The organism is Pseudomonas sp. LLC-1 (assembly GCF_002992185.1).
Lineage (GTDB): Bacteria > Pseudomonadota > Gammaproteobacteria > Pseudomonadales > Pseudomonadaceae > Aquipseudomonas > Aquipseudomonas monteilii.
On the sequence record NZ_LUVY01000015.1, the window covers coordinates 1 to 225,331 of the forward strand.

Annotated in this window: 217 protein-coding genes and 2 pseudogenes (1 of these 219 cut by a window edge); 117 read left to right on the plus strand and 102 right to left on the minus strand. The window is 61.7% G+C overall.

The features are described 5' to 3' along the window. Nucleotides 1–265: 265 nt before the first annotated feature. The gene (locus A0O30_RS15080; RefSeq protein ID WP_105947045.1) at nt 266–1,486 is read right to left on the minus strand and encodes a CaiB/BaiF CoA-transferase family protein; all 1,221 of its coding nucleotides are present in this window, start codon (nt 1,484–1,486) and stop codon (nt 266–268) included. A 14-nt stretch (nt 1,487–1,500) separates the two neighbouring features. Beyond that, complete coding sequence (locus A0O30_RS15085) at nt 1,501–2,682, minus strand: acyl-CoA dehydrogenase (RefSeq protein ID WP_016712875.1); 1,182 nt, start codon at nt 2,680–2,682, stop codon at nt 1,501–1,503. A gap of 161 nt (nt 2,683–2,843) precedes the next feature. Here A0O30_RS15085 and A0O30_RS15090 point away from each other — a divergent pair, with 161 nt between their 5' ends. The 10 genes from A0O30_RS15090 (at nt 2,844) to A0O30_RS15135 (ending at nt 12,674) form a co-directional block, all read left to right on the plus strand. Continuing rightward, the gene (locus tag A0O30_RS15090) at nt 2,844–3,743 is read left to right on the plus strand and encodes a LysR family transcriptional regulator (RefSeq protein ID WP_026020486.1); all 900 of its coding nucleotides are present in this window, start codon (nt 2,844–2,846) and stop codon (nt 3,741–3,743) included. Nucleotides 3,744–4,177: 434 nt separating this feature from the next. Then, nucleotides 4,178–5,299, plus strand: a complete 1,122-nt coding sequence (locus A0O30_RS15095; protein ID WP_028699520.1) for a Re/Si-specific NAD(P)(+) transhydrogenase subunit alpha — start codon at nt 4,178–4,180, stop codon at nt 5,297–5,299. An 11-nt stretch (nt 5,300–5,310) separates the two neighbouring features. Further along, complete coding sequence (locus A0O30_RS15100; RefSeq protein ID WP_016484308.1) at nt 5,311–5,625, plus strand: NAD(P) transhydrogenase subunit alpha; 315 nt, start codon at nt 5,311–5,313, stop codon at nt 5,623–5,625. Between the two features lie 2 nt (nt 5,626–5,627). Next, on the plus strand, nt 5,628–7,064 hold the full coding sequence (locus A0O30_RS15105; RefSeq protein WP_105947046.1) for an NAD(P)(+) transhydrogenase (Re/Si-specific) subunit beta: 1,437 nt from the start codon (nt 5,628–5,630) through the stop codon (nt 7,062–7,064). Nucleotides 7,065–7,249: 185 nt separating this feature from the next. Further along, complete coding sequence (locus A0O30_RS15110; RefSeq protein ID WP_016712872.1) at nt 7,250–8,743, plus strand: acetyl-CoA hydrolase/transferase family protein; 1,494 nt, start codon at nt 7,250–7,252, stop codon at nt 8,741–8,743. Between the two features lie 403 nt (nt 8,744–9,146). Then, nucleotides 9,147–9,362, plus strand: a complete 216-nt coding sequence (locus A0O30_RS15115) for a DUF1127 domain-containing protein (RefSeq protein ID WP_003256968.1) — start codon at nt 9,147–9,149, stop codon at nt 9,360–9,362. Between the two features lie 304 nt (nt 9,363–9,666). Further along, entirely contained in the window at nt 9,667–9,984 is a 318-nt protein-coding gene (locus A0O30_RS15120) for a DUF2388 domain-containing protein (RefSeq protein WP_016712871.1), read from the plus strand. An 87-nt stretch (nt 9,985–10,071) separates the two neighbouring features. Beyond that, nucleotides 10,072–10,365: a DUF2388 domain-containing protein gene (locus A0O30_RS15125; protein ID WP_016712870.1), complete on the plus strand. Its 294-nt coding sequence runs from the start codon at nt 10,072–10,074 to the stop codon at nt 10,363–10,365. A gap of 36 nt (nt 10,366–10,401) precedes the next feature. Next, nucleotides 10,402–10,722: a DUF2388 domain-containing protein gene (locus A0O30_RS15130; RefSeq protein WP_012316830.1), complete on the plus strand. Its 321-nt coding sequence runs from the start codon at nt 10,402–10,404 to the stop codon at nt 10,720–10,722. Next, complete coding sequence (locus A0O30_RS15135; protein WP_105947047.1) at nt 10,719–12,674, plus strand: DUF4105 domain-containing protein; 1,956 nt, start codon at nt 10,719–10,721, stop codon at nt 12,672–12,674. Before A0O30_RS15130 ends, A0O30_RS15135 begins: the two co-directional genes overlap by 4 nt. A gap of 6 nt (nt 12,675–12,680) precedes the next feature. On the opposite strand, the gene A0O30_RS15140 is transcribed toward A0O30_RS15135, so the two are convergent. After that, nucleotides 12,681–13,082 carry a GFA family protein gene (locus A0O30_RS15140; RefSeq protein ID WP_105947048.1) on the minus strand — a complete coding sequence of 134 codons (402 nt, stop codon included), beginning with the start codon at nt 13,080–13,082 and terminating at the stop codon, nt 12,681–12,683. A 267-nt stretch (nt 13,083–13,349) separates the two neighbouring features. Here A0O30_RS15140 and A0O30_RS15145 point away from each other — a divergent pair, with 267 nt between their 5' ends. From A0O30_RS15145 to A0O30_RS15190, 9 genes are all read left to right on the plus strand, one after another. Next, nucleotides 13,350–14,657 carry a CitMHS family transporter gene (locus A0O30_RS15145; protein ID WP_016712867.1) on the plus strand — a complete coding sequence of 436 codons (1,308 nt, stop codon included), beginning with the start codon at nt 13,350–13,352 and terminating at the stop codon, nt 14,655–14,657. A 71-nt stretch (nt 14,658–14,728) separates the two neighbouring features. Next, nucleotides 14,729–15,499: a TerC family protein gene (locus tag A0O30_RS15150; protein WP_105947049.1), complete on the plus strand. Its 771-nt coding sequence runs from the start codon at nt 14,729–14,731 to the stop codon at nt 15,497–15,499. Between the two features lie 198 nt (nt 15,500–15,697). Beyond that, nucleotides 15,698–17,356, plus strand: coding sequence for a Na/Pi cotransporter family protein (locus A0O30_RS15155; RefSeq protein WP_060499806.1), 1,659 nt, complete (start codon nt 15,698–15,700; stop codon nt 17,354–17,356). Between the two features lie 28 nt (nt 17,357–17,384). Continuing rightward, nucleotides 17,385–18,791 carry a pitrilysin family protein gene (locus A0O30_RS15160; RefSeq protein WP_105947050.1) on the plus strand — a complete coding sequence of 469 codons (1,407 nt, stop codon included), beginning with the start codon at nt 17,385–17,387 and terminating at the stop codon, nt 18,789–18,791. A 145-nt stretch (nt 18,792–18,936) separates the two neighbouring features. Next, nucleotides 18,937–19,959, plus strand: a complete 1,023-nt coding sequence (locus A0O30_RS15170) for a DUF5924 family protein (protein ID WP_105947052.1) — start codon at nt 18,937–18,939, stop codon at nt 19,957–19,959. A 114-nt stretch (nt 19,960–20,073) separates the two neighbouring features. Next, nucleotides 20,074–21,207 (plus strand): ABC transporter permease, encoded by a 1,134-nt coding sequence (locus A0O30_RS15175; RefSeq protein WP_105947053.1) that lies wholly within the window; start codon nt 20,074–20,076, stop codon nt 21,205–21,207. Continuing rightward, entirely contained in the window at nt 21,204–21,995 is a 792-nt protein-coding gene (locus A0O30_RS15180; RefSeq protein WP_105947054.1) for an ABC transporter ATP-binding protein, read from the plus strand. The genes A0O30_RS15175 and A0O30_RS15180 overlap by 4 nt, the downstream gene beginning before the upstream one ends. A 3-nt stretch (nt 21,996–21,998) precedes the next feature. Beyond that, nucleotides 21,999–22,937 carry an MlaD family protein gene (locus A0O30_RS15185; RefSeq protein ID WP_016712860.1) on the plus strand — a complete coding sequence of 313 codons (939 nt, stop codon included), beginning with the start codon at nt 21,999–22,001 and terminating at the stop codon, nt 22,935–22,937. After that, complete coding sequence (locus A0O30_RS15190) at nt 22,934–23,569, plus strand: ABC-type transport auxiliary lipoprotein family protein (protein ID WP_105947055.1); 636 nt, start codon at nt 22,934–22,936, stop codon at nt 23,567–23,569. Before A0O30_RS15185 ends, A0O30_RS15190 begins: the two co-directional genes overlap by 4 nt. On the opposite strand, the gene A0O30_RS15195 is transcribed toward A0O30_RS15190, so the two are convergent. From A0O30_RS15195 to A0O30_RS15215, 5 genes are all read right to left on the minus strand, one after another. Further along, complete coding sequence (locus tag A0O30_RS15195) at nt 23,551–24,780, minus strand: nucleoside recognition domain-containing protein (protein WP_105947056.1); 1,230 nt, start codon at nt 24,778–24,780, stop codon at nt 23,551–23,553. The two genes, A0O30_RS15190 and A0O30_RS15195, sit on opposite strands and share 19 nt — an antisense overlap. 121 nt (nt 24,781–24,901) lie before the next feature. Then, on the minus strand, nt 24,902–26,230 hold the full coding sequence (gene gltP / locus A0O30_RS15200; RefSeq protein WP_016712857.1) for a glutamate/aspartate:proton symporter GltP: 1,329 nt from the start codon (nt 26,228–26,230) through the stop codon (nt 24,902–24,904). A gap of 745 nt (nt 26,231–26,975) precedes the next feature. Further along, nucleotides 26,976–27,446, minus strand: a complete 471-nt coding sequence (locus A0O30_RS15205) for an inhibitor of vertebrate lysozyme family protein (RefSeq protein WP_105947057.1) — start codon at nt 27,444–27,446, stop codon at nt 26,976–26,978. Nucleotides 27,447–27,448: 2 nt separating this feature from the next. After that, complete coding sequence (locus tag A0O30_RS15210; protein ID WP_003252966.1) at nt 27,449–27,610, minus strand: DUF1328 domain-containing protein; 162 nt, start codon at nt 27,608–27,610, stop codon at nt 27,449–27,451. A 42-nt stretch (nt 27,611–27,652) separates the two neighbouring features. Continuing rightward, entirely contained in the window at nt 27,653–27,943 is a 291-nt protein-coding gene (locus A0O30_RS15215) for a hypothetical protein (protein ID WP_105947058.1), read from the minus strand. Nucleotides 27,944–28,363: 420 nt separating this feature from the next. On the opposite strand from A0O30_RS15215, the gene algB reads away from it, so the two are divergent. Both algB and A0O30_RS15225 read left to right on the plus strand, forming a co-directional pair. Then, nucleotides 28,364–29,710, plus strand: coding sequence for a sigma-54-dependent response regulator transcription factor AlgB (gene algB, locus A0O30_RS15220; protein WP_060499817.1), 1,347 nt, complete (start codon nt 28,364–28,366; stop codon nt 29,708–29,710). After that, nucleotides 29,707–31,488, plus strand: coding sequence for a KinB sensor domain-containing domain (locus A0O30_RS15225; protein WP_105947059.1), 1,782 nt, complete (start codon nt 29,707–29,709; stop codon nt 31,486–31,488). The genes algB and A0O30_RS15225 overlap by 4 nt, the downstream gene beginning before the upstream one ends. Before the next feature lie 39 nt (nt 31,489–31,527). Here the strand turns inward: A0O30_RS15225 and A0O30_RS15230 are convergent, their stop codons facing one another. The 7 genes and pseudogenes from A0O30_RS15230 to A0O30_RS15260 all read right to left on the minus strand — a co-directional run bounded on the left by A0O30_RS15230 (nt 31,528) and on the right by A0O30_RS15260 (nt 38,639). After that, entirely contained in the window at nt 31,528–33,132 is a 1,605-nt protein-coding gene (locus A0O30_RS15230) for an EAL domain-containing protein (RefSeq protein WP_105947060.1), read from the minus strand. Between the two features lie 78 nt (nt 33,133–33,210). Beyond that, the gene (locus A0O30_RS15235; protein ID WP_105947061.1) at nt 33,211–33,999 is read right to left on the minus strand and encodes an N-acetylmuramoyl-L-alanine amidase; all 789 of its coding nucleotides are present in this window, start codon (nt 33,997–33,999) and stop codon (nt 33,211–33,213) included. An 81-nt stretch (nt 34,000–34,080) separates the two neighbouring features. Beyond that, a complete protein-coding gene (locus A0O30_RS15240) occupies nt 34,081–36,009 on the minus strand; it encodes a GGDEF domain-containing protein (RefSeq protein ID WP_105947062.1) in 1,929 nt (642 codons plus the stop codon). Between the two features lie 27 nt (nt 36,010–36,036). Beyond that, nucleotides 36,037–36,869 (minus strand): annotated as a pseudogene (locus A0O30_RS15245) (endonuclease/exonuclease/phosphatase family protein). A 34-nt stretch (nt 36,870–36,903) separates the two neighbouring features. Next, nucleotides 36,904–37,536: a thiol:disulfide interchange protein DsbA gene (gene dsbA, locus A0O30_RS15250; RefSeq protein ID WP_105947064.1), complete on the minus strand. Its 633-nt coding sequence runs from the start codon at nt 37,534–37,536 to the stop codon at nt 36,904–36,906. A 151-nt stretch (nt 37,537–37,687) separates the two neighbouring features. Further along, complete coding sequence (locus tag A0O30_RS15255) at nt 37,688–38,305, minus strand: cytochrome c (RefSeq protein WP_016712846.1); 618 nt, start codon at nt 38,303–38,305, stop codon at nt 37,688–37,690. A 31-nt stretch (nt 38,306–38,336) separates the two neighbouring features. Continuing rightward, nucleotides 38,337–38,639, minus strand: a complete 303-nt coding sequence (locus A0O30_RS15260; RefSeq protein WP_016712845.1) for a cytochrome c5 family protein — start codon at nt 38,637–38,639, stop codon at nt 38,337–38,339. Nucleotides 38,640–38,840: 201 nt separating this feature from the next. Between A0O30_RS15260 and yihA the strand changes: the two genes are divergently transcribed. Next, nucleotides 38,841–39,473, plus strand: a complete 633-nt coding sequence (gene yihA / locus A0O30_RS15265) for a ribosome biogenesis GTP-binding protein YihA/YsxC (RefSeq protein WP_105947065.1) — start codon at nt 38,841–38,843, stop codon at nt 39,471–39,473. A gap of 399 nt (nt 39,474–39,872) precedes the next feature. On the opposite strand, the gene polA is transcribed toward yihA, so the two are convergent. Further along, complete coding sequence (gene polA / locus A0O30_RS15270) at nt 39,873–42,620, minus strand: DNA polymerase I (RefSeq protein ID WP_105947066.1); 2,748 nt, start codon at nt 42,618–42,620, stop codon at nt 39,873–39,875. Nucleotides 42,621–42,695: 75 nt separating this feature from the next. On the opposite strand from polA, the gene A0O30_RS15275 reads away from it, so the two are divergent. Further along, the gene (locus A0O30_RS15275) at nt 42,696–42,983 is read left to right on the plus strand and encodes a DUF2782 domain-containing protein (RefSeq protein WP_010951520.1); all 288 of its coding nucleotides are present in this window, start codon (nt 42,696–42,698) and stop codon (nt 42,981–42,983) included. Nucleotides 42,984–43,052: 69 nt separating this feature from the next. After that, a complete protein-coding gene (locus A0O30_RS15280) occupies nt 43,053–44,003 on the plus strand; it encodes a homoserine kinase (RefSeq protein ID WP_016712843.1) in 951 nt (316 codons plus the stop codon). 50 nt (nt 44,004–44,053) lie between these two features. On the opposite strand, the gene A0O30_RS15285 is transcribed toward A0O30_RS15280, so the two are convergent. Then, nucleotides 44,054–45,010 (minus strand): zinc ABC transporter substrate-binding protein, encoded by a 957-nt coding sequence (locus A0O30_RS15285; RefSeq protein WP_105947067.1) that lies wholly within the window; start codon nt 45,008–45,010, stop codon nt 44,054–44,056. 18 nt (nt 45,011–45,028) lie between these two features. Here A0O30_RS15285 and zur point away from each other — a divergent pair, with 18 nt between their 5' ends. The 4 genes from zur (at nt 45,029) to A0O30_RS15305 (ending at nt 47,894) form a co-directional block, all read left to right on the plus strand. Further along, a complete protein-coding gene (gene zur / locus A0O30_RS15290) occupies nt 45,029–45,514 on the plus strand; it encodes a zinc uptake transcriptional repressor Zur (RefSeq protein ID WP_105947068.1) in 486 nt (161 codons plus the stop codon). Further along, nucleotides 45,511–46,284, plus strand: a complete 774-nt coding sequence (znuC, locus tag A0O30_RS15295; protein WP_016712841.1) for a zinc ABC transporter ATP-binding protein ZnuC — start codon at nt 45,511–45,513, stop codon at nt 46,282–46,284. Before zur ends, znuC begins: the two co-directional genes overlap by 4 nt. Continuing rightward, on the plus strand, nt 46,277–47,059 hold the full coding sequence (gene znuB, locus A0O30_RS15300) for a zinc ABC transporter permease subunit ZnuB (RefSeq protein ID WP_019099207.1): 783 nt from the start codon (nt 46,277–46,279) through the stop codon (nt 47,057–47,059). The genes znuC and znuB overlap by 8 nt, the downstream gene beginning before the upstream one ends. 127 nt (nt 47,060–47,186) lie before the next feature. Continuing rightward, on the plus strand, nt 47,187–47,894 hold the full coding sequence (locus tag A0O30_RS15305) for a PA5502 family lipoprotein (RefSeq protein WP_105947069.1): 708 nt from the start codon (nt 47,187–47,189) through the stop codon (nt 47,892–47,894). A 114-nt stretch (nt 47,895–48,008) separates the two neighbouring features. Here the strand turns inward: A0O30_RS15305 and katE are convergent, their stop codons facing one another. Then, nucleotides 48,009–50,144, minus strand: a complete 2,136-nt coding sequence (gene katE, locus A0O30_RS15310) for a catalase HPII (RefSeq protein ID WP_105947070.1) — start codon at nt 50,142–50,144, stop codon at nt 48,009–48,011. A 226-nt stretch (nt 50,145–50,370) separates the two neighbouring features. Here katE and A0O30_RS15315 point away from each other — a divergent pair, with 226 nt between their 5' ends. From A0O30_RS15315 to A0O30_RS15325, 3 genes are all read left to right on the plus strand, one after another. Continuing rightward, entirely contained in the window at nt 50,371–51,378 is a 1,008-nt protein-coding gene (locus A0O30_RS15315; protein ID WP_016712837.1) for a methionine ABC transporter ATP-binding protein, read from the plus strand. Beyond that, entirely contained in the window at nt 51,378–52,049 is a 672-nt protein-coding gene (locus A0O30_RS15320) for a methionine ABC transporter permease (protein WP_010951513.1), read from the plus strand. Before A0O30_RS15315 ends, A0O30_RS15320 begins: the two co-directional genes overlap by 1 nt. Nucleotides 52,050–52,113: 64 nt before the next feature. Beyond that, nucleotides 52,114–52,884, plus strand: coding sequence for a MetQ/NlpA family ABC transporter substrate-binding protein (locus A0O30_RS15325; RefSeq protein ID WP_105947071.1), 771 nt, complete (start codon nt 52,114–52,116; stop codon nt 52,882–52,884). Nucleotides 52,885–53,013: 129 nt separating this feature from the next. On the opposite strand, the gene A0O30_RS15330 is transcribed toward A0O30_RS15325, so the two are convergent. From A0O30_RS15330 to A0O30_RS15350, 5 genes are read right to left on the minus strand one after another with little or no spacing between them, the layout of a single operon-like run. Then, on the minus strand, nt 53,014–53,646 hold the full coding sequence (locus tag A0O30_RS15330) for an SCO family protein (RefSeq protein WP_060499831.1): 633 nt from the start codon (nt 53,644–53,646) through the stop codon (nt 53,014–53,016). Further along, the gene (cyoE, locus tag A0O30_RS15335) at nt 53,643–54,536 is read right to left on the minus strand and encodes a heme o synthase (protein WP_105947072.1); all 894 of its coding nucleotides are present in this window, start codon (nt 54,534–54,536) and stop codon (nt 53,643–53,645) included. Before cyoE ends, A0O30_RS15330 begins: the two co-directional genes overlap by 4 nt. Continuing rightward, on the minus strand, nt 54,521–55,600 hold the full coding sequence (locus tag A0O30_RS15340; protein WP_105947073.1) for a heme A synthase: 1,080 nt from the start codon (nt 55,598–55,600) through the stop codon (nt 54,521–54,523). Before A0O30_RS15340 ends, cyoE begins: the two co-directional genes overlap by 16 nt. Nucleotides 55,601–55,609: 9 nt before the next feature. Next, a complete protein-coding gene (locus A0O30_RS15345; protein WP_105947074.1) occupies nt 55,610–56,191 on the minus strand; it encodes a hypothetical protein in 582 nt (193 codons plus the stop codon). Continuing rightward, a complete protein-coding gene (locus A0O30_RS15350) occupies nt 56,160–56,897 on the minus strand; it encodes an SURF1 family protein (protein ID WP_105947075.1) in 738 nt (245 codons plus the stop codon). Before A0O30_RS15350 ends, A0O30_RS15345 begins: the two co-directional genes overlap by 32 nt. A 52-nt stretch (nt 56,898–56,949) precedes the next feature. Between A0O30_RS15350 and A0O30_RS15355 the strand changes: the two genes are divergently transcribed. Continuing rightward, nucleotides 56,950–57,153: a twin transmembrane helix small protein gene (locus tag A0O30_RS15355; RefSeq protein WP_003253030.1), complete on the plus strand. Its 204-nt coding sequence runs from the start codon at nt 56,950–56,952 to the stop codon at nt 57,151–57,153. Between the two features lie 48 nt (nt 57,154–57,201). Here A0O30_RS15355 and A0O30_RS15360 read toward each other — a convergent pair whose 3' ends face one another. Genes A0O30_RS15360 through coxB form a run of 4 tightly spaced genes read right to left on the minus strand, consistent with a single transcriptional unit; the run spans nt 57,202 to nt 61,443 of the window. Beyond that, a complete protein-coding gene (locus A0O30_RS15360; protein WP_105947076.1) occupies nt 57,202–58,089 on the minus strand; it encodes a cytochrome c oxidase subunit 3 in 888 nt (295 codons plus the stop codon). A gap of 16 nt (nt 58,090–58,105) precedes the next feature. Next, nucleotides 58,106–58,672 (minus strand): cytochrome c oxidase assembly protein, encoded by a 567-nt coding sequence (locus tag A0O30_RS15365; protein WP_016712829.1) that lies wholly within the window; start codon nt 58,670–58,672, stop codon nt 58,106–58,108. 10 nt (nt 58,673–58,682) lie between these two features. Then, nucleotides 58,683–60,272 carry a cytochrome c oxidase subunit I gene (gene ctaD, locus A0O30_RS15370; RefSeq protein WP_104833654.1) on the minus strand — a complete coding sequence of 530 codons (1,590 nt, stop codon included), beginning with the start codon at nt 60,270–60,272 and terminating at the stop codon, nt 58,683–58,685. A 43-nt stretch (nt 60,273–60,315) separates the two neighbouring features. Then, a complete protein-coding gene (coxB, locus tag A0O30_RS15375; protein WP_105947077.1) occupies nt 60,316–61,443 on the minus strand; it encodes a cytochrome c oxidase subunit II in 1,128 nt (375 codons plus the stop codon). 369 nt (nt 61,444–61,812) lie between these two features. Between coxB and A0O30_RS15380 the strand changes: the two genes are divergently transcribed. Further along, entirely contained in the window at nt 61,813–62,454 is a 642-nt protein-coding gene (locus tag A0O30_RS15380) for a hypothetical protein (RefSeq protein WP_105947078.1), read from the plus strand. A 69-nt stretch (nt 62,455–62,523) separates the two neighbouring features. Here the strand turns inward: A0O30_RS15380 and A0O30_RS15385 are convergent, their stop codons facing one another. The 6 genes from A0O30_RS15385 to prlC all read right to left on the minus strand — a co-directional run bounded on the left by A0O30_RS15385 (nt 62,524) and on the right by prlC (nt 70,803). Further along, on the minus strand, nt 62,524–64,056 hold the full coding sequence (locus A0O30_RS15385; protein WP_105947079.1) for a SulP family inorganic anion transporter: 1,533 nt from the start codon (nt 64,054–64,056) through the stop codon (nt 62,524–62,526). 190 nt (nt 64,057–64,246) lie between these two features. Next, entirely contained in the window at nt 64,247–64,966 is a 720-nt protein-coding gene (locus A0O30_RS15390; protein WP_105947080.1) for a carbonic anhydrase, read from the minus strand. Nucleotides 64,967–65,239: 273 nt separating this feature from the next. Continuing rightward, nucleotides 65,240–66,298, minus strand: a complete 1,059-nt coding sequence (locus A0O30_RS15395) for a PA0069 family radical SAM protein (RefSeq protein ID WP_105947081.1) — start codon at nt 66,296–66,298, stop codon at nt 65,240–65,242. 70 nt (nt 66,299–66,368) lie between these two features. Beyond that, the gene (locus A0O30_RS15400) at nt 66,369–68,363 is read right to left on the minus strand and encodes a M3 family metallopeptidase (protein ID WP_105947082.1); all 1,995 of its coding nucleotides are present in this window, start codon (nt 68,361–68,363) and stop codon (nt 66,369–66,371) included. 110 nt (nt 68,364–68,473) lie between these two features. Then, nucleotides 68,474–68,755, minus strand: coding sequence for a YheV family putative zinc ribbon protein (locus A0O30_RS15405; RefSeq protein WP_016712822.1), 282 nt, complete (start codon nt 68,753–68,755; stop codon nt 68,474–68,476). Further along, entirely contained in the window at nt 68,752–70,803 is a 2,052-nt protein-coding gene (gene prlC, locus A0O30_RS15410) for an oligopeptidase A (protein WP_256589684.1), read from the minus strand. Before prlC ends, A0O30_RS15405 begins: the two co-directional genes overlap by 4 nt. 102 nt (nt 70,804–70,905) lie before the next feature. On the opposite strand from prlC, the gene A0O30_RS15415 reads away from it, so the two are divergent. Both A0O30_RS15415 and A0O30_RS15420 read left to right on the plus strand, forming a co-directional pair. After that, nucleotides 70,906–71,454, plus strand: a complete 549-nt coding sequence (locus A0O30_RS15415; RefSeq protein WP_016712820.1) for a gamma carbonic anhydrase family protein — start codon at nt 70,906–70,908, stop codon at nt 71,452–71,454. A gap of 20 nt (nt 71,455–71,474) precedes the next feature. Then, nucleotides 71,475–72,125, plus strand: coding sequence for an HAD family hydrolase (locus A0O30_RS15420; RefSeq protein WP_105947257.1), 651 nt, complete (start codon nt 71,475–71,477; stop codon nt 72,123–72,125). A 124-nt stretch (nt 72,126–72,249) separates the two neighbouring features. Here A0O30_RS15420 and A0O30_RS15425 read toward each other — a convergent pair whose 3' ends face one another. Then, the gene (locus A0O30_RS15425) at nt 72,250–73,323 is read right to left on the minus strand and encodes an aminopeptidase (protein WP_105947084.1); all 1,074 of its coding nucleotides are present in this window, start codon (nt 73,321–73,323) and stop codon (nt 72,250–72,252) included. An 85-nt stretch (nt 73,324–73,408) separates the two neighbouring features. Between A0O30_RS15425 and A0O30_RS15430 the strand changes: the two genes are divergently transcribed. Continuing rightward, on the plus strand, nt 73,409–73,822 hold the full coding sequence (locus A0O30_RS15430; RefSeq protein ID WP_104833660.1) for a hypothetical protein: 414 nt from the start codon (nt 73,409–73,411) through the stop codon (nt 73,820–73,822). Between the two features lie 55 nt (nt 73,823–73,877). After that, nucleotides 73,878–74,291, plus strand: a complete 414-nt coding sequence (locus A0O30_RS15435) for a hypothetical protein (RefSeq protein WP_105947085.1) — start codon at nt 73,878–73,880, stop codon at nt 74,289–74,291. A 35-nt stretch (nt 74,292–74,326) separates the two neighbouring features. Here the strand turns inward: A0O30_RS15435 and A0O30_RS15440 are convergent, their stop codons facing one another. Both A0O30_RS15440 and A0O30_RS15445 read right to left on the minus strand, forming a co-directional pair. Continuing rightward, nucleotides 74,327–74,560: a DUF1161 domain-containing protein gene (locus A0O30_RS15440; RefSeq protein WP_016484243.1), complete on the minus strand. Its 234-nt coding sequence runs from the start codon at nt 74,558–74,560 to the stop codon at nt 74,327–74,329. Between the two features lie 73 nt (nt 74,561–74,633). After that, nucleotides 74,634–75,059 carry an OsmC family protein gene (locus tag A0O30_RS15445; RefSeq protein ID WP_105947086.1) on the minus strand — a complete coding sequence of 142 codons (426 nt, stop codon included), beginning with the start codon at nt 75,057–75,059 and terminating at the stop codon, nt 74,634–74,636. A 154-nt stretch (nt 75,060–75,213) separates the two neighbouring features. Here A0O30_RS15445 and A0O30_RS15450 point away from each other — a divergent pair, with 154 nt between their 5' ends. Beyond that, the gene (locus A0O30_RS15450) at nt 75,214–76,218 is read left to right on the plus strand and encodes an LLM class flavin-dependent oxidoreductase (protein ID WP_019098082.1); all 1,005 of its coding nucleotides are present in this window, start codon (nt 75,214–75,216) and stop codon (nt 76,216–76,218) included. A gap of 99 nt (nt 76,219–76,317) precedes the next feature. Here the strand turns inward: A0O30_RS15450 and A0O30_RS15460 are convergent, their stop codons facing one another. Together A0O30_RS15460 and A0O30_RS15465 are read right to left on the minus strand one after the other, a co-directional pair. After that, nucleotides 76,318–76,539 carry a DUF1161 domain-containing protein gene (locus tag A0O30_RS15460; protein WP_019098081.1) on the minus strand — a complete coding sequence of 74 codons (222 nt, stop codon included), beginning with the start codon at nt 76,537–76,539 and terminating at the stop codon, nt 76,318–76,320. A 101-nt stretch (nt 76,540–76,640) separates the two neighbouring features. After that, entirely contained in the window at nt 76,641–76,856 is a 216-nt protein-coding gene (locus A0O30_RS15465) for a dodecin (protein ID WP_003253076.1), read from the minus strand. 151 nt (nt 76,857–77,007) lie between these two features. Here A0O30_RS15465 and A0O30_RS15470 point away from each other — a divergent pair, with 151 nt between their 5' ends. Next, nucleotides 77,008–77,331 (plus strand): YqjD family protein, encoded by a 324-nt coding sequence (locus tag A0O30_RS15470; protein WP_016712811.1) that lies wholly within the window; start codon nt 77,008–77,010, stop codon nt 77,329–77,331. Here A0O30_RS15470 and A0O30_RS15475 read toward each other — a convergent pair. Then, entirely contained in the window at nt 77,328–78,224 is an 897-nt protein-coding gene (locus tag A0O30_RS15475) for a LysR family transcriptional regulator (protein ID WP_105947087.1), read from the minus strand. The genes A0O30_RS15470 and A0O30_RS15475 overlap by 4 nt on opposite strands. Nucleotides 78,225–78,334: 110 nt before the next feature. Here A0O30_RS15475 and trpB point away from each other — a divergent pair, with 110 nt between their 5' ends. Further along, on the plus strand, nt 78,335–79,552 hold the full coding sequence (gene trpB / locus A0O30_RS15480; RefSeq protein ID WP_105947088.1) for a tryptophan synthase subunit beta: 1,218 nt from the start codon (nt 78,335–78,337) through the stop codon (nt 79,550–79,552). Beyond that, a complete protein-coding gene (gene trpA / locus A0O30_RS15485) occupies nt 79,549–80,358 on the plus strand; it encodes a tryptophan synthase subunit alpha (RefSeq protein ID WP_105947089.1) in 810 nt (269 codons plus the stop codon). Before trpB ends, trpA begins: the two co-directional genes overlap by 4 nt. A 120-nt stretch (nt 80,359–80,478) precedes the next feature. Here the strand turns inward: trpA and A0O30_RS15490 are convergent, their stop codons facing one another. After that, nucleotides 80,479–80,811 (minus strand): DOPA 4,5-dioxygenase family protein, encoded by a 333-nt coding sequence (locus tag A0O30_RS15490; RefSeq protein ID WP_019098078.1) that lies wholly within the window; start codon nt 80,809–80,811, stop codon nt 80,479–80,481. Nucleotides 80,812–80,834: 23 nt separating this feature from the next. Next, the gene (locus A0O30_RS15495; protein ID WP_105947090.1) at nt 80,835–81,734 is read right to left on the minus strand and encodes a LysR family transcriptional regulator; all 900 of its coding nucleotides are present in this window, start codon (nt 81,732–81,734) and stop codon (nt 80,835–80,837) included. A 108-nt stretch (nt 81,735–81,842) separates the two neighbouring features. Here A0O30_RS15495 and betC point away from each other — a divergent pair, with 108 nt between their 5' ends. The 3 genes from betC (at nt 81,843) to A0O30_RS15510 (ending at nt 85,980) form a co-directional block, all read left to right on the plus strand. Further along, nucleotides 81,843–83,360 carry a choline-sulfatase gene (gene betC / locus A0O30_RS15500; RefSeq protein ID WP_105947091.1) on the plus strand — a complete coding sequence of 506 codons (1,518 nt, stop codon included), beginning with the start codon at nt 81,843–81,845 and terminating at the stop codon, nt 83,358–83,360. Nucleotides 83,361–83,374: 14 nt separating this feature from the next. Next, nucleotides 83,375–84,298 carry a choline ABC transporter substrate-binding protein gene (gene choX / locus A0O30_RS15505; protein WP_105947092.1) on the plus strand — a complete coding sequence of 308 codons (924 nt, stop codon included), beginning with the start codon at nt 83,375–83,377 and terminating at the stop codon, nt 84,296–84,298. A gap of 116 nt (nt 84,299–84,414) precedes the next feature. Further along, nucleotides 84,415–85,980 (plus strand): SulP family inorganic anion transporter, encoded by a 1,566-nt coding sequence (locus A0O30_RS15510; protein WP_105947093.1) that lies wholly within the window; start codon nt 84,415–84,417, stop codon nt 85,978–85,980. A 129-nt stretch (nt 85,981–86,109) separates the two neighbouring features. On the opposite strand, the gene aroE is transcribed toward A0O30_RS15510, so the two are convergent. Together aroE and hemF are read right to left on the minus strand one after the other, a co-directional pair. Continuing rightward, a complete protein-coding gene (gene aroE / locus A0O30_RS15515) occupies nt 86,110–86,934 on the minus strand; it encodes a shikimate dehydrogenase (RefSeq protein ID WP_003253098.1) in 825 nt (274 codons plus the stop codon). A 25-nt stretch (nt 86,935–86,959) separates the two neighbouring features. Continuing rightward, nucleotides 86,960–87,871 (minus strand): oxygen-dependent coproporphyrinogen oxidase, encoded by a 912-nt coding sequence (gene hemF / locus A0O30_RS15520; RefSeq protein WP_105947094.1) that lies wholly within the window; start codon nt 87,869–87,871, stop codon nt 86,960–86,962. 135 nt (nt 87,872–88,006) lie between these two features. Between hemF and A0O30_RS15525 the strand changes: the two genes are divergently transcribed. Beyond that, nucleotides 88,007–88,984, plus strand: coding sequence for an NADPH:quinone reductase (locus tag A0O30_RS15525; RefSeq protein WP_105947095.1), 978 nt, complete (start codon nt 88,007–88,009; stop codon nt 88,982–88,984). A 133-nt stretch (nt 88,985–89,117) separates the two neighbouring features. Here the strand turns inward: A0O30_RS15525 and A0O30_RS15530 are convergent, their stop codons facing one another. The 3 genes from A0O30_RS15530 to dprA all read right to left on the minus strand — a co-directional run bounded on the left by A0O30_RS15530 (nt 89,118) and on the right by dprA (nt 91,571). After that, entirely contained in the window at nt 89,118–89,426 is a 309-nt protein-coding gene (locus tag A0O30_RS15530; protein ID WP_105947096.1) for a hypothetical protein, read from the minus strand. Between the two features lie 447 nt (nt 89,427–89,873). Further along, on the minus strand, nt 89,874–90,431 hold the full coding sequence (locus tag A0O30_RS15540) for an L-threonylcarbamoyladenylate synthase (RefSeq protein WP_060499858.1): 558 nt from the start codon (nt 90,429–90,431) through the stop codon (nt 89,874–89,876). A 42-nt stretch (nt 90,432–90,473) separates the two neighbouring features. Then, nucleotides 90,474–91,571 carry a DNA-processing protein DprA gene (gene dprA, locus A0O30_RS15545; protein ID WP_105947097.1) on the minus strand — a complete coding sequence of 366 codons (1,098 nt, stop codon included), beginning with the start codon at nt 91,569–91,571 and terminating at the stop codon, nt 90,474–90,476. Between the two features lie 206 nt (nt 91,572–91,777). On the opposite strand from dprA, the gene def reads away from it, so the two are divergent. From def to A0O30_RS15570, 5 genes are read left to right on the plus strand one after another with little or no spacing between them, the layout of a single operon-like run. After that, nucleotides 91,778–92,284, plus strand: a complete 507-nt coding sequence (gene def, locus A0O30_RS15550; protein ID WP_016712797.1) for a peptide deformylase — start codon at nt 91,778–91,780, stop codon at nt 92,282–92,284. A 60-nt stretch (nt 92,285–92,344) separates the two neighbouring features. Further along, entirely contained in the window at nt 92,345–93,277 is a 933-nt protein-coding gene (fmt, locus tag A0O30_RS15555; RefSeq protein WP_105947098.1) for a methionyl-tRNA formyltransferase, read from the plus strand. Further along, nucleotides 93,274–94,584 carry a 16S rRNA (cytosine(967)-C(5))-methyltransferase RsmB gene (gene rsmB, locus A0O30_RS15560; protein ID WP_105947099.1) on the plus strand — a complete coding sequence of 437 codons (1,311 nt, stop codon included), beginning with the start codon at nt 93,274–93,276 and terminating at the stop codon, nt 94,582–94,584. Before fmt ends, rsmB begins: the two co-directional genes overlap by 4 nt. 23 nt (nt 94,585–94,607) lie before the next feature. Then, nucleotides 94,608–95,981 (plus strand): Trk system potassium transporter TrkA, encoded by a 1,374-nt coding sequence (gene trkA, locus A0O30_RS15565; protein WP_016712794.1) that lies wholly within the window; start codon nt 94,608–94,610, stop codon nt 95,979–95,981. An 11-nt stretch (nt 95,982–95,992) separates the two neighbouring features. Beyond that, a complete protein-coding gene (locus tag A0O30_RS15570; protein WP_105947100.1) occupies nt 95,993–96,307 on the plus strand; it encodes a tetratricopeptide repeat protein in 315 nt (104 codons plus the stop codon). A gap of 96 nt (nt 96,308–96,403) precedes the next feature. Here A0O30_RS15570 and A0O30_RS15575 read toward each other — a convergent pair whose 3' ends face one another. Both A0O30_RS15575 and A0O30_RS15580 read right to left on the minus strand, forming a co-directional pair. Next, nucleotides 96,404–97,291, minus strand: coding sequence for a lysophospholipid acyltransferase (locus tag A0O30_RS15575; RefSeq protein WP_016712792.1), 888 nt, complete (start codon nt 97,289–97,291; stop codon nt 96,404–96,406). Between the two features lie 41 nt (nt 97,292–97,332). Continuing rightward, on the minus strand, nt 97,333–97,884 hold the full coding sequence (locus A0O30_RS15580; protein ID WP_105947101.1) for a DNA-3-methyladenine glycosylase I: 552 nt from the start codon (nt 97,882–97,884) through the stop codon (nt 97,333–97,335). An 83-nt stretch (nt 97,885–97,967) separates the two neighbouring features. On the opposite strand from A0O30_RS15580, the gene glyQ reads away from it, so the two are divergent. Genes glyQ through A0O30_RS15600 form a run of 4 tightly spaced genes read left to right on the plus strand, consistent with a single transcriptional unit; the run spans nt 97,968 to nt 102,326 of the window. Beyond that, entirely contained in the window at nt 97,968–98,915 is a 948-nt protein-coding gene (gene glyQ, locus A0O30_RS15585; protein WP_003253126.1) for a glycine--tRNA ligase subunit alpha, read from the plus strand. Next, complete coding sequence (gene glyS, locus A0O30_RS15590) at nt 98,912–100,963, plus strand: glycine--tRNA ligase subunit beta (RefSeq protein ID WP_016712790.1); 2,052 nt, start codon at nt 98,912–98,914, stop codon at nt 100,961–100,963. The genes glyQ and glyS overlap by 4 nt, the downstream gene beginning before the upstream one ends. A 3-nt stretch (nt 100,964–100,966) precedes the next feature. Further along, the gene (gene gmhB, locus A0O30_RS15595) at nt 100,967–101,494 is read left to right on the plus strand and encodes a D-glycero-beta-D-manno-heptose 1,7-bisphosphate 7-phosphatase (protein WP_105947102.1); all 528 of its coding nucleotides are present in this window, start codon (nt 100,967–100,969) and stop codon (nt 101,492–101,494) included. A gap of 46 nt (nt 101,495–101,540) precedes the next feature. Continuing rightward, complete coding sequence (locus A0O30_RS15600; RefSeq protein ID WP_016712788.1) at nt 101,541–102,326, plus strand: 1-acyl-sn-glycerol-3-phosphate acyltransferase; 786 nt, start codon at nt 101,541–101,543, stop codon at nt 102,324–102,326. A 177-nt stretch (nt 102,327–102,503) separates the two neighbouring features. Here A0O30_RS15600 and A0O30_RS15605 read toward each other — a convergent pair whose 3' ends face one another. Further along, entirely contained in the window at nt 102,504–104,123 is a 1,620-nt protein-coding gene (locus A0O30_RS15605; RefSeq protein ID WP_028699544.1) for an MFS transporter, read from the minus strand. Nucleotides 104,124–104,219: 96 nt separating this feature from the next. Further along, nucleotides 104,220–105,866, minus strand: coding sequence for a GMC family oxidoreductase (locus A0O30_RS15610; protein ID WP_105947103.1), 1,647 nt, complete (start codon nt 105,864–105,866; stop codon nt 104,220–104,222). A 169-nt stretch (nt 105,867–106,035) separates the two neighbouring features. On the opposite strand from A0O30_RS15610, the gene A0O30_RS15615 reads away from it, so the two are divergent. Continuing rightward, entirely contained in the window at nt 106,036–106,923 is an 888-nt protein-coding gene (locus tag A0O30_RS15615; protein ID WP_105947104.1) for a LysR family transcriptional regulator, read from the plus strand. Between the two features lie 65 nt (nt 106,924–106,988). Here A0O30_RS15615 and A0O30_RS15620 read toward each other — a convergent pair whose 3' ends face one another. The 5 genes from A0O30_RS15620 to A0O30_RS15640 all read right to left on the minus strand — a co-directional run bounded on the left by A0O30_RS15620 (nt 106,989) and on the right by A0O30_RS15640 (nt 112,098). Next, on the minus strand, nt 106,989–107,906 hold the full coding sequence (locus A0O30_RS15620) for an AEC family transporter (protein WP_105947105.1): 918 nt from the start codon (nt 107,904–107,906) through the stop codon (nt 106,989–106,991). Continuing rightward, nucleotides 107,900–108,913 carry a TauD/TfdA family dioxygenase gene (locus A0O30_RS15625; protein WP_105947106.1) on the minus strand — a complete coding sequence of 338 codons (1,014 nt, stop codon included), beginning with the start codon at nt 108,911–108,913 and terminating at the stop codon, nt 107,900–107,902. The genes A0O30_RS15620 and A0O30_RS15625 overlap by 7 nt, the downstream gene beginning before the upstream one ends. Nucleotides 108,914–109,087: 174 nt before the next feature. Beyond that, nucleotides 109,088–109,906, minus strand: coding sequence for a sulfite exporter TauE/SafE family protein (locus tag A0O30_RS15630; protein WP_105947107.1), 819 nt, complete (start codon nt 109,904–109,906; stop codon nt 109,088–109,090). Further along, entirely contained in the window at nt 109,903–111,174 is a 1,272-nt protein-coding gene (locus A0O30_RS15635) for an FAD/NAD(P)-binding oxidoreductase (RefSeq protein ID WP_105947108.1), read from the minus strand. The genes A0O30_RS15630 and A0O30_RS15635 overlap by 4 nt, the downstream gene beginning before the upstream one ends. Before the next feature lie 39 nt (nt 111,175–111,213). After that, the gene (locus tag A0O30_RS15640) at nt 111,214–112,098 is read right to left on the minus strand and encodes an MBL fold metallo-hydrolase (RefSeq protein ID WP_105947109.1); all 885 of its coding nucleotides are present in this window, start codon (nt 112,096–112,098) and stop codon (nt 111,214–111,216) included. Between the two features lie 220 nt (nt 112,099–112,318). Here A0O30_RS15640 and A0O30_RS15645 point away from each other — a divergent pair, with 220 nt between their 5' ends. Further along, nucleotides 112,319–113,611 carry a sigma-54-dependent Fis family transcriptional regulator gene (locus A0O30_RS15645; protein ID WP_105947110.1) on the plus strand — a complete coding sequence of 431 codons (1,293 nt, stop codon included), beginning with the start codon at nt 112,319–112,321 and terminating at the stop codon, nt 113,609–113,611. A gap of 129 nt (nt 113,612–113,740) precedes the next feature. Beyond that, a complete protein-coding gene (locus A0O30_RS15650; protein WP_105947111.1) occupies nt 113,741–114,148 on the plus strand; it encodes an RcnB family protein in 408 nt (135 codons plus the stop codon). A gap of 61 nt (nt 114,149–114,209) precedes the next feature. Here A0O30_RS15650 and gyrB read toward each other — a convergent pair whose 3' ends face one another. The 4 genes from gyrB to dnaA are packed head-to-tail and all read right to left on the minus strand — an operon-like array spanning nt 114,210 to nt 120,427. After that, on the minus strand, nt 114,210–116,630 hold the full coding sequence (gene gyrB / locus A0O30_RS15655) for a DNA topoisomerase (ATP-hydrolyzing) subunit B (RefSeq protein ID WP_105947112.1): 2,421 nt from the start codon (nt 116,628–116,630) through the stop codon (nt 114,210–114,212). 4 nt (nt 116,631–116,634) lie between these two features. Then, complete coding sequence (gene recF / locus A0O30_RS15660; protein ID WP_105947113.1) at nt 116,635–117,738, minus strand: DNA replication/repair protein RecF; 1,104 nt, start codon at nt 117,736–117,738, stop codon at nt 116,635–116,637. 15 nt (nt 117,739–117,753) lie between these two features. After that, the gene (gene dnaN, locus A0O30_RS15665; protein ID WP_016712777.1) at nt 117,754–118,857 is read right to left on the minus strand and encodes a DNA polymerase III subunit beta; all 1,104 of its coding nucleotides are present in this window, start codon (nt 118,855–118,857) and stop codon (nt 117,754–117,756) included. Nucleotides 118,858–118,897: 40 nt separating this feature from the next. Further along, nucleotides 118,898–120,427 (minus strand): chromosomal replication initiator protein DnaA, encoded by a 1,530-nt coding sequence (gene dnaA / locus A0O30_RS15670; RefSeq protein WP_105947114.1) that lies wholly within the window; start codon nt 120,425–120,427, stop codon nt 118,898–118,900. Between the two features lie 595 nt (nt 120,428–121,022). Here dnaA and rpmH point away from each other — a divergent pair. The 24 genes from rpmH to hcnC all read left to right on the plus strand — a co-directional run bounded on the left by rpmH (nt 121,023) and on the right by hcnC (nt 144,380). Then, the gene (rpmH, locus tag A0O30_RS15675) at nt 121,023–121,157 is read left to right on the plus strand and encodes a 50S ribosomal protein L34 (protein ID WP_003253163.1); all 135 of its coding nucleotides are present in this window, start codon (nt 121,023–121,025) and stop codon (nt 121,155–121,157) included. A 13-nt stretch (nt 121,158–121,170) separates the two neighbouring features. Continuing rightward, the gene (gene rnpA, locus A0O30_RS15680) at nt 121,171–121,575 is read left to right on the plus strand and encodes a ribonuclease P protein component (RefSeq protein WP_105947115.1); all 405 of its coding nucleotides are present in this window, start codon (nt 121,171–121,173) and stop codon (nt 121,573–121,575) included. Then, complete coding sequence (gene yidD / locus A0O30_RS15685) at nt 121,568–121,813, plus strand: membrane protein insertion efficiency factor YidD (protein ID WP_082426416.1); 246 nt, start codon at nt 121,568–121,570, stop codon at nt 121,811–121,813. The genes rnpA and yidD overlap by 8 nt, the downstream gene beginning before the upstream one ends. A 2-nt stretch (nt 121,814–121,815) precedes the next feature. Further along, nucleotides 121,816–123,498: a membrane protein insertase YidC gene (yidC, locus tag A0O30_RS15690; RefSeq protein ID WP_105947116.1), complete on the plus strand. Its 1,683-nt coding sequence runs from the start codon at nt 121,816–121,818 to the stop codon at nt 123,496–123,498. Nucleotides 123,499–123,586: 88 nt separating this feature from the next. Further along, nucleotides 123,587–124,957, plus strand: a complete 1,371-nt coding sequence (gene mnmE / locus A0O30_RS15695) for a tRNA uridine-5-carboxymethylaminomethyl(34) synthesis GTPase MnmE (protein WP_016712773.1) — start codon at nt 123,587–123,589, stop codon at nt 124,955–124,957. A gap of 546 nt (nt 124,958–125,503) precedes the next feature. Beyond that, nucleotides 125,504–127,396, plus strand: a complete 1,893-nt coding sequence (mnmG, locus tag A0O30_RS15700) for a tRNA uridine-5-carboxymethylaminomethyl(34) synthesis enzyme MnmG (RefSeq protein ID WP_105947117.1) — start codon at nt 125,504–125,506, stop codon at nt 127,394–127,396. Next, complete coding sequence (rsmG, locus tag A0O30_RS15705) at nt 127,393–128,043, plus strand: 16S rRNA (guanine(527)-N(7))-methyltransferase RsmG (RefSeq protein WP_105947118.1); 651 nt, start codon at nt 127,393–127,395, stop codon at nt 128,041–128,043. The genes mnmG and rsmG overlap by 4 nt, the downstream gene beginning before the upstream one ends. 18 nt (nt 128,044–128,061) lie before the next feature. Then, on the plus strand, nt 128,062–128,853 hold the full coding sequence (locus tag A0O30_RS15710; RefSeq protein ID WP_012274913.1) for a ParA family protein: 792 nt from the start codon (nt 128,062–128,064) through the stop codon (nt 128,851–128,853). A gap of 9 nt (nt 128,854–128,862) precedes the next feature. After that, nucleotides 128,863–129,735, plus strand: coding sequence for a ParB/RepB/Spo0J family partition protein (locus A0O30_RS15715; protein ID WP_060499721.1), 873 nt, complete (start codon nt 128,863–128,865; stop codon nt 129,733–129,735). Between the two features lie 149 nt (nt 129,736–129,884). Then, complete coding sequence (locus A0O30_RS15720) at nt 129,885–130,292, plus strand: F0F1 ATP synthase subunit I (RefSeq protein ID WP_011536507.1); 408 nt, start codon at nt 129,885–129,887, stop codon at nt 130,290–130,292. Between the two features lie 16 nt (nt 130,293–130,308). Then, complete coding sequence (gene atpB, locus A0O30_RS15725) at nt 130,309–131,178, plus strand: F0F1 ATP synthase subunit A (protein ID WP_003260030.1); 870 nt, start codon at nt 130,309–130,311, stop codon at nt 131,176–131,178. 142 nt (nt 131,179–131,320) lie between these two features. Next, nucleotides 131,321–131,578, plus strand: a complete 258-nt coding sequence (gene atpE, locus A0O30_RS15730) for a F0F1 ATP synthase subunit C (RefSeq protein ID WP_003097235.1) — start codon at nt 131,321–131,323, stop codon at nt 131,576–131,578. A gap of 56 nt (nt 131,579–131,634) precedes the next feature. Further along, nucleotides 131,635–132,105, plus strand: coding sequence for a F0F1 ATP synthase subunit B (locus A0O30_RS15735; RefSeq protein WP_003253189.1), 471 nt, complete (start codon nt 131,635–131,637; stop codon nt 132,103–132,105). A gap of 12 nt (nt 132,106–132,117) precedes the next feature. Then, the gene (locus tag A0O30_RS15740) at nt 132,118–132,654 is read left to right on the plus strand and encodes a F0F1 ATP synthase subunit delta (protein WP_003253191.1); all 537 of its coding nucleotides are present in this window, start codon (nt 132,118–132,120) and stop codon (nt 132,652–132,654) included. Nucleotides 132,655–132,675: 21 nt separating this feature from the next. Then, nucleotides 132,676–134,220: a F0F1 ATP synthase subunit alpha gene (gene atpA / locus A0O30_RS15745; RefSeq protein WP_016712768.1), complete on the plus strand. Its 1,545-nt coding sequence runs from the start codon at nt 132,676–132,678 to the stop codon at nt 134,218–134,220. 48 nt (nt 134,221–134,268) lie between these two features. Next, nucleotides 134,269–135,129, plus strand: a complete 861-nt coding sequence (gene atpG, locus A0O30_RS15750; RefSeq protein ID WP_003253195.1) for a F0F1 ATP synthase subunit gamma — start codon at nt 134,269–134,271, stop codon at nt 135,127–135,129. Between the two features lie 27 nt (nt 135,130–135,156). Beyond that, nucleotides 135,157–136,533, plus strand: coding sequence for a F0F1 ATP synthase subunit beta (gene atpD, locus A0O30_RS15755; protein ID WP_027614801.1), 1,377 nt, complete (start codon nt 135,157–135,159; stop codon nt 136,531–136,533). A 43-nt stretch (nt 136,534–136,576) separates the two neighbouring features. Then, the gene (locus A0O30_RS15760; RefSeq protein WP_010955886.1) at nt 136,577–136,996 is read left to right on the plus strand and encodes a F0F1 ATP synthase subunit epsilon; all 420 of its coding nucleotides are present in this window, start codon (nt 136,577–136,579) and stop codon (nt 136,994–136,996) included. Between the two features lie 122 nt (nt 136,997–137,118). Next, nucleotides 137,119–138,486, plus strand: a complete 1,368-nt coding sequence (gene glmU, locus A0O30_RS15765; RefSeq protein ID WP_028700024.1) for a bifunctional UDP-N-acetylglucosamine diphosphorylase/glucosamine-1-phosphate N-acetyltransferase GlmU — start codon at nt 137,119–137,121, stop codon at nt 138,484–138,486. Nucleotides 138,487–138,676: 190 nt separating this feature from the next. Beyond that, nucleotides 138,677–139,453, plus strand: a complete 777-nt coding sequence (locus A0O30_RS15770) for a DeoR/GlpR family DNA-binding transcription regulator (protein ID WP_016712766.1) — start codon at nt 138,677–138,679, stop codon at nt 139,451–139,453. Nucleotides 139,454–139,456: 3 nt separating this feature from the next. Beyond that, nucleotides 139,457–141,292 (plus strand): glutamine--fructose-6-phosphate transaminase (isomerizing), encoded by a 1,836-nt coding sequence (gene glmS, locus A0O30_RS15775; protein ID WP_105947119.1) that lies wholly within the window; start codon nt 139,457–139,459, stop codon nt 141,290–141,292. A gap of 160 nt (nt 141,293–141,452) precedes the next feature. Beyond that, nucleotides 141,453–141,767, plus strand: a complete 315-nt coding sequence (gene hcnA, locus A0O30_RS15780) for a cyanide-forming glycine dehydrogenase subunit HcnA (protein WP_105947120.1) — start codon at nt 141,453–141,455, stop codon at nt 141,765–141,767. Further along, nucleotides 141,764–143,176 carry a cyanide-forming glycine dehydrogenase subunit HcnB gene (gene hcnB / locus A0O30_RS15785; RefSeq protein ID WP_105947121.1) on the plus strand — a complete coding sequence of 471 codons (1,413 nt, stop codon included), beginning with the start codon at nt 141,764–141,766 and terminating at the stop codon, nt 143,174–143,176. Before hcnA ends, hcnB begins: the two co-directional genes overlap by 4 nt. After that, the gene (hcnC, locus tag A0O30_RS15790) at nt 143,160–144,380 is read left to right on the plus strand and encodes a cyanide-forming glycine dehydrogenase subunit HcnC (RefSeq protein WP_105947122.1); all 1,221 of its coding nucleotides are present in this window, start codon (nt 143,160–143,162) and stop codon (nt 144,378–144,380) included. Before hcnB ends, hcnC begins: the two co-directional genes overlap by 17 nt. A gap of 86 nt (nt 144,381–144,466) precedes the next feature. Here the strand turns inward: hcnC and lpdA are convergent, their stop codons facing one another. Continuing rightward, nucleotides 144,467–145,867, minus strand: a complete 1,401-nt coding sequence (lpdA, locus tag A0O30_RS15795; protein ID WP_105947123.1) for a dihydrolipoyl dehydrogenase — start codon at nt 145,865–145,867, stop codon at nt 144,467–144,469. Nucleotides 145,868–146,074: 207 nt separating this feature from the next. On the opposite strand from lpdA, the gene cfaB reads away from it, so the two are divergent. Next, complete coding sequence (cfaB, locus tag A0O30_RS15800) at nt 146,075–147,259, plus strand: C17 cyclopropane fatty acid synthase CfaB (protein ID WP_105947124.1); 1,185 nt, start codon at nt 146,075–146,077, stop codon at nt 147,257–147,259. Between the two features lie 36 nt (nt 147,260–147,295). Here cfaB and cls read toward each other — a convergent pair whose 3' ends face one another. Next, a complete protein-coding gene (cls, locus tag A0O30_RS15805; RefSeq protein ID WP_105947125.1) occupies nt 147,296–148,735 on the minus strand; it encodes a cardiolipin synthase in 1,440 nt (479 codons plus the stop codon). A gap of 132 nt (nt 148,736–148,867) precedes the next feature. Here cls and A0O30_RS15810 point away from each other — a divergent pair, with 132 nt between their 5' ends. Beyond that, nucleotides 148,868–149,395, plus strand: a complete 528-nt coding sequence (locus tag A0O30_RS15810; protein WP_016712761.1) for a DUF3617 domain-containing protein — start codon at nt 148,868–148,870, stop codon at nt 149,393–149,395. Here A0O30_RS15810 and folE2 read toward each other — a convergent pair. Both folE2 and A0O30_RS15820 read right to left on the minus strand, forming a co-directional pair. Then, complete coding sequence (gene folE2, locus A0O30_RS15815; RefSeq protein WP_105947126.1) at nt 149,379–150,284, minus strand: GTP cyclohydrolase FolE2; 906 nt, start codon at nt 150,282–150,284, stop codon at nt 149,379–149,381. The two genes, A0O30_RS15810 and folE2, sit on opposite strands and share 17 nt — an antisense overlap. Nucleotides 150,285–150,309: 25 nt before the next feature. Then, on the minus strand, nt 150,310–150,690 hold the full coding sequence (locus A0O30_RS15820) for a glutamine synthetase (protein ID WP_105947127.1): 381 nt from the start codon (nt 150,688–150,690) through the stop codon (nt 150,310–150,312). A 114-nt stretch (nt 150,691–150,804) separates the two neighbouring features. Between A0O30_RS15820 and zigA the strand changes: the two genes are divergently transcribed. Genes zigA through A0O30_RS15835 form a run of 3 tightly spaced genes read left to right on the plus strand, consistent with a single transcriptional unit; the run spans nt 150,805 to nt 153,648 of the window. Beyond that, a complete protein-coding gene (zigA, locus tag A0O30_RS15825; protein WP_105947128.1) occupies nt 150,805–152,013 on the plus strand; it encodes a zinc metallochaperone GTPase ZigA in 1,209 nt (402 codons plus the stop codon). Next, the gene (locus tag A0O30_RS15830) at nt 152,010–152,636 is read left to right on the plus strand and encodes a DUF1826 domain-containing protein (protein WP_105947129.1); all 627 of its coding nucleotides are present in this window, start codon (nt 152,010–152,012) and stop codon (nt 152,634–152,636) included. Before zigA ends, A0O30_RS15830 begins: the two co-directional genes overlap by 4 nt. 40 nt (nt 152,637–152,676) lie before the next feature. Further along, entirely contained in the window at nt 152,677–153,648 is a 972-nt protein-coding gene (locus tag A0O30_RS15835; RefSeq protein ID WP_105947130.1) for a GTP-binding protein, read from the plus strand. Here A0O30_RS15835 and A0O30_RS15840 read toward each other — a convergent pair whose 3' ends face one another. Next, on the minus strand, nt 153,649–154,041 hold the full coding sequence (locus A0O30_RS15840) for a DUF3301 domain-containing protein (RefSeq protein WP_016712755.1): 393 nt from the start codon (nt 154,039–154,041) through the stop codon (nt 153,649–153,651). It lies immediately after the preceding gene. A gap of 120 nt (nt 154,042–154,161) precedes the next feature. On the opposite strand from A0O30_RS15840, the gene pdxY reads away from it, so the two are divergent. Further along, nucleotides 154,162–155,034 carry a pyridoxal kinase PdxY gene (gene pdxY, locus A0O30_RS15845; RefSeq protein ID WP_016712754.1) on the plus strand — a complete coding sequence of 291 codons (873 nt, stop codon included), beginning with the start codon at nt 154,162–154,164 and terminating at the stop codon, nt 155,032–155,034. Here pdxY and A0O30_RS15850 read toward each other — a convergent pair. Next, a complete protein-coding gene (locus A0O30_RS15850; RefSeq protein WP_016712753.1) occupies nt 155,031–155,516 on the minus strand; it encodes an acyl-CoA thioesterase in 486 nt (161 codons plus the stop codon). The two genes, pdxY and A0O30_RS15850, sit on opposite strands and share 4 nt — an antisense overlap. Before the next feature lie 342 nt (nt 155,517–155,858). Here A0O30_RS15850 and A0O30_RS15855 point away from each other — a divergent pair, with 342 nt between their 5' ends. Then, nucleotides 155,859–157,619, plus strand: coding sequence for a cation:proton antiporter (locus tag A0O30_RS15855; protein WP_016712752.1), 1,761 nt, complete (start codon nt 155,859–155,861; stop codon nt 157,617–157,619). Nucleotides 157,620–157,774: 155 nt separating this feature from the next. Here the strand turns inward: A0O30_RS15855 and A0O30_RS15860 are convergent, their stop codons facing one another. From A0O30_RS15860 to zwf, 4 genes are all read right to left on the minus strand, one after another. Further along, nucleotides 157,775–158,182, minus strand: a complete 408-nt coding sequence (locus A0O30_RS15860; RefSeq protein ID WP_019099164.1) for an SMI1/KNR4 family protein — start codon at nt 158,180–158,182, stop codon at nt 157,775–157,777. Nucleotides 158,183–158,297: 115 nt separating this feature from the next. After that, nucleotides 158,298–159,155: a Tim44 domain-containing protein gene (locus A0O30_RS15865; protein WP_105947131.1), complete on the minus strand. Its 858-nt coding sequence runs from the start codon at nt 159,153–159,155 to the stop codon at nt 158,298–158,300. Nucleotides 159,156–159,265: 110 nt separating this feature from the next. Then, on the minus strand, nt 159,266–161,452 hold the full coding sequence (uvrD, locus tag A0O30_RS15870) for a DNA helicase II (protein ID WP_105947132.1): 2,187 nt from the start codon (nt 161,450–161,452) through the stop codon (nt 159,266–159,268). A gap of 96 nt (nt 161,453–161,548) precedes the next feature. Continuing rightward, complete coding sequence (gene zwf / locus A0O30_RS15875; RefSeq protein ID WP_060499704.1) at nt 161,549–162,991, minus strand: glucose-6-phosphate dehydrogenase; 1,443 nt, start codon at nt 162,989–162,991, stop codon at nt 161,549–161,551. 103 nt (nt 162,992–163,094) lie between these two features. Between zwf and hexR the strand changes: the two genes are divergently transcribed. Together hexR and A0O30_RS15885 are read left to right on the plus strand one after the other, a co-directional pair. Beyond that, the gene (gene hexR, locus A0O30_RS15880) at nt 163,095–163,961 is read left to right on the plus strand and encodes a transcriptional regulator HexR (protein ID WP_003253273.1); all 867 of its coding nucleotides are present in this window, start codon (nt 163,095–163,097) and stop codon (nt 163,959–163,961) included. A gap of 132 nt (nt 163,962–164,093) precedes the next feature. After that, nucleotides 164,094–164,312: a PA3496 family putative envelope integrity protein gene (locus A0O30_RS15885; RefSeq protein WP_082426415.1), complete on the plus strand. Its 219-nt coding sequence runs from the start codon at nt 164,094–164,096 to the stop codon at nt 164,310–164,312. Here A0O30_RS15885 and A0O30_RS15890 read toward each other — a convergent pair. After that, nucleotides 164,254–165,216 (minus strand): LysR family transcriptional regulator, encoded by a 963-nt coding sequence (locus A0O30_RS15890; RefSeq protein ID WP_060499703.1) that lies wholly within the window; start codon nt 165,214–165,216, stop codon nt 164,254–164,256. The two genes, A0O30_RS15885 and A0O30_RS15890, sit on opposite strands and share 59 nt — an antisense overlap. A 189-nt stretch (nt 165,217–165,405) precedes the next feature. On the opposite strand from A0O30_RS15890, the gene A0O30_RS15895 reads away from it, so the two are divergent. Both A0O30_RS15895 and oadA read left to right on the plus strand, forming a co-directional pair. After that, complete coding sequence (locus tag A0O30_RS15895) at nt 165,406–166,821, plus strand: acetyl-CoA carboxylase biotin carboxylase subunit (RefSeq protein ID WP_105947133.1); 1,416 nt, start codon at nt 165,406–165,408, stop codon at nt 166,819–166,821. An 11-nt stretch (nt 166,822–166,832) separates the two neighbouring features. After that, on the plus strand, nt 166,833–168,641 hold the full coding sequence (oadA, locus tag A0O30_RS15900; RefSeq protein ID WP_105947134.1) for a sodium-extruding oxaloacetate decarboxylase subunit alpha: 1,809 nt from the start codon (nt 166,833–166,835) through the stop codon (nt 168,639–168,641). 184 nt (nt 168,642–168,825) lie between these two features. On the opposite strand, the gene A0O30_RS15905 is transcribed toward oadA, so the two are convergent. Genes A0O30_RS15905 through A0O30_RS15915 form a run of 3 tightly spaced genes read right to left on the minus strand, consistent with a single transcriptional unit; the run spans nt 168,826 to nt 170,593 of the window. Further along, nucleotides 168,826–169,497, minus strand: a complete 672-nt coding sequence (locus A0O30_RS15905) for a GNAT family N-acetyltransferase (protein WP_105947135.1) — start codon at nt 169,495–169,497, stop codon at nt 168,826–168,828. A gap of 7 nt (nt 169,498–169,504) precedes the next feature. Then, nucleotides 169,505–169,951, minus strand: a complete 447-nt coding sequence (locus tag A0O30_RS15910) for a GNAT family N-acetyltransferase (protein ID WP_105947136.1) — start codon at nt 169,949–169,951, stop codon at nt 169,505–169,507. Between the two features lie 12 nt (nt 169,952–169,963). Then, nucleotides 169,964–170,593, minus strand: coding sequence for an FMN-binding negative transcriptional regulator (locus A0O30_RS15915; protein ID WP_105947137.1), 630 nt, complete (start codon nt 170,591–170,593; stop codon nt 169,964–169,966). A gap of 91 nt (nt 170,594–170,684) precedes the next feature. Here A0O30_RS15915 and A0O30_RS15920 point away from each other — a divergent pair, with 91 nt between their 5' ends. After that, on the plus strand, nt 170,685–172,214 hold the full coding sequence (locus A0O30_RS15920; protein WP_105947138.1) for a PLP-dependent aminotransferase family protein: 1,530 nt from the start codon (nt 170,685–170,687) through the stop codon (nt 172,212–172,214). Nucleotides 172,215–172,246: 32 nt separating this feature from the next. Here A0O30_RS15920 and A0O30_RS15925 read toward each other — a convergent pair whose 3' ends face one another. From A0O30_RS15925 to aspA, 4 genes are all read right to left on the minus strand, one after another. Continuing rightward, nucleotides 172,247–173,350, minus strand: coding sequence for a polyamine ABC transporter substrate-binding protein (locus tag A0O30_RS15925; protein WP_105947139.1), 1,104 nt, complete (start codon nt 173,348–173,350; stop codon nt 172,247–172,249). Then, nucleotides 173,350–174,393 (minus strand): histone deacetylase family protein, encoded by a 1,044-nt coding sequence (locus tag A0O30_RS15930; RefSeq protein ID WP_104833731.1) that lies wholly within the window; start codon nt 174,391–174,393, stop codon nt 173,350–173,352. Before A0O30_RS15930 ends, A0O30_RS15925 begins: the two co-directional genes overlap by 1 nt. Nucleotides 174,394–174,509: 116 nt before the next feature. Beyond that, nucleotides 174,510–175,502, minus strand: coding sequence for an AraC family transcriptional regulator (locus A0O30_RS15935; RefSeq protein WP_105947140.1), 993 nt, complete (start codon nt 175,500–175,502; stop codon nt 174,510–174,512). A gap of 180 nt (nt 175,503–175,682) precedes the next feature. Beyond that, on the minus strand, nt 175,683–177,107 hold the full coding sequence (aspA, locus tag A0O30_RS15940) for an aspartate ammonia-lyase (RefSeq protein WP_025754235.1): 1,425 nt from the start codon (nt 177,105–177,107) through the stop codon (nt 175,683–175,685). 182 nt (nt 177,108–177,289) lie between these two features. Here aspA and A0O30_RS15945 point away from each other — a divergent pair, with 182 nt between their 5' ends. The 5 genes from A0O30_RS15945 to A0O30_RS15965 all read left to right on the plus strand — a co-directional run bounded on the left by A0O30_RS15945 (nt 177,290) and on the right by A0O30_RS15965 (nt 180,905). After that, nucleotides 177,290–178,222, plus strand: coding sequence for a LysR substrate-binding domain-containing protein (locus A0O30_RS15945; RefSeq protein WP_161751324.1), 933 nt, complete (start codon nt 177,290–177,292; stop codon nt 178,220–178,222). Nucleotides 178,223–178,393: 171 nt separating this feature from the next. Next, the gene (gene purE, locus A0O30_RS15950; RefSeq protein ID WP_009684500.1) at nt 178,394–178,885 is read left to right on the plus strand and encodes a 5-(carboxyamino)imidazole ribonucleotide mutase; all 492 of its coding nucleotides are present in this window, start codon (nt 178,394–178,396) and stop codon (nt 178,883–178,885) included. A 10-nt stretch (nt 178,886–178,895) separates the two neighbouring features. Then, entirely contained in the window at nt 178,896–179,978 is a 1,083-nt protein-coding gene (locus tag A0O30_RS15955; RefSeq protein ID WP_105947141.1) for a 5-(carboxyamino)imidazole ribonucleotide synthase, read from the plus strand. A gap of 99 nt (nt 179,979–180,077) precedes the next feature. Then, nucleotides 180,078–180,323, plus strand: coding sequence for a GlsB/YeaQ/YmgE family stress response membrane protein (locus A0O30_RS15960; protein ID WP_010955824.1), 246 nt, complete (start codon nt 180,078–180,080; stop codon nt 180,321–180,323). 48 nt (nt 180,324–180,371) lie between these two features. Next, nucleotides 180,372–180,905 carry a DUF3299 domain-containing protein gene (locus A0O30_RS15965; RefSeq protein ID WP_161751323.1) on the plus strand — a complete coding sequence of 178 codons (534 nt, stop codon included), beginning with the start codon at nt 180,372–180,374 and terminating at the stop codon, nt 180,903–180,905. A 124-nt stretch (nt 180,906–181,029) separates the two neighbouring features. Here the strand turns inward: A0O30_RS15965 and A0O30_RS15970 are convergent, their stop codons facing one another. Both A0O30_RS15970 and A0O30_RS15975 read right to left on the minus strand, forming a co-directional pair. Next, the gene (locus A0O30_RS15970; protein ID WP_105947142.1) at nt 181,030–181,926 is read right to left on the minus strand and encodes a D-hexose-6-phosphate mutarotase; all 897 of its coding nucleotides are present in this window, start codon (nt 181,924–181,926) and stop codon (nt 181,030–181,032) included. A gap of 71 nt (nt 181,927–181,997) precedes the next feature. Beyond that, nucleotides 181,998–182,396 carry an acyl-CoA thioesterase gene (locus A0O30_RS15975; RefSeq protein ID WP_016712731.1) on the minus strand — a complete coding sequence of 133 codons (399 nt, stop codon included), beginning with the start codon at nt 182,394–182,396 and terminating at the stop codon, nt 181,998–182,000. A gap of 362 nt (nt 182,397–182,758) precedes the next feature. Between A0O30_RS15975 and A0O30_RS15980 the strand changes: the two genes are divergently transcribed. From A0O30_RS15980 to A0O30_RS16015, 8 genes are all read left to right on the plus strand, one after another. Further along, on the plus strand, nt 182,759–184,048 hold the full coding sequence (locus tag A0O30_RS15980; RefSeq protein WP_105947143.1) for an MFS transporter: 1,290 nt from the start codon (nt 182,759–182,761) through the stop codon (nt 184,046–184,048). 153 nt (nt 184,049–184,201) lie between these two features. Then, on the plus strand, nt 184,202–185,200 hold the full coding sequence (locus tag A0O30_RS15985; protein WP_060499691.1) for a phosphate ABC transporter substrate-binding protein PstS: 999 nt from the start codon (nt 184,202–184,204) through the stop codon (nt 185,198–185,200). A 139-nt stretch (nt 185,201–185,339) separates the two neighbouring features. Continuing rightward, nucleotides 185,340–187,628, plus strand: coding sequence for an ABC transporter permease subunit (locus A0O30_RS15990; RefSeq protein ID WP_105947144.1), 2,289 nt, complete (start codon nt 185,340–185,342; stop codon nt 187,626–187,628). A 71-nt stretch (nt 187,629–187,699) separates the two neighbouring features. Next, nucleotides 187,700–189,316 carry a phosphate ABC transporter permease PstA gene (pstA, locus tag A0O30_RS15995; RefSeq protein WP_177410286.1) on the plus strand — a complete coding sequence of 539 codons (1,617 nt, stop codon included), beginning with the start codon at nt 187,700–187,702 and terminating at the stop codon, nt 189,314–189,316. A gap of 72 nt (nt 189,317–189,388) precedes the next feature. After that, nucleotides 189,389–190,222 (plus strand): phosphate ABC transporter ATP-binding protein PstB, encoded by an 834-nt coding sequence (gene pstB / locus A0O30_RS16000; protein WP_012274853.1) that lies wholly within the window; start codon nt 189,389–189,391, stop codon nt 190,220–190,222. A gap of 63 nt (nt 190,223–190,285) precedes the next feature. Beyond that, nucleotides 190,286–191,056, plus strand: coding sequence for a phosphate signaling complex protein PhoU (phoU, locus tag A0O30_RS16005; RefSeq protein ID WP_016712726.1), 771 nt, complete (start codon nt 190,286–190,288; stop codon nt 191,054–191,056). Nucleotides 191,057–191,219: 163 nt separating this feature from the next. After that, complete coding sequence (locus A0O30_RS16010; RefSeq protein WP_060499689.1) at nt 191,220–192,116, plus strand: response regulator; 897 nt, start codon at nt 191,220–191,222, stop codon at nt 192,114–192,116. 114 nt (nt 192,117–192,230) lie between these two features. After that, a complete protein-coding gene (locus A0O30_RS16015) occupies nt 192,231–193,127 on the plus strand; it encodes a peptidoglycan DD-metalloendopeptidase family protein (protein WP_105947146.1) in 897 nt (298 codons plus the stop codon). 12 nt (nt 193,128–193,139) lie between these two features. Here A0O30_RS16015 and A0O30_RS16020 read toward each other — a convergent pair whose 3' ends face one another. The 3 genes from A0O30_RS16020 to phoB all read right to left on the minus strand — a co-directional run bounded on the left by A0O30_RS16020 (nt 193,140) and on the right by phoB (nt 196,699). Continuing rightward, nucleotides 193,140–194,480 carry a hemolysin family protein gene (locus A0O30_RS16020; protein WP_016712723.1) on the minus strand — a complete coding sequence of 447 codons (1,341 nt, stop codon included), beginning with the start codon at nt 194,478–194,480 and terminating at the stop codon, nt 193,140–193,142. A 173-nt stretch (nt 194,481–194,653) separates the two neighbouring features. Next, complete coding sequence (gene phoR, locus A0O30_RS16025; RefSeq protein WP_105947147.1) at nt 194,654–195,961, minus strand: phosphate regulon sensor histidine kinase PhoR; 1,308 nt, start codon at nt 195,959–195,961, stop codon at nt 194,654–194,656. Nucleotides 195,962–196,009: 48 nt separating this feature from the next. Continuing rightward, nucleotides 196,010–196,699: a phosphate regulon transcriptional regulator PhoB gene (gene phoB / locus A0O30_RS16030; protein ID WP_003253341.1), complete on the minus strand. Its 690-nt coding sequence runs from the start codon at nt 196,697–196,699 to the stop codon at nt 196,010–196,012. A 173-nt stretch (nt 196,700–196,872) separates the two neighbouring features. Between phoB and A0O30_RS16035 the strand changes: the two genes are divergently transcribed. Next, nucleotides 196,873–197,241 carry a hypothetical protein gene (locus tag A0O30_RS16035; protein WP_060493970.1) on the plus strand — a complete coding sequence of 123 codons (369 nt, stop codon included), beginning with the start codon at nt 196,873–196,875 and terminating at the stop codon, nt 197,239–197,241. A gap of 120 nt (nt 197,242–197,361) precedes the next feature. Here the strand turns inward: A0O30_RS16035 and ubiA are convergent, their stop codons facing one another. Both ubiA and A0O30_RS16045 read right to left on the minus strand, forming a co-directional pair. Continuing rightward, nucleotides 197,362–198,252, minus strand: coding sequence for a 4-hydroxybenzoate octaprenyltransferase (ubiA, locus tag A0O30_RS16040; protein WP_105947148.1), 891 nt, complete (start codon nt 198,250–198,252; stop codon nt 197,362–197,364). After that, nucleotides 198,252–198,809, minus strand: a complete 558-nt coding sequence (locus A0O30_RS16045; protein ID WP_105947149.1) for a chorismate lyase — start codon at nt 198,807–198,809, stop codon at nt 198,252–198,254. Before A0O30_RS16045 ends, ubiA begins: the two co-directional genes overlap by 1 nt. 129 nt (nt 198,810–198,938) lie before the next feature. Here A0O30_RS16045 and A0O30_RS16050 point away from each other — a divergent pair, with 129 nt between their 5' ends. The 4 genes from A0O30_RS16050 (at nt 198,939) to A0O30_RS16065 (ending at nt 201,281) form a co-directional block, all read left to right on the plus strand. After that, nucleotides 198,939–199,106, plus strand: coding sequence for a rubredoxin (locus tag A0O30_RS16050; protein WP_003253349.1), 168 nt, complete (start codon nt 198,939–198,941; stop codon nt 199,104–199,106). A 16-nt stretch (nt 199,107–199,122) separates the two neighbouring features. Next, nucleotides 199,123–200,271, plus strand: coding sequence for an NAD(P)/FAD-dependent oxidoreductase (locus A0O30_RS16055; protein ID WP_105947150.1), 1,149 nt, complete (start codon nt 199,123–199,125; stop codon nt 200,269–200,271). A 187-nt stretch (nt 200,272–200,458) separates the two neighbouring features. Continuing rightward, entirely contained in the window at nt 200,459–200,758 is a 300-nt protein-coding gene (locus A0O30_RS16060) for an HU family DNA-binding protein (protein ID WP_016712717.1), read from the plus strand. Nucleotides 200,759–200,906: 148 nt separating this feature from the next. After that, nucleotides 200,907–201,281, plus strand: a complete 375-nt coding sequence (locus A0O30_RS16065; protein ID WP_105947151.1) for a helicase — start codon at nt 200,907–200,909, stop codon at nt 201,279–201,281. Between the two features lie 124 nt (nt 201,282–201,405). Here A0O30_RS16065 and A0O30_RS16070 read toward each other — a convergent pair whose 3' ends face one another. From A0O30_RS16070 to exbB, 6 genes are all read right to left on the minus strand, one after another. Next, nucleotides 201,406–202,809: an aminoacyl-tRNA deacylase and HDOD domain-containing protein gene (locus A0O30_RS16070; protein WP_105947152.1), complete on the minus strand. Its 1,404-nt coding sequence runs from the start codon at nt 202,807–202,809 to the stop codon at nt 201,406–201,408. Between the two features lie 78 nt (nt 202,810–202,887). After that, the gene (gene recG / locus A0O30_RS16075) at nt 202,888–204,966 is read right to left on the minus strand and encodes an ATP-dependent DNA helicase RecG (protein ID WP_027609975.1); all 2,079 of its coding nucleotides are present in this window, start codon (nt 204,964–204,966) and stop codon (nt 202,888–202,890) included. 3 nt (nt 204,967–204,969) lie between these two features. Continuing rightward, nucleotides 204,970–205,896, minus strand: a complete 927-nt coding sequence (locus A0O30_RS16080; RefSeq protein ID WP_016712714.1) for a hydrogen peroxide-inducible genes activator — start codon at nt 205,894–205,896, stop codon at nt 204,970–204,972. Between the two features lie 94 nt (nt 205,897–205,990). Beyond that, nucleotides 205,991–206,722: an energy transducer TonB gene (locus A0O30_RS16085; RefSeq protein WP_105947153.1), complete on the minus strand. Its 732-nt coding sequence runs from the start codon at nt 206,720–206,722 to the stop codon at nt 205,991–205,993. Further along, nucleotides 206,719–207,147 carry a TonB system transport protein ExbD gene (exbD, locus tag A0O30_RS16090; protein ID WP_003253367.1) on the minus strand — a complete coding sequence of 143 codons (429 nt, stop codon included), beginning with the start codon at nt 207,145–207,147 and terminating at the stop codon, nt 206,719–206,721. Before exbD ends, A0O30_RS16085 begins: the two co-directional genes overlap by 4 nt. 3 nt (nt 207,148–207,150) lie before the next feature. Beyond that, nucleotides 207,151–208,149, minus strand: coding sequence for a tonB-system energizer ExbB (gene exbB, locus A0O30_RS16095; protein WP_105947154.1), 999 nt, complete (start codon nt 208,147–208,149; stop codon nt 207,151–207,153). Nucleotides 208,150–208,338: 189 nt separating this feature from the next. On the opposite strand from exbB, the gene A0O30_RS16100 reads away from it, so the two are divergent. After that, complete coding sequence (locus A0O30_RS16100) at nt 208,339–209,202, plus strand: SDR family oxidoreductase (protein WP_105947155.1); 864 nt, start codon at nt 208,339–208,341, stop codon at nt 209,200–209,202. 146 nt (nt 209,203–209,348) lie between these two features. On the opposite strand, the gene A0O30_RS16105 is transcribed toward A0O30_RS16100, so the two are convergent. The 5 genes from A0O30_RS16105 to A0O30_RS16125 form a co-directional block, all read right to left on the minus strand. Next, nucleotides 209,349–210,080, minus strand: a complete 732-nt coding sequence (locus tag A0O30_RS16105; RefSeq protein WP_105947156.1) for a hypothetical protein — start codon at nt 210,078–210,080, stop codon at nt 209,349–209,351. Between the two features lie 60 nt (nt 210,081–210,140). Next, the gene (locus tag A0O30_RS16110) at nt 210,141–210,521 is read right to left on the minus strand and encodes a RidA family protein (RefSeq protein WP_003253379.1); all 381 of its coding nucleotides are present in this window, start codon (nt 210,519–210,521) and stop codon (nt 210,141–210,143) included. Between the two features lie 23 nt (nt 210,522–210,544). Next, nucleotides 210,545–212,653 (minus strand): bifunctional GTP diphosphokinase/guanosine-3',5'-bis pyrophosphate 3'-pyrophosphohydrolase, encoded by a 2,109-nt coding sequence (gene spoT, locus A0O30_RS16115; protein ID WP_016712710.1) that lies wholly within the window; start codon nt 212,651–212,653, stop codon nt 210,545–210,547. Between the two features lie 59 nt (nt 212,654–212,712). After that, entirely contained in the window at nt 212,713–212,976 is a 264-nt protein-coding gene (gene rpoZ, locus A0O30_RS16120; RefSeq protein WP_003253383.1) for a DNA-directed RNA polymerase subunit omega, read from the minus strand. A gap of 250 nt (nt 212,977–213,226) precedes the next feature. Next, a complete protein-coding gene (locus A0O30_RS16125) occupies nt 213,227–214,099 on the minus strand; it encodes a LysR family transcriptional regulator (protein WP_105947258.1) in 873 nt (290 codons plus the stop codon). A gap of 204 nt (nt 214,100–214,303) precedes the next feature. Between A0O30_RS16125 and A0O30_RS16130 the strand changes: the two genes are divergently transcribed. From A0O30_RS16130 to A0O30_RS16140, 3 genes are all read left to right on the plus strand, one after another. Next, entirely contained in the window at nt 214,304–215,686 is a 1,383-nt protein-coding gene (locus tag A0O30_RS16130; RefSeq protein WP_003253387.1) for a glutamine synthetase family protein, read from the plus strand. 4 nt (nt 215,687–215,690) lie between these two features. Next, nucleotides 215,691–216,458 (plus strand): gamma-glutamyl-gamma-aminobutyrate hydrolase family protein, encoded by a 768-nt coding sequence (locus A0O30_RS16135; protein WP_105947157.1) that lies wholly within the window; start codon nt 215,691–215,693, stop codon nt 216,456–216,458. 119 nt (nt 216,459–216,577) lie between these two features. After that, complete coding sequence (locus A0O30_RS16140; RefSeq protein ID WP_105947158.1) at nt 216,578–218,119, plus strand: APC family permease; 1,542 nt, start codon at nt 216,578–216,580, stop codon at nt 218,117–218,119. A 125-nt stretch (nt 218,120–218,244) separates the two neighbouring features. On the opposite strand, the gene gmk is transcribed toward A0O30_RS16140, so the two are convergent. Continuing rightward, complete coding sequence (gene gmk / locus A0O30_RS16145) at nt 218,245–218,865, minus strand: guanylate kinase (protein WP_105947159.1); 621 nt, start codon at nt 218,863–218,865, stop codon at nt 218,245–218,247. A 13-nt stretch (nt 218,866–218,878) separates the two neighbouring features. After that, the gene (locus A0O30_RS16150) at nt 218,879–219,742 is read right to left on the minus strand and encodes a YicC/YloC family endoribonuclease (RefSeq protein WP_028699257.1); all 864 of its coding nucleotides are present in this window, start codon (nt 219,740–219,742) and stop codon (nt 218,879–218,881) included. 228 nt (nt 219,743–219,970) lie between these two features. Between A0O30_RS16150 and rph the strand changes: the two genes are divergently transcribed. Beyond that, nucleotides 219,971–220,693: a ribonuclease PH gene (gene rph / locus A0O30_RS16155; protein ID WP_051096411.1), complete on the plus strand. Its 723-nt coding sequence runs from the start codon at nt 219,971–219,973 to the stop codon at nt 220,691–220,693. Between the two features lie 61 nt (nt 220,694–220,754). Here rph and A0O30_RS16160 read toward each other — a convergent pair whose 3' ends face one another. After that, the gene (locus tag A0O30_RS16160) at nt 220,755–221,534 is read right to left on the minus strand and encodes an exodeoxyribonuclease III (protein ID WP_003253401.1); all 780 of its coding nucleotides are present in this window, start codon (nt 221,532–221,534) and stop codon (nt 220,755–220,757) included. Nucleotides 221,535–221,614: 80 nt separating this feature from the next. On the opposite strand from A0O30_RS16160, the gene pyrE reads away from it, so the two are divergent. Further along, nucleotides 221,615–222,256: an orotate phosphoribosyltransferase gene (gene pyrE, locus A0O30_RS16165; RefSeq protein WP_016712702.1), complete on the plus strand. Its 642-nt coding sequence runs from the start codon at nt 221,615–221,617 to the stop codon at nt 222,254–222,256. Nucleotides 222,257–222,361: 105 nt separating this feature from the next. Here pyrE and argB read toward each other — a convergent pair whose 3' ends face one another. The 4 genes and pseudogenes from argB to coaBC form a co-directional block, all read right to left on the minus strand. Next, on the minus strand, nt 222,362–223,267 hold the full coding sequence (gene argB / locus A0O30_RS16170; RefSeq protein WP_060499668.1) for an acetylglutamate kinase: 906 nt from the start codon (nt 223,265–223,267) through the stop codon (nt 222,362–222,364). A gap of 30 nt (nt 223,268–223,297) precedes the next feature. Next, nucleotides 223,298–224,665: pseudogene (locus A0O30_RS16175) on the minus strand (phosphomannomutase/phosphoglucomutase); the annotation flags it as partial. Between the two features lie 144 nt (nt 224,666–224,809). Beyond that, a complete protein-coding gene (dut, locus tag A0O30_RS16180; RefSeq protein WP_060499666.1) occupies nt 224,810–225,265 on the minus strand; it encodes a dUTP diphosphatase in 456 nt (151 codons plus the stop codon). A gap of 5 nt (nt 225,266–225,270) precedes the next feature. Next, nucleotides 225,271–225,331 carry the end of a bifunctional phosphopantothenoylcysteine decarboxylase/phosphopantothenate--cysteine ligase CoaBC gene (coaBC, locus tag A0O30_RS16185; RefSeq protein WP_016712699.1) on the minus strand. The gene runs 1,151 nt beyond the window's last position, so 61 of the gene's 1,212 nt are visible here — the last part of the coding sequence; its start codon lies off the right edge, out of view; its stop codon occupies nt 225,271–225,273.

The following is a 225,331-nucleotide window of genomic DNA, read 5'->3' on the forward strand; positions in this document are numbered from 1 at the left end:
GGCGAATCATACAGCGTTTAAAACCGCTGTCAACCACCATTTCAACCGCTTGCGATCATTCGATCGTAGCCCTTTCAACTTCACCTTAACTAGTTAACTCGTTGAATCTCAAGGAGTTTTTCGTTCCGATGTCGCTGGAAGTGGGGCGCATTATAAGGGGATTCGAAAGCGCGTCAACCCTTAATTTCAAGAAACCTTAACATCGCTGAAAAGCAAAGCGGGGAGGCCTGACGGCCTCCCCGCTTTTAAGCAACACCGGACAGCTCTACAGCACGCCCACATCACGCAAGCGCTGCACCTCTCCCGCTTGCAGCCCCAACACTTCCCCCAGCACCAGCTCAGTGTGCTCACCCAACAGGGGTGGCGCCCGGCGATACTCCACTGGCGTCTCCGACAACCGTATCGGGCTCGCCACCTGCGGAACGCTACCCGCCAGCGGATGGGGAATGCTCACCGCCAAACCCCGCGCCAGCACCTGAGGGTCCTGAAACATCTGCGCCAGGTCATTGATCGGCCCACATGGCACGCCCGCAGCTTCCAACTGGCTCACCCACTCGGCCGTGGTCTTGAACACTGTGGCCTGGCGGATCAAAGGAATCAGCTCCGCCCGGTTGGCTACCCGCAGCTTATTAGTGGCGAAACGCGGATCATCCGCCCACTGTGGCTGCCCGGCCACTTCGGCGAACTTGCGGAACTGACTGTCGTTGCCCACGGTAAGAATGAAGTCACCATCCGCCGTCGGGAAATCCTGGTAGGGCACTATATTGGGATGCGCATTACCTAGCCGGCGAGGCGGGGCACCCGTGGTCAGGTAGTTCATGGCCTGGTTCGCCAGGCAGGCCACCTGTACATCGAGCAGCGCCATGTCGACATGTTGCCCCACCCCGGTCTGATCCCGGTGGGCGAGGGCAGCGAGCATCGCCACCGTGGAATACAGCCCGGTAAGGATGTCGGTAAGCGCCACACCCACCTTGACCGGCCCTGCACCTTCCTCGCCCTCCGGGCGGCCGGTCAGGCTCATCAGCCCGCCCAGCCCCTGGATCATGAAATCGTAACCCGCACGCTTGGCATAGGGCCCGGTCTGGCCAAACCCCGTGATGGAGCAATAGATAAGCTGTGGATTGACCGCCTTCAGGCTCTGGTAGTCCAACCCATAAGCAGCCAGACCGCCCACCTTGAAGTTCTCGATGACGATATCGGACTTGGCTGCCAGCTCACGCACCAGGCGCTGCCCCTCAGGCTGGGTGAAGTCGATGGTCACCGAGCGCTTGTTGCGGTTGGCCGACAGGTAATAAGCCGCCTCGCTGGTATTGTCACCCGCAGCATCCTTCAGGAAGGGCGGGCCCCACGCGCGCGTATCGTCACCACTGCCCGGGCGCTCGACCTTGATCACGTCAGCGCCCAGGTCAGCGAGAATCTGGCCAGACCATGGGCCGGCCAACACGCGCGAAAGGTCCAGCACCCGCAGATGTGATAGCGCGCCCATGGGCTGGCTCCTTATTAATAGAAAGCCTGGATACCGGTTTGCGCACGCCCCAGGATCAATGCATGCACGTCGTGCGTGCCTTCGTAGGTGTTGACCACCTCCAGGTTGACCAGATGACGGGCCACGCCGAACTCGTCGGAGATGCCATTACCACCCAGCATGTCACGCGCCATGCGGGCAATATCCAGCGCCTTGCCGCAGGAGTTGCGCTTCATGATCGAAGTGATCTCCACCGCAGCCGTCCCTTCGTCCTTCATGCGCCCCAAGCGCAGGCAGCCCTGCAGTGCCAAGGTGATTTCGGTCTGCATGTCAGCCAGCTTCTTCTGGATCAGCTGATTGGCAGCCAGCGGGCGACCGAATTGCTGGCGATCCAGCGTGTACTGACGCGCAGTGTGCCAGCAGGCTTCCGCAGCACCCAGCGCCCCCCAGGAGATGCCATAACGGGCTGAGTTCAGGCAGGTGAACGGACCTTTGAGGCCGCGCACATCCGGGAAGATGTTCTCTTCTGGCACGAACACATTGTCCATGACGATTTCACCGGTGATCGAGGCGCGCAGGCCAACCTTGCCATGGATAGCCGGCGCACTCAGGCCTTCCCAGCCCTTTTCCAGCACAAAGCCGCGGATATCACCGGCATCGTCCTTGGCCCAGACCACGAACACATCAGCGATCGGGCTGTTGGTGATCCACATCTTGCTGCCGGTCAGCCGGTAGCCGCCATCGACCTTCCTGGCGCGGGTAATCATCGACCCTGGGTCAGAGCCGTGGTTAGGCTCAGTCAGGCCGAAACAACCGATCCACTCACCACTGGCCAGCTTGGGCAGGTATTTCTGCTTTTGTGCTTCGGTACCGAACTCATTGATCGGGACCATGACCAGCGATGACTGCACACTCATCATCGAGCGGTAGCCCGAGTCGATACGCTCCACTTCACGCGCAATCAGGCCATAGCACACGTAGTTCAGGCCGCTGCCACCGTACTGCTCAGGGATGGTTGCCCCCAGCAGGCCGACTTCACCCATCTCGCGGAAGATCGCCGGGTCAGTCTGCTCGTGGCGGAACGCTTCAAGTACACGAGGGGCCAGCTTGTCCTGGGCGAACTGATAAGCGCTGTCACGCACCATGCGCTCTTCTTCAGTGAGCTGCTGATCCAGCAGCAGCGGGTCGATCCAGTTGAAGCTTGCTTTACCGGCCATGAGCGAAATCCTCGAAATAGGGGGCAGTTTCTTGTGCCTTTGAGCCTAGGCCTGATCGGCCGCCGGGACAAACGAGGATTGCGCACCAATTAGTGATAATTTGTCACTTCGTAAATCGGCAAAACGCCATATTGACAGCCTTACAAGTGAGGTTGACGTACATGCGCCGCAAGATCCCCAGTACCGCTGCCCTGGTTTGCTTCGAGGCGGCAGCACGCAACGAGAGCTTTACCAAGGCCGCCCAGGAACTGGCCCTGACCCAGGGCGCCGTTTGTCGCCAAATTGGCGGCCTGGAGGCCTTTCTCAATGTGGAATTGTTCCGCCGCTCGCGCCGCGGCGTGAAGCTGACCGAAGCCGGCCTTTCCTATAGCCGTCAGGTTGCCGCCCAACTGGACGCCGTGGAGCGCGATACCTTGTCGGTGATGGGCCAGCAGGGGGCCAGCGTGATCGAACTGGCAGTGGTGCCTACCTTCGGCACTCAATGGCTGCTTCCGCGCCTCAAGGACTTCCAGCAACGCCACCCGGAGGTCACGGTCAACCTCACCAACCGAACCCGGCCATTCCTGTTCGCCGACACTTCGTTCGATGCCGCGATCTATTTCGGTGATGCCGATTGGTCCGGCACCCAGTCTCACCGGCTGATGGGGGAAAACCCGGTCCCCGTCTGCAGCCCGGCATTGCTGGCCGGGCAGGGCATGCTTGAAGCACAGCGCATCGCCCAACTACCCCTGTTGCAGCAAAGCACGCGCCCCTATGCCTGGCGGCAATGGTTCGGCAGCTTGGGGATGAATGTGGAGCGCGACATGACAGGCCCGCGTTATGAACTATTCTCGATGCTCGCCCAGGCGGCCATACATGAAATGGGGATCGCGCTGATTCCGCCGTTCCTGATCCAGCGCGAACTGGAGGAGGGCAGGCTGGTGGTCGCTAACAGGCATGCCCTCGATAGCGACAAGGCCTACTATCTAATGATTCCGGAGCGCAAGGTGGAATCGGCATCACTACGCGCCTTCCGTGACTGGCTGGTAAGCCAGGCCCACGCCTACACCGCAAGAAAATGAGCAATGCGACAAATTGACTCTGTAGTCAATTATTTTAAACACCTACAGATATATGGATTTGTCGCATATCCATAAACTGTTATGCAAGCCAGAAAATACCCTTTAACCCTGCTAAGCACGCGGCCTTGCGGGTTATTTTGCGACACTTACCGTGCCGTAAGCGAAATGACCGAAAAATTTTTGTTTTTTTCTCCTAATCTGCCAATAGCCCATGTTTGACGGGCTACAGCCTTATTGCTGCGACAAGCGGTCACAGGGTGACTTGTAGTTTTAACTTCGTTTCGCTCCAGAACCGGTTGAAGGCCCCTTGGTTCGTCTGCAAAATGCTTCGCCCGCCCGGAAACTGGCGGATCGGCGCTCCACAGCCGCCCCAGCGCACCATCCGAAGTGTGCTGGCTTTTACAAAGACAAAAGGTCACCGCAGGAGAAAAGTCGTGCACATTGGTGTTCCTCTCGAGACGCAGACCGGTGAGACAAGGGTCGCTGCGACCCCGGAAACCATCAAGAAACTGATTGGCCAGGGCCATCAGGTCACCGTCCAACGGGGGGCAGGGCTTAACGCCGCCATTCCGGACAGTGCCTATGAGGCCGTGGGTGCTTCCATGGGGAATGCCGCCGACGCCTACGGCGCCCAATTGGTACTCAAAGTGGTCGCCCCCAACGACCAGGAACTGGCCCTGATCAACAGTGGCAGCCTTCTGGTGGGCATGCTCAACCCCTTCAACAGCGAACTCATCGGCAAAATGGCCGAACGCGGCATTACCGCCTTCGCCCTGGAAGCCGCACCGCGTACATCGCGGGCGCAAAGCCTGGACGTGCTGTCGTCGCAAGCCAACATCGCCGGTTACAAGGCTGTGTTGCTGGCGGCCCATCACTACCCGCGCTTCATGCCCATGCTGATGACCGCTGCCGGTACCGTTAAGGCCGCGCGCGTGTTGATTCTGGGTGCGGGCGTTGCCGGCCTGCAGGCCATTGCCACGGCCAAGCGCCTGGGCGCAGTGATCGAAGCGTCCGACGTACGCCCGGCGGTGAAAGAGCAGATCGAGTCGCTGGGCGCCAAGTTCATCGACGTGCCCTACGAGACCGATGAGGAGCGCGAATGCGCCGAAGGGGTGGGTGGTTACGCCCGCCCGATGCCGGCCAGCTGGATGCAACGCCAGGCCCAGGCTGTACATGAGCGCGCGAAGCAGGCGGATATCGTCATCACCACCGCACTGATCCCCGGCCGCAAGGCACCAACCTTGCTCAGCGCCGAAACCGTCGCGCAAATGAAGCCTGGCTCGGTGGTCATCGACCTCGCTGCAGCCCAGGGTGGCAACTGTCCGCTGACGGTTGCTGACCAGGTGGTGCAGGAAAATGGCGTGACCATCGTCGGCCCGACCAACCTGCCAGCGCAGGTGGGTGCCGATGCCTCGGCGCTGTATGCACGCAACCTGCTGGACTTCATGAAGCTGCTGTTCGACAAGGACGGCGCACTGGTCATCAACCTCGAAGACGACATCGTCGCGGCCTGCCTCATGTGCCGCGATGGCCAGGTCGTCCGCAAGAACGGCTAAGGAGCACGACAATGGAAGACATGCTGATTTCCCATGGCATCTACAACCTGATCATCTTCGTGCTGGCCATCTATGTGGGCTACCACGTGGTCTGGAACGTCACCCCGGCACTGCACACCCCATTGATGGCGGTCACCAACGCCATCTCGGCAATCGTTATCGTCGGCGCCATGCTGGCCGCGGCCCTGACCGTTACCCCGGCTGGCAAACTGATGGGCACCCTGGCCGTGGCCCTGGCCGCGGTCAATGTGTTCGGTGGCTTCCTGGTCACCCGCCGCATGCTTGAGATGTTCAAGAAGAAAGCCAAGAACGAGGGGCAGAAGTAAGCATGAGCATGAATCTGGTAACACTTCTGTACCTGGTTGCGTCGATCTGCTTCATCCAGGCGCTCAAAGGCCTGTCGCACCCGACCACTTCGCGGCGCGGCAACCTGTTCGGCATGATCGGCATGGGGATCGCCATCCTCACAACCGTCGGCCTTATCTATAAGCTGGGGGCAGAGCTTGCCACTGCCGGCATCGGCTATGTGATCGTCGGCCTGCTGGTTGGTGGTACCGCCGGTTCGATCATGGCCAAGCGCGTCGAAATGACCAAGATGCCAGAGCTGGTCGCCTTCATGCACAGCATGATCGGTCTGGCGGCGGTGTTCATTGCCATCGCCGCCGTGCTGGAGCCGCAGTCGATGGGCATCGTTGCCGCCATCAGCGACCCGATCCCTACCGGCAACCGCCTGGAGCTGTTCCTGGGTGCTGCAATCGGTGCCATTACCTTCTCCGGCTCGGTAATCGCCTTTGGCAAGCTGTCGGGCAAGTACAAGTTCCGCCTGTTCCAGGGCGCACCGGTACAGTTCGCCGGCCAGCATAAGCTGAACCTGATCCTCGGCCTGACCACCATTGCCCTGGGCCTGCTGTTCACCTTCACCGGCCACTACAGTGCCTTCACCCTGATGCTGGTTCTGGCCTTCATCATGGGTGTGCTGATCATTATTCCGATCGGTGGCGCCGACATGCCGGTGGTGGTGTCGATGCTCAACAGCTACTCGGGCTGGGCTGCGGCCGGCATCGGTTTCTCGCTGAACAACTCGATGCTGATCATTGCCGGCTCCCTGGTCGGTTCGTCCGGTGCCATCCTCTCGTACATCATGTGCAAGGCGATGAACCGTTCGTTCTTCAACGTCATCCTTGGCGGCTTCGGCGGAGACACCGATACGGGTGCGGCGCAAGGCTCCAAAGAGCAGCGCCCGGTGAAGTCCGGCTCGGCCGACGACGCCACTTTCCTGCTCAGCAACGCCGACAGCGTAATCATCGTGCCGGGTTACGGCCTGGCGGTGGCCCGTGCCCAGCATGCGCTGAAGGAGCTGACCGAAAAACTGACCCACAACGGCGTAACCGTTAAGTACGCGATCCACCCAGTGGCAGGTCGCATGCCCGGGCACATGAACGTATTGCTGGCCGAGGCCGAAGTACCTTACGACCAGGTGTTCGAAATGGAAGACATCAACGCCGAGTTCGGTCAGGCCGACGTGGTGTTGGTGCTGGGTGCCAACGACGTGGTCAACCCGGCGGCGAAGAACGATCCGAAATCGCCCATTGCCGGCATGCCGATCCTCGAAGCCTTCAAGGCCAAGACCATCATCGTCAACAAACGCTCCATGGCCAGCGGCTATGCAGGTCTGGACAACGAACTGTTCTACCTGGACAAAACCATGATGGTGTTCGGTGATGCCAAGAAAGTGATCGAAGACATGGTCAAGGCTGTGGACTGACATCCACTGCTGAAAACCAGCTGATATAAAGGAAGCCCCGGTCAGAATCTGCCGGGGCTTTTCTTTTATTGATCCGGATCAACGGCTCTACTTCAGGGCTCTCATACGACCATGGTCGTGGGACGGCATTGGGCGAAATCTCTAGACTGCGCTGCAGTAGTTTCAGTAGCCCGAGATAACAATCCATGTACCGTGATCGTATCCGCTTGTCCTCCCTGCACAGCAAGGTAATGAGTGCGGCTGATGCCGCTGGTCTGATCGAGGACGGCATGACCGTCGGCATGAGCGGTTTCACCCGCGCCGGCGAAGCCAAAGCCGTACCGCATGCACTGGCCGAACGTGCCAAGCAGTCGCCACTGAAAATCAGCCTGATGACCGGCGCCAGCCTGGGCAACGACCTGGACAAGCAACTGACCGAGGCCGGCGTGCTGGCTCGCCGCATGCCATTCCAGGTCGATAGCACCCTGCGCAAGGCCATCAACGACGGCCAGGTGATGTTCATCGACCAGCACCTGTCGGAAACCGTCGAGCAACTGCGCAACCAGCAGCTGAAACTGCCGGACATCGCCGTCATCGAAGCCGTGGCCATTACCGAGCAAGGCCACATCGTGCCAACCACATCGGTAGGCAACTCGGCCAGCTTCGCGATCTTCGCCAAGCAGGTGATTGTCGAGATCAACCTCTCGCACAACCCCAACCTGGAAGGCCTGCACGACATCTATATCCCGACCTACCGCCCGACCCGCACGCCAATCCCGCTGGTCAAGGTCGACGACCGTATCGGCAGCACCGCCATCCCGATCGACCCGGCCAAGATCGTCGGCATCGTCATCAGCGACCAGCCGGACTCCCCATCCACCGTGCTGCCGCCGGATGACGAAACCCAGGGCATTGCCGACCACCTGATCAACTTCCTCAAGAAAGAAGTTGAAGCTGGCCGCATGACCAACAAGCTCGGCCCGCTGCAGGCCGGTATCGGCAGCATTGCCAACGCCGTAATGTGCGGCCTGATCGAATCGCCGTTCGAAGACCTGACCATGTACTCCGAAGTACTGCAGGACTCCACTTTCGACCTGATCGATGCCGGCAAACTGAGCTTCGCTTCGGGCAGCTCGATCACCTTGTCCACTCGCCGTAATGCCGACGTATTCGGCAACCTGGAGCGCTACAAGGACAAGCTGGTGCTGCGCCCGCAGGAAATCTCCAACCACCCGGAAGTGGTGCGTCGCCTGGGCATCATCGGTATCAACACCGCACTGGAGTTCGATATCTACGGCAACGTCAACTCCACCCACGTGTGCGGCACCAAAATGATGAACGGGATTGGTGGTTCGGGTGACTTCGCCCGTAACGCCCACCTGGCTGTGTTCGTCACCAAGTCGATTGCCAAAGGCGGCGCGATTTCCAGCGTGGTGCCGATGGTCAGCCATGTCGACCACACCGAGCACGACGTGGACATCCTGGTCACCGAGCAAGGCCTGGCCGACCTGCGTGGCTTGGCGCCACGCGAGCGGGCACGGGCGATCATCGACAACTGTGTGCACCCAGACTACCGCGCTGCGCTGAACGATTACTTCGATCGTGCCTGCCAGCGTGGCGGCCATACCCCGCACATTTTGCGTGAAGCACTGAGCTGGCACGAAAACCTGGAAGAAACCGGGCGCATGCTGGCTAGCTGATCAATTCGTGATCCGGAACAGCGTGTGCTGTTCCGGTCACGCTCCCTGTAGGAGCGGCTTTAGCCGCGAATACCGGCACAGCCGGTGTCATCCTCCGTGTCGCCTGATTCGCGGGCAAGCCCGCTCCCGCAAGACCCTCACAATCATCATTAAAAACTGTTCTACTGTACTGGTATTTCTGCCAGTCCCTTCCTCGCGAAATCCTCACATCAGCCAAAAATGCACCAATATCGTGCAGACCAGTACAGTTGCGCTTGTTTCGGGTGCAACAGTAGGGTTACACAGTTAACTGAGCCATCGTCTTTCAACTGAACTGTATCTACTGTTATGGACGACAGAGGAGGATCATTGGCATCAGTTAAATCACTACCTAATCCCGCCATAAGCGGAAGGATGAAGCATCATGGAACGTACCCTCAGTTCCGGTCTGGTTTTTGAAAGCAACGCCCAGCAATCCAACGCCTCGCTGCCGCTGCGCGCACTGTCCACCCTGCTGCTGTGGCAGCGCCGTATGGCTAGCCGCCGTCAACTGGCTCGCCTGGACGCCCGTCTGCTGGCCGACGCTGGTATCAGCGAGTCGCAGCGTTACGAAGAGCTGAGCAAGCCTTTCTGGCGCTAAGCACCGGCTTGCCGGCTTCGGCCGGCACCGCGAATTCCCGAAACCCGCTGCAGGTAACTGCAGCGGGTTTTTTGCATCCAGGCCGCATGCTAGAGCCTCTCTCAAACGAACAAGTACAGTTTTTATAATCCAAAAACATATAGGTACAGTTTGTTGGCGCGCTTTTCATTAACATCCAGAAACACCGGCGCGTGATACGCTTGGCTTCACAGTCTGGTAGAACCCACTGTTAAAAGTACCGTGACGAGCTGTGCGAGCGTCCGATTAAGCAGAACCCCCGACCCTAGTCCAGGAGTCCACGATCATGTCCCGTAAATACCTGATTGGCGCCGCCCTGATGCTGAGCCTGGCCGGCACCGCAAACGCCACCAGCTTCGTTGTCACCACCGACGCCGTCGTTGGCGCGGTAGCCGCGTCCACCGATGCCACTTCCGATATCTCCTCCTCGTTCAAAGACGACAAGATCGTCAAGGCCGCCCGCGACGATGCCGCTGCCTTTGTTGGCAGCCAGGGCGACATCCGCGGTGCCAAACTGGAAAGCGCCTTCTTGCACATCCGCTCGCAAGCACCCGCGTTGCAGGCCAGCGATGCGCAACTGGCCCAGGCCATCCTGGCACTCTGACGCCAGCTGAGCCCTCTGGCTGTGCTGGTCACTACCAGCACAGCCATCCAGCCTTTGCGCCCCACCTTTCCAGCTGTTGTAGAGCCCATGCGTTATCTGTTGCCGCTGCTGTTTTCCGTTGCAGGCATGGCCAGCGCCCATGCCATGGATACCACCACGCAAAGCCTGGTCATTACCGGCTATGTCACCAGCCAGGTCACCACTGCACCCTTCGATCGCAAACTGGTCCGCCAGGCGCGCGACGATGCGGCGGCCTTCGTGGCCAGCGACGGCCAGATCCGCGGTGTGCGGCTGGAAGCTGCGCTGGAATCATTACGCCACAATTGTGCACGGCACGCCGTCGGCGACCTGGAACTGGCGCAGGCAATTCTCGTCCAATGACTACATCTGACTCCCTGTATTTTTCGGAGATGCTCCATGCGTAAACCGCTGATTGCCGCTACCCTCGGCATGCTGCTGCTGGCCGACCTGGCCCAGGCACAGACCCTGGTGGCCACCAGCAATATCATCGTGCGTGCCTTTGGCCGCTCGATCGACTTCACCTCGGACACCACCACCTCGATTCGCGACTCCAAAGTGGTGCGCGAAGCCCATGACGACGCTGCCAGCTTCGTCGCCAGCAACGGTGACATTCGCGGCGCCCAGCTTGAGGCGGCCTTCAACACCCTGCGCGAGCGCGTGCCAGAAGCGCGTGGCGCCAGCGACCAGGTACTGGCCGAAGCCATCCTCGCACTGTGAAACGCGTGCGTGCCTGGCTGCTCGGCTGCGCCCTGACGCTGCCCGGCACGCCCGTATTGGCCGACCTGCAGCTTCAGCTGCAGGCAACCGGCATGGACCCGCAGCAAACCCAAGCCACCCAGGCCCTGCTCGATGAGGCCTTGGGCAAGCTGCCCCCCCGATTCAAGCAGCAGCTGGACCGCCGCGTGCGGGTCAGCTGGAGCGACAGCATGCCGGCGGATGCCTACGGCCAGGCATCGCTGGTGTCCACCCTTGAGCTCAATCGACGCCTGCTGCCCGGTCTCACCGACGGCAGCGCTGCTACCGAACGCACCAACCGCCCCCATGGCACGGTGCGCGAAGAATTGCTGGCCACCGTGCTGCACGAGCTTACCCATATCTACGACCGTGCCCGCCTGTGGCCCGCTGCCGAGCATTCGCTGATTGCCCGCTGCAAGCGCCAGCAAGGCACGCTGGGCAAAATCGGCCTGCCCGAAGCGTGCCGGGGCCAGGCCGAACGCCGCTTCACCCTCAGCGACGACCCGCGTTTGCTCGACCTGGCGGGTTGGCAACAGTACGTAGGCCGTCGTGGCGAGCGCGAGCAGCACAATGGTCAGTTCGTGCGCAGCCCCGACAGTTATGAACTGAGCAGCCCCAAGGAGTACATCGCGGTCAACATGGAGTACTTCCTCCTCGACCCGAGCTACGGTTGCCGCCGCCCGGCGCTGAACCAGTACCTGCGCGAACACTTCGGCTGGGCACCGCAACAGGACACCTGCGCCAAGGGCCTGCCGTTCATCAATGCCGGCAGCGACTTTGCCCGCCAGCCGCTGGGTGAAATCGACCCTGAGCGGGTCTATGAAGTGGACTACCTGCTGGCCGAAGCCAACCAGAACCTGGTCAGCCGCTGGGGCCACAGCATGCTGCGCCTGGTGATCTGCAAGCCGGGCCGCCCACGCGGGCCGGACTGCCGCCTGGACCTCGACCAGAGCCTGGTGCTGTCGTACCGCGCCTTCGTCAACGATGTGCAGCTGTCCAGCTGGGACGGCCTGGTCGGCAACTACCCCTCGCGGCTATTCGTGTTGCCGCTGGGCCAGGTAATCGACGAATACACCAAGACCGAGCTGCGCAGCCTGGCTTCCGTGCCCTTGAGGCTTAACCGCGACGAAATCGAGAACCTCGTACGCCAGGCCGCCGAAATGCACTGGAGCTATGACGGCAACTACTGGTTCCTGTCCAACAACTGTGCCGTGGAGTCGTTGAAATTGCTGCGCAGCGGTACCGCCAACCCACGCCTCAACGACCTCGACAGCATCATGCCCAACGGCTTGCTGGCGGTGCTCAAGGGCAGGGGGCTGGCAGACACCAGCGTGCTGGATGACCCGCGTGAGGCGCTGCGCCTGGGCTACCGGTTCGATTCCTATCGCGACCGCTACCAGGCCATGTTCGAGGTGCTGCGCAAACAGCTGCCGATCAAGCAGGCCCTGGTCGAAGACTGGCTGGCACTGGATGCCGAGCAGCGCCGCCCATGGTTTGCCAAGGCCGACCTGCGCACCAGCGCCGCGTTACTGCTGCTCGAACAGGCCAGCTTGCGCCGGCAACTGCTGCTGGCCCAGGACGAGGTCAAGCAGCGCTACCTGAATGCCGCTGCCTTGAAAGATGGCAGCGTCAGCAAGGCCGATGCGACCCTCAAGCAGATGCTCGCCAACAGCGGCTTTCTCAGCCGCCCGGCAGAACTGCTCAATGCCAAGGGCTACGGGCTGCCGCAGCCCGAGGAGCGCAAGCACCTTGAGCAGGTGAGCAGCGAACGCCAGGCACAGTTGTTGCGTTTGAGCACCAGCCTGGACAAAGAGGTGAGGGCGCTGCTGGAGCCGTCGCGGGCCAAGGAAATTGCGGCTGTCGAGGCCAACGTGAAGCAGATTGGCGAACATTTGCGGGCACTGCACAAGGCAGCGGGAGGCCTGCAGTTGTAATGTTGCCTACAGTTTCTCCTCTGCCTCCGAAGGCAAATCCTCATCCAGGTGCAACCAAGGCAACCGGCTACCCACCCAGATATGCCGGTTGGCCCTGACCCGCTCCGGGTGATCCAGCGTCGCCACCGTCACATCGACCGTTTCCGGGCTATGGGTAGTCATCAGCGCCACATGCGCTCCGCACTGCCCACAGAAGTACCGGCTGCAACTGGCCGGCGCCACATAGCAGTTCGGCTCACCCGCCAACCACTGAAACCCGGAGCGGGGCAGGGTGAGCCAGGTCACTACCAACCCTCCGCTTACCCGCCGGCAAATCGAACAATGGCAGTGGGCGATGTCTGTCAGGTCACCCACCAGCCGGTAACGCAAGGCGCCACAATGGCAGCCCCCTTCGGTTACATCCTGCATCACCTACCTCTCGTCGCCTTTGCTTCGGCGAAAGCTGGCTGAAAGCTTGCGCTCATAGGATAGCCCCCACTACCGGCACAAGACCGGTCAGCCAGGGCACCCGGTAATTACCGAGCCCGGCCCAATCAACAACAACAATGGTGATTCTGATGTATTCCTGTGCCCGCCTTTCTGTAGTTCCCCTCCGCATGCTCCCTGCGCAGCGCCCGACGCGCTGATCCGCCCGAATCGACATTCCTTTCGCCGCGCCACGCCTGGAGTATTGCCATGCTGACCTTCCTCGGCTTTGCCATGGTCATCACCTTCATGTACCTGATCATGACCAAGCGCCTGTCGGCCTTGATCGCGCTGATCCTGGTACCGATCCTGTTCGCCCTGTTCGGCGGTTTCTCCGCCAAGATCGGCCCCATGATGCTCGAAGGCATCAGCAAGCTCGCGCCAACCGGTGTGATGCTGATGTTCGCCATCCTCTATTTCGCCTTGATGATCGACTCCGGCCTGTTCGACCCGGCCGTGCGCAAGATCCTCAAACTGGTCAAGGGCGACCCGCTTAAAGTCTCTGTCGGTACCGCCGTGCTGGCCCTGGTGGTCTCGCTCGACGGCGACGGCGCTACCACCTACATGATCTGCTGCGCTGCGATGCTGCCGATGTACAGCCGCCTGGGCATGAGCCCGCGGATCATGGCCGGCCTGATCATCCTGGCCGGTGGGGTGATGAACATGACCCCGTGGGGTGGCCCGACCGCCCGCGCAGCCAGTGCCCTGCACGTAGACCCGTCGGACATTTTCGTACCGATGATCCCGGCCATGCTGTTCGGCGTGCTGGCAATTCTGGCCATCGCCTACATGTACGGCAAACGTGAACGTGCCCGCCTGGGTGAACTGCACCTGCCGACTGACGACATCGACCACAGCGAAATCACCGTTTCGCAGTACCCTGACGCGCGCCGGCCCAAATTGCTGTACTTCAACGGTGCCCTGACTGCTGCCCTGATGGTCGCACTGATTGCCGGTGTGCTGCCGCTGCCGGTGCTGTTCATGATTGCCTTCAGCATCGCCATGATCGTCAACTACCCGTGCCTGCAGCAGCAAAAGGACCGCATCGCCGCCCACGCTGGCAGCGTGCTGGCCGTGACCGGGCTGATCTTCGCCGCCGGTATCTTTACTGGCATCCTGTCGGGTACCGGCATGGTAGATGCCATGTCCAAGAGCCTGCTGGCCGTCATCCCGGAAGCACTGGGCCCTTACCTGGCGGTGATCACCGCGATCGTGAGCATGCCGTTCACCTTCTTCATGTCCAACGATGCCTTCTACTACGGCGTGCTGCCGGTACTGGCCGAAGCCGCCAGCCACTACGGCATCACCCCGGTGGAAATGGCCCGTGCATCGATCGTCGGGCAACCGGTACACCTGCTTAGCCCCTTGGTGCCGTCGACCTACCTGCTGGTGGCCCTGGCCGGCATCGAGTTTGGCGATCATCAGCGCTTCACGCTCAAGTGGGCAGTGCTGGTATGCCTGTGCATAATGTTCGCCGCGCTGCTGATGGGCATTTTCCCGCTGTTCAGTAGTCTTTAATAAACACGTATTAGTCTGACGCGACGCGCCTCAACAGGGGCGCGTCGCCTTTATCGTTTGAAGGAAAACACATGGAATGGCTGACCAGCCCGGAAATCTGGGTTGCCTTTTTCACCCTTACCGCGCTTGAGATCGTCCTCGGTATCGACAACATCATCATGATCTCGATCCTGGTCAGCCGCATGCCCAAGCACATGCAGCCGCGCACCCGGATCTTCGGCCTGGCCTTGGCCATGGTCACCCGTATCATGCTGCTGCTATCGATTACCTGGGTCATGCGCCTTACCGCCGACCTGTTCGTGGTATTCGGCCAAGGCATCTCCGGACGTGACCTGATCCTGTTCTTCGGTGGCCTGTTCCTGCTGTGGAAAAGCTCGCAAGAGATCTACCACGGCCTGGAAGGCGAGGACGAAAACGCCGAAGAGCCGAAAGGTGCGGGCGGCAAGTTCTTCTACACCATCATCCAGATCGCCATCATCGACATCGTGTTCTCGCTGGACTCGGTAATTACTGCGGTGGGTATGGTTTCCCACGTACCGGTGATGATTGCCGCCATCGTCGTTGCCGTGCTGGTGATGATGTTGTGCGCCGGCGCCATCAGCGATTTCATCGACAAGCACCCGTCGCTGAAGATGCTCGCGCTGTCGTTCCTGATCGTGGTCGGTACCGTGCTGATCGCCGAAGCGTTCGACGTGCATGTGCCGAAGGGCTACGTCTACTTCGCCATGGCCTTCTCGCTGGCGGTGGAAGCCATCAACATCCGCATGCGCACCGCCGCGGCTCGCAAGGAAGGCAAAGAGCATGACCCGGTGAAACTGCGCAAGGACATTCCGGGTCAATAAGACCAGGAAGCGCAAAACACAAAGGGCCCTTCGCAGGGCCCTTTTTCATGTCTGATCGGTTTCAAACACATGACAGCCATGCGAAGCTGGCGACAGCTGCGCAAAACAACTAAAGCTTTGAGTGAGCACCGAAAATTCTTCAAACGCTCACGTTTCTTTTCTTGGCCCGCTGGGCCAGTGCAACAGGGGGCTTTCGCCATGCTGACCCTGCTCAACCTGCTCTCGGCCGTGACGCTTCTGGTCTGGGGCACCCACATCGTACGTACCGGCATTCTCCGCGTGTTCGGCTCGAACCTGCGGCGCATCATCAGCCAGAACATGGACAAGCGCCCGCTGGCGTTCATTGCCGGCATACTGGTCACGGCCATGGTGCAGAGCAGTAACGCCACGGCCATGCTGGTCACGTCCTTCGTCGGCCAGGGCCTGATGGCCATGACCCCGGCCCTGGCGATCATGCTGGGTGCCGATGTGGGTACCGCGCTGATGGCCCGGGTACTCACTTTCGACCTGTCCTGGCTATCACCCTTGCTGATATTCCTGGGCGTGATCTTCTTCCTCTCGCGCAAGCAGACCCGGGCTGGCCAGCTGGGCCGTGTCGGTATCGGGCTTGGCCTGATCATTCTGGCATTGGAGCTGATCGTGCAGGCAGCTGCGCCGATCACTCACGCCCAAGGCGTGAAAGTGCTGTTTGCTTCGCTGACCGGCGACATCATGCTCGACGCCCTGGTCGGCGCCATGTTCGCCATGATTTCCTATTCCAGCCTCGCCGCCGTGCTGCTTACCGCAACACTGGCCGGTGCCGAGGTCATCAGCCTGCCAGTGGCCATCGGCCTGGTGGTCGGTGCCAACATCGGTAGCGGGTTGCTGGCCTTTATCAGCACCAGCATGCAGAACGCTGCCGGGCGCCGCGTGGCGTTGGGCAGCTTGCTCTACAAGCTGATCGGCCTGCTGCTGATCATCCCTGTGCTGCACCCCTTGGTGGAGTGGATGGACTCGCTCAGCTTCAGCCCGCAAGAGCTGGTCATCGGCTTCCATCTGCTCTACAACACCTTGCGCTGCCTGCTCATGCTGCCCACGGTCAAACTCATGGGCCGGCTGTGCAACAGCCTGCTGCCCGAGCGGGAAAACGGCAACGGCCAGATCCGCCCGCGCCACCTCGACGCCTCGGCGCTGGAAACACCCAGCCTGGCGCTTGCCAACGCTGCCCGCGAAACCCTGCGCCTGGGCGATATCGTCGACAGCCTGCTTGAAGCCATGCTGGGTGCCCTGCGCGGCACCCAGACCGCCCTGCCACAGCAGGTTCGCGCCCTGGGTGAAGATGCCGAGGCCCTTTATAGCGCCATCAAGCTCTACCTTGCGCAGATGTCGCGCGAAGACCTCAGCGAGCAGGACAACCGCCGCTGGGCCGAGATCATCGAGCTGGCCATCAACCTCAAGCTCGCCTGCGACCTCATCGAGCGCATGTTGCGCAAGGTCCAGCAGCAGAAAACCAGCCAGCGCCGGGAGTTTTCCCAGGTGGGGCTGGAAGAACTGACCGGGCTGCAAGAGCAATTGTTAGCCAACCTGCGCCTTGGCCTGTCGGTATTCCTTAGCGCCGACCCGGAAAGCGCCCGCTTGCTACTCAAGGAAAAACGCCGTTTTCGCGCCCAGGAACGGCGCCTGGCGCATGCCCACGTCAGCCGCTTGCAGCGTAAGGTGGTGCAAAGCATCGAAACCAGTTCGCTACACTTGGAGCTGATCGCCGACATGAAGCGGTTGAACTCTTTGTTCTGCAGCAGTGCCTATGTGGTACTGGGCGGCTCCGACACCGGCGGGCTGATGCTCGACAGCGTGCCGGACGAAGCCCGCCTGCCGTGAATGCCTACCTGAGGACCGAAGCTCGCCCATGCGTTGCCTGATGTTCGTTTGCCTGCTGATCTGCAGCCTGCCCTCATTGGCCCTCGACCGCTCGCGGGTTGAGGGCTACCTGCTGCCCAACGGCCTGCAGGTCATTCTGAAAAACGGCTACGAACGCGACCATGTGGCGATTCGCCTGGTGGTCGGGGTGGGCCTGGACGACTTCGATTGCGAACAGAAAGAGCTGCCGCATCTGCTTGAGCACCTGCTGTTCAGCGGCATCGACGAAACCGGCGAGGGCGGCCTGGAAGAGCGCCTGCAATCGCTCGGCGGCGAGTGGAATGCCTACACCAGCAGCGCCGACACCACGTTTGTCATCGAAGCCCCCGCACGCAACCAGCGCAAAGTGCTCGACCTGCTGCTGGCGATAATCCGCGACACCCGTATCGATGCCAAAGGCCTGGCCACTGCCAAGCGCATCATCGAGCGCGAAGATGGCGGCCACTATGGGCACCTGCAGCGCTGGCTCGACCGCCAGGATATCGGCCACCCTGCCAGTGACCAGCTGGCGACCGAGCTGGGCCTGAAATGCCCCGAGCGGTCCAATATCGACGACATGACCCTGGAGCAGGTACAAGCCTTGCGTGACCGCTGGTACGCCGCCAACAACATGACCCTGATCATGGTCGGCGGCCTCGATCGCTTGCTGCCAGCCTACCTGGAACGCACCTTTGGCGAACTGCCAGCCACCGAGCCGGAAGAGCGCCGCAACCTGGAAAGCATCACCCATCAGGCCGAGCAGCGCCGCGACCTGACCCGGGGCTGGCTGGGCGATAGCGTCAAGCTGCATTGGCTGTTCATCGAGCCGGTGCTGGACAACGACCATCAGGCCACGCTCGACCTGCTGTCGCGTTACCTGGACTGGGCGCTGTACGACCAGCTACGCCTGCGCAACGGGCTGTCCTACGGGCCATCGGTGCAGCGTGAAAGCTTTGGCGATACCGGCCTGCTCAGCCTCAATGCCGACCTGGAACGCGACGACATCGACAAGGCGGTGAAGGTGATGCAGGCGTTGTTCGAGCACCTGCGCAAGGAAGGCCTCGACCCGGACACCTTCGCCCGCGTCAAGGACGCCAGCGTTGCCAAGGAAAGCTGGAGCACCCAGGGCAACAGCGCCCTGGCCGACTACTACTGGGGGGCACTGAACGACTACACCGACGGGCGCTTTGCCAACCCGGTGCGCAAGTTGCGGCAGGTTAGCCTGGAGCAGGCCAATGAGGCGCTGAAGGCGTTGCTGAAGGAAGAGGGTTACCTGCGTATCGAGAAGCCATTGCTCGGCTATGACGAGCTGTACGGGCTGGCCGCTCTGGTGGTGGGGCTGATATTGGCGGCCGGGTTGCTGCGCTGGCGGCGGCATGGCCCGCAACGGCCGAGTGGTGCTACACGACAGCGGTAGATCAGCGGTATCCTTTTGCCAGTACCGGCCTCTTCGCGGGCACGCCCGCTCCCACAGTGACCGCGTTATCGCTGAACCCTGTGGGAGCGGGCATGCCCGCGAAAGGGCCGGCACAGCCACCTCATCCTTTTTGTTGTAGCCCCTAATGCCCCAAATACCCCGCATAGTCCTGCGCATCATCGAACTGCTCAAACGCTACCCCGGCATCATCGCGCTCTGTGGTTTCCTCTCTGGTATCGGCAGTTTCATCCTGGTCGACCGCCAGGCCGGCCTGGCCAGCTGGGTAGCTGTGCTCATGCTGGTCAGCTGGGTCTGGCTGATGCTGGAGAACACCCTGACCGGCCTCTTCGCCCGCACCTTCAATCGCGAAATCCCGCAGCCGCTGCTGCGCTACGCGACGCAGATGATCCACCAGGAAACGCTGTTCTTCGTGCTGCCGTTCTTCTTCATCACCACCACCTGGAACAGCGGCCAGCTGGTGTTTACCGGTTTGCTCGGCGCCGCAGGCCTGATTTCGATCACCGACCCGCTTTATTACAAGTGGCTGGCGCCTCGGCGCTGGCTGTTCCTGGCGCTGCATACCCTGACATTGTTTGCCGCCCTGCTGACCGCGCTGCCGATCATCCTGCACCTGACCACCGCGCAAAGCTTCAAGCTGGCGCTGATCGCCGCCATGGCCCTGTCGTTCCCCAGCCTGGCCAGCAGCTTCCCGATCAACACCTGGCGGCGCGGCGTCGCCCTGGTGCTGGTTACCCTGTCGGTGGGTGCCGGGGGCTGGCTGCTGCGTTCCTGGGTGCCGCCGGCCACCCTGTGGATGACCGAGGTGGCGGTGAGCACCGAAGTGCTGAATCGCCAACCCGGCGATTCGCTGGACGAAATTGCCGCCAGCCGCATTCGCAGCAGCGGCCTGTATGCCTACACCGCCATCAACGCACCGCGCGGCCTGAACGAGCGGATTTACCACGTGTGGCAAAAAGACGGCAAAGAGGTCGACCGCATTGCCCTGGACATCCACGGCGGGCGCAAGGAGGGCTACCGGGCCTGGACCCACAAGCAGAACTTCCCGCCAAACCCGGTGGGCAAATGGCAGGTGCGGGTGCTGACCGAGGATGGCCAGGTAATTGGCGTGCTGCGCTTCAAGGTGGTCGATGACGCACCGGCACAGTGATTGAAAGGGGGCCGCTTTGCGGCCTCCAAACCCAACAGACAGCACATAATCACCAAACAGCCCATGCCTGCTGCGCTATGATCAGCCCCTAAGCCTTAGCGCCGAGTCAGTAGCATGGAGCCAATGACCACCCCCAGTGCCACCCTGGACACCAGCAGCCAGCCGGCCTGCCTGCGCATAACCGGTGACTGGACCCTGACGCACTACGCCAGCCTCAAGCGCGAGAGCGAACGCCTGCGAGCGCAGTCCACCACCGACACCGTCGCCGACCTCAGCCAGTTGGGCCGCCTGGACACTGCGGGCGCCTCGTTGCTGGCCGAACTGCTGGGTTCCGAGCGCCTGTCCCACTGCACCCAAGACCTGCCCGAAGCCAGCCGTGCGCTGCTCAAGAACGTTTACTGTTCGGTGCAGGACTACTGCATCCCGGTCAAGGAACCCGAGCGCAACGTGCTGATGTTGCTGCTGGAACGCATCGGCCGCGCCGTCGGCACGCTGTGGCAGGACAGCATGCAATTGCTAGGCTTTGTCGGCGTGATCCTCGAAACCTTGCTGCGTCGTGCCCTGCAACCACACCGCTGGCGCATTACCCCGGTTGTGGCCCACATCGAGCAGACCGGCCTGGACGCGGCCCCTATCGTCGCCTTGCTGACCTTCCTGGTGGGTGCGGTGGTGGCCTTTCTCGGCGCCACGGTGCTGGCCGACTTCGGTGCAACGGTCTTCACGGTCGACCTGGTGGCATTCTCGTTCCTGCGCGAATTCGCTGTGCTGCTCACCGCCATCCTCATGGCCGGCCGCACCGCCAGCGCGTTCACCGCGCAGATCGGCTCGATGAAGGCCAACGAGGAAATCGACGCCATCCGCACCCTGGGCCTGAACCCGATGGAACTGCTGGTGGTTCCACGGGTACTTGCACTGCTGATCTCACTGCCACTGCTCACCTTCGTCGCGATGATTTGCGGCATTGTCGGTGGCGCAGTGGTATGCGCCCTGACGCTGGATATCTCACCGGCCATGTTCCTGTCACTGCTGCAAAGCGACATCGGCGTGCAGCACTTCCTGGTGGGCCTGGCCAAGGCGCCGTTCTTCGCCTTCCTTATCGCCGCCATCGGCTGCCTGGAAGGCTTCAAGGTCAGTGGCAGCGCCGAGTCGGTAGGCGCGCATACAACATCGGCAGTGGTGCAGTCGATTTTCGTGGTCATCGTGCTGGACGCGGTGGCTGCCCTGTTCTTCATGGAGATGGGCTGGTGAGTGGCCAGGAAACCGTTATCGAGGCGCGCGGCATCTGCAACCGCTTCGGCCGCCAGGTGGTGCATGAAAACCTCGACCTGGACCTGTACCGCGGCGAAATCCTCGCCGTGGTAGGTGGTTCGGGCAGCGGCAAGTCGGTGCTGCTGCGCAGCATCATTGGCCTGCGCCGGCCCAACGAAGGGCAGATCAAGGTGTTTGGCCAGGACCTCGCGGGCCTGCGTGAAGAGCAGCGTTCCCTGGTCGAGCGGCGCTTTGGCGTGTTGTTCCAGAAGGGCGCGCTGTTCTCTTCGCTGACCGTTACCGAGAACGTGGCCTTGCCGCTGATCGAGCACGCCGGGCTGTCCCGCGCCGACGCCGAACACCTGGCCGGCGTGAAGCTGGCCCTGGCCGGGCTGCCGATATCCGCCGCCGACAAGTACCCGTCTTCGTTGTCGGGGGGCATGATCAAACGTGCCGCGCTGGCCCGGGCCCTGGCACTGGACCCTGACATCCTGTTCCTCGATGAACCCACCGCAGGCCTGGACCCGATCGGCGCTGCCGCGTTCGACCAGCTGATCCTTACCCTGCGCGATGCCCTTGGCCTGTCGGTGTTTCTCATCACCCACGACCTCGACACCCTGTACACCATCACCGACCGCATCGCGGTGCTGTCACAAAAGAAGGTTTTGGTGGCCGGCCCGCTGGCTGAAGTCGAGCAGACCAACGACGCCTGGATTCAAGAATACTTTCATGGCCCCCGCGGGCGTGCAGCCGAGCAGGCCGCCACCCGTGCCGGGCAGGAGCGCTGAGCAATGGAAACCCGAGCCCATCACGTACTAATCGGCCTGGTCACCGTCCTGGTGGTAGCCGGCGCCATGTTGTTTGGCCTGTGGCTGACCAAGTCCAGTGTCGACGACGCGTTCAAGGACTACGAAGTGGTGTTCAACGAGGCCGTTTCCGGCCTGTCCCGTGGCAGCCCGGTGCAGTACAACGGCATCAAGGTGGGCGATGTGTCCACCTTGCGCCTGGACCCGAAAGACCCGCGACGGGTACTGGCCCGCGTTCGCCTGAGCGGCGATACCCCGGTGAAGGAAGACACCCAGGCCAAGCTGACCCTGGCCGGCGTGACCGGCAACGCGTTCATCCAGCTCAGCGGCGGCACGCCACAGAGCCCCGAGCTGAAGGGCAAGGACGGCAAGCTGCCGGTCATCATCGCCTCGCCGTCACCCATCTCGCGCCTGCTCAATGACAGCAGCGACCTGGTCACCAACATCAACATGCTGTTGCACAATGCCAACCAGATGTTCTCCGAAGACAATATCGGCCACCTCAGCAGCACCTTGGCCAACCTCGACAAGACCACCGGCGCCTTCGCCGGCCAACACGGCAGCATCGCCGAGGCCATCGAGCAACTGGTGCAGGTAGGCAAGCAGGCCAGCGCCACCCTGGCCGAAACCCAAACGCTGATGCGCAATGCCAACGGCCTGCTGGGCAGCGAAGGCAAACAGGCGATCGGCAGCGCCGAGCAGGCCATGCAGTCGCTGGCCGAAAGCACTGCCACCATCAACAATCTGCTGAAAAACAACAGCGAGGCCATCGGCGACGGCGCCCAGGGCCTGAATCAGCTCACACCTGCCATTCGCGAACTGCGCGAAACCCTTAACGCACTTAAAGGTATTTCCCGGCAACTGGAGGCCGACCCCAGCGGCTACCTGCTCGGCCGCGACAACAACAAGGAGTTCCAGCCATGAAACCGTCGCTGCGCCTGCTGGCCCTGGCGGCCGCCCTGAGCCTGGCCAGTGCCTGCTCGATCCTGCCCAAGAGCGAACCCGTCGACCTCTATCGCTTGCCGGTTAACCAGCCCAGCCGCATGGCAGCGCCGCTGGACTGGTCATTGCGGCTGAACAAGCCGCTGGCCAGTGAAGTGCTGGCCGGCCCGCGCATTGCCGTGATTCCACAGGGCGATGTGGTCAGCAGCTACAAAGGTGCGCGCTGGAGCGATGCGGCCCCGGTGCTGCTGCGCAACCGCCTGCTCGATGGTTTCCAGCGTGATGGCCAGGTACAGCGCCTGAGCGCCGACGACAGCAACCTGCAGGCCGACTACGAGCTGGCAGGCGAGCTGCAGGCATTCCAGAGTGAGTACCGCCCGGGCGGCGCGGTGGAGGTGGTGATTCGCTATGACGCTCGGCTGGTTCAGGGCCGCAACCAGCGCATCCTCGCCAGCAAGCGTTTCGAGATCCGCCAGCCGCTGGCCGACAAGCAGGTGTCAGCGGTGGTCGCCGGTTTCGGCCAGGCCAGCGACCAGCTGGTGGGGCAAGTTGTGACCTGGACCGTCGACCAGGCCAGCCAGGCACAACGCAAGGTTCAGGCGAAGAACCAGTAGCAGACGAAGATCGCAGCGACCACGCCTGAGAACTCGGCCAGCAGTGCGCAACCGACCGCGTGGCGCACGCGCTGGATACCCACCGCGCCAAAGTACACGGCCAGCACGTAGAAGGTCGTTTCAGTACTGCCCTGGATGGTCGCCGCTACCAGGGCCGGGAAGCTGTCTACACCCTGCGTCTGCATGGTCTCGATCAGCATGGCCCGCGCCGCGCTGCCAGAGAACGGCTTGACCAGTGCTGTGGGCAGGCCCTCGACGAAGCGGGTGTCCAGGCCCAGCCAGTTCACCGCATGGCGGATACCGTCCAGGGCCAGCTCCAGGGCGCCTGAAGCACGCAGTACACCCACCGCCACCAGCATCGCCACCAGGTAGGGCAGCAGGTTCTTGGCCACATCGAAGCCTTCCTTGGCCCCTTCGACAAAGGCTTCATACACCTTCACCCGCTTCAGGGCGCCAATCACCAGGAACAGCATGATCACGCCAAACAGTGTGAGGTTGCCCAGGATCGACGACAGGCTGGCCAGCGCGGCGGCCGACAGGGTGCCGAGAAACGCCATGAAGCCTCCCAGCAGCAACGCGCCGGGAATGAAGTAGGCGAGCACCACCGGGTCCCACAGACGCAGGCGCTGCATCACCGCCACCGACAGCAGGCCGACCAGGGTCGAGACACTGGTGGCCAGCAGGATGGGCAGGAACACCATGGTCGGGTCTGGCGCGCCTTGCTGGGCCCGGTACATGAAGATGGTCACCGGCAGCAGCGTCAGCGACGAGGCGTTGAGCACCAGAAACAGGATCTGCGCGTTGCTGGCTGTGGTGCTGCTGGGGTTGAGCTCCTGCAGCGAGCGCATGGCCTTCAGGCCAATCGGGGTGGCGGCGTTGTCCAGCCCCAGGCCGTTGGCCGCGAAGTTCATGGTGATCAGGCCCAGGGCAGGGTGGCCGGGCGGCACTTCCGGCATCAGGCGAGCGAACAGCGGGCCCAGCACCTTGGCCAGCCATTCGACGATACCGGCCTTTTCGGCGATCTTGAGAAAGCCCAGCCACAGGGTCAGTGTGCCGAACAGCAGCACCATCACCTCGACCGACAGCTTGGCCATGGCGAAGATGCTTTCGACCATTGCCGCGAAGATCCCGGCATTACCACCCACCAGCCATTGGGCCAGGGCGGACACTGCCGCCACCAGGAAAAAGCCAAGCCAAAGGCCGTTGAGCATCCGCGTATTCCCCCTGAAAAATGCCCGAATGATAGCGGAAGTTGCTTGTACCGGGGCCTGCGATCCAGACAGACAACAAAAAGCCCCGACAAGTCGGGGCTTTTTGTCACAGCTATCAGGCTTAGCGCTTGGCGGCCTCGCCAACCACTGCGGCTTCCTGCTTGTCGGCCATCAGCGAGGCGTAGTACTTCTCGCCCTTGGCGGCGTCGTACATGCCTTCCCAACGCGCGATGACCAGTGCTGCCAGGGCGTTGCCTACAACGTTCAGCGCGGTACGGGCCATGTCCATGATGCGGTCGACACCGGCGATGAAGGCCAGGCCTTCCAGCGGGATACCCACGCTGCCCAGGGTGGCCAGCAGCACCACGAACGATACGCCCGGCACACCAGCGATGCCTTTGGAGGTGACCATCAGGGTCAGCACCAGCAGCAGCTGCTGGCTCCACGACAGGTCGATACCGTAGAGCTGGGCGATGAAGATGGCCGCGATGCTCTGGTACAGGGTCGAACCGTCGAGGTTGAAGGAGTAACCGGTCGGTACCACGAACGAACAGATCGACTTCGGCGCGCCGTACTTCTCCATCTTCTCGATCACGCGCGGCAGCACGGTTTCGGAGCTGGAGGTGGAGTAGGCCAGAATCAGCTCATCTTTCATGATGCGCATGATCTTGATCACCGAGAAGCCGAACACGCGGGCAACCAGGCCCAGCACCATGAAGGCGAAGAAGGCGATGGCGAAGTACACCAGCAGTACCAGCTTGGCCAGCGGCAGCAGCGAGCTGAAGCCGAAGTTGGCCACGGTCACGGCGATCAGGGCGAACACGCCGATCGGGGCGTAGTTCATGATCATGTGGGTGACCTTGAACATGGTTTCCGATACGGCCTGGAAGGTGCGTACCAACGGGTCGCGCAGCTCGGCCTGCAGGCTCGACAGGCCCAGGCCGAACATGACCGAGAAGAAGATGATCGGCAGCATTTCGCCACGCATCAGCGCTGCGAAGATGTTCGACGGGATCAGGTTCAGCAAGGTCTCGATGAACGCGTGCTCATGCTGTACCTCGGCCGCAGTGGCCTGGTACTTGGAGATGTCCACGGTACCCAGGGTGCTCATGTCGATGCCGGCGCCCGGGTGGAACAGGTTGGCCAACACCAGGCCCACGACGATGGCGATGGTGGTCACCACTTCGAAGTAGATGATGGTCTTCAGGCCGATGCTGCCCAGTTTCTTCGCATCGCCAACCCCGGCGATACCCACGATCAACGACGAAATCACGATCGGGACGACGATCATCTTGATCAGGCGAATGAAGATGTCACCGGCGGGCTGGAGGACGTTGCTGATCCACCATGCCTTTTCTGCACTGAAATGATTCAGTAGCGCGCCGATTGCAACGCCCAGGACCAGACCGATGACGATCTGCCAGGCGAGGCTCAGTTTTGCCTTCTTCATGTCTTTACCCTTTGTTCTAGTGGTCATGGCACCCGACGAAAACACGCGTAACAGAGCCATCGGCAAGGCCTCTGGCTTCAAGCGCACCCGTCTGGCGACTTCATGTAAGGACACCGCAGGCGAGCGACAGGGCGCTCTGACCAGCGAAAAAGGCGGCAACTATTGCGATGGGAAAGGGGGAAATCTAATGCCGGAAGCGCATGCCCCATGCCGATCATGCATAATGTTTCATGCTAAAACAGGGGGTTCGCAAGTGCTTGATTTATAACGTTCGGAATCCCGAACAAGACCAAACCGCCATATTTCGGCAGATTTGACGGTACACAAAGGGCATGAAAGATGGCTTGTTCGACAATCCGAATGGCCGAAATGCCACTTGAAGAAGGACCTGCAAGGCCGAAAAAAATTTGATGTACGGTCGAGACAAAATGTGTCTCAGGGATGAAATCGCGCAAGGAAGAGGGCGATTCCTACATGGCTCCTCGGAAGTCAGGTCTGGTCAGGTATCCCTGTGACACCGCCGACCTGATACTTCCGATTCCGCCTTTCCTGACCCGGCCCATCGCTGGAGGCACTCCCTGTACCCCTAGGCCACTCCGATCCTGCAACAATCAGAACAGCCCGGCCCCTTGGTCATGTGCTGCCCCTCCTCGGGGCGGCGCATCATAGAAGGCTGAAATATAGAAAGGTTCAGCTTCTATTACGTGACAGTCGGTGACCTTTCATCCGTACCGGCAATAAATGCTCAGTACCAGTTCGGGTCACGCTTTAGCTGCTCCTGCAGCATTGCCTTCATGCCGTCGTCAGGGTCGCCCAGCCAGCGATATTGCGCATGGCGTGTAGGCGACTTGTCGCTCGGCAAGCCTTCGGGTACCTCCACGAGCATCCCGTAGGCATCCTCCTTGTCCCAGCTGAACGCAACGATCAGCCGCTTGTATGTGCAGTTGTCCTGCGCCTCGCACAACGGGCCGACCAGGTACTTGTCGCCATCTTCGGTAGTGGCGGACATCTGCTGCTGGGCACTGCCGGTCAGATTGACCACCCAATCGGGCAGGCGTTCCTCGCCTTTGATCGTGTCCTGCCAGGTTTCCCGGTATTCCGGGTCCGAGCCGAGCAACTGGTCGACCCGGACCTGGCCGTCATTGGCCGCCATCGCCGCCGCACTGCCACCCAGCAACAGGGCGGCAACCAGGGCTGTACAAAGCTTCCTGCCCATCTTCAACCTCGTCCACGTCCAAAGAAGAAGGAGGCTACGAACAACACCAGGAAGACAATGAACAGGATCTTCGCGATACCCGTCGCAGCGCCCGCGATACCACCGAAGCCCAGTACGGCAGCGACAATGGCGATGATGAGGAAAGTGATAGCCCAGCTCAGCATGGTGGTTCTCCTTTCTTTTTCAGAATCGGTGCGGCCGGCAGGTCAGAAGACCCAACGGTCCTGGGGTACGACATTTTCCAGGGTGGCCGGTGAGGCAGAGGCCTGGCCGGCAGGCAATGGGTCAGCTGCCTTGACCAGGGTATTGGCACGGGTTGCCTGAATCTGCGTCAACAGCGCAGTCTGCGCTGCCACTTGCTCAGCCAAGCGCGCGGTCTGCCAGCTGTAATAGAAGAGGCCAGCGGCCAAGGTCAGCAGCAGCGCCATGCCGACAGACAACATCTGGCGCAGGGGCAGTGCGGCGTTCTGCGAGCGGTTGACGGATTGGCGGTTCATGCCGGCTCCTCCTGCTGTAATTGTTGTTCAAACCTGAACAGGTAATTGCAGCCTGCATGCCAGCCTTTTGATTTTAAAAAATACCTTTAAAATCAATGACTTAGTATTTACATAATCGTTCGACAGGAACGTATCCTGCACGATGCCGCCTGTGTGGTCGTGCGAATTGCACGATCGGCCCTGGAAGTCAGCATCACGGGCGGAGCAAAGCGGGAGGCCGTTTTTTGTAGGCAAAAGCACAAACCTCCGCAACCAATGTGCCATCCCGTGCCTCTAAGCAAATCATCGGGTTAACGCAGCTTCCAGGCGCCAATTGGCCATTGGCTAGCATGCAGAGGACAGAATCCTTCAGAATCGACCATGCAACTTGCCCGATTTTTCCCACACTAAACGAAGATCTATCCCTAAGGAGCGCAGGAAATGGAATCAGCCCAGGACAACCAAGGCCGCATTCTGCTGGTGGATGACGAGTCCGCGATCCTGCGCACCTTCCGCTACTGCCTGGAAGACGAAGGCTACAGCGTGGCCACAGCCAACAGTGCCGCCCAGGCCGAAACGCTGTTGCAGCGCCAGGTGTTCGACCTTTGCTTCCTGGATTTGCGCCTGGGCGAGGACAACGGCCTGGACGTACTGGCGCAGATGCGCATCCAGGCACCCTGGATGCGCGTGGTGATCGTGACCGCGCACTCGGCAATCGATACAGCGGTGGATGCCATCCAGGCCGGCGCCGCCGACTACCTGGTCAAGCCATGCAGCCCCGATCAGCTGCGCCTGGCCACCGCCAAGCAACTGGAAGTGCGCCAGCTTTCAGCACGCCTGGAGGCCCTGGAAGGCGAAATGCGCAAACCCAAGGACGGCCTGGACTCGCACAGCCCGGCCATGATGGCGGTGCTGGAAACTGCCCGCCAGGTCGCCACCACCGACGCCAACATCCTCATTCTTGGCGAGTCCGGTACGGGTAAAGGCGAGTTGGCCCGGGCCATCCATGGCTGGAGCAAACGTGCCCGCAAAGCCTGCGTGACCATCAACTGCCCGTCGCTGAACGCCGAGCTGATGGAAAGCGAACTGTTCGGCCACACCCGCGGCGCCTTTACCGGTGCCAGCGAAAGCACGTTGGGGCGGGTCAGCCAGGCTGATGGGGGTACGTTGTTCCTCGACGAGATCGGCGACTTCCCGCTGACCCTGCAACCCAAGTTGCTGCGGTTCATTCAGGACAAGGAATACGAGCGCGTGGGCGACCCCGTGACACGGCGTGCAGATGTACGCATCCTGGCCGCCACCAACCTCAACCTTGAAGAGATGGTGCGCGAAAGCCGCTTCCGCGAAGACCTGCTATACCGCCTGAACGTCATTACCCTGCACCTGCCGCCCCTGCGCGAGCGCAGTGAAGACATCCTGACCCTGGCCGACCGCTTCCTTGCCCGCTTCGTCAAGGAATACTCCCGCCCCGCCCGGGGCTTCAGCGACGAAGCGCGCACCGCCCTGCTCAACTACCGCTGGCCCGGCAACATTCGCGAACTGCGTAACGTGGTAGAGCGGGCCAGTATCATCTGCCCGCAGGAGCGCGTGGAAATCAGCCACCTCGGGATGGGCGAACAGCCGGCTGGCAACGCCCCGCGCGTGGGTGCCGCGCTGAGCCTGGACGAGCTGGAGCGCGCCCACATCGGCGCGGTGCTGGCTGCCAGCGACACCCTCGACCAGGCCGCCAAAACCTTGGGCATCGACGCCTCCACCCTGTACCGCAAGCGCAAGCAGTACAACCTATGAAGTGGCCGCCCATGAAGCTGCGCACGCGGCTTTTCCTGAGTATCTCGGCACTGGTCACGGTGGCCTTGCTCGGGCTGCTGCTGGGCCTGGTCAGCGTGCTGCAGATGGCAACCGTGCAACAGCAGCTGGTGCGTGACACCACCCACGCCCTGGAAGTGGGGCTGAAGTTGCGGCAGAACCTTGGCGAACAGTTGACCCTGATCCTTGATGAAGGCACAGCCCCGGAAAACCTGCGGCTGCTGCAAGAAAACTTCCAGGCCTTGCTGAACCAGGGCCTGGAGCAAGGCGGAGAGCGCACCGGCTTCAGCAAGGCCGGCAGTAACTATCAGGCGTTCCTGCAAGCCTACCGTGACAGCCCCGCGCCCGCGCGTAGCATGGGTGTCGACCAACCCTTGGGGGCCGCCTTCAACCAGGTGCGTACCGACCTGATCGATTCCCACAAGCAGGCGCTGGACCTCATCACCCGCAGCGAGGAATACAGCCGTGACCGCGCCCTGCTGGTCAGCGGCGTGCTTGGCCTGATGGGCCTGGTAGTGCTGGTGCTGGGCTTCATTACTGCACACAACATCGCCCGACGCTTTGGCCAACCGATCGAAGCCTTGGCCAAAGCAGCCGACCAGCTGGGCAAGGGCAACTTTGACGTCACCCTGCCAGTCACCCAGGCCACCGAGCTGAACCAGCTGACCCGCCGCTTTGGCCTCATGGCCGATGCCTTGCGCAAGCACCAGGCCACCAACGTCGACGAATTGCTGGCCGGGCAGCAGCGCCTGCAGGCCGTGCTCGACAGCATCGACGATGGCCTGTTGATCATCGACCGCCAGGGTCGCCTGGAACACCTCAACCCGGTAGCGCAGCGCCAGCTCGGCTGGAATGATAGCCGCGTGGGCAGCAGCCTTGCCGAAGCCCTGCGGCGGCCGGAGCTGGAGCAGCAGCTGCGTCAGGTGCTGCGCGGTGGCAATCTGGACCGCCCGCCGGAAGACCTGACCATGGAGGTGGATGAAGAAACGCGCCTGCTGACTTACAGCCTGACCCCGGTGAGCCACCCGCAAGGGCCGATCCTTGGCGCGGTGATGGTGCTGCACGATGTGACCGAACAACGGGCCTTCGAACGCGTGCGCAGTGAGTTCGTGCTACGCGCGTCCCACGAACTGCGCACCCCGGTAACCGGCATGCACATGGCCTTCGGGCTGTTGCGCGAGCGGGTCAAGTTTCCGCCTGAGGCACGCGAAAATGACTTGCTGGAAACCATCGGCGAAGAAATGCAGCGGCTTACCCAGCTGATCAACGACCTGCTCAACTTCTCTCGTTACCAGAGCGGGCTGCAGAAACTCGACCTGGCACCCTGTGCCGTCGACGAATTGCTGGAGCGCGCACAACTGCGTTTTGCCGAACAAGCGGCAAACAAGCAGGTTGAACTGGTCAAGGCACTTGAACCACCGCTCCCGCGTATTCAGGCCGACGTTGCGCAACTTGATCGGGTGCTGGACAACCTGCTGCACAACGCCATCCGCCATACAGCCAACGGCGGGCGTATCCGCCTGCATGCGCGGCGGCATGCGGAGCGGGTGATCATCAGCGTCGAGGACACAGGCGAAGGGATTGCCTATGGGCAGCAGGGGCGCATTTTCGAGCCGTTTGTGCAGGTAGGGCGCAAGAAGGGCGGTGCAGGGCTAGGATTGGCGCTGTGCAAGGAAATCGTGCAGCTGCATGGCGGGCGCATGGGCGTGTTTTCCCGGCCGGGGCAGGGGACACAGTTCTACATGGCGCTGCCAGTTTGAGTATCGCCTGTACAGGCCTCATCGCCGGGGCAGGATCACTCAGTGCTCCACCCGCCGCGGCAGCTGCCCCCGGGTTACCAGCTCGGCAAACTGCCGGGCGTTTAGCGGTCGGGCAAACAGCCAGCCCTGGCCGTAATTGACCCCTTCACTGTTCAGCAATACCGCTTGGTCCTCGCATTCGATGCCTTCGGCAATCACCCGCAGGTGCAGGTCATGCGCCATGCGGATGATGTGCGGGGCAACGCCGCTGCTGGCGGCATCGTGGCCCAGCGCATCAATGAAGGCCTTGTCGATCTTCAGGCAGTCCACCGGCAGGGTTTGCAGATAGGCCAGGCTGCAATAGCCGGTACCGAAGTCGTCGATCAGCACCTGATGCCCCACGGCGCGTAGCGCCTGCAGGTTGTCACGAGCCACCACCACGTCGATCAAACCGCGCTCGGTCACCTCGAACGCAATCTGGCTAGCGGCCACCCGGTGCAGGGCCAGCAGGCGTGCCGCCACCCGGCCAATACGCGGCACCATCACATCGCAGGCGGCCAGGTTCACCGATATGTACAGTTTGGGGTGCGAGCGCAGCAGCTGCCCCAGCTGTTCAAGGACGCGCTGCAGGACAAAGTCCGTGATCTGGCGTATCTGCCCGGTGTTTTCCGCCAACGGGATAAACAGGTCCGGGCTGGTCAGCGTGCCATCCGGGCGGCGCCAGCGCACCAGGGCCTCGGCGCCTACACAGCGCCGTGTGTCGAGCTCGAAGATCGGCTGGTAGAGCACCTGCAGCTCTCCACGGCGCAAGGCATTCTGCAACTCCGAGCTCATCGACCGCCGTTGCAGGATCAACTGCAGCACCAGCCAGCCGATGCAGCAGGCAGCCAACACGCTGCCAGGGAACAGCAGCCAGAGCATGCCATTCATTCTCAACGGAAGGCTGGCCCGTGGGGCAATCAGCACCAGTTGGTAATCCGGCGACTTGGTGGGCATGCGGTAGATCAGCCGGTCACTGAGTTCGAGCAACGACTTGTGGCTGGTCGACCAGGCCGAGGGCGGCGGCCACACCTGTGGCGGGCCGAGCACGGGTATGGCCCGGGCACCGTTGTCCAGCACCACCACCAGGCTGCCGCCCGGTGGCAGGTCGACCACGTCGGTCAGGTGCCCACGCGAGGTGGAGACCACGAACTTGCCCCGGCCCAGCATCAACGCAGCCAGGTTCTCGTTCGGCTCGGTCGTGGTGTTCAACCAGTAGCTGTAGGTCGGCCCCTGGATGTCGGGTGCCCGCAAAGGCTCGAATGCCCGCTCATCGCCACGGTTGGAGCAGGCGACGTCACCATCCACATAGGCCGCTTCATAAATGAACCGCGAACTCAGGCCAACCTGCTGCAACGCCGCCAACATCGCCGGGCTGCAGCCACGCAAGGGCTGGGCCTGCAGCAGGTCGACCCCTTCGCGCAACTGGCCGAATACCTGCTCGAGGCGGTCGAGAAAACGCTCGCCCTGGGCGTTCATCTGTTCGCTCTCGCTTTGCTTCATCTGCTGCAGGGCAATGCCGATGCTGGCAGTAAGCAAAAGTGCTGCGCTGGCCAATGCTGCCAAGGTGGCCAGCATCCAGGGACGGTAAAAAAATTGGCGCAGCGTAGAAATGAGAGCTGACATCGAAGGCATCCAGTTGATTACCAAGGTATAGCAACTGGATCAAAAATCATCCTCGCCGTTTAGCGCCTCGCTGCAGGCTCAACGCATCCGGTTGAGCACCTGCAGCATCGCCGCCGTCTGCGCATCGGGCATACCGTCGAAACGCTGCGGACGGAAGCGCATCTGGAACGCAGCAATCACGTGGCGGGTGGCGACATCCAGCACCCCGGTCTGCTCGACTTGATAGCCAAACCGCGCCAGTTCCTGCTGGTACCAGCCAACGCTTGGCGGGTTGACGCTGAAGTAGGCCTGTTGGCGTGCCACGGCATTGGCATCGGGCCAGATACCCAGCCCGGCATCGGCCAGGCGCTTCCACGGGAACAGCGGGCCCGGGTCCAGCTTGCGTGATGGTGCGATATCACTGTGGCCAATGATGTGCCGAGGCTCGATGTTGTTACGTTTGACGATGTCCTTGAGCAGCGCGATCAGCGACTGGACCTGCGCTTCGCTATAAGGGTGCCAGACCCGGCCATTCGGCGTGTCGGTGAAGCCCGGGTTGACGATCTCGATCCCGATGGACGACGAGTTCAGCCAGGTGCGCCCCTGCCACTGGCTGTCGCCGGCATGCCAGGCACGACGGTTTTCATCCACCAGTTGATACACCGTGGCCGGGCCGTCGCCGATCAGGTAGTGGCTGCTGACCTCACCCTGGGTAAGCAACGCCAGGGAACGCTCCAGGGATGCATTGGTGTAATGCAGTACAACGAACTGGATGCGGTTGTCCTGGTTGGCCGAGGGGTGGCTGCGGTCGATGCGCAACCCCGTCGAACATCCGGCAACAGACAACAGCAAAAAGGAAATCAGTGTTTTTTTAAGCGTGGAAAGCACGTCAGTGGCCTCAGCGAATCAGCGCTACAGTATAACGTGCTCCCCATGGCCGCGCTTACCGTGGGTCAGTGTCAGCAAACGCTAGCTCTGCTCGACGCGGTTACGTCCCAGCTCCTTGGCCCGGTACAGCGCCGCATCGGCGCGTTTGAGCACCTGGTCGCCACGCTCGCCAGAGCGAAACGCCCCCAGGCCGATAGAGGTGGTGATCACCACCCGCTCACCCTTGAAGTGGAACGGGCAGGCCTCCACGGTGGCGCGCAGTACTTCCGCCACTTGGGCCGCTGCCGCGGGTGACGTCTGCGGCAGCAACAGGACAAACTCCTCGCCCCCGAAACGGGCAATGAAGTCACGACCACGCAGGCGTTTGCGTAGCTGGTCAGCAACAATCTTGAGTACCTTGTCCCCGGCCAGGTGCCCATAGCTATCGTTTATGCGCTTGAAGTGGTCCAGGTCGAGAATCGCCATGGCCAGATGGCCGCCGGCCTCTTGCCATTCGAGTATTTCGCGCTCTACCCGCTCGCTCCAGGCCGCACGATTGGGCAAGCCGGTGAGCGGGTCGAGCAGGGCTTTCTGCCGTTGCTCTTCCAAGTGCTCACGGTAGCCGAGCGCTTCATGCTCCATGTTCGCCACCCGCTCCGACAAGCCTTGCAGGCGGCCTGCCAGCTCCTGCTCGCGGCGATCACGCTCAAGCTTGTGCTCGTCCATGGTGACCAACAGGCCTTCCAGCCGGTTTTCCAGGATGTGCTTGAGGCTGTCCACATCGGCGGCGCCTTGCACGCTGCTTTGCAAGCCGTCGACGTGCTCGCGCAGCTGGGTATCCAGTTCACGGGCAGCGCTGCTGTTGTCGGCATGGCCGGCGCTGGCCTCCTGCAGGTGGCTCTGGAAGCCTTCCAGGCGTTCGTTGAGCTGTTGCAGGTAGGTTTCGAATTCGTGCTGGCCGCTGTCGGTTATTGCCAGCATCAGCACAGCCAGGTCATCCAGCACCGGGATCAGCTCGTACCAGTTCAGGCCACGGGCAACCCGTTCGCGCATTTCCAGCGCCTGGGCCTTGTGCCGCTCGGGCAGGCTGAGGTCGTCAAGCAGCCCGATCAGGGTCTGCTCGATGTGCGCGGCAACCTGGCTGTAGGGGGGTTCGACGGCATAGGGCAGGGCATAAGGGCCGTCTTCGCCGAACGTCTCTTCGAGCGTGGGTACCGATTGTGCTGCTGCCACGGGTTCGCTGGCGGTCGCGTCGGGCTCCGGCACGTTTTCCTGCAGCGGTTGCTGGGCGGCGGGTGTTTCAGCCGTTTCGATCAGCGCTGGGCCCTGTAGCTCCGGCTCGGGTTCGGCCACTACGCTCGCTTCGGCGACAGGAGCCGGCAATGGTTGCAGCGCATCCACATCGTCGGGTAGCGGGGCTTCGAGAGGGTGCTGCGCAACCTGAGGCGGCGCTTCGGCAGCAGGCACTGCCACCGGCTCAGGTACTGGCTCGCCTTGCGGGTCATCCTCGCGGCTACCGAACAAGCGCTGCAAGAAACCAGGCCGGGCTTCATCCTCCGGCTTACCAAGCGCCGACAGGGCACGGCCCTGCAAGCCACTCAACTCGCCCAGCAGCGGCGGCAGATCGCGGGACTGGGCAACGCCACCATCGAGCTTCTTCGCCAGTTTTTTCAGCGGACGCGAGATATCGCTGGGCAGCGACAGGCCTTGCAATTGGCCAACCAGCGCGGCGAGCGCATCACTGACCTGGTTCATGCGGGTTTCACGGCGCTGTTCGGAGTCCAGCACCGCCTTTTCAAGGCGCGGGATCAAACCGGCGAGGCCGGCGTCCATGTTGTCACTGCGGATGACTTCGCGCATTTCCTTCATGCACGCGTCCACCACCTTGTCACTGCCTTCTGCAGCCAGGCTGCTGCGCACCAGGCCACGACGAAGCAGGTCGAGACGGGCGTCCCACCGGCGTTCGAGCTTTTCTTGCTGCTCGATGCTTTTAAGGTATTTTTCTTTCCAGCGCTCAGCGTCTTCAGTCATGCCCGGGTCCGCAAACGGTGATGGCAATTAGCTCAAGACCGGCAGCGTATCCACAGTCAATGCATCAGGCAATCGAATCTCGACTGCAACGGGAAGGTGGTCGGAAATTGGCCGCGCCAGCACCTCGACACGCTCCAGCGTGAGGCTTGGGCTGAGCAGGATATGGTCCAGGCAACGCTGTGGTCGCCAGCTGGGGAAGGTGGCCTCGACTTGCGGGGCAATCAGGCCCAGGTCGCGCAGCGGCGAGTGCTCCAGCAGGTCGGTGGCATGGGTGTTCATGTCGCCCATCAGCACCTGATGACGATAACCACCAATCAGCTCGCGGATATAACCCAGTTGCAGGGCACGCGTCTTGGCGCCGAGCGCCAGGTGCATCATCACCACGATCAGCGCATCTTCGCCTTCGCCAAAGCGTACAAGAATCGCCCCGCGGCCGGCCGGGCCGGGCAACGGGTGGTCTTCGAGCACCTGCGGCTTCAGGCGGCTGAGCACGCCATTGCTGTGCTGGGCGAAACGCCCAAGGTTGCGGTTGAGTTGCTGGTACCAGTAGGGGAAGGCCCCCAATTGAGCCAGGTGCTCGACCTGGTTGATGTAACCCGAGCGCAGGCTGCCACCGTCGGCTTCCTGCAAGGCCACCAGGTCGAAGTCGCCCAGCAGTTCGCCGATTTTCTGCAGGTTGCCGGCCCGACCGTTGTGCGGCAGCAAGTGCTGCCAGCTGCGGGTCAGGTAATGCCGGTAGCGTTCGGTGCTGATACCAACCTGGATGTTGAAGCTGAGCAGCCGCAGGCGACCATCCTCGGGCAGGCCAGAGGCCTGCAGGTGATGCTCGTTGACCTGCGGCTGGTGCAGGCCAATGCCACGCGTGGCTCGGAAGCGGGGCATGGGTTACGCCGCTTACTTAGCGGCGCGCTCCTTGGCGATCAGTTGGTCGGCAACGTTCAGAACGCCTTCCGGCCCGCCAGCGGTGCCCAGGTCGAAGCGGTACTTGCCGTTGACCACCATGCTCGGTACGCCGGTGATTTCGTACTTTTTCGCCAGCTCTTTGGCCTGGTTGACCTGCCCCTTGATGGCGAACGAGTTGAAGGTGGCGAGGAACTTGTCCTTGTCCACGCCTTGGGTGGCGAGGAAGTCGGCCATGTCGTTAGGGTCGGTCAGGCGCTTGCGCTGGTTCTGGATGGCATCGAACACCGCCGCGTGAACCTTGTGCTCGACGCCCATGGCTTCCAGGGTGAGGAACATCTGGCCGTGTGCGTCCCATGGGCCGCCGAACATGGCCGGTACGCGCTTGAAATTGACGTCCTTGGGCAGTTTTTCGACCCATGGATTGATGACCGGTTCGAAGTGGTAGCAATGTGGGCAGCCGTACCAGAACAGCTCGACCACTTCGACTTTGCCAGGCACGGAAACCGGAACAGGGTTGCTCAGCTCGATGTATTCCTTGCCGGCGACAGGCTCGGCGGCCTGGACGGCAGTCATACCGAACACGCTGGCGGCGACCAGCGCAGCGCTGAGAATCAGTTTACGCATGCTTTACTCCTGAGCAGTCATGGGTCGCCACGACGCGACCTGCACTAGGACAGGCCGGGAAGGGCTCGAGTTCTGTAGTGTAACGGCTGCGGACTGAAAAAAGGGCGGCCCGGCCGCCCTTTCATCATTGGCCTACAACATTAACTGAAAGTTAATGCAGGCCCTGGATGTAGCTGGCCAACGCTTCGATGTCGTGGTTGCTCAGCTTGCCGGCGATGGTGCGCATGGTCATCGCATCGCCATCGTTGGTGCGGTTGCCTTCGCGGAAGTCCGTGAGCTGCTTGGTCACGTACTGCGAATGCTGCCCACCCAGGTGCGGGAAGCCAGCCAGGGCGATGCCCGCGCCATTCGGCGAGTGGCAGCCTGTGCAGGCCGGCATGCCTTTTTCCAGGTCGCCGCCGTTGAACAGCGCACGGCCACGCTCGACCAGCTTGGGATCGGCAGCCCCCACGCTGCCTTTCTGGCTGGCGAAGTAGGCGGCAATGTCAGCCAGGTCCTGGTCGCTGAACGCGGCCAGCATGCCGGTCATTTCCAGCACGGTGCGCTTGCCCGACTTGATGTCGTGCAGTTGTTTTTCCAGGTAACGCTGGCCCTGGCCGGCCAATTTGGGGAAGTTCGGTGCCAGGCTGTTGCCGTCAGGGTTGTGGCAGGCGCCACAAACGGCCGTCTTGGCCTGGCCGGCGGCGGCATCGCCTTTGATAGGTTGCGCAGCAGTGGCCGCACCTGCGACACCCAGGGTCAACAGCAGACTCACGACTAGTTTGTTCATCAGCTAATCCAACACGGCTAAGGGTGAAATGTTATGTATCGGGACTGCCGCTCATCCAAAGGATGACCAAACGGTAGTCCTCGGCACTGCAGTCCATGCACAATCCACGCGGCGGCATAGCCTTGAAACCCTGGGTCACGTGCTTCACCAGTACCTCCATGCCTTGCGCCAGCCTTGGCTCCCATGCTGCCCGGTCACCCCGTCTGGGTGCCTGTGGCAACTGCCCGGTGTGACAGGCCGCACACGTGCGGTTGTACAACACCTCGGGATCCTGTGTAGCCTGTGCGCTGAAAACCGGCAGGAACATACCGACAGCAAGCAGCCATTTCGCCATGCGGAACGACCTTCAGGGTTGGGGGCCGCGCTGCGTTCTGTTGCGCGAGCTATTGTTCGACACCCCATGCTCCTTCCCCTTCGCTGGGAGAATGAGCACACAAAAACTGGGGCATTATATACTTCCGCCATCCAAACGGAAACGACACCGCTTGCCAGGCTCGGGCCTTCAGAGTCAGGCAACACCCACATCGGATATCCCATGCAAGTCAAGAACCCCATCCTCGGCCTCTGCCAGAAAGCCAAATTCGCCCTCAGCGCAGCCAAGGTCGAACAATGCCCGGACGACCAGGGTTACGAGGTGGCTTTCGCCGGCCGCTCCAACGCCGGCAAATCCAGCGCCCTCAACACCCTGACTCATGCCAGCCTGGCGCGTACCTCGAAAACCCCCGGGCGCACCCAGCTGTTGAATTTCTTCAGTCTGGACGATGAACGGCGTTTGGTCGACCTGCCGGGCTACGGTTATGCAAAAGTGCCGATTCCGCTCAAGCAGCACTGGCAGAAACACCTGGAAGCCTACCTGGGCAGCCGTGAGTGCCTGCGTGGCGTGATCCTGATGATGGACGTGCGCCACCCGATGACCGACTTCGACAAAATGATGCTCGACTGGGCCAAGGCCAGCAGCATGCCGATGCACATCCTGCTGACCAAGGCTGACAAGCTGACCCACGGCGCGGGCAAGAACACCCTGCTGAAAGTGCAGTCGGAAATCCGCAAGGGCTGGGGTGATGGCGTGACCATCCAGCTGTTCTCGGCGCCCAAGCGCCTGGGCGTGGAAGACGCCTACCGGGTGCTGGCGGACTGGATGGAGCTGGAAGACAAGCCAGCTGTTTGAGGGCCCTATCGCCGGCAAGCCAGCTCCCACAGGTTCAACACAGGCCTCAAGGGCAGTGATACCCCTGTGGGAGCTGGCTTGCCGGCGATGAGGCCGTATCTGTCGACCCAAATTCCGGGCAAAAAAAACCCCGGACTTCGTATGGGGAGGGGGAAGTTCGGGGTCCAAGTCCGGACCGCTAGGGCGGGGTCCAGATATCTGCCAACACTTAACACAACATAGGAGCATCGAAGGGCTTCACCAGCCATTCAGTTACTCTGAGTTCCGGTTCACCGGTTTAGTTCCAAAGCCCTGAAAACTATTTGCGATAGTTTCATGAAACTTCAGCACCAATGGCACTGAGCGGTGCCAGGATCCGCGTCACTACGTCGCAGATCCTACACAGCTTTCCCCGCTCAATCAGTGAGCTTCGTCCCAATTCGCGCCAATTCCTGCTTCCACCAGCAGCGGCACATCCAGTTCCGCCGCCTTGCTCATGTGCTGGCGAATTTCATCTTTCACCTGCTGAACCAGGTCCTCACGCACCTCAAGTACCAGTTCGTCGTGTACCTGCAGGATCACCCGGGCATCCAGCCCGCTCTCGCTCAGCCAGTTGTCCACATTGACCATGGCCCGCTTGATGATGTCGGCCGCAGTGCCCTGCATCGGCGCGTTGATCGCCGTGCGCTCGGCGCCTTTGCGCAGGGCCGGGTTCTTGGCGTTGATGTCCGGCAGGTACAGCCTGCGGCCGAACAGGGTTTCGACAAAGCCTTGCTCGGCAGCCTGGGCGCGGGTGCGCTCCATGTAGGCCAGTACGCCCGGGTAGCGGGCGAAGTAACGGTCGATGTAGTCCTGCGATTGCTTGCGGTCGACACCGATCTGCTTGGCCAGGCCAAAGGCGCTCATGCCATAGATCAGGCCGAAGTTGATGGCCTTGGCCTTGCGGCGTTGGTCGGTTGTGACGTCTTCCAGGGCCACGCCGAACACTTCCGCCGCCGTGGCGCGGTGCACGTCCAGGTCATTGCGGAAGGCATGCAACAAGCCTTCGTCCTTGGCCAGGTGGGCCATGATGCGCAGCTCGATCTGCGAGTAGTCCGCCGCCAGCAGCTTGTAGCCCGGGCTGGCAATGAACGCCTGGCGGATGCGGCGGCCTTCGGCGGTGCGGATCGGGATGTTCTGCAGGTTCGGGTCGCTCGACGACAGCCGGCCAGTGGCTGCCACTGCCTGCTGGTAGGAGGTGTGGATACGCCCGGTGCGCGGGTTGATCTGGCCCGGCAGCTTGTCGGTGTAGGTACTCTTGAGCTTGCTCAGGCTGCGGTATTGCATCAGTACTTCGGGCAGTGGGTAGCCTTGCTCGGCCAGCTCGTCGAGCACGGCTTCGGCGGTGGATGGCTGGCCCTTGGCCGTCTTGCTCAGCACCGGCATGCCCAGCTTGTCGTAGAGGATCGAGCCCAGCTGCTTGGGCGAGCCGAGGTTGAATTCCTCACCGGCCAGCTCATAGGCGCGCTGTTCCAGCTCGGCCATTTTCACACCCAGCTCACCACTTTGTACCTGCAGCAGTGCGGCATCGACCAACGCACCCTGGCGCTCGATCTTGGCCAGCACCGGCACCAGCGGCATTTCGATGTCCATCAGCACCGGCTGCACACTCGGCGTCTGCGCCAGACGTGCTTGCAGGGCGTGATGCAGGCGCAGGGTGATGTCGGCATCTTCGGCGGCATACGGGCCGGCCTTGTCCAGGTGGATCTGGTTGAAGGTGAGCTGCTTGGCACCTTTGCCGGCGATGTCCTCGAAGGCGATGGTGGTGTGATCGAGGTACTTCTGCGCCAGGCTGTCCATGTCGTGGCGGGTAGCCGTGGAGTTCAGCACGTACGACTCAAGCATGGTGTCGAACGCCACGCCGCGCATGTCGATGGCAGGCGAGCCGTTGGCCAGGATGTTGATGTCGTACTTGGCGTTCTGTCCGACCTTGGCCTTGGCCGGGTCTTCCAGCAGCGGCTTCAGGGCCAGCAGCACGGCCTCGCGGTCCAGCTGGGCCGGCGCGCCTTCATAGTCGTGGGTCAAGGGCACATAGGCTGCTTCATGCGGTTCGACGGCGAACGACAGGCCGACGATCTGCGCCTGCTGGGCGTCCAGGCCGGTGGTCTCGGTGTCGAAGGCGAACAGCGGCGCCTGGCGCAGCTTCTCCAGCCAGGCATCGAAACGGGCCTGGTCGAGGATGGTTTCGTACTTGGGTTCGGCCTTGGCGGCTGGCACCTCGACCGGTGCCACGTCATCACCGGCCTTGGCCGCGTCACGCTGCACCTCGGCGACCCAGCTCTTGAACTCCATCTCGGTGTACAGCGCCAGCAGCGCTTCACGGTCCGGCTCGCCGCACACCAGTGCATCCACTTCGACATCCAGCGGCACGTCGACCTTGATGGTGGCCAGCTCATAGGACAGAAACGCCGCATCGCGGTGCTCTTCCAGCTTGGCCGGCAAGGTCTTGGCGCCCCGAATGGCCAGCGCCGGCACCTTGTCCAGGTTGGCGTACAAGTCGCTGAGGCCACCACCGATGCCGGTCAGCAGGCCCACGGCGGTCTTTTCGCCCACGCCCGGCACGCCGGGAATGTTGTCGACCTTGTCGCCCATCAGGGCCAGGAAATCGATGATATGTTCCGGGCCGACGCCAAATTTCTCGTGCACGCCAGCCACGTCCAGCACGCTTCCGGTCATGGTGTTGACCAAGGTAATGTGCCCGTCCACCAGCTGTGCCATGTCCTTGTCACCGGTCGAGATGATTACCGGGCGCCCTTGGGCGGCGCTGCTGCGGGCCAGGGTGCCGATGACGTCGTCAGCCTCGACACCCTCGACGCACAGCAACGGGTAGCCCAGCGCCTTCACGCTGGCATGCAGCGGCTCGACCTGCACGCGCAGGTCGTCCGGCATGCTGGGGCGGTTGGCCTTGTACTCGGCGAACATGGCATCGCGGAAAGTGCCGCCTTTTGCGTCGAACACCACCGCGAACAGGCTGTCGGGGTATTGCCTGCGCAGGCTCTTGAGCATGTTCAGCACACCCTTCACCGCACCGGTCGGCATGCCCTTGGACGTGGTCAGCGGCGGCAGCGCGTGGAAGGCGCGGTACAGGTAGGAGGAACCGTCCACCAGGACGAGGGGCGCTTGGCTCATGAGCAGAATCAACCTTTTCGACGGGTCCGGCGCTAGAATAGCCAGAATCATTGACGACAAAGGGACTAGGTTATCATGCGTACACTCAATCGCCTGTTACTGCTCGGCCTGTTGGCAACCATGCCTGTCGTTACCCTGGCGGCGGACGACGCCCCCTCGGCCGATCCCGAGGTGACCATTCGCACGGAAGGCGACAAAACCATCCAGGAATACCGGCAGAACGGCTTCCTGTATGCGATCAAGATCACGCCGAAAAACGGCAAGCCTTATTTTCTGGTGCGCGCTGATGGCACTGATGCCAATTTCATTCGATCCGACCAGCCGGACATGCTGATTCCGTCCTGGAAGATCTTCGAGTGGTAATCTGACGCGCACCGTTCACATCAACCCGGCACTTCCCGGCGGAAGTGCCCGTATGGGCAATTTTTCATCATGTCAGTCTTCACCCCCGTGACCCGGCCTGAGCTGGAAACCTTTCTGGCGCCGTACGAGCTGGGCCGTCTGCTCGACTTCCAGGGCATTGCCGCCGGCACCGAGAACAGCAATTTCTTCGTCAGCCTCGAACAGGGGGAGTTCGTCCTGACGCTGATCGAGCGTGGGCCGAGCGAAGACATGCCGTTCTTCATCGAACTGCTCGACACCCTGCACGCTGCCGACATGCCGGTGCCGTATGCCATTCGTGACCGCGATGGCAATGGCCTGCGCGAACTGTGTGGCAAGCCTGCGCTGTTGCAGCCACGGTTGTCGGGCAAGCACATCAAGGCGCCGAACAACCAGCACTGCGCCCAGGTAGGCGAACTGCTGGCGCATATTCACCTGGCCACCCGCGAGCACATCATCGAGCGCCGTACCGACCGTGGCCTGGACTGGATGCTGGCCTCAGGTGCCGAGCTGCTGCCGCGCCTGACTGCCGGGCAAGCCGCCCTGCTGCAGCCGGCGCTGGACGAAATTACCGCGCACAAGGCGCAGATCCTGGCCTTGCCACGGGCCAACCTGCATGCCGACCTGTTCCGCGACAACGTGATGTTCGAAGGCACCCACCTGACCGGTGTGATCGACTTCTACAACGCCTGCTCGGGGCCGATGCTGTATGACATCGCCATCACCGTGAACGACTGGTGCCTGGATGAACACGGCGCGATCGATGTGCCACGCGCCCAGGCGCTGCTGGCGGCCTATGCGGCGCTGCGGCCGTTCACGGCGGCCGAGGCCGAGCTGTGGCCGGAAATGTTGCGGGTAGGGTGCGTGCGCTTCTGGCTGTCGCGCCTGATTGCGGCGGAATCGTTTGCCGGGATGGATGTGATGATCCATGACCCTAGCGAGTTTGAAGTGCGTCTGGCGCAACGCCAGCAGGTGGCTTTGCACCTGCCGTTCGCTCTCTAGTTCCTCTTCGGCCTCTTCGCGGGCATGCCCGCGAAGAGGCCGGAACAGGTTTATAGCTGTTCCAGGCAGCCAGCCAGGTCACCACCCAGCTTCTCCAGCAAGCGCTCATAGCCCTTGCCATCAACCGGGTCGGTTCCGCCCAAGGCATCCAGCTCAGCCAGGCGCACCGGCAACCCGGCGGTCAGGGTCTCGGCCAGTCGCGGTCGCAGCGGCGGCTCGCTGAACACACAAGTCTTACCCACTTCCTGCAGGCGCTTGCGCATGGCAGCAACATGTTGCGCGCCCGGCTGCACCTCGGAGGCCACGCTGAACACGCCCGTGTGTTTCAGGCCGTACTCGGCCTCGAAGTAGTCGAACGCTTCGTGGAACACGAAGTACGGTTTGTCGGCGATACCCGCCACACGGGCCTTGATTCGCCCATCCAGCGCATCCAGGCGCTCATCGAACGCCTTGAGGTTGCTCTGGTAGCGGGCAGCGTTGGCCGGGTCTACCTGAGCCAGGTCCGCAGCCATTTTCGCCGCGATTACCCGCGCATTGACCGACGACAGCCACAAATGTGCATCGAGACTACCCGGGCGGTGATCGTGGTCATGGTCGTCGTGATCCTCTTCCTCATGGGAGTGGCTGTCCTCGCCAAAATGACGCAACTTCATGCCCGTCAGCGACTGCACCGCCACCGTGGGCTTGCTGCGGCTGCCCAGCACCCGCGGCAGGAAGTTCTCCATGTCCGGGCCGATCCAGTACAGCAGGTCGGCATCGCCTACCCGCCGCACGTCGGAAGGGCGCAGCGCGTAGTGGTGGGGTGAAGCGCCTGGCGGCAACAGAACGTCCGGGCTGCCAACGCCATCCTGCACGGCGGCGGCAATCTGCTGCAGGGGCTTGATACTGGTGAGCACGCGCACATCGGCCTGGGCGGAAAATGCGATGAAAGCGACAAACAGAGCTAGGAATCGGGACACGGTGGATACTCGAGTCGTCAGAAACAGGTAACATAATAACGTCTCCATCCAGAACCGTCGCTGCCCATGTCCATCACGCCGCTGGCCAACCGTCCCCACGATCACTCCCATTGCGTACACAGCGCACTGGCTGAAGCCGACGCCTTGTGCACCCGCCAGGGCCTGCGCCTGACCGCGCTGCGCCGCCGTGTGCTGGAACTGGTGTGGCAAAGCCACAAGCCGCTGGGCGCCTACGACATCCTCGCCGTGCTCAGCGAGCAGGACGGCCGCCGCGCCGCTCCGCCTACGGTGTACCGCGCGCTGGACTTCCTGCTGGAAAACGGCCTGGTGCACCGCATCGCCTCGCTCAACGCCTTCATCGGCTGCAGCCACCCCGAGCACGTGCACCAGGGCCAGTTCCTGATCTGCCGCGAATGCCATGTGGCCATCGAGCTGGAGCAAAGCAGCATCAGCGAGGCCATTATCAACAGCGCCAAGGGTGTGGGCTTCACGGTCGAGACCCAGACCGTGGAAGTGGTCGGCCTGTGCGGCAATTGCCGGAGCGCGGCATGAGCGATGCGCTGATCCGCCTGGAACAGGTGGGCGTTACCTTTGGCGGCGAGGCGGTGCTCGACAGCATCGACCTGTCGGTCGCACCAGGGCAGATCGTCACCCTGATCGGCCCCAACGGGGCAGGCAAAACCACCCTGGTGCGCGCCGTGCTCGGGCTGCTAAAGCCGCACCGCGGCAAGGTATGGCGCAAGCCGAAACTGCGCATTGGCTACATGCCGCAGAAGATCCAGGTCGATGCCACACTGCCGCTGTCGGTGCTGCGCTTCCTGCGCCTGGTGCCCGGCGTAGACCGCGCGGCAGCCTTGTCGGCGTTGCAGGAAGTGGGCGCCGAGCAGGTCATCGACAGCCCGATCCAGACCATTTCCGGCGGCGAGATGCAGCGCGTGCTGCTGGCCCGTGCTTTGCTGCGCGAACCCCAACTGCTGGTGCTCGACGAGCCGGTGCAGGGCGTGGACGTGGTCGGCCAGACCGAGCTGTACAACCTCATCACCCGCCTGCGCGACCGCCACGGCTGCGGCGTGCTGATGGTGTCCCACGACCTGCACCTGGTGATGAGCGCCACCGACCAGGTGGTGTGCCTGAACCGCCACGTGTGCTGCTCGGGCCACCCGGAGCAAGTCAGCAACGACCCGGCCTTCGTCGAACTGTTCGGCCAGAACGCACCGAGCCTGGCCGTTTACCACCACCATCACGACCACAGCCACGACCTGCACGGCTCGGTCGTCGCCCCCGGCACCCATGTTCACGGAGAGCACTGCAAGCATGGCTGATTTTCTTCTTTACGCCTTGCTTGCGGGATTGTCCCTGGCAGTAGTTGCGGGCCCACTCGGTTCTTTCGTGGTGTGGCGGCGCATGGCGTATTTCGGCGATACCCTGTCCCACGCCGCGCTGCTGGGCGTGGCAATGGGTTTCGTGCTGGACGTGAGCCCGGCCCTGGCGGTAACCGTCGGCTGCCTGTTGCTGGCGATCCTGCTGGTTACCCTGCAGCAACGCCAACCGCTGGCCTCCGACACCCTGCTCGGCATCCTCGCCCCCAGCACCCTGTCGCTGGGCCTGGTGGTACTGAGCTTCATGCACGATGTACGCATCGACCTGATGGCCTACCTGTTCGGCGACTTGCTGGCCATCAGCACCACCGACCTGGCCTGGATTCTCGGCGGCAGTGCGCTGGTCCTGCTGCTGCTCGCCGTGCTGTGGCGGCCGCTGCTGGCCGTCACCGTGCACGAGGAACTGGCCATGGTCGAAGGCCTGCCCGTTGCCGGCCTGCGCATGGCATTGATGCTGCTGATCGCAGTAGTGATTGCCGTCGCGATGAAGATCGTCGGTGTATTGCTGATCACTTCGCTGCTGATCATCCCTGCCGCTGCGGCGCAACGTCACGCCCGCTCCCCCGAACAGATGGCCCTGGGCGCCAGTCTGCTCGGCGTTACCGCCGTCTGTGGCGGCCTGGCCATGTCCTGGTTCAAGGACACACCCGCCGGCCCATCGATCGTGGTCTGCGCGGCGGTGCTATTCTTGCTGAGCCTGGCCCTGCCAAAACGCTGAAATACAGGGCGTGTGATGGCACGCCTTGCAACCTTTTGCCGGGTAAAGGGTCTGTAAGACCTGTTTTCGAGCGTGCGCACCTGGGTGTAGACTTGCTCGCTTTTTGCGCAAATAGAGAGTCGCAGGAATGAAGCCGTTCGCCTCCCGTTATCTGCTTGTTGCCGCGTTTTCCCTGTTCCTGGCTGCCTGCTCCAGCGCGCCGGTCGAACAGGCCGCCGTACCTGCCCAAGCCGATGCCTGGCAGCAGTTGCAACAAAACATCGCCAGCAACGAGCTGGCCACCGCCGAAGACCAGCTGGCAGCCCTGCAGGCCCAGTCGCCTGACGACGCGCGCCTGGAGCAATACCAGCGTCAGTTGGCCGAAGCGTATCTGCAACGCAGTCAGATCGTCCTGCAAAAGGGCGATGTGAACGCAGCAGCTACTGCCTTGGCCCGTGCCCGTGCACTGATGCCGCAAGCCCCGGCGGTGACCGGTGGCGATCCCCTGTCCCAGGCACGCAAGGCCGAGCTGGAGAAGGCAGAGGCTGCCTTGAAAGCTGCTGAAGCCAAGCCCAAGGCACGCATCATCGACCCGACAGCGCCAAGCACGGTGGTGGCCTTGAAGACCACCGATAGCCGGGCCATGCGCCGCCAACTCGATGACATTGCCGCCGATGTGGTGAGCTATGACTGCGAAGTGGTGTTCCAGGTGCCGCGTACTGATGATGCGCCGTGGCTGAAGACCTTGCTGGAGAAACGCGTGCGCAAGATCGACAGTGGGTTTGAGCTGAAGCAGAAGCATGAGATTCAGCGTTCGCTGCCGGCGCAGGTGGTATTGGTGCCACACCTGCAATAAAACTTTAAGGCCCTATCGCCGGCAAGCCAGCTCCCACAAGTACTGCACAAAGCTCAAGGCCTGCGCAGTACCTGTGGGAGCTGGCTTGCCGGCGATGGGCTGCAAAGCAGCCCCTTAGGCCGGCACAGCCTCCGCAGCCGCCTCCCGCTCCCACACCCGATGCCCCTCAACCGCTTTGACAAAGGCATCCACGGCTTTCTGGTCATCCGCCAGCAGCAAGCCCTTGTCTTCCTTAAGTCCCAGGCCGGTCGCCAGTTCCTTGGTCAACACCATAGCCTTCAGGTGCTTGTAGCCTTCCAGCAAGAAGTGTTTGGCCAGCCCGCTAGCCACCAAGGCATCCGTCGGAGCCTTACCTGATGGCACGACAATCCCGTCGAACATGATCGAAGGCATCCCTTCCATCGACGCGTCCACCGAAAGCTGCTTGCCATCCGCGGCTTTCACTGGCGCCGACGTTGGCCCCAGCAGCATCAGCCGTGCACTCACAGCCTCCAGTGCCTTGACCAGCCTGTCGACGCTCGCAGCATCCACACCGTCCGCTACCAGCACAGCAACCTTGCGCCCCTTGATGCCCACTTCGCCTGCATGGCTCATCTGGCTCAACGCCTTTGACTGCGCAGGTTTGCTGCCTTTCACCCTGACCGTGCCGCGCTTGGGTGCCGGCAAACCAAGGTTGCCCGCCACCGCGGCCGCCAGTTTCAAATCGATGTTCGCCATAATCTCATTCACCACGCGCACACGAATGGCTTCACGCTCCACCTTGCCCAGCTCGAAGCTGTAGGCCTTGATGATGTGCTGCTGCTCGGTCGGGCTCATGCTCTGGAAGAACAGCCGCGCCTGCGAGAAATGGTCGCCAAACGACGCGCTGCGCTGGCGGATCTTGTGCGCATCAATGCGCTCCTGGTAACTCTCGAATCCGCCATCTTGCGCAGCTGGCGGTGTTTCTCTTGGCCAACCGCCGTCGATGGAGTTGGGTTCGTACGAAGCCCGACCCTTGTCGATGGTCATGCGGTGCATGGCATCGCGCTGGCTACTGTGGTTGGGCGCCACCGGACGGTTGATCGGGATTTCATGGAAGTTCGGCCCGCCCAGGCGGCTGATCTGCGTATCGGTGTAGGAGAACAACCGGCCCTGCAGCAGCGGGTCGTTGGTAAAGTCGATGCCCGGCACGATATGCCCCGGGCAGAACGCCACCTGTTCGGTTTCGGCGAAAAAGTTGTCCGGATTGCGGTTGAGCACCATCTTGCCCAGCAGCGTTACCGGCACCAGCTCCTCCGGGATGAGCTTGGTCGGGTCGAGCAGGTCGAAATCGTACTTGTGCTCATCGGCCTCGGGCACGATCTGCACGCCCAGTTCCCATTCGGGGTAATCACCCGACTCGATGGCCTCCCACAGGTCGCGGCGGTGATAGTCAGCATCCTTGCCCGCCAGTTTCTGCGCCTCGTCCCACAACACCGAATGCACACCCTCGCGCGGCTTCCAGTGGAATTTGACGAAGCTGGCCACGCCTTCGGCGTTGATCAGGCGGAAAGTGTGCACGCCAAACCCTTCCATCATCCGCAGGCTGCGCGGGATGGCGCGGTCGGACATGGCCCAGATCACCATGTGCGCCGACTCGGGCACCAAGGATACGAAGTCCCAGAAGGTGTCGTGGGCCGAGCCACCGGTGGGCATTTCGTTGTGCGGCTCAGGCTTCACGGCATGCACGAAGTCGGGGAACTTGATGGCGTCCTGGATGAAGAACACCGGCATGTTGTTGCCAACCAGGTCGAAATTACCCTCATCGGTATAGAACTTGACGGCAAAGCCGCGCACATCGCGCACCGTATCACCCGAACCACGCGGCCCTTGCACGGTGGAAAAGCGTACGAACACCGGGGTGATCTTGTCGGGATCTTGCAGGAAACCGGCTTTGGTCAGATCCGCATGGTTGCCATAACTCTGAAAGTAGCCGTGCGCTCCGGTACCACGGGCATGCACGATGCGCTCCGGGATGCGCTCATGATCAAAGTGGGTGATCTTCTCGCGCATGATGAAGTCTTCGAGCAGCGACGGCCCGCGTGCGCCAGCCTTGAGGCTGTTCTGGTTGTCGGCAATCTTCACCCCCTGGTTGGTGCGCAGGGCCTGGCCGGTAGCGTCGCTGCGGAAGGTTTCCAGGCTCTGCAACTTGGCATTGGTATTGGCCCGGTCCGGGGTCTGGGTGCCAGCGGCTTCACTCTGCTTGGGCGCGTCCGTTTTCTTGCTGGGCATGGTCGGCTCTCCTCATCAGTCTTCAGGCGTGCCCGTTGCGGGCTTGTTCAACTAGTGACTGGGAGGCTTTGCCGAGCGTTCAATCAGGATTACCGGTTGTCGCGATATGCCCGATGGATTGGTGCATTACGAAATAAATGCTAAGAACAGCTATGGGAAAAGGCTAAAATGCGCGACCCCAGCTAACCGCTGACCCAAATTCCATGCGCCCCACAAGGTTCGCTACGTGATCGAGTTCCAACAGGTACATAAAACCTACCGCGTTGCCGGTAGGGAAATCCCCGCACTGAATCCGACCAGCCTGACCATCGAAGATGGCCAGGTGTTCGGCCTGATCGGCCATTCCGGCGCTGGCAAAAGCACCATGCTGCGCCTGATCAACCGCCTGGAAGAGCCTTCCGGCGGCAAGATCATCGTCGACGGTGAAGACGTCACCGCGTTCAACGCCAGCCAGTTGCGCGGCTTCCGCCAGCAGGTCGGGATGATCTTCCAGCACTTCAACCTGCTGGCCTCCAAGACCGTCGCCGACAACGTCGCCCTGCCACTGACCCTGGCCGGCGAGCTGTCGCGCAGCGAAATCGACAAGCGCGTGACCGAGCTGCTGGCCCGTGTCGGCCTGCAAGACCACGCCAAAAAGTACCCGGCGCAATTGTCTGGCGGCCAGAAGCAGCGCGTCGGCATCGCCCGCGCCCTGTCCACCAACCCGAAGATCCTGCTGTGCGACGAGGCCACCAGTGCCCTCGACCCGCAAACCACGGCCTCGGTCCTGCAATTGCTGGCCGAGATCAACCGTGAGCTGAAGCTGACCATCGTGCTGATCACCCATGAAATGGACGTGATCCGCCGTGTCTGCGACCGCGTTGCAGTGATGGACGCCGGCCAGATCGTCGAGCAAGGCTCGGTGGCTGATGTGTTCCTGCACCCGCAGCACCCCACCACCAAGCGCTTTGTCCAGGAAGACGAGCAAGTCGACGAAGGCGAACAGCGCGACGACTTCGCCCACGTGCCAGGCCGCATCGTGCGCCTGACCTTCCAGGGCGACGCCACCTACGCGCCGCTGCTGGGCACCGTGGCCCGCGAAACCGGTGTGGACTACAGCATCCTCGCCGGGCGTATCGACCGCATCAAGGATGTCCCCTATGGCCAGCTCACCCTCGCCCTGATCGGCGGAGACATGGAAGCGGCGTTCGCCCGCTTCAAGGCAGCTGACGTACATATGGAGGTACTGCGTTGATGGACGCCCTGAATTTCTTTGCCAACGTTGACTGGGCCGAAATCTGGCTGGCCACCGTCGACACCATGATCATGCTGTTCGGCTCGCTGTTCTTCACGGTACTGCTGGGCCTGCCACTGGGGGTGCTGCTGTTCCTCTGCGGGCCTAAGCAGATGTTCGAGCAAAAGGGCGTGTATGCGCTGCTGTCGCTGGTGGTGAACATCCTGCGCTCGCTGCCGTTCATCATCCTGCTGATCGTGATGATCCCGTTCACCGTGCTGATCACCGGCACCTCGCTGGGCGTAGCCGGCGCCATCCCGCCGCTGGTGGTGGGTGCCACGCCGTTCTTTGCCCGCCTGGTGGAAACCGCCCTGCGTGAAGTGGACCGCGGCATCATCGAGGCTACCCAATCGATGGGCGCCACCACCCGCCAGATCATCACCAGCGCGCTGCTGCCGGAAGCCCGCCCGGGCATCTTCGCGGCCATTACCGTCACCGCCATTACCCTGGTGTCGTACACCGCCATGGCCGGTGTGGTCGGTGCCGGCGGCCTGGGCGACCTGGCTATCCGCTTCGGCTACCAGCGCTTCCAGACCGATGTAATGGTAGTGACCGTGGTGCTGCTGCTGGTACTGGTTCAAGTGTTGCAGAGCGTGGGCGACAAACTGGTCGTGCATTTTTCCCGTAAGTAACCCCAATGGGGTCGGCCCGGCCGACCCGTTCGGGGGCCGTCGCGGCCCTCACAAGGAGTGATTGATGAAGAAGCTGCTTGCTGTTGCTGCCGCTGTCGCGGCCTTCTCGGCCCACGCCGATACTCTGACCGTTGCCGCCACCCCGGTGCCGCACGCCGAGATCCTCAACTTTGTCAAACCACAACTGGCGAAAGAGGGCGTGGATCTGAAGGTGAAGGAGTTCACCGACTACATCCAGCCGAACGTGCAGGTGGCCGAAAAGCGACTGGACGCCAACTTCTTCCAGCACCAGCCGTACCTGGATGAGTTCAACAAGGCCAAGGGCACCCAACTGGTGAGCGTAGCCGGCGTGCACATCGAGCCGCTGGGCGTGTACTCGACCAAGATCAAGAAGCTGGACGAGCTGTCTTCCGGCGCCACCGTGGTCATCCCCAACGACGCCACCAACGGCGGCCGCGCCCTGTTGCTGCTGGACAAGGCCGGTGTGATCAAGCTGAAGGACAACAAGAACATCCTGTCCACCGTGAAGGATGTGGCCGAGAACCCGAAAGGCATCAAGTTCCGTGAGCTGGAAGCGGCCACCATCCCGCGCGTGCTGACCCAGGTCGATGCCGCCCTGATCAACACCAACTACGCGCTGGAAGCCAAGCTGAACCCGGAGAAGGACGCGCTGGCCATCGAAGGCAGCGACTCGCCTTACGTGAACATCCTGGTTGCCCGCCCGGACAACAAGGACTCGGAAGACATGAAGAAGCTGGCAGCTGCGCTGCACTCGCCTGAGGTGAAGCAGTTCATCATCGAAAAATACAAGGGCGCTGTGGTTCCGGCGTTCTGATCCGAAATCCCCGGGGCCGCTTTGCGGCCCATTCGCGACGCAAGGCCGCTCCCACAAAATACGGCGTACGCCGATCCATGTGGGAGCGGCCTTGTGTCGCGATAGGCCTGCGCAGCAGGCCCAGCACTCTCAATCCCGCTTCACAAGCCCGGGCAACTGCGCCACCAGCTTCTGGTTGTTGAACGGCGCACGAATGAACCCGCGCTGACGCCCATCCGGCCCCACAACCGCCAGGTTACCGCTGTGATCCACGGTATACCCCGGCTTGCTGGTATCCGCCGGAATGAACGGAATGCTCAAGGCATTGGCCAGCTTCTGGGTATCCTCGATCGACCCCGCCACCCCGACAAAGTCCTTGTCGAAATAGCCCAGGTACTGCTTCAGCTGGTTCGGCGTGTCGCGGTTCGGGTCCACGCTCACCAACACTACCTGCAGCCGGTCAACGGCTTCCTTGGGCAACTCGCTCTTCACCTGGCGCAACTGGGCCAGGGTGGTCGGGCAAATGTCCGGGCAGTAGGTGTAGCCGAAGAACAGCAGCGACCATTTGCCTTTCAGGTCATCCAGCTGCACTGGCTGGCCATCCTGGTTGGTCATGGTCACGTCGGCCACGGTGCGGCTTTGCGGCAGCAGGATGATGCCGGCGTCGATCAGTTCGGTGGGATTGGGCTGGTCGCGGCCATTGAGCACCTTGTTGACAGTCAGGCCCATGATCAGCGCGACCAGGGCAACGAGGATGAAGACGGTTTTCTGGGTTCGGGTCATAGGTTCAGCAACAGGTAGTGGTCGAGGAGCAACGCAATGAACAGCGCGAACAGGTAGCCGATAGAGTACTTGAAGGTGCCGATCGCCGCGTGCGGCCGGCTGCCACGGTACAACACCCAGGCCCATTGCAGGAAGCGCAGGCCCAGCGCCAGGGCACAGGCCAGGTACAGCGGGCCGCTCATGTGGATGGCATAGGGCAGCAGGCTCACCGCCAGCAATACCAACGTGTACAGCAGGATATGCAGCTTGGTGTAGCGCTCACCGTGGGTCACCGGCAGCATCGGGATATCGGCCTTGGCGTATTCCTCTTTGCGGTGGATGGCCAGCGCCCAGAAATGCGGCGGGGTCCAGGCGAAGATGATCAGCACCAGCAGCAAGGGTTCGGCGCTGACATGGCCGCTTACGGCCACCCAGCCGAGCAGCGGCGGGGCGGCGCCGGCCAAGCCACCGATAACGATGTTCTGTGGCGTGGCACGCTTGAGAAAGCCGGTGTAGAGCACCGCATAGCCGAGCAAGGACGCCAGGGTGAGCCAAGCGGTGAGGGCGTTGGTAAACACCAGCAGCAACGTCATGCCCAACAGCGCCAGGGCCAGGGCGAACAACAGCGCCGGCAGTGGCTCGACCCGGCCCTGGGCCAGCGGCCGCTTGTGGGTGCGGGCCATCAGCGCATCGATGCGCCGGTCCACCACATGGTTGACCACCGCTGCGCCGCCTGCACACAAGCCGATGCCCAGGTTGCCGAACAGCAGCACGCTCCAGCTCACACCCGCGCGGGTGGCCAGGAACATGCCAGCCAGCGAGGTAATCAGCATCAGCACCACCACCTTGGGCTTGGTCAGCTCCAGGTAATCGCGCCAGCTGGCCCGCCGTACGCTTAGAAGCGTCGCCACGAATCATTCCTCATGTGATGGGAAGTGCCCACGCCGGCCACCGGCCGCAGGCGCCAACCATGGCCGACACCCACACGCACCTTGTCGACCACGCGAATACGGTAATTCACCAGCACCATGCTCAACAGCAGCATCGCCCCACCCGCGTTGTGCGCCACGGCGACCGCCAGCGGCAGGTGGAACAACACATTGCTGATGCCCAGGCCCACTTGCAGGGCTAGCACCAGCAGCACCAGCCGCGCCAGGCCGGTTAGGCCACAGCGGTGCAGCTTCCAGCTGAACATCAGCAATACGCAGGTCACCAGCAGGGCGCCCAGGCGATGGCTGATATGAATGGCTGTGCGCGCATCACTGTCCAGTTGCCCACCCAGGTAATTGGGGCCGACATGCTGGGTCAGGTGGAAGCCATTGCTAAAGTCCGCCGCCGGCCACCACTGGCCGTGGCAAGTGGGCAGGTCGATGCAGGCGACGGCCGCATAGTTGGCACTGACCCAACCGCCCAGGGCGATCTGGCCGATCACTACCAACAGGGCCAACGCCGCGATGCGACGCAAGCTCAACGGCAACTTGGGTAATGGCGCAAAAGCCCGGGATAGACGCAGGGATAGCAGGAACAGCAGGCTCAACGTAGTGAACCCGCCGAGCAAGTGCGCGGTGACCACCTGTGGCCACAGCTTCAGGGTAACCGTCCACATGCCGAAGGCCGCCTGGGCCAGTACCACACCCAGCAACAGCACAGGCAAGCGATAAGGCTGGCCGTCGCGGGCATGCCGGCGCACCGCCTGGAAGGCCAGCAGGGCAATGACCATGGCCAACGTGCCGGCGAAGTAGCGATGGACCATCTCGGCCCAGCCCTTGGCCTCTTCCACGGGGTGATCGGGGAAGTGCAACTCGGCATGGGCCAACTGGGCCTCGCTCTTGGGCACGCTGATGAAGCCGTAGCAGCCCGGCCAGTCCGGGCAGCCCAGGCCGGCGTGGGTCAGCCGGGTATAGGCGCCGAGCAGGACGACCAGCAGTGCCAGCAGGGTGGCGAATACAGCCAAGCGGAATCCGGGTCTGGCCATGGCAGGCTCCTAGCCGATGTTGGACAGCTTGAGCAAGTGGCGCAGGTCGTCCAGCACATGCTTGCCGTTGACCTTGCCGTCGTAGCGCAGCACCAGGTTGCCGTGGGGGTCGACGATCCAGAGTTGCGGGCCAGGCTCGCCAACCTTCTGCAGGTAGTGTTGGGCGTCCAGCGGGTAGCGTTGCAGTTGCGGGTACTCGCGGCCCAGCAGCGCCTGGTAGTCGGCGCTCAGCGGTTGGGCAGCAGCCAAGGCATGACTGGCGCGGCCGGCATCGCGGCCCAGGCCAACCTGGATCTGCCGGGCCAGGTACACCAGGCGCTGGCAGTCTTCGGCGCAGGCCTCGGGCGCGCTGACCAGCAGTTGCCAGCGCTCGTCTTCACCCGCCACGCCGATATCGGCACGGCTTTCACCATTGCCGATCATGGCGCCGTGGTAGCTGCGGCCTTCCGGCACCCAGAACTTGAGCTTGTACATGCTGGTGGCCAGGATCATCGGACCGAGCACCACCAGCAAGATCAACAGCAGCTGCAAACGCCCGCGGGCTCTGGGTTTGCTACGTTCAGGCACGTCCAGTGGAGTGGCGGTGGCCATGGCGTTTCTCCTTGTTGTGGTGCCAGCCGAAGTAGAGGTAAAGCAGAACCAGCGCAGTCGCCAGGGCAAACCACTGCACGGCGTACCCCAGGTGTTTTTCCGGGCCCATGGCAACCACCGGCCAGTCCAGCCGGTAGGTTGCCGGGCCGGGCTCCAGGCGCAACTCATGGGCATAGCCTTCGCGGCCTAGCTGTGGCCATAGCTGTGCGGCATCAACGGCGGTAAGCAGATGGGGCCATTGGCCGCCTTCAGGGTCGGGATGCAGCTGAAACGTGCTGCCGGGTGATACGTAGACTGAAGCGTCCAGTGCCAAGGCGTTGGAGGGGGTATCGAAATGCACCGGCACGCGACGGTCTGGCCATGGCAGCCAGCCGCGATTGACCAACAGCCACAGGCCGCTGGGCTGGTCATGGAAGGGTTGAAGAAGTTCGACACCGGCCTGGCCGTCGCGCATGCGGTTGTCCAGCAGTAGGCTGTGTTCGGCGTCGAAGCGGCCATAGAGGTGCACGCGGCGGAAGGCGTTGTCTTCGTTCGATGCAAGCTGAGCCGTGGCGATTGGCGCGTCGACCCGCCGCTCGGCATAAGTGGCCAGCAGCACGCGCTTTTCCTCGGCGCGGCCCAGTTGCCAGCAGCCAAGCGCTATCAGGCCCGGCAGCAGCGCAAGCACCACCAGGGTCGGTACCCAACCTGGGCGAAACGGCCTCACGGGCGCCTCGCTATACTTATCCACATCACCGCATCCCCCCCGGAGTAGCGCCATGCTAAAGGCCGCGATTGTCCTGATGCTGTTGGCCACGATTGCCAGCCTGTTCAGCGGCCTGGTGTTTCTGGTCAAGGACGATGAAAACTCGACCCGCCTGCTCAAGGCACTGACCGTGCGGGTGACCCTGGCGGCCCTGACCATTGGTTTGGTCGCCTGGGGCTTGATCAGCGGTCAGCTGGTTTCACATGCTCCCTTCTGAATCTCTGAGTGCCTGGCCTCATCCCTGTAGGAGCGAGCTTGCTCGCTCCTACAGCACATAGACAAAGATGAACAACCCCACCCACACCACATCGACGAAGTGCCAGTACCAACTGGCCGCCTCGAAGCCGAAGTGTTTCTCCGGGTTGAAATGCCCGCGCAAAATCCGCACGAACATCACGATCAGGATGATCGTGCCCAACGTCACGTGGGCGCCGTGGAAGCCGGTCAGCATGAAGAACGTCGCCCCGTAGATCCCCGAACCCAGCGTCAGCCCCAGCTTGGTATAGGCCTCGTGGTACTCGTAGGCCTGCAACGTAATGAAGCTGATACCCAGAAGAATGGTCAGCGCCATCCAGAACTTCAGTGGCCCACGGTGATCACGGCGCAACGCATGGTGCGCAAGGGTGATGGTCACACTGGAACTGACCAGCAGGATGGTGTTGATCAGCGGCAGGTGCCACGGGTCGATCACTTCCTTGGGCGGCGGGAACAGTTTCGGGTCGGGTGTGTGCAGCAGCGGCCAGGTGAACTCGAAAGTTGGCCACAGCATGTGCGCAACCCCTTTGGCCCCTTCGCCCCCCAGCCACGGCCCGGCCAGCACACGCACGTAGAACAGCGCACCGAAAAAGGCCAGGAAGAACATCACCTCGGAGAAGATGAACCAGCTCATGCCCCAGCGGAACGAGCGGTCCAGCTGCGGGCTGTACAGTCCCGCACGGCTCTCCTTCACCACAGCGCCGAACCAGCCGAACAGCATGTAGGCCAGGAACAATGCACCCACGAAGAAAATCAGCGGCCCGTGCGACTCCGGGTGGCCGGCCTTCATGTCATTGAACCAGGTGCCCAGGCCGAACACCGTGATGAACATGCCGATGGTGGCGATGATCGGCCACTTGCTCTGCGCCGGGACGTAGTAGTGCTCATGACTTGCCATTGCTGTTCTCCTTCCCTTAACGGGCGCCCTGGACGTCCTGGGCCGCAACATGCGCGACCGGCGGGTGGCGAGCGGTGATGTCGAACAAGGTGTAGGCCAGTGTCAGGTGCTTCACGCTGGCCGGCAGGTCGCGGTCGACGATGAAGCGCACCGGCATCTCGATGCGTTCGCCGGGCTGCAGCACCTGCTGGGTAAAGCAGAAGCACTCGGTCTTGTGGAAATACGCCGCGGCCTCGGCCGGGGTAATGCTGGGTATCGCCTGCGCACTCATCGGCCGGTCGGTCGGGTTGTGGGCAATGAAGATCATCTGGTTCACCGCCCCCGGGTTGACCTCCAACTGGTCAGCCGTTGAGTAGAAGTCCCAGACCATGTCGCTGGCATTGGTCGACATGAACTGCACCCGCACCGAACGCGACGGGTCGCTGACCTGGCTGCCTTCGTATTGCCCGCCAGTCTTGCCGTTGATGCCAAACGCCTTGCACATCACGTCGTAGATCGGCACCAGGGCAAAGCCGAAGGCAAACATCACCACCGTCAGCATCAACAGGCGCGTTACCAGGCGTTTCAGCGACAGGCCGTTCATGGCGGGCTTCCTATTTCACTTCCGGTGGCGTCTGGAAGGTGTGGTAGGGCGCAGGCGAGGGGATCGACCACTCCAGGCCCTCGGCGCCATCCCAAGGCTTGGCCGGTGCCGGCGCGCCGCCACGGATGCACTTGATGACGATGAACAGGAAGAAGATTTGCGTGGCGCCGAACATGAAGGCACCGATAGACGACACCATGTTGAAGTCGGCGAACTGCAGGTTGTAGTCGGGGATGCGTCGTGGCATGCCGGCCAGCCCCACGAAGTGCATGGGGAAGAAGGCCATGTTCATGCCGATGAACGACAGCCAGAAGTGCAGCTTGCCGAGGGTTTCGTCATACATGTGGCCCGTCCATTTCGGCAGCCAGTAGTAGGCCGAGGCGAAGATGCCGAAGATCGCCCCGGGCACCAGCACATAGTGGAAGTGTGCGACCACGAAGTAGGTGTCGTGGTACTGGAAGTCCGCCGGGGCGATGGCCAGCATCAAGCCGGAGAAGCCGCCGATGGTGAACAGGATGACGAAGGCGATGGCAAACAGCATCGGCGTCTCGAAGGTGAGCGAGCCTTCCCACATGGTGCTGACCCAGTTGAACACCTTCACCCCGGTGGGCACGGCGATCAGCATGGTGGCGTACATGAAGAACAGTTCGCCCACCACCGGGATGCCGACCACGAACATGTGGTGGGCCCAGACGATGAACGACAGGAAGGCAATCGCGCCGGTGGCGTACACCATTGAGGTGTAGCCGAACAGCGGCTTGCGCGAGAACGCCGGGATGATCGAGCTGACCGCACCAAAGGCCGGCAGGATCATGATGTACACCTCGGGGTGGCCGAAGAACCAGAACACATGCTGGAACAGCACCGGGTCACCGCCACCGGCGGCGCTGAAGAAGCTGGTACCGAAGTGGATGTCCATCAGCATCATGGTCACCACGCCGGCCAGCACCGGCATCACCGCAATCAGCAGGAACGCAGTAATCAGCCAGGTCCAGACAAACAATGGCATCTTCATCAGGGTCATGCCCGGCGCACGCAGGTTGAGGATGGTGGCGATCACGTTGATCGCGCCCATGATCGAGCTGATGCCCATCAGGTGGATGGCAAAGATGAAGAAGGTGACGCTGGCCGGTGCATAGGTGGTGGACAGCGGGGCGTAGAAGGTCCAGCCAAAATTCGGCCCGCCGCCAGGGCTGAACAGGGTCGACACCAGCAACAGAAACGCCGCCGGCAACAACCAGAAGCTGAAGTTGTTCATGCGCGGCAGGGCCATGTCGGGCGCACCGATCATCAACGGGATCATCCAGTTGGCCAGGCCGACGAAGGCCGGCATCACCGCACCGAACACCATGATCAGGCCATGCATGGTGGTCATCTGGTTGAAGAACGCCGGCTCCACGATTTGCAGCCCGGGCTGGAACAGCTCGGCGCGAATCACCATGGCGAACGAGCCACCAAGCAGGAACATGAGGAAGGCAAACCACAGGTACATCGTGCCGATGTCTTTGTGGTTGGTGGTCAGCACCCAGCGCATCAGGCCCTTGGCCGGGCCGTGCGCATGGTCATGGCCGTGGGCGTGGTCGTCGATCACTGTGCTCATGTCCTGTCTCCTGCAACCCATTGATTGCCGCGAGTAGCCCGGTTCATTGCGCTTCTGCCTGCTTCAGCGCCAGCACGTCCTTCGGCGTGACCATGTCGCCCTTGTTGTTGCCCCAGGCGTTGCGCTCGTAGGTGACCACGGCGGCAATATCCACTTCCGAGAGCTGCTTGCCGAATGCAGCCATGGCGGTACCGGGTTTGCCGTGGAAGACGATGCTCAGGTGGCCTTCCTTTGGCCCGGTAGCGATCTTCGAACCCTTGAGCGCCGGGAACATCGGCGGCAGCCCCTGGCCTTCGGCCTGGTGACAGGCCACGCAGGTGGTGTGGTAGACCTTGTCGCCACGCTCCACCAGCTCTTCCAGGGTCCATTCCTTGCTGGTCAGCTCCTTGAGCTTGGCAGCTTCGGCTTTGCGCTCACCCAACCAGGTGTCGTAGTCGGCCTTGGACTTCACCTCGACCACCACCGGCATGAAGCCATGGTCCTTGCCGCACAACTCGGTGCACTGGCCGCGGTAGATGCCGGGCTTCTCGATACGGGTCCAGGCTTCGTTGACGAAACCGGGGATGGCGTCGCGCTTGACCGCGAAGGCCGGTACCCACCAGGAGTGGATGACGTCAGCGGCGGTTACCAGGAAACGCACCTTGGCGCCCACAGGCAACACCAGTGGCTGGTCGACTTCGAGCAGGTAATGCTCGTCCTTGGGGGCCTTGTTGTGAATCTGATCGGCGGGGGTGGCCAGGTTGCTGAAAAACTCCACGTCCTGGCCCAGGTATTTGTAGTGCCACTTCCACTGGTAGCCGGTGACCTGGATGTCGATGTCCGACTCGCTGGCGTCGTAGATGTCGATCAGGGTCTTGGTGGCCGGGATGGCCATGGCCACGAGAATCAGGAAGGGCACCACGGTCCAGAGGATTTCCACCCAGGTATGCTCGTGGAAATGCGCGGCCTGCTGGCCGGTGGAACGGCGGTGGATGACCATCGACCAGAACATCGCGCCGAACACCACGATGCCGATGATCACGCAGATCCAGAAGATGGTCATGTGCAGGTCGAAGACGGCGTTGGAGACTTCCGTCGCCCCCGGGTGCATGTTCACGGTCCAGGCGGCGTTGGCCTGACCAAAAACCGACCACAACAGGAGGCCCATCCAGACATGTGGATGTCGCATCATTGCGGGTTCCCCTTCTAATTCTTGTTGTCCCGGAGGCGTGGCCTGCGGCAAGAGGGAACGGCGGTCAAGACTGCCTGGCTTCGACGACCGAGCCCCTGCTAAAAGCAGTCGGGCCTCATCAACGAATCACGTTCACCGGGAGTATAGACAGCGACCAATGGCACGCAATGAAGCCTGTGAAATGAACTTCACGAAATGGCCAAATTGCCTGAAAACCGCACGCTTGAGGGGGTATGGCGCAATAATGGCACCTTGATATGCCTGAGAGCGCACACGTTTGCGAGATTTATAACAAATAGGTCTTAGGTATTCTGTATACCGAGCTAATTTAGTGTCTTCCGTTTGAAACGTAATGTCCCTGGAGTTGTCATGAACATCGCTGCTGTACGCGAGCAGGTAAGCCAAGCCCATCAACATGAAGGCCAGACCGGCCAATTGAAACAGCGTCTCGAGCTGCAACTGCCCCACCTGCACCCCTCGATCCAACTGCCTGAGCAGGACGCCCAGGGTACTTTGGCGCGCTTCGTCAGCGCCTACATCGACCAGGTTCCGGAACTGCTGGAGGCCGCACATGCGGTTGCCCGCGAGGCCGGGATCGAGTCGCAGATCAAACCTGTATTGAAAATTGCCGAGGCTTACTTCCTGCAACCGCCCGAGGTCATGGAAGGGCATGTGGGTCTGGACTGCCTGCTGGATGAGGCCTACCTGGCGCATCGCTTGGTGGAGGAAGTGAATGACTTGTACATCCGACACTTCCAGCAGCCGCTGATCCCGGTCGATACCACCGTCGCCAACCTGATTGCCCACCAGTTGATTGGCGAGGAATTTGCCAATCAGCTGGATGAAGTGGTGCATCACTCGGTTGACGAAATGCTCAATGACGAAAGCTTTGCGGTGGAGTCTGTTGAGGCTTATCGCGAGAAACTGAGCAGCCCGGCAACTGGCGAGGCCTGGAAGCGCTGGCCGTGCCTGTCGCGGCAGCTGGGTGTCGAGCTGGGTCAACCGGCCTGATTTTCCTGTTCCGGCCTCTTCGCGGGCACGCCCGCGAAAGGGCCAGATCAGGCAACAAATCCCTCGGCGCTATGCCCCAACCCCCGCCGTAGTCCGCAGCCGCCCCTCGATCCGCCGCTTCAACCGCCGCTGCTCGATCAACAACCGCGACCCATTCGCCGCATTGCTGCGGCCCCAGTCTTCAAGCAGCTCAAGGCACGAGTGGTCGATGTAGCTCAGGTTACCCAACGGCACATGCAGCGTGGTCCCCGCCGGCACAGTATCCAGCATCTGAGTCAGCGCCGGCACCTTGAGGAACGTCGCCGCACCGCTAAGCCGCAGCTCCATGTGCCCAGCCTTCTCCAGGCTCACCAGGTTGATCTTCAGCCGCGACGCCTTGAACGCCAGCTTCAGCAAGGTCAGGGCAAAGCCAAGCAGCACGCCGGTCAGCAGGTCGGTAAAGATGATCGCCAGCGCTGTCGCCGCGTAGGTAAACATCGGCATGCGGCCATAACGGCCCAACCCGCGAAACGCCTTGAAGTCCACAAGCTTCACCCCGGTAAACACCAGCACACCCGCCAGGCTCGCCACCGGAATCTGCTGCAGCACGCTGCTCAGCGCCACTACGAACGCCAGCAGCCAAAGGCCATGGAAGATCGCCGAAGCCCGGGTTTGCGCACCCGCCTGAACGTTCGCCGAACTGCGCACGATCACTCCAGTCATCGGCAAAGCACCCAACACACCGCAGAGCATGTTGCCGATCCCCTGGGCCGACAACTCACGGTCGAAGTCCGAGCGCTGGCCGCTGTGCATGCGGTCCACCGCCGCAGCCGACAGCAGGGTTTCAGCACTGGCAATGAAGGCCAGGGCGAAGGCAGCGACCAGCAGGGTAGGGTCGGCCAGCTGCATCAGGTCATCCGGGCGGATCCAGTCGATGGCCTCAGACAAGTCTGCCGGCACTTGAACTCGGTTGACCGGCAAGGCCAGCCACATGCTGATGCCAGTCATCGCCGCAACACCCAGCAGGGCACCCGGGACGAACCGCAGCCGCTGCGGCCGCAAGCGCTCCCAGCCCCACATGATGGCGATGGTACCCAAGCCCAGCGCGCCGGCCATCCAGCCGGTACCGGCGCTTTCCTGTGGCAGGGCTGCGGCCACGGTTGCCGGGAACTCCAGCAGGTTCTGCATACCGGAAGGCTGGGGCGCGGTGTCGAACATGACATGCACTTGCGACAGTACGATCAGCACGCCAATCCCCGCCAGCATGCCGTACACCACCGCTGGCGCAGTGACGCGGAACCAGCACCCCAGGCGCAGGCGCCCGGCCAGCAATTGCAGCACCCCGGCCAACAGCAAAATCGGCCCAAGCATGGCCATGCCATGTTGGCGCACCAGCTCGAACACCAGCACTGCCAGGCCGGCAGCCGGGCCGCTGACTTGCAGCGGCGAACCGGCGAGGAAACCCACGACAATCCCGCCGATAATGCCGGTAATCAGGCCTTTGGCCGGCGGCATGCCCGAGGCGATCGCAATGCCCATGCACAACGGCAAGGCCACCAGAAAGACCACCACCGACGCCAACAACTCACGCGGCAGGGCCGCTTTCAACTGTGTAATGTTCACCGTGTTTCTCCATTCTCAGTCACACGGCCATTCCCCTGGCCGTGGGCACGTTTGCCCCTGACAAACGCGCAGGCGCGGGCCGCCAGCGGGCGTGCCGGCAAGGCAGTCAGGGAATTCAAGGCAGCAGAAGGCCGCGCCACACCCTGAAGGGTGCAGCCGGCTATCAAGGTTCTAGCGGTGGATGGGGCGCTTAGTAGCGGCCTCTCGGAGTGGCGCTCGGAACAGGCTCGCCAGCGGCCAGGGGCAGGAAGCTGTCGCTGGCGGCGTCGTAGGCTTCAATCTTGCTGGTCTCGATGTCGTAGACCCAGCCATGGATGTACAGCTGGCCAGCTGCCAGGCGCGAGGCCACCGAGGGGTGAGTGCGCAGGTGGTGCAGCTGGGCAATGACGTTTTCCTTGGTCAGCACCTGCATGCTTTCGTGTTCGCTGCCGCACGAGCAGTTGTTCTCGACCACGGTGCGGGCCACCTCGGCATGGCGCAACCAGGCGCCAACCGTCGGCATCTTGTCCAGCGAGTGCGGGTTGAGTACCGCGCGCATGGCACCGCAGTCGGAGTGGCCGCAGATGATGATGTGGTGCACTTTCAGTGCAAGAACCGCGTATTCGATGGCGCTGGAAACACCACCGTTCATCTGGCCATAAGGCGGCACCACGTTACCCACGTTACGGGTCACGAACAGGTCGCCTGGCGAGCTTTGGGTGATCAGCTCGGGGACGATGCGCGAGTCGGCGCAGGTGATGAACATGGCGCGTGGCGTTTGCGCGGTGGCGAGCTTCTTGAACAGCTCTTGCTGCTCGGGGAAGACGTCATGGTGAAAGCGCAGGAAGCCGTCGACGATGTGCTTCAGGGCAGCATCGGCGCTTTCCGCGGGGACCTGCGGTACGACCTTGGATGGGTCCTTGACGGGCATGATTCATCCTCTTGACGGTGTGTAGGTAAATCCATTTTACCGGTGAAAGATTCTGGCTATGCAGGGATTTAGATGACACGCACGGGCCATTGATCACAGTCGGTGTGGACTGATTTCCTACGCTAGCGGGGAAAACTTAACTGAAACTTAATTCGAAGGCTCTAGAACGGGTGTTCCAGACAAGAAAGGCGGGATCTGGATAATAGCAAAAAAGCATCAGTTGCCAAGATGGATTAGCAAAATTATTGGGTGTTATTAGCTGAGTTGCAGGCATCAGAACAACGCCATCTGGCCCCCGGGTGGGCAGAATGCCGAGCAATCCAGCGCCTGCGCTTCCCGCCCCTCAAAGTTCAGCCGCTTCATGGCCTTGGCAAAACGCTGGGCCAACAGCTCGGCAAACACCCCTTCACCGCGCATGCGCGCGCCAAACCGGCTGTCGTACAGCTCGCCGCCCCGGCTCTGGCGAATCAGGCTCAGTACATGCGCCGCCCGTTGCGGGTAATGGTCCTGCAGCCACTGCTCGAACAGTGGCGCCACTTCCAGCGGCAGGCGCAGCATCATGTAGGCCGCGCTCTGTGCGCCGGCTTCCCTGGCAGCCTCCAACAGGCGTTCCAGTTCACTGTCGTTGATCATCGGAATCATCGGCGAACACAACACACCCACCGGCACGCCCGCTTCGCGCAATACCCGGATGGCCCTCAACCGTGCGCCGGGAGAGGCCGCGCGTGGCTCCAGCACCCGCTTGAGATCATCGTCCAGCGTGGTCAGGCTGATCATTACCCGCGCCAGGCGCTGGCGGGCCATCTCGGCCAGCAGGTCGAGATCACGCAACACCAGCGACCCCTTGGTGACAATGGTCACCGGATGGCGAAAACGCAGCAAAACCTCAAGCAGGCGCCGGGTGAGCATGTGCTCCCGCTCGATCGGTTGGTAAGGGTCGGTGTTGGAGCCCAGGTTGATCGGCGCGCACACGTAGCCCGGCTTGCTCAATTGTTGCGTCAGCACCTCGGCAGCGTTGGTCTTGGCAATCAGCTTGGTCTCGAAATCCAGACCGGGGGAAAGGTCCCAATAGGCGTGCGAGGGGCGGGCATAGCAGTAGATGCAACCATGCTCGCAGCCACGGTAAGGGTTGATGGAGCGGTCGAAGGGCAGGTCGGGCGAGGTGTTGCGGCTGATTACCGACTTGGCGGTTTCTATCCGCACTTCAGTGCCCTGCGTCTGTGGCACTTCCTGGTACCAGCCATCATCCACTGCCACCGAATGGCTCGGGGCAAAGCGGTTATGTGGGTTGTGCGCCGTGCCACGGCCCTTTTGCGGTGCTGGAGGAATCATGGCTAACCTCTATACTGTACCGATATACAGTATAGTGCGCGCCAGAATCTTTCCAGCACCTCTGGTCTGGCTACTTCAGGCCATGCCAGCTCAGGTACGCTGCCTGTTCAGATTGCCGACCAAGGAACACCTCAATGCCTTCGCGCAATGGGCGCGATGCGCCTGGGGCTAACAGCGCGTCCTGAAGGGCCTGGCCCGTGGCCCGGTTCAGCAGGCCCTCGGCCTCGAAGCGGGTGAACACGTCAAAAGCATGCACATCCGACCACAGGTAGGCGTAGTAACCAGCATCGTAACCATTCACCAGGTGGTCGAAGGCATGCGCCGGGTGCTCGAAATCAGCGAGCGGCCAGTAGCCACAACGCTCACGGGCCTCATTCAGGCGCTGCTCAAAGGACCTGCCATCGTTCGGTGTGGCATGCAGGTCCATGTCGAACAGCGCCAGGCTCAGATGACGCGCGATTTCCTCCACGCCCTGCTGGCGCAGCGCCTCCAGGCTCTCATCGGCTTGCCTCCGGGTCAGCGGGCTGCCATCGCTTGTATGAGCCGAAATCGACACCAGGTAATCCGCATCCCAGACCCAACGCTCGAACAGCTTGCCAAACAGCTCCACACCATCGGTGCCCAGTTCGGTCACGTTGGACATCACGTGGTTCGTCGTACGCACCAGTAAATGGTGCAGGGCATGGCCGAACTCATGGAACAACTTGCGCAGAGACAAGTGGTCGAGCAATGGCCGGCTACCTGGTGGTGCTTGCGGCACATCGCAGAAAACCACCACCGACGCGGCCTGGTAGATACCCTCGGCATCGACCCGACGGTTGCGTATGTATGTGGTGAACACTGAGTCTGGCTGCTTCCCGGCATGCTGCACGGCGTCCAGATACAGAAACCCGATGAAGGCGTTGTCCTGCCACACCTCGAACGGCTGCACGCTATCATCCCAGGTAGCGAGCGGCTTAGGCTCAAGCACAACACCGAACAGCGTCTGCGCCAGCTGCTGTAACGCGCTGACGACCGCATCCAGCGGGAAGTATTCGCGCAGCGCTTCGGTGGAAGACCCACCGCGCGAAGACGCCTGCAGGTAGTCGAAGTCCCAGGGTTTTGGGTTGTCCAGGCCTTGATCGGCAGCCTGGCGCTGCACTTGCGCACGCCAGCGCAACATGGCCGGTCGCACATGACCGGCCAGATCGTGGAGAAAGCTGCGCACCTGAGCTACCGAGCCCGCACTCTTCACATGCAGGCTTTGCTCCAGATGGCTGGGAAAACCAAGCAGGAGGGCCTTCTCCTGGCGCAGTTGTGCAAGCTCCTGCAAAGACGAGCGGTTATCCAGTTGCGGATCATTGCTGGTGCCTCGGGTGTGAAATGCCCGGTACACACGTTCACGGAGCTGGCGGTTGGCCGCATGCTTGAGCACCTCATCGGTAGCCACTGTGTCACAGGCAATAATCCAACCCTGCTCACCTGCCTCTTGTGCCGCAGCAGCCCATTTGTCGCGCACCTGCTGTGAAATGCCGCTGAGCTCGGTTTCGTCGGTAATGCTAAGCCCAGAGCGGTTGATGTTGCTGCGGAACGCGTCGCGTGCACTGCCGATCTGCCCTTGGAGGTCTGCCAGGCGCACCTTGCCAGCGGCATCGAGCAACGCCCCGCTGGAGGCAAATTTGTCCAGATGCCAACGCAAGGTGGCGCGTTTCTGGGCATCCAGCTGCTTGCCGATGTCACTGCTGGCCAAGCGCTCGTAAAGGGCATGCAGATGACTGTTGACGAATTTCTGTTCGAAGCGCTCCGTTGCTTTACCGTAAAAGCCGATGATGGCGTTGGCCCAGTCGACCTCCCGGCCAACCAATGGCGAGGCGGCATACAACACTGCCAATAGCTGGCTGTCCAGGCCATCCACGGCCAGCACCATGTCATCCCAGGTGGGCATGGCCTGCTGATCACGGATGATGCGCTCGATCCCTTGCTCATGCGCCAGTAGCACATGGTCGAAAGCCGCACGCATGTTTTCAAGGGTGATGGAAGGGTAATCGACGGGGATGTGGCTAGCTTGCAGCAGGGGGTTGTCCATGGCGCGTCACTTTGCTCGTGGAAAGGAGCAAGAGAGCGTGCATGGCCAGCGTATGCCAGAAGGCCTGACTATCTACCACCCGGGCCTTGCACCCGGGTGGCACCACAGCATTACTCAGCCGGTTTCTTCAGCTTCGGATTCGGGAAGAACTGCACCGTCTGTACCTTGGCCGGCGCAGCCTTCGGCGCCAGGTGATTAACCCGGGTGCCAAGCTCCTTGGGCACCGAAAGCCCCTGCTCGTTGAGGGTATCGGTGAAGCCACAGGCAACACACTCGCGGTGCGGGGTGTCGTCTTCGCTCCACATCATCAGCTTGTCAGGCTCGCTGCACGCCGGGCATACCGCCCCGGCAATGAAGCGTTTCTTGGTCTTGTTCACAGCAACCTCGCTCATGCTGCAGCGCTCTCGGTGAGGCCACTGTGGCGCAGCAACGCATCGATGGAAGGCTCACGCCCACGGAAGTCGACAAACAGCTCCATTGGCTCGCGCGAACCACCACGGGCCAGGATCGCCTCACGGAACGCGCGGCCAGTCTCGGCATTCAGCACGCCTTCTTCCTCGAAACGCGAGAAGGCGTCGGCCGACAGCACTTCAGCCCACTTGTAGCTGTAGTAGCCGGCTGCGTAACCGCCCGCGAAAATGTGCGCAAAGCTGTTAGGGAAGCGGTTGTACGCCGGTGGGCGCATCACCGACACCTCGTCGCGCACGCCTTCGAGCACCTGCAGCACGCTGCGGCCATCGCCGTGGGTGGCATGCAGTTCGAAGTCGAACAGCGAGAACTCCAGCTGGCGCACCATCATCATGCCCGACTGGAAGTTCTTAGCCGCCAGCATCTTGTCCAGCAGGTCCTGGGGCAGGGGGGCGCCGGTTTCGTAGTGGGCGGAGATCAGCGCCAGGCCTTCGGGCTCCCAGCACCAGTTTTCCATGAACTGGCTCGGCAGCTCGACCGCGTCCCAGGCCACGCCGTTGATGCCGGAGACACCGGCATGCTCGATGCGGGTCAGCATGTGGTGCAGGCCATGGCCAAACTCATGGAACAGGGTGGTGACTTCATCGTGGGTCAGCAGCGCCGGCTTGCCGGGTGCGGCCGGGGTGAAGTTGCAAACCAGGTTGGCCACCGGGCTCTGCAGCTCGCCAGCGGCAGTGCGGCGACGGTCACGGGCGCCGTCCATCCAGGCGCCGCCGCGCTTGTTGGCGCGGGCGTACAGGTCGAAGAAGAAGCGACCGACATGCTGGCCGTTTTCCTTGATTTCGAACAGACGCACGTCCGGGTGCCAGCTGTCGAAGCCCTTGAGCTCAGCGATTTCGATGCCGTACAGGCGCTGCACGATGCTGAACAGGCCGTTCAGCACCTTGTCGATCGGGAAGTAAGCACGCAGGGCTTCCTGCGACACGCTGTAGCGTTGCTCGCGCAGCTTCTCGCCAAAGTAGCCGGCGTCCCAGCTGGCCAGCTCAGGGCAGCCTTGTTCGGCGGCGTAGGCCTTCAGCTGCTCCAGGTCCTGAGCGGCAAACGGTTTGGAACGCTTGGCCAGGTCACGCAGGAAGTTCAGCACCTGGTCGCTGGACTCGGCCATCTTGGTGGCCAGGCTCAGCTCGGCGTAGTTCTTGTAGCCCAGCAGCTCGGCCAGCTCCTGGCGCAAGCCGAGGATTTCCTGCATCACCGGGCCGTTGTCGAACTGGCCGGCGTTCGGGCCCTGGTCCGAGGCGCGGGTGCAGTAGGCGGCGTACAGCTCTTCGCGCAGGGCGCGGTCGCTGGCGTAGGTCATTACAGCGTAGTAGCTGGGGAACTCCAGGGTGATCAGCCAGCCGTCGAGGCCCTTGGCCTGGGCCGCGGCGGCCATCTGCGCCTTGGCCGAGTCGGTCAGGCCAGCCAGCGCGGCTTCGTCGGTGACATGCTTGGTCCAGGCCTGGGTAGCATCGAGCAGCTGGTTGGAGAAGTGGCTACCCAGCTCGCTGAGCTTGCTCTGCACTTCGGCGTAACGCTGCTGCTTGTCTGCCGGCAGGTCGATACCCGACAGGCGGAAGTCACGCAGGGCGTGCTCGAGGATAGTCTTTTGCGCCACGTCGAAACCGGCGGCTTCGGGGCTGTTGATCAAAGCCTGGTAGGCGTCGAACAGCGCACGGTTCTGACCCAGTTCGGTAGAGTAGGCGCTCAACGCCGGCAGGCACGACTCATAGGCCTCGCGCAGTTCAGCGCTGTTGCACACCGCATTCAGGTGGCTGACCGGGCTCCAGGCAGCACCCAGGCGGTCGTTCAGTTCATCCATGGCCAGCACCAGGCCAGCCCAGGAGGGGTGCTTGCCCTGCTTGTCGAGGATCTCGGCAATGGCTTTACGGTTGTCGGCCAGGATCGCTTCGATCGCCGGCAACACGTGTTCGGCACGGATTTGCGAGAAGGGCGGCAGATCGTGGGATTGCAGAAGCGGGTTGTTCGCAGTCACGGTTTGGATACCTTGGCAGAAGAAACACTGCCCCATCTTAATTACAATCGACGCCGACCGCAGCAGGCAGCCTGCCTATCAGCACAGATGAGAGACGCTATCATGGCCATCCGAAGCTTCCAGCAACACACTCCGAAAGTGGGATCACGGGCCTTTATCGACCGTTCGGCGGTAGTGCTGGGCGATGTGGAGATTGGCGAAGACAGCTCGGTCTGGCCGTTGACCGTGGTGCGCGGCGACATGCACCGCATCCGCATCGGCGCACGCACCAGCGTGCAGGATGGCAGCGTGCTGCACATCACCCATGCCGGACCTTTCAATCCGGACGGCTTCCCGCTGATCATCGGCGACGAAGTAACCATCGGCCACAAAGTGATGCTGCACGGCTGCACCCTGGGCAACCGCATCCTGGTCGGCATGGGCAGCACCATCATGGACGGCGCCATCGTCGAGGACGAAGTGATCATCGGCGCCGGCAGCCTGGTGCCGCCCGGCAAACGCCTGGTCAGTGGCTACCTGTACATGGGCAGCCCGGTGAAACAGGCCCGGCTGCTGAACGACAACGAGCGCGCCTTCTTCTCCTACAGCGCCGGCAACTACGTGAAGCTCAAGGACCAGCACCTGGCCGAAGGCTACGACCAACCGGAATGATCCCGATTACCGAGACGAACATGTACCAGCAAAACATCCTTTTCGACCTCGACGGCACCCTGACTGACCCACGCCTGGGCATCACCCGCTCGATCCAGTACGCCCTGGCCAAGCTGGGTATCGATGAACCGGACCTGGCCCGCCTGGAGCACTTCATTGGCCCACCCTTGCTGCAAGCCTTCATGCAGTTCTACGGCTTCGACGAAGCCAAGGCCTGGGAGGCGGTGAACTTCTACCGGGAGCGCTTCCGCGTCACCGGCCTGTACGAGAACCTGGTGTTCCAGGGTGTGCCGGAGTTGCTTGAAGCCCTGAACGGGCAAGGCCGCACGCTGTACATCGCCACCTCCAAACCCTGGGAGTTCGCCCGTGAAATCGCCCGGCACTTCGCCTTCGACCACCACTTCAAGGTGATCTACGGCAGCGAGCTGGACGGCACCCGCACCAACAAGGTCGAGCTGATTCGCCACCTGCTGGACGAAGAAGGGCTGGACCCGGCACAGACGCTGATGATCGGCGACCGCAAGCATGACCTGATTGGCGCGCGCAGCAATGGCGTGCAGGCCGTGGCAGTAGGGTATGGGTTTGGTAGCCAGGAGGAGTTGATGGCGGAAGAACCGGCCTACCACTTTGCTACCTTGGCCGAGATGCATCAGGCATTTATCAAGGCTTGATGGCCATTGGGGCTGCTTTGCAGCCCATCGCGACACAAGGCCGCTCCCACATTGATCGGCGTACGCGGGACCTTTGTGGGAGCGGCCTTGTGTCGCGAAAGGGCCGCAAAGCGGCCCCAATATCTCACGACCTAACCATCAACCTCTGTAACGCCGCCTTCCTGTCAGCAATCGGCAACCGCCCCAGTTGCTCGACCCGCTCATAAAACCGCCCCCAATCCCCGCCCACCTCGCGGAACAGCGCCTCAAACGCCGGCACCCATTGGTCATAAAGCCCGAACGGCAGCAACTTGGCATTGTTCAGCGGCCCATACACCCAGGCGTCATAGCGCTTGTCCCCGCCCCACTGGCCATCACGCACCTGCCGGTACTCGCGCCTCAAGCGCTCGAACTCGGCCCGCTTGGCCTGCCGCTTGTGCGCTTCATCCAATGGGCCTGCATAGATCGCCTGCAGCCGCTCACGGCTGGCCAGCACCAGCCGGATGAACTGCTCACGCTGCTGTCCCTGATCCCCGCCAATGGCGGCAAGCCCACGCGCCACGCGCCATTGCCGCGTGCCTTCCTGCTCGACGAAGGAGGCAAACGACTCGTTGAACTCGGTGTCGTTCTGCACATAAAAGCGCTGGTGAGCCAGCTCATGGAAGATCAGCGTGGCCAAGCGCTCGTCGCCCCAGCCCACCATCGAAGAGAGAATCGGGTCATCGAACCACCCCAGCGTCGAATACGCCTCCACACCGCCAACGTACACATCCAGCCCGTCTTGCCGCATCAGCGCCGCCGCCCCACGGGCCGCGCCTTGCTGGTAGTAGCCGCGATACGCCACGCACCCCGCAATCGGGAAGCAGTGCGTAACAGGCTGCAACGACAACTCGGGCGTGGCGAAGACGTTCCACACCACATAAGGCCGGCCAATGTCGGCGTAAACCCGGTAGCTGCGGTTATCCGGCAGCTTCAGCTGCTGGCTGGCGAAGACCCGCGCCTGTTCAGCGTGTGCCAGGTGCGATCGTAATTGCGGGGGTGTCGCCGGGTCGGCTATCACCTGCGCGACAGGCTGTCGCGCACGCAGCAATTGCCACTGGCCCTCAGCCAACTGCCCATAATAGGCAACGCTGCTGCAACCGTTCAGCAGGAGCGCGGCCAGCAGGGGAACCAAACGGATGAAAACGCGGTCGAGTGCCCCAGGGCCTGAGCGCTGCATAAGAAAAAGTCGAAGCATCCGGGACTGTCTGACTCGCTCAAGGCCGATTCGCTCCAAGACTATCTCGCCAAGGGGGAGTTTCGCCATGCGTGCATTGTTGGTCGCCGGTTCACTGTTGCTGCTTTGTGCCTGTTCAACGTTGCCAGACCCGGACCCGAACCAGGCCTGGATCGACCTCACCCCCTACGACAACACGTCGCTGCACGCCGTGCAGGTCGACGAACGAGAGTGGGTCGACAGCCGCTATTTTGAGGTACCACCAGGCAGCCATGAGCTGACCGTGCGCTACCAGTTTCCGGTTACCCCCAGCAATATCGGCCCCGTCGATGAGCCGCTGTGGCGCGATTGCCAGGTCAAGCTGACCTTCAAGGACTTCAGCGCCGGGCAGCGCTACCAGCTGCAAGCCGGCAGCATTGGCTTCCGCCCCTGGATCAAGCTCTACGATCAGCAGCAAAAACTGCTCGGCCAAGGCCTGCCTGCAGGCTGCCAACGCACCTGAACCCCGCAAACGGCGCTATGCTTGTACCTTGTACATCGCAAGTGGGAGTCTTGCCATGCGCCAGCCCATGATGCTGATCGCCCTCAGTGCACTGGGGGCTTGCGCCAGCCCCTTGCCACCCGTCGACCCCAAGCAGGCCTGGGTCGACCTCTACACCATGACCCCCGGCCGGGTGATCATGGCCGACCGCCTTGACGGAAAACGCCTGGAGGATGGCCGTTACTTCCAGGTAACGCCCGGCAAGCACGAACTGGTTGTGCGCTTCGATTATGAAATCTACTCCGGCGGCATCATGAGCGAGCCCCGGGACCGCACCTGCTACCTGACCGTGCGCTTTGACAACTTCAAGGCCGGTGAGCGCTATCGCCTGGAGGCTCGGGCTCCGGTGATGGAGCCGCAGGTGCTGCTGTACGATGCCAGCCGCAAGGTGCTGGTGAACGAGCCTAGCGAAGTGTTCTGTATTCCGTGAAAGCCGGGGCTGCCAGGCAGCCCCGGGTCTCAAAGCTACTGGTCATTCTTCTGGTAGATGATCTTCTTCGTCCCGCCATCGCAGGTCCCGACCACCATATTCTGGTCCTTGACCTCGCTGTTGGGCACGATCTCCAAGGTGTAGGAGGGCACGCCCTGCGCCTGGATCTTGGCCTCGATCTCGGCTTTCAGCTCCTCGCACGGTTTCACTGCCGCCAACGTGGAGGTGGCAACCAGGGAAGCCAACACGGCGATTGCTACGCGAATCATGGAACGGCTCCTGAAGAGGCAGCGTGCTGCCGACGCTGTTTAGACTACAGCAAACCGCCACCGTTGCGCCGCTTCAGCCAACCAGCGCGGCATCCAGGCTGATCTTCGCGTTCAGCACCTTGGACACGGGGCACCCTTCCTTGGCCTTGTTGGCTATCTCCAGAAACTGCGCTTCGCTTGCACCAGCCACCTTCGCCCTGAGCACCAGATGCACGGCGGTAATGGCAAACCCATCGGGCAGCTTGTCGAGCGTCACTTCGGCAGCGGTGTCGATCCGGTCGGCAGTAAGCCCGGCTTCGCCCAGCATCATCGACAAAGCCATCGAAAAACAGCCCGCATGCGCTGCACCAATCAACTCTTCCGGGTTGGTGCCCGGCGAGCCTTCAAAACGGGTATTGAAGCCGTAAGGGTTCTGCTTGAGCGCGCCGCTTTCGGTAGAAAGCAGGCCGGTGCCGTCCTTCAGGCCACCTTGCCAGATCGCCGATGCTGTCTTTTTCATGCTGCCTCCTGGTCTTTCGGTTACGAGCTTATGGGTTCAGAGGCCTGTCGCCTGCAGCAAGTTCAGACCAATCGCACGGCAAGCATTGAATCCCCCGAATGTGCCCATACAGAGTTGAAAAGGCCGCTGGCCAACCACCTTTGCGGAGGCTCCGATGACGCAGCTGCGTGACCTGAAAATTTCCACCCTCGACCTGGTGCCGGTGCGCGCCGACGCAGGCCCGGCGCAGTCGCTGCGCAATTCGCTGGACCTGGCGCAACACGTCGAGCGCTTTGGCTACAACCGCTTCTGGGTGGCCGAGCACCACAACATGGACGGCATCGCCAGTTCGGCCACCTCGGTGCTGATCGGTTACCTGGCCGGGGGGACGTCGACCATTCGCGTGGGCTCAGGTGGAGTGATGCTGCCCAACCACGCGCCACTGGTAATCGCCGAGCAGTTCGGCACCCTGGCCAGCCTGTACCCCGGGCGAATCGACCTGGGCCTGGGCCGTGCACCAGGTTCCGACCAGATGACGGCTTACGCCTTGCGCCGCGACCGCGCCGGTGGCCCGGACGACTTCCCGGACGATGTCGAGGAGCTGTCGCGCTACCTCGGCCCACGCACCGATGATCAAAAAGTGATCGCCGTACCGGGGCATGACACCGACGTACCCATGTGGTTGCTGGGCTCCAGCCTGTTCAGCGCCCAGCTGGCCGGGATGCGCGGTATGCCCTACGCCTTCGCCTCGCACTTCGCACCGCGCTACATGCACGAGGCCATCCGCGTTTACCGCAACCACTTCAAACCATCGACCACGCTGGACAAGCCGTATGTGATGCTGGGCATCCCCATGGTGGTGGCCGAAACCGATGAAAAGGCCGAGTACCTGGCTACCTCGGTTTACCAGCGCATTCTGGCGCTGATTCGCGGGCAGAGCCTGATGCAAAAGCCGCCGGTCGAAAGCATGGATGGATTGTGGCTGCCCCATGAGCGGGATGCTGTGGGTAGCTTCCTGGGCCTGGCGATGATCGGCAGCCCGCAGAAGGTACGGGCCAAGGTGGAGGTGCTGCTGGAGCAAACCGGAGCGGATGAGCTGATCTTTACCTGTGACTTGTATGAGCATGCGGACCGGGTGAGGTCCTATGAACTGTTGGCGCAGGCCTTGAAAGCCGAGTGACCTTCTTCGCGGGCTCGCCCGCTCCCACATAGACTGCACAGATGCTGAAACCTGTGGAGTACTTGTGGGAGCGGGCAAGCCCGCGAAGAATCCAGCACATTAGCCGCGGCGGTACACAATTTCCTTGGTACCGGCTTCGCAGCTACCAATTACCTTGCCGGCCGGGTCGCCCTTGTTGACGATCTCCAGGGTGTACCCCTTCACGCCCTTGGCATCCAGCTTGGCCGCAATCTCCGCCTTCAGCTCTTCGCACGGCTTGCCCGCCGCCATGGCGCCGCCAGCCAGGGTCATCAGGCCCAGGGCCAGAATCAGTTTGTTCATCGATCGCTTTCCTTGTGCAGATGAAATCAGAAAGGGCGCCCGCCAAGGCGCCCCCTTCCTAAATACCCCATCAAGCCGGGATCATCTACCCCGGCGCAGCATCAGCTGTTGGCGATACGGAAACCGACTTTCAGCGTGACCTGGAAGTGCGCGGCCTTGTTATCGCGGATATGGCCACGGGTATCGACCACCTCGAACCACTCCAGGTGCTTGATGCTCTTGCCCGCTTCGGCCAGGGCATTGTTGATCGCCTCTTCGATGCTGGTAGGCGAAGACCCCACCAGTTCGATCTTCTTGTACGTGTGATGATCGGTCATGAGCGCTCTCCTTGGGTGACGGTGATTTTTTAGCCTAGCAGCGCAGGCCTGGTTTATCTGCGAACCGTCACCCATGGCCAAAGTTCGATCGCACTTTCACGCAAGCCAACGGTCGCACTTCTTACAGCCCATACTGCAAAGGAGAGTCAACATGCACCGTAATTCGCTGCGTAAAACGTCCCTGGAAAGCATGGAAGCGGAGATCGAGAGCCTTCTGAAAAGCCTGGAGAACCTCAAGCACGATGCGTCGGAAGAGTCCCAGAAGTCGGTGAAGGCAATCCGCAGCAACGCTGAAAGTGCCCTTCGTCATTCGCGCAGCCTGCTGAGCGATGCCTACGAAGAGGTGAAACAGCGCACCCGTCAGACCGGCATCGCCACCCGCGACTATGCCCAGGAACACCCGTACACCACCGCTGGCGTGGCCATTGGCGCACTGGGCCTGCTGGCGGCCTACCTGATGTGCAAACGCAACTAGGCGCTCTGCCGCGCCAATTCGGCACGTAGCCACTGCGCCAACTGCTCGGCGCGCCCGTCTGCGGCGCGCCTGGGCACCCACAGCGCCAGCGCGGCAGGCGTAGGGGAAAAGCCCCACGGCGCACTCAAGCGGCCCGCACGCAGGTCATCAGCGACCAATGGCTGTGGCGCAATCGCCACACCCAAGCCCGCCACAGCGGCTTCCAGCAAGTAATACAGGTGCTCGAACGCCTGGCCATAGTGAATGGCTGCAGGGTCCAGCCTCTGTTCCAGCGCCCAGGTGGGCCAGGCCTGCGGGCGCGAGGTGGTGTGCAGCAGGGCTTCACCCAGCAACGCCTTGGCAGGCGCCCCCTGCAAGCGTTCAAAGCCGGCGTAATGGGGGCTCACCACTGGCCCGATACGTTCCTCGGCCAGTACATACACCTGCATGTCCGCAGGCCACGGCGGCTCGGCATACACCAACAGCGCGTCCAGCCCGGGTCGTCGCGGGTCGAGGTCACCTTCACCCGCCGACAGGTGCAGGCGCAGCTCGGGCAAATCCGCCTGTAGCCGCCCCAGCCGTGGGATGAACCAGCGCGCCAGCAGGCTACCGGAGCAGCCCAACACGAACGGCGCTTCGCTGACATCACGGCTGAGCTCGGCGCACACGCTGCGCAGCCGGTCGAAGGCTTCGCCGCTGGCATCACGCAGGCGCACCCCGGCATCTGTGAGTTTGATGCCGCGTCCGTCCTTGACGAACAGGGCCACGCCCAAGTGCTCTTCAAGCACCTTGATCTGCCGGCTGACGGCACCGTGGGTCACATGAAGAGCCTCGGCCGCCTGACTGACGCTGTTAAGCCGGGCGGTGGCTTCGAATGCCCGCAGTGCATTGAGGGGAGGGAGGTCGTGGGCCATTTTACCTGTGAGTTTTTCTGACAAGTTTGCGCAATCTTATCGGTTTTCAGCCGAGCTTGCCGTGGTTAGAGTAAAGCCCATCACTCATTCATTACGCCCTGGAGCGCCCCATGACCCAGTCCCAATACCGCCCCGGCCCCGACGCCAACGGCCTGTTCGGCTCGTTCGGCGGCCGCTACGTGGCCGAAACCCTGATGCCACTGGTGCTGGACCTGGCCCGCGAATACGAAGCGGCCAAGGCAGACCCCAAGTTCCTCGAAGAGCTGGCCTACTTCCAGCGCGACTACATCGGCCGCCCGAACCCGCTGTACTTCGCCGAGCGCCTGACCGAACACTGTGGCGGCGCCAAGATCTTCTTCAAGCGTGAAGAGCTCAACCATACCGGCGCGCACAAGGTGAACAACTGCATCGGCCAGGTGCTGCTGGCCAAGCGCATGGGCAAGAAGCGCCTGATCGCCGAAACCGGCGCCGGCATGCACGGCGTGGCCACTGCCACCGTCGCCGCCCGCTTCGGCCTGCCTTGCGTGATCTACATGGGCGCCACCGACATCGAGCGCCAGCAGGCCAACGTGTTCCGCATGAAACTGCTGGGCGCCGAGATCGTCCCGGTCACTGCCGGCACCGGCACCCTGAAAGACGCCATGAACGAAGCCCTGCGTGACTGGGTCACCAACGTCGAAGACACCTTCTACCTGATCGGTACCGTGGCCGGCCCACACCCGTACCCGGCCATGGTCCGTGACTTCCAGTCGATCATCGGCAAGGAAACCCGCGGCCAGCTGCAAGAAAAAGAAGGCCGCCTGCCAGACAGCCTGGTTGCCTGCGTGGGGGGTGGTTCCAACGCCATGGGCCTGTTCCATGAATTCCTCGAAGAGCCAAGCGTGCAGATCATCGGCGTCGAAGCCGGTGGCCACGGCGTGCACACCGACAAGCACGCCGCCAGCCTGAACGGCGGAGTACCGGGCGTGTTGCACGGCAACCGCACCTACCTGCTGCAGGATGAAGACGGCCAGATCACCGACGCCCACTCGATTTCCGCAGGCCTGGACTACCCGGGCATTGGCCCTGAGCACGCCTACCTGCACGAAGTGAAGCGCGTCGAGTACGTCAGCATCACCGACGACGAAGCGCTGGATGCGTTCCACGCCACCTGCCGCCTGGAAGGCATCATCCCGGCCCTGGAAAGCTCCCACGCCCTGGCCGAAGCAATCAAGCGCGCACCGAAGCTGCCCAAGGACCACCTGATGGTCGTGTGCCTGTCGGGCCGCGGCGACAAAGACATGCAAACCGTCATGAACCACATGGCCGCCCAGGAGAAACAGGCATGAGCCGTCTTGAACAACGCTTCGCCGAACTGAAGGCCGAAGGCCGTTCGGCACTGGTCACCTTCGTCACCGCAGGCGACCCGGGCTACGACGCCTCGCTGCAGATCCTCAAGGGGCTGCCGGCCGCTGGCGCCGACGTGATCGAACTGGGCATGCCGTTCACCGACCCGATGGCCGACGGCGTGGCCATCCAGCTGGCCACCCTGCGCGCCCTGGAAGCTGGCCAGACGCTGGCCAAGACCCTGCAGATGGTTCGCGAATTCCGTGTGGATAACCACACCACGCCGATCGTGCTGATGGGCTACTACAACCCGATCCACCGCTTTGGCGTGGAAAAGTTCGTGGCTGAAGCCAAGCAAGCTGGGGTCGATGGCCTGATCATCGTCGACCTGCCGCCCGAGCATGACGCCGAACTGGCCACCCCGGCCCAGGCCGCCGGTATCGACTTCATCCGCCTGACCACCCCGACCACCGACGATGCGCGCCTGCCGCGCGTGCTGGAGCGCAGCTCCGGGTTCGTCTACTACGTGTCGGTGGCCGGTGTAACCGGTGCCGGCTCGGCGACCACCGAGCACGTGACCGAGGCCATTGCCCGCCTGCGTCGGCATACCGATCTGCCGATCAGCGTTGGTTTCGGCATTCGTACGCCGGAGCAGGCCGCGAACATCGCCCGCTTGGCGGATGGTGTGGTGGTGGGGTCGGCGCTGGTCGACAAGATTGCCCAGGCCAAGAGTGCCGACCAGGCAGTGAGTGATGTATTGAGCCTGTGCTCGGCACTGGCTGAAGGCGTGCGCGGGGCTCGTCGCTAAACCGCGTCGCCTTCATCGCCGGCAAGCCAGCTCCCACAGGTACAGCGCCGCCCTCAGGCCCTGTGAAAATCCTGTGGGAGCTGGCTTGCCGGCGATGAGGCCATCACAGGCAACTGAGATTTACCCACCAAAAATAGACAGATCCAAAGGCCGCACAGCCCCCATCCAGATCGCATGGTCCCGGTGATCCGCCAGCTCATCTCCGGTCAGCGGGTGCATGAACACCACCAATCCCTTGCGGTACAGCGCCAACCAAGGCAACACCACTCCGACAAATTCCGGCTCGAACGCCAGCTGGCAACTCCAGTCCGGATGCGGCCCAACCGGCTTCTGGTGCATACGCCCCATGGTCACAGGGAACAGCCGCGCCGCCTCCTCACACAGCTCACGTGCCTGTTCCATCGTTGCCGCGTCGTAATAAACGTGTGCGTGGTAACCCTTGATTCTTTGCACGATAACTCCCGATTACACCGCCATCAGCCACTGCGCTCCTGCTCCAGCCAGCTGACGAACCGCTCGATCAACGCCCCGCGCCGCTTGCGCGGTGGCAAAACCAGATAATAGCCCCGACTCGACGTCAGGCTCCCCTCTAATGGCCGACATAGCAAGCCTTGATCCACCAGGCCATCCACCAGGTGCCGCCAACCAATCGCCACACCCTGACCGGCAATCGCCGCCTGGATCAGCAAGGTGTAGTTGTCAAAGCGCAACTGCCCCGCAGGTGGCGGGCTGGCCACGCCAAACCCGCGAAACACCCCCGCCCAATCAAACCAGCGGCTGGCCTGCTCGCCCTTCAAATGCAACAGGGGCAACTGTTGCAAAGCCACGGCTGACAAGGGTTTGCCATGGGTCAGGCGGGGGCTGCACACCGGGAACACTTCCTCATCGAACAGCCAGCGGCTTTCGCCCTGGTGAAAGCGCCCATCGCCAAACAGCACCGCCACATCGATGTCCGGCCGCAACATGCCCTGGCTGCGCTCACCGGTCACCAGGCTCACATCCACCTGTGGATAAGCTTCGTGAAAGCGCTGCAACCGGGGCATCAGCCAGAACGCGGCAAAGGCAAAGTCAGTGGCCACCTGCAGCACCTCGCGCTGGCCACGCCCGCTGGCTTGGGCAATGCCGTCATCCATCGCCTGCAATCCCTGATGCACCTGCTCGAACAGCACCTGTCCGGCTTCGGTCAGCTCGATGCCCCGGTAGATCCGGTCGAACAGGCGCGTGCCCAACTGCGCTTCCAGGCGCTTCACCTGCTGGCTCACGGCCGGTTGTGTGGTACCCAGCTCCAGCGCGGCGGCAGTAAAGCTGCGCAGACGCGCTGCCGCCTCGAACACACGCAAGGTATCCAGTGACAGCTCGGCGAGGTGATCAAACATAAGCACAGCTAATCCCAGTCATTGCCCGCCATGGGCTTTACCCATGTTAGCCACAGTCGCATCTTGGTAGGCAAGCGGTTCGCATAACCCTCAACGATGGAAGCCACCATGACGCGCCCGAATATCCTGTTCATCATGGCCGACCAGATGGCCGCACCTTTGCTGCCGATCTACGCCCCTTCGCCCATCCAGATGCCGCACCTTAGCCGCCTGGCCGAGCAGGCGGTGGTGTTCGACTCGGCCTACTGCAACAGCCCGCTGTGCGCGCCGTCGCGCTTCACCCTGGTCAGCGGCCAGTTGCCCAGCCGCATCGGCGCCTACGACAACGCCGCCGACTTCCCCGCAGACGTGCCAACCTATGCCCACTACCTGCGCCGGCTGGGCTACCGCACAGCACTGTCGGGCAAGATGCACTTCTGCGGCCCGGACCAGCTGCACGGCTATGAAGAACGCCTGACCAGCGATATCTACCCCGCCGACTACGGCTGGGCGGTGAACTGGGACGAACCGGATGTGCGCCCCAGCTGGTACCACAACATGTCCTCGGTGCTGCAGGCCGGCCCATGCGTGCGCACCAACCAGCTGGATTTCGACGAAGAGGTGGTGTTCAAGGCGCGCCAGTACCTGTACGACCATGTGCGCGAGAACGATGGCCGGCCGTTCTGCCTGACCGTGTCCATGACCCACCCGCACGACCCGTACACCATCCCCAAGCGCTACTGGGACCGCTACGAGGGTGTGGATATCCCCATGCCCCACGCCGGGTTCAGCCAGTCGGAACTCGACCCGCACTCGCAGCGCCTGCTCAAGGTCTACGACCTGTGGAACAAACCGCTACCTGTGGACAAGATCCGCGATGCCCGCCGCGCCTACTTTGGCGCTTGCAGCTACATTGACGACAACATCGGCCAGCTGCTGCAAACCCTGGAGGAATGCAACCTGGCCGACGACACCCTGATCGTGTTCTCCGGCGACCACGGCGACATGCTTGGCGAGCGTGGCCTCTGGTACAAAATGCACTGGTTCGAGATGTCGGCGCGGGTACCGCTGCTGGTGCATGCGCCGAAGCGCTTCGCAGCAGGCCGGGTCAGCGCCTCGGTCTCCACCTGCGACCTGTTGCCAACCCTGGTCGAACTCGCGGGCGGCGCTGTGGATAACCACCTGCACCTGGACGGCCGCTCGCTGGTAAGCCACCTGCAAGGGCAGGGCGGCCACGACGAAGTGATCGGCGAATACATGGCCGAAGGCACCGTGGGCCCGCTGATGATGATCCGCCGTGGGCCGTACAAGTTCGTGTACAGCGAAGACGACCCGTGCCTACTCTATGACCTGAGCCGCGACCCGCACGAGCGGGAGAACCTCACCGGCAGCCCGGACCATCAGGCGCTGCTGCAGGCATTTGTCGATGAAGCACAGCAGCGCTGGGATATCCCCAGCCTGCGCCAGCAGGTGTTGGCCAGCCAGCGCCGCCGCCGCCTGGTGGCCGAAGCGCTGGCCATCGGCAAGCTGAAAAGCTGGGACCACCAACCGCTGGTGGACGCCAGCCAACAGTACATGCGCAACCACATCGATCTCGACGACCTCGAGCGCAAGGCACGTTATCCACAGCCCGCACCCATGGATTGAGAAGAGAGGCCGCCATGCACAAGTTCTCCGCCGCCGTGTTCGCCCTGGCCCTGGGCGCCGCCACGGCCCACGCCGCCGACAGCGACGCGCAATGCAGCACCGTGAAAATGGCCGACCCCGGCTGGAGCGATATCGCTTCGACCAATGCCGTGGCCCGCCTGTTACTGGAAAGCCTGGGCTACCAGGTGAAAATCGACAGCCTGGCCGTACCGATCATCTACGGTGGCTTGAAGGATGGCCGTGTCGACGCCTTCCTTGGCAACTGGATGCCGGCCCAGCAAGGTTTCCATGACAAGTTCATCGCCAACGGCGATGTGCAGCAGCTGTCGCGCAACCTGGAGGGAACAGAGTTCACCCTGGCGGTGCCCGACTATGTGTGGAATGCCGGGGTGAAAGACTTTGCCGACCTGCAGAAGCACGCCGACCAGTTCGACAAGAAGCTGTATGGCATCGGCTCCGGCGCACCGGCCAACCTGTCGCTGAAGGAAATCATCGACAAGAATGAATTCAACCTTGGTCAGTGGAAGCTGGTGGAGTCCAGTGAGCAGGCGATGCTGGCGCAGGTCGACCGGGCAGTGAAGAAGCAGCAGTTCATTACCTTCCTCGGCTGGACACCGCACCCGATGAACGTGAAGCTGAAGATGCACTACCTGACCGGCGGGGAGAAGTGGTTCGGCAGCAAAGGCGAGGTGTATACGCTGACCCGCAAGGGTTATCCACAAGCCTGCCCGAATGCGGCGAAGCTCTTGGGTAACCTCAAGTTCACGCTGGACATGGAAAACAGCATCATGGCCGAGGTTGTGGACAAGAAGATCAGCTTTGATGAAGCGGCCAAGGCTTGGGTGAAGGCACATCCCGAGCTGTTGAATGATTGGTTGGCTGGGGTAACCACAAAAAGTGGCGCCGATGCCCGCGAAGCAGTAATGACAAAGCTGTAAACCGATCCCTGTGGGAGCGGGTTCACCCGCGAATGCGATAGTGGAGCAACAGACGCATTCGCGGGTGAACCCGCTCCCACAGGGGGACAGTGTACCTACAGGAATTTGGGTAACCCATGCATCGCATCATCCACCTGCTGCCCTTCCTCACCTGGCTCCCCCGCCAATCGGGCCGCAGCCTGCGCCAGGACCTGCTGGTGGGCCTGAGCGGTGCCATCCTTGCCCTGCCGCAATCCATCGCCTACGCCCTGATCGCCGGCCTGCCCGCCGAATATGGCCTGTACGCCGCCATCGTGCCGGTGCTGATCGCTTGCCTATGGGGTTCATCCTGGCACCTGATCTGCGGCCCGACCGCTGCCATATCCATCGTCCTCTACGCCAGCATCAGCCCGCTGGCCGTGGCGGGCAGCGCCGATTACATCACCCTGGTACTGCTGCTGACCTTCCTCGGCGGCATCTTCCAGCTACTACTCGGGCTTTTGCGGTTTGGTGCGCTGGTCAACTTCGTCTCCCATTCCGTGGTGCTCGGCTTCACACTGGGTGCTGCCATCGTCATTGCCCTGGGTCAGATGCCCAACCTGCTGGGCATGGACCTGCCCAGCCAGGCTACGGCGCTGAAGACCGTGCAAGACCTGGCCAGCCATGCCGGCGACGTCGACCTGCCATCCCTGATACTCGGCCTGGCCACTGTGGTGATCGGCGTGGCGCTCAAATTTTGGCGCCCCCGCTGGCCGAGCCTGTTGATAAGCCTGATGCTGGTCAGCCTGGCTGCGTGGCTGCTGCCGGGTTTCTTTGGCCATGTGCCGCGGGTGACTGCGTTTACCGGGCAGCTTCCGCCGATCAGTCCGCTGCCCTTGCTGGACGTGGAACTCATGCTTCGCCTTCTACCCAGCGCTGTGGCGGTGGGCATGCTGGGGCTGGTCACCAGCCTGTCGATTGCCCGCTCTCTCTCGGCACGCTCAGAACAGCTAATCGACCCGGATCAGGAAATACGGGCACAGGGCCTGTCGAACATCGCAGGGGCGTTTTTCTCCGGTTATCTGTCTGCCGGCTCCTTCACCCGCTCGGGCCTGAGCTATGAGGCAGGTGCCCGTTCGCCCATGGCCGGGGTGTTTTCGGCGCTGTGGGTAGCGTTGTTCGCCGTTACCGGCGCCGGGTTGATCGCACACCTGCCGATACCCGCCATGGCCGGCAGCATTTTGCTGATCTGTTGGGGGTTGGTGGACCATCGGGGGATTCGCGCGCTGTTCCGGGTCAGCCGCTCGGAGTTTCTGGTAATGGCACTGACGGCGGCGGCGACCTTGTTGCTGGAATTGCAGACGGCGATCTATGCCGGGGTGCTGGCGTCGCTGTTCTTCTATCTGAAGCGCACGTCACGGCCACGGGTACAGCAGAGCCGTGAAGGTGATGCGGATGTATTGCGGGTGGGCGGGTCGATCTTCTTTGGTGCCGCGCATTACCTGCAGGTGCGCTTGCAGCGTTGCCAGGGGCCGCATGTGGTGATCGATGCGCGACAGGTGAATTTTATCGATTACTCGGGTGTGGATATGTTGCACCGCGAGGCGCGGCGGTTGATGCGCACGGGGGGGAGTTTGACCTTGCACCGGGCCAGGCCGCAGGTGGTCGAAGAGTTGCAGAAGCTGGAGGGGGCGGAGTTGTGCCCGATCCGCTTTGAGGAGTGAGGCTTAAATCCTTGGGGCTGCTTTGCAGCCCATCGCGACACAAGGCCGCTCCCACAGTGGATCGGCGTATGGCGTACTTTGTGGGAGCGGCCTTGTGTCGCGATGGGCCGCAAAGCGGCCCCGACAATCTCAGCCCCGAGCCAGTTGCCGGCGCAGTTCAGCCAAAACCGGCGCCGTATCCGGCCGAACCCCACGCCAGATAAAGAAGGCTTCAGCCGCCTGCTCCGCCAGCATCCCCAACCCATCCAGCACCTTGGCCGCACCCAGCTTGGTAGCCCACTGGCAAAACGGCGTAGGCTCCTTGCCATACATCATGTCGTAGCAAACCGTACGCCCCGCCTCGACCAGGCTATCGGCAATCGGAGGCAATTCCCCGGCCAGGCTCGCCGAGGTGGCATTGATGATCACATCCACCGGCTCCTGCAACCAGGCAAACCCGCTGGCCACCACCGGCCCCAGTTCATCGAACTCACGCGCCAGTTGCTCGGCTTTTTCCACAGTTCGGTTGGCAATCACCAGCGACTGAGGCTTGTGCGCGAGGATCGGCTCCAGCACGCCACGCACGGCGCCGCCAGCACCGAGTATGAGAATGCGCTTGCCGGCCAGCTCGACCCCGGCATTCACCGTCAGGTCGCGCACCAGGCCAGCGCCATCGGTGTTGTCGCCCTGCAGGGTGCCATCGGCCAGCTTGCTCAGCGTATTCACCGCCCCAGCGCGCCGGGCACGCGGGGTCAGGCTGTCGCACAGGCGGTAGGCCTCTTCCTTGAACGGCACGGTAACGTTGCCGCCGCTGCCTTGCTTGAAGAAGCCGCGCGCGCAATCGCTGAACTCGTCCAGCGGCGCCAGCAGGGTGGCGTATTCCAGGTCCTGGCCGGTCTGCTCGGCGAACAGGCGGTGGATCAGCGGCGACTTGCTGTGGCCGATGGGATTACCGAAAACGACGTACTGGTCCATGGCGGTTCCTTGGTTGTCCACAGGCTTACTGGCCAAGCCAGTCGCGGTCTTGCAAGAAGTACTCGGTCAGGCGCGCTTCTTCGCTGCCGGGCGCAGCCTTCCAGTCGTAGCCCCAACGAACCTGCGGCGGCAGCGACATGAGGATGGACTCGGTACGGCCACCCGACTGCAGGCCGAACAGGGTGCCACGGTCGTAGACCAGGTTGAACTCCACGTAGCGGCCACGACGGTATTCCTGAAACTCGCGCTGCTGCGGGGTGTAGGGCGTGTCCTTGCGGCGCTGGATGATCGGCAGGTAGGCGTTGACGTAGGCATCGCCGATGGCGCGGATGAAGGCGAAGCAGATGTCGAAATCCCACTCGTTCAAGTCATCGAAGAACAGCCCGCCAATGCCGCGTGGCTCGCCCCGGTGCTTGAGGTGGAAGTAGCGGTCGCACCAGGCCTTGTAGCGCGGGTACACGTCGGCACCGAACGGCGCGCAGGCCTGCTCAGCCACGCGGTGCCAGTGGATGCAGTCTTCTTCATTGCCGTAGTACGGGGTCAGGTCGAAGCCACCACCGAACCACCACACGGCCTCTTCACCTTCCTTTTCGGCAATGAAGAAGCGCACGTTGGCGTGGGACGTAGGCACATGCGGGTTGTGCGGGTGAATCACCAGCGACACGCCCAAGGCCTCGAAGCCACGGCCCGCCAGCTCAGGGCGGTGGGCACTGGCCGAGGGCGGCAGACCCGCACCGAACACATGGGAGAAGTTGACCCCGCCTTTCTCGATCACCTTGCCGTCGCCGATCACCCGCGTGCGGCCCCCGCCACCGGCTTCGCGCACCCAGGCGTCCTCGACGAAGCGGGCGCCGCCGTCTTCAGCTTCGAGGGCAGAGCAGATGCGGTCTTGCAGGTCGAGCAGGTAGGCTTTCACGGCCTCGGTGCGGCTAGTCATCGGGTCACCAGGAACGGGCAGGGAAGAATTCGCCGCGTAGCATACCACCGCCAGCGCGCGCGCCGCAGTTGACGGCGATCAAGCAAAGGCGTCCGATAGAAGGCCTTTTCCCGATCCCGACGACAGGAGTGCGAGATGGCCAAGCGTATCCAGTTCAGCCAGCATGGCGGCCCGGAAGTGCTGCAGTTTGTGGAATTCGAACCCGCCCCACCGGGGCCGCAGCAGGTGCGCGTGCGTAACCATGCCATCGGCCTGAACTTCATCGATACCTACTTCCGCAGTGGGCTGTACGCACCGCCGTCCCTGCCTTCGGGCCTGGGCACCGAAGCCGCAGGTGTGGTCGAGGCCGTGGGCGAAGGCGTTACTCGGTTGAAGGTAGGGGATCGCGTGGCCCATGCCGGCGGCCCGCTGGGTGCGTACAGCGAGGTGCATACACTGCCGGAGGCCAACCTGGTCAAGCTGCCCGACAGCATCAGCTTCGAGCAGGCAGCGGCGGTGATGCTCAAGGGTTTGACCGTGCAGTACCTGCTGAAGCAGACCTATGAGGTGAAGGCGGGTGACGTGATCCTGTTCCACGCGGCGGCTGGCGGTGTGGGTTCGCTGGCGTGCCAGTGGGCCAAGGCGTTGGGCGCCAAGCTGATCGGTACCGTGAGTTCTGCCGAAAAGGCCGAGCGGGCCAAGGCGCTGGGGGCGTGGGAAACCATCGACTACAGCCGTGAAGATGTGGCCAAGCGCGTGCTGGAGCTGACCGATGGCAAGAAATGCCCGGTGGTGTACGACGGCGTGGGTGCCGATACCTGGCTGACCTCGCTGGATTGCCTGCAACCGCGTGGGTTGATGGTGAGCTTTGGCAATGCCTCGGGCGCGGTGAGCGGGGTTAACCTGGGGATTCTGGCGCAGAAGGGGTCGCTGTATGTGACCCGCCCAACGTTGGCGAGCTATGCCAACAATGCCGAGAACACCCAGGCCATGGCCGATGACCTGTTTGCGATGATTGCGAGTGGCAAGCTGGTTGTGGATATCCAGCAGCGGTATCCGCTGAGTGAAGCGGCCAAAGCGCAGGCGGAGTTGTCGGCGCGGCGGACTGTGGGGTCGACCGTACTGCTGCCTTGAGCCAGGCTGAAGATTGCATCAGGGCGGCCAGGTGTTCGCCGTGAGGTTTGCAGCGCCTATGAAACCGAGCGCCGCGCGGGCGGCGCTCGATCTCACAGACGATGAATGCATCAAGGCGGATACCTGTCAGCCCTCACACCTTCTTCTGCGGATCGGTCGGCGACTCGATCCCATCGAGTATCGATTCCACCAACCCCTCCGCCAGTTCAATGGAATGCAGGCTCGACCAGTACATGCCACGGCCTTCTTCGCGCAGATACTCCAATGCTTTGGAACCCGTCTCATACGCACCACGCAGGTACAGGGCGACATGGACCAGAGCGTCCTCGGCGGAAATGTTCGGGTTGACGGTGAAGAGTGGGTCATGGCCGGCGTCGCAGCGGCCGAAGGGGCGGGTGGAGGTGCAGGGTAGGGGTGGATCTGGAACAATCTTCTTCATCATTAGATCTCGCTTCATGGCCCCACCCAGTCGTTACCACACAAATGGGTGGCAGCTGTACGCAGGGTGGTAAACCGGGTGGGAGATCTAAAACCCAGCAGGCACGAAGCCTCCTGCGAACAGCCGCCATGGACTGCCAAGATCACCCTGAACCCGGGTTACCACACCCGATCGCCAAGTTATTCAGCGACGGTTGAAGCCTAAGGGCAGAGGTTCCCACTGAGAAGGTGATGGCAGAGGACACGGATCGTAGGATATTTCCGAAGCGGCTAGCTGGACAGCCATTCGAGACAAAATCAGAAAAACCTGCGGTGAATTGGCCCTAACCCTGTGGGAGCGGGCATGCCCGCGAACACGGGCGAAGCCCGTGCCAGGCACCGAGTTGGATTCTTCGCGGGCGCGCCCGCTCCCACAAGGGCCCGAGCCCACCCGCGAGCGCTGTGGATAGATTCAGCCCGGGCGCACCACTTCGCCAGTAGCCAGGTTACGAATCACACTCGGGTTCTTCCGCCCGCCCAGCGCGCCGCCCAGCACCATGTCCAACTGACCATGGAAATACTGCTCAACCCGCAACCGGGTCTTCGCCGCCGGGCGCCCGCCGGGGTTGCACGAGGTGGAAATCAGCGGCCCCACCAGCGCGCACAGTTCACGCACAACCGGGTGATCACTGACCCGCAGCGCCACGGTGTCATGCTGGCCGGTCACCCATTCAGGCAACAGGTCCTGATGCGGCACCAGCCAGGTGTTCGGCCCCGGCCAGGTGCTGCCCATACGGTCGATCCAGTCTTCGGGGAAGTCCTCGAACAGGAAGTCGAACTGGCGAATGTTGTCGGCGATCAGGATCAGCCCTTTATCCACAGGTCGCGATTTCAGCGCCAGCAGGCGATACACCGCGTCCTCGTTCCACGGGTCGCAGCCCAGGCCCCAGACCGCTTCCGTCGGGTAGGCGATCACTGCGCCCGCCCGTACCTCACGTGCGGCTTGTTGCACACGAAAACTGCTCACCATTGCTGTCTCTCCGCCTATATACCTTGCTTGTGTGCAGTGTACTTAGCCCGCACGGGCAAACCAACGCCCGGCTTCATTGCTGACCCGGCCTTCCAGCTCCAGCTCGGTCAGTTGCGCCAGCACTTCGGCCAGCGGCAGCTCGCTGCAATGCGCCAGGCTTTCGCTGGTTTGCGGCGCGGCATGCAGCAGGGCAAGCAGGGGATGGTCGAATTTGTCCACAACGGCGGGTGGCAGGTTTTGCCAACCCTGCAAGCTCTCCAGGATCTGATCCACGCTTTCCACCAGCAGCGCGCCATCACGGATCAACTGGTGGCAGCCCTTCGAACCCGGGTGGTGAATGGAACCCGGTATGGCATACACCTCACGGCCATGCTCGGCCGCCAGCCGGGCAGTGATCAATGAACCGCTTGCAAGGCTGGCTTCGACCACCAGTACGCCCAACGACAGCCCACTGATGATGCGATTGCGCCGCGGGAAGTTGCCGGGCAATGGCCCGGCATTCAGCGGGTACTCGGAAACCAGTGCGCCGCCATGGTCGATCATCGCCTGCGCAAGCTCCAGGTGCCGCTGTGGATAAAGTTTTTGCAACCCCGTGCCAAGCACGCCAATCGTACCCCCACCAGCCTGCAACGCAGCCCGATGAGCGGCACCATCGATACCCACAGCCAAGCCGCTGGTGATAGTGAAACCGGCCTGCGCCAGGTAGCGGGAAAATGCCGCAGCGGTGTCGAGCGCCGGTGGTGTGGCACGCCTGCTGCCCACAATGGCCAGCTGTGGACGTTCGAGCAACGCAGGTTCGCCAGCCACGAAAAGCAGCGGCGGGGCATCGTCGATTTCCGCCAGCAATGCAGGGTAATCGGGGCCGTCCCACATCAGTAAATGTTGGCCAGGTCGCTCTAGCCAGGCCATTGCGGCCAGTGCGCCATCGCGCACTTCGGCGCTGCGCCGCGCGTCAATGGTGATCTGTGGGATGCCCAGTGCACGCCAGGCCGAACCCGGTGCACTGAGTGCAGAGCAGGCACTGCCAAAGGCTTCGAACAACGTGCGAAAACGTCGCAGTCCCATCCCGGTAAGGCAGTGCAGGCGTAATCGTGCATCCAGTTCGGCAGGCGAACAGAGCGACGAATGGTGAATTGGCATAGGGATCATCCTTGATCGAAACAGGGCCATTTACGTGGCACAACCTGTGGATAACTCTGTGAGTAACACTTTGAAAAGCTGTCCATTGATTGAAGGCTATCAAGCCCATAAACACCCTAGACGAGCTTGCCAGGTGCCGAAATCCCCGTTTCCCTTTATTATGTGTGCTCAGTTTTCAACCGAACGCACAGTGACTGCCTGACCTTATGGCCATCTTGAACATTCTCGAATTCCCGGACCCGCGCCTGCGCACCATCGCCAAGCCGGTGACGGTGTTCGACGACGCCCTGCGTCAGCTGATCGACGACATGTTTGAAACCATGTACGAAGCCCCTGGCATCGGCCTGGCCGCCACCCAGGTGAACGTGCACCTGCAGGTCGTGGTCATGGACCTCAGCGAAGACCGCAGCGAGCCGCGCGTCTTCATCAACCCCACGGTCGAAGAGCTGACCCATGACATGGGCCAGTATCAGGAAGGCTGCCTGTCGGTACCGGGCTTCTACGAGAACGTCGACCGCCCGCTGCGCGTACGGGTCAAGGCCCAGGACCGCGACGGCAAGCCGTACGAGCTGGAATGCGAAGGCCTGCTGGCGGTGTGTGTGCAGCACGAATTCGACCACCTCAACGGCAAGCTGTTCGTCGACTACCTGTCGCAGCTCAAGCGCGACCGGATCAAGAAGAAGCTGGAAAAGCAGCACCGCCAGCAAGCCTGATCCCCACCTTCCAGAAGGCTTGCTCCGGCAAGCCTTTTTCTTTTTTGAAGCGAGAACTCCATGCGCATCGTCTTTGCAGGCACTCCAGAGTTTGCCGCCGAACACCTCAAGGCCCTGCTCGACAGCCCGTACGAAATCGTGGCTGTCTACACCCAGCCCGACCGCCCTGCCGGCCGTGGCCAGAAGCTGATGCCAAGTGCGGTCAAGGCGCTGGCCGTGGCCCATGACATCCCGGTGTTCCAGCCGCAAACCCTGCGCAACGCCGACGCACAGGCTGAACTGGCTGCGTTGAAGCCAGACCTGATGGTGGTAGTCGCCTACGGCCTGATCCTGCCCCAGGTGGTGCTGGATATCCCGCGCCTGGGCTGCATCAATAGCCACGCCTCCCTGCTGCCACGCTGGCGCGGTGCGGCACCGATCCAGCGTGCCGTGGAAGCTGGCGACGCCGAGAGCGGTGTAACCGTGATGCGCATGGAAGCAGGCCTGGACACCGGCCCGATGCTGCTCAAGGTGGTGACCCCGATCAGCGCCGACGACACCGGCGGCACCTTGCACGACCGCCTGGCTGAGATGGGCCCGCCTGCTGTAGTCCAGGCCATCGCCGGCCTGGCCGACGGTTCGCTGCAAGGCGAAATGCAGGACGATGCCTTGGCTACTTATGCACACAAGCTGAACAAGGACGAGGCGCGCATCGACTGGAGCCGCCCGGCGGTTGAACTGGAGCGCAAGATTCGCGCTTTCAACCCGTGGCTGGCATGCCACAGCACCCTCGATGGCGAAAGCGTGAAGGTCCAGGCGGCCAGCGTGTCCACTGGCACAGGCGCCCCCGGCGAAATCCTGTCGGCCAGCAAAGACGGCCTGGTCGTCGCCTGCGGTGAGCAGGCGCTGAATCTGACCCGACTGCAACTGCCCGGCGGCAAGGCACTCAACTTCAGCGACCTGTTCAACAGCCGCCGCGAGAAGTTCGCCGCTGGCAAGGTGCTGGGCCAATGAACCCACGCCTCGCCGCCGCCCGTGCCCTTGCCGCTGTACTTAGCGGCAAGGCTTCGCTGAACAGCTCGCTGCCGGCGCAGCTGGACAAGGTCGATGAACGCGACCGTGGCCTGACCCAGGACCTGGCGTTCGGCACCGCACGCTGGCAGCCTCGCCTCGACCTGCTGGCCGCGCAACTGCTGCAAAAGCCGTTCAAGGCCGCCGATGCCGATGTGCAGGCGCTGCTGCTGGTCGGCCTGTATCAGTTGTTCTACACCCGTATTCCCGCCCACGCCGCCATCGGCGAAACCGTCGGCTGTGCCGACAAGCTGAAGAAGCCGTGGGCCAAAGGGCTGCTCAATGCCGTGCTGCGCCGCGCCCAGCGCGAAGGCGAGGAGCTGTTGGCAAGCATGGAGCGCGACCCGGTGGTACGCACCGCCCACCCGCGCTGGCTGCAAAAATCGCTGAAAGCGTTCTGGCCGGAGCAGTGGGAAGCCATCTGCGCCGCCAACAATGCCCACCCGCCGATGATCTTGCGGGTCAACCGCCGCCACCACAGCCGCGATGCCTACCTGGCACTGCTGGCCGAAGCTGGCGTGGCCGCCAGTGCCTGCCAGTTCAGCCGTGACGGCATAGTGCTGGCCGAAGCCTGCGACGTACGCGGCCTGCCAGGCTTCGCTGAAGGCTGGGTGAGCGTGCAGGACGAAGCCGCGCAACTGTCTGCCGACCTGCTTGAACTGGCCCCCGGCCAACGCGTGCTGGACGCCTGCTGCGCCCCGGGAGGCAAAACCTGCCACCTGCTCGAAGCCGAAGCCGGCCTGGCCCATGTGGTGGCGATCGACCTTGAAGCCAAGCGCCTGACCCGCGTACGCGAGAACCTCGACCGCTTGCAACTGGACGCCGAACTGATCGCCTGCGATGCCCGTGACACCGCCAGCTGGTGGGACGGCAAGCCGTTCCAGCGCATCCTGCTCGACGCCCCGTGCTCGGCCACTGGCGTGATCCGCCGCCACCCGGACATCAAGCTGACCCGTCAGGCCGACGACATTCCAGCCCTGGCTTCGCTGCAAGGCGAGCTGCTGGATGCCCTGTGGCCGACCCTGGAAGTAGGCGGCATGCTGCTGTACGCCACCTGCTCCAGCCTGCCGACCGAGAACACCGAAGTGATCGACGCCTTCCTGGCCCGCACCCCGGGCGCCCGTGAGCTGGACCTGGCCACCGAGGCCGGGCTGCGCCAGCCCCACGGTCGCCAGCTGCTGGCCCAGGAAGGCGGCCACGACGGTTTCTACTATGCCAAGCTGATCAAGATCGCCGCCTCGCGCGGATAAGAACAAAAGGTAGGGAGTAGCGGATGAAGATCATCATCCTCGGCGCAGGCCAGGTAGGCGGTACGCTGGCAGAGCACCTGGCCAGCGAAGCCAACGACATCACCGTGGTCGACACCGATGGCGACCGCCTGCGCGACCTGGGCGACCGCCTGGACATCCGCACCGTGCAAGGCCGCGGCTCGCTGCCGACGGTGCTGCGCCAGGCAGGCGCCGATGACGCCGACATGCTGGTAGCGGTGACCAACAGCGATGAAACCAACATGGTCGCCTGCCAGGTAGCCTATTCGCTGTTCCACACCCCGACCAAGATCGCCCGGGTACGGGAGTCGGCCTACCTCACCCGCGAAGAGCTGTTCGACAACGACCATATCCCGGTCGACGTGCTGATCAGCCCTGAGCAGGTGGTGACCAACTACATCAAGCGCCTGATCGAGCACCCGGGCTCGCTGCAGGTGATCGACTTCGCCGAAGGCAAGGCCCAGTTGGTGGCGGTAAAGGCTTACTACGGTGGCCCGCTGGTCGGCCAGCAACTGCGCCAGATTCGTGCGCACATGCCCAACGTCGATACCCGCGTGGCGGCCATCTTCCGCCGCGACCGGCCGATCACCCCACGGGGCGACACGGTAATCGAAGCCGACGACGAAGTGTTCTTCATTGCCGCGAAGAAAGACATCCGCGCCGTGATGGGCGAGCTGCGCCGCATCGACGAAACCAACAAGCGCATTGTCATCGCCGGGGGCGGGCAGATCGGCGAACGCTTGGCCGAGGCCATCGAAAGCCGCTACCAGGTGAAGATCATCGAGATGAGCCCGGCCCGTTGCCGGCACCTCTCCGATACTCTGGAAAGCACTGTAGTGCTGCAGGGCAGCGCTTCGGACAAGGACCTGATGCTCGAAGAGAACATCGCCGACGCCGATATTTTCCTGGCCCTGACCAACGACGACGAAGCCAACATCATGTCGTCGCTGCTGGCCAAGCGCCTGGGCGCGGGCAAAGTGATGACCATCATCAACAACCCGGCCTATGTCGACCTGGTGCAGGGCGGCGATATCGACATTGCCATCAGCCCGCAGTTGGCCACCATCGGCACCCTGCTGGCGCACGTGCGCCGTGGCGACATTGTCAGCGTGCACTCGCTGCGCCGTGGCGCGGCCGAGGCCATCGAAGCGGTGGCGCACGGGGATTCGAAGTCGAGCAAGGTGGTGGGCAAAGCCATCGAAGACATCGCCCTGCCACCGGGGACCACCATTGGCGCAATCATTCGTGACGAAGAGGTGATGATTGCCCACGACGACACCATGATCGAGTCGGGTGATCATGTGATCCTGTTCGTTGTGGATAAAAAGCATATTCGGGATGTGGAGAAGCTGTTCCACGTCGGCTTGAGTTTCTTCTAGGAGAAGACGGCATGCGCGAATCGCTGGAGAAGATGCTGGCCAAGGGTGTGGATAACCCGCTGCTGAGGTTTGGCCTGGGCAAGGCCTGGCTGGATGAAGGCAACGGCGCTGAAGCGGCGGTGCACCTGGCACGCTGTGTGGAGCAGGACCCGAAGTATTCGGCGGCCTGGAAGTTGCTGGGCAAGGCGTATCAGTTGCAGGGTGACCTGGCGGCGGCGCGCAAGGCCTGGGAGGACGGGATCGTGGCGGCGCAGGCCCATGGGGACAAACAGGCCGAGAAAGAGATGACCGTGTTCCTGAAGAAGCTCAACAAAGCATCGGGTTGACACGTCCCTGTGGGAGCGGGTTCACCCGCGAATGCGATGTTGGATTTACCGACGCATTCGCGGGTAAACGCGCTCCTACAGGGGACGGTGAAAGGCTTAATACCAGCGCGGCTCGCCAGCCGGGCGCTTCTTGAAGCGCTTCATGCTCCACATGTACTGGCTCGGGTACTCGCGCACATAGCGCTCGACCACCTTGCTCATCGCCGCCGCCGACTCGGTCACGTCAGTGCTGTACATCGCCTCCGGCGCCGCCTCCAGGAACACCTTGAAGCCCGAGCCATCCGGCAGCCGCAGGGCATGCAGGAACACCCCCACCGCCTTGCCACCGGCCAGCATGTTCGGCACGAACTTGCTGGTCAGCGCCTGGGTACCGAGAAACGGCACGAACACGCCCGCCGATTCCGCTGGCTCCGGGTCGGCAGGAATGCCCACCTGGCCACCCCGGCGCACTTCCTTGATCACGCTGAGAATGCCTTCCTTGGTCGAAGGCGCCACGCGGTTGCCCATCTGTACGCGCTGCTCGCGCAGCAGGTCATCCACCGCCTTCAGCTTGGGCGGGCGGTAGAAGATGATCGGTTTGCACTGGTTGCAGTAGAAGTGGTTCAGCACTTCCCAGTTGCCCAGGTGGCTGGTGATGCCCACCACACCCTTGCCCGAGGCCAAAGCCTGTTCCAGCACTTCCAGGCCATGCACTTCCTTGACCAGCTCCAGCGAACGCTGCGGCGGCCAGATCCAGGCACAGGCACTTTCGACAAAAGACTTACCAATATCCCGGAGTGCCTGGCCAACCAGTTGCTCACGGGCAACCGGGTCCATCTCCGGGAAACACTTGGCCAGGTTGATGCGCACCACGTTGCGCGAACTGTTGGGGATCTTCCACATCAGCCAGCCAATACCCGCGCCGACGCGCTGCACAGCGCCCCAGGGCAGCTTGGCAAACAGGCGCAGCACCCCGACCATCAGGGCGCCCTTGAACTTTTCCACAGGCGAATTCCTTATTTCAGCAAGGCGCGCATTGTAACCCCTCAGCGCAGCAAGGCGGCGTAGCGATCGCAATCGGTGGTGTGGTCCATGACCATGCCGGTAGCTTGCATGAAGGCATAGCAAATGGTCGGGCCGACGAACGTGAAGCCGGCTTTCTGCAGGGCCTTGCTCATGGCCTTGGCTTCATCGGTGACCGCCGGCACATCGCTACGGCCCTCGAAATGGTTGACCTTCGGCTCCCCGCCAACGAACGACCATAACCACTCGGCAGGGTTATCCACAGCCAGCCAGGCCTGCGCGTTGCGCCGGGCGGCCTTGAGTTTGAGCCGGTTGCGGATGATGCCGGCATCCTGCATCAGTTCTTCGATACGTTCGTCGCTCATGGCAGCCAACTGCACAGGGTCGAAGCCGTACATCACCTCGCGATAACGCTCGCGTTTGCGCAAAACAGTGATCCACGAAAGCCCCGCCTGGAACCCTTCGAGCAAAAGCATCTCGAAGAGCAACGCCGGGTCGCGCTGTGGCGTTCCCCATTCCTGGTCATGGTAGGCCTGGTACAACGGATCGTCGGTACACCAAAAGCAGCGTGGCATAAGGCTCCAATGAGTAGAGGGCGAGGCGAATCAGGTTATACTCCCGCTCTTTACATCCGCATCCCCAGATACAGGTGAATTTCGTGAGCCAGCCTACGCCAGCCGTGCGTACCTTCCAAGACCTGATCCTCGCCCTGCAAAACTACTGGGCAGCTCAAGGTTGTGTGGTGCTTCAGCCCTACGATATGGAAGTAGGCGCCGGCACTTTCCACACCGCTACATTCCTGCGCGCCGTGGGTCCAGAAACCTGGAACGCCGCCTATGTGCAGCCTAGCCGTCGCCCTGCCGACGGGCGGTATGGCGAAAACCCCAACCGCCTGCAGCACTACTACCAGTTCCAGGTGGTGCTCAAGCCGAACCCGGCCAACTTCCAGGAGCTGTACCTCGGCTCGCTGAAAGCCATCGGCCTGGACCCGCTGGTGCACGACATCCGCTTCGTCGAAGACAACTGGGAATCGCCAACCCTCGGCGCCTGGGGCCTGGGCTGGGAAATCTGGCTGAACGGCATGGAAGTGACCCAGTTCACCTACTTCCAGCAGGTAGGCGGCATCGAGTGCTACCCGGTCACCGGTGAAATCACCTACGGCCTGGAGCGCCTGGCCATGTACATCCAGGGCGTCGACTCGGTGTACGACCTGGTGTGGGCCGACGGCCCGTTCGGCAAGGTCACCTATGGCGACGTGTTCCACCAGAACGAAGTGGAGCAGTCGACCTACAACTTCGAACACGCCAACGTCGACAAGCTGTTCGAACTGTTCGACTTCTACGAAAGCGAAGCCAACCGCCTGATCAAGCTGGAGCTGCCGCTGCCGACCTACGAAATGGTCCTGAAGGCCTCGCACACCTTCAACCTGCTGGACGCCCGCCGCGCCATCTCGGTAACCGAGCGCCAGCGTTACATCCTGCGTGTACGTACCCTGGCCCGGGACGTGGCGCAAAGCTATCTGCAAGCCCGCGCACGCCTGGGCTTCCCGATGGCCACCCCTGAACTGCGTGACGAAGTGTTGGCTAAGCTGGAGGCTGCACAATGAGTGCTCAAGATTTCCTGGTAGAACTGGGCACCGAAGAGCTGCCACCGAAAGCCCTCGCCAGCCTCGGCGAAGCCTTCCTGGCCGGTATCGAGAAGGGCCTGCAGGCTGCTGGCCTGAACTACACCGGCAAGCAGGTGTATGCCGCACCGCGCCGCCTGGCCGTGCTGATCCGCCAGCTGGACGTGCAGCAGCCTGACCGCAGCATCAACATCGACGGCCCGCCCCTGCAGGCTGCTTTCAAAGACGGCGAGCCGACCCAGGCTGCCTTGGGCTTCGCCAAGAAGTGCGGCGTGGAGCTGGCCGAAATCGACCAGAGCGGCCCCAAGCTGCGCTTCTCCCAGCACATCCCGGGCAAGGCCACTGCCGGCCTGCTGCCAACCATCGTCGAAGACTCGCTCAACGACCTGCCGATTCCCAAGCGCATGCGCTGGGCGGCCAGCCGTGAAGAGTTCGTGCGCCCTACCCAATGGCTGGTGATGCTGCTGGGCGACCAGGTGGTCGACTGCACCATCCTGTCGCAGAAGGCCGGCCGTGAATCCCGTGGTCACCGCTTCCACCACCCGGAGAACGTGGTCATCACCACCCCGGCCAACTACGTCGAAGACCTGCGCAAAGCCTACGTGTTGGCCGACTTCGCCGAGCGTCGCGAGCTGATCAGCAAGCGTACCGCCGAGCTGGCCATGCAGCAGGAAGGCACTGCCATCGTGCCACCGGCGCTGCTGGACGAAGTGACTGCCTTGGTCGAATGGCCAGTGCCGCTGGTGTGCTCGTTCGAGGAGCGCTTCCTCGAAGTGCCGCAGGAAGCCCTGATCACCACCATGCAGGACAACCAGAAGTACTTCTGCCTGCTGGACAGCGAAGGCAAGCTGCTGCCGCGCTTCATCACCGTGGCCAACGTTGAAAGCCGCGACCCGAAGCAGATCGTGCAAGGCAACGAGAAGGTTGTGCGCCCACGCCTGACCGACGCCGAGTTCTTCTTCAAGCAAGACAAGAAGCAGCCGCTGGAAACCTTCAACGAGCGCCTGAAGAACGTGGTGTTCCAGGCCCAGCTGGGCACTGTGTACGACAAAGCCGAGCGCGTTTCCAAACTGGCTGCCTTCATCGCCCCGCTGATCGGTGGCGACGCCCAGCGCGCTGGCCGTGCCGGCCTGCTGTCCAAGTGCGACCTGGCCACCGAGATGGTTGGCGAGTTCCCTGAAATGCAGGGTGTTGCCGGTTACTACTACGCGCTCAACGACGGTGAGCCGGAAGATGTGGCCCTGGCCCTGAACGAGCAGTACATGCCGCGCGGTGCTGGCGCCGAGCTGCCGCAGACCCTTACCGGGGCTGCCGTGGCCATCGCCGACAAGCTCGATACCCTGGTGGGTATCTTCGGCATCGGCATGCTGCCAACCGGCAGCAAAGACCCCTACGCCCTGCGCCGTGCTGCCTTGGGCGTGCTGCGTATCCTGATCGAGAAGCAGCTGGACCTGAACCTGACCGGTGCGGTCGAGTTCGCGGTCAAGCAGTTCGGTGCCAAGGTCAAGGCTGCCGGCTTGTCGGAGCAGGTGCTGGAATTCATCTTCGACCGCCTGCGTGCACGCTACGAAGACGAAGGCATCGACGTGGCCACCTACCTGTCGGTGCGTGCCCTGCAGCCAGGTTCTGCCCTGGACTTCGACCAGCGCGTACAGGCCGTGCAGGCCTTCCGCAAGCTGCCGGAAGCCGAAGCCCTGGCCGCGGTGAACAAGCGTGTGTCGAACCTGCTGAGCAAGGCCGAAGGCGCCATCGCCGAACAGGTCGAGCCCAAGTACTTCGACAATGCCAACGAGTTCTCCCTGTACTCGGCCATTCAGCAAGCCGACCAGGCCGTGCAACCGATGGCTGCTGCACGCCAGTACAGCGAATCGCTGGCCCGCCTGGCGGCCCTGCGTGACCCGGTCGACGCCTTCTTCGAGGCGGTGATGGTCAACGCCGAAGACGCCAAGGTACGCGCCAACCGTTATGCCCTGCTCAGCCGCCTGCGCGGTCTGTTCCTGGGCGTGGCCGACATTTCGCTGCTGGGGTAAGCCTTGAAACTGCTGATTCTCGACCGTGACGGGGTGATCAACCATGACTCCGACGCCTATATCAAGACGCTGGAAGAGTGGGTACCGATCCCGGGTTCGGTCGAAGCGATCGCGCAGTTGAGCAAGGCGGGCTGGAAGGTGGCCGTGGCCACCAACCAGTCCGGTATTGCCCGTGGCTATTACACTCTGGCAACCCTTGAGGCCATGCACGCGCGCCTGCGCGCGCTGGTGGCCGAGCAGGGCGGCGAGGTGGGCCATATCGTGTATTGCCCGCACGGGCCGGACGAAGGCTGCGATTGCCGCAAGCCCAAGCCTGGCATGCTGCGGGCTATCGCCGAGCATTACCAGGTCGGCCTTGAGGGCGTCTGGTTTGTTGGCGACAGCAAAGGTGACCTGGAGGCCGCCCTGGCCGTCGGTGCACAACCCGTGTTGGTGAAAACCGGCAAGGGCGAGCGGACCCTGGAAAAAGGTGTCCCGGAAACTACACTGATTTTCGACGATCTGGCAGCTATCGCCAGAGAACTAATTTAAACAGTGCGCCTTCGGGCGCACTTTTCTCAGGCGGGCATGCCCCGCAATGGTACAAGCCACTATGTCGATCCTGCAGGCGATCAGAATCTTTCTTTTTTACCTGCTGCTGGGCACCAGTTCGCTGCTGTGGTGCTCGCTGAGCTTTTTCGTCGCGCCGTTCCTGTCGTTCCCCAAGCGCTACAAGTTCATCAACGTATATTGGTGCCGCTGCGCGCTGTTCCTGGTGCGCACCATTCTCGGCATCGACTACAAGATCACTGGCGCCGAGAACGTGCCCAATGAGCCTTGCGTGATCCTGTCGAACCACCAGAGCACCTGGGAAACCTTCTTCCTGTCCCAGTACTTCTCGCCGTTGAGCCAAGTGCTCAAGCGCGAGCTGCTGTATGTGCCGTTCTTCGGCTGGGCCATGGCCATGCTGCGACCGATCGCGATCAACCGCGACAACCCCAAGGAAGCCCTGCGCCAAGTGGCGAGCAAGGGTGACGAGCTGCTCAAGCAGAAGACCTGGGTGCTGATTTTCCCGGAAGGCACCCGCGTGCCCTTCGGCACGGTGGGCAAGTTTTCCCGTGGCGGTACCGCTCTGGCGGTAAATGCCGGGCTGCCGGTGCTGCCGATTGCCCACAACGCGGGCAAGTTCTGGCCAAAGACGGGTTGGGGCAAACGCTCTGGCACCATCGAGGTGGTCATTGGCGAACCCATGTACGCCAATGGCAGCGGGCCACGTGCCATTGCAGAGCTCAACGACCGCGCCGCAGCGTGGAACGAGGCGACTCAGCGGGCCATGGGTTCGCTGCCGCCAGCAGAGGAAAAACCCCAGGAACAGACAGCTTGATTTTCTGTGGATAACTTGTGAGCAGTTTTTCGATCGAATGCTTCAAGTGATCCCTAAGTAATTGAATTAGCTGTTTATTTCTACGTATGACATTTTTCTTGAAATCGTGCATAAGTTTTTTCGAGGCATAAAAAAACCGGCTTTTACAGCCGGTTTTTTTATGGCGTGTGGACAGCATCAGACCTTGTCGATATCCACATCCTTGGTTTCTTTGAGGCAGAAGATCCCCACCACCAGGCTCACCCCGGTCACCAGAATCGGGTACCACAGCCCGTAGAAGATATCCCCGGTGTACACCACCAGCGCGAACGAGACCGTCGGTAGGAAGCCGCCGAACCAGCCGTTGCCAATGTGGTAGGGCAGTGACATCGAGGTGTAGCGGATACGGGTCGGGAACAGTTCGACCATTACCGCCGCCAAGGGGCCGTAGGTCATGGTCGCGATCAGAATCATCGCCACGATCAGCACCACCACCATCACCTGGTTGACCTGCGCCGGGTCGGCCTTGGCTGGGTAGCCCGCCTGCTCGATTGCCGCACGCATGGCGGTTTCGTCGAAGCCATTGATGGCCTTGTCGCCAATATTTACCACTACATCACTGCCCGCCACGCTCACCGATTTGTACGGCAAGCCCTGCTTGACCAGGAACGTCTTGACCTTGTCGCACGGGCTGTCGAAACGCGCCTTGCCCACCGGGTCGAACTGGAAGGTGCAGCCTTGCGGGTCGGCGGTTACCACGATTGGCGCCTGGCGGCTGGCGGCATCAATCTGCGGGTTGGCGTAGTGGCTCAGCGCCTTGAACAGCGGGAAGTACAGCACGGTGGCCAGCAGCAGGCCGAGCATCAGGATCGGCTTACGACCGATACGGTCGGACAACCAGCCGAAGAACACGAAGAACGGCGCACCAATCACCACACTGATGATCAGCAGGGTGTTGGCCTGTGCCGGGTCCATCTTCAGCATCTGGGTCATGAAGAACAGCACGTAGAACTGTGCCGTGTAGAAGGTCACGGCTTGCCCGGCGTTGATGCTGAACAGGGCGGTAAGTACCACCTTCAGGTTTGGCCAAGAGGTGAACGACTCACGGATCGGCGATTTGCTCACCTTGCCCTGGGCCTTCATTTTCACGAACGCCGGCGACTCATGCATGCTCATACGAATCCAGGTGGAGATGGCCAGCAGCACGATCGACAGCAGGAACGGCAGGCGCCAGCCCCAGGTTTCGAACTGGTCGCCGCTGATGTAGCGGCTGCCCAGTACCACCAGCAGCGACAGCAGCAGCCCAAGGGTGGCGGTGGACTGGATGAAACCGGTGTGGAAGCCACGCTTGCCAGGCGGTGCGTGTTCAGCCACATAAGTGGCAGCACCGCCGTACTCACCGCCCAGCGCCAGCCCCTGCAACATCCGCAGAATCACCAGGATGATCGGTGCTGCGATGCCGATGCTGGCATAGGTGGGCAACAGCCCCACCGCGAAGGTGGACAGGCCCATCAGCACGATGGTGACCAGGAAGGTGTACTTGCGCCCGATCATATCGCCCAGGCGGCCGAACACCAGTGCACCGAAGGGCCGCACCAGAAAACCGGCGGCGAAGGCCATAAGGGCGAAGATGAAGGCGGTGGTGTCGTTCACACCCGCAAAAAACTGCTTGCTGATGACCGCTGCCAACGCGCCATAGAGAAAAAAGTCATACCACTCGAAAACTGTCCCGAGGGATGACGCGAAAATGATCTTGCGTTCTTCACGGCGGCTGGAGCTGCTGGCCGCCGCACCCTGCTCTTGGATGTAATCCGACATCGTTGCTGTCCTCGGCCCGCAGGCCACAGTGATTATTCTTGTTGTTCCACTGTCGGCAGCCTCTGACCGCAAGCCGCCGGTACTGCACGCACCCGGTCAGGGCGTCGGTAAGGCGTCTTCATTCAGATAGGTTTGGGTCGCAGCTCCTTTGAGAATCAGTTGCGCCGCCTTTTCGGCGATCATGAGGGTAGGTGAGCAGGTATTGCCGGAAGTGATCTGCGGCATGATCGAGGCATCCGCTACGCGCAGGCCGGGGATGCCGTGTACGCGCAGCTGGTTATCCACAACGTCCAGGGCGCCGGCGCCCATGCGGCAGGTACCGACCGGGTGGAAGATGGTGGTGCCGATTTTGCCAGCGGCCTCGAACAGTTCTTCCTCGGTTTGCAGGGCCGGGCCCGGCAGGTATTCCTTGGGCTCGAACGCCGCGAGGGCAGGGGCCTGGACGATGCGCCGGGTAAGGCGAATGGCATCGGCAGCGACGCGCAGGTCCTGTGGGTCGCTGAGGTAATTGGGGTCGATCAGCGGCGTGCTGTTCATGTCGGTGCTGCGAATATCGATACGCCCGCGGCTGGCCGGACGCAGGTTACACACCGAAGCGGTGAACGCCGGGAACGAATGCAGCGGCTCGCCGAAACGCTCCAGTGAAAGCGGCTGCACGTGGTACTGCAGGTTGGCAGTGGCCTGATCCGGACTTGAACGCACAAATGCACCCAATTGACTCGGCGCCATGGCCAGCGGGCCACTGCGGTCATAGAGGTAGCGCAAGCCCATACCCATCTTGCCCCAGAGGCTGTTGGCCATCTGGTTCAAGGTGCGGGCGTTGCGGACCTGGTAGATCAGGCGCAGTTGCAGGTGGTCCTGAAGGTTGCCGCCGACACCCGGCATGTCGTGGCGAACGCCGATACCCAGGCTTTCCAGCAGTTGGCGCGGGCCGATACCGGAGCGCTGCAGAATGCCAGGTGAACCGACGGCTCCGGCGCAAAGGATGATCTCGCGGCGCGCCGCAAACTCGTGCCAAGCGCCTTGCCAAAATGCTTTCACCGCCCGCGCACGGGTATTGTTGAGCAGTACCTGATCAACCTGAACGCCGGTCAGCACGGTGAGGTTAGCGCGGTCCTTGATTGGTCGCAGGAAGGCTTTGGAGGCGTTCCAGCGTACTCCGCTGCGCTGGTTGACCTGAAAGTATCCACAGCCTTGGTTGTCGCCGGTGTTGAAGTCATCGACCTTGCCGACGCCACTTTGCTCGGCGGCATCGCGGAAAGCATCGAGAATCGGCCAGCTGTAGCGCTGGCGTTCGACCCGCCATTCGCCGTCATCGCCGTGGTGCTCGCTGGCGCCGGCAAAGTGGTTCTCGCTGGCCTTGAACAGCGGCAATACATCTTTCCATGCCCAACCGTCGTTACCTTGTTCGGCCCAAGCATCATAGTCGGCCGCCTGGCCACGCATGTAGATCATGCCATTGATCGAGGAGCAGCCACCAAGCACCTTGCCGCGCGGGTAGCCCAGTGCGCGACCGCCAAGACCAGCCTGGGGCTCGGTCTTGAAACACCAGTCAGTGCGCGGGTTGCCTATGCAGTAGAGATAACCCACGGGAATGTGGATCCAGGGATAGTTATCGCGGCCACCCGCTTCCAGCAGCAAGACGCGGCAGGAAGGGTCGGCGGACAAACGATTGGCCAGCAGGCAACCGGCGGGACCGGCCCCTACGACCACGTAGTCGAAGGCAGAATCGGCTGATGGCATGTGCAACCTCGGGCCTGTTTTTTATTCTTGTCCCGATCCATCTTAGTGAGTAATTTCGTGGAGGAAACACGAGATTTCGCGCAGCCGCTGTGCGTTTTAGCACAGCGACCATCACTGCAACGGCGTGCGCCTGCAAAGGTTCTCGCCGTCTGGATGCATAGGGACAAGCATGTTCGACTGGAACGATCTTCGGTTTTTCCTCGAGTTGCAGCGCAGCGGCCGCCTACTCACTGCCGCCAAGCGCCTCAACACCACCCACAGCACCGTGGCTCGGCACATCGAGAGCATCGAGCAAAGCCTGGGCACCGCACTATTTGTACAACATGCCCAAGGCTACGAGCTGACCCCCTCGGGCCAAGCCTTGCTCAAACACGCCGAGGCCATGGAAAATGTCGCGCTGCTGGCGCAGGAAGAAATCACCCAGGCCATCACCCCATTGGGCAAGATTCGCCTGGGGGTGACCGAAGGCATCGGCATCATGTTCTTCACACCACGCATGAACGCGTTGTTCGAGCGCTACCCCGGCCTGGAAGTGGAGCTGGTCGCCGTACCGCGTTTCGTCAGCATCCTCAATCGCGAAGCAGAAATCAGCATCCACTTGGAACGGCCCAATGCCGACCTGCTGATCACCCGCAAACTCACCGATTATCGACTGGCCCTGTACGCCAGCCAGGACTACCTGGACCGCGCACCGCCCCTGCGCAACCGCGAAGACCTGGCCCGGCACAGCTGGATCGGCTACGTAGACGACCTGCTGTTCAGCCAGGAACTGTTGTTTCTCAACAGTTTCTGCCGGGCCCCGAATGTAGTGTTTCGCAGCACCAGTGTAATCGCCCAACAGGCCGCTGCCCGTGCCGGCCTGGGCATTGCAGTGCTGCCCAATTACATGGCTCGCCACGACCCGACGCTGGTGCGCGTGCTGCCGGGTGAAACCATCCAGCGCAGCTACTGGATCTGCACACGGCGCGAGCTGCACAAATCAGTGCGCCTGCGGGTGGTATGGGACTACCTGCTGGCGCTGTGTTTTGCTGAACAAAACGAACTTCTGGCCCAGTAATGAGCCACGACAAACAGCAGCGCCGCGCTCAGCACGCGGCACTGCCAGTGACTGATCGAAGCGACCTAGAGCTCGACCATACTCACTATCAAAGTGATGGTGATAGTAGAGACCAACGTCGTCCAGGTAATCATCGAGGCCATGGCTGGCGCATCACCACCCATTTGCCTGGCCAGGATGTAAGCATTACCCGCACATGGGACGCAGGCATACAGCAACGCAACATTGGCTGCGGTACCAGAGACGCCAAGGCCCATGATTAAAGCCAGCGTCACGATTGGCAGCAGCAAAAGCTTCAGCACGACCACGTACAGCGTAGCCAGAACACCCGCTACCTGAAGATTCAACATCAGCCCAGCACCTACAGACATCAAGCTAAGCGGGGTAGCAGCACTACCCAGATAGCTCATGAACTGCTCAACCGGCCCCACGATGCGCACCTCGTACAGGTTCAGGGCCAACCCCACCAGTACCCCAATGATCAGCGGGTTTTTGATGAGCGCGGCAAGCATGCTGCCCGGTGATTTGCGACCGCCCTCACCAAACTGATTCATCACCAACACACTCATCACATTGGTGGTAATGATCAGATAAGCAACGAATACACCGGATATCGCAACCCCTTCAGCACCATACAAGGAATGCGCCAAGGCAATGAACACATACGAGTTGTAGCGTATACCACCTTGAAAAATCGACGTGAACAGGTCGTTTCGAACCCTGAGGATTGCCTGGCCCAAAAATATGATAACCGCAACCACCAACGTTGCGCCCACTGTCGCAAAAATGGCGGTAGACGTTTCACCACTGCCAAAGTCGGCCTCACTGATATCCCGTATGAGCAGGGCTGGAAAAAACAGGTAGTAAACCAATTTATCGACATGTTTCCACCAGCCCGCATCACTGATGAACCACCGCTTGACGGTATTACCGGCAACTATCAATAGAAAGATTGGTAATACCGAGAAGAAGGTAGTCAGCATGCGCTCGCCTCCTGTGGCAGGAAGATTCGCGACTTCACCCTTTGCAACTGACGGTGCCCCCACAAATTGTTGGCGACAAACACGCGCTGCACCCAACGCATCGGGTTGTTCAGGTCATCGAGTGATGCACTGAAACGGTCACGCGAGTGAAGTGTGAAGCGATTATCAATATAAGCCAACATTCCCGGTTTTATATCGACACCAATCGATACCGTTTTTATTGCGTCATGGAATTTTTCCATTGCCTGGGCGGCACGCGCATTCAACGCCTCAACCATATCGGGGTAAAATACAGCATTGATTTCTGGAAAACTGTTGCTGCCGCAAACCATTGGAACGGCTGGGGTTACGTAGGTTCCTTCCTTCCGCCAGCGATAGGGAACCTTGATTTGGTAGAGCGGTTGACGCAGCCACGAGACATCGCTCGCATCGAGCAAATCGAGCGCGTTGCGGGCGTCGGCAAGGCGCGTCATCGGGCCGTTGCGGTCATGCCGAACACCGGTGAGCAGCAGGCCGAGCGGGTAAGCATTCAACCCGTCCATAAACTTCAATGCCGCGTTCTCGATATGAAAGTCAAGTTCCACATCGGAGCCAAGTCCTGTGTACTCACCTTTTGTCTGGGTACCCGGTATAAGATTATTGACGATATTGGCACCCTCAAACTGCACCGAGTACGGTTCACCTATCAACGCGGCAAACATCATGATCAGGTTTTCACTGATCGTGCCGCTTTTGCACGCGGGGAGGAACCTTTGTGGATCCGGAGTGGTAAACACTTGTTCATCGACCGGCAGGTTTTCGAACACAAGGTAGGGCTTGGGATGCAGCGACGCACGCTGTTCGGAAAGTATATCTATGACGCGCCTTGGCAACGTGGACGCAGCGGCCATCCGTAGGTCTGTAATATAAACTTGATCCCCTTGCGTATCATAATTAATAGTGGCCAATACCCTCGCCAACTGATCGCGTTCACTGTCGGTAAATTTGTACATGCAGGTGTTGTCCACGGGTGCACTCCTCTGAGCTGTTGCTGGTTCAAGTAACCACTGGGCTTTTAATGGAGTGCAAACTATCAATGTGGAAGACTCAAAGGGAGTAGGTCACGCTTCCTCAGGATCAAATTGCACAGCTGAACTGTGTGTTTATTGACATAAGAGTTGCTCGACCTGCCCCCAAGCGGCCTAGCCCCACAGTGCCTTGACGGCCAGAAGCAGAGCCGCCGCCCATCCAGCCACCGCAAACAATTGCTGCAAGCGCGGCCCAGCCAACTTCGCAGCCAGAGGCCTCACCAGTAGCAAGCCGAGCACCGCGCCAAAAGCGAAGGGTGCCCCGACCTGCCACTGCATGGCGCCCGCCAGGCTGGCGCTGACCACACTTCCGGTGGATACCAGGGCGATTACTGCCAACGAAGTGGAAACGATGCTGGCCATGCGTAGGTTGGTATAGCGGTTCAACGCAGGGATGATGACGAAGCCACCACCCACACCCAACAGGCCGGACAGTAACCCAGACAACGCCCCGGTGAATGCCAGGGCACGCGCGCAGGGAAGGGTCCAGCGCAAACGGCCCTGCAACGGGTTCAACACACAGGGTTCGATATAGCGATGGGCGTCATTGGCTTCACCGCGCAGCTCCTTGGCAGCCTTGCGCCAGATACGCAGGCAGGCGTACACCAACACACCCGCGAACACCACCTGCAAGGGTGTGTTCGGCAAGCGGTGCGCAAGCATCAGCCCGAACGGCGCGGCAACCACACCCACCATCGCAATGAACAGCGCCGCCCGATAACGCACCAGCCCCTGTCGTAGGCCCAGCACCGCGCCAACCGCTGCAGCCAGGCCTACGGCCAGCAGGCCGACCGGAGCGGCCTCGACCATCGACAGCCCCAGCCCGAACACCAACAAAGGCACGGCGAGAATGCCACCGCCTGCGCCGGTCAATGCCAGGACCGCGCCGATGATCGCGCCCAGGCCCGCCCCCAACAATTGATGTTCGATCACTTCCCACCCTCTGCACCCAACGGCTGCGGCCGAGCCAGCCACTCGCGGCCCTTCAGCATGCCTTGCCAGTACAGCGGTGGCAGCGCTTGCGCCTTCAGCAACCAAGCCAGGCGCGTTGGTTTGCGGCCATCCAGCAACCAGCTGGGGAAGCTCGGTGCCAGCTTGCCGCCATAGGTGAACTCAGCCAGGACGATTTTGCCGCGCTCTACAGTCAGCGGGCACGAGCCATAGCCGTCGTACTGGGCGAGGGTAGGCAACCTGCCCAATGCCACCAACACGTTGTTGGCCACGACCGGCGCCTGCTTACGGGCAGCCGCAGCAGTCTTGGCATTGCTGGTGTTGGCCACATCACCCAGGGCATGGATGTTGATGTACTTGCGGTGGCGCAGGGTATGCGGGTCGACATCGACCCAGCCCGCGTTATCGGCCAAGGGGCTTTCACGAATGAAGGCCGGCGCCACCTGGGGAGGGACCACATGGAGCATGTCAAAGGCCTCGATGTGCGTTTCGCTGCTGCCGTCGGGCAGGGTGCACACGAAGGTGGCGCGCTTGTTCGGGCCATCCACGGCCACCAGTCGGTGGGAGAAATGGAGGTCCACGGCGTATTTGTCTATGTACTTCATCAGCGCGGGCACATAGTCCGCCACACCGAACAACACAGCGCCAGCATTGAAGAAGCTGGCTTTCACTGCCCCCAGATGGCCGTGGCGTAACCAGTGGTCGCAAGACAGGTACAACGCCTTCTGCGGCGCGCCCGCACATTTGATCGGCATGGGCGGCTGGCTGAATATGGCACGGCCTTGCTTGAGCTTCTGCACCAGCTCCCAAGTATAGGGCGCCAGGTCGTAGCGGTAGTTGGAGGTGACACCGTTGCGGCCCAGGGTTTCGCTGAGCCCATCAATGGCCGCCCAGTCCAGCGCAAGGCCGGGGCAGACTACCAGCTGTTCATAGCTGATGGCGCGACCGTCCTCGAGGACGACCAACTGGCCCAGCGGATCGAAAGCCTGCACCCGCGCCTTGACCCAGCGTACCCCGCGCGGAATGGTCGAGGCCATGGTGCGGGCGGTGCTCGGTGCCTTGAACACACCGGCACCGACCATGGTCCAGCCGGGTTGGTAGTAATGCACTTCGGCGGGGTCGATCAAGGCAACGTCCAGCGACGGGTCACGGCTGATCAGGCTGGAAGCGGTAGCGATACCGGCGGCACCGGCACCGACGATGACCACTTTGTGATGGTCGGTATTGGCAGGGGACAACAAGGCAGGCATGGCGGTAAATCCTGGAAATCTGATTATGGGGCAGGGCGGTTACAGCTTGTTCAGCGGAATCTTCAGGTAGCTCACGCCGTTCTCTTCCGGCGCAGGGAACTGGCCGCTGCGCATGTTCACCTGCACCGAAGGCAGGATCAGCACCGGCATGTCGAGGGTCTTGTCGCGCGCTTCACGCATGGCGACAAAACTGTCTTCGTCGATGCCCTGATGAATGTGGATGTTGCTGGCGCGCTGTTCGGCCACGGTAGTGACGTACTGCATGTCGCGGCCACCCGGCAGGTAGTCGTGGCACATGAACAGCCGGGTCTGGTCGGGGAAAGCCAGCAATCGACGGATCGAGCGGTACAGGGTGCGGGCATCGGCACCCGGGAAGTCACAGCGGGCAGTACCGTAGTCGGGCATGAACAGCGTATCGCCGACAAACACCGCAATTTTGCCAGCGTCTTCGATCATGAAGCTCATGCACGCGGGCGTGTGCCCTGGGGTGTGCAGTGCACGGGCATGCAGGTTTCCGATCCTGAAACCCTCCTCGTCTTCGAGCAGCACATCAAACTGGCTGCCGTCGTGGGCGAAGCCAGGCTCAGCGTTGAACAGCGCACCGAACACTTTCTGCACTTGGGTGATGTGAGCACCAATAGCGGTGTGGCCGCCCAGCTTTGCCTTCAGGTAGGCAGCCGCTGAAAGGTGGTCGGCGTGTACATGGGTTTCCAGCACCCAGCGCACGCTGGCATTCAGTTCGGTCACGCGTGCGATGAGGCGATCCGCCGATGTGCTGCAGGTGCGCCCGGACTTGGGATCGTAATCAAGCACGCTGTCGATCAATGCGCACTGCCGGGTTTCACGGTCCATGACCAAGTAGCTGATGGTCGAGGTCGCCTTGTCGTAAAAGGCGTCCACGTGAAGGTTGTTGCCGATGATCATCACGTTCTCCAATTTATCCGCCCCGCCTTGTAAGGCGTAGGCAGTAACAGGAGGTTTATCAAGATGCATGCCAGGCTTTTTAACGTGCTTGGGCCAATGAAACCGGCCCATTGCAAACAACTGGCAGCAATACTGGCAGCCCATGTGGCAGTCGACTGTCAGCCAATGGCAGTGTTTGGCAGTCCTTGTTACCCTGCGCCGGTCATCCAACGGTGCCGTCATGCCTGAAGCTCATCCCCTTATCCTAGCGCTGGTTTCCTACCTTGAGCACGATGCCCTGCCGGCCATCGTGCTGGACACCGACTACAACATCCTGGCCGCCAACGCCGCCTATCGCCGCCAGTTCGGCCACCACGAGCAAGCCCCGTTGGGCGAAAAATGCCACAAGGTCTCGCATCACTACGCCGTGCCCTGCGACCAGGCCGGCGAGCATTGCCCGATGCGCAAAGCCTGGGACAGCAAGGTGCCGGAGCGGGTATTGCACATTCATCACACACCACGTGGCCCCGAGCATGTCGATGTCGAACTGCGCCCGATCCTGGATGAGCAGGGCAGGGTGGTGGCCTTTGTCGAACGCCTGACCACCATCACCCTCGCGTCAGCGCAACCTCAGGAGCAGGGCTTGGTCGGACGCGCGCCAGCCTTCAAGGCCGCCTTGGCCAGCCTTCAACGTGCGGCGCCAGCGCAGATCCCGGTATTGCTGCAGGGTGAATCGGGTAGTGGTAAAGAGCTGTTCGCCCGTGCGGTGCATATGGGCAGCCCCAGAGCCAACGGCCCGCTGGTGGTGGTTGACTGCACTGGCCTGACCGAGTCGCTGTTCGAAAGCGAGTTGTTCGGTTATGAAAAAGGCGCGTTCACCGGTGCCAACCAACGCAAGATCGGCCTGGCCGAGGCGGCCCATGGAGGCACCCTTTTTCTCGACGAGATCGGTGAGGTGCCGCTGGCGATGCAGGTGAAGCTGCTGCGTCTGATCGAGTCCGGCAGCTTCCGCCCGGTGGGCAGCCTGCGCACGGTGCACTCGGACTTCCGCCTGGTTTCGGCCACACACAAACCGCTCAAGCAAATGGTTGCGCAGGGCACCTTCCGTGAAGACCTGTATTACCGCATCAGCGGTTTCCCCATTCGCCTGCCTGCGCTGCGCGAGCGGGTGGAAGATCTGCCGCTGCTCGCGCAAAGCCTGTTACAGCGAATGGCTGGCAAGCCTACGCCCAGCCTGAGTGAGGATGCCTTGCAGCAGCTTGGCTTGCATCCGTTTCCCGGCAATATCCGCGAGCTGCGCAACATACTGGAAAGGGCGCGGCTGTTTGCCGATGACGGGCTGATCCGACCTGAACACTTGCCAGAAGATATCGGGCCGGCTGGGGCGATCACGAAAGGTGGCCGTCGAAAAAATCTGGGGGAGCTGGCTCAGGCGCTGGAACAATTCAAGGGCTCGCGTAGCGAACTGGCCAGCCATCTTGGCATGAGCGAACGCACGCTCTATCGCCGTTTAAAGGCGCTCGGGCTGAATTGAAAGGGCGGCAGACTTTACCGGACCTTTACCTGCGCCCTGACATTAAAGGGCAAAAATCGTGGTCTGATCAGTTATCCGAATCTGGCAGTCAGTGAACGCCAGGCGTTAACAGGCAGAGGACCGCATCAAATGAAGAAAACCCTAACCGTGATCTGCGCCGCGCTCATGCTCAGCGCACCGTTGGCCAGCTTCGCACAACCGGGCCCACCCGACCGGCATGATGATGGCCCATCGCACCAAGGCAACCCGCCGCATGGCCAGCCAAAGCAGCAGGGCCGCCATGACAACGGCCGTGCACCCGATTACCGCAACCCGAACTTCCGCCCGCAGCAGGGTATGCCGGTGCCTCACCAGCAGTGGCAACGAGGGCATGTGGTTGACCCACACTACCGTGGCGACCGCTACTGGGTGACTGACTGGAAAGCACGCCACTTGTATGCGCCACCGCGTGACCATCGCTGGTTGTATGTGAATGGCGACTACGTGCTGGTGGCTATTGCCAGTGGTGTGATCGTTAACATTCTCAGCGGTTACTGATTTTCAGACACTAAAAAGCCCGCATCAGCGGGCTTTTTAGTGGGTGGCGGATCACACCTGATCAGAAGTCCAGGTTCGACACCGACAGCGCGTTGCTTTCGATGAAGTCACGGCGCGGCTCGACCGCATCACCCATCAGGGTGTTGAAGATCTGGTCGGCTGCGATCGCATCCTCGATGGTGACCTTGAGCATGCGGCGCACGGTCGGGTCCATGGTGGTTTCCCACAGCTGCTCAGGGTTCATCTCACCCAGCCCTTTGTAGCGCTGGATGGTGTGGCGCTTGGTGGTTTCGTTCATCAGCCAGTCCAGTGCTTCCTTGAACTCACTGATCGCCTTGCGGCGTTCACCACGCTGCACGTATGCACCGTCACCCAACAGAGTGGCGAGCTTGGCACCCAGGTTAACAACCGAGCGGTAGTCGTTGCTGCCGAAGAAGTCGCGGTTGAAGGTGACGTAGCTGGCCAGGCCGTGGGAGGTCACTTCCACTTCCGGCAGCCATACGTTGCGCTCCTTGTCTTCGCGCAGGCTGGCCTGATACACCAGGCCCGACTTCTGGCTGTTGCTCAGACGCTCCTGGAACTTGACCAGCCAGGCTTGCATCGCAGCGTGGTCACCCAACTGCTCCACGGTCACTTCCGGCAGGTAGATGAAGTGCTCGGTGATGTCTTCCGGATACAAGCGCGAAAGGCGCTTGAGGGTTTTCATCACGCCGCGGAATTCATTCACCAGGCTTTCCAGCTGCACACCGGAAACCGCTGGCGCCGACTCGTCCAGGTGCAGGCTGGCATCTTCCAGGGCCGACTGGGTCATGTACTCTTCCATGGCCTCGTCGTCCTTGATGTACTGCTCCTGCTTGCCTTTCTTCACCTTGTACAGTGGTGGCTGGGCAATGTAGATGTAGCCGCGCTCGACCAGCTCCGGCAGCTGACGGAAGAAGAAGGTCAGCAGCAGGGTGCGGATGTGCGAACCGTCAACGTCAGCATCGGTCATGATGATGATGTTGTGATAACGCAGCTTGTCGATGTTGTACTCTTCGCGGCCGATACCACAGCCCAGTGCGGTGATCAGCGTGCCCACTTCCTGGGACGAGATCATCTTGTCGAAGCGTGCTTTCTCGACGTTGAGGATTTTACCCTTCAGCGGCAAGATCGCCTGGGTACGACGGTTACGGCCTTGCTTGGCCGAACCACCGGCGGAGTCACCCTCCACCAGGTACAGTTCGGAAAGGGCCGGGTCTTTCTCTTGGCAGTCCGCCAGTTTGCCTGGCAGGCCGGCGATGTCCAGCGCACCTTTGCGGCGGGTCATCTCACGGGCTTTACGTGCCGCTTCACGGGCACGCGCGGCGTCGATCATCTTGCCAACGACCGCCTTGGCCTCGTTCGGATTCTCCAGCAGGAAGTCGGCGAAGTACTTGTTCATCTCCTGTTCCACGGCGGTTTTCACCTCCGAGGAAACCAGCTTGTCTTTGGTCTGCGAGCTGAACTTGGGGTCCGGCACTTTCACCGAGATGATCGCGGTCAGGCCTTCACGGGCATCATCGCCAGTGGTTGCCACCTTGTTCTTCTTGGCCAGGCCTTCCTGCTCGATGTAGCTGTTCAGGCTACGGGTCAGCGAGGAACGGAAGCCCACCAGGTGAGTACCGCCGTCACGCTGCGGAATGTTGTTGGTGAAGCACAGCAGGTTTTCGTTGAAGCTGTCGTTCCATTGCAGAGCAACTTCAACACCCACGCCATCGTCACGCTGGACGTTGAAGTGGAACACCTGGGAGTTGACCGGGGTCTTGTTGGTGTTCAGGTACTCGACGAATGCGCGCAGGCCGCCTTCGTACTTGAAGAACTCTTCCTTACCGCTGCGTTCATCCTTCAGCAGAATGCCAACGCCCGAGTTGAGGAACGACAACTCGCGAATACGCTTGGCCAGGATGTCCCAGCTGAAGTGAATGTTCTTGAAGGTTTCAGCCGAAGGCTTGAAGTGGATGTGGGTACCGGTGGTTTCACTGTCACCGACAACCGCCATAGGCGCTTGAGGAACACCGTGAACGTAAGTCTGTTCCCAGATTTTTCCGCTACGGCGAACGGTCAGCACCAGCTTCTCGGACAGCGCGTTCACGACCGAAACACCTACGCCGTGCAGGCCGCCGGATACCTTGTAGGAGTTGTCGTCAAACTTACCGCCGGCGTGCAGCACGGTCATGATGACCTCGGCTGCGGAAACGCCTTCTTCTTTATGCACGTCGACCGGAATGCCGCGACCGTTGTCGCGCACACTGATGGATTCGTCCGGATGGATAATGACAGTGATGTCATCGCAGTGGCCGGCGAGGGCTTCGTCGATGGAGTTGTCGACCACCTCGAAGACCATGTGGTGCAGGCCGCTACCATCATCGGTGTCGCCAATGTACATGCCGGGACGCTTGCGTACGGCATCCAAACCTTTCAGCACCTTGATGCTGGAGGAGTCGTACGTTTGATTTTCGCTCATGCCTTCACTCCCGATGGTCGTGGGTCTGGGTGATACGGCCTTGTTCCACGTGGAACAAAGCAACTGGCGTTTCCGTCTGCCAGCCTTCCCTCAGTAATTCGTGATCTACACAGGTGATGAACACCTGGCAGCGTAATTCTTCAAGCAAGCGGCACAGCGCGCGGCGATGCTGGTCGTCCAGTTCGGACGGCAAGTCATCCACGAGATAAATACAATGACCGCGGCGAGCCTGACTAACGAGGTGGCCCTGGGCAATGCGCAATGCACACACCACCAGCTTTTGCTGACCACGCGACAGGATGTCGGCTGCATTGTTGGCAGCCAGACGAAGACGCAGATCAGCACGCTGCGGACCGGCCTGGGTATGGCCCATCTGCTGATCGCGAAGGAGAGAGGAGGCGAGTACTTCTTGCAGTTCCCGGTCCTTGTCCCAGCCTCGGTAGTAGCTCAGGGTCAACCCGTCCAGCTCGACCAATTCGCTCAGGGTTCGCTCGAAGACGGGCTTCAAGGCCTTGATGTAGTTGCGACGGTATTCATCTATTTCCGCGCTGGCCAGGCACAGTTCCCGGTCCCAGGCGGCTTGCGAAGCTGGGTCAAGTGTACCATGACGCAACCATGAGTTCCGCTGCCGCAGCGCCTTCTGCAGCCGCTGCCAGGCTGGCAAGAAGCGAGGTTCCACGTGGAACACCCCCCAATCCAGAAACTGGCGGCGAATTTTTGGGGCGCCTTCCAATAGGCGGAAACTGTCTGGGTTGATGAGCTGAAGCGGTAACAACTCCGCCAGTTGCGCCGCGCTGCGCGCATTCTGCCCATCGATGCGAATAGTGAACTCCCCCTGGCGCTCCCGGGAGACGCCCAGGTTGCTGGTGCCACCCTCGGACAACTGCACTTCACCAAACACGGTACAGGCAGCCTGTTCGTACTGGATAACCGGGTTCAGGCGTGTGCTGCGGAAAGAGCGCGCCAGCCCCAGCAAATGCACGGCCTCAAGCACGCTGGTCTTGCCGCTGCCGTTGGCGCCATAAAGTATGTTGATACGGGGGGAGGGTAAGAGAGTCACCGGGTGCAAATTGCGCACCGCGGTGACCATGATACGTCGAAGGGACATGTCGCCTGCTATGGGTTACAGGCGCATCGGCATGACAACATAGGAAGAATCGTCATTGCCCGCTTCCTGCAGCAGGGCACTGCTGTTGGAATCCGAGAGAATCAGACGAACTTGCTCAGTAGTCATTACGCCCAACACGTCGAGCAGGTAGCTGACGTTGAAGCCGATTTCCAGCGAGCTACCTTCGTAGTCCACGCTGATTTCTTCCTCTGCTTCTTCCTGCTCCGGGTTGTTGGCCTGGATTTTCAGTTGGCCAGCAGCCAGTTGCAGGCGAATGCCGCGGTACTTTTCGTTGGAAAGAATCGCGGTACGGCTGAAGGCTTCACGCAAGGCCTGGCGGTCCCCGACCACCAGCTTGTCGCCGCCCTTGGGCAGTACGCGCTCGTAGTCCGGGAACTTGCCGTCCACCAGCTTGGAGGTGAAAGTGAATTCACCGGTGGTGGCACGGATGTGATGCTGGCCCAGCACGATGCTGACCATGCCTTCCGGGTCCGTGAGCAAACGCGCGAGCTCCAGGATACCTTTGCGTGGAACGATGACCTGATGGCGGTCATCCTGCTCGATCGGCGCGGTCATGGAGCACAACGCCAGCCGGTGACCATCGGTAGACACTGCACGCAGGGTGTTGCGGGACACCTCCAGCAGCATGCCGTTCAGGTAGTAGCGCACATCCTGCTGGGCCATGGCGAAGCTGGTGCGCTCGATCAGCCGGCGCAGCTTGCTTTGTTCCAGGTTGCAGGTCAGCGAGCCTGGGCCTTCTTCCACCGTCGGGAAGTCATTGGCTGGCAGGGTGGACAGGGTGAAGCGGCTACGGCCGGCCTTGACCAACAGTTTCTGCTCGTCGACCTTGATATCGATCAGGGCGTCGTTCGGCAGGCTTTTGCAGATGTCCATCAGCTTGCGTGCCGGGACAGTGATTTCGCCGGGCTCAGCCGGCTCTTCCAGTTGCACGCGGCCTACCAGTTCGACTTCCAGGTCGGTACCGGTCAACGACAGTTGCTGGCCTTGCACAACCAGCAATACGTTGGACAGGACCGGCAAGGTCTGACGGCGCTCGACGACACCGGCGACCAGTTGCAGGGGTTTCAACAGGGCTTCGCGTTGAATGGTGAAATGCATGGTCTAGTCCCTTGCCTTCAATTAGCTGCGCAGACGGCCATCAGGTCGTCAGCGTCCGCAGCAGGTTCTTGTAGTCCTCGCGGATGTCCGCGTCGGATTCCTTCAGTTCGTTGATCTTGCGGCAGGCGTGCAGCACGGTCGTGTGGTCGCGACCACCAAACATGTCGCCAATTTCCGGCAGACTGTGGTTGGTCAGCTCCTTCGACAGGGCCATGGCCACCTGGCGTGGACGAGCGACAGAACGTGAACGCCGCTTGGACAACAGATCAGAGATCTTGATCTTGTAGTACTCGGCGACGGTTCGCTGAATGTTATCCACACTGACCAGTTTGTCCTGCAGCGCCAGCAGGTCTTTCAGCGACTCACGGATCAGTTCGATGGTGATATCACGGCCCATGAAGTGCGAGTGGGCGATCACCCGCTTCAGGGCACCTTCCAGCTCACGCACGTTGGAGCGGATGCGCTGGGCTATGAAGAAGGCCGCATCATGCGGCAGCTCGACCTTGGCCTGGTCGGCCTTCTTCATCAGGATGGCCACACGGGTTTCCAGCTCGGGTGGCTCGACGGCCACCGTCAGGCCCCAGCCAAAGCGCGACTTCAAGCGCTCTTCCAGGCCTTCGATCTCCTTGGGGTAACGGTCAGAGGTCAGGATTACCTGCTGGCCGCCCTCAAGCAGGGCGTTGAAGGTGTGGAAAAACTCTTCTTGCGAGCGCTCTTTACGGGCAAAGAACTGGATATCGTCGATCAACAACGCATCCACCGAGCGGTAGAAACGCTTGAATTCGTTGATAGCGTTCAGTTGCAGAGCCTTGACCATGTCCGCGACGAAGCGCTCCGAATGCAGGTACACGACCTTGGCGTTCGGGTTCTTCTTCAGCAGGTGGTTACCCACAGCATGCATAAGGTGGGTTTTACCCAGGCCCACACCGCCATAAAGGAAAAGCGGGTTGTAACCATGCTTGGGGTTGTCCGCGACCTGCCAGGCAGCCGCACGCGCCAACTGGTTCGACTTACCTTCGACGAAGGTTTCGAAAGTGAAGGTACGGTTCAGGTAACTGGTGTGCTTGAGCGCACCTTCAACCTGCACGGTGCGCTGCTCGGCCCGACCACCAACGGCGGGTGCCGCAGCCGTTTCGGCCATGGCATCGAAGCTGTCGCGTGCGGACGGTTCGGCAAGATCATCGACCATTACCGGCTCGGTCACCGGCACTGCAACAGGTTGGACCGCTGCCACCGGAGCAGGCTTGTGCGCCTGGCCTTGAGCCAGCGAGGCAGCCACGGCCGCACTGACCGGTGCGTTGGGCGCGGCACGCGGAGCCGAGCTGCGACGGCTACCTATCAACAAGGAAAGGGCAGGCGCAATACCGCTGCCGTTTTCACCTAGCAGCTCGAGCAAGCGACCCAGGTACTTTTCATTGACCCAATCGAGAACGAAACGGTTGGGCGCATAGACGCGCAACTCGTCGCCTTCGGCTTCGACCTGTAGCGGACGGATCCAGGTGTTGAATTGCTGGGCAGGCAGTTCATCGCGCAGAAGCTCCACGCACTGCTGCCAAAGTTCCACTGACACGGATATCCCCTGAGTTTGAAAGCCGGATGAGGCAAAAACAAACCGCCATTGTACCGGTCGGGCGCCCAGTTATCCACATGTGGACACGTTAGGAGCCATGACAAAACAGCCATTTATCGACCAAAACGGCCTTTACGCGTTGTGAATAAGGTCTGTGGATAAACGCCCATGAGGGCTATGTACAACCCTGAGATCAGCCCTGTTGATAACTCACCTGTGGGTAAGTGTCATTTTAATCCACAGCTTGCCCGCACGAATAAAACAGGTGCAGCACCGGTTGAGAACACGGTTGTAAAACGCTGTACATGCCGTGAATTATGGCCTTGAGGAGGTTATCCACAGAAGGTTACCCACATAAGATTTATAAGTTCTTCAGAAAAGCTTTTTATATGTCTCTTCTTTTTTTTCATGTTGTCCCCGATTCGTGTGTCCGATCAAGCACCCCCTGGGGATGAACCGGCAGGCACCGTCCATCCTGTGCTCTATATGGAAAGACTGGTTGGAAATTGACCTATGGGCTTGCTTTCTCTAGAATCGCCGGTCTCTTAAAAAGGGGGCCATCCCGGCCCGTCGTCGACAAACCAGGTAACACGCCATGAAACGTACTTTCCAACCAAGCACCATCAAGCGCGCCCGCACCCACGGTTTCCGTGCCCGTATGGCTACCAAGAACGGCCGCGCTGTTCTGTCGCGTCGTCGTGCCAAAGGCCGTAAGCGTCTGGCCATTTGATTTTTCGGCACAGGTGGTGAGTCAGGACTTCAGTCGGGAAAAGCGACTGCTTACACCCCGACACTTCAAAGCGGTCTTCGACTCCCCAACCGGCAAGGTTCCAGGGAAAAACCTGCTGATCCTTGCTCGCGAGAACGGCCTTGATCACCCACGGCTCGGCCTGGTGATTGGCAAGAAGAGCGTCAAGCTCGCCGTTCAACGCAATCGCCTCAAGCGCTTGATGCGCGATTCCTTTCGTCTGAACCAGCAAATGCTCGCCGGGTTGGACATCGTGATCGTCGCGCGCAAGGGATTGGGTGAAGTAGAAAACCCGGAATTGCACCAACACTTTGGCAAACTCTGGAAACGTCTGGCGCGCAGCCGGGCAACACCAGCAGTCACCGCCAATTCCGCAGGGGTAGACAGCCAAGATGCGTAAACTGGCGCTCGTTCCGATCCAGTTTTACCGTTATGCCATCAGCCCCCTGATGGCCAATCACTGTCGTTTTTTCCCCAGTTGCTCCTGTTACGCTCAAGAAGCCATCGAAAACCATGGCCTATGGCGTGGTGGGTGGCTAGCCGTTCGTCGCCTGGGGCGTTGTCATCCGTGGAATGACGGCGGTTTCGACCCCGTTCCCCCCGCTCCTTCCTCCCGAACTTCTTCGATAGCCGAGTAATCATGGATATTAAACGCACGATCCTGATCGCCGCGCTGGCAGTCGTGTCCTACGTCATGGTCCTGAAGTGGAACGATGACTACGGCCAGGCTGCCCTGCCGACTCAGAATACTGCTGCCAGCACCGTTGCTCCGGGCCTGCCCGATGGTGTGCCGGCCGGTAACAACGGTGCCAGCGCCGATGTACCGAGCGCCAACGCCGAATCGAGCCCTGCCGAACTGGCACCGGTCGCACTGAGCAAGGACCTGATCCGAGTCAAGACCGACGTCCTGGAACTGGCTATCGATCCGGTTGGTGGTGACATCGTCCAGTTGAATCTGCCGAAGTACCCACGCCGTCAGGACCACCCGAACATTCCATTCCAGTTGTTCGACAATGGTGGTGAGCGTGTTTACCTGGCACAAAGCGGCCTGACCGGCGCCAATGGCCCGGATGCCCGCGCCAGCGGTCGCCCGTTGTATGCCGCCGAGCAGAAGAGCTACCAGCTGGCCGACGGCCAGGAACAACTGGTGGTCGACCTGAAGTTCAGCGACAACGGTGTCAACTACATCAAGCGCTTCAGCTTCAAGCGTGGTGAGTACGACCTGAATGTCAGCTACCTGATCGACAACCAGAGTGGCCAGGCCTGGAGCGGCAACATGTTCGCCCAGCTCAAGCGCGACGCCAGCGGCGATCCGTCCTCGAGTACCGCAACCGGCACCGCAACCTACCTGGGCGCTGCCCTGTGGACAGCTTCCGAGCCTTACAAAAAGGTCTCGATGAAGGACATCGACAAAGGTAGTTTGAAAGAAAATGTGTCCGGCGGTTGGGTTGCCTGGCTGCAGCACTACTTCGTGACCGCCTGGATTCCGGCAAAATCGGACAACAACGTTGTCCAGACCCGCAAGGACAGCCAGGGCAACTACATCATCGGCTACACCGGCCCAGTCCTCAGCGTGCCTGCTGGCGGCAAGGTCGAAACCAGCGCCATGCTGTACGCCGGTCCGAAAATCCAGTCCAAGCTGAAAGAGTTGTCCCCAGGCCTGGAACTGACCGTCGACTACGGCTTCCTGTGGTTCATCGCCCAGCCGATCTTCTGGCTGCTGCAACATATCCACAGCCTGCTGGGTAACTGGGGCTGGTCGATCATCGTACTGACCATGCTGATCAAAGGCCTGTTCTTCCCGCTGTCGGCTGCCAGCTACCGTTCGATGGCGCGTATGCGTGCTGTTGCGCCGAAGCTCGCCGCACTGAAGGAACGCTTCGGTGACGATCGCCAGAAGATGTCCCAGGCGATGATGGAGCTGTACAAGAAAGAGAAGATCAACCCGCTGGGCGGCTGCCTGCCGATCCTGGTACAAATGCCGGTATTCCTGGCCCTGTACTGGGTACTGCTGGAAAGCGTTGAAATGCGCCAGGCCCCATGGATGCTGTGGATTACCGACCTGTCGATCAAGGATCCGTTCTTCATCCTGCCGATCATCATGGGCGCCACCATGTTCATCCAGCAGCGCCTGAACCCGACCCCACCGGATCCGATGCAGGCCAAGGTGATGAAAATGATGCCGATCATCTTCACCTTCTTCTTCCTGTGGTTCCCGGCTGGTCTGGTGCTGTACTGGGTTGTGAACAACTGCCTGTCGATCACTCAGCAGTGGTACATCACCCGCAGCATCGAGGCAGCCAGCAAAAAAGCTGCTGCTTGACAGGCTACTGCGCTAGCCTGTGAATAAAAAACGCCCCCTAGTGGGGCGTTTTTGCTATCTGTCGTTTTTGTCGTAGAGGCTTTCGAGCATGAACACTGTGCGTGAAACCATCGCCGCCATCGCTACCGCCCAAGGCCGCGGGGGTGTGGGTATTGTCAGGTTGTCCGGCCCTCTGGCTGCCAAGGCCGGCCAGTTGATCACCGGCCGTACACTCACCCCTCGGCATGCCCATTACGGCCCGTTCCGCGACGATGAAGGGCTTGTACTGGATGAGGGGATCGCGCTGTTCTTCCCCGGGCCGAATTCGTTCACAGGCGAGGATGTGCTCGAACTGCAGGGCCACGGCGGACCGGTGGTCCTGGACATGTTGCTGCAGCGCTGTGTACAAGTCGGCTGCCGCCTGGCCCGCCCAGGCGAATTCAGCGAGCGCGCGTTCCTCAATGACAAACTTGACCTCGCCCAGGCCGAAGCCATTGCCGACCTGATCGAGGCCAGTTCCAGCCAGGCGGCGCGTAACGCCCTGCGTTCGCTGCAGGGGGAGTTCTCGAAACGTGTGCACAGCCTTACCGAAGCGTTGATTGCCCTGCGCATCTACGTCGAGGCGGCTATCGACTTCCCGGAAGAAGAAATCGACTTCCTCGCCGATGGCCACGTGCTGTCGATGCTCGATGCCGTACGCAGCGAGTTGTCCACTGTGCAACGCGAGGCCGGGCAAGGCGCTTTGCTGCGTGACGGCATGACGGTGGTCATCGCCGGCCGGCCGAATGCGGGCAAGTCGAGCCTGCTGAACCAGCTTGCTGGCCGGGAAGCGGCCATTGTCACCGACATTGCCGGTACCACCCGGGACATCCTGCGGGAACATATCCACATCGACGGCATGCCACTGCACGTCGTCGATACGGCCGGTCTGCGCGATACCGACGACCATGTGGAAAAGATCGGCGTGGAACGCGCCCTGAAGGCCATTGGCGAGGCTGACCGTGTGTTGCTGGTGGTCGACTCCACCGCGCCCGAGGCCAGCGACCCGTTCGCTTTGTGGCCGGAATTTCTCGACCAGCGGCCAGACCCGGCCAAGGTCACGCTGATTCGCAACAAGGCCGACCTGAGTGGTGAACGGGTCGCGCTGGAGCAGTGTGATGACGGCCATGTGACGATCACCCTCAGCGCCAAAGGCGACGATGCAGGGCTGCAACTGCTGCGCGACCATCTGAAGGCCTGCATGGGTTACGAACAGACTGCAGAGAGTGGTTTCAGTGCCCGTAGGCGCCATCTGGATGCCTTGCGCCAAGCCAGCGAACACCTTGAGCACGGCCGTGCTCAGTTGACCCTGGCAGGTGCAGGAGAGCTGCTGGCTGAGGACTTGCGCCAGGCACAACACGCCCTGGGCGAAATTACCGGGGCATTCAGCTCGGATGATTTGTTGGGGCGGATTTTCTCCAGCTTCTGCATCGGCAAATAATCCACAGCAGGCAAGATCAAGAGCCGCTCCTTCGGGAGCGGCTTTTTTTTGCCTGCAATTTCTCATCTCAAGCCTTGAGGAGATCGCTATGGGAGCGGGTTTACCCGTGACAAGGCCCTCGAAACTCACACATCACTCATCCACAGAAGGCAATCGGTGCTCAGGAGCCCTGTGGAAAACCCGCCTTTAGCTCCGTTGATAAGCAGGCTTTTTTGCTGAGGAAAATCTGGGCTGTGGGTAAAGAGCCATTTAATCCACAGGCTAAATCGTGTTATCCATAACCCTCATGGCACTCCAACCACAGGGTTTAATTTCTCTCTACAAGCCATGAACAAGGGGCTACAGAACCTTATCCACAGACAAGGCTGTGCATAAGAATAAACATAAAAACAAAGCTTTTTTAAATTTTTCCTCTTTGTTTTCTGTTGTTTGCCACTCATCCACAGACTGGTCAAAATTTGCTCAGACGGTTTCTTTAAAGGGGGTGAAGTCCCTATACTTGTCCGCTTACCTTCTCTATTCGCAAAAACAGGCACGAGGTGCGTGGTGGATTTCCCTTCCCGTTTTGAAGTGATCGTCATCGGCGGCGGCCATGCCGGTACCGAGGCTGCGCTTGCGTCTGCACGCATGGGTGTGAAAACCCTGCTGTTGACCCATAACGTGGAAACCCTCGGTCACATGAGCTGCAACCCCGCCATCGGCGGTATTGGCAAAAGCCATCTGGTCAAAGAGATCGATGCCCTCGGTGGCGCCATGGCGCTGGCCACCGACAAGAGCGGCATCCAGTTCCGCGTTCTGAACAACCGCAAGGGCCCGGCCGTACGTGCCACCCGAGCACAGGCCGACCGCGCCATCTACAAGGCAGTGGTGCGTGAAATCCTGGAAAACCAGCCGAACCTGTGGATATTCCAGCAGTCCTGCGACGACCTGATCGTCGAGCAGGACCAGGTCAAAGGCGTGGTGACCCAGATGGGCCTGCGTTTCTTCGCCGAATCGGTGGTACTGACCACCGGTACCTTCCTCGGCGGCCTTATCCACATTGGTTTGCAAAACCATTCCGGCGGCCGCGCCGGTGATCCGCCTTCGATCGCCCTGGCCCACCGCATGCGTGAACTGCCGCTGCGCGTCGGCCGCCTGAAAACCGGTACGCCACCACGCATCGATGGCCGCTCGGTGGACTTCTCGGTGATGACCGAGCAGCCAGGCGATACGCCGATCCCGGTGATGTCGTTCATGGGCAATGCCGAAATGCACCCACGTCAGGTGAGCTGCTGGATTACCCACACCAATGCGCGTACCCACGAGATCATCGCCTCGAACCTCGACCGTTCGCCGATGTACTCGGGCGTGATCGAAGGTGTCGGTCCGCGCTACTGCCCGTCGATCGAAGACAAGATCCACCGCTTCGCCGACAAGGAAAGCCACCAGGTGTTCATCGAGCCGGAAGGCCTGACCACCCATGAGCTGTACCCCAACGGTATTTCCACTTCGCTGCCGTTCGACGTGCAGCTGGAACTGGTGCGTTCGATCCGTGGCATGGAAAACGCCCACATCGTGCGCCCGGGCTATGCCATCGAATACGACTACTTCGACCCGCGCGACCTCAAGTACAGCCTCGAAACCAAAGTCATCGGTGGCCTATTCTTCGCCGGGCAGATCAACGGCACCACCGGTTACGAAGAAGCCGGTGCCCAGGGCCTGCTGGCCGGTACCAACGCCGCGCTGCGTGCGCAGGGCCGCGACAGCTGGTGCCCGCGCCGCGACGAGGCGTACATCGGGGTGTTGGTTGACGACCTGATTACCCTGGGTACTCAAGAGCCGTACCGCATGTTCACCTCGCGTGCCGAATACCGCCTGATCCTGCGCGAAGACAACGCCGACCTGCGTTTGACCGAGAAAGGCCGCGAACTGGGCCTGATCGATGACCAACGCTGGGCCGCCTTCTGCGCCAAGCGCGAGGGTATCGAGCGCGAAGAGCAGCGCCTGAAGTCGACCTGGGTGCGCCCGAACACCGAGCAAGGCCAAGCCATTGTGGATAAGTTCGGCACCCCGCTTAGCCACGAGTACAGCCTGCTCAACCTGCTGGCGCGCCCGGAAATCGACTACGCCGGCCTGATCGACGCGACCGGCGGTGATGCGATCGACCCACAAGTTGCCGAGCAGGTCGAGATTCGTACCAAATACGCCGGTTACATCGATCGCCAGCAAGACGAAATCGCCCGCCTGCGTGCCAGCGAAGATACCCGCCTGCCTGTGGATATCGACTACACGACCATTTCCGGCCTGTCCAAGGAGATCCAGGGCAAGCTTGGCCAGACCCGTCCGGAAACGTTGGGCCAGGCTTCGCGCATCCCGGGGGTGACCCCGGCGGCGATTTCCCTGTTGCTGATTCACTTGAAAAAACGCGGCGCTGGCCGCGAATTGGAGCAAAGCGCTTGAGTTCCCTGGTCACCCCGCAACACGCCGAAGAGTTGTCCACAGGTGCCCGCCAGCTTGGTGTCGAGCTGAGCACCGAGCATCACGAAAAGCTGCTCGGCTACCTGGCCCTGTTGATCAAATGGAACAAAGCCTACAACCTCACCGCCGTGCGCGACCCCGACGAGATGGTGTCGCGCCACCTGCTGGACAGCCTCAGCGTCATGCCGTTTATCCACAGCGAGCGTGTCAACTGGCTGGATGTGGGCAGTGGCGGTGGCATGCCCGGCATTCCCTTGGCTATCCTGCATCCGGACAAGCGCGTGACTGTGCTGGACGCCAATGGCAAGAAGACCCGCTTCCTGACCCAGGTGAAAATGGAGCTCAAGCTGGACAACCTCACGGTTATCCACAGCCGGGTCGAGGCCTTCCAGCCAGCGCAGCCGTTCGACGGCATCATCTCCCGTGCCTTCAGCAGCATGGAGAACTTCACCAACTGGACCCGCCACCTGGGCGACACCGGGACGCAATGGCTTGCAATGAAGGGGCTGCATCCTGCCGATGAACTGGTAGCATTGCCCGCAGACTTCACAGTGGAAAGCGAACAGGCCCTGACCGTTCCGGGTTGCCAGGGCCAGCGCCATCTGCTGATACTGCGCCGCAAGGCATGACTGGGAACACACGCAACAATGGCTAAGGTATTCGCAATCGCGAACCAGAAAGGTGGTGTGGGCAAGACAACCACCTGTATCAATCTCGCCGCCTCGCTGGCGGCGACCAAGCGTCGTGTGCTGCTGATCGACCTCGATCCGCAGGGCAACGCCACCATGGGCAGCGGTGTGGACAAGCACGAGCTCGAGCACTCGGTGTACGACCTGCTGATCGGGGAATGCGATTTGGCCCAGGCCATGCATTACTCCGAGCACGGCGGTTTCCAGTTGCTGCCGGCCAACCGCGACCTGACCGCCGCCGAGGTGGTGCTGCTGGAAATGCAGGTCAAGGAGAGCCGTCTGCGCAACGCGCTGGCCCCTATCCGCGAGAACTACGACTACATCCTCATCGACTGCCCACCGTCGCTGTCGATGCTGACGCTGAACGCCCTGGTCGCTTCCGATGGCGTGATCATCCCCATGCAGTGCGAGTACTACGCACTGGAAGGGCTCAGCGACCTTGTGGATAACATCAAGCGCATCGCTGCCCGGTTGAACCCGGAGCTGAAGATCGAAGGCCTGCTGCGGACCATGTACGATCCGCGCCTGAGCCTGAACAACGATGTTTCGGCGCAGCTGAAGGAGCACTTTGGCCCGCAGCTGTACGACACGGTCATTCCGCGCAACATTCGCCTGGCCGAGGCCCCGAGCTTCGGCATGCCGGCACTGGCTTACGACAAGCAATCGCGAGGCGCGCTGGCTTATCTGGCCCTGGCCGGGGAACTGGTACGCCGCCAACGCCGTCAATCACGCACTGCACAAACAACTTAAGGAATCCGTATGGCCGTCAAGAAACGGGGTCTCGGACGTGGGTTGGATGCACTGCTCAGTGGTCCTTCCGTCAGCGCGCTCGAAGAGCAGGCTGTGAAGATCGACCAGAAAGAACTGCAACACCTGCCGGTCGAGCTGATCCAGCGTGGCAAGTACCAGCCGCGCCGGGACATGGACCCGGAGGCGCTCGAAGAGCTTGCGCACTCGATTCGCAACCATGGCGTGATGCAGCCGATCGTGGTGCGCCCGATTGGCGACAACCGCTACGAGATCATCGCCGGTGAGCGCCGCTGGCGCGCCACGCAGCAGGCCGGCCTGGACACGATCCCGGCCATGGTCCGCGAAGTGGCCGATGAGGCGGCCATTGCCATGGCGCTGATCGAGAATATCCAGCGCGAAGACCTCAACCCGCTGGAAGAGGCCCTGGCCCTTCAGCGCCTGCAGCAGGAATTCGAGCTCACCCAGCAGCAGGTGGCCGACGCCGTAGGCAAGTCGCGGGTGACCGTGGCCAACCTGCTGCGTCTGATCACGCTGCCTGAGGCGATCAAGACCATGCTCGCCCACGGTGACCTGGAGATGGGTCACGCCCGTGCATTGCTCGGTCTGGAAGAAAACCGTCAGGAGGAGGGGGCGCGTCATGTTGTCGCACGTGGCCTCACCGTGCGCCAAACTGAGGCACTGGTGCGTCAGTGGCTCAGTGACAAGCCTGATCCGGTCGAACCGAGCAAACCTGATCCGGATATCGCACGCCTTGAACAGCGGCTCGCAGAGCGCCTGGGCTCGGCTGTCCAGATCCGTCATGGCAACAAGGGCAAAGGCCAGTTGGTTATTCGTTACAACTCCCTTGACGAGTTGCAAGGCGTGCTTGCTCACATCCGCTGAAACAATTCCTGTTGTAGCGCGCAGTCGGAAATCACTACCGAAGAGTTGAATAGGGGTTAATCCACCCCTATACTCTGCGCGCATTTTGTCGGCACAAATTATGCCAAGTCATAACTGACTTGTTGGTCGACTTCCGAGGAGCAGTTGTGATGGAAATCCGCACGCCAAACCGCCTGCCTTTCCATCGCTGGGCGGTTTTTCCGGTACTGCTGGCTCAATTCGTCGTACTACTGCTGGCAACCTTGGTGTTGTGGCAGTGGAAAGGGGTGGTCAGTGGATATTCAGGCCTTTGCGGAGGTTTGATTGCCTGGCTGCCCAATGTGTATTTCGCCTGGAAGGCTTTTCGCTTCAGCGGAGCTCGGGCGGCACAAGCCATCGTCAAGTCGTTTTACGCTGGCGAGGCAGGCAAGATGATTTTGACGGCAGTGCTTTTTGCACTGACCTTTGCAGGAGTGAAGCCATTGGCGCCGTTAGCAGTATTCGGCGTCTTCGTGCTGACCCTTTTGGTCAGCTGGTTCGCGCCCCTGCTGATGAATAAAAGACTTTCGAGACCTTAGGGCGTTTGAGGCAACCATGGCAGCAGAAACCGCTTCGGGCTATATCCAGCACCACTTGCAGAACCTGACCTACGGTCAACTACCAGACGGCAGCTGGGGCTTCGCCCATTCGGCTGCAGAAGCCAAGGCAATGGGCTTCTGGGCGTTCCACCTGGACACCCTGGGTTGGTCCGTCGCGCTGGGTCTGATCTTCCTGTTCATCTTCCGCATGGCGGCCAAGAAGGCGACTTCCGGCCAACCTGGCGGTCTGCAGAACTTCGTTGAAGTGATGGTCGACTTCGTCAACGGCAGCGTGAAGGACTCCTTCCACGGCCGTAGCCCGGTAATCGCTCCGCTGGCGCTGACCATTTTCGTCTGGGTATTCCTGATGAACGCCGTCGACCTGGTTCCGGTCGACTGGATTCCTCAGCTGGCCATCCTGATTTCCGGTGACCCGCACATTCCGTTCCGCGCCGTGTCGACCACCGACCCGAACGCGACCCTGGCCATGGCCTTCTGCGTGTTCGCCCTGATCATCTTCTACAGCATCAAGGTCAAGGGCCTGGGCGGCTTCATCGGTGAGCTGACCCTGCACCCGTTTGGCAGCAAGAACATCTTCGTTCAGATCCTGCTGATTCCGGTCAACTTCCTGCTGGAATTCGTCACCCTGATCGCCAAGCCGATCTCGCTGGCACTGCGTCTGTTCGGCAACATGTATGCCGGCGAACTGGTGTTCATCCTGATCGCTGTCATGTTCGGCTCCGGCCTGCTGTGGCTCAGCGGCCTGGGTGTGGTGCTGCAATGGGCGTGGGCTGTGTTCCACATCCTGATCATCACCCTGCAAGCTTTCATCTTCATGATGCTGACCATCGTCTACCTGTCGATGGCGCACGAAGATAACCATTAAGACCGCCTGGCGTGTCTGATAGCCTTCCTCGCCTGTTCGGGGGGAGGGCTTAAAAAGTCCGCAAGGGCAGCTGTACTCACGATTTGTTTTACCGCTTCAAACTAAAAACCTAACCAATACGACGTAAAAGTCGGGAGGAAAGATGGAAACTGTAGTTGGTCTGACCGCTATCGCTGTTGCTCTGCTGATCGGCCTGGGTGCTCTGGGTACCGCCATTGGTTTCGGCCTGCTGGGCGGCAAATTCCTGGAAGGCGCTGCTCGTCAACCAGAAATGGTTCCGATGCTGCAGGTTAAAATGTTCATCGTTGCCGGTCTGCTCGACGCCGTAACCATGATCGGTGTTGGTATCGCTCTGTTCTTCACCTTCGCGAATCCGTTCGTTGGTCAGATCGCCGGCTAATCACTCGTCACCACGAGTTGATGGCTGTATGAATTAAGACCGAGCGAGGTGTTGGCGTGAACATTAATGCAACCCTGATTGGCCAATCCGTTGCTTTTCTGATTTTTGTACTCTTCTGCATGAAGTACGTATGGCCTCCGGTCATCACTGCCCTGCAAGAGCGCCAAAAGAAGATTGCCGACGGCTTGGACGCTGCCAACCGCGCAGCTCGCGACCTGGAGCTGGCCCAAGAGAAAGCGGGTCAGCAACTGCGTGAAGCTAAAGCACAGGCAGCCGAAATCATTGAGCAAAGCAAGAAACGCGCTGCTCAGCTTGTCGAGGAAGCCCGTGAACAGGCCCGCGTCGAAGCTGACCGTGTGAAGGCTCAGGCTCTGGCCGAGATCGAACAGGAACTGAACAGCGCTAAAGACGCCCTGCGTGCCCAAGTGGGTGCCCTGGCCGTTGGCGGTGCCGAAAAGATCCTTGGCGCCACAATCGATCAAAACGCGCATGCGGAGCTGGTTAACAAACTGGCCGCTGAAATTTAAGCGAGGGCGATCATGGCAGAACTGACCACGTTGGCCCGACCTTACGCTAAGGCTGCCTTTGAGCATGCCCAGGCCCATCAGCAACTGGCCAATTGGTCAGCCATGCTCGGCCTGGCTGCTGCGGTGTCGCAAGACGACACCATGCAGCGCCTGCTCAAGGCCCCGCGACTGACGAGCGCAGAAAAGGCCGCCACGTTCATTGACGTGTGCGGTGACAAGTTCAATGCACAGGCACAGAATTTCATTCATGTTGCCGCGGAAAACGACCGTCTCCTGCTTCTGCCGGAGATTGCCGCCCTGTTCGACCTGTACAAGGCCGAGCAAGAAAAATCCGTGGACGTGGAAGTCACCAGTGCCTTCGCGTTGAACCAAGAACAGCAAGACAAACTCGCCAAGGTTCTCAGTGCACGGTTAGGCCAGGAAGTGCGCCTGCACGCGTCGGAGGATGCCAGCCTGATTGGCGGCGTCGTCATCCGCGCTGGTGACCTGGTAATCGATGGCTCTGTTCGCGGCAAAATCGCGAAACTGGCCGAAGCATTGAAATCTTGAGTTTGAAGGGGCAGCAGAGCAATGCAGCAACTCAATCCTTCCGAAATTAGTGAAATCATCAAGGGCCGCATCGACAACCTCGATGTGAGCTCCCAAGCCCGTAACGAAGGTACCGTTGTTTCGGTATCCGACGGTATCGTGCGGATCCACGGTCTGGCCGACGTCATGTACGGCGAAATGATCGAGTTCCCTGGCAGCGTATTCGGCATGGCCCTGAACCTGGAGCAAGACTCCGTAGGTGCAGTGATCCTGGGTGCATACGACACCCTCGCCGAAGGCATGAGCGCCAAGTGCACCGGCCGCATCCTGGAAGTTCCGGTTGGTAAGGAACTGCTGGGTCGCGTCGTTGACGCACTGGGCAACCCGATCGACGGCAAAGGTCCTCTGGGCAACACCCAGACCGACGCAGTCGAGAAAGTGGCTCCAGGCGTGATCTGGCGTAAGTCGGTAGACCAGCCTGTACAGACTGGCTACAAGTCCGTCGACGCCATGATCCCTGTCGGCCGTGGCCAGCGCGAGCTGATCATCGGTGACCGTCAGATCGGTAAGACCGCCATGGCCATCGACGCCATCATCAACCAGAAAGACTCCGGTATTTTCTGTGTTTATGTTGCTGTCGGCCAGAAGCGTTCCACCGTTGCCAACATCGTTCGCAAGCTGGAAGAAGCCGGCGCCCTGGCCAACACCATCGTGGTCGTTGCCAGTGCTTCGGAATCCGCCGCACTGCAGTTCCTGGCGCCATACGCCGGCTGCACCATGGGCGAGTTCTTCCGTGACCGCGGTGAAGACGCCCTGATCGTTTACGATGACCTGTCCAAGCAGGCCGTTGCTTACCGTCAGATCTCCCTGCTGCTGCGCCGTCCACCAGGACGTGAAGCGTACCCAGGCGACGTGTTCTATCTCCACTCCCGTCTGCTGGAGCGTGCTTCGCGCGTTTCGGAAGAGTACGTCGAGAAGTTCACCAACGGCGCAGTCACTGGCAAAACCGGTTCCCTGACCGCTCTGCCGATCATCGAAACCCAGGCTGGCGACGTTTCCGCGTTCGTTCCGACCAACGTGATTTCCATCACCGACGGTCAGATCTTCCTGGAATCGGCCATGTTCAACTCGGGCATCCGCCCTGCAGTGAACGCCGGTGTTTCGGTATCCCGCGTAGGTGGTGCCGCTCAGACCAAGATCATCAAGAAGCTGTCCGGTGGTATTCGTACCGCGCTGGCTCAGTACCGTGAACTGGCTGCATTCGCCCAGTTCGCGTCCGATCTGGACGAAGCGACCCGCAAGCAGCTGGAGCATGGTCAGCGCGTTACCGAGCTGATGAAGCAGAAGCAGTACGCGCCAATGTCCATCGCAGACATGGCCCTGTCGCTGTACGCCGCTGAGCGTGGCTTCCTGACTGACGTAGAAGTCTCCAAGATCGGCAGCTTCGAGCAAGCACTGATCGCCTTCTTCAACCGTGATCACGCCGAACTGATGGCGAAGATCAACGTGAAGGGTGACTTCAACGACGAAATCGACGCTGGCCTGAAAGCCGGTATCGAGAAGTTCAAGGCCACCCAGACCTGGTAAGCCGCAGCGGGGGCCGTGGCCCCCGCTTGCTAACCTGATAGGTGATACATGGCAGGCGCAAAAGAGATTCGCAGTAAGATTGCGAGCATCAAAAGCACGCAAAAAATTACCAGCGCCATGGAGAAAGTGGCGGTCAGCAAAATGCGCAAGGCACAAATGCGCATGGCTGCTAGCCGTCCTTACGCGGAGCGTATCCGCCAGGTGATCGGTCATCTGGCCAACGCCAACCCGGAATACCGCCACCCGTTCATGATCGAGCGCCCTGTAAAGCGCGCCGGTTATATCGTGGTGAGCAGTGACCGTGGTCTGTGCGGTGGCTTGAACACCAACCTGTTCAAGGCCCTGGTCAAGGACATGAGCGCAAACCGCGAACAGGGCGTGGAAATCGACCTGTGCGTGATCGGCAGCAAGGGTGCGACTTTCTTCCGCATCTTTGGCGGCAACGTCGTAGCCGCGATCAGCCACTTGGGCGAAGAGCCATCGATCAACGATCTGATCGGCTCCGTCAAAGTGATGCTGGACGCCTACCTGGACGGCCGTATCGATCGCCTCTCGGTGGTTTCGAACAAGTTCATCAACACCATGACCCAGAAGCCAACGGTCGAGCAATTGGTACCGTTGGTGGCAACCCCGGATCAGGATCTCAAGCATCACTGGGACTACCTGTACGAACCCGACGCAAAAGAGCTGCTGGACGGCTTGATGGTGCGTTACGTGGAGTCGCAGGTGTACCAGGCGGTGGTCGAGAACAACGCTGCTGAACAAGCGGCCCGGATGATCGCCATGAAGAACGCCACAGACAACGCCGGTGATTTGATCAAAGAGCTTCAGTTGATCTACAACAAGGCGCGTCAGGCTGCGATCACCCAGGAGATCTCGGAAATCGTCGGCGGCGCTGCCGCGGTTTAACGGTTCACATATTCAGAGGATCCAGCTATGAGTAGCGGACGTATCGTTCAAATCATCGGCGCCGTCATCGACGTGGAATTCCCACGTGACGTCGTGCCGAGTGTTTACAACGCGCTGAAAGTACAAGGCGCGGAAACCACCCTGGAAGTTCAGCAGCAGCTGGGCGACGGCGTGGTTCGTACCATTGCGATGGGCTCGACCGAAGGCCTGAAGCGCGGTCTGGAAGTCGTTGACTCCGGCGCTGCCATTTCCGTTCCTGTTGGTAAGGCCACCCTGGGCCGTATCATGGACGTACTGGGCAACCCGATCGACGAAGCCGGCCCGATCGGCGAAGAAGAGCGTCGCGGTATCCACCAGCCAGCGCCATCGTTCGCTGACCAGGCAGGCGGCAACGACCTGCTGGAAACCGGCATCAAGGTTATCGACCTGGTTTGCCCGTTCGCCAAGGGTGGTAAGGTTGGTCTGTTCGGTGGTGCCGGTGTTGGCAAGACCGTAAACATGATGGAACTGATCCGTAACATCGCCATGGAACACAGCGGTTACTCCGTGTTCGCTGGTGTGGGTGAGCGTACTCGTGAGGGTAACGACTTCTACCACGAGATGAAGGACTCCAACGTTCTCGACAAGGTAGCGCTGGTCTACGGTCAGATGAACGAGCCGCCAGGAAACCGTCTGCGCGTAGCGCTGACTGGCCTGACCATGGCCGAGAAGTTCCGTGACGAAGGTAACGACGTTCTGCTGTTCGTCGACAACATCTATCGTTACACCCTGGCCGGTACCGAAGTATCCGCACTGCTGGGCCGTATGCCTTCGGCAGTAGGTTACCAGCCGACCCTGGCTGAAGAGATGGGCGTTCTGCAAGAGCGCATCACCTCCACCAAGGAAGGTTCGATCACCTCCGTTCAGGCCGTATACGTACCTGCGGACGACTTGACCGACCCGTCGCCAGCGACCACCTTCGCCCACTTGGACGCCACCGTCGTTCTGTCCCGTGACATCGCCTCCCTGGGTATCTACCCAGCGGTCGACCCACTGGACTCGACTTCGCGCCAGCTGGACCCGAACGTGATCGGCAACGAGCACTACGAGACCGCTCGTGGCGTTCAGTATGTTCTGCAGCGCTACAAAGAGCTGAAAGACATCATCGCGATCCTGGGTATGGACGAACTGTCCGAGACCGACAAGCAACTGGTAGCCCGCGCTCGTAAGATCCAGCGCTTCCTGTCGCAGCCGTTCTTCGTGGCCGAAGTCTTCACCGGTTCGCCAGGCAAGTACGTTTCCCTGAAAGACACCATCGCTGGCTTCAGCGGCATCCTCAAAGGTGACTACGACCACCTGCCAGAACAAGCGTTCTACATGGTCGGCAGCATCGACGAAGCGATCGAGAAAGCCAAGAAACTGTAATTCCTGCGCCCCGCAAGGGGCGCTATCAGGTTGAGGCAAGCAGATGGCTATGACAGTCCATTGCGATATCGTCAGCGCGGAAGGAGAGATTTTCTCCGGCCTGGTCGAGATGGTAGTTGCGCACGGTAACCTGGGTGATCTTGGTATCGCTCCAGGCCACGCGCCGCTGATCACCAATCTCAAGCCTGGTCCGATCACGCTGACCAAGCAGGGTGGCGCCCATGAGGTGTTCTACATCTCTGGTGGCTTCCTCGAGGTTCAGCCAAACATGGTCAAGGTGCTTGCCGATACCGTGCAACGTGCTGCAGACCTGGATGAAGCTCAGGCTCAGGAAGCCCTCAAGGCTGCTGAGAACGCCCTGAATCTGAAAGGCGCGGACTTCGACTACGGTGCCGCCGCCGCACGTCTGGCCGAGGCCGCAGCCCAGCTGCGTACCGTCCAGCAAATGCGCAAAGGCAAGTAACCGGCCTTTGGCTGATAACTTCTGTTGCGATTGAGTAAAAGGGTAGCCTCGGCTACCCTTTTTCTTTTTCTGATTTTCCCCCCCCGGTCATTTCACTGACCGCCCAGGATTGGTAGCCAGTAATGTCACTCGATATCGTTATTCTCGCCGCCGGCCAAGGCACCCGCATGCGCTCGGCGCTGCCCAAGGTGCTGCACCCGGTAGCCGGCAACTCCATGCTCGGCCATGTTATCCACAGTGCGCGCCAACTGCAGCCGCAAGGTATTCATGTTGTGATTGGCCATGGTGCCGAGCTGGTTCGCGAGCGCCTGGCCGCTGACGACCTGAACTTCGTCATGCAGGATAAGCAGCTGGGTACCGGCCATGCTGTTGCCCAGGCTCTGCCGGCGCTGACTGCCGACACCGTGCTGGTGTTGTACGGTGACGTGCCATTGATCGAAGTGGAGACCCTGCAGCGCCTGTTGGCCAAGGCCAACGACCAGCAGCTGGGCCTGCTCACTGTTACCCTGGACGACCCGACAGGTTATGGCCGTATCGTCCGTGACGAGCAGGGCAAGGTAACTGCCATCGTTGAGCACAAGGACGCCAACGACGTGCAGAAAGCGATCAAGGAAGGCAACACCGGTATCTTGGCATTGCCAGCTGCGCGCCTGGCTGACTGGATGGGCCGTCTGTCGAACAACAACGCCCAGGGCGAGTATTACCTGACCGACGTCATCGCCATGGCAGTGGCCGATGGCCTGGTAGTGGCTACCGAACAGCCGCACGACCCGATGGAAGTGCAGGGCGCCAATGACCGCCGCCAGCTGTCCGAGCTGGAGCGTCACTACCAGCTGCGTGAAGGCCGCCGCCTGATGGCCCAAGGTGTAACCCTGCGCGACCCGGCACGTTTCGATGTACGAGGCGAAGTGACCGTTGGCCGTGACGTGCTGATCGACATCAACGTGATTCTCGAAGGCAAGGTGGTCATTGAGGACGATGTGCAGATCGGCCCTAACTGCGTGATCAAGAACACCACCCTGCGCAAAGGCGCGGTGGTCAAGGCTAACAGCCACCTTGAAGGCGCCGTGATGGGCGAGGGTAGCGATGCTGGCCCGTTCGCCCGCCTGCGCCCAGGTAGCGTGCTGGATGCCAAAGCCCATGTGGGTAACTTCGTGGAACTGAAAAACGCCCACTTGGGCGAAGGCGCCAAGGCCGGTCACCTGACCTACCTGGGCGATGCCGAAATCGGTGCGCGCACCAATATTGGCGCCGGTACTATCACCTGCAACTACGATGGCGCGAACAAGTTCAAGACCGTGATGGGGGAGGACGTGTTCATCGGTTCGAACAACTCGCTGGTAGCGCCTGTGGAAATTCAGGCTGGCGCGACCACCGCAGCCGGTTCGACCATTACTCAGGCCGTCGAAGCCGGTGACCTGGCGGTGGCCCGTGCGCGCCAGCGCAACATCTCGGGCTGGAAGCGCCCGGAGAAGATCAAGAAGAGCTGATTTGTTCACAGCTGTTTCGATAGAAAGCCGACTTATGTGAGTAAGTCGGCTTTTTTATTGGCTTTTTGCGGTGCCTGTAGGGCTGCAGCGAACCGGTAAAAACTATCCACAGGGCAGCGACAGCTTGACGAATCGTTCATCTTAGGTTTTGATTGCAACCATTATCTTTCGAAACGAAACTTAAGCACTCATGTCGAAACGAAATACCCCGCAGCGGCGGCACAACATCCTGGCGTTGCTCAGTGAGCAGGGCGAGGTGAGCGTGGACGCTTTGGCTAAACGTTTCGAGACTTCGGAAGTAACCATTCGCAAAGATCTCGCCGCCCTCGAAACCAACGGCCTGCTGCTCCGCCGCTACGGTGGTGCGGTACCCGTGCCTCAAGAACTGCTCGGTGAGCCGGCCCAGCCTGTGTCTTCCTACAAGAAGGCCATCGCCCGTGCCGCTGTTGGTCGAATCCGCGAACATGCGCGCATCATCATCGACAGCGGCAGCACCACGGCAGCCATGATCCCCGAGCTGGGGCGTCAGCCTGGCCTGGTGGTGATGACCAATTCGCTGAATGTGGCCCGTGCCATCAGCGACCTTGAACACGAGCCGGTGCTGCTGATGACCGGCGGTACCTGGGACCCGCATTCCGAGTCGTTCCAGGGCCAGGTGGCCGAGCAGGTTTTGCGCTCTTACGATTTCGACCAGCTGTTCATCGGTGCTGATGGCATTGACCTCGGCCGGGGTACCACCACCTTCAACGAACTGCTCGGGCTTAGCCGGGTCATGGCTGAAGTTGCCCGCGAAGTGATCGTGATGGTCGAGTCGGACAAGGTGGGGCGCAAGATCCCCAACCTTGAGCTGCCCTGGAGCAGCGTGCACACCCTTATTACAGACGAACGACTGCCCGCAGCGGCACGTGAACAAATTCAAGCCCGCGGCATCAATCTGATCTGCGCCGCGATCAGCCAGGAGCAATAAAACATGTGTGGAATCGTTGGTGCCATCGCCGAGCGCAATATCACTGCCATCCTGATCGAAGGCCTCAAGCGTCTGGAGTACCGCGGGTACGACAGCGCAGGCCTGGCCGTCCTTACCCAAAGCGGTGAATTGCAGCGCCGTCGCCGCATCGGCAAGGTCAGTGAGCTGCAAGCCGCTGTAGCGGCTGACCCACTGGCTGGCCAGCTGGGTATCGCCCATACCCGTTGGGCTACCCACGGTGCGCCGACCGAAGGCAACGCCCACCCGCACTTCTCGGGCAATGAAGTGGCGGTGGTGCACAACGGTATCATCGAGAACCACGAAGAGCTGCGTGAAGAGCTGAAAGGCCTGGGCTACACCTTCACTTCGCAGACCGACACCGAAGTGATCGTCCACCTTATCCACAACACCCTGAAGAGCACTCCAGACCTGGCCGATGCGCTGAAAGCCGCCGTCAAGCGTCTGCATGGCGCTTATGGCCTGGCACTGGTCAGCGCCAAGCAGCCCGACCGACTGGTAGCAGCACGCAGCGGCAGCCCTCTGGTCATCGGTCTGGGCCTTGGCGAAAACTTCCTGGCGTCCGACCAGTTGGCCCTGCGCCAGGTCACTGACCGCTTCATGTACCTGGAAGAAGGCGACATCGCTGAAATTCGCCGTGATCAGGTCACCATCTGGGACGAGAACGGCCACAAGGTCCAGCGCGAAACCGTGCAGTACCATGAAGGTGCCGAGGCTGCTGACAAGGGCAACTATCGCCACTTCATGCTCAAGGAAATCCACGAGCAGCCAAGCGTCGTTCAGCGCACCCTGGAAGGCCGCCTGGGTAAGGACAACGTGATGGTCCAGGCTTTCGGTCCGAAGGCTGCCGAACTGTTCGCCAAGGTGCGCAATGTGCAGATCGTTGCCTGCGGCACCAGCTACCACGCAGGCATGGTCGCCCGTTACTGGCTGGAAAGCCTGGCCGGCATCCCGTGCCAGGTGGAAGTGGCCAGCGAGTTCCGTTACCGCAAGGTGGTGGTGCAACCGGATACCCTGTTCGTCTCGATCTCGCAGTCCGGTGAAACCGCCGATACCTTGGCCGCACTGCGCAACGCCAAAGAGCTGGGTTTCCTCGGCAGCCTGGCAATTTGCAACGTGGGCATCAGCTCGCTGGTGCGTGAGTCGGACCTGACCCTGTTGACCTTGGCCGGCCCGGAAATCGGCGTGGCCTCGACCAAAGCCTTCACCACCCAGCTGGTGTCACTGATGCTGCTGACTTTGGCCCTTGGCCAGGTGCGCGGTACTTTGGAAGCGGGTGTCGAAGCCGAGCTGGTTGAAGAACTGCGTCGCTTGCCGACCCGTCTGGGCGAAGCGCTGGCCATGGATGCCACGGTCGAAAAAATCGCTGAGTTGTTCGCCGACAAGCACCACACCCTGTTCCTCGGCCGTGGTGCACAGTACCCGGTGGCGATGGAAGGTGCGCTGAAGCTCAAGGAGATTTCCTACATCCACGCCGAAGCCTACCCGGCAGGCGAGCTGAAGCACGGCCCGCTGGCACTGGTGGACAACGACATGCCGGTGGTTACCGTTGCGCCGAACAACGAACTGCTGGAGAAGTTGAAGTCCAACCTGCAGGAAGTGCGTGCCCGTGGTGGCGAGTTGGTGGTGTTCGCCGACGAGCAGGCTGGCATGACCAATGGTGAAGGCACTCATGTGATCAAGGTGCCGCACATCGCCGATGCGCTGGCGCCGATCCTGTACACCATTCCACTGCAGCTGCTGTCGTACTATGTGGCCGTGCTCAAGGGCACCGACGTAGACCAGCCGCGTAACTTGGCCAAGTCGGTGACGGTCGAGTAAGTAGCCGTCATTTGCTGGTTAAAAGCCCTCCACATGGAGGGCTTTTTTCTTTCTGAATATTAGGAAATAGCTCACCAGAACATCCGATCCAGATCATGTTTCACAGTCGATGGCTGCACTAACTTGACCGCTCTGATCCTGATCTTGAGTGGTATGAGTGATGCAAGAACATCAACGCAAATACGACATCCAGCCCATCGCGCAAGGGCAACTGACCCTGTATCTGAATGACCGGGCTGTCGCTGCTGCTGCTGGCGAAACTGTCCTGAGTGTGATGAACGCCGTGGGGCTGCGCCAGCTTGCCCGCAATGATCACGGCCAGCTTTCTGGCTCGTACTGCGGCATGGGGGTTTGTCATTGTTGCCTGGTTGCCATCGACGGTAAGCCTAAGCGACGTGCCTGCCAGACACTGGTGCGCGACGGCATGCGTATCGAGACCGAGGTCAACCGGGTCTGTCAGGGGCAACCGTCATGAGCCAACGCCCGATCATTGTCGGAGGTGGGCCCGCCGGGATGGCGGCGGCCATTGAACTGGCCAAGTATCGTGTACCCAGCGTGTTGTTCGATGAGGCGTCCCGTACAGGTGGCGTTGTCTACAGAGGGCCGCTGCGTGACGGGGTGAACCTGGACTACCTGGGCAGCCGATACCGAAATGCTCTCCACCAGTTGCATGAGGATTTTGCCGGCTGCGCGCAATGGATAGAGACGCGTTTGCACAGCCGTATTGTCGGAGGCGATGACAGCCGATTGATGGCGCTCGATGCCGATGACAAGTTGCACGAAGTCGAATACAAGCATTTGCTGCTAGCGGCCGGGTGCCATGAGCGCAGTGTACCTTTCCCGGGGTGGACCCTGCCCGGCGTGATCCTGCTGGGTGGCCTGCAACTGCAAATAAAGAGTGGTGTTGTGAAACCGCTGGGCAGGACCTTGATTGCGGGTACCGGTCCTTTGCTGCCCCTGGTCGCCTGCCAGTTACATGCTGCAGGTGCCGAGGTCGCCGGCGTTTACGAGGCATGTGGCTTCAACCGGATGGCCAAGGAAAGCCTGGCCCTGATGAACAAGCCGCAACTGTTTCTCCAGGGCTTGAGCCTGCTTGCCTACATGAAGCTGCACGGTATTGCCATGCACTACGGCTGGGGTGTGGTAAGGGCCGCAGGAGGGGCAGAGCTGGGCCAAGTGCAACTGGCGCCTTACGACCAGCAATGGCAAGCCGACCTGGGCCGCGTACGCTGCGAGACCGTAGAGATACTCGCCGTCGGCTATGGGTTCATCCCGCGCACCCAGCTCAGCCAACAGCTGGGGCTGGCGCATACCTACAGTGAGGACGGCTACCTGCGCGCTGAATGCGATACCTGGCAGCAGAGCAGTGTCCCCCATATCCATGTAGCCGGCGACATGGCTGGCATTTGCGGGGGAGAAGCCGGGTTACTGACCGGGCGCATTGCTGCATTGTCCATTTTGCAGCAGATGGGTGTGCTCGATAGCAAACAAGCCCAGCGCAAGCGGGAATGCTACGAGGGCAAGCTGGCGACTATTCGACGATTCAGGGCCGGCGTGGAACGTTACACCGCCCGTGGCACGCTGCAACTCGAATTGCCTGAAGCCGACACCGTTATCTGCCGTTGCGAACATGTGACGCGCAGTGCCATCGACCTGGCCCTGGAGCAAGGCGTGCCTGATATGGCCAGCCTGAAGATGCGCACCCGGGTGAGCATGGGCGACTGCCAAGGGCGCATGTGTGTCGGTTATTGCAGCGATCGCCTGCGGGCCTCCACTGGCCGGCAGGATGTGGGTTGGCTACGCCCACGCTTTCCCATCGACCCGATCCCGTTCTCAGCGTTCGAGAACCTGCACAAGGAGGCTGAACATGAACAGGACTTATGACATCGTCATTGCTGGCGGCGGCGTTATCGGCGCTTCCTGTGCTTATCAATTGTCCAGGCGCGGCAATTTGCGGATTGCCCTGATCGATGCCAAACGCCCGGGCAATGCAACCCGTGCTTCCGCGGGTGGTTTATGGGCCATCGGCGAGTCGGTGGGGCTGGGCTGTGGGGTGATCTTCTTCCGCATGATGTCCTCACGCGCCAAGCGTGAAGCAAAGGGCGCTGCGGTCGCGGTTGATGCCTCTACGCCGCATATCCTGCCGCAGTGTTTCTTCGACTTTGCCTTGCAGTCCAACGCACTTTATCCACAGCTGCACCAGGAACTGATCGAGCGTCACGGGATGGATTTCAAGTTCGAGCGGACCGGCTTGAAGTACATCATCCAGGATGAAGAGGACCAGCTGTATGCCGAGCACATCGTTTCGCACATTCCACATCTGGCCGACCAGGTGCGCTGGCTGGGGCAGCAGGAACTGCGAGAGACGGAGCCGGCGGTAACTGCAAAAGCCAAAGGGGCGCTGGAGTTTCTTTGCGATCATCAGGTAAGCCCGTTCCGGCTGGGCGACGCGTACCTGGAAGCGGCGCGGCAAAACGGTGTAGATCTTTACCTGAACACCAATGTCACGGGTGTGATGCATGTTGGTGATCGCATCAAAGGCGTGAACACCGACACGGCGGGGGATATTCACTGCCACAGCCTGATCAATGCTGCTGGCGCCTGGGCCGCCGACCTGAGCCAGTGGGCGACCGGCAAAACCATCCCGGTGACGCCGGTGAAAGGGCAGATCGTACTGACCGAGCGCTTGCCCAAACTGCTCAACGGTTGCCTGACCACCAGTGACTGCTACCTGGCGCAGAAGGACAACGGCGAGATCCTGATTGGTAGCACCACCGAGGATAAAGGGTTCGATGTCAGCAACACCTTCCCGGAGATCAGCACGCTGGTGCAAGGTGCGGTGCGCTGTTTACCCGAGCTTGCCGAGGTGAACCTCAAGCGAACCTGGGCAGGCTTGCGCCCAGGTTCCCCCGATGAACTGCCGATCCTTGGCCCGGTGAGCGGAGTCGAGGGGTACTTCAATGCCTGTGGGCATTTCCGTACCGGGATACTGACGTCGGCAATCACCGGTGTGATGCTGGACAAGGTCATTCACAACGAAACCCTGCCGCTGGATATCTCGCCATTCCTGGCATCCAGGTTTGCCTGACAGGTAAAGTCGCAGGCGTTTGAAATGCCCGTTTCGCAGCTTGAGGCCCATCCTGGTGAATGGCCTTTGGCTGCGAAGGGGTGCTGTCAGATCTGCATCGCCATGCCGTCCACATTCATCGCTGCCTGGCGCAATGCCTCGGAGCGGGTAGGGTGGGGGTGGCAGGTGAGGGCGATATCTTCTGCCGAGGCCGAGAACTCCATGGCCACGCAGAACTCACCGATCATCTCGCTGACGCTTGGGCCCACCAGGTGCACACCCAGTACTTCATCGGTTTGGGCATCGGCGATGACTTTGGCGAAGCCTTCGGTCTCGTGGTTGATCTTGGCGCGGCTGTTGGCGGTGAAGGGGAACTTGCCGACCTTGTAGGCACGCCCTTCGGCTTTGAGCTGCTCTTCGGTCTTGCCCACTGTCGCCAGTTCCGGCTTGGTATAGATCACGCCAGGGATGAGGTTATAGTTCACCTCGTGGGGCTTGCCGGCGATACGTTCGATACAGGCCACGGCTTCATCTTCGGCCTTGTGTGCGAGCATCGGGCCGGAAGTGACGTCGCCGATTACCCAGATACCCGGCACTGAGGTGAGGTGATGCTGGTTTTCGAGCATGCCGCGCTTGTCGGTTTCCAGGCCTACGCTTTCCAGGTTCAGCCCTTTGGTATAAGGGCGGCGGCCGATAGCCACCAGCACATAGTCGGCCTGCAATGATTCTGCCGTGCCACCGGCGGCAGGTTCCAGCATCAGGCTCACGCCGTCGGCACTGGCGGTGGCCTGGGTCACTTTGCTGCCCAGCTTGAACACCATGCCTTGCTTGGCCAGTGCTTTCTGCAGGGTCTTGGCGGTTTCCGTGTCGGTGCCCGGGCAAATACGGTCGAGGTACTCGATGACCGTGACCTGGCTTCCCAGGCGGCGCCAGACCGAACCCAGCTCAAGGCCGATCACACCGGCACCGATCACGACCAGGTGCTTGGGCACTTGCGGCAGGGACAGCGCACCGGTCGAGTCGATGATGCGCTGGTTGTCGATGGTCACGCCCGGCAGCGGGGTGGGTTCGGAGCCGGTGGCAATGACAATGTCCTTGGCCTGCAGCACAGTTTCGCTGCCGTCTTCGGCCTTGACCACAACCTTGCCAACGCCATCCAGGCGGCCCCAGCCCTTGATCCAGTCCACCTTGTTTTTGCGGAACAGGTACTCAATGCCTTTGGTCAGCCCGGTTACGCTCTCGTCCTTCTGTTTCATCATCTGGGCGAGGTTGAGGGTGGGTTTCACTTCGATACCGAGGTGGGCGAACTCGTCGCCACTGGCGGCCTCATACAGTTCGGAAGCGTGCAGCAACGCCTTGGACGGCATGCAGCCCACGTTCAGGCAGGTACCGCCCAAGGTCGAGCGGCCTTCCACACAGGCAACGGTCAGGCCCAGCTGGCCGGCGCGGATGGCTGCGTTGTAGCCACCAGGGCCACCGCCGATGATCACCACGTCATAGGATTTCATGGGTTCAACTCCAGGATGAAGAAGCGCGAGAGGGGCACAAGGTTAAGCTGAGACGTTAAAATTGTATACAATCCTCTGTGTGGATAAGATCAGTTGGTTCTAGACCATGGTCTCGTATAGAGGAAACCTCCCACGAATGAACTACTCTGATCCGGCGACGTTCGAAATATCAGGCGTCGTGGCCATATACGGACAGGAGGGTCGTTCATGCTTGCGCAACTTCCACCGGCACTGCAGAGCTTGCATCTGCCGCTGCGGCTGAAACTGTGGGACGGAAACCAGTTCGATCTGGGGCCTAGCCCGCAGGTCACGATCCTGGTCAAGGAGCCTCAGCTTATTGGCCAGTTGACCCACCCAAGCATGGAACAGCTGGGCACAGCATTCGTTGAAGGCAAGCTGGAACTGGAAGGCGATATCGGTGAAGCCATTCGTGTGTGCGATGAGCTGAGCGAAGCGCTGTTCACGGACGAGGATGAACAGCTGCCGCAACGCCGGTCTCATGACAAGCACACCGACGCCGAAGCCATCTCTTACCACTACGACGTATCCAACGCCTTCTACCAGTTGTGGCTGGATCAGGATATGGCCTATTCCTGTGCCTACTTCCGTGAACCGGACAACACGCTCGACCAGGCGCAGCAGGATAAATTCGATCACTTGTGCCGCAAGCTGCGGCTGAATGCCGGTGACTACCTGCTAGACGTCGGGTGTGGTTGGGGTGGGCTTGCGCGTTTTGCAGCACGCGAATATGACGCCAAGGTGTTCGGTATCACCCTGAGCAAGGAGCAGCTCAAGCTCGGCCGGCAGCGTGTCAAAGCCGAGGGCTTGGCCGACAAAGTGGAGCTGCAGATTCTCGATTATCGCGATTTGCCCCAAGATGGTCGCTTCGACAAAGTGGTCAGCGTGGGCATGTTCGAGCATGTCGGGCATGCCAACCTGGCGCTGTATTGCCAGAAACTGTTCGGTGCTGTCAGGGAAGGCGGGCTGGTGATGAACCACGGCATCACCGCCAAACACGTCGATGGCCGTCCGGTGGGGCGGGGTGCAGGTGAGTTCATCGACCGTTATGTGTTCCCTCACGGTGAGCTCCCTCATTTGTCGATGATCAGCGCCAGTATCTGTGAAGCGGGGCTGGAGGTCGTAGACGTGGAAAGCCTGCGTCTGCACTACGCCAAGACCTTGCACCACTGGAGCGAAAACCTGGAGAACCAGTTGCACAAAGCCGCGGCGCTGGTGCCGGAAAAAACCCTGCGTATCTGGCGCCTCTACCTTGCAGGCTGTGCCTATGCGTTTGAGAAAGGCTGGATCAACCTGCACCAGATTTTGGCAGTGAAGCCTTATGCGGATGGCCACCACGACTTGCCATGGACGCGTGAGGACATGTATCGCTGAACCCCATGGCCGCCTCTGCAAGGGAGGCGGCCTTTCTCACAGAATGGGTGAAATCAGCCGCGCAATCCGCATCCCCAATTGCTGTAGCCGATGTGTATCGCGGCTGTCCTCCGCAGTAATCTCCCGCGCCTGTTCAAAGTCATTGATCAGCATGTGTTCGACCTGGTCGGCGAAGCTGCGGTCGACCGTCAGGAGGGTGATCTCGAAGTTCAGCCTGAACGAACGGTTGTCCAGGTTGGCACTGCCGATCGCGCTGACCTCATCATCTACCAGCACCACCTTCTGATGCAGGAAGCCCGGTTGGTAGCGGAACATGCGCACACCCGCGCGCACGGCTTCGAAGGCGAACAGGCTGGAGGCTGCATAGACGATGCGGTGGTCTGGCCGTGACGGGATCAGTACCCGCACATCGACGCCCCGTAGTACCGCCAGGCGCAGTGCAGCAAAGACCGCTTCGTCCGGGATGAAGTAAGGGCTGGTGATCCATACCCGCCGGGTAGCGGAATGGATCGCCTCGAGGAAGAACAACGAGCAGGTTTCCTGCGGGTCGGCGGGGCCGCTGGCCAACGCCTGGCACAGCACGCCGTTATCGGGGTAGGCATCCGGCAGAATCAGCGGCGGTAGCTGGCGCGTGGCCCAATACCAATCCTCGGCGAACGATTCCTGCAAGCAGGCCAGCACCGGCCCGCTGATCTGCACATGGGTGTCGCGCCAGGGCGACAGCTGAGGATGCTCTCCGAGGTATTCGTCCCCCACGTTGTGGCCGCCGATAAAACCGAGCAGGCCATCCACCACCACAATCTTGCGATGGTTACGGAAGTTCACCTGGAAGCGGTTGAACCAGCCCCGGCGGGTGGCGAAGGCATGAATCTGCACACCGCCGTCGCGCAGTTGCTGGCTGTAGCTGGCCGGCAAGGCATGGCTTCCGACGCGGTCATACAGTACGAACACCTGCACCCCCTCGGCGGCCTTGCGCAACAGCAGTTGCTGCAGTGCCTTGCCGAGGGTGTCGTCATGAATGATGAAGAACTGCACCAGCACCACATCGCGTGCCTTTTCGATAGCCGCGAAGATGGCATCGAATGTGGCTTTGCCATTGACCAGTAGCTTCACCTGGTTGTTCGCAAGGCAAGGCATGCGCCCCAGCTTGGGCATTGCGCGCAAGGCTGCGTAGCTTTCCGACTCGCGGGCGGTGAGGGCTTCTTCCACCCAAGGCCGCCAGTTGAGGTTGGCCATGGCCACGTGCATTTCCTGGTTGGCCTGGCGCCGGGCCTTGATGTAGGCATAGAACGAGCGGGCGCCGAAGATCAGGTAGGGGATCAAGGTGAGGTAAGGGATGAAGAACAGGGGCATGGCCCAGGCAATTGCGCCTTGGGCGGTGCGTACAGTGAACAGTGCGTGGAGCGCGGCGACGATACCCAACAGGTGGATAAGGCCGAGTAGGTAACCAAAAAAGTAGGGGCTGTGGTAATCCATATGCATCCTGCTTGCCGAGTACACTAGGGGTAACAGAACACGTTCCCGGCCCGCCTTGCAACCCGCAGGTGGATTTGGCGTCTAAGGCTCAGCCCGGCCCGCTTGGCCGGCTTTTCTCAGGAGCGTTCATCCATGAAGATTCGTCTGCCACTGTTGGCGTTGGCCCTAGGTATGAGCAGCCCGCTGGTGCATGCCCAGATGCTGCAACCCGGTTTGTGGGAGCTGACCACCAGCAACATGCAGGTCGATGGCAAGCCGTTACCTGACATGGCGTTCATGCTCGGCCAGCTGAAAAACCTGCCGCCCGAGCAGCGTGCCATGATGGAAGGTGTGTTGGCCAAACAGGGGGTGACCGTTGGAGGAAATGGCGTGCGTTCGTGCCTGACGCCAGAGCAGGTGGCAACCAATGACATCCCGCTGCAAGACCCGAAATCCGGCTGCACTCAGAAGATCACCGACCGTACCGGTAATGTGTGGAAGTTCCAGTTCAGCTGCCCGAAGGCTCAGGGCAGTGGCCAGGCTACTTTCCTCAGTGATCGTGAATTCACCACCCAGGTCAGTGGTACGTTCAACGCTTCAGGTGTGCAGCAGCAAGGCAGCATGAACACCCGTGCGGTGTGGTTAGGCAATGACTGCGGCGCGGTTAAACCGCGCAGCTGATATCCCATTGCCACTGGCTGGTGGCAACCGCGTCGTGGGCATGCAGGCTTTCTGCATGTTCCACACGCAGCTTGAAAGCGGTACTCCATTCAACTTGCCGTAGTGCCTTATGCAGGCGTCGGGCGGCATCCTCACAGAACATCAAGTTTTGCCCGTTGGCCAAGGCGAAGGCTTGTTCGTCTGCGCGCTTCACTGCTGTCTGCACTGCTGTACCCAAGCTCGCCTCTATACGATCGATCAGTTCGGTAATTGGCAGCACCTGCTGATTGCTGTGCAGGCGCACCTGAATCTGAGCATTGCTTCGCTGGCTATGGGGTGTAGCCACAATTCCTTCGGCACTGCCAAGCCATTGCAGAACGGCAGATTGATCAACCTGCTGCTCGCTGAAGTTCGCCTGAAACTGCTGTTGAATCAGCTGCCTTGCAAGCGCTGCCGAGCATGGGCAGGTCGAGGAGTAAGGCACGGAAACCGATAGTTCCACGTGGAACATTTCATTTTCAATGCGTGCATTGACGGTTACGGCATAGCTTTTCCAACCTGCCAAGGGGCTGACCAAGGCAGGTCTTTTCAGCAGATGCTCGAAGCTGATTCGCAAGTAGGCAGCGGAAGACAGGCCGTCATGGCTGGATAAAAAATCTGCCAGGAGCTGCCTCATTGCCAGCGGTGTGAGTGGCTGGTGTTCCAATGACTCCAGTGCGAGGTAAAGCCGCGACATGTGGATGCCGCGTGAACTACCATCCACCAGGCTTACCCCTGCATCGACTTTGGCAGCTGCAGTGCGCCCTTCGAACTGCACAGGCAGGGCAATTCCGCACATGCCAACCCAGCTCAACGGCAAGGTGTACTTCTGGGTTTGTGCGGCGATGTCGGGGAGCTTGAGCTGGGTCATTTGGCTTTCCAGATAAAAAGAGGCATCAACGGCAACCGCCGATCAAGCTGCAATGTAGGCTGAAGCGCTGCCCGCTGGAGCTGGATACGCGGTTCAAGGTGGTCCAGCCAACGCGGCGGCTGTAGCCCACCCAGGCCTCACCATCGCTGGCCAGGCCGGTGAAAAAGGTCAACGTGCCGTAGCGGCTGTTGGTTTGTGCCCATAGTCGCCGGGTGCCGTGGTCGTACCCGCGCAGGTAGAACGTACTGCCGTCGGTGCGCACGCTGTAGTAACTACCTTTGCTGTCCTGGCAGGCGAGCAGTGTGGCGCTTCGCGTACAAAGCGCCAGCGTACTGGCTTGTGGCATGGCCAACAGCACGTTGGGCACAGCGAGCAGCAGCAACGCCATGGCGCGTGACAGATACATGTTTTATCCCCGGTAAGCACTCGTCCGTCGAGAACGGCTTGGCGAAATTGTATTGTTACTTTATAACATTGTGCAATGCATCGTTTCGAATGCGTCCGCCTGAAGAGGTTCGCCATGCCCAATCGTCTCCCCGTCACCGTGCTGTCCGGCTTTCTTGGCGCCGGCAAGAGCACTTTGCTCAACTATGTATTGCGTAACCGCGAGAACCTGCGGGTCGCGGTTATCGTCAACGACATGAGTGAAATCAACATTGATGCCAGCGAGGTGCAGCGCAATGTGAGCCTCAACCGCGCTGAAGAGAAACTGGTCGAAATGAGCAACGGCTGCATCTGCTGCACATTGCGTGAAGACTTGCTTGAGGAGGTGGCGCGGCTGGCTGAAGAAGGGCGTTTCGATTATTTGCTGATCGAGTCCACTGGTATCTCGGAGCCACTGCCGGTGGCAGAGACATTCACCTTTCGTGACGAGCAGGGCCGTAGCCTGTCCGACATGGCGCGCCTGGACACCATGGTTACGGTGGTCGATGGCTTGAACTTCTTGCGCGACTACCAGGCAGCAGACAGCCTGGCCAGCCGTGGCGAAACGTTGGGTGAAGAAGACGAGCGGTCGATCAGTGACCTGCTGATCGAACAGGTCGAGTTCGCCGATGTACTGTTGCTGAGCAAGATCGACTTGATCAGCCAGCATGAGCGTGAAGAGCTCATCGCCATTTTGCGCAGCCTCAATGCACGGGCGCAGATCGTGCCCATGGTCATGGGCCAGGTACCGCTGGCGCGTATCCTCGACACTGGCCTGTTCGATTTTGACCAGGCAGCCCAGGCGCCGGGCTGGCTGCAGGAGCTGCGCGGTGAGCATGTGCCGGAAACCGAAGAGTACGGTATCGCGGCCATGACCTGGCAGGCCCGACGTCCGCTCCATCCACAACGCTTTTTCGACTTTATCCACACGCACTGGAGCAATGGGCGGCTGTTGCGTTCCAAAGGTTTTTTCTGGCTGGCCAGCAAGTACCAGGAAGCCGGTAGCTGGTCGCAGGCGGGCGGAATGATGCGCCACGGTCTGGCTGGCCGCTGGTGGCGTTTCGTGCCGCGCGAGCAGTGGCCGCAGGATGTGGATAACACTAGCGCGATCTTGAAACACTGGACGGCTGAGACCGGTGATTGCCGCCAAGAGTTGGTGTTCATCGGGCAGAACATCGACTTCGAAAAATTATCCACAACCCTTGATGCCTGCCTGTTGACGGACCAGGAAATGGACTTGGGCCACATGGGCTGGCTGCGTTTGCCCGACCCGTTCGGCCCATGGCACGAGGAGGTGGCAGCATGAACTTGGCACACCGGCCTGTGGATATCTTTCAGGTATTCGGCGAAACCCCCCAAGTGCTGACTGAAGTACTGCAGGATGGTGTGAACCTGGCCGTTTGGCGCCGACGCTTGCCGGCACAGCTGGAAGACTTTGCTGACCTGTTGATAAGTCTGGGTCAGCCCTTGGCTGATCAAAGGGTAATCGATGTGGATGACCAGCAAACACCGGTATTGCCCGATCTGATGCGTGAAGCGGCAGATTTACACGGCTATGAGGCGTTCGTTGCTGATGTGACCTGGCTGGTGGCGGCTTACACCTGCCTGGTCGGCGCTCGACGGGTTGGTTTGCGTCTGCGGGTACTGGCTGGCCCGATGTGCCCGCGTTTCCATGTGGATAACGTGCCGTTGCGGTTGCTCACCACTTACGTAGGCCCAGGCAGCGAGTGGTTGCGAGAGCAGGAAAGCCCCCGTGGGGAGTTACACACAGCTCAAATTGCTGTGGATAACATTCAGCATCTGCACGCTGGCGAAGTGGCCCTACTCAAAGGTGAGAAGTGGCAAGGTAACGAAGGCGCAGGGCTGGTGCATCGTTCACCTTCGGGCCAGCAGGGGCGTCTGTTGCTCAGCCTTGACTGGCTTGCCTGACAGCGCATAGTGAGGCATCGCCACCGCTTGAAGCCATGCCATGCTGCAGAACATACCCACCCACGTGATTGCCGGCCCGCTGGGTGCCGGCAAAACCACCCTGATCCGTCATCTGCTGGCTCAGCGCCCAGCCCACGAGCGCTGGGCTGTTTTAATCAATGAGTTCGGCCTGGTAGGCCTGGATGCGGCCTTGCTCAGCCGTGACGAAGATGGCATCGCCATCGGGGAAGTCGCAGGCGGCTGCCTGTGCTGCGTCAATGGCATGCCGTTCCAGGTGGGCTTGGGTCGGTTACTGCGCAAATCCCGGCCTGATCGGCTGTTTATCGAGCCTTCCGGGCTGGGTCACCCATTGCAGTTGCTTGCTCAACTGCAACAGGCTCCTTGGGCCGGAGTGCTGACAATCAACCCCTTCGTGATGGTTGTGGATGCGCAGTCCATGGCACGTGACGAGCCGCTTCCAGAGGCTCAACAGCAGGCTTTCGATGTGGCTGAAAGGGTGGTTTTCAACAAATCTGAAGCTGTGGACGAAATGTGTAAGTTGTTGATAACTAATAAATTTAAAGACAAGAAAATCCTCTGGGCCGTGCAGGGGCAGGTGCCATTCTCAAGCCTTCCTGGCAGCCCTGAGCAGATTGTCGACAGCCAATTTGAGGAAAACCAGATTGTCGACAATCTTGAGAGTGGCCCAGGAATATTGTGGACAGACCCAAGTCAGCCTATCTGTCTTGCCCAGCAGGGGGAGGGAGGTTGGAGTATTGGCTGGCGCTGGCACCCGGGCCAACAGTTTTATCCACAGCGGTTACAGGCGTTCTTGCGCGCATGGCCCTGGCGTCGCGCCAAGGGTGTTATCCACAGCGTGGATGGCTGGCAATCATTCAATGGGCTGAGGGGAGACATGCCCGCCTGGCAGCCTAGCGACTGGCGCAGGGATACCCGTATCGAGCTGATTTTCGACCAGCCGCAATCGCAACCCACACTGCAAGCCGGGTTGAGCGATTGCCGCGTCAGTTGATCAGTTGCGCCAGCGGTTGTGCTCCTGGCGCCACTGCTGCATTTCGATGACGTTGTCGGTGCGCGGTGGTGTCTTGATTTCGAACGGATAGGGTGCGAGTTCGATCTGCACACTGTGGGCGCCGAACTGGGTCACCGTGCCGGGATGGCGCTGCTCGCCGGTAACGGTGAACTCGAAGGCGTAGATGCGCGCCAGGCGCTTGCGGCCGTTGGCATCGCGCACAAAGGCGATACGCTTGAGCGCGACAGCGTCGTCGAGCAATTCGAGGTCAAGCTTGGCGCAATGCTGTTTCACCCGCTCCAGGGCTTTTTCGCGCAACCCATGGTTGTGCCACAACCAGGCGCCTGCCGTGGCTACCAGCATCAGGACGAAGAGGTTCTCCAGGGTCAACATTTGCATATGCTCCAAACAGGTAGATCCAGCTTAACTGCGTCCCTGGCCTGTCGTACAGGTGGCAATCGAGTTCATACTGCGCTGCGCACAATCCTTGAAACAGCTTTGGAAACCTCCCGCATGAAACGTACCCCGCACCTGCTCGCCATTCAGTCCCATGTGGTGTTCGGCCACGCCGGCAACAGCGCCGCGGTATTTCCCATGCAGCGTATCGGGGTCAATGTCTGGCCGCTCAATACCGTGCAGTTCTCCAATCACACTCAGTATGGCCAGTGGGCCGGTGAAGTGCTTGCCCCGGCGCAAATTCCTGCGCTGGTGGAAGGCATTTCCAACATCGGCGAACTGGGTCACTGCGATGCGGTGCTTTCCGGCTACCTGGGCAGTGCCGAACAAGGGCGAGCGATACTGGCCGGTGTCGAGCGGATCAAGGCAGTAAATCCCAAAGCGTTGTACGTGTGCGACCCGGTCATGGGGCACCCGGAGAAGGGCTGCATCGTGCCGCCGGAAGTCAGCGAATTCCTGCTCGAGGAGGCGGCCGCCCGAGCGGATATCCTGTGCCCGAACCAGCTGGAGCTGGACAGCTTCTGTGGGCGCCGTGCGCAGTCGCTGGAAGATTGCGTGAATATGGCGCGCAGCCTGCTGCAGCGGGGGCCGCAGGTGGTGGTGGTCAAGCACCTGGCTTATCCCGGGCGTGCCGAGGACCAGTTCGAGATGCTGCTGGTGACTGCCGAGCACAGCTGGCTCCTGCGCCGCCCGCTGCTGGCGTTTCCACGGCAGCCGGTGGGGGTGGGCGACCTGACCTCGGGCTTGTTCCTGGCCCGCGTGCTGCTCGGCGACAGCTGGGTACAGGCATTCGAGTTCACCGCGGCGGCGGTGCATGAAGTGCTGCTGGAAACCCAGGCCTGCGCCAGCTACGAACTGCAACTGGTGCGGGCCCAGGACCGCATCGCCCACCCGCGGGTGCGCTTCGAGGCGCAATTGCTGGCGCTTTAAATGGCGTCGGTCTTCAGGTCCTGGTAGCGCTTTTCCAGCTCCTGGCGGATCTGCCGGCGCTGCTGGCCCTGCAGGAAGCGGCGTTTTTCTTCACTGCTCTGCGGCTGGCGCGGCGGCACCGCTACCGGGCGACGGTTGTCGTCGACCGCGACCATGGTAAAGAAGCAACTGTTGGAATGGCGCACCGAGCGCTCGCGGATGTTCTCGGTCACCACTTTGATGCCGACCTCCATCGACGTGTTGCCGGTGTAGTTGACCGACGCCAGGAAGGTCACCAGTTCACCCACGTGTACGGGTTCACGGAAGATTACCTGGTCGACCGACAGCGTCACCACATAGCTGCCGGCATAGCGGCTGGCGCACGCATAGGCCACTTCGTCGAGGTACTTGAGCAGGGTGCCGCCATGTACGTTGCCAGAAAAGTTGGCCATGTCCGGGGTCATCAGGACGGTCATGCTCAGCTGGGCGTTTCCAGGTTCCATAGTGTGCTCACGGTGAGGTTGCGCTGAATCGGGCGAATGGGGGGCGTTATCTGCTGACACTTCTGTTCCCCTCTTTTGAATTTGCCTTGCTGATACGGGACGTTGGCTGACGCCCCGCCGTCACGCTGATCATGCCATCAGCGGCGCTTTTCCAGCCGATCTGTTTCTGCATATTGCACCGGCTTTTTGCGGCGGGGTGCGATGTTAACCTGAGTACGCCCATGCAATATGGGCGTTCCTGCATTCAATACAGTATGTACTTGCTGCTCGCTCGGGTTTGCCTTGGCAGAGGAGCGGTCTGCCCAGGCATCCAGAAAAAGACGAGAAAAGGAGTATCACGCCATGCATGCCATCAGCTTCATCCAGGACCTGGCAGTCATCATGCTGGTCGCTGGCGTGGTCACCATTCTTTTTCATCGTCTCAAGCAGCCGGTGGTGCTGGGTTACATTGTCGCCGGCTTCATCATTGGCCCGCACACCCCGCCGTTCGGCCTGATCCATGATGAAGACACCATCAAGACCCTCGCCGAGCTGGGGGTGATCTTCCTGATGTTCTGCCTGGGCCTCGAGTTCAGCCTGCGCAAGCTGTTCAAGGTCGGCGCCACGGCGTTTATCGCGGCGTTCCTGGAAATCGTGCTGATGATCTGGATCGGCTTCGAAATCGGCCGCTGGTTCGGCTGGAGCACCATGGACTCGCTATTCCTTGGCGCCATCCTGGCTATTTCCTCGACCACCATCATCGTCAAGGCGCTCAACGACCTGAAGATGAAAAACGAGCGTTTCGCACAGCTGATTTTCGGTGTGCTGATTGTGGAAGACATCCTCGGTATCGGCATCATCGCCCTGCTGTCGGGCATCGCTGTCAGTGGCACGGTCAGTTCCGGTGAAGTGTTCTCCACCGTCGGCAAGCTGTCGCTGTTCATGATCGTTGCCTTGGTCATCGGCATCCTGCTGGTGCCACGGCTGCTGGCCTATGTGGCCAAGTTCGAAAGCAACGAGATGTTGCTGATTACCGTGCTGGGCCTGTGCTTTGGCTTCTGCCTGCTGGTGGTAAAGCTGGAATACAGCATGGTACTTGGCGCCTTCCTGATTGGCGCGATCATGGCTGAGTCGCGCCAGTTGCTGAAGATCGAACGCTTGATCGAGCCGGTACGCGACCTGTTCAGCGCCATCTTCTTCGTAGCGATTGGCCTGATGATCGACCCGCAGGTGCTGATCGACTACGCCTGGCCAATCGTGGTCATTACCTTGGCGGTGGTGTTGGGCAAGATGCTGTCCTGTGGCATGGGGGCGTTCATTGCCGGCAATGACGGGCGCACGTCATTGCGGGTGGGCATGGGGCTTTCGCAGATTGGCGAGTTCTCGTTCATCATCGCCGCGCTGGGCATGACCCTGCAGGTGACCAGCGATTTCCTGTACCCGGTAGCGGTCGCGGTATCGGCAATCACCACGCTGCTGACCCCGTACCTGATTCGCGCGGCCGACCCCTTGTCGCAGAAGCTGGGCAATGTGGTGCCTGGCCGTCTGGCGCGGGTACTTTCGTTGTATGGCGAGTGGTTACGCAACATCCAGCCGCAGGGCGAGGGCGCCATGCTGGCGGCGATGATTCGGCGCATCCTGTTGCAGGTGGGGGTGAATCTGGCACTGGTGATCGCAATTTTCTTCAGCGGTGGTTACTTCGCAGGACGTATTGGCAACTGGCTCAGCGAGTGGGTCAGCGATGCCAGCCAACAGAAGGCGCTTATCTGGGGGGCGGCGTTGTTGCTGTCGCTGCCCTTCCTGATCGCGGCCTATCGCAAGCTCAAGGCTCTGTCGATGCTGCTGGCAGAGATGGGCGTTAAACCGGAAATGGCCGGGCGGCATACCCAGCGGGTGCGGCGAGTGATCGCCGAGGTGATCCCGCTATTGTCGCTGTTGGTGATTTTCCTGCTGCTGTCGGCGCTTTCGGCAAGCATTCTGCCAACCAGCGAGTTGCTGCTGGTGATTGCCGTGGTGGCTGCGGTGGTGGTGGCCCTGCTGTGGCGCTGGTTCATTCGCGTGCACACGCGCATGCAGATTGCCTTGCTGGAGACACTGGAGAACAGCCGCGAGAATTCACATTGAGGGGGCTATGCTCCCTGCGCAAGATTTCACCGTCGTCCGAGGGGATGGAGCGGTAGCGATGTCGCCAGGCGCAGAAAGCCTGGCGATTTTAACTGCATTGATGGCGCTATGCCATTATTTTTCCTGTGCGGGTAGCATTCAAGCAACGGCTGGAATCAGCTCTCCAGCCAGACATCCCGCGCCCAGTGCCACACCGATTCCCAGCTGTCTTCGCCGACAATTTCGTCTTCCGCTTCCCACAACACCACGGTGCCGTCTTCTTCGACGCAGTAGTAGTTGTCGCCGTCCTGGCACAGCGGAATCAGGTCGCGCGGCACGCCGGCATCCCAAGCGTTGGCGGCGACGTCGGGCAGGTAGGTATGCGACTGTGGATCGGTGACAGTCACCGGTTCCAGCGAGCCATACACCACGTCACTGACGGTCAGTAGAAACTCTTTGAACACGAACGGAATGTTGATGAACAGCTCTTCTTCGATTTCGACCAACTGGTCCTCGTCGGGAAGCTCAAGGGGCACCGGTACTGGCTGGTTGGCTTCACGGAGTTGTTCGATCACTTCTTCCACGGTTCACTTCCTCTGACCTAGATGACAACGCTGCGCGTTATACCCTAGTAGGCCACTCTGGCAAAAGCAAAAACCCCAGGACAGGGCCTGGGGTTTTTTGTGCAGCACGCAGCGGTTAGCCGTTTTGACGGATACCGGCAACCAGCCAAGGCTGGTTTTCGCCCTGGGCGCGAACCATGTGCCAGCTTTCGCTGAACACTTCGCCCTGGTCGAAGCGCGAGTTCTTCGACACGCCACGGAAGGTCAGGGTGGCATCGGTGCGATCGCTGCGATCGTCTACACCGTCCAGCTGCACTTCGAGGTTATCGATGTAGGTGGACTGGAAGCCATCACCCAGTTCAGCACGTTCACGCTTGAGGAACTCGAGCATTTGCGGGGTGACGAACTCGGCGATCTTGTCCATCTCGTTGGCATCCCAGTGCTGCTGCAGCGACTGGAAGTGGTTACGGGCAGCAGCCAGGAAGCTTTGCTCGTTGAACCAGGCCGGGGCATTGATCACCGGGGCGGCAGCGGCAGCAGGTGCGGCCGAACCACCGAAGATCGACGGCTGGGCAGGCTGAGCGTGAGCCTCACGCTGCATTGGCGCATGGCCTGGCATGGCCATTTGCGGCTGCTGCTGGCGGCGGCGAGCGGCGATGAAACGGAACACCAGGAAGGCGATAAGCGCCACGATCAGGAAGTCCATGATCTGGAAGCCTTCGAAACCGTCACCCATGAACATGGATGCCAGCAGACCACCGGCGGCCAGGCCTGCCAGTGGGCCCAACCAGCGCGAAGCACCGCTGGCGGCCGGGGCTGCACGGCCAGGTGCGGCGGTCGGCGCGGCGGCAGGCGTGGTTGGCGTAGCCTGACGGGTCTGGTGGATAGGCGCGGAGCCCGAGCTCTTGCCGCCGCCGAAACGCTTGGCGTTGGCGTCCAGGCTCAGCGTCAGGCCGACGCAGAGCGCCAGTGCGATGCTAAGAAAACGTTGCATAAGTGGGATATCCCCTGTTGTGGATTGCACGCGCGTCATGGTGCACAGGTTCCCGTGCACATGACCAGCGACAGAGTGTTTCGAGCTTTTGCCTGAATGTTACAAGGCTGCTACAGGGCCTCGAGCTTGGCATACCCCAGCATCAGCCACTTGCTGCCTTCGGCAAAGTTCACCTGTACCCGCGCCTGCGCGCCGGAACCCTCGAAGTTGAGGATCACGCCTTCCCCGAAGACCGCATGTTGCACACGCTGGCCCAGGTTGAACGCGGTCTGCGGAATGCTGGCATTGGCGAGCAGGTTGCTGTTGGTGGCCGTCTTGACCCCACCGAACGGGCGGCTGACGCTGTTGGACAGCCGCACTTCCTGGATCAGGCCCGCCGGAATTTCACGTACGAAACGCGACACCTTGTTGTAGGTCTCGCTGCCATACAGGCGACGTGTTTCAGCGTAGGTCATGACCAGCTGGCGCATGGCGCGGGTAATTCCCACATAGGCCAGGCGGCGTTCCTCTTCGAGGCGGCCGGGTTCTTCCAGGCTCATCTTGTGCGGGAACAGGCCTTCTTCCATGCCCACCAGGAACACGTAAGGGAACTCCAGGCCCTTGGCGCTGTGCAGGGTCATCAGCTGGATGCTGTCTTCGTGCTCGTCGGCCTGGGCATCGCCAGCTTCTAGCGAGGCATGGCCGAGGAAGGCCGACAATGGTGAAAGGTCGGCGTCTTCGTCGGTGGATTCGAAGTTGCGCGCCGCGCTGACCAGTTCCTCAAGGTTTTCTACCCGTGCCTGGCCCTTTTCACCTTTTTCTTCCTGGTGATAGATGATCAGACCGGATTGCTCGATGGTGGTCTGGGTCATGGTATGCAGCGGCATGTCCACGACCTTGGCGGCCAACCCCTCGATCAGTTCGATGAAAGCCCCCAGCGCACTGGCGGCGCGGCCTTTGAGGGCCTTGGCGGCGAGCAGCTGGCACATGGCGTCCCACATCGATGCCTGGCTGTGGCGGGCGTGCTCGCGGATGGCTTCGACGGTTTTCTCGCCAATGCCGCGTGGCGGCACGTTGATTACCCGCTCCAGGGCAGCATCGTTGCCGCGCCCTTCGATCAGCCGCAGGTAAGCCATGGCGTTCTTGATTTCAGCGCGTTCGAAGAAGCGTTGGCCGCCATAGATACGGTAGGGAATGCGCTCGCGCAGCAGGGCTTCTTCCAGCACGCGCGACTGGGCGTTGGAGCGGTACAGGATGGCGATTTCGTTGCGCGCATTGCCCTGCTTGACCAGGCTCTCGATGGTTTCCACCACGTAGCGCGCTTCGTCGTGCTCGTTGTAGGCCGCGTACAGGGTCAGCGGTTCGCCTTCGCCCATGTCGGTCCACAGCTCTTTGCCCAGGCGCCCGCTGTTGTTGGCGATCAGGGCGTTGGCGGCCTTGAGGATGCCACCGGTGGAGCGGTAGTTCTGCTCCAGACGGATCATTTCGGCGTCTGGGAAGTCGGCGGTGTACTGGTGAATGTTTTCGATCTTGGCACCGCGCCAGCCGTAGATCGACTGGTCGTCGTCGCCCACCGCCATCAGGCTGGCGCCCCCGCGTGCCAACAGGCGCAGCCAGGCGTACTGCACGGCGTTGGTGTCCTGGAACTCGTCGACCAGCACATGCTGGAAGCGCCGCTGGTAGTGCTCCAGCAGCCCCGGGTGGTCGCGCCACAGGTCCAGGGCGCGTAGCAGCAGCTCGGAGAAGTCGATGACTCCGGCACGCTCGCACGCCTGCTCGTAGGCGGTATAGACGTCACGCATGGTCGCCAGGAACAGGTCGCCACCGGCCTGGATATGCTGCGGGCGCAGGCCTTCGTCCTTCTGCCCGTTGATGAACCACTGTGCCTGGCGTGCCGGCCATTTCTGTTCGTCCAGGCCCAGCTCGCGCATCACCCGCTTGATCAGGCGCTGCTGGTCGTCACTGTCGAGAATCTGGAAGTTCTGCACCAGCCGCGCTTCCTGCCAGTGGGCCCGCAGCAAGCGATGGGCCAGGCCGTGGAAGGTGCCGACCCACATGCCTGCCGGGTTGATCCCCAGCAGTTGCTCGATCCGCTGGCGCATTTCGGCTGCAGCCTTGTTGGTGAAGGTCACCGACAGGATCGAGTGCGGCGATGCCTGCTCCACCTGGATCAGCCAGGCGATGCGGTGCACCAGCACGCGGGTTTTACCGGAACCGGCGCCGGCAAGCACCAGTTGACGCCCAAGCGTGGCCGCTACGGCCTGGCGTTGGGCATCGTTGAGGGAATTCAGCAGGAGGGAGAGGTCGTCTGTGTGCATCGGGCCATTCTAGGGCGCGGCAGGAAATGGGGCAAACCTCCACTGTATAAATATTCACCTTGGCGTATGGCCGTTCATCGACCCGATGACAGTAGGTCAGCCATGCCAGTGCCTGCCATGACGCGCCAGCAGGCTGTTGGCTTGCTCTGGCCCGTTACTGCCCGCCGGGTAAGGGCGTGGCGCCTGAAAGTGCTCTTCGCAACCCTTGATGATCGGGTCGGTCCAGGCCCAGGCTGCTTCCACTTCATCGCGGCGCATGAACAGCGTCGAGTCGCCCTCCAGTACATCCAGCAGCAGGCGTTCGTAGGCTTCCCAGCGGCGGGTCTGGCTGAACACCTGGGCCAGGTTCAGGTCCAGGTCGACCGGTTCCAGGCGCATGCCCTTGCCAGGGCTTTTGGTCATCATGCGCAGGCTGATGCGTTCCTCCGGTTGCAGCTGGATCAGCAACTGGTTGACCTGGCCGCCGTTGAACAGCTCGTGGGGTACCGGTTTGAACTGAATGACGATTTGCGACGAGCGCCGTGCCATGCGCTTGCCGGTGCGCAGATAGAAAGGCACGCCCGCCCAGCGCCAATTGTCGATGTGGGCTTCGAGGGCAATGAAGGTTTCGGTGTCGCTGTCGTTGTCGACATCCTTTTCGAAGTAGTAGGCCGGCACTTCCTGGCCGCCGATGTGCCCGGCGCCATACTGGCCGCGCACGGTCTTGTCCTGCACATCCTGGCCGGTGATCGGCTTGAGGGCGCGCAGGATCTTCACTTTTTCGTCGCGTACCGCTTCGGCCTCGAACTGGGCGGGGGGCTCCATGGCTACCAGGCACAGCAGCTGCAGCAGGTGGTTCTGCAGCATGTCGCGGATGGCCCCGGCGCGGTCGTAGTAGGCGCCGCGGTTCTCTACACCCAGCGTCTCGCAAACGCTGATCTGTACGTGGTCGACCTGATTGTTGCGCCACACCGGCTCCAGCAGGGCATTGGCGAAGCGCAGGGCCATCAGGTTCTGCACGGTTTCCTTGCCCAGGTAGTGGTCGATGCGAAATACCTGGGTTTCCTCCAGCACTGCGCCAATCGCTTCGTTGATGGCGGTAGCCGATTCCAGCGAGTGGCCGATCGGCTTTTCCAGCACGATGCGCGCCTCGGCGTCGGCCAGGCCGGCGTTATGCAGGTGTTTGGCAATCGGTACGAACAGGTTGGGGGCGGTGGCCAGGTAGAAGATGCGCGTCAAGCCGCCTGGTTCGCCCAGGTAGCGCGCCAGGCGGCCGAAGTCGGCGCTTTGCGAAGCATCCATGGCGAAATAGTCGATCCGCGCGGAAAACCGCTGCCAGACCTCTTCTTCGAAGTCGTTGCGGGCGATCTGTGCCCGGCAATGGCGTTCGGCGAGCTTGAGATAATCGTTACGTGGCAAGTTGCGGCGCGCCAGCGCGATGATCCGCACGGCAGGGTCAAGACGGGCCTCGCGAAACAGGTGGTAGAGCGCCGGAAGCAACTTGTGCAGGGCCAGATCGCCGGTGCCGCCGAAGACCAGAATGTCGCAAGGAATAGTCAAACCGCCACTCTCCACGTTCGTTTAACTGGGCGGGTTGGCGTCCATGTAGTATAACTACAAGAAAGCTACAACCCGGCCAGCCGATCATAACCGAGTCCAGCCTGTGAATCTGTTGCAACATATCGCCCAATCGCGCCACCTGCTGCGCAAATCGGAACTCAAAGTGGCCGACCACGTGCTGCTCGACCCGGCTGCCGTCATGCACAGCTCCATGGCCGACCTGGCACACAGCGTGGGTATCAGCGAACCGACCATCGTGCGGTTCTGCCGGGCGATCGGTTGCTCGGGCTTTCAGGACTTGAAGCTGAAGCTGGCGCAGAGCCTGGCAGCGGGGGCCAGTTTCGGGCAGTTCGCTATCCATGAAGACGACTCGGTTGCCGACTACAGCCTGAAGATCTTCGACACCACCCTGCATACCCTGATGGAGGTGCGTGAGCACCTCGACCCGCAGGCGCTGCAGCAGGCGGTGAGTGCTATGGCCCAGGCGCAACGTGTGGAGTTCTATGGCTTTGGCGCGTCCGGTGCGGTGGCGGCCGATGCCCAGCACAAGTTCTTCCGCCTGCTGCTCAGCGCCGCCGCGTATTCCGACCCGCACATGCAGGCGATGTCGGCGGTCACCCTGAAGCCGGGTGATGTCGCGGTGTGCATTTCCCAGTCGGGCCGCTCCAAGGACTTGCTGATCACCGCTAACCTGGTGCGTGAGAGCGGTGCCAACCTGATTACCCTGTGCCCCAGCCAGACACCTCTTGCCGAGCTGTCGACGGTCAACCTGGCGATCGACGTGCATGAAGACACCGAAATCTACACGCCGCTGACCTCGCGTATCGCTCACCTGGTCGTGATCGACGTGCTGGCCATGGGCGTGGCGATGGCGCGCGGGCCGAGCCTGGTCAACCACCTGAAAAGTGTGAAGCGCAGCTTGCGCAGCCTGCGTTTGTCGCCCAAGTCGATCAAGGCTACAGACGACTGATCTGCGTTGCCTGTGCTGGCCCTATCGCTGGCACAGGCAGTAAAAGTTCACTGTTTTGTCACCGTTCCACAGCTAAACGGTAAACAGTTCAGGCCAGTCTGAAACTCCCGCATCCTATCTGGGAGACAGGCAATGGCACGTGACCACGAAGGTACTTACCAACCCAACGCCAAGGCTCGCAAGCAGCAGGAAAAGGATCAGCGCCGTATGGAGTACCGCCGCGCGATCGAGGTCTATTGCGACCAACGCCAATTGCTCCGCGACCTGGCAGACTACCCCGAGCTGCAAGCGCTCACGGTCTGGCAGGCGTCGTCGGCAGCTTCCCCGAAAAACGCTCAACAAGCGCGCTGATCAACGCACGTTCGCTGCGGATGAACGCCAGAAACGCCAAGGCCACCGGCGACTGCCGCTTGGCCTTGGACTGCACCACGCACCAGCTGCGGTACAGCGGCAGTTCCTCCACCGGTAGCTCCTTCAGCACACCGGTGGCCAGCTCCAGGTTGACTGCATGGCGGGTCAGCAGGGCGATACCCAGGCCGGCGATCACGCACTCGCGTTGGGCATCGGCCGATGCCACTTCCAGCGTCTGGGTGAAGTGCACGCGCTTGTCCTTGAAGTATTCCTCGCATGCCTTGCGCGTGCCCGAACCTTGCTCGCGGACCAGCAGGGTATGAGGCTCCAGGTCCTGCAGGCGCAACTGCTCCAGCTTGCACAGCGGATGCTCGGGCGGTGCCACCGCCACGATCGGGTTGTTGAGGAATGGCAGAAACTCCAGGCCCATGTCCTGCGGCACCATCGACATGATGATCAGGTCGTCGCGGTTATCCGAAAGGCGGCGAATGGCCTGGGCGCGGTTGACCACCGTCAGGGTCAGGTTGACCTCCGGGTGACGCTGCTTGAAGGCGGCGAACAGGTGTGGCACGAAGTACTTGGCACTGGACTCGATCGCCAGTTTCAACTGCCCCTGCAGTGAGCCCTGCATGTCCGACAGCTGCATGTCCAGGCTCTCCAGCCGCCCGAAGATGTCGCGGCTGGCGCGTTGCAGGGCTTCGGCCGCCTCGGTCAGGTACAGCTTCTTGCCTACATACTCGAACAGTGGCTGGCCAATCAGCTCTTCGAGCTGGCGGATCTGTAGACTAACGGCGGGTTGCGTCAGTGCCATCTCCTCTGCCGCACGGCTGTACGAGCGCAAATCGCACACCTCGTTGAAGATCTGCAATTGACGCAAAGTCATACGCATCAAGGACTTACGCATTTTTTTCGGCTCGTCGGCAACACCTTGTTACCGAACTATAAGCTTTTGCTAATACAGCCTCTAACAAATATTGATTTTTGTTTATCGACCTACAGCGCTAGGGTGAATACGCGACTGGCCAGCAACGTCTGGTCACGCGCCGACCGGTAGAACCGGCTCGACTGTTCCTACGGCTTTGGGAAGACTCCAGTGATAAAAAAAATCCTGATCGCCAACCGAGGTGAAATCGCAGTTCGGATCGTGCGTGCCTGCGCCGAGATGGGCATTCGCTCGGTAGCGATCTATTCCGACGCCGACCGTCACGCCTTGCACGTCAAGCGCGCCGATGAGGCACACAGCATTGGTGCCGAGCCGCTGGCTGGCTACCTGAACCCGCGCAAGCTGGTGAACCTGGCTGTGGAAACCGGCTGCGATGCCCTGCACCCAGGCTATGGTTTCCTGTCGGAAAACGCCGAACTGGCAGAGATCTGCGCAGAGCGCGGGATCAAGTTCATCGGCCCGGCTGCCGACGTGATTCGCCGCATGGGCGACAAGACCGAAGCGCGCCGCACCATGATCGCCGCCGGTGTGCCGGTAACCCCGGGTACCGAAGGCAACGTTGCCGATATTCATGAAGCCCTGAGCGAAGGTGACCGCATCGGTTACCCGGTGATGCTCAAGGCCACTTCTGGTGGTGGCGGCCGTGGTATCCGCCGCTGCAACAGCCGTGAAGAACTGGAACAGAACTTCCCACGGGTCATTTCCGAGGCCACCAAGGCCTTTGGTTCGGCCGAAGTGTTCCTGGAAAAGTGCATCGTCAACCCCAAGCACATCGAGGCGCAGATCCTCGGTGACAGCTTTGGCAACGTGGTGCACCTGTTCGAGCGCGACTGCTCGATCCAGCGCCGTAACCAGAAGCTCATCGAAATTGCCCCAAGCCCGCAGCTCACCCCCGAGCAGCGCGCCTACATCGGCGACCTGGCGGTGCGTGCGGCCAAGGCCGTGAACTACGAGAACGCCGGTACCGTGGAGTTCCTGCTCGCCGATGGCGAGGTGTACTTCATGGAAATGAACACCCGGGTGCAGGTGGAGCACACCATCACCGAGGAAATCACCGGTATCGACATCGTCCGTGAGCAGATCCGCATTGCTTCGGGCCTGCCGCTGTCGGTCAAGCAGGAAGATATCCAGCACCACGGATACGCGCTGCAGTTCCGCATCAACGCCGAAGACCCGAAAAACAACTTCCTGCCCAGCTTCGGCAAGATCACCCGTTACTACGCCCCCGGCGGCCCGGGCGTGCGTACCGACACGGCAATCTATACCGGCTACACCATTCCGCCGTTCTACGACTCCATGTGCCTGAAGCTGGTGGTGTGGGCGTTGACCTGGGAAGAAGCCATGGACCGCGGCCTGCGGGCCCTGGACGACATGCGCGTACAAGGGGTGAAGACCACTGCCGCGTACTACCAGGAAATCCTGCGCAACCCGGAATTCCGTAGCGGCCAGTTCAATACCAGCTTCGTCGAAAGCCACCCTGAACTGACCAACTACTCGATCAAGCGCAAACCCGAAGAGCTGGCCCTGGCCATCGCCGCCGCCATCGCCGCCCACGCAGGCCTGTGAGGAACCCCATAATGTCCAAGAAAATCCACGTTACCGACACGATCCTGCGCGACGCCCACCAGTCCTTGCTGGCCACCCGCATGCGCACCGAAGACATGCTGCCGATCTGCGACAAGCTCGACAAAGTCGGCTACTGGTCGCTGGAAGTCTGGGGTGGCGCCACCTTCGACGCCTGCGTGCGCTTCCTGAAAGAAGACCCGTGGGAGCGCCTGCGCAAGCTGCGTGCCGCGCTGCCCAACACCCGCCTGCAAATGCTGCTGCGCGGCCAGAACCTGCTGGGCTACCGCCATTACAGCGACGACGTGGTCAAGGCCTTCGTCGCCAAGGCAGCGGTCAATGGCATCGACGTGTTCCGTATCTTCGACGCCATGAACGACGTGCGTAACCTGCGCGTGGCTATTGAAGCGGTCAAGGCCGCTGGCAAACACGCCCAGGGCACCATCGCCTACACCGTCAGCCCCGTGCACACCATCGACGCCTTTGTAGCCCAGGCCAAACAGATGGAAGCCATGGGTTGCGACTCGATCGCGATCAAGGACATGGCTGGCCTGCTGACGCCGTTCGCTACCGGCGAGCTGGTCAGGGCGCTGAAGGCCGAGCAATCCCTGCCGGTATTCATCCACTCCCACGACACCGCCGGCCTGGCCGCCATGTGCCAGCTGAAAGCGGTTGAGAACGGCGCCGACCACATCGACACCGCCATCTCCAGCTTCGCCTGGGGCACCAGCCACCCAGGCACCGAGTCGATGGTTGCTGCACTCAAAGGCAGCGAATTCGACACTGGCCTGGACCTGGAGCTGCTGCAGGAAATCGGCCTGTACTTCTACGCCGTGCGCAAGAAGTACCACCAGTTCGAAAGCGAGTTCACCGCCGTGGACACCCGCGTGCAGGTCAACCAGGTGCCGGGCGGCATGATCTCCAACCTGGCCAACCAGCTGAAAGAGCAGGGCGCGCTTAACCGCATGAACGAAGTGCTGGCCGAGATCCCGCGTGTACGTGAAGACCTTGGCTTCCCGCCGCTGGTAACCCCGACCTCGCAGATCGTCGGCACCCAGGCATTCTTCAACGTGTTGGCTGGCGAGCGCTACAAGACCATCACCAACGAGGTGAAGCTGTACCTGCAAGGCGGTTACGGCAAGGCCCCGGGCGTGGTCAACGAGCAGCTGCGCCGCCAGGCAATCGGCAGCGAAGAAGTGATCGACGTACGCCCGGCTGACCTGCTCAAGCCGGAAATGGCCAAGCTGCGTGCCGACATCGGCGCCCTGGCTCGTTGTGAAGAAGACGTGCTGACGTTCGCCATGTTCCCGGACATTGGCCGCAAGTTCCTCGAAGAACGCGAAGCCGGCACCTTGACGCCAGAAGCCCTGCTGCCGATTCCGGAAGCCGGCGCCGTAGCCGCCCCGGGCGGTGAAGGCGTGCCGACTGAGTTCGTCATCGACGTGCACGGCGAAACCTACCGCGTCGATATCACCGGCGTGGGCGTTAAGGCCGAAGGCAAGCGTCACTTCTACCTGTCGATCGACGGCATGCCGGAAGAAGTGGTGTTCGAGCCACTGAACGAGTTCGTTGGCGGCGGCGGCAGCAAGCGCAAGCAAGCCACCGACCCAGGCCACGTCAGCACCACCATGCCAGGCAACATCGTCGATGTGCTGGTCAAGGAAGGCGACATGGTCAAGGCCGGCCAGGCCGTGCTGATCACCGAAGCCATGAAGATGGAAACCGAAGTGCAGGCGGCCATCGCCGGTAAGGTCGTCGCCATCCATGTGGCCAAGGGCGACCGTGTAACGCCGGGTGAAATCCTGATCGAGATCGAGGGCTGATTTAAGCCCTCATCTACAAGCGGTTTACCTCTGGGGAGCGAATGCTCCCCTTTTTTTGTGCTGTATTTGATGGCCCAATCGCCGGCAAGCCAGCTCCCACAGGTATCCCACAATCTTCAAGGGTTGTGGGATACCTGTGGGAGCTGGCTTGCCGGCGATTGGGCCATTCAAACCCATGCAATATTCAGCCTTTGCGGCATGCCTCAAGTGTCTGTAGTTGCCCGTCAGGCTGCTGGTTTTCCTCTCCCAGCCACCGCTCGAACCCGGCAGCCACCGCCGGCCACTCATCATCGGTAATCGAATACCAGGCTGTATCGCGGTTATGGTCCTTCACCACCAAGTGCTTGCGGAACACGCCTTCGTAAGTGAAGCCAAACCGCTCCGCCGCCCGCTTGGAGCGGGCGTTGGCGTTGTTGCACTTCCACTCCAGCCGGCGGTTGCCCAGTTCGAAGCCCAGTTTGCCCAGCAGGTACACCGCCTCGGTTCCTTTGGGTGTGCGCTGCATGGCGGCGCCGAAGGCGATATGGCCGATTTCGATGCGACCGTGGTCGGGCACGATCGACATCAGGCTGAGAATGCCCTGTGCCTGGCCGCTGGGGCGGTCGATGACGGTGTAGAACAGCGGATCGCGGCCTGCGGCGTTGCCCTCCAGCCAGCGGTCGAAGGCGGCGCGCTCGTTGAACGGCCCATAAGGCAGGTAGTCCCATAGCACCGGGTCGGATGCCGGGCCTTGCAGCACGTCCCAAAGGTCGTCGCCATGGCGCGTGGGGTCGAGTTTTTCCAGGCGGATGAAGCGGCCTTCAATGGGCTGGGCCTGGGGCGTTGCGGCGGGTTTCCAGTTCAATGCGTCGGTCATGTTCGGCTTAGAACTCTTTGCGGAATTGGATGAAGCCCGAGCGCTCGGCAACCTGTTGATACAGGCTGATGGCGGTGGCGTTGGTCTCGTGGGTCAGCCAGTGCACTTTGCTGCAGTTGTCAGCCTTGGCAGTGGTGTAGACGTACTCGATAAGCTGGCGGCCAATGCCCAGGCCACGCTGCGTGCCGTTCACGTACAAGTCCTGCAGGTAGCAGGCGTTCCCGATACTCCAATTGGTACGATGGTAGATGAAGTTGACCATGCCCACCGCCTTGCCATCGACCCAGGCCAGTGCCGAATGGGTGGGCTCCTTCGGATCGAGCAGGCGTTGCCAGGTGCTCAGGCTGACTTCATCGGCCAGTTCGGTTTCGTAGAAGTGCAGGTAGGCCTGCCACAGGGCGAGCCAGGCCGCGTGATCTTGGGCAGTGACAGGGCGCAGGGTAACGCTAGACATGGGGCTATTCCTTCAGAGTTGGCGCATGTGCGCCGCGAGTTGGTTGTCCAGCTGATCGGCGCTGGCGCTCAGGCCTTCGCGCACGCCAGCGATGTCTTGATCGGAACGGTTCTGGCTGAGCTTGCGTGCCCCTTGCAGACGGGCGACGGGCAGGCGGATGCCGACGATGGCGCGGAGCATGCCATCGAGGTAGTCGGCAGGGGCGTCAGTGACTTTCCACGGTTCACTGCGGCCCTGTTCATGGCGGTCGGTCAGGCGGCTGACGATCGCCAGCAGCGGCTCCGCGTCGTGGATCACCTCGGCTGTGCCATAGGCGTGTACGGCCAGATAGTTCCAGGTAGGCACGACTTTGGGGTTATCAGCCTTGCTCGGATAGTAGCCGGGGCTGACATAGGCATCGGCGCCGGGGAATACCAGCAAGGCTTCGACACCCTGTGCCAGGTCCTGCCATTGGCGGTTGGCCCGGGCCAGGTGCGCATAGACAGTACCGAATTCGCCTTCGGTGGTATCGACCAGCACGGGCAGGTGCGTGGCCAGCAGCCCCTGATCGCCGTGGCTGACCAGGACAGCCAGGCGGGTGTCGAGCATGTGCTGGTGCAGGCGGCCGAGGTCGTGTTCCTGATGCGGCTTGCTGTTGTACATAGGGCTTGGTCCTTGTCGAATGGCTCCATCCTAGGCAGGCTATTGGTTCTGGGTAAGAGCCATTACTGCCTGATTCGATAGGTCCAATGCCATGAGCGAGCGCCCCTTAACACTGCCATTCGACCCTGCCGGGATCGCCCTTGATCGACGCCGTGGGCTGAGCCAGCAGCTGTATCAGGCATTGCGTGCGCGGGTGCTGGATGGGCGCCTGAGCAGTGGTACACGGCTACCAGCCACTCGCGACCTGGCCGTCATGCTGGCGCTGTCACGCAACAGTGTGGTGCGCGCCTATGACCAACTGTATGCCGAGGGCTACATCGAAAGCCGAGTTGGAGATGGTACTTACGTAAGTCGGCTGCCAAAAATATCCACACAAATATCCACAGGGTTATCCCGGGGTTTATCAACAGGGTTATCCACATTTCCCGCAGAAAACACTGAGGATTTATCCAGCGAGCGGCATTTATCAGCGCCTTTACAGCGCCTGAAAAGTAACCACTTACCTTCCCCAAGAAGTGGTGCGCCCCGTGCTTTTCGGGTCGGCATTCCGGCATTCGACTTGTTCCCTTTTGACGTCTGGGCCAAGCTGCAGGCGGGTTTTTGGCGTAAACCATCCCCTGCGCAGCTGGGTTACGGTGACCCGGCAGGCGAGCCGGCTTTGCGCGAGTTGATCGCGGCCTACTTGCGCCGTTCGCGTGGGCTGAGTTGTATAGCTGAACAAATTGTGATCACCAGTGGTGCACAGCAAGCCATCAGCCTTTGTGCACAGCTGTTGTTACAGCCGGGTGACGGTGTGGCTGTGGAAAACCCCGGCTACCGTGCAGCCGGGCATGCCTTTGCGCTGGCTGGCGCCACGTTGCATGGCGTGCCTGTGGACGAAGAGGGCATGGACTGCCGCCTGCTCGGTCGGCAGGCGAACTGCCGGCTGGCATATGTCACGCCGGCCCATCAATACCCGACCGGGGTCACCATGAGCCTGGCACGGCGCCTGGCGGTGCTGGCGTGGGCCGAACGCAACGACGGCTGGATCATCGAGGACGACTATGACGGCGAGTACCGCTACAGCGGTGCGCCCTTGGCCCCGTTGGCGGCGCTCGACCGGCACGGTCGGGTGCTGTACGTCGGCACCTTCGGCAAGATTGCGTTCCCCGCGTTGCGCCTGGGTTACCTGGTGCTGCCGCCGCAACTGGTGCAGGGATTCAGTCAGGGCAAGGCGTTGGCCGTGCGGCATTCGGAAGTCAGCAGCCAGTGCGTGATGGCCGAATTCATGGCACGCGGGCATTTCCAGCGGCATATCCGCCGTATGCGCAAGGCCGCTTTGAGTCGACGTAACGTACTCAAAGCTGGCTGGCCTGTGGATATTCCCGGGTTGGGCGAGATTCCGGAAGTGGCGGCCGGGCTGCATGTGAAGGTGGATGTGGATAACTTTGCGCGGGAGCAGGAACTGGTGGCAAAGGCAGAAGCAGTGGGGGTAGAGGTGACGCCCCTGAGCAATTTCTGGCTGTCGGACAGCGACGTGCCTGTGGATAAGCGGGCAGGGCTGGTGTTGGGGTTTGCGGCGGTGCCGGAGGGGGAGATCGCCGAAGCCTTGATGAAATTGCGCAAGGCCTGGAGAAAGTGAATGGGGGCTGCAAAGCAGCCCCCGACTCTACATCAAGTGCCGGATTTGATCCGCGTCCAGGCCCGGGTTCTGGCCCGCTCTGCGTCCCGCGCCAAGGGCTTGAGGGTATAAAGCTTGGCCATCGCCTCCGCTGTCGGATACAGGTTAGGGTTGTTGCGAATCGCCGGACTCACCTTTTCAGTCGCATCCTTGTTCGGGTTCGGGTAACCGACAAAGTCGCTGATCGGCGCAATCACCTCAGGCCGTAGCAAGTAATTGATGAACGTGTGGGCATCTTCCGGGTTGGCCGCATTCTTTGGAATCGCCAGCATATCGAACCAGATCGGCGCGCCTTCCTTGGGCAGGCGCATGTCTACCACCACGCCGTTCTTGGCATCGCGCGCCCGGTTGGCGGCCTGCGAGAAACTGCCGCTGTAGCCCACCGCCACGCAGATGTCGCCATTGGCGATGTCTGCCATGTACTTCGAAGAGTGGAAGTAGGTGATGTGTGGGCGGATCTTCAGCATCAACGCTTCGGCCTTCTTGTAGTCGGCCGGTTTGTCGCTGTTCGGCGGCAAGCCCAGGTACTGCAGGGCCAGCGGCAGAATCTCTGAAGGCGAATCGAGCAGCGCCACGCCGCACTGCTTGAGCTTGGCGATGTTCTCTTCCTTGAAGATCAGGTCCCAGCTGTCCACCGGGGCGTTGTCGCCGAGCACTGCCTTGACCTTGGCCGGGTTGAAGCCGATCAGCACGGTGCCGTACATGTAGGGCACCGCGTACTTGTTACCCGGGTCGTTGGCCTCGATCAGCTTCATCAGCGCCGGGTCCAGGTGTTGCCAGTTCGGCAGTTTGCTGCGGTCCAGCGGCTGAAACACCCCGGCTTCGATCTGCTTGGCGAGGAACACGTTGGACGGCACCACCACGTCATAGCCGGAGTTGCCGGTGAGCAGCTTGGCCTCCAGCGCCTCGTTGGTGTCGAAGATGTCGTAGATCAGCTTGACCCCGCTGTCCTGCTTGAAATCGGTCAAGGTCTGCGGGGTGATGTAGTCGAACCAGTTATACACACGCAGCGTGCGCTGCTCGGCTTGAGCGTGCAGGGCACCGGTGAACAAGGTGGCAGCGATGAACGGGGCGAGCAGACGCTTGAGTCGGACCATTACCGGGCTCCTGGCTGGGCGCGCTGGAAGCCTTCCAGCACATTGACCGCGTTGATACCGATTTCTTCCACAGCGTAGCCGCCCTCCATCACGAACAGGGTCGGCTTGCCGAGCTGGCCGATACGTTTGCCCATTTCCAGGTAGTCCGGGCTGTCCAGCTTGAACTGCGAGATCGGGTCGTCCTTGAAGGTGTCCACACCCAGCGAAATCACCAGTACGTCGGCGTCATAGCGGGCAATGCGCTGGCAGGCATCCTCCAGGGCTGCGCTCCAGGCCGCCCAGTCGCTGCCGGCCGGAAGCGGGTAGTTGATGTTGCAGCCCTCACCGGCACCTTCGCCGGTTTCGTCGGCATAGCCCAGGAAGAACGGGAATTCGTCCTGCGGGTCGCCATGGATCGAAGCGAAGTACACGTCGTCGCGGCTGTAGAAGATGTCCTGGGTGCCGTTGCCGTGGTGGTAGTCGACGTCGAGGATGGCGACCTTGCGCTTGCCTTGGTCCAGGAAGGCCTGGGCGGCGATGGCGGCGTTGTTCAGGTAGCAATAACCGCCCATGACTTCGCCGGCGGCGTGGTGCCCCGGTGGGCGGCACAGGGCAAAGGCCGAATGGGCGCCCTGCTGGATTGCCGCCTGGGCCGTGAGGGCGACCTGGGCGGCGCTGTAGGCGGCCTGCCAGGTACCGGCGGTGATCGGCGCGCCGGCATCGAAGCTGTAGTAGCCCAACTCGCCATGCAGGCCGGTGGGTTTTACCTGGCGCAAGGTGCGAGCAGGCCAGGTGAACGGCAGCAGGTCGCCTTCCTGGCCCAGTGCGGCCCAGCGCGCCCAGGCGCCTTCGAAGAAGTCGAGATAGTCGGCGCTGTGGATGCGCAGCAACGGCGCGCGGCCGAAGTCGGTAGGGCCCTGGATGTCGCCAAGGTTGCGTTTTTTTACCTGGTCGAGCACATGGTCAGCGCGCGAAGGCATTTCGAAGCAGGGCATCAGCTTGCCGTCGATCAGCTCGCAGCGGCCGTGGTGCAGGCGGTGATCATCGGAATAGATCGTCAGCATTGTTGTTCTCCGTTGGATACTGGCGTGGGTCCATTGTCATGGGCAGCTCAGTAGCGGAGAACGACGCAAACGGCCAAAAGGGGATCGATGTGGCCAAGCTCTTTGGCCGGCGCTGGTCAACCGCGGAAGTGGCTGGGCGCTACACCACTCCAACGCTGGAACGCATGCCGAAAACTGGCGGTCTCGCTGAACCCCAAGGTTTCCGCAATGCGATAGATCGGCATCTGTTCATCAGCCAGCAACTGCTTGGCCCGCTCGAACCTCAGTTCATCCAGCAACTGTTGATAACTGCTGCCCAACGCCTGCAAATGCCGGCGCAGGGTGCGCGACGAGCAATTCATCTGCCGCGCCAACCCTTCCAGCCCAGGCGCGGCGTCCAGTTGCTGTGCCAGCAGCTGACGAATCCGCCCCAGCCAGGCCTGCCGGCCCGTGAACTCCAGGTTCAGGCGCCGGCAGCGTTCGCTCATGGCCTTGTGGGTAATCGAGTCGGCCAGCGGCAGCGGCATGTCCAGCCAGCGCCGTTCAAAAGCCAAGGCATTGTCCTGAGCGTCGAAACCCACCGGGGACTGGAATGCACCGGCATAGAGCGCGTGGTAACCGGGCCGTGAGTGTTCGAAACGGGCGCCTAGCAGAGGCAGTGGGCGCCCAAGCAAGTCGTCGCAGATGACTTTCAGCGACACCAGGCAGAACTCCGCGTTGAATGCGCTCAGCGCCGGGCTGTCGTGGTAGTCGCTGGCACTTAACCAGACCCGCTGGCCGTCCTCGATCAAACGTAGCTTGAACACTGTTCCCAGCAGTGCCGGATATGCCAGCGCCAGGCGCAAGGCGTCACCCAAAGTGGCACTGGAGAGCAATGCGTAACCGAGCATGCCGTAGCACGACACATGCATGCGCCGGCCCAGTTCAAGGCCGATGTCCTCGCGCCGGGCCACAGCGTTGGCGCACACCTGCAGTTCCTGCTGGGTGGTGATGCGCGCATCGGCATGCCCCAGGTCTGACGGGCCAATGCCGCTGCCGGCCAGCAGCGCTGATGCCTCGCAACCGTCTGCCTGGAAGACGTTGAGGATCAGCGAAACCGCGTTGAGGGTGGTGAGGTGGCTGTGCAGCATGCTGGGTAATCCCGTTGGGCTGGGACGCATTATCGAGCAAGTAGTGTGCCGATATCGGCAAGCGGTCTGCGCGCCGCCTGTTTTGCGGGCAAAAAAAAGGCCCGAAGCATAGGCTCGGGCCTTGAAAGGTTGAGAGGTGTCTAGTCCCTTAACCTGGTGAGACTGTTTGCAGCAGCCGGGTTACGCCTTCAGCGGAACCAGGCGGGGAGCGATCATGTTTTCCGGACGCAGGATGTCGTTGAGCATCTCTTCGTCCAGCAGCTTCTCTTCGCGCACCAGTTCCAGTACGCCACGGCCTGTTTCCAGGGCAACGCGGGCGATACGGGTGGCGTTTTCGTAGCCGATGTACGGGTTCAGGGCGGTGACCAGGCCGATCGAGTGCTCGACCAGCTCACGGCAGCGCTGTTCGTTGGCGGTGATGCCGACGATGCAGTGTTCGCGCAGCATGTCCATGGCGCGTTGCAGCAGGCGGATCGAGTCGAAGATCTTGTAGGCGATCAGCGGCTCCATCACGTTCAGCTGCAGCTGGCCACCTTCGGCGGCGACGGTCAGGGCCAGGTCGTTGCCCATGATGGCGAAGGCCACCTGGTTGACGGCTTCCGGGATAACCGGGTTGACCTTGCCTGGCATGATCGAGCTGCCTGGCTGACGTGCTGGCAGGTTGATCTCGTTGATGCCGGTGCGCGGGCCGCTGGACAGCAGGCGCAGGTCGTTGCAGATCTTCGACAGCTTGACGGCGGTACGCTTGAGCATGCCGGAGAACAGCACGAAGGCGCCCATGTCGGAAGTGGCTTCGATCAGGTCGGCAGCCGGCACCAGCGGCTGGCCGCTGATGATTGCCAGGCGCTGCACGGCCAGGGCCTGGTAGCCAGGGTCGGCGTTGATGCCGGTACCGATGGCAGTACCACCCAGGTTGATTTCGGTCAGCAGTTCCGGAGCCAGCGAGCGCAGGCGCTGCAGGTCTTCGGTCATGGTGGTGGCGAAGGCGCGGAATTCCTGGCCCAGGGTCATCGGCACGGCGTCCTGCAGCTGGGTACGGCCCATCTTCAGTACGTGGTCGAATTCTTTACCCTTGGCAGCGAAGGCCTGGATCAGGCTGTCGAGGCTGGCCAGCAGCGCGTCGTGACCCAGCAGCAGGCCCAGACGGATAGCGGTCGGGTAGGCGTCGTTGGTCGACTGCGCCATGTTCACATCGTTGTTCGGGTGCAGGTACTGGTACTCACCCTTCTGGTGGCCCATGGCCTCCAGCGCGATGTTGGCGATGACTTCGTTGGCGTTCATGTTGGTGGAAGTACCAGCACCGCCTTGAATCATGTCCACCACGAACTGCTCGTGGTAGTCGCCCTTGATCAGTCGTGCGCAGGCTGCGCTGATCGCGGCGTGCTTGGCATCGCTCAGGTGCCCCAGCTCACGGTTGGCGTCAGCAGCTGCCTGCTTGACCATCGCCAGGCCGACTACCAGTTTCGGGTAGTGCGACAGCGGAACGCCGGAGAGGTGGAAGTTGTTGGCAGCGCGCAGGGTCTGGATGCCGTAGTAGGCATCAGCAGGAACTTCAAGGGTACCCAACAGATCTTTTTCGACGCGGAACGATGCAGCGGAGGACATGATGTATATCATCTCGATTTTGACCCGGCACATGCCGGAATGGCGCCAATCCTAGGCCTGAAGGTGATTTTGCGGCCAATGCTGTTGCACGCTAACCTATGCACAAACGGCATAGTGTTTCATGTGACGCCAATTGACATTCGAGCGTGTTCCATTTTGGTGCATGCCGGGAGATGTGCTTCGTGAACCTTGAAAGCAAATGGCTGGAAGATTTCAGCGCGCTGGCTGCCACCCGCAGTTTTTCCCAGGCTGCAGAGCGGCGTTTCGTGACCCAACCGGCCTTCAGCCGACGCATTCGGAGCCTGGAGGCAGCGTTGGGCCTGCAGTTGGTGAATCGTTCCCGCACACCGATCGAACTGACTGAGGCCGGGCAGCTTTTTCTTGTCACGGCGCGTACGGTTGTCGACCAGTTGAGCGAAATTCTCCGCCATTTGCATCACCTTGAAGGTGGGCAGGGCGAGGTCGTCCAGGTGGCGGCGGCGCACTCCCTTGCATCGGGCTTTTTCCCCCGCTGGGTGGCCCAGTTGCGCAACGACGGTTTGAACATCGCCACCCGCCTGGTTGCGACTAACGTCGGGGATGCCGTGCATGCATTACGCGAAGGTGGCTGCGACCTGATGCTGGCGTTCTATGACCCGGACGCGGCCTTGCAGATGGATGCCGAGATTTTCCCGTCGCTGCACATGGGCACCACCGAAATGTTGCCGGTGTGCGCCGTGGACGCCGAAGGCAAGCCGTTGTTCGACCTGGAAGGCGAGGGCAGCGTGCCGCTGCTGGCCTATACCGCAGGCGCGTTCCTGGGGCGTTCGGTCAATTTGCTGCTGCGCCAGCGTAACCTGCGCTATACCACCGTCTACGAAACCGCCATGGCCGACAGTCTCAAGAGCATGGCGCTGGAAGGCATGGGCATCGCCTGGGTGCCGCGCCTGTCGATGCGCGGCGAGCTGGAACGGGGCGAACTGGCCATCTGCGGCGGCAGCCAGTGGCATGTGCCGCTGGAGATCCGCCTGTACCGCTGCGCCCTGGTACGCAAGGCCAACGTACGGCTGTTGTGGCGCAAGCTGGAAGGTGCGGCGGCGGTTGACCCAAAAGTCAGCCAAAGCCCCGAAAAATAAGGGGCGACAGTTGGTCGCCGGGGTGCCTTAAACGCACCACCTTACGGTATACTGCGCGGCCTTTCGACCGGATGCGTCCGGTCCTGATCAGCAAACAAGCCACGCCGGTCGTCCCGCGTGGCTTGTTGTTTTTTGACGCGCCCAAGGGCGCACAAGCGAAGAGGCTCGACGATGAGTGCACTGGTTGGCGTGATCATGGGCTCCAAGTCCGATTGGTCCACCCTTAGCCACACCGCCGATATGCTGGAAAAACTCGGCATTCCCTACGAAGTGAAGGTGGTTTCCGCCCACCGCACCCCGGATCTGCTGTTCCAGTATGCCGAGGAGGCCGAAGGCCGTGGCATCGAGGTGATCATCGCCGGTGCCGGTGGCGCAGCCCACCTGCCAGGCATGTGCGCCGCCAAGACCCACCTGCCAGTGCTGGGCGTACCCGTCCAGTCGTCGATGCTGTCGGGCGTCGATTCGCTGCTGTCGATCGTGCAGATGCCAGCCGGCGTGCCGGTTGCCACCCTGGCCATCGGCCGTGCCGGTGCCGTCAACGCTGCACTGCTGTCGGCCAGCATCCTGGGCGCCAAGTACCCGCAGTTCCACGCGGCGTTGAAGCAGTTCCGCACGGAACAGACCGACACCGTGCTGGATAACCCAGACCCGCGCCAGGCTTGAGGCTCAACCCATGAAGATCGGTGTAATCGGTGGCGGCCAGCTGGGCCGCATGCTGGCCCTGGCGGGCACCCCGCTGGGCATGAACTTCGCCTTCCTCGACCCGGCGCCGGACGCTTGCGCCGCGCCCCTGGGCGAGCACCTGCGTGCCGACTATGGCGACCAGGATCACCTGCGCCAGCTGGCCGATGAAGTCGACCTGATCACCTTCGAGTTCGAAAGCGTCCCGGCCGAGACCGTGGCCTTCCTCTCGCAGTTCGTGCCGGTTTACCCAAGCGCCGAAGCGCTGCGCATCGCCCGCGACCGCCTGTTCGAAAAAAGCATGTTCCGCGACCTGGGTATCCCGACCCCGGCCTTCGCCGACATCCTCTCGCAGGCAGACCTGGACGCCGCAGTGGCCAGCATCGGCCTGCCGGCCGTGCTGAAAACCCGCACCCTGGGTTACGACGGCAAGGGCCAGAAGGTACTGCGCACGCCTGAAGACGTGGTAGGCACCTTCGCCGAGCTGGGCAGCGTGCCGTGCCTGCTGGAAGGTTTCGTGCCGTTCACCGGCGAAGTGTCGCTGGTGGCCGTGCGTGCCCGCGATGGCGAAACCCGCTTCTACCCGCTGGTGCACAACACCCACGAAAGCGGCATCCTGCGCCTTTCGGTGGCCAGCCAGGCGCACCCGCTGCAGGCTCTGGCCGAAGACTATGTGGGCCGCGTGCTGCAAAAACTGGACTATGTAGGTGTGATGGCCTTCGAGTTCTTCGAAGTCGACGGTGGCCTCAAGGCCAACGAAATCGCCCCGCGCGTGCATAACTCCGGGCACTGGACCATCGAAGGCGCCGAATGCAGCCAGTTCGAGAACCACCTGCGCGCCGTTGCCGGCCTGCCGCTGGGCTCGACTGCCAAGGTGGGCGAGAGTGCGATGCTCAACTTCATTGGCGAAGTGCCGGCTGTAGATAAAGTGGTCGCCATCGGTGACTGCCACCTGCACCACTACGGCAAGGCCTTCAAGGTCGGCCGCAAGGTTGGCCACGCCACCCTGCGCTGCCACGACATGGCTACCCTCGAGCTCAAGATTGCCGAAGTAGAAGCCCTGATCAGCAACTGATCGAACTTCTACCACCGGCTTGCCCTCTGAAAATGGCAACAAGCCAAAGCGCTGTCTAGGCTTTGGCTTGTTCCATCTTCGAACTGCAGAGGGATTGCCATGGGCATCATTGGAACCATCTTCATCGGCCTCATCGTCGGCCTGCTGGCCCGCTTCATCAAACCGGGCGACGACAGCATGGGCTGGATCATGACCATCCTGCTGGGTATTGCCGGCTCCCTGTTGGCCACCTATGGCGGCCAGGCGCTGGGCATCTACCAGGCCGGGCAGGCAGCGGGCTTCTTTGGCGCGCTGGTCGGTGCCGTGGTCCTTCTGGTGATCTACGGATTCATCAAGAAACGCTGAATACTGGTTAGAATGCCCGGCAATTCATCCGAGTTGCCGAGCATTTCCATGCGTGCCTTTTTCCTTGTCCCCCTGCTGTTGGCCAGCGCCCTGGCCCATGCCGAACTGCCTGAAACCGACTGGCTGGAGTTGATGCCCAAGTCGGACCAGAAGGCGCTCGAGCAAATGCCCGAAATCGACCACAACTCACCGGAAGCCATGGGCACCTTTACCGACAAGGGGGGCCTGAAACAGAGCAAGGGCCTGCCGGCGGTGATGTACTCGACCAAGACCGTGGCAGCCATGAACGGCAAGGACATCCGCCTGGGCGGCTACCCCGTGCCGCTGGAAAGCGATGCCAAGGGCAACAGCACGCTGTTCTTCCTGGTGCCGTACCCGGGTGCGTGCATCCACGTGCCGCCGCCGCCGCCGAACCAGCTGGTGCTGGTGCGCTACCCGAAGGGGTTGAAGATCGATGACATCTACACACCGCTGTGGGTCAGCGGCACGTTGAAGGTGGAAAAGGTCAGCAATGACCTGGCCGATGCGGCCTATGCGCTGGATGCCGGGAAGGTGAGGGTGGTGGAGGATGCAGACCTCTGATTACCTGTACCGGCCTCATCGCCGGCAAGCCAGCTCCCACAGGTATTGCACACAGTTCAATGCCTGTGCCGGACCTGTGGGAGCTGGCTTGCCGGCGATGAGGCCAGATCAGGCAACAAGTCTGTTAGATCATTTCACAACCAATCCTGACCCCAAGCGAACTGCTGGCCCCTGGCTTCAGTTCCACCAGGTCATCCCAAACATTCGCCGTCTCGATGCACAGCATCCGCTGCCATCCATCATCAGCCATGTCTGCCAGCTCCTTGGCCCGCTCGGTCCACGGGTTCCAGATCACCGCCGAGCGCGACCCGCTGCTGGTCAAAGTAATTCGACGATTCCAGTGCGGGTCAACAATGCTCAGTGTTTGCGGGGTATCGAGGTAGATCCGGTCCGTCTCCCCGGCAAACTCAAGCGCCCCTTGCTGCTGGCGCTGTTCCCAGCCAGCCAGGGTCTCGATATAGCCCAGCCCCTCGACCCCTTCGACCCGCGCCTGACGCACATCGCTAACTGCAAAGTAACTGTGCAGCGCCTGGCTGATGGTAACCGGGGTATTGCCCATGTTGCGGCTGGTCAGGCTCAGCTTCAGCTCGTCACCCAGCTCCACCACCAGCTTCAGCTCGACGTCATGGGGCCAGCCGGGCAGGTCGCCCTGCGCCTCAGGCAGCTCGAACTCGATACGCAGGCCGTCGTCTGCTTCCTCGATGCCCAGCAACTGCCAGTCACGTGAGCGCGCCAGCCCGTGAGCAGGTGCCTGCTCGCCGTGGTACATGGCCTGCACGGCCTGGGGGTTGCGCTGCAAGTTGCCAAACCACGGCCAGCACACCGGCACCCCGGCGCGAACCGACTTGCCTTGGCGGAAAATGGCCTGGTCGCTCAGCCACAACAGCGGCGGCTCGCTGACCCGCTGGTAGCTGAGGATCTGTGCGCCTTGCTGGGCGATCAGGAGTTCGGCGCGGTCGCTGCTGATACGCCAGCAGTTCAGTTCGCCATGTTGCTCGGTTACGACCTGGTAGGTAGCCATTGCATTCATCTCATTGGTTGCCAGTGGGCCTTGGACCCGGGCACATGCAATGAGTTTACCGCCGGCGAGGCTTAGCGACGAGGCACAGACCGGGTACGGCCACTGCCGTCGATGGCGACGAAGACGAATACCGCTTCGGTAACCTTGCGCCATTCGCTGGACAGCGGGTCGTCGCTCCACACTTCGACCATCATCCGGATCGAGCTGCGGCCGATCTCCAGGGTCTGGGTGTAGAACGACAGCTGCGCGCCGACCGCGACCGGTACCAGGAAGGCCATGCGGTCGATGGCCACGGTAGCCACGCGGCCACCGGCGACGCGGCTGGCCATGGCAGTGCCTGCCAGGTCCATCTGGGCAACCAGCCAGCCGCCGAAGATGTCGCCGAAGCCGTTGGTCTCGCGCGGCAATGCGGTGATCTGCAAGGCCAGGTCGCCTTGTGGGATTGGATCTTCTTGTTCGAGCTCAATCATGCGATGGGGCCTCTGACCCGTGACGCTTTTCGTTGGTGTGGCGCAAAGGCCGGGTAAACGATTCAGCTTGAAACATACTACGCCGATTTCGTTTCACTGGGCGGCCGTAGGGAAACTCTGCGAAACCGTCTGACAATACTGACCGGCGTTTTCGCACAACATCCCACGTTAGGGGCAACCTTTTCCTACGAACTGCCAGTATATAGAGCATAACGGCCAGCGACGACCGCGCATTCATGAATATGTGTAGGGATTTTGTATCGCTTTCAGCGCAGCTCGGCTATTTGCTATCTTCGCTTGTCCCCTAATCCAGAAGCCGCGTGCCAAGCGGCCTGCATGCCCTACAAAGAGAACAACGAGCGATGACTTCCGTGCCCAGCAGTATCGAGCAGCCCTCGCGGCCGCTGACCCGCAGTGACTACAAGACCCTTTCACTGTCCGCCCTGGGCGGTGCGCTGGAGTTCTACGACTTCATCATCTTCGTGTTCTTCGCCACAGTGGTCGGCAAGCTGTTCTTCCCGGCCGACATGCCCGAGTGGCTGCGCCTGATGCAAACCTTCGGCATTTTCGCCGCCGGCTACCTGGCGCGGCCGCTGGGCGGCATCATCATGGCGCACTTTGGCGACCTGCTCGGGCGCAAGAAGATGTTCACCTTGAGCATCTTCATGATGGCCCTGCCGACCCTGATCATGGGCCTGCTGCCAACCTATGCACAAATAGGCATGTGGGCGCCGATCCTGCTGCTGCTGATGCGCGTGATCCAGGGCGCGGCGATCGGCGGTGAGGTGCCGGGTGCCTGGGTGTTCGTGTCCGAGCACGTGCCGGCACGCAACACCGGCTACGCCTGCGGCACCCTGACCGCAGGCCTGACGGCGGGCATTTTGCTGGGTTCGCTGGTGGCGACCCTGATCAACAGCGTGTACAGCGCCGAAGAAGTGGCCGATTACGCCTGGCGTATTCCGTTCCTGCTGGGCGGTGTGTTCGGCCTGTTCTCGGTGTACCTGCGCCGCTGGCTGCACGAAACCCCGGTGTTCGCCGAGATGCAGCAGCGCAAGGCGCTGGCCGAAGAGCTGCCGTTGCGCGCCGTGCTGCGTGACCACCGTGGCCCGATCATCCTTTCGATGCTGCTGACCTGGATGCTGTCGGCCGGCATCGTGGTGGTCATCCTGATGACCCCGGCACTGCTGCAGAGCTTCTACCACATCAGCCCGACCGACTCGCTCAAGGCCAACAGCCTGGCGATCGTGCTGCTCAGCCTTGGCTGCATCGGCGCTGGCAGCCTGGCCGACCGCTTTGGTGCGGGCCGCGTGTTCGTGATCGGCAGCCTGCTGCTGCTGGCCAGCTCCTGGACCTTCTACCACAGCCTGCCGACCCGGCCTGAGCTGTTGTTCCCGCTGTACGCGGTGACTGGCCTGTGCGTGGGCGTGATTGGCGCGGTGCCCTATGTGATGGTCAAGGCGTTCCCGGCGGCGGTGCGCTTCAGCGGGCTGTCGTTCTCGTACAACGTGGCCTACGCGATCTTTGGCGGGTTGACGCCGATGGTGGTGACTGCGTTGCTGAAGGTGAGCCCGATGGCGCCGGCCTATTACGTGGCGGGGCTGTGTGCCGTTGGTCTGGCCGTGGGCCTGTACTTGCTCGCCAGTAAGCGCTGATCTGCTCCGAGGCTACCCGCGAAAAGGCCAGACCTGCTTAGAGTGATGGCCTTTCATCCAATTGTCATATTCAAGTCATATCGTGTTCATGCGGCCTGCCGATACTTGGGCCCGTTCCATCCAACACCCCAATATTCCTGCTAGGAGCAAGGCATGAAACTGAAGCGTTTGATGGCGGCCCTCACCTTTGCCGCCGCTGGCGTTGCAACCGCCAACGCGGTAGCCGCTGTCGATCCTGCGATCCCGACCTACACCAAGACCACCGGTGTTTCGGGCAACCTCTCCAGCGTTGGTTCCGACACCCTGGCGAACCTGATGACGCTGTGGGCCGAGGCCTACAAGAAGGAATATCCAAACGTAAACATCCAGATCCAGGCGGCCGGCTCCTCCACCGCGCCACCCGCGCTGACCGAAGGCACCGCCAACCTCGGCCCGATGAGCCGCAAGATGAAGGACGTCGAGCTGCAGGCCTTCGAGCAGAAGTACGGTTACAAGCCGACCGCCATCCCGGTTGCCGTCGACGCCCTGGCTGTGTTCGTGCACAAGGACAACCCGATCAAGGGCCTGACCATGGCCCAGGTCGACGCCATCTTCTCCTCCACTCGCCTGTGCGGTGGCAAAGCCGAGATCAAGACCTGGGGCGACGTGGGTGTGACCGGCGACCTGGCCAACAAGCCAATCCAGCTGTTCGGCCGCAACTCGGTATCGGGCACCTACGGCTACTTCAAGGAAGAAGCCCTGTGCAAAGGCGACTTCAAGCCTAACGTCAACGAACAACCTGGCTCGGCTTCGGTGGTGCAGTCGATCAGCTCTTCGCTGAACGGCATCGGCTACTCGGGTATCGGTTACAAGACTGCCAGCGTCAAAACCGTAGCCTTGGCCAAGAAAGAAGGCGGCGAGTTCGTTGAAGACAACGAAACCAACGCCCTGAACGGCACCTACCCGCTGTCGCGCTTCCTGTACGTGTACGTCAACAAGGCCCCGAACAAGCCTCTGGCCCCGCTGGAAGCCGAGTTCGTCAAGCTGGTGCTGTCGCAAGCTGGCCAGCAGGTCGTGGTGAAGGATGGCTACATCCCGCTGCCGGCCAAAGTCGTCGACAAGACCCTGGCTGACCTGGGCCTGTCGCACGCCGGTAACGTTGCAAAGAAGTAAGTAACTGAAGAAGAGGCCGGTGCCGATGCCCGGCCTCTTCCACGAAATTCCAGTCCGAAGCCAGGTTTCCTGTGCGGCGGGCTTTCGCGCGTCACCAATTTGTAATGTTTTTGTCACACGGGACCGCTAGGGTGTGCGCATGAATGATCTGGCCAATTCCAACATGACCCAAAACTCCCAGCCCGTGCGCATTGATTTCAATACGCCCGAGTTGCAACGCAAGCGCCGCATGCGTGCGCTCAAGGACCGCCTGACCCGCTGGTATGTGCTGGTGGGCGGGCTTGCCGTTCTGGCGGCCATCACCCTGATCTTCTTCTACCTGGCCTATGTGGTGCTGCCACTGTTCCAGGGCGCCCATCTGAGCAGCAAGCAAGCCCTCGCGCCGGCCTGGCTGCAGCAGGATGCCGGCAAGCCGCTGATGATCGCGCTAGAAGAGCAGAACCTGGTGGGGATGCGAGTTTCGGACAAGGGCCAGGCATTGTTCTTCGATACCAAGACCGGTAACGAGCTCAAACGTGTCGACCTGCCTGTGCCGGCAGACACCCAGGTTACTTCGATCAGTGCCGACCAGCCGGGTAGCCCGCTGGTGGTGCTGGGCTTGTCCAATGGCCAGGCGCTGGTGTTCCACCACACCTACAAGATCACCTACCCGGACAACAAGAAAACCATTACCCCTGGGATCGACTACCCGTACGGCGAGCAGCCGTTCGTGCTCGACGAACAGGGCCGTGCGCTGGAGCACGTCAGCGTCAACGTCAATGGCGAAACCTTGCTGCTGGCCGGTTCCACCGGCGCGCATCTGCAGGTGCTGGAGCTGACCCGCACGGAAAACATGATGACCGAAGAGGTCACCACCGAGCAGAACCGCATCGAACTGCCGCAAATGACCGAAGCGGTGAAGAACATCTTCATCGACCCGCGCCAGCAGTGGTTGTACGTGATCAACGGCCGCGCCACCGCCGACGTGTTCAGCCTGCGCGACAAGAGCCTCAACGGCCGTTACAAGCTGTCTGAAAGCGGCGATACCGAAATCACCGCCACGGCCCAGCTGGTTGGCGGCATCTCGCTGATCATCGGTGACTCCAAAGGCGGCCTGGCCCAGTGGTTCATGGCCCGCGACCCGGACGGCGAGTCACGCTTCAAGCAGATTCGTACCTTCCAGATGGGCAAGGCGCCTATCGTGCAGATCGACGCCGAAGAGCGCCGAAAAGGCTTCATCGCGCTGGACGCAGACGGCAAGCTGGGTGTGTTCCACAGCACCGCGCACCGCACCCTGCTGGTGGAGCCGGCTGCCGAAGGCCCGGGTATCCTGGCCCTGTCGCCACGCGCCAACCGCATCATCATCGAAGAAGGCGGCAAACTGCTGCCGCTGAGCCTGCGCAACCCGCACCCGGAAATTTCCTTCAGCGCGCTGTGGGGCAAGGTGTGGTACGAGAACTACGACGAGCCGAAATACGTCTGGCAGTCGACCGCCTCGAACACTGACTTCGAGCCCAAGCTGAGCCTGTCGCCGCTCACCTTCGGTACCTTGAAGGCCGCGTTCTACGCGATGATCCTGGCCGCCCCGCTGGCCATCGCCGCCGCCATCTACACCGCCTACTTCATGGCCCCGGGCATGCGCCGCAAGGTCAAGCCGGTGATCGAACTGATGGAAGCGATGCCCACGGTAATCCTTGGCTTCTTCGCCGGCCTGTTCCTGGCTCCGTACCTGGAAGGCCACCTGCCGGGCGTGTTCAGCCTGTTCCTGCTGATGCCGTTTGGCATCCTGCTGGCCGGCTTTGCCTGGACCCGCCTGCCAGAGTCGATCCGCCTGCGTGTGCCGGATGGCTGGGAAGCGGCGATCCTGATCCCGGTCATCCTGTTCACCGGCTGGTTCGCCCTGACCATGAGCCCGCACCTGGAAAGCTGGTTCTTCGGCGGCGACATGCGTCTGTGGATCACCAATGACCTGGGCATCACCTATGACCAGCGCAACGCCCTGGTCGTGGGTATCGCCATGGGCTTTGCAGTCATCCCGAACATCTATTCCATTGCCGAAGACGCCGTGTTCAGCGTGCCGCGCAGCCTGACCCTGGGCTCGCTGGCCCTGGGCGCGACACCCTGGCAGACCCTGACCCGCGTGGTCATCCTCACCGCCAGCCCGGGTATCTTCTCGGCGCTGATGATCGGCATGGGCCGTGCGGTGGGCGAGACCATGATCGTGCTGATGGCCACCGGCAACACCCCGGTGATGGAGATGAACCTGTTCGAGGGCATGCGTACCCTGGCCGCCAACGTGGCCGTGGAAATGCCGGAATCGGAAGTCGGCGGCAGCCACTATCGCGTGCTGTTCCTGGCCGCTCTGGTGCTGCTGATGTTCACGTTCGTGATGAACACCTTGGCCGAGCTGATTCGCCAGCGTCTGCGCAAGAAATACTCGTCGCTTTGATAGAAAGGTAGCGATCCGTGAAAAAGGATTCCCTCAAAGGCTGGTTCAAGAGCGGCGCCCCCGGCGTCTGGATGAGCGGCGGCGCGGTGGCCATGGCGGTGATCATGACCGTCGGCCTGCTGGCAGTGATTGCCGTGCGCGGCCTGGGCCACTTCTGGCCGGCCGATCTTGTCCAGGCCACCTACAAGGTGCCGGGCCAGGCTGACCACGTCGTCATCGGCGAAGTGGTGCAAAAGGAAGAAGTGCCCCGCGCCCGCCTGAAGGGGGCCGGCCTGCCGGTACCGGACCAGGGCCCGGAGTTCATGACCCGCGAGCTGATCAAGGTGGGTAACCGCGACCTCAACGGCAGCGACTTTACCTGGGTGGTCGGCGACTGGCTGGTTGACGAAAAACGCCCGGCCGACCTGATCGCCCTGGAACGCCGCGAGTGGGGCAACTTCTACGGCTACCTGGTCAGCGTCAAGGAAGAAGGCCGCGTGGTGGCCGAAGGCCCTGCCGCCTGGCACGAACTGCAGGCCCGCCTCAAGCGCGCCAACCAGCTCAACGGCGAGTTGCAGCAGCTGGAGAAGAAAGACATCGGTGCCATCAACCATGGCCTCGAGCGCCTGCGCCTGCAGGCCCGCAAGCTGGAGCTGGACGGCAAGCTGGACGCCGCTGCCCAGGCCGACATGGACGCCGACCGCGCCGAGCTGAACAGCCGCTACAAGGCCATCGAAGACCGCCTGACCGGCCTGCACCAGGCCTTCGCCCGCGACAGCCTGGTGGCCCGCGATGGCAACGGCCGTGAAGTGGAAATCAACCTGAGCAAGGTGGTGCATGCCATCCAGCCGAACGGTATGTCCGGCTTCACCAAGCTGGGTACCTACTTCGCCAAGGTCTGGGAGTTCCTCAGCGACGACCCGCGTGAAGCCAACACCGAAGGCGGTATCTTCCCGGCCATTTTCGGCACCGTGATGATGACCCTGATCATGGCCGTGATCGTCACCCCGTTCGGCGTGCTGGCTGCGGTCTACCTGCGTGAGTACGCCAGGCAGGGGCCGGTGACACGCCTGATCCGCATTGCCGTGAACAACCTGGCCGGCGTACCGGCGATCGTCTACGGCGTGTTTGGCCTGGGCTTCTTCGTCTACGTGCTGGGTGGCTCGATCGACCGCCTGTTCTTCCCTGAAGCGCTGCCGGCACCGACCCTGGGTACCCCGGGCCTGCTGTGGGCATCGCTGACCCTGGCTCTGCTGGCCGTGCCGGTGGTGATCGTGGCCACCGAAGAAGGCCTGGCGCGTATTCCGCGTACCGTGCGCGAAGGCTCGCTGGCCCTGGGCGCGACCAAGGCCGAAACGCTGTGGAAGATCGTCCTGCCCATGGCCAGCCCGGCCATGATGACCGGCATGATCCTCGCCGTGGCCCGCGCCGCTGGTGAAGTGGCGCCGCTGATGCTGGTGGGTGTGGTGAAACTGGCGCCGTCGCTGCCGGTGGACGGTAATTACCCGTACCTGCACCTGGACCAGAAGATCATGCACCTGGGCTTCCACATCTATGACGTCGGCTTCCAGAGCCCGAACGTCGAGGCCGCGCGGCCGCTGGTGTATGCCACTGCGCTGTTGCTGGTGCTGGTGATCGCGACCCTCAACCTCTCGGCCGTGTGGATCCGTAACCACCTGCGCGAGAAGTACAAGGCGCTCGACAGCTGACCCTGATTGCAAGCGTGCCGCCCACCAGCCGGGCGGCCCTTTGAAACGAATTGATAGCGTATGGAGTAGACCATGCAGCAAGATTCCCATACCCACGGCATCGACATGTCTGCCCTGGGCCGCAACAAGCAGAGCCTGCGCCTGGCCGAAGAAACCGTGGCCATCGAAGTGCCGGGCCTGAGCCTGTTCTACGGCGACAAGCAGGCGTTGTTCGACGTCAGCATGAACATCCCCAAGCAACGCGTGACCGCCTTCATCGGCCCGTCCGGCTGCGGCAAGTCGACCCTGCTGCGCACCTTCAACCGCATGAACGACCTGGTTGACGGCTGCCGCGTGGAAGGGGCCATCAATCTGTACGGCAACAACATCTACCGCAAGGGCGAAGACGTGGCCGAGCTGCGCCGCCGTGTGGGCATGGTGTTCCAGAAGCCCAACCCGTTCCCCAAGACCATCTACGAGAACGTGGTCTACGGCCTGCGTATCCAGGGCATCAACAAGAAACGCGTGCTCGACGAAGCCGTCGAGTGGGCGCTGAAGGGCGCAGCCCTGTGGGACGAGGTCAAGGACCGCCTGCATGAGTCGGCCCTGGGCCTGTCCGGTGGCCAGCAACAGCGTCTGGTCATCGCCCGCACCATCGCCGTGGAGCCGGAAGTGCTGCTGCTCGACGAACCGTGCTCGGCGCTGGACCCGATTTCGACCCTGAAGGTCGAAGAGCTGATCTACGAATTGAAATCCAAGTACACCATCGTCATCGTGACCCACAACATGCAGCAGGCGGCCCGTGTTTCGGACTACACCGCGTTCATGTACATGGGCAAACTGGTCGAATTCGGGGATACCGACACCCTGTTCACCAACCCGGCGAAGAAGCAGACCGAAGACTACATCACTGGTCGCTACGGCTAAGCCTCGGCCGCCAGGGAACGACACGAACTACTTGAAGCTTGCAGCTTCTTCGCGGAGCGAACGATGATCAACAAAGAAAGCCTTACCCATCACATTTCCCAGCAGTTCAACGCCGAGCTCGAAGAGGTGCGCAGCCACCTGCTGGCCATGGGCGGGCTGGTGGAAAAGCAGGTCAACGACGCGGTCACCGCGCTGATCGAAGCCGATTCGGGCCTGGCCCAGCAAGTGCGCGAGGTTGACGAGCAGATCAACCAGATGGAGCGCAACATCGACGAGGAATGCCTGCGTATTCTCGCCCGCCGCCAGCCAGCCGCCTCGGACCTGCGCCTGATCATCAGCATCTCCAAGTCGGTGATCGACCTGGAGCGCATTGGTGACGAGTCGACCAAGATCGCCCGTCGCGCCATCCAGCTGTGCGAAGAGGGTGAATCGCCGCGTGGCTACGTCGAGGTTCGTCATATCGGTGACCAGGTGCGCAACATGGTCCGTGATGCGCTGGACGCCTTTGCCCGCTTCGACGCCGACCTGGCGTTGTCGGTGGCCCAGTACGACAAAACCATCGACCGGGAATACAAGACCGCGCTGCGCGAGCTGGTGACCTACATGATGGAAGACCCGCGCTCTATTTCGCGGGTGCTGAGCGTGATCTGGGTCCTGCGCTCGCTGGAGCGAATTGGCGACCATGCGCGCAACATCTCCGAGCTGGTGATCTACCTGGTTCGCGGCACCGACGTACGTCACATGGGCCTCAAGCGCATGACAGCAGAAGTGCAGGGCACCGCTGTCGCTGATGGCGAAAAGGCTAATGTTTCGGGCGAATCTGACGATAAGTAAGGTTGCTCCCGAGCATCGACGCCCGGCCTTGGCCGGGCGTTTTCGTTTGCGGTCGAGCGCCTGCAGGCACCCGCGAACGATGTGAAGAAGTCCCGGCGTGACCAGGTTGTAGCAAATGGCCATTATTTGGCAGTAGGCTAGTCGGGGTTCAGAAGGAGTATCGATGAGTAAAGTGAATGTGCTGGTTGTGGATGACGCGCCGTTTATCCGTGACCTGGTCCGCAAGTGCCTGCGCAGTGCCTTCCCGGGCATGGCCATCGACGACGCAGTCAACGGCCGCAAGGCCATGGCCATGCTGGACAAGGAAGCGTTCGACCTGGTCCTGTGCGACTGGGAAATGCCGGAAATGTCGGGCCTGGAACTGCTCACCTGGTGCCGCCAGCAGCCTGCGCTGAAAAACCTGCAGTTCATCATGGTGACCAGCCGTGGCGACAAGGAAAACGTCATTCAGGCGATCCAGGCGGGCGTTTCCGATTTTGTCGGCAAGCCGTTCACCAACGAGCAACTGCTGACCAAGGTAAAAAAGGCCCTGACCAAGATCGGCAAGCTCGACAGCCTGATGGCCAGCGGCCCGGCGCGGGTGAATTCGGCGTTTGCCAATGATTCGCTGAGTGCCCTGACAGGGGGCAAGCCAGAAGCGGCCAAGGTGGCGGCCCCCGCACCGGCCCCGGCGGCTACCAAGCCATTGGCCGCAGCCCCCACGCCACCCGCCCCTGCACCGACCGGGCGTGGCCAGGGCCAGTTGCGACTGGCCAGCGGCATGCAGCCCTGTGTGATCAAGGCACTGAGCTTGAAGGAGGCCTTGCTGGTGGTACGCCGCAGCGAAGCGCTGCCGCAAGTGCTGGAAGGTGCGGTGCTGGACCTGGAGCAGGGTGAGAGCGCCGAAGTCGCGCGTTTGAACGGCTACCTGCATGCTGTCGCGGCATTGGAGCCCAAGCCCGACAGCGACTGGCTGCAGTTGACCTTCAAGTTCGTCGATCAGGACGCCCAGAAGCTCGATTACCTGTCGCGCTTGATTGCCCGCGGCACAGCGCAGAAGCATTTCACCCCTGGCGCTTGACGCCTAAGCAGGGGCAGCACAGTGCTGCTCCTGCGCCATCCGACCAACTGCAATACCCGCCGCAAAACCCGCTGCTAGGCTTCGAGGCATCAAAACTGTCAAAAAGCCACTATCATGCCCACGCGCCTGCTGCTGTTCTGTGCATTGCTCATGGTCTCGGCGTCGAGCCTGGGTGTGACCCTCTACAAGATCACTGACGATTCCGGTGTGGTCTCCTATTCCGACCGGCCAGGCCCGGGCGCCAAGCCCTTGGTGCTGCGCGAGCCCATGGTCGAGACGCTGGAGGGCCAGGTGCTGTTGAACGCCAGGACCTTTGACGGTGGCGTGAGCTTTTCGGCGCGCAACGAGCTGCATGTACCCGTGGAGGTCGAGTTGCGACTGGACAATCTGGTGAACGCGCAAGGCGGCGATGCTCCGCGCATCGTGCGCCGCTTGCTGCCGCCGCGTACCACGCAAATGCTCAGTGTGCTCCGGGGGCGCCCCGGGCTGCTGCTGAACTACCGCTCGACCCTGCTGCAGGCCATGGGTGACCCGGGCATGCGGCCACAGGGCTTCCGTTACGCATTCCCGTGGATTGGCGGGCCGTTCCGTGTCACTCAAGGGCCCAACGGGCGTGTCAGCCACTTTGGGCCAAAGGGGCGCTACGCCATGGACATCGCCATGCCTGAAGGCACCACCATCATTGCGGCGCGCGAAGGCGTGGTGGTGAAGACGGAAAACACCCAGAGCGGGCGGGGGACCAACCCTTCAGGGAATTTCGTCAGGATCCTGCACCCGGACGGCACCATGGGCGTGTACTTGCACCTGATGCGCGGTTCAGTGGTGGTGGCGGAGGGGCAGCGGGTACGGCAGGGGCAGGTACTGGCCAAGTCGGGCAATACGGGCAACAGCACCGGGCCGCACCTGCATTTCGTGGTGCAGCGCAATGTGGGGCTGGCGCTGGAGTCGATACCTTACCGGTTCGACAGGCCGATCAGCGGGTTACCGGACTTCACCGCCGGCAACCCCTGACCGATGTAGCCATCAGTCCAGCTTCAGCACCTTGGCCAGCACGATCTTGGGCCCTTTCATCTTCTTGATGATGATGCGCAGCCCCTCGACCTCAAGCACTTCCTCTTCTTCAGGCACGCGCTTGAGCGTTTCGTAGACCAGCCCGGCCAGGGTCTCTGCCTCGATGTGGTCGAGGTCGACCCCCAGCAGGCGCTCGACCTTGAACAGCGGTGTGTCGCCGCGCACCAGCAGTTTGCCTGGCTGGTAAGCGAGGATGCCGCGCTCGGTCTTGCGGTGCTCGTCCTGGATATCGCCTACCAGCACTTCCAGCACGTCTTCCATGGTCAGGTAGCCGATAACCTTGCCGTCGGCTTCCTCCACCAGCACGAAGTGCGCGCCGCCCTTGCGGAACTGCTCCAGCAACTGGGCCAGCGGCATGTGCCGCGATACGCGCTCCAGGGGGCGGGCAAGGTCTTCCAGGTCGATGGTTTCGGGCAAGTGCTCCAGCTCGGCCAGCTCCAGCAGCAGGTCCTTGATGTGCAGCAGGCCGGTGAACTCTTCGCGCTCGGCGTCGTACACCGGATAGCGGCTGAACTTGTGGCGGCGCACCAGGGCCAGGATCTGCTTCAACGGCGCATGGGCGTCGATGCTGACCATGTCCTCACGCGAGTTGGCCCAGTCGACCACCTCCAGCTCGCCCATTTCTACGGCCGACGCCAGTACGCGCATACCCTGGTCGCTTGGGTCCTGACCACGGCTGGAGTGCAAAATCAGCTTCAGCTCTTCACGGCTGTAGTGGTGCTCGTGGTGCGGGCCAGGCTCGCCTTGGCCGGCAATACGCAAAATGGTGTTGGCGCTGGCATTGAGCAGGTAGATGGCCGGGTACATCGCCCAGTAGAACAGGTACAGCGGCACGGCGGTCCACAGCGACAGCAGCTCTGGCTTGCGGATGGCCCAGGACTTGGGCGCCAGCTCGCCGACCACGATGTGCAGGTACGAGATGACGAAGAAGGCGACGAAGAACGAGACGCCTTTGATCAGCTCGGGCGAGTCGACCCCGAAGTACGCCAGCAGCGGCTCGAGCAGGTGGGCAAACGCCGGTTCACCGACCCAGCCCAGGCCCAGCGAGGCGAGGGTAATGCCCAGCTGGCAGGCCGACAGGTAGGCGTCGAGCTGATTGTGAACCTTGCGCAGGATGTTGCCGCGCCAGCCGTGCTGCTCGGCGATGGCCTCGACGCGGGTGGCGCGCAGCTTGACCATGGCGAACTCGGCGGCAACGAAGAAGCCGTTGAGCAGCACCAGCAGGAAGGCAAAGATGATCATGCCGAAATCGGCGAATAACGAGGTGAGGCTGATACCAGGGGAAGGGTCCATGATGGAGTTTTTACGGGGTCCGTCTTAGAGATAGAGAGAAAAAAAGTGCCAGCTTTTGCTGGCACAGGGGATCCAATGTAGCGGCTGGAGCCGTAAAAGCAAAGGGTGGCGGATGTATTGCGGTCGCTGTGGGAGCGGGCGCGCCCGCGAAGGGCTGCACCGCAGCTCCAATCTCAAACCTTGCCGTTAGCCAATTGTGCCGGCGCAAAGTGACAGGTAAAGGTGCTGCCATGCCCCGGCACACTGCTGATTTCCAGCTTGCCGCGATGACGCATCAGCACATGCTTCACAATCGCCAGCCCCAGCCCGGTGCCGCCGGTATTCGATGCGCGGCTGGAGTCCACCCGATAGAAGCGTTCGGTCAGGCGGGGCAAGTGCTTCGCGTCAATGCCCACCCCCGAGTCTTGCACCGACAAATGCGCACCTTGGGCATCGACCCACCAGCGGATGCGGATGTTGCCTTCGTCCTGGGTGTACTTGACGGCGTTGAACACCAGGTTGGAAAAGGCGCTGCGCAGCTCCGACTCGCTGCCCTTCAGCTTCACGCCGGGCGCAGCTTCCAGGCTGATGCGCTGGTTGCGTGGCCCGGACAGGGCCTGGGCGTCATTCTTGATGGCGGCGAGCAGGGCATCGACGGCCACTGGCTGGTTGTCCGACGGGTAATCGGTGGCTTCCAGCTTGGCCAGCAGCAGCAGGTCGTTGAGCAGCGTTTGCATGCGTGAGCCTTGCTGGCTCATCTGCTGCAGGGCGCGGCTCCAGCGCGGGTTCACGTCCTCGACGTTGTCCAGCAAGGTTTCCAGGTAGCCGGTGATGACCGTCAGCGGCGTGCGCAGCTCGTGCGACACGTTGGCGACGAAGTCCTTGCGCATCTGTTCCAGCTGGTGAATGCGGGTGACATCGCGCACCAGCATCAGGTGTTCGTTGTTGCCGTAGCGGGTGATGTGCAGCTGCACGCGCATGCGGTCGTTGATGGGCGAGGGGATTTCCAGCGGTTCGAGGTAATTCTCCGCTTCGAAGTATTCCTTGAAGCGCGGGTGACGCACCAGGTTGGTGACCTGCTGGCCGCCGTCCTGTGGGGTTTTGAAGCCCAGCAAGGTCTCGGCGGCGCGGTTCCACCACTCCAGGTTGCCGTCGCTGTCGAGCATGATCACGGCGTCACGTAGCGCGGCGGTGGACTCCTGCACCCGGTCGATCACGGCCTGCAGGCGGCCACGCACGCGCTGGTCGCGGCGTTGCAGGTGGTAGATGCTGTCGAACACCTCGCCCCAAAGGCCGTAGCCATCGGGCGGTGCCTCATCGGGTTGGTGGTTGCGCAGCCAGTCGTGCAGGCGCAGCAGTTGCTTGAGGGTCCAGCCCAGGTAGAGCGCCAGGCCAATGGCCAGGCTCCAGCCATAGTAGCCGCTGACCAGTCCGCCGATCAGGCAGACGGTAATCAGCAACAGCAGATGGCGAATCAGGGTCGCGTGCCAGTTCTGGTTCAATTGACGGTCCTTGTACAACAACGTGCAGCGTGGCGCTTTTGAACTCGATCAGCTCTTGGTCGAGAAGCGGTAGCCAGTGCCCCGGACGGTTTGTACCAGATTTTCATAGGCTTCACCCAGCGCCTTGCGCAGGCGACGGATGTGCACGTCGACCGTGCGCTCCTCGACATAGACGTTGCCGCCCCATACCTGGTCCAGCAGCTGGCCACGGGTGTAGGCACGCTCCTGGTGGGTCATGAAGAACTGCAGCAGGCGGTATTCGGTCGGGCCCATCTCGGCCGGTTTGCCGTCGATGGTGACGCGGTGGCTGATCGGGTCAAGCAGCAGGCCGCCAACTTCGATCGGCGCCTCGCTGTCGCTCGGGCCGGTACGGCGCAACACGGCTTTCAGGCGTGCTACCAGCTCACGCGGCGAGAACGGTTTGGTGATGTAATCGTCGGCACCCACTTCCAGGCCCTGGATCTTGTTGTCCTCTTCGCCCTTGGCGGTGAGCATGATGATCGGGATGTCGCCGGTCAGCTCGTCGCGCTTGAGGCGGCGGGCCAGCTCGATGCCGGAGGTGCCCGGCAGCATCCAGTCGAGCAGGATCAGGTCCGGTTTGCGGTCGACGATGATCGCGTGGGCCTGTTGGGAGTTTTCCGCTTCCAGGCAGTCATAGCCGGCCATTTCCAGGGCAACGGCGATCATCTCGCGAATGGGTGCTTCGTCGTCGACGATCAGAATGTTCCTGCCAACCATGCTCAAAACCTCTCCTGGATACGGTGTCTTGGCCCGCATTAGATAACGGAATTATTGCAGCTGTGTGACAGGGTGTTGGCCGTTCTGGCGACATTCCGTGACTGAACTAGGCTTCAAGGGGCCGCTGCGGCGGCCTACAGAATGCAACCCACCCCGAATTTATGGTGAATCCAATGACACGACAAACGCTGAGCTGGATGGCCCTTTTCGCTGCGCTGGCGCTCCCGGGGGTGGCGTCGGCCCACCATGCCATGGAGAAGGACGGCATGTGGGTCGATCATGCCGGCATGACCCTGTACACCTTTGACAAGGATGCGGGGGGCAAGTCGATGTGCAATGGCGATTGCGCTACCAACTGGCCGCCGTTGAAGGTGATGGATGGCGAAAAGGCCGAGGGCAAGTGGACGCAGATCAAGCGTGACGACGGTTCGATGCAGTGGGCCTACGACGGCAAGCCGCTGTATACCTTCGTCAAGGACAAGAAGGCCGGTGACATGACCGGTGATGGCGTGAAAGACGTCTGGCACGTCGCCAAGCCCTGAGATTGCCGGGGCCGCTTCGCGGCCCATCGCAGGCAAGCCAGCTCCCACAGGTCATGTGCACGCTTCAAGGGCAGCGCCGTACCTGTGGGAGCTGGCTTGCCTGCGATAGGGCCACCAGCCTTAACGCAACGTGTAATCCAACACTACGCCAATAAACACCAGCATCCCCGCCCAGTGGTTGTGCAGAAACGCCTTGAAGCACGACTCCCGGTCCAGCTTGCGCGTCGACCAGTACTCCCACGCAAAGCACGCTGCCGCACCCAGCAGCCCCAGGTGGAACCAGCCCCCCAGCTCGAAGCGGCTACCCGCCAGCAACAGGCAGCCCAGCGACAGCAGCTGCAAGGTCAGGATGATGGTGCGGTCGGCGTCGCCAAACAGGATCGCAGTCGACTTCACGCCAATCTTCAGGTCGTCATCGCGGTCGACCATGGCGTAGTAGGTGTCATAACCCACCGTCCACAGCAGGTTGGCGATGTACAGCAGCCACGCGCTGGCCGGCAGGTCGCCCCCCGCTGCCGTGAACGCCATGGGGATGCCCCAGGAGTACGCCGCACCCAGCACCACCTGCGGGTAATAGGTGTAGCGCTTCATGAACGGGTAACAGAACGCCAGCGCCACTGCGCCGAACGACAGCCATACCGTACGGCTGTTGGTGCACAGCACCAGCAGGAAGCTCACCCCGACCAGAATGGCGAACAGCGCCAGCGCTTCGCGTGGCCGTACTCGGCCACTGGCCAGAGGCCGGTCGGCAGTGCGCTTGACGTGGCCATCCACCTTACGGTCGGCGAAATCGTTGATGCAGCAGCCCGCAGCGCGCATCAGCACCACGCCGAGGCCGAAGATCAGCACATTGGCCACGGTAGGTGAACCGTTGCCGGCAATCCATACCGCCGACAGGGTTGGCCACAGCAGCAGGTAGATACCGATCGGCCGGTCCATGCGGCTGAGCTGGACGAAGTCCCAGGCCCGCGGGTGCAGGCGGTTGAGCGACTTGAGCAGTTGCAGGTACATCAGCGGTTTTCCTCCTTGGCCGCTTGCCACAAGGCTGGCAGGAACACTTCTGCCACCAGCAGGTCCAGGCCGCCCCGTTCGAAGCGCGAGCGGCGGCCCCACAGTGCTGCGCGGGTGGCTTCGGTCGGCAGCCAGGCCTGTGGATAACTGCACACTTCAATCGGGTGGCGGATGAACGCCTGGTCGCAGAACAGCAATTCACCCAGCGAGCGGCTGCCCAGGGTTTCCAGGTCCAGCCCGCCGCGCTCCAGGGCGCTGCGGCTGGCGACGCTGCGGGCGAACACCCAAGGTTGGCCATGGCCACGCAGGTACACCTCGCGCACCCAACCTTCGGCGCCAGCGGCAATGCCCAGCGCCTGGCATTCGTCATCGCGCAGTGGCTGCCAGCCCTCGAACAGCGGGGTGACGGAGAAGTGATCGTTGGAGAGGCGGGTCAGGCGGCGGGTCAGCGAGCCCTCGTCGAACAGCCAGTCAAGGGTGGGCTGGTCGATGCCGGTCGCCAGCTGTGAATACGGCAGCCACGCGACAGCGGCTGCTTGCGGGGATTCGTACGACACGTCGGTCTGCTTGTTACAACCAGAGAGGCGGCGAGCTTAGCATGATTGCCCTGACTGCTTGCATAATGCATGAAACAGGGCCAGAGACCGGCCTGATAAAGCCTGAGTTCCACCAAGGAAAAAGACCTGATGAAAAAGTGGCAATGTATTGTCTGCGGCCTGATCTACGACGAAGCCGAAGGCTGGCCCGACGACGGCATCGCCCCCGGCACCCGTTGGGAAGATGTGCCTGAAGACTGGCTATGCCCCGACTGCGGTGTTGGCAAAAGCGACTTTGAAATGATCTCCATCGGCTAATCGAGGAAAGCACGACATGACGTCCCCTGTGGTAATCATCGGTACCGGCCTTGCGGGTTACAACCTGGCGCGTGAATTTCGCAAGCTCGATACGCAAACGCCCTTGCTGCTGATCACCGCCGACGATGGTCGTTCCTATTCCAAGCCCATGCTCTCCATGGGCTTTGCCAAGCAGAAAGACGCCGACGGCCTGGTCATGGCCGAGCCAGGCGCAATGGCCGAACAGCTGAATGCCGAGATTCGCACCCATACCCGTATCAGCGGCATCGACCCGGGCCACAAGCGCCTGTGGATCGGCGAGGAGGCTGTGGAGTACCGCGACCTGGTGCTGGCCTGGGGCGCGCAGACCGTGCAGGTGCCGATCGAAGGCGATGGCAGCCATCTGGTGTTCCCGATCAACGACCTCGAAGACTACGCGCGCTTCCGTGCTGCCGCTGTCAGCAAGCAGCGCGTGCTGATTCTCGGTGCCGGCCTGATCGGCTGCGAGTTTGCCAACGACATGAGCCTGGGTGGCTTCCAGGTGGAGGTAGTGGCGCCATGTGAGCAAGTGATGCCGACCCTGCTGCACCCGGCCGCAGCGGCTGCTGTACAAGCCGGGCTGGAAGGCTTGGGCGTGCGCTTCCACCTGGGCCCGGTGCTGACCCGCTTGCAGCAAGTGCCCCAAGGCCTGGAGGCGCACCTGTCGGATGGCAGCGTGATCGCCTGCGACCTGGTGGTTTCGGCCATCGGCCTTCGCCCGCGCACCGACCTGGCTGCCGCAGCCGGCTTGCAGACCAACCGTGGCGTCAGCGTAGACCGCGAATTACGTACATCCCACGCCAACATCTTCGCCCTCGGCGACTGTGCCGAGGTCGATGGCATCAACCTGCTCTACGTGATGCCACTGATGAGCTGTGCCCGGGCGCTGGCGCAAACCCTGGCCGGCAAGCTGACGGCGGTCGCATATGGGCCGATGCCGATCACGGTAAAAACCCCGGCCTGCCCGCTGGTGGTTTCGCCGCCGCCCATGGGCCACGAAGGTACTTGGCAGGTGGACGGCCAGGGCAGTGACCTCAAGGTGCTCTGCCACGGCGCAGACGGCAAGTTGCTGGGCTACGCCCTGACCGGGAAAGCTGTGATGGAGAAGCTGGCGCTGAATCGTCAGTTGCCAGCCGTAATGGCGTAAATAGAGGCTGTTCTGTCGGATTTATCCTGTTGTTGCCCGCACAATGGCCGCCCAGATACTGGCGCGGCCCCGGAGCTCGTGCCATTCTCACTTCCGTCTGCCGCAGATTAGAGCCTGCGGTGCCTTGAGCGCTGCTCCCAAAGGCAGCACGGCATAACAACAAGAATTCCGTCAAAGAGGCTTCACTATGCGCAAACCAGAACTCGCCGCCGTCATCGCCGATAAGGCCGATCTGACCAAGGAAAAGGCCAATCAGGTTTTGAACGCGATTCTCGACAGCATCACCGGCGCCCTGGACAAGGACACCGTGACCCTGGTCGGTTTCGGCACCTTCGAAAAACGTCATCGCGGCGCGCGTACCGGCAAGAACCCGCAAACCGGCGAGCCGGTCAAGATCAAAGCCAGCAACACCGTGGCCTTCAAGCCAGGCAAGAACCTGCGCGACAGCGTCAACGCCCCCGTCAAGCCAGCCAAGAAAGGCAAGTGATCGCTCCCTGACAACCCCCGTGTCAGCCAAGCGGGCGCCCCAGGGCGCCCGTTGTGCTTTCTGCAGGCAAAATGTTTCGAACTTGCATAAATAGTTCAGGAAAGGGATAAACTGCGCGCCCTAGTCACTTTTCATTCGAGGCGCGTTGATGAAGTTTCGCTTTCTTCTCTGGGCCATGGGGCTGTTGATGGCCAGGGCCAGCCGTAACAACCCGGCGTTCCAGCAGCAGCTCAAGGGCAAGGACCTGGTGTTCCAGATGCAGACCCTGGACGGCAAGGTCGCCCGGCACTTCATCGTCAATAACGAACGCATCAGCAGCAAGGGCGGGGCGCACGCACAGCCGGCTTTCGCCATTGCGTTCAAGGACGCAGCCTATGGCTTTACCACGATGCAGGCGGGCAACAAGCAGTTGGCGTTCATGCAGGGCATTCAGGACAAGAATATCCAGATCAAGGGCAATCCGGCGTTGGTGATGTGGTTCCAGGGGTTGATGAAGTACCTGAAGCCGAAGAAGAAAGGCTGAAATTGCTGGGGCCGCTTTGCGGCCCTTTCGCGACACAAGGCCGCTCCCACATTGATCGGCGTGCACGGGCCCCTGTGGGAGCGGCCTTGTGTCGCGAAAGGGCTGCAAAGCAGCCCCAGAAAAATCAATGCGGTGCGTGGAACTGCGAAGCCAACTCGCGCAACAGGTTCTCGGCCTCGAGCACCTTGTTCACCACATCCTCCGCCTTGTCCCGGGTAATCCCCAGGCGCTCCAGCAACGCGTCCGGGATCTCCTCCATCGGCCCCGAACCAATGCCTCGCGAGCGCAGCAAACGGGTGGCCAGGCACACCAGGTTGGGGAATGCCGAGTACTCGCCGTCGTAGGCCGGGTCGTGCTGGAAACGCAGCGCGGTCGACAGCTCTTCCGGCATGTCCCACAGCTTCATCAGCCAGGCGCCGATCTGTTCGCGGCTGATGCCCAGCAGGTGCTGTTCCACGTAGGTGTGGTTCAGGTGCGGGTTCACCTCCAGATGGCGGCAAATCAGCGAGAAGTGCGGTGGGAATACGTGTGCCAGCAGCAGGTAGCCGAAGTTGTGCAGCAGCCCGGCCAGGTAGGTAAGCCCGGCCTCGGGGCGTTCTGCCCTCGGCATGGCACGGGTCAGGCCTTCGATGATTGCGGCGGTGTAGATCGACTGCTGCCAGTACGGTGTGGCCTGTTGCGGGTGGTCTTTAGGCAGGCTCAAGGTCTTGCCCAGCGCCAGGCCCAGAGCCAGGTTGATCACCAGGTCGAAGCCCAGCACGCGCACGATGGCATCTTCCACCGAGCGGATCTTGCCGGGTGAGGCGTAGTACGGCGATGCCGCCCAGCTCACCACCTGGGCCGCCAGCGCCGGGTCGGTTTCGACCACGCCGGTGATGTCATCGATGCTGGCGTTGGGGTCTACCCGCAGCTTGATGATCTTTTGCGCAGTATCGGCCAGCGGTGGGATCTCGATGGTTTCTTCCAGGCGCTTCTGGATGCGTCGGGCCGTGAAGGCCTGCACGGCATTGGTGATTTCCCGGGTGTCGTCATCGGGGCGGTCGAGGTTTGGGCTGATGGCCTCGACTTCCTGGCCGAAGCTGCTGGCGCTGGCTTTGGCCAGCATGCGCTTGAAGTGCGCGCGTTCGATTTCCAGCAGCAGGCCGGTTTCGCCCGACTGGATATAGACGGTTTCGGCGTCGAGCAGGCTCTTCTCGTACTGGCACGGTGAGCTGGTCAGCGCCGGAATGCCTGGCAGGGCCTTGAGCTGGTGTTTGTCGAGCATCTGCTTCAAGCGCGGCACCGACACGGCGGTGAGCTTGCGCCCGGTCAGTTCGGCCAGGCGGTTGAGGTCCAGCAGTTGGCTCTGCGGGAACAGCACCATGAGGGCGCCGACCTCGTCGTCGAGAAGCACTGCCTGCACCCGCGAAGCCGCAGGAAGGTGCGGGTGCTCGGCCACCTCGCGGTAGGCGACGCCGACCTTGTCGAGCAGCAGCCTGATGACAGAGGGTGCGTGTGGGGTTGCGGTGTCCAGGGCAACTTCAGTCATGGTCCGTATCCACTGATTCTTTTAAACGCGAAGTATAACCAGCCTGCGAGCAAATCTGGATCCATTCTGGGACTGGCGTCACACTTGGCCATATTGCTGGCCATGACGCAGCCAGCGGTCGAGCAACGGGCTGACGTGTTCCGGCCAGCGCGCGATCAGGGCCTGGGCGGCGTCGCGCACCGCTGGCAACAGGTCGGCGTCACGCATCAGGTCGGCGACCTTGAACTGTAGCAGGCCGGTTTGGCGGGTCCCCAGCATCTCGCCCGGGCCGCGCAGCTCCAGGTCCTTTTCGGCGATGATGAAGCCGTCGTTGGTCTCACGCATGATCCCCAGGCGCTCGCGGCCGATCTGCGACAGTGGCGGGTGGTACAGCAGCACGCAATGGCTCACGGCACTGCCCCGGCCAACCCGGCCGCGCAGCTGGTGCAACTGGGCCAGGCCAAGGCGCTCGGGGTTCTCGATGATCATCAGGCTGGCGTTGGGCACGTCCACGCCTACCTCGATGACCGTGGTCGCAACCAGCAACTGCAATTCACCGGCCTTGAACTGCGCCATGATTTCGGCTTTTTCCGCAGGCTTCATGCGACCGTGGATCAGGCCCACACGCAGTTCGCCCAAGGCGCTGCCAAGTTCTTCATAGGTGCTTTCGGCCGCCTGGCAGGTGAGTTCTTCGGACTCTTCGATCAGCGTGCATACCCAGTAAGCCTGGCGGCCCTCGGCGCAGGCGGCGCGTACCCGTTCGACGACCTCGAAGCGACGGCTGTCGGCCACCAGCACCGTGTTTACCGGCGTACGCCCGGGTGGCAGTTCGTCCAGTACCGAGGTGTCCAGGTCGGCGTAGGCGCTCATGGCCAGGGTGCGCGGAATAGGCGTGGCGGTCATGATCAACTGGTGCGGGCACAGCTCGCCGGCCACGCCCTTCTTGCGCAGGGCCAGGCGTTGCTGCACGCCAAATCGGTGCTGTTCGTCGATGATCGCCAGGGCCAGGTGCTTGAACTTCACCTCTTCCTGGAACAGCGCGTGGGTGCCGACCACCATCGGTGCGCCGTTGGCGATCTGCTCCAGGGAAGCTGCCCGGGCCTTGCCCTTGAGCTTGCCGGCCAGCCAGGCCACTTCGATGCCCAGTGGTTCGAGCCAGCGCTTGAAGGTGATGTAGTGCTGTTCGGCGAGGATCTCGGTGGGTGCCATCAAGGCCACCTGATAGCCGGCTTCCAACGCCTGCAGCGCGGCCAGCGCGGCGACCACGGTCTTGCCTGCCCCCACATCGCCCTGCACCAGGCGCATCATCGGCTCGTGCTGGCTGAGGTCGTAGGCAATTTCGTTGGCCACCCGCTGCTGCGCGCCGGTCGGCTGGAAGCCCAGGTTGGCCAGGTACTGCGCTTGCAGGCGTTTGGCCTTGGGCAGTACCGGTGCGCGCAGGCTACGCAGGCTTTCACGCAGGCGTTGCTGCGACAGCTGGTGGGTCAGCAGTTCTTCGAAGGCCAGGCGGTGCTGGGCCCAGTGCTGGCCTTCGGCGAGCTCGTCGAGGTCGGCATCGGCCGGCGGGTTGTGCAGGTAGCGGATGGCATCGTCCAGCGGCGCCAGTTGGTAGTCCCGGGCCAGCTCGTCAGGCAGCCAATCAGGCAGGCTGCGCGGGCCAAGCAGGCCCAGACTCTGCTGGCACAACAGGCGCAGGCGTTGCTGGGTGAGGCCTTCGGTGGACGGGTAGATCGGTGTCAGAGTCTGCTCGACCGGGGGCGGCGGTTCGTCGCCATTCAGTGCGCGGTACTCCGGGTGGTAGATTTCCAGGCCTGAAGCGCCGGGGCGGGCTTCGCCGTAGCAGCGCAAGTGGGTGCCGCGTTTCAGGCCTTCTTTCTGCGCGTTGCTGAAGTGGTAGAAGCGCAGGCTCAGCACGCCACTGCCATCTCCCAGTCGCACCACCAGGCTACGTCGCTTGCCCATGGTCACGTCGGCGCCGCTGACCACGCCCTCGATCACGGCATCCTGGCCGGGGCGCAATTGGCCAATCGGCACCACGCGGGTGCGGTCCTGGTAGCGCAGGGGCAGGTGGAACAGCACATCCTGCAGGTTCTCCAGGCCGACCTTGGCGAGTTTTTCCGCCATGGCCTCGCCAACGCCCTTGAGTACCGTGACCGGGACTTTCGACAGCTCACTCATGACTCAGGCCGGTTGTTCCGCAGGGGCTTTGGCGACCGAGCACAGGCGGATCGAATCGGCGAGGATCTCGATGGCCTTCGGCCGCGGGAAGCTGGCACGCCAGGCGATGGCCACGGTGCGGAACGGCGCCGGTGCCGTCAGCGGGCGGACCTCGATGATGCCAGGGGCGTAGTGGTGGCTGTGCACCGCCGACAGCGGCAGGATCGAAACGCCAAGGCCCGATGCCACCATATGGCGGATGGTTTCCAGCGAGCTGGACTCGACCGTGGTGTGCTTGGAGCCTTCGCCGCCCTTGTTCAGGGTCGGGCAGGCTTCCAGTACCTGGTCGCGGAAGCAGTGGCCCTCACCCAGCAGCAACAGGCTCTTGTCATTGAGCATGGCGGTGTCGATGGTCTTTTTCGCCGTCCACGGGTGGTCGGCCGGCATCAGGGCGCAGAACGGCTCATCGTACAGCGGCAGGGTCAGCACGTCGGCTTCGTTGAATGGCAGGGCGATGATCACCGCGTCCAGTTCGCCATTGCGCAGCTTTTCGCGCAGTACGTGGGTGAAGTTTTCTTCGATGTACAGCGGCATCTGCGGCGCTACGCGGTGCAGTTGCGGAATCAGGTGCGGGAACAGGTAGGGGCCGACGGTGTAGATGGCGCCGACTTTGAGCGGGGCGGTCAGCTGGTTCTTGCCGGCCTGAGCCAGTTCGCGAATGCCTTGGGCCTGCTCCAGTACCTTCTGCGCCTGGGCGACGATGCTTTCGCCGACCGGGGTCAGGCGCACCGCGCTCTTGCTGCGTTCGAAGATCAGAACGCCAAGCTCATCCTCGAGCTTCTTCACACCGACCGACAGGGTCGGCTGGCTCACGTGGCAGCGTTCGGCGGCATGGCCGAAGTGCTGTTCCTGGGCGAGTGTGACGATGTAGCGTAATTCTGTGAGGGTCATAACGTGCGTCCATGAAGTTGCGGGCCCAGCATAGCGGCTGCAATCGATAGACGCACGTTATCAGACTTGCCGATTTGTGACAGAAACAAAAGTCTCAGCGGCGGTCCAGCGAGTAGACGAACGGTGCCACGACTTCAATCGTGCCATTGTTCAGCAACTCGGGTGGCGGCTTGGGTACCGTGCCGGCCCGACGGATCATTTCCAGGGTCGCCCGGTCCAGTGCGGCACTGCCCGAACCACCAGCCATGGCGTACGACACGACCTTGCCTTCGGCATCCACCACGAAGCGCAAGCGGTTGATACCCTGCAGGCCGCGACGACGCGCGTCTTCCGGGTAACGCTTGTACTTGGCCAGGTGCCGCAGCAGGTCACTCTGCCAGGTTGGCAGGGCGTTGCTGTTGGACGCAATGCTCGGCGCCGGTGCCGCGGATTTCTGCGGTGGCGTGTTGCTGGGCGGTGCGTCTACCGTTTGCTCGGTTGGCGGTGCTTCCGTCGGCGGCTCAGGCTTTTTCTCAGGCTTAGGCGGCTGGGGCTTGGCCTTCGGCTTGGGCGGCTTGTGCACGGCGATCTTGGGTTTGGGCGCTTCCACCAGCTTCGGCAGCGGCAATTCTTCAACCGGTGCCGGTGGCTGTGGAGCCGCTTTCGGTGGCGGTGGTGGCGCAGGCTCCGGCAACGGTGCCAGCTCGACCATCATCGCTGCCGGGGGCAGTTCGATGGCCTGAGGCACCGACCAGTTGAGCGTCAGCAGCACAGCGACCACGTGCACGCCCAGCACGATCAGCAGGCTGCCACCGTAGCGCGCCATGTTTGAGCGCGGTTTCGTCATTTCTTGGCTGCCGTCTCGAGACCTACCAGACCGACCTTGAGGTAGCCGGCCGCGCGCATGTTGTTCATCACTTCCATCAGGTCACCGTAATCCACGCCTTTGTCAGCCTGGAAGAAGATGGTGGTTTCCTTGTCACCCTTGGTCTTGGCATCGAGCATCGGGCCAAGCTGGTCGGGTGCAGCAACCTGATCGTCGCCGACGTACAGCTTCTGGTCGGCCTTGACGCTGACGAACACCGGTTTCTCGGGCCTCGGCGCCGGTTTGGCGGTCGAGGCCGGCAGGTCGACCTTGATGTCGACCGTGGCCAAGGGGGCTGCGACCATGAAGATGATCAGCAGCACCAGCATCACGTCGATGAACGGCGTAACGTTGATTTCGTGGTTTTCGGCGAGGTCGTCGCCACCTTCGTTGAGATGCAGGCCCATGGCTTACCCCACTTTCACCATGTGCGGGGCGGCGCGATCGCTGCCCTGGTGGTCCAGGTCACGGCTGACCAGCAGCAGTACCTGAGCGGAGGCGTCGGACACCTGGGCCTTGTAGCCGGCGATGGAGCGGGCGAAGACGTTGTAGATGACCACAGCCGGGATTGCAGCGACCAGGCCCAGGGCGGTGGCCAGCAGGGCTTCGGCGATACCGGGAGCAACCACAGCCAGGTTGGTGGTCTGGGTCTTGGCGATGCCGATGAAGCTGTTCATGATGCCCCATACAGTACCGAACAGACCTACGAACGGCGCGGTGGAACCGATGGTTGCCAGTACGCCGGTGCCGCTGCTCATGGTACGGCCGCTGGCATGCACCAGGCGCTCCAGACGGAAGCTGACGCGCTCCTTGATGCCTTCTTTTTCACGGGCGTTGGCCGACAGGCGCATCTCCTCGAGGGCGTCGTGAACCAACGTGTGGGCCAGGGTACCTTCCTTGTTGGAGACTTCGCTTGCTTCTTTCAGGGTGGTGGACTTCTTCAGCTGGGCGATCTCACCACGCAGGCGACGTTTGGCGCCCATCAGCTCGAAGCCTTTGGCGATCCAGATGGTCCAGGTGATGATGGAGGCGATAGCCAGGCCGATCATGACGATCTTCACCACGATGTCGGCGTTTTTGTACATGCCCCACGGGGACAGGTCGTGGGCCATGCCCAGGGACGTGTCTTCAACCAGTGCATCGGTAGCGGGATCAACCACTACCTGCGAATCTGCCGGGGCGGCAGCTTGTGCTTCGCCAGCGGGAGCCTGGCCTTCCACAGCCGGTGCCGCCGGGGCAGCTTGAGTAGCCGGAGCAGCCGGAGCGGAAGCAGCAGCTGGCGTAGCGGCATTGGCGGTTGGCTCATCGGCCATGGCCACCGGGGCCAGCACCAGGCTGAGTGTCAGCGCGGCGATGGCGCGCCAGGCGCGCGACGGGGTTGGCGAAGCGGAAGGTTGAGTACGTGTCATGCTGGCCGGACCTGATGAAGAAAAAGTGGACGTTCTCCAAGGCCTCGAGATAGGCCGAGAACAAATTGGTCGCCATTATTGCAAGTAATTCTTGTTAACAAAAGTAATCTTGTTGCTTTTTTCGCCTATGGTCTAGCCGCCCATCGTGTAGCGTGGCCGGGCTGATCAATTGGTCTAGGGAGTTTTGTGATGTCAGACCTATCCGTGATGGTGGTGGGATGTGGTGATGTAGGCGGGCGTTTTGCCAAACAGATGCTGGCCAAAGGCTGGCAGGTAAGCGGCCTGCGCCGTTCTGTCGGGCAACTGCCTGCGGGTATTGCACCGGTTGCCGCCGACCTTGCCGAACCGTCGATTCCGCAAGCCTGGCCGCAGGGTTCGCTGGACTACCTGGTGTATTGCGTGGCGGCCAGCCAGCACGACGAGGCGGGTTACCAGTCGGCCTACGTCGACGGCTTGCGCCATGTGCTGGCGTGGCTGGCCGAGCGAGGCCAGCGCCCGCGTCGCCTGCTGTTTGTATCGAGCAGCAGCGTGTATGCCCAAAAAGACGGTGAATGGATCGAAGAAGGTGCGGCCACCGAGCCTGAAGGTTATTCAGGGCGGGTGATGCTGGAGGCCGAGCAGCTGGCGCTGGCCAGCGGCATTCCGGCAAGCGTGGTGCGCCTGACCGGCATCTATGGCCCAGGCCGCGAGTGGCTGCTGAGCCAGGTGCGCCAGGGTTACCGCGTCGCCGAGGAGCCGCCGCTGTATGGCAACCGTATTCATGCCGAGGATGCTGCCTGCCTGTTGGCGCACCTGCTGCAGGCCGATGCCGACGGCAAGGCGCTGGACGACTGTTACATTGGCGTCGATGACGACCCGGCTCCGCTGGCCGATGTGGTGGCCTGGCTGCGGGCGTACATGGGGGTTACCGAGTGGTCTGATGAGCAGCGGGTGCGGCGTACTGGTAGCAAGCGCTGTAGCAACGCCCGGGCTCGGGCGCTGGGCTGGGTGCCGGAATATCCGAGTTACAAGGAAGGGTATGCCGCAATCCTTGAGGGTAAAAACCAACCCTGATTTCACGCGGCACTGTGGGAGCGGCCTTGTGTCGCGAAAGGGCCGCACAGCGGCCCCAGGATTTCAGCATTGCCGCCAAGATTGTTGGGGCTGCTTCGCAGCCCTTTCGCGACACAAGGCCGCTCCCACAGGGACCGCGTTCGGATTTAGTTCTGCTCCAGCACCCACTGGCGCTTGCCCGCCGCCAGCTCCGGCATGTCATCCGGCTGCGCACGGTTCACCGCCTGGAAAATCTCCAGCTTGCCGCCATCACGCTTGATGATGAACGGTGCGCCACGCTGGTTACGCTCCAGCCACAGGCTGTCATTGCTGCCGCCCATGGTCGCGCAATCGCCCGCCAGGCACAGGGCGAAACGGTCTGGCCCTGGCAGGCCGGTGACGTTGCCGGTGTCGCTGAAGCGCACGCTGGCACCTTTGCCCTGGCCTTCGGTGATCTTCCAGTCGCCGCCCAGGTAGGCCTGGTACAGCGCCTTCTCGAAGCTGCTACCCAGCGGGGCATTGGCGGTAGCCGGTGCCTTGGCGCGTACGAAGGTCTGCTTGGCTCCGCTTTGATCAACGGTCAGCAGTTCATCGCCATCAAGCGACAACTGCTCGGTCTGGCCACCTTCGAAGCTGGCCTGCCACTGCTTGTCGTTGGCGCTCAACTGGCCGTCAGCGGCCTCGAAACCATTGCTGTAGCTGGCCTGCTGGCTGGCAACGTCGAGTTTCCACTCGAACACCGGGCCGTGCTCGTTCAGCGCCTGGCGCAGGCTGCTGCCCTTGACGGCCGCAGTGATGGCGTCCTGGTTGATCCAGGTGCCGTTGAAGTCTTCGGGTTTGTGGCTGGCGCAGCCGCCCAGAAGCAGGGCTGCCAGTGCGAGGGGCAGTGCTTGACGCATGAGGGAATAACCTTGCAGAAGAGGGAGGGGTGACGGGCAGGGTGCCCGTCACCGGGGGCATCATTCGATGACCAGGATGGCGTCCATTTCGACCTGGGAGCCTTTCGGCAGCGCGGCAACGCCGATGGCGGCGCGGGCCGGGTAGGGCTGCTCGAAGTAGCGGCCCATCACCTCGTTGACCTTGGCGAAGTGGCTCAGGTCGGTGAGGAAGATGTTCAGCTTGACGATGTCCTTGAACGAACCGCCAGCGGCTTCAGCCACGGCCTTGAGGTTTTCGAACACTTGCACGGTCTGGGCTTCGAAGCCTTCCACCAGCTCCATGGTCTTCGGGTCCAGCGGGATCTGGCCCGACATGTACACGGTGTTGCCGGCCTTGATCGCCTGCGAGTAGGTGCCGATGGCGGCAGGGGCCTTGTCGCTGTTGATGACGGTCTTGCTCATGATGACTCCTTGCGGTTGGCGGACTACGTACGCATGCGGGTGATGCGGACCACACCGGTCAGGGTACGCAGCTTCTTGATCACACGCGCCAGGTGCACGCGGTCGTGCACGCTGACCACCAGTTGGACCACGCTGATACGGCCGTCGCGTTCGTCCATGCTGATCTTCTCGATGTTGCCGTCGGCGGCGTTGACGCTGCTGGCCAGCAGGGCGATCAGGCCGCGCTGGTGCTCCAGTTCGACACGCAGTTCGACATTGAACTCGCCCGTGATGTCCTTGGCCCAGGAGAGTTGCACGCACTTCTCCGGGTTGTGGCGGATTTCACTGATGTTGCGGCAGTTCTCAAGGTGCACGACCATGCCTTTGCCAGCCGACAGGTGGCCGACGATCGGGTCACCCGGGATCGGCGTACAGCACTTGGCGTAGCTCAGCACCAGGCCTTCGGTACCACGGATCGCCAGCGGGCCTTCCGGCGCTGGCAACTGCTCGCCTTCGGCCGACAGCAGGCGACGTGCAACCACGTAGGCCATGCGGTTGCCCAGGCCGATGTCTTCGAGCAGGTCTTCGATGAGTTCCAGGCGGTACTCGGCGAGAATCGACTGGATGCGTTCCTGGGGGATTTTCTCCAGGCTGCTGTCGAAGCCGGTGAGCACCTTGTTCAGCAGGCGTTCGCCCAGGCTGATGGACTCGGACCGGCGCTGCTGCTTGAGGGCGTGGCGGATGTGCGTGCGCGCCTTGCCGGTGACCACAAAGTTGAGCCAGGCCGGGTTCGGCCGTGCGCCCGGTGCGCTGACGATTTCCACCGTAGAGCCGCTTTGCAGCGGCTCGGACAGCGGCGCCAGGCGGCGGTTGATGCGGCAGGCGATGCAGCTGTTGCCCACGTCGGTGTGCACCGCGTAGGCGAAGTCGACGGCCGTGGAGCCTTTGGGCAGCTCCATGATGCGGCCTTTGGGCGTGAACACGTAGACCTCGTCCGGGAACAGGTCGATCTTCACGCTCTCGATGAATTCCAGCGAGTTGCCAGCACGTTGCTGCAGTTCGAGGATGCCCTTGACCCACTGGCGGGCACGGGCGTGGCTGCCCTTGGGCTGCTCGTCGTCGTTGGACTTGTACAGCCAGTGCGCGGCAATGCCGTTGTTGGCCATCTCTTCCATCTCGCGGGTGCGGATCTGGATTTCGATGGGCACGCCGTGCATGCCGAACAGCGTGGTGTGCAACGACTGGTAGCCGTTGGCCTTGGGGATCGCGATGTAGTCCTTGAAGCGACCGGGCAGCGGCTTGTACAGGTTGTGCACGGCGCCGAGCACGCGGTAGCAGGTGTCGACCTTGTCGACGATGATGCGGAAGGCGTACACGTCCATGATCTCGTTGAAGGCGCGGCGCTTGCCACGCATCTTCTTGTAGATGCCATAGAGGTGTTTCTGCCGGCCGCTGACCTCGCCCTCGATGCCGTCGGCGGCCAGGCAGTTGGCCAGCGAGTGCTCGATCTTGGCGACGATCTCTTTACGGTTGCCGCGTGCGCTTTTCACCGCCCGGTGAATCAGCGACGAGCGCATCGGGTGCATGGCCTTGAAGCCCAGGTCCTCGAACTCCACGCGCACGGTGTGCATGCCCAGGCGGTTGGCGATGGGTGCGTAGATTTCGAGGGTTTCCTTGGCGATGCGCCGGCGCTTTTCGCCAGACAGCACTTCCAGGGTGCGCATGTTGTGCAGGCGGTCGGCCAGCTTGACCAGGATCACGCGGATATCGCGAGCCATGGCCATGGCCATCTTCTGGAAGTTTTCGGCCTGCGCCTCGGCCTTGGTTTCGAAGTTCATCTGGGTCAGTTTGCTGACCCCATCGACCAGTTCGGCCACGGTCTCGCCAAATTGCTGGCTGAGGGCTTCCTTGGCGATGCCGGTGTCTTCGATCACATCGTGCAGCATGGCCGCCATCAGGCTCTGATGGTCCATGTGCATGTCGGCGAGGATGCTGGCCACGGCCAGCGGGTGGGTCACGTAGGGCTCGCCGCTGCGGCGGCGCTGCCCGTCGTGGGCCTGTTCGGCGTAGAAATAGGCGCGGCGGACCAGGTTGACCTGTTCGGGGCCAAGATAGGTCGACAGCCGTTCGGCCAAGGCTTCTATACCCGGCATGGGTTCACCTCCTGCGGAGGAAGAGGGCCTTGCGCCGTGCGACGTCGACCTGGCATCAATCAGACAGCCTCGTTGTTCTCGTCCTCGAACGCGGCGAACACCGGATCCTCGGTGACGATCTCTTCAGCGGCGATGAACTCGTTGGTGACGATGCCTTCGGCGATTTCACGCAGGGCAACAACGGTTGGCTTGTCGTTTTCCCATGCAACGCGTGGCTCTTTGCCGCCGGTCGCCAGCTGGCGAGCGCGCTTGGTCGAGAGCATGACCAGCTCAAAGCGGTTATCCACGTGTTCCAGGCAGTCTTCAACAGTTACGCGGGCCATGGTCTTCCTCAGTAGCAAATGCGGTGGGCGTGCAGCCCAGTAATGGGCAGGCGGACTCGATAGTTTAAAAAATCACCAGCCAATAGGGAAGCGCTGTTTTGTCGGGTGGATCGGTGTGGAATTCTTCGCGGGCACGCCCGCTCCCACAAGTCCTGCACATTTCTCACCGCCGCCGCTATACCTGTGGGAGCGGGCAAGCCCGCGAAAGGGCCGGAACAGACACCCTCACTGCTTGATCCTGACGATAACCTCAGAGCATCGCGCCACGCAACCGCGGCGTCAGCTCTTCGAACAGCGTCTGCACCGAGCGCAATGCCCGGCAGTCCGGCCGGGTCAATAGCCACAGTTGGGTGTCGCAGCCGGCCAGCGGCCCACTCAACGCATCCACGCCGGGCAAGGCATGCACCATATAGTCCGGCAACGCCGCCACGCCCAGGCCGGCGGTGACCAGCTGGGCGATGGTCGACATGCTGCTGCACTGGTAGCGCGGGCTTACCCCAGGGTGCTGCTGGTTGCGCCAGACCACTGTAGGGTGGTCCACCATCGAGTCATCGGGGGCGATCCACGGCACGTTGGCGGGCGACTCGGCCAGGCGCTCGCGCCACTGTGGCTGGCCGCAGACGACATAGGAGGTAGAACCCAGGTTGCGGCCCACCAGGTGCTCCGGTGGCGTGTTGGTCAGGCGCAGGGCGATGTCGGCATCGCGTCGGCTGAGGTTGGCAAACGTGTTGGAGGTGCCCATCTCCAGCGATAGCGCCGGGTAGTTGGGCATGAACTCGGCCAGCGCCGGCAGCAACAGGCTGTGCATCACCGCCTCGGTACAGGTCAGCCGCACCGTGCCGCTTACCACCTGCTCGCCACTGGTCATGGCAATGCGCGCCGCCTCCAGCGCCTGTTCGGCACGTTCGGCCTGCTCGGCCAGCGCCTGAGCGGTGTCGGTCGGCAGGTAGCCCTTGCGGCTCTTGACGAACAAGGCGGTGCCTAGCGCCGACTCCAGCCGGCGGATCGAGCGGAATACTGTCGAAACATCGACTTTCAGCAGCTCGGCGGCCTTGGCCAGCGAGCGGCCCCGCTCCAGTGCCAGGACCAGGGAGAGGTCGGCGTGGGTAATCTGATATTGCATTGGTGCACGCTCTGCTTGCCGAATTGCCAATGTCTGTTGCATCAGGGCCATTTTATAGTGAAACGGCCCCCCGGAATCAATGCGCCCGGTCGGGTAACCAGTCCCCACGATGGGAAAGTGAAAAGAACAACAGCTGCAACCATCGTCGCCCGTGAGGCGCCAGCCGTATCCCACATCGCCGCAGCACATCAAAGGATGTACACCATGACGTCGGTAACCCCGTGCGCCAGTTCTTCCAGCGAGATGAATGACTTCCTCCAGGCCCATCCGGACACGCAGTATGTCGACCTGCTGATCTCCGACATGAATGGCGTGGTACGTGGCAAGCGCATCGAGCGGGCCAGCCTGCACAAGGTGTACGAGAAGGGCATCAACCTGCCCGCATCGCTGTTCGCCCTGGACATCAATGGCTCCACCGTCGAGAGCACCGGCCTTGGCCTGGACATCGGCGATGCCGACCGCATCTGCTTCCCGATCCCGGGCACGTTGTCGGACGAGCCGTGGCAGAAGCGCCCCACTGCCCAGTTGCTGATGACCATGCACGAGCTGGATGGCCAGCCGTTCTTCGCCGACCCGCGCGAAGTGCTGCGCCAGGTGGTGAGCAAGTTCGACGACCTGGGCCTGGATATCTGCGCGGCGTTCGAGCTGGAGTTCTACCTGATCGACCAGGACAACCTCAACGGTCGCCCGCAGCCGCCGCGTTCGCCCATTTCCGGCAAACGCCCGCAGTCGACCCAGGTGTACCTGATCGACGACCTCGATGAATACGCCGACTGCCTGCAGGACATGCTCGAAGCCGCCAAGGAGCAAGGCCTGCCCGCCGACGCCATCGTCAAGGAAAGCGCCCCGGCGCAGTTCGAAGTCAACCTGCACCACGTGGCCGACCCGCTGAAGGCCTGTGACTACGCGATCCTGCTCAAGCGCCTGATCAAGAACGTGGCCTACGACCATGAAATGGACACCACCTTCATGGCCAAGCCCTACCCGGGCCAGGCAGGTAACGGCCTACACGTACACATTTCGTTGCTGGACAAGAAAACCGGCAAGAACATCTTTGCCAGCGATGACCCGTTGCAAAGCGACACGCTGCGCCACGCCATCGGTGGTGTGCTGGAAACCATGCCGGCGTCGATGGCGTTCCTGTGCCCGAACATCAACTCCTATCGCCGTTTCGGCGCGCAGTTCTACGTGCCCAATGCGCCAAGCTGGGGCCTGGATAACCGCACCGTGGCCGTACGCGTGCCCACCGACAGCAGCGACAACGTGCGCCTGGAGCACCGTGTGGCCGGCGCCGACGCCAACCCGTACCTGATGCTGGCGGCCATCCTGGCCGGCGTGCATCACGGCCTGACCAACAAGGTCGAGCCGGAGGCGCCGATCGAAGGCAACTCCTACGAACAGCTGGAGCAAAGCCTGCCGAACAACCTGCGCGATGCCCTGCGCGCGCTGGACGACAGCGAAGTCCTCAACCAATACATCAGCCCGGACTACATCGACATCTTCGTGGCCTGCAAGGAAAGCGAACTGGCCGAGTTCGAAGTGTCGATTTCCGACCTTGAGTACAACTGGTACCTGCACACGGTGTAAGCCCATGAGCGCAACTGCGGTCCCCTTGATCGGTGTCAGCGCCTGCCGCCAGCAGGTGGGGAAGAACTCGTCGCACACGGTAGGCGACAAGTATGTCGAGGCGACCGGCTTTGCCGGCTTGCCGCTGATCTTGCCGGCCCGCGACGGGGGCAGCGACACACAGGCGCTGCTGGCCCGTCTGCACGGCATTGTTTTTACAGGCTCGCCTTCAAATATCGAACCGCATCATTACAATGGCGCCCCCAGCGTGGCGGGTACCCGGCACGACCTGGCGCGTGATCGGCTGACCTTGCCACTGCTGCAGGCGGCGATTGCCGCCGGTGTGCCGGTGTTCTGCATTTGCCGTGGCTATCAGGAACTGAACGTGGCCCTTGGCGGCAGCCTGCACCAACGCGTGCAGGAGCTGCCTGGCTACCTTGATCATCGCGAACCTGAGGACGCACCCCTGGAGGTGCAATACGGCCCTCGTCACCCGGTCGGCATCGAGCCTGGCGGGTTGTTCGAGCGCCTGGGCCTGGCGGCGCAGTTCGAGGTCAACTCGCTGCACAGCCAGGGCATCGACCGCCTTGCCCCAGGCTTGCGCGTCGAGGCACGGGCCCCGGATGGCCTGATCGAAGCAGTGTCCATGCCCGATGCGCCGGGCTTTGTGCTCGGTGTGCAGTGGCACCCGGAGTGGCGCTTCAACGAAAACCCGGTCTCGCTGCGCCTGTTTCAGGCGTTTCGCGAGGCCTGCATTGCCTATGCAGCACGGGAGGGCGCACGGCAGGAATGATTCTGACGTCAGCCGAAGGTCTCGGATGACTTGTCCCCGACAGCAAGCTTTCAATGAGTGAAAGCGGGCCTTGTACGCAAGGCCTGTGAAAACAATTCCAAAATTTACGGCAAATACTCATGAGCAATTACACAGAAGCCGGCCGCCCACCCGACGTGGCAGCCGACGCGGGCAACACTCAGCGCAGCAAAGGCCTGGCCAAGGGCCGTTTGGGCTTGCTGGCCAGCGTGGTGCTGGGCATTTCCACCATCGCCCCGGTCTACACCCTGACCGGTGCCCTTGGCCCGACCGTGCGCGAGGTCGGTGCCCACCTGCCAGCCGTGTTCATCGTCGGCTTCCTGCCGATGTTGCTGGTGGCCCTGGGCTACCGCGAGCTGAACTCGGCAGAACCGGACAGCGGTACATCGTTCACCTGGTCGGCACGTGCCTTCGGCCCGATGATCGGCTGGATTGGCGGCTGGGGGTTGGTGGTTGCCACCACCATCGTGCTGTCGAACCTGGCAGGGGTGGCAGTCGACTTCTTCTACCTGTTCCTGGGCCAGATCACCGGCAAGCATGAGCTGGCGGCGTTGGCCGATAACCTGTTGATCAACATCATTACCTGTTGCGTGTTCATCGCCCTGGCGGTGTGGATCTGCTGTCGCGGCATCGCCACCACCATGACCGTGCAGTACGGCCTGGTGGCCTTGCAGTTGGTGGTGCTGATCGGCTTTGCCGTCGCCGCCTTCGGCGGTACCACGGCGCCGCCACCGCTGGCGTTCGATTTCGCCTGGTTCAACCCGTTCGGTGTCGAGTCGTTCTCGGCCTTTGCCGCCGGGCTGTCGCTGTCGATCTTCATCTTCTGGGGCTGGGACACGTGCCTGACCGTCAGCGAAGAGTCGGTGGGTAGCGAAGAGGTGCCGGGCAAGGCCGCCACCTGGACGGTGATGCTGATCCTTGGCCTGTACCTGTTCACTGCCATCGCCACCCTGCAGTTTGCCGGCATCAGCGAAACGGGCCTGGGCCTGAACAACCCGCGCATCCAGGAGAACGTCTTTGCCCACCTGGCCGGCCCGGTCATGGGGCCGCTGGCGATCCTGATGTCCATTGCCGTGCTGGCCAGTACGGCGGCGTCGTTGCAGTCGACCTTCGTGGCGCCGGCGCGCACCCTCTTGGCGATGGGATACTACGGTGCAGTGCCGCCGAAGTTCGCCAGCGTCTGCCCGCGTTCGCAAACCCCGCGCTACGCCACTATTTGTGCGGGCCTGGCAGCAGGTCTGTTCTACGTGACCATGCGTAGCCTGAGCGAGAACGTGCTGGCGGATACCATCACCGCGCTGGGCATGATGATCTGCTTCTATTATTCGCTGACCGCATTTGCCTGCGTCTGGTATTTCCGTGGCAGCCTGTTCGACAGCCTGCGCCACTTCATCATGCGCGGCCTGTGCCCGCTGGTGGGTGGGGTGATCCTGTCGGTGATCTTCGTACGGACTGCCATCGACAGCGCCTCGCCGGACTTCGGCAGTGGTTCGCATGTGGGCGGGCTGGGGCTGGTGTTCGTGATTGCCGCGATCATCTCGGTGCTGGGCATCGGGCTGATGATGCTGTCGCGCATGCGCGCGCCGGCTTACTTCCTGGGGGCTACCCTGCGTCAGCAGGCTACCCTGCCTTTGCAGGAATAAAGCTGGGGGCGCTTCGCGCCCCTATCGCGACACAAGGCCGCTCCCACAAAGGCACGGCGTACGCCAGCAAATGTGGGAGCGGCCTTGTGTCGCGATAGGGCTGCAAAGCAGCCCCGTGCGGTGTATCAGGAAAGCAGTTCTTTCAGCAGCTCGCTGTTGCGCTCTTGCTGCTTCTTCAGCACCAAACGATTCGAACGGAACACCGCTTTCAAATCCTCCAGCGCCACGTCGAAGTCATCATTGATGATCACGTAGTCATACTCGTCGTAGTGCACCATCTCGCTGACCGCTTCTTTCATGCGCCCGGCAATGATTTCTTCGCTGTCCTGCCCACGGCCGTCCAGGCGGTGGCGTAGCGCCTCCTGACTAGGCGGCAGGATGAACACCGACAATGCCTGTGGCATCAGCTTGCGCACCTGCTGGGCGCCTTGCCAGTCGATTTCCAGGATCAGGTCGTAGCCCTGATCCAGCGTCTGCTGCAGCGCGCTGCGCGAGGTGCCGTAGAAGTTGCCGAACACTTCGGCATGCTCCAGGAAGTCGCCCTGCGCGATCAGCGCCTTGAATTCTTCGTGGGCGACGAAGTGGTAGTTCACCCCGTGTTCCTCGCCCGGGCGCATGGCGCGGGTGGTGTGCGAGACCGAAACGCGGATCTGCCGGTCGTCCTTGGTCAGGGCCGTTACCAGGCTGGTCTTGCCGGCGCCCGAAGGGGCCGAAACGATGTAGAGGGTGCCGCTGCTGTGGTTCATGGTCGGGGTGGCCTTACTCGATGTTCTGTACTTGTTCACGCATCTGTTCGATCAATACCTTCAGGTTGACCGCCGCTTGCGTGCTGCGTGGGTCGAAGGCCTTGGAGCCGAGGGTGTTGGCTTCGCGGTTGAGTTCCTGCATCAGGAAGTCCAGGCGACGCCCTGCGGCGCCGCCACCCTTGAGTACCCGGCGCACTTCAGTGACGTGGGTGCTGAGGCGGTCGAGCTCCTCAGCCACGTCGCTCTTCTGCGCCAGCAGCACCATCTCTTGTTCCAGGCGCTGTGGGTCGAGCTCGGCTTGCATGTCGCCGAAACGGTCGAGGATCTTCTGCCGCTGCGCCGCCAGCATCTGCGGCACCAGGGCGCGCAAGGTGGTGACTTCGCTGGACATGTTGTCCAGGCGCTCGTTGATCAGCCGGGCCAGTTCCTGGCCTTCGCGCAGGCGGCCGGCCTTGAGTTCGGCCAGGGCTTCGTCGAACAGCGCCATGGCTTCGGCGTTCAGTGCCTGCGGGTCGCTGGTGTCGGCCACCAGCACACCTGGCCACGACAGCACTTCCAGCGGGTTCAGGGGGGCAGGCTGCTTGATCAGGCCGGCCACTTCCTCGGCGGCGGCAACCAGTTGCGCGGCGCGCTCGCGGTCTACCTTCAGCGGCTTGCCGTTGCTGTCTTCGTTGAGGCGCAAGGTGCATTCCACCTTGCCCCGCGACAAGCCCTGGCGCAGGCCTTCACGCACGGCGCCTTCGAGGTCGCGCAGGGCCTCTGGCAGGCGCAGGTGCGGTTCCAGGTAACGGTGGTTGACCGAACGCAGCTCCCAGATCAGGGTGCCTTGGCTGCCGGCGCGCTCGACACGAGCAAAAGCGGTCATGCTGTGCACCATGGGGAGTACCTCGCTTAGTTGAATGAACGGTGGGAGCCTCTCGGCTGCAAGGCGCAGGATTGTAGCGCAGTGGGGCCGTGGCGCCCAATCCACCTATGTTACCGACGGGCGGCCGCGCCAGTAGGAAAAGGCGACGGGCTGTGGCGGGTACGACAATAGGCATGTCTTCCCCGGGCTGCGGGCTCTATAATGCTCGGCAGATTCAAAGTCCCAGTACAGGTATCCCAGATGAAACGTCCAAGTGGTCGCGCCGCCGATCAGCTCCGCTCGATCCGCATCACCCGCAACTACACCAAGCACGCCGAAGGGTCGGTACTGGTCGAGTTCGGTGACACCAAGGTCATCTGCACGGTCAGCGTTGAAAACGGTGTGCCGCGCTTCCTGAAAGGCCAGGGCCAAGGCTGGCTGACCGCCGAATACGGCATGCTGCCGCGTTCTACCGGTGAGCGTAACCAGCGCGAAGCCAGCCGTGGCAAACAGGGTGGTCGCACCCTGGAAATCCAGCGCCTGATCGGCCGCTCGCTGCGCGCCGCACTGGACATGAGCAAGCTGGGCGACATCACCCTGTACGTCGACTGCGACGTGATCCAGGCCGATGGCGGTACCCGTACCGCGTCCATCACCGGTGCCATGGTCGCCCTGTGCGACGCGCTGGCGGTGATCAAGAAGCGCGGTGGCCTGAAGGCCGGCAACCCGCTCAAGCACATGATCGCTGCCGTGTCGGTGGGCATGTACCAGGGCGAAGCCGTGCTCGACCTGGACTACCTGGAAGACTCCGCTGCCGAAACCGACCTGAACGTGGTGATGACCAGCGCCGGTGGCTTTATCGAGGTGCAGGGCACTGCCGAAGGTGCGCCGTTCCAGCCTGAAGACTTCAACGCCATGCTGGCGCTGGCGCAGAAGGGCATGACCGAAATCTTCGAGCTGCAGCAGGCCGCACTGGCCGACTGACTGATTCCGTAGATACGAAAAAGCCGACAGTGATGTCGGCTTTTTCGTATCTGAGCAGCGCTTAGATGGTCAACGTCCAGTCATAGTCCACGATCAGCGGCGCATGCTGGGAGAAGCGCGGCTGACGCGGCAGGCGGGCGTTGCGCACGAACCGGCGCAGGCCTGGCGTGAGGATCTGGTAGTCGAACCGGTAGCCCAGGTTGAGCATCTCGGCCTGCTCGTTGTCCGGCCACCAGCTGTACTGGTCGCCTTCACGGCTGACTTCGCGCAGGGCATCGACGTAACCCATCTCGCCAGTGATCGCATCCATCCAGGCGCGCTCCGGCGCCAGGAAGCCCGGCGATTGCTGGCTGTCACGCCAGTTCTTGATGTCGAGCTTCTGCTGCGCCACGTAGAACGAGCCGCAATAGATGTACTCGCGACGCTTGCGACGCTGCTTGTCCAGGTACTTGGCGAAGTCGTCCATCAACTTGAACTTCTGGTTCAAGTCTTCGTCGCCGTTCATGCCCGAAGGCAGCAGCAGGCTGGCAATACTGACTTTGTCGAAATCTGCTTGCAGGTAACGCCCGTAGCGGTCGGCTGTCTCGAAGCCCAGGCCGGTGATGACTGCCTTGGGCTGCATGCGCGAATAAAGGGCCACACCACCTTGGGCAGGCACCTCCGCGTCGCAGGCATAAAGGAAATAGCCATCGAGCTGGAAAGCTGGGTCGTCGAGTTCAAAGGCCGAGGCGCGGGTATCCTGAAGGCAGATGACGTCGGCATTCTGGGCTTGCAGCCAGCTGAGCAAACCACGCTCGGCCGCAGCCTGAATGCCATTTACGTTCACACTGATGATCCGCATAAATGGCCCCAAAAATCTCGTGCGTGTATGATACCCGAGCTCAACCCATTTAGCTAAATCCGTGGTGTCCGGGACTATTCATGCAGCCGTATCAGCGCGACTTTATCCGTTTTGCCATCGATCGCGGGGTACTGCGTTTCGGTGAATTCACCCTGAAATCGGGGCGTACCAGCCCGTATTTCTTCAATGCCGGCCTGTTCAACACCGGTTCTGCATTGGCCGAACTGGGGCGGTGCTATGCCGCAGCCATCGTCGACAGCAAGATCCCGTTCGACGTGCTGTTTGGCCCGGCCTACAAGGGTATTCCGTTGGCGGCGACCACTGCCGTGGCCCTGGCGGACCAGCATAAGCTCGACGTGCCATGGTGCTTCAACCGCAAGGAAGCCAAGGACCACGGCGAAGGCGGCAGCCTGGTTGGCGCACCGCTGGCCGGTGACGTGCTGATCATCGACGACGTGATCACCGCCGGTACTGCCATCCGTGAGGTCATGCAGATCATCAACGCCCAGCAGGCCAAGGCCGCTGGCGTGCTGATCGCGCTGAACCGCGAAGAGCGTGGCAATGGCGAGCTGTCGGCGATCCAGGAAGTGGAACGCGACTTCGGTATCCCGGTGGTCAGCATCGTTTCGCTGACCCAGGTGCTGGAGTTCCTGGCCGATGACCCACAGCTGAAGCAGCATCTGCCGGCTGTCGAGGCTTACCGGGCGCAGTACGGGATCTGATCCTGGCCTGGAAATGAAAAAGGCGACCTTCTTGAGAAGGTCGCCTTTTTTGTGTCGCCTGCACTGGCTTGCCGGCGATGGGGCCGGAACAGGCTAATCCATCACTCAGCGCTGCTTGCGATTGGTGATCAGGGTACCCACGCCGCTGTCGGTGAAGATTTCCAGCAGCACAGCATTCGGCACACGGCCGTCGATGATGTGCGAGCTGTTCACGCCGCCCTGCACCGCATCCAGTGCGCACTTGATCTTCGGCAGCATGCCGCCGTAGATGGTGCCGTCAGCGATCAGTTCGTTGACCTGTTCGGTGGTCAGGCCGGTCAGAACCTGACCTTGCTTGTCCATCAGACCGGCGATGTTGGTCAGCAGCATCAGCTTCTCGGCCTTCAGCGCCTCGGCTACCTTGCCTGCTACCAGGTCGGCGTTGATGTTGTACGACTCACCGTTGGCGCCCACACCGATCGGCGCGATGACCGGGATGAAGTCACCCTTCACCAGCATGTTCAGCAGGTCGGTGTTCACGCTCACCACTTCGCCCACGTGGCCGATGTCGATGATTTCCGGGGTGGTCATCTCGGGCGTCTGGCGGCTGACGGTCAGCTTGCGGGCGCGGATCAGCTCCGCGTCCTTGCCGGTCAGGCCGATGGCGCTGCCGCCGTGGCGGTTGATCAGGTTGACGATGTCCTTGTTGACCTGGCCACCCAGCACCATCTCCACCACGTCCATGGTCGCCGAGTCGGTAACGCGCATGCCGTCGATGAAGTGGCTTTCGATCGACAGGCGCTTGAGCAGGTCGCCGATCTGCGGGCCACCACCGTGGACCACCACCGGGTTGATGCCTACAGCCTTCATCAGCACGATGTCACGGGCGAAGCCGGTTTTGAGCTCCTCGCTCTCCATCGCGTTGCCGCCGTACTTGATCACCAGGGTCTTGCCGACAAAGCGGCGGATGTAAGGCAGTGCTTCGGACAAAACCTCGGCTACATGGGAAGCGGCATCGCGATCGAGGGTCATGCAGGGCTCCTGTAAGGAACAGATAGTCGGTCAGAACGGCAGTTGCAGCTCAGGGGCAACCCGCAGCAACTGGGTACGGAAAACATCCTTGATACGTTGCAATTCGGCGTCGCTGTCGGCCTCGAAGCGCAGCACCAGCACCGGGGTGGTGTTGGAGGCGCGAACCAGGCCCCAGCCGTGGGCGTAGTCCACCCGCACACCGTCGATGGTGGTCAGGTTGGCTTCGCCCCAGTCGGGCTCGCGTTGCAGTGCATCAATGATGCTGAATTTACCCTCGTCGGTCACATCAATATTGATTTCCGGCGTGGAAATATCGTTCGGGAAGGCGGCAAACAGGTTTTCGGCGCTTTGCCCGGCCTGGCTGAGGATCTCCAGCAGGCGTGCGGCACTGTAGATGCCGTCGTCGAAACCGTACCAGCGTTCCTTGATGAAGATGTGACCGCTCATCTCGCCGGCCAGCAGCGAGCCTGTCTGTTTCATCTTCTTCTTGATCAACGAATGACCGGTCTTCCACATCAGTGCGCGGCCGCCGTGTTGCTCGATCAGCGGGGTCAAACGACGGGTGCATTTGACGTCGAAGATGATTTCGGCGCCAGGGTTGCGTGCCAGCACGTCCTGGGCGAACAGCATCAGCAGGCGGTCGGGGTAGACGATGCTGCCGGTATTGGTCACTACGCCGACGCGGTCGCCATCGCCGTCGAAGGCCAGGCCGATGTCGGCGCCGGTTTCCTTGACCTTGGCGATCAGGTCTTCAAGGTTTTCCGGCTTGCCCGGGTCCGGGTGGTGGTTGGGGAAGTTACCGTCTACTTCGCAGAACAGCGGGATCACTTCGCAGCCCAAGGCTTCGATCAGTTGCGGCGCGATCACGCCAGCTGCACCGTTGCCGCAGTCCACCACCACCTTGAGCTTTTTCGCCAGCTTCACGTCATCGACGATCTGCTGGAAGTAGCGGTCAAGTATCTCGACCTTTTCCACGCGGCCTTCGGCCAAGGTCAGGTCGTTGGTTTTCAGGCGGGTGAGCAGGGCCTGGATCTGTTCGTTGGCCAGCGTGTCGCCAGCGATGACGATCTTGAAGCCGTTGTAGTCCGACGGGTTGTGGCTGCCCGTCAGCATCACGCCCGACTTGCCTGCCAGCACGTTGGCCGCGTAGTACAGGGCCGGGGTGGGCACCAGGCCGACGTCGCTGACATGGCAGCCGGCATCGACCAGGCCCTTGATCAGCTGTTCGACCAGCATCGGGCCGGACAGGCGGCCATCACGGCCGACCGAAACCTGCGGTTCGCCCTGGGCCAGGCTTTGCGCACCGATGGCGCGGCCGATCCAGTAGGCGGTTTCGGCGTGAAGGGTTTTGCCGACCACGCCGCGGATGTCATACGCGCGGAAAATGCTGTCGGGCAATGCGGCGGGGACCAGGTGGGCCATGTCGTTCATCTCTGGAAGCTCCATTAGTCAAAGGCTTTCTGGGCAGGCGCAAACTGAACGCTTGGACGGTGGTTTCGCCAGAGAGTTCGCCATCCTTGGCCTGAACGGTCATCTGCCGGCTCAGTGGCTGCCGGAGTGACCGAAGCCGCCAGCACCACGCTGGCTTTCATCGAAGGCTTCGACGATGTCGAAATGGGCCTGTACCACCGGCACCAGCACTAGCTGGGCGATACGCTCGCCAACGGCGATGGTGAACGGCGTGTTGCCGCGGTTCCAGCACGACACCATCAGCTCGCCCTGGTAATCCGAGTCGATCAGGCCAACCAGGTTGCCCAGCACGATGCCGTGCTTATGGCCCAGGCCCGAGCGCGGCAGGATCACCGCCGCCAGGCCCGGGTCGCCGATGTAGATCGACAGGCCGGTAGGAATCAGCAGGGTCTGGCCTGGCTCAAGGACAGTGTCCTCCTTGAGCAGGGCGCGCAGGTCCAGGCCGGCGGAGCCAGGGGTGGCGTAGGTCGGCAGGGGGAATTCGGTACCCAGGCGTGGGTCGAGGATCTTGGCTTGAAGAGCGTGCATGTAACTTATTGAACCTGGTTGAGCCGTTCGGCGATGAAGGCGACCAGTTGCCGGGCGATCTTGCCC

Excerpts from the sequence above, each read along its gene's own strand:
- hemF (WP_105947094.1), bottom strand. The coding sequence starts at position 87,871 with ATGACTAGCCGCACCGAGGCCGTGAAAGCCTACCTGCTCGACCTGCAA.
- A0O30_RS16150 (WP_028699257.1), bottom strand. The coding sequence starts at position 219,742 with ATGGTGCACAGCATGACCGCTTTTGCTCGTGTCGAGCGCGCCGGCAGC.
- dsbA (WP_105947064.1), bottom strand. The coding sequence starts at position 37,536 with ATGCGTAAACTGATTCTCAGCGCTGCGCTGGTCGCCGCCAGCGTGTTC.
- A0O30_RS15720 (WP_011536507.1), top strand. The coding sequence starts at position 129,885 with ATGGAAATCCGCACGCCAAACCGCCTGCCTTTCCATCGCTGGGCGGTT.
- A0O30_RS15140 (WP_105947048.1), bottom strand. The coding sequence starts at position 13,082 with ATGCAGGATGTAACCGAAGGGGGCTGCCATTGTGGCGCCTTGCGTTAC.
- A0O30_RS15345 (WP_105947074.1), bottom strand. The coding sequence starts at position 56,191 with ATGGCCACCGCCACTCCACTGGACGTGCCTGAACGTAGCAAACCCAGA.
- atpB (WP_003260030.1), top strand. The coding sequence starts at position 130,309 with ATGGCAGCAGAAACCGCTTCGGGCTATATCCAGCACCACTTGCAGAAC.
- A0O30_RS15085 (WP_016712875.1), bottom strand. The coding sequence starts at position 2,682 with ATGGCCGGTAAAGCAAGCTTCAACTGGATCGACCCGCTGCTGCTGGAT.
- A0O30_RS15830 (WP_105947129.1), top strand. The coding sequence starts at position 152,010 with ATGAACTTGGCACACCGGCCTGTGGATATCTTTCAGGTATTCGGCGAA.
- A0O30_RS15415 (WP_016712820.1), top strand. The coding sequence starts at position 70,906 with ATGGCCATCCGAAGCTTCCAGCAACACACTCCGAAAGTGGGATCACGG.
- purE (WP_009684500.1), top strand. The coding sequence starts at position 178,394 with ATGAGTGCACTGGTTGGCGTGATCATGGGCTCCAAGTCCGATTGGTCC.
- A0O30_RS15150 (WP_105947049.1), top strand. The coding sequence starts at position 14,729 with ATGGAATGGCTGACCAGCCCGGAAATCTGGGTTGCCTTTTTCACCCTT.
- A0O30_RS16020 (WP_016712723.1), bottom strand. The coding sequence starts at position 194,480 with ATGGACCCTTCCCCTGGTATCAGCCTCACCTCGTTATTCGCCGATTTC.
- A0O30_RS15525 (WP_105947095.1), top strand. The coding sequence starts at position 88,007 with ATGGCCAAGCGTATCCAGTTCAGCCAGCATGGCGGCCCGGAAGTGCTG.
- A0O30_RS15910 (WP_105947136.1), bottom strand. The coding sequence starts at position 169,951 with ATGTCTAGCGTTACCCTGCGCCCTGTCACTGCCCAAGATCACGCGGCC.
- zigA (WP_105947128.1), top strand. The coding sequence starts at position 150,805 with ATGCCCAATCGTCTCCCCGTCACCGTGCTGTCCGGCTTTCTTGGCGCC.
- rpoZ (WP_003253383.1), bottom strand. The coding sequence starts at position 212,976 with ATGGCCCGCGTAACTGTTGAAGACTGCCTGGAACACGTGGATAACCGC.
- folE2 (WP_105947126.1), bottom strand. The coding sequence starts at position 150,284 with ATGACCCAGCTCAAGCTCCCCGACATCGCCGCACAAACCCAGAAGTAC.
- A0O30_RS15510 (WP_105947093.1), top strand. The coding sequence starts at position 84,415 with ATGCATCGCATCATCCACCTGCTGCCCTTCCTCACCTGGCTCCCCCGC.
- A0O30_RS15305 (WP_105947069.1), top strand. The coding sequence starts at position 47,187 with ATGAAGCCGTTCGCCTCCCGTTATCTGCTTGTTGCCGCGTTTTCCCTG.
- A0O30_RS16080 (WP_016712714.1), bottom strand. The coding sequence starts at position 205,896 with ATGACCCTCACAGAATTACGCTACATCGTCACACTCGCCCAGGAACAG.
- argB (WP_060499668.1), bottom strand. The coding sequence starts at position 223,267 with ATGACCCTCGATCGCGATGCCGCTTCCCATGTAGCCGAGGTTTTGTCC.
- trpB (WP_105947088.1), top strand. The coding sequence starts at position 78,335 with ATGACCCAGTCCCAATACCGCCCCGGCCCCGACGCCAACGGCCTGTTC.
- phoB (WP_003253341.1), bottom strand. The coding sequence starts at position 196,699 with ATGGTTGGCAGGAACATTCTGATCGTCGACGACGAAGCACCCATTCGC.
- A0O30_RS15445 (WP_105947086.1), bottom strand. The coding sequence starts at position 75,059 with ATGAAAAAGACAGCATCGGCGATCTGGCAAGGTGGCCTGAAGGACGGC.
- A0O30_RS15275 (WP_010951520.1), top strand. The coding sequence starts at position 42,696 with ATGCGTACACTCAATCGCCTGTTACTGCTCGGCCTGTTGGCAACCATG.
- ubiA (WP_105947148.1), bottom strand. The coding sequence starts at position 198,252 with ATGTACCTGCAACTGCTCAAGTCGCTCAACCGCCTGCACCCGCGGGCC.
- A0O30_RS15620 (WP_105947105.1), bottom strand. The coding sequence starts at position 107,906 with ATGCTGACTACCTTCTTCTCGGTATTACCAATCTTTCTATTGATAGTT.
- atpE (WP_003097235.1), top strand. The coding sequence starts at position 131,321 with ATGGAAACTGTAGTTGGTCTGACCGCTATCGCTGTTGCTCTGCTGATC.
- A0O30_RS15360 (WP_105947076.1), bottom strand. The coding sequence starts at position 58,089 with ATGGCAAGTCATGAGCACTACTACGTCCCGGCGCAGAGCAAGTGGCCG.
- A0O30_RS15975 (WP_016712731.1), bottom strand. The coding sequence starts at position 182,396 with ATGATTGAGCTCGAACAAGAAGATCCAATCCCACAAGGCGACCTGGCC.
- A0O30_RS16140 (WP_105947158.1), top strand. The coding sequence starts at position 216,578 with ATGAGCAATTACACAGAAGCCGGCCGCCCACCCGACGTGGCAGCCGAC.
- rph (WP_051096411.1), top strand. The coding sequence starts at position 219,971 with ATGAAACGTCCAAGTGGTCGCGCCGCCGATCAGCTCCGCTCGATCCGC.
- A0O30_RS16130 (WP_003253387.1), top strand. The coding sequence starts at position 214,304 with ATGACGTCGGTAACCCCGTGCGCCAGTTCTTCCAGCGAGATGAATGAC.
- betC (WP_105947091.1), top strand. The coding sequence starts at position 81,843 with ATGACGCGCCCGAATATCCTGTTCATCATGGCCGACCAGATGGCCGCA.
- A0O30_RS15650 (WP_105947111.1), top strand. The coding sequence starts at position 113,741 with ATGAAGAAAACCCTAACCGTGATCTGCGCCGCGCTCATGCTCAGCGCA.
- A0O30_RS15885 (WP_082426415.1), top strand. The coding sequence starts at position 164,094 with ATGGCACGTGACCACGAAGGTACTTACCAACCCAACGCCAAGGCTCGC.
- A0O30_RS15475 (WP_105947087.1), bottom strand. The coding sequence starts at position 78,224 with ATGGCCCACGACCTCCCTCCCCTCAATGCACTGCGGGCATTCGAAGCC.
- A0O30_RS15440 (WP_016484243.1), bottom strand. The coding sequence starts at position 74,560 with ATGATTCGCGTAGCAATCGCCGTGTTGGCTTCCCTGGTTGCCACCTCC.
- A0O30_RS15960 (WP_010955824.1), top strand. The coding sequence starts at position 180,078 with ATGGGCATCATTGGAACCATCTTCATCGGCCTCATCGTCGGCCTGCTG.
- A0O30_RS15120 (WP_016712871.1), top strand. The coding sequence starts at position 9,667 with ATGTCCCGTAAATACCTGATTGGCGCCGCCCTGATGCTGAGCCTGGCC.
- A0O30_RS15930 (WP_104833731.1), bottom strand. The coding sequence starts at position 174,393 with ATGCTGACGATCTATTCCGATGATCACCGCCTGCACCACGGCCGCTGC.
- exbB (WP_105947154.1), bottom strand. The coding sequence starts at position 208,149 with ATGACACGTACTCAACCTTCCGCTTCGCCAACCCCGTCGCGCGCCTGG.
- A0O30_RS15980 (WP_105947143.1), top strand. The coding sequence starts at position 182,759 with ATGACTTCCGTGCCCAGCAGTATCGAGCAGCCCTCGCGGCCGCTGACC.
- yihA (WP_105947065.1), top strand. The coding sequence starts at position 38,841 with ATGCAAGTCAAGAACCCCATCCTCGGCCTCTGCCAGAAAGCCAAATTC.
- dprA (WP_105947097.1), bottom strand. The coding sequence starts at position 91,571 with ATGCCAATTCACCATTCGTCGCTCTGTTCGCCTGCCGAACTGGATGCA.
- A0O30_RS15390 (WP_105947080.1), bottom strand. The coding sequence starts at position 64,966 with ATGCCCGTCAAGGACCCATCCAAGGTCGTACCGCAGGTCCCCGCGGAA.
- A0O30_RS15105 (WP_105947046.1), top strand. The coding sequence starts at position 5,628 with ATGAGCATGAATCTGGTAACACTTCTGTACCTGGTTGCGTCGATCTGC.
- A0O30_RS15470 (WP_016712811.1), top strand. The coding sequence starts at position 77,008 with ATGCACCGTAATTCGCTGCGTAAAACGTCCCTGGAAAGCATGGAAGCG.
- A0O30_RS16125 (WP_105947258.1), bottom strand. The coding sequence starts at position 214,099 with ATGCAATATCAGATTACCCACGCCGACCTCTCCCTGGTCCTGGCACTG.
- yidD (WP_082426416.1), top strand. The coding sequence starts at position 121,568 with ATGCGTAAACTGGCGCTCGTTCCGATCCAGTTTTACCGTTATGCCATC.
- A0O30_RS15260 (WP_016712845.1), bottom strand. The coding sequence starts at position 38,639 with ATGGCGAAATGGCTGCTTGCTGTCGGTATGTTCCTGCCGGTTTTCAGC.
- gmk (WP_105947159.1), bottom strand. The coding sequence starts at position 218,865 with ATGAACCACAGCAGCGGCACCCTCTACATCGTTTCGGCCCCTTCGGGC.
- dut (WP_060499666.1), bottom strand. The coding sequence starts at position 225,265 with ATGCACGCTCTTCAAGCCAAGATCCTCGACCCACGCCTGGGTACCGAA.
- A0O30_RS15145 (WP_016712867.1), top strand. The coding sequence starts at position 13,350 with ATGCTGACCTTCCTCGGCTTTGCCATGGTCATCACCTTCATGTACCTG.
- aspA (WP_025754235.1), bottom strand. The coding sequence starts at position 177,107 with ATGTCCTCCGCTGCATCGTTCCGCGTCGAAAAAGATCTGTTGGGTACC.
- A0O30_RS15130 (WP_012316830.1), top strand. The coding sequence starts at position 10,402 with ATGCGTAAACCGCTGATTGCCGCTACCCTCGGCATGCTGCTGCTGGCC.
- A0O30_RS15985 (WP_060499691.1), top strand. The coding sequence starts at position 184,202 with ATGAAACTGAAGCGTTTGATGGCGGCCCTCACCTTTGCCGCCGCTGGC.
- pdxY (WP_016712754.1), top strand. The coding sequence starts at position 154,162 with ATGAAACGTACCCCGCACCTGCTCGCCATTCAGTCCCATGTGGTGTTC.
- pstA (WP_177410286.1), top strand. The coding sequence starts at position 187,700 with ATGAGCGGCGGCGCGGTGGCCATGGCGGTGATCATGACCGTCGGCCTG.
- A0O30_RS15570 (WP_105947100.1), top strand. The coding sequence starts at position 95,993 with ATGCGCGAATCGCTGGAGAAGATGCTGGCCAAGGGTGTGGATAACCCG.
- spoT (WP_016712710.1), bottom strand. The coding sequence starts at position 212,653 with ATGCCGGGTATAGAAGCCTTGGCCGAACGGCTGTCGACCTATCTTGGC.
- atpA (WP_016712768.1), top strand. The coding sequence starts at position 132,676 with ATGCAGCAACTCAATCCTTCCGAAATTAGTGAAATCATCAAGGGCCGC.
- A0O30_RS15340 (WP_105947073.1), bottom strand. The coding sequence starts at position 55,600 with ATGGCCAGACCCGGATTCCGCTTGGCTGTATTCGCCACCCTGCTGGCA.
- A0O30_RS15465 (WP_003253076.1), bottom strand. The coding sequence starts at position 76,856 with ATGACCGATCATCACACGTACAAGAAGATCGAACTGGTGGGGTCTTCG.
- A0O30_RS15760 (WP_010955886.1), top strand. The coding sequence starts at position 136,577 with ATGGCTATGACAGTCCATTGCGATATCGTCAGCGCGGAAGGAGAGATT.
- A0O30_RS15970 (WP_105947142.1), bottom strand. The coding sequence starts at position 181,926 with ATGGCTACCTACCAGGTCGTAACCGAGCAACATGGCGAACTGAACTGC.
- glmS (WP_105947119.1), top strand. The coding sequence starts at position 139,457 with ATGTGTGGAATCGTTGGTGCCATCGCCGAGCGCAATATCACTGCCATC.
- mnmE (WP_016712773.1), top strand. The coding sequence starts at position 123,587 with ATGAACACTGTGCGTGAAACCATCGCCGCCATCGCTACCGCCCAAGGC.
- A0O30_RS15605 (WP_028699544.1), bottom strand. The coding sequence starts at position 104,123 with ATGTCGGATTACATCCAAGAGCAGGGTGCGGCGGCCAGCAGCTCCAGC.
- A0O30_RS15610 (WP_105947103.1), bottom strand. The coding sequence starts at position 105,866 with ATGCCATCAGCCGATTCTGCCTTCGACTACGTGGTCGTAGGGGCCGGT.
- A0O30_RS15325 (WP_105947071.1), top strand. The coding sequence starts at position 52,114 with ATGAAGAAGCTGCTTGCTGTTGCTGCCGCTGTCGCGGCCTTCTCGGCC.
- A0O30_RS16110 (WP_003253379.1), bottom strand. The coding sequence starts at position 210,521 with ATGAGCAAGACCGTCATCAACAGCGACAAGGCCCCTGCCGCCATCGGC.
- zur (WP_105947068.1), top strand. The coding sequence starts at position 45,029 with ATGTCCATCACGCCGCTGGCCAACCGTCCCCACGATCACTCCCATTGC.
- A0O30_RS15100 (WP_016484308.1), top strand. The coding sequence starts at position 5,311 with ATGGAAGACATGCTGATTTCCCATGGCATCTACAACCTGATCATCTTC.
- A0O30_RS15420 (WP_105947257.1), top strand. The coding sequence starts at position 71,475 with ATGTACCAGCAAAACATCCTTTTCGACCTCGACGGCACCCTGACTGAC.
- A0O30_RS15330 (WP_060499831.1), bottom strand. The coding sequence starts at position 53,646 with ATGACCCGAACCCAGAAAACCGTCTTCATCCTCGTTGCCCTGGTCGCG.
- hcnA (WP_105947120.1), top strand. The coding sequence starts at position 141,453 with ATGCAAGAACATCAACGCAAATACGACATCCAGCCCATCGCGCAAGGG.
- pstB (WP_012274853.1), top strand. The coding sequence starts at position 189,389 with ATGCAGCAAGATTCCCATACCCACGGCATCGACATGTCTGCCCTGGGC.
- A0O30_RS15215 (WP_105947058.1), bottom strand. The coding sequence starts at position 27,943 with ATGAACCGCCAATCCGTCAACCGCTCGCAGAACGCCGCACTGCCCCTG.
- A0O30_RS15355 (WP_003253030.1), top strand. The coding sequence starts at position 56,950 with ATGCTAAAGGCCGCGATTGTCCTGATGCTGTTGGCCACGATTGCCAGC.
- A0O30_RS15425 (WP_105947084.1), bottom strand. The coding sequence starts at position 73,323 with ATGCAGCGCTCAGGCCCTGGGGCACTCGACCGCGTTTTCATCCGTTTG.
- A0O30_RS15435 (WP_105947085.1), top strand. The coding sequence starts at position 73,878 with ATGCGCCAGCCCATGATGCTGATCGCCCTCAGTGCACTGGGGGCTTGC.
- trpA (WP_105947089.1), top strand. The coding sequence starts at position 79,549 with ATGAGCCGTCTTGAACAACGCTTCGCCGAACTGAAGGCCGAAGGCCGT.
- glmU (WP_028700024.1), top strand. The coding sequence starts at position 137,119 with ATGTCACTCGATATCGTTATTCTCGCCGCCGGCCAAGGCACCCGCATG.
- A0O30_RS15110 (WP_016712872.1), top strand. The coding sequence starts at position 7,250 with ATGTACCGTGATCGTATCCGCTTGTCCTCCCTGCACAGCAAGGTAATG.
- A0O30_RS15840 (WP_016712755.1), bottom strand. The coding sequence starts at position 154,041 with ATGTTGACCCTGGAGAACCTCTTCGTCCTGATGCTGGTAGCCACGGCA.
- A0O30_RS15635 (WP_105947108.1), bottom strand. The coding sequence starts at position 111,174 with ATGCCTGCCTTGTTGTCCCCTGCCAATACCGACCATCACAAAGTGGTC.
- A0O30_RS16015 (WP_105947146.1), top strand. The coding sequence starts at position 192,231 with ATGCCCACGCGCCTGCTGCTGTTCTGTGCATTGCTCATGGTCTCGGCG.
- rpmH (WP_003253163.1), top strand. The coding sequence starts at position 121,023 with ATGAAACGTACTTTCCAACCAAGCACCATCAAGCGCGCCCGCACCCAC.
- A0O30_RS15600 (WP_016712788.1), top strand. The coding sequence starts at position 101,541 with ATGGTACAAGCCACTATGTCGATCCTGCAGGCGATCAGAATCTTTCTT.
- A0O30_RS15580 (WP_105947101.1), bottom strand. The coding sequence starts at position 97,884 with ATGCCACGCTGCTTTTGGTGTACCGACGATCCGTTGTACCAGGCCTAC.
- A0O30_RS15990 (WP_105947144.1), top strand. The coding sequence starts at position 185,340 with ATGAATGATCTGGCCAATTCCAACATGACCCAAAACTCCCAGCCCGTG.
- gltP (WP_016712857.1), bottom strand. The coding sequence starts at position 26,230 with ATGAAGAAGGCAAAACTGAGCCTCGCCTGGCAGATCGTCATCGGTCTG.
- A0O30_RS15115 (WP_003256968.1), top strand. The coding sequence starts at position 9,147 with ATGGAACGTACCCTCAGTTCCGGTCTGGTTTTTGAAAGCAACGCCCAG.
- dnaN (WP_016712777.1), bottom strand. The coding sequence starts at position 118,857 with ATGCATTTCACCATTCAACGCGAAGCCCTGTTGAAACCCCTGCAACTG.
- gyrB (WP_105947112.1), bottom strand. The coding sequence starts at position 116,630 with ATGAGCGAAAATCAAACGTACGACTCCTCCAGCATCAAGGTGCTGAAA.
- A0O30_RS15810 (WP_016712761.1), top strand. The coding sequence starts at position 148,868 with ATGAAGATTCGTCTGCCACTGTTGGCGTTGGCCCTAGGTATGAGCAGC.
- A0O30_RS15965 (WP_161751323.1), top strand. The coding sequence starts at position 180,372 with ATGCGTGCCTTTTTCCTTGTCCCCCTGCTGTTGGCCAGCGCCCTGGCC.
- A0O30_RS15890 (WP_060499703.1), bottom strand. The coding sequence starts at position 165,216 with ATGCGTAAGTCCTTGATGCGTATGACTTTGCGTCAATTGCAGATCTTC.
- A0O30_RS15175 (WP_105947053.1), top strand. The coding sequence starts at position 20,074 with ATGGAGCCAATGACCACCCCCAGTGCCACCCTGGACACCAGCAGCCAG.
- A0O30_RS15225 (WP_105947059.1), top strand. The coding sequence starts at position 29,707 with ATGAAGTGGCCGCCCATGAAGCTGCGCACGCGGCTTTTCCTGAGTATC.
- A0O30_RS16035 (WP_060493970.1), top strand. The coding sequence starts at position 196,873 with ATGACACGACAAACGCTGAGCTGGATGGCCCTTTTCGCTGCGCTGGCG.
- A0O30_RS16055 (WP_105947150.1), top strand. The coding sequence starts at position 199,123 with ATGACGTCCCCTGTGGTAATCATCGGTACCGGCCTTGCGGGTTACAAC.
- A0O30_RS16105 (WP_105947156.1), bottom strand. The coding sequence starts at position 210,080 with ATGCGTCAAGCACTGCCCCTCGCACTGGCAGCCCTGCTTCTGGGCGGC.
- A0O30_RS15160 (WP_105947050.1), top strand. The coding sequence starts at position 17,385 with ATGCGTTGCCTGATGTTCGTTTGCCTGCTGATCTGCAGCCTGCCCTCA.
- A0O30_RS15255 (WP_016712846.1), bottom strand. The coding sequence starts at position 38,305 with ATGAACAAACTAGTCGTGAGTCTGCTGTTGACCCTGGGTGTCGCAGGT.
- A0O30_RS15920 (WP_105947138.1), top strand. The coding sequence starts at position 170,685 with ATGAGCGAGCGCCCCTTAACACTGCCATTCGACCCTGCCGGGATCGCC.
- ctaD (WP_104833654.1), bottom strand. The coding sequence starts at position 60,272 with ATGAGCACAGTGATCGACGACCACGCCCACGGCCATGACCATGCGCAC.
- aroE (WP_003253098.1), bottom strand. The coding sequence starts at position 86,934 with ATGGACCAGTACGTCGTTTTCGGTAATCCCATCGGCCACAGCAAGTCG.
- znuB (WP_019099207.1), top strand. The coding sequence starts at position 46,277 with ATGGCTGATTTTCTTCTTTACGCCTTGCTTGCGGGATTGTCCCTGGCA.
- A0O30_RS16100 (WP_105947155.1), top strand. The coding sequence starts at position 208,339 with ATGTCAGACCTATCCGTGATGGTGGTGGGATGTGGTGATGTAGGCGGG.
- A0O30_RS15925 (WP_105947139.1), bottom strand. The coding sequence starts at position 173,350 with ATGGTCCGACTCAAGCGTCTGCTCGCCCCGTTCATCGCTGCCACCTTG.
- algB (WP_060499817.1), top strand. The coding sequence starts at position 28,364 with ATGGAATCAGCCCAGGACAACCAAGGCCGCATTCTGCTGGTGGATGAC.
- katE (WP_105947070.1), bottom strand. The coding sequence starts at position 50,144 with ATGCCCAGCAAGAAAACGGACGCGCCCAAGCAGAGTGAAGCCGCTGGC.
- A0O30_RS15460 (WP_019098081.1), bottom strand. The coding sequence starts at position 76,539 with ATGAACAAACTGATTCTGGCCCTGGGCCTGATGACCCTGGCTGGCGGC.
- A0O30_RS15195 (WP_105947056.1), bottom strand. The coding sequence starts at position 24,780 with ATGCTCAACGGCCTTTGGCTTGGCTTTTTCCTGGTGGCGGCAGTGTCC.
- A0O30_RS15855 (WP_016712752.1), top strand. The coding sequence starts at position 155,859 with ATGCATGCCATCAGCTTCATCCAGGACCTGGCAGTCATCATGCTGGTC.
- A0O30_RS15280 (WP_016712843.1), top strand. The coding sequence starts at position 43,053 with ATGTCAGTCTTCACCCCCGTGACCCGGCCTGAGCTGGAAACCTTTCTG.
- A0O30_RS15285 (WP_105947067.1), bottom strand. The coding sequence starts at position 45,010 with ATGGAGACGTTATTATGTTACCTGTTTCTGACGACTCGAGTATCCACC.
- A0O30_RS15615 (WP_105947104.1), top strand. The coding sequence starts at position 106,036 with ATGTTCGACTGGAACGATCTTCGGTTTTTCCTCGAGTTGCAGCGCAGC.
- uvrD (WP_105947132.1), bottom strand. The coding sequence starts at position 161,452 with ATGCACACAGACGACCTCTCCCTCCTGCTGAATTCCCTCAACGATGCC.
- A0O30_RS15080 (WP_105947045.1), bottom strand. The coding sequence starts at position 1,486 with ATGGGCGCGCTATCACATCTGCGGGTGCTGGACCTTTCGCGCGTGTTG.
- hcnC (WP_105947122.1), top strand. The coding sequence starts at position 143,160 with ATGAACAGGACTTATGACATCGTCATTGCTGGCGGCGGCGTTATCGGC.
- A0O30_RS16060 (WP_016712717.1), top strand. The coding sequence starts at position 200,459 with ATGCGCAAACCAGAACTCGCCGCCGTCATCGCCGATAAGGCCGATCTG.
- A0O30_RS15715 (WP_060499721.1), top strand. The coding sequence starts at position 128,863 with ATGGCCGTCAAGAAACGGGGTCTCGGACGTGGGTTGGATGCACTGCTC.
- A0O30_RS15850 (WP_016712753.1), bottom strand. The coding sequence starts at position 155,516 with ATGGAACCTGGAAACGCCCAGCTGAGCATGACCGTCCTGATGACCCCG.
- A0O30_RS15640 (WP_105947109.1), bottom strand. The coding sequence starts at position 112,098 with ATGATCATCGGCAACAACCTTCACGTGGACGCCTTTTACGACAAGGCG.
- A0O30_RS15170 (WP_105947052.1), top strand. The coding sequence starts at position 18,937 with ATGCCCCAAATACCCCGCATAGTCCTGCGCATCATCGAACTGCTCAAA.
- atpG (WP_003253195.1), top strand. The coding sequence starts at position 134,269 with ATGGCAGGCGCAAAAGAGATTCGCAGTAAGATTGCGAGCATCAAAAGC.
- hcnB (WP_105947121.1), top strand. The coding sequence starts at position 141,764 with ATGAGCCAACGCCCGATCATTGTCGGAGGTGGGCCCGCCGGGATGGCG.
- atpD (WP_027614801.1), top strand. The coding sequence starts at position 135,157 with ATGAGTAGCGGACGTATCGTTCAAATCATCGGCGCCGTCATCGACGTG.
- coxB (WP_105947077.1), bottom strand. The coding sequence starts at position 61,443 with ATGATGCGACATCCACATGTCTGGATGGGCCTCCTGTTGTGGTCGGTT.
- A0O30_RS16160 (WP_003253401.1), bottom strand. The coding sequence starts at position 221,534 with ATGCGGATCATCAGTGTGAACGTAAATGGCATTCAGGCTGCGGCCGAG.
- A0O30_RS15645 (WP_105947110.1), top strand. The coding sequence starts at position 112,319 with ATGCCTGAAGCTCATCCCCTTATCCTAGCGCTGGTTTCCTACCTTGAG.
- A0O30_RS16070 (WP_105947152.1), bottom strand. The coding sequence starts at position 202,809 with ATGACTGAAGTTGCCCTGGACACCGCAACCCCACACGCACCCTCTGTC.
- A0O30_RS15320 (WP_010951513.1), top strand. The coding sequence starts at position 51,378 with ATGGACGCCCTGAATTTCTTTGCCAACGTTGACTGGGCCGAAATCTGG.
- A0O30_RS15400 (WP_105947082.1), bottom strand. The coding sequence starts at position 68,363 with ATGGACAACCCCCTGCTGCAAGCTAGCCACATCCCCGTCGATTACCCT.
- A0O30_RS15230 (WP_105947060.1), bottom strand. The coding sequence starts at position 33,132 with ATGTCAGCTCTCATTTCTACGCTGCGCCAATTTTTTTACCGTCCCTGG.
- rsmB (WP_105947099.1), top strand. The coding sequence starts at position 93,274 with ATGAACCCACGCCTCGCCGCCGCCCGTGCCCTTGCCGCTGTACTTAGC.
- A0O30_RS15240 (WP_105947062.1), bottom strand. The coding sequence starts at position 36,009 with ATGACTGAAGACGCTGAGCGCTGGAAAGAAAAATACCTTAAAAGCATC.
- A0O30_RS15205 (WP_105947057.1), bottom strand. The coding sequence starts at position 27,446 with ATGGGCAGGAAGCTTTGTACAGCCCTGGTTGCCGCCCTGTTGCTGGGT.
- polA (WP_105947066.1), bottom strand. The coding sequence starts at position 42,620 with ATGAGCCAAGCGCCCCTCGTCCTGGTGGACGGTTCCTCCTACCTGTAC.
- A0O30_RS15835 (WP_105947130.1), top strand. The coding sequence starts at position 152,677 with ATGCTGCAGAACATACCCACCCACGTGATTGCCGGCCCGCTGGGTGCC.
- pyrE (WP_016712702.1), top strand. The coding sequence starts at position 221,615 with ATGCAGCCGTATCAGCGCGACTTTATCCGTTTTGCCATCGATCGCGGG.
- phoU (WP_016712726.1), top strand. The coding sequence starts at position 190,286 with ATGATCAACAAAGAAAGCCTTACCCATCACATTTCCCAGCAGTTCAAC.
- cls (WP_105947125.1), bottom strand. The coding sequence starts at position 148,735 with ATGGATTACCACAGCCCCTACTTTTTTGGTTACCTACTCGGCCTTATC.
- def (WP_016712797.1), top strand. The coding sequence starts at position 91,778 with ATGGCCATCTTGAACATTCTCGAATTCCCGGACCCGCGCCTGCGCACC.
- A0O30_RS15740 (WP_003253191.1), top strand. The coding sequence starts at position 132,118 with ATGGCAGAACTGACCACGTTGGCCCGACCTTACGCTAAGGCTGCCTTT.
- A0O30_RS16010 (WP_060499689.1), top strand. The coding sequence starts at position 191,220 with ATGAGTAAAGTGAATGTGCTGGTTGTGGATGACGCGCCGTTTATCCGT.
- A0O30_RS15495 (WP_105947090.1), bottom strand. The coding sequence starts at position 81,734 with ATGTTTGATCACCTCGCCGAGCTGTCACTGGATACCTTGCGTGTGTTC.
- exbD (WP_003253367.1), bottom strand. The coding sequence starts at position 207,147 with ATGGGCCTGCATCTCAACGAAGGTGGCGACGACCTCGCCGAAAACCAC.
- A0O30_RS15185 (WP_016712860.1), top strand. The coding sequence starts at position 21,999 with ATGGAAACCCGAGCCCATCACGTACTAATCGGCCTGGTCACCGTCCTG.
- A0O30_RS15155 (WP_060499806.1), top strand. The coding sequence starts at position 15,698 with ATGCTGACCCTGCTCAACCTGCTCTCGGCCGTGACGCTTCTGGTCTGG.
- A0O30_RS15710 (WP_012274913.1), top strand. The coding sequence starts at position 128,062 with ATGGCTAAGGTATTCGCAATCGCGAACCAGAAAGGTGGTGTGGGCAAG.
- A0O30_RS15405 (WP_016712822.1), bottom strand. The coding sequence starts at position 68,755 with ATGAGCGAGGTTGCTGTGAACAAGACCAAGAAACGCTTCATTGCCGGG.
- A0O30_RS15540 (WP_060499858.1), bottom strand. The coding sequence starts at position 90,431 with ATGGTGAGCAGTTTTCGTGTGCAACAAGCCGCACGTGAGGTACGGGCG.
- A0O30_RS15380 (WP_105947078.1), top strand. The coding sequence starts at position 61,813 with ATGAACATCGCTGCTGTACGCGAGCAGGTAAGCCAAGCCCATCAACAT.
- A0O30_RS15090 (WP_026020486.1), top strand. The coding sequence starts at position 2,844 with ATGCGCCGCAAGATCCCCAGTACCGCTGCCCTGGTTTGCTTCGAGGCG.
- A0O30_RS16135 (WP_105947157.1), top strand. The coding sequence starts at position 215,691 with ATGAGCGCAACTGCGGTCCCCTTGATCGGTGTCAGCGCCTGCCGCCAG.
- recG (WP_027609975.1), bottom strand. The coding sequence starts at position 204,966 with ATGAGTGAGCTGTCGAAAGTCCCGGTCACGGTACTCAAGGGCGTTGGC.
- fmt (WP_105947098.1), top strand. The coding sequence starts at position 92,345 with ATGCGCATCGTCTTTGCAGGCACTCCAGAGTTTGCCGCCGAACACCTC.
- A0O30_RS15210 (WP_003252966.1), bottom strand. The coding sequence starts at position 27,610 with ATGCTGAGCTGGGCTATCACTTTCCTCATCATCGCCATTGTCGCTGCC.
- A0O30_RS16085 (WP_105947153.1), bottom strand. The coding sequence starts at position 206,722 with ATGACGAAACCGCGCTCAAACATGGCGCGCTACGGTGGCAGCCTGCTG.
- A0O30_RS16050 (WP_003253349.1), top strand. The coding sequence starts at position 198,939 with ATGAAAAAGTGGCAATGTATTGTCTGCGGCCTGATCTACGACGAAGCC.
- lpdA (WP_105947123.1), bottom strand. The coding sequence starts at position 145,867 with ATGAAATCCTATGACGTGGTGATCATCGGCGGTGGCCCTGGTGGCTAC.
- A0O30_RS15770 (WP_016712766.1), top strand. The coding sequence starts at position 138,677 with ATGTCGAAACGAAATACCCCGCAGCGGCGGCACAACATCCTGGCGTTG.
- cfaB (WP_105947124.1), top strand. The coding sequence starts at position 146,075 with ATGCTTGCGCAACTTCCACCGGCACTGCAGAGCTTGCATCTGCCGCTG.
- A0O30_RS15190 (WP_105947055.1), top strand. The coding sequence starts at position 22,934 with ATGAAACCGTCGCTGCGCCTGCTGGCCCTGGCGGCCGCCCTGAGCCTG.
- A0O30_RS15905 (WP_105947135.1), bottom strand. The coding sequence starts at position 169,497 with ATGACCGACGCATTGAACTGGAAACCCGCCGCAACGCCCCAGGCCCAG.
- A0O30_RS15430 (WP_104833660.1), top strand. The coding sequence starts at position 73,409 with ATGCGTGCATTGTTGGTCGCCGGTTCACTGTTGCTGCTTTGTGCCTGT.
- A0O30_RS15955 (WP_105947141.1), top strand. The coding sequence starts at position 178,896 with ATGAAGATCGGTGTAATCGGTGGCGGCCAGCTGGGCCGCATGCTGGCC.
- A0O30_RS15395 (WP_105947081.1), bottom strand. The coding sequence starts at position 66,298 with ATGATTCCTCCAGCACCGCAAAAGGGCCGTGGCACGGCGCACAACCCA.
- A0O30_RS15450 (WP_019098082.1), top strand. The coding sequence starts at position 75,214 with ATGACGCAGCTGCGTGACCTGAAAATTTCCACCCTCGACCTGGTGCCG.
- yidC (WP_105947116.1), top strand. The coding sequence starts at position 121,816 with ATGGATATTAAACGCACGATCCTGATCGCCGCGCTGGCAGTCGTGTCC.
- znuC (WP_016712841.1), top strand. The coding sequence starts at position 45,511 with ATGAGCGATGCGCTGATCCGCCTGGAACAGGTGGGCGTTACCTTTGGC.
- A0O30_RS15820 (WP_105947127.1), bottom strand. The coding sequence starts at position 150,690 with ATGTATCTGTCACGCGCCATGGCGTTGCTGCTGCTCGCTGTGCCCAAC.
- A0O30_RS16065 (WP_105947151.1), top strand. The coding sequence starts at position 200,907 with ATGAAGTTTCGCTTTCTTCTCTGGGCCATGGGGCTGTTGATGGCCAGG.
- trkA (WP_016712794.1), top strand. The coding sequence starts at position 94,608 with ATGAAGATCATCATCCTCGGCGCAGGCCAGGTAGGCGGTACGCTGGCA.
- recF (WP_105947113.1), bottom strand. The coding sequence starts at position 117,738 with ATGTCCCTTCGACGTATCATGGTCACCGCGGTGCGCAATTTGCACCCG.
- A0O30_RS15365 (WP_016712829.1), bottom strand. The coding sequence starts at position 58,672 with ATGAACGGCCTGTCGCTGAAACGCCTGGTAACGCGCCTGTTGATGCTG.
- glyS (WP_016712790.1), top strand. The coding sequence starts at position 98,912 with ATGAGTGCTCAAGATTTCCTGGTAGAACTGGGCACCGAAGAGCTGCCA.
- choX (WP_105947092.1), top strand. The coding sequence starts at position 83,375 with ATGCACAAGTTCTCCGCCGCCGTGTTCGCCCTGGCCCTGGGCGCCGCC.
- A0O30_RS15530 (WP_105947096.1), bottom strand. The coding sequence starts at position 89,426 with ATGATGAAGAAGATTGTTCCAGATCCACCCCTACCCTGCACCTCCACC.
- oadA (WP_105947134.1), top strand. The coding sequence starts at position 166,833 with ATGTCCAAGAAAATCCACGTTACCGACACGATCCTGCGCGACGCCCAC.
- A0O30_RS15935 (WP_105947140.1), bottom strand. The coding sequence starts at position 175,502 with ATGCTGCACAGCCACCTCACCACCCTCAACGCGGTTTCGCTGATCCTC.
- A0O30_RS15915 (WP_105947137.1), bottom strand. The coding sequence starts at position 170,593 with ATGTACAACAGCAAGCCGCATCAGGAACACGACCTCGGCCGCCTGCAC.
- A0O30_RS15125 (WP_016712870.1), top strand. The coding sequence starts at position 10,072 with ATGCGTTATCTGTTGCCGCTGCTGTTTTCCGTTGCAGGCATGGCCAGC.
- A0O30_RS15865 (WP_105947131.1), bottom strand. The coding sequence starts at position 159,155 with ATGCAACGTTTTCTTAGCATCGCACTGGCGCTCTGCGTCGGCCTGACG.